General features: G+C 44.7%; 248 protein-coding genes, 3 pseudogenes and 1 riboswitch (2 of these 252 only partly in view). Of the genes and pseudogenes, 32 read left to right on the top strand and 219 right to left on the bottom strand.

What is annotated here, in order from left to right:
* The 4 genes from FGT79_RS14945 to FGT79_RS32265 all read right to left on the bottom strand — a co-directional run.
* On the bottom strand, positions 1-361 hold the 5' portion of the coding sequence (locus tag FGT79_RS14945) for a DNA-methyltransferase (RefSeq protein ID WP_246096438.1). 332 nt of this gene lie to the left of the window's left edge; only the first 361 of its 693 coding nucleotides appear in the window; the start codon lies at positions 359-361; the stop codon falls past the left edge of the window.
* A gap of 248 nt (positions 362-609) precedes the next feature.
* Positions 610-858 (bottom strand): hypothetical protein, encoded by a 249-nt coding sequence (locus tag FGT79_RS14940; protein ID WP_138753582.1) that lies wholly within the window; start codon positions 856-858, stop codon positions 610-612.
* Between the two features lie 136 nt (positions 859-994).
* The gene (dcm, locus tag FGT79_RS14935) at positions 995-1,987 is read right to left on the bottom strand and encodes a DNA (cytosine-5-)-methyltransferase (RefSeq protein ID WP_138753581.1); all 993 of its coding nucleotides are present in this window, start codon (positions 1,985-1,987) and stop codon (positions 995-997) included.
* Positions 1,988-2,055: 68 nt separating this feature from the next.
* On the bottom strand, positions 2,056-2,223 hold the full coding sequence (locus tag FGT79_RS32265; RefSeq protein ID WP_138753580.1) for a DNA cytosine methyltransferase: 168 nt from the start codon (positions 2,221-2,223) through the stop codon (positions 2,056-2,058).
* A gap of 269 nt (positions 2,224-2,492) precedes the next feature.
* On the opposite strand from FGT79_RS32265, the gene ku reads away from it, so the two are divergent.
* The 3 genes from ku (at position 2,493) to FGT79_RS14915 (ending at position 4,701) form a co-directional block, all read left to right on the top strand.
* A complete protein-coding gene (gene ku / locus FGT79_RS14925; protein WP_138753579.1) occupies positions 2,493-3,338 on the top strand; it encodes a non-homologous end joining protein Ku in 846 nt (281 codons plus the stop codon).
* Positions 3,335-4,228, top strand: a complete 894-nt coding sequence (locus tag FGT79_RS14920; RefSeq protein WP_138753578.1) for an ATP-dependent DNA ligase — start codon at positions 3,335-3,337, stop codon at positions 4,226-4,228. Before ku ends, FGT79_RS14920 begins: the two co-directional genes overlap by 4 nt.
* A 161-nt stretch (positions 4,229-4,389) precedes the next feature.
* On the top strand, positions 4,390-4,701 hold the full coding sequence (locus tag FGT79_RS14915) for a hypothetical protein (RefSeq protein ID WP_138753577.1): 312 nt from the start codon (positions 4,390-4,392) through the stop codon (positions 4,699-4,701).
* A 58-nt stretch (positions 4,702-4,759) separates the two neighbouring features.
* Here FGT79_RS14915 and FGT79_RS14910 read toward each other — a convergent pair whose 3' ends face one another.
* A complete protein-coding gene (locus tag FGT79_RS14910) occupies positions 4,760-5,527 on the bottom strand; it encodes a restriction endonuclease (RefSeq protein ID WP_138753576.1) in 768 nt (255 codons plus the stop codon).
* Between the two features lie 210 nt (positions 5,528-5,737).
* On the opposite strand from FGT79_RS14910, the gene FGT79_RS14905 reads away from it, so the two are divergent.
* A complete protein-coding gene (locus FGT79_RS14905) occupies positions 5,738-7,222 on the top strand; it encodes a metallophosphoesterase (RefSeq protein WP_138753575.1) in 1,485 nt (494 codons plus the stop codon).
* Positions 7,223-7,491: 269 nt separating this feature from the next.
* Here the strand turns inward: FGT79_RS14905 and FGT79_RS14900 are convergent, their stop codons facing one another.
* The gene (locus FGT79_RS14900) at positions 7,492-8,316 is read right to left on the bottom strand and encodes an oxidoreductase (RefSeq protein WP_138753574.1); all 825 of its coding nucleotides are present in this window, start codon (positions 8,314-8,316) and stop codon (positions 7,492-7,494) included.
* Between the two features lie 79 nt (positions 8,317-8,395).
* Entirely contained in the window at positions 8,396-8,956 is a 561-nt protein-coding gene (locus FGT79_RS14895) for a sugar O-acetyltransferase (RefSeq protein WP_212758580.1), read from the bottom strand.
* A 155-nt stretch (positions 8,957-9,111) separates the two neighbouring features.
* Here FGT79_RS14895 and FGT79_RS14890 point away from each other — a divergent pair, with 155 nt between their 5' ends.
* Entirely contained in the window at positions 9,112-9,522 is a 411-nt protein-coding gene (locus FGT79_RS14890; RefSeq protein WP_138753573.1) for a MerR family transcriptional regulator, read from the top strand.
* A gap of 256 nt (positions 9,523-9,778) precedes the next feature.
* Positions 9,779-10,303: pseudogene (locus tag FGT79_RS14885) on the top strand (ISL3 family transposase); the annotation flags it as partial.
* A gap of 226 nt (positions 10,304-10,529) precedes the next feature.
* On the opposite strand, the gene FGT79_RS14880 reads toward FGT79_RS14885, so the two are convergent.
* From FGT79_RS14880 to FGT79_RS14820, 13 genes are all read right to left on the bottom strand, one after another.
* On the bottom strand, positions 10,530-11,330 hold the full coding sequence (locus FGT79_RS14880; protein ID WP_171056253.1) for a class I SAM-dependent methyltransferase: 801 nt from the start codon (positions 11,328-11,330) through the stop codon (positions 10,530-10,532).
* A 632-nt stretch (positions 11,331-11,962) separates the two neighbouring features.
* Positions 11,963-18,445: an Athe_2463 domain-containing protein gene (locus tag FGT79_RS14875; RefSeq protein WP_138753571.1), complete on the bottom strand. Its 6,483-nt coding sequence runs from the start codon at positions 18,443-18,445 to the stop codon at positions 11,963-11,965.
* Between the two features lie 5 nt (positions 18,446-18,450).
* Positions 18,451-19,425 (bottom strand): S-layer homology domain-containing protein, encoded by a 975-nt coding sequence (locus FGT79_RS14870; protein WP_138753570.1) that lies wholly within the window; start codon positions 19,423-19,425, stop codon positions 18,451-18,453.
* A 229-nt stretch (positions 19,426-19,654) separates the two neighbouring features.
* Positions 19,655-19,879 (bottom strand): hypothetical protein, encoded by a 225-nt coding sequence (locus FGT79_RS14865; RefSeq protein ID WP_138753569.1) that lies wholly within the window; start codon positions 19,877-19,879, stop codon positions 19,655-19,657.
* A gap of 71 nt (positions 19,880-19,950) precedes the next feature.
* Positions 19,951-20,145 (bottom strand): hypothetical protein, encoded by a 195-nt coding sequence (locus FGT79_RS14860; RefSeq protein WP_138753568.1) that lies wholly within the window; start codon positions 20,143-20,145, stop codon positions 19,951-19,953.
* 71 nt (positions 20,146-20,216) lie between these two features.
* Positions 20,217-20,894 carry a hypothetical protein gene (locus tag FGT79_RS14855; RefSeq protein ID WP_138753567.1) on the bottom strand — a complete coding sequence of 226 codons (678 nt, stop codon included), beginning with the start codon at positions 20,892-20,894 and terminating at the stop codon, positions 20,217-20,219.
* Positions 20,895-20,981: 87 nt separating this feature from the next.
* Complete coding sequence (locus FGT79_RS14850; protein WP_246096436.1) at positions 20,982-21,221, bottom strand: hypothetical protein; 240 nt, start codon at positions 21,219-21,221, stop codon at positions 20,982-20,984.
* 11 nt (positions 21,222-21,232) lie between these two features.
* Positions 21,233-21,658, bottom strand: a complete 426-nt coding sequence (locus FGT79_RS14845; protein ID WP_138753566.1) for a DUF2538 family protein — start codon at positions 21,656-21,658, stop codon at positions 21,233-21,235.
* 181 nt (positions 21,659-21,839) lie between these two features.
* The gene (locus FGT79_RS14840) at positions 21,840-22,934 is read right to left on the bottom strand and encodes a tyrosine-type recombinase/integrase (protein WP_138753565.1); all 1,095 of its coding nucleotides are present in this window, start codon (positions 22,932-22,934) and stop codon (positions 21,840-21,842) included.
* A 553-nt stretch (positions 22,935-23,487) separates the two neighbouring features.
* The gene (locus tag FGT79_RS14835) at positions 23,488-24,342 is read right to left on the bottom strand and encodes an oxidoreductase (protein WP_246096435.1); all 855 of its coding nucleotides are present in this window, start codon (positions 24,340-24,342) and stop codon (positions 23,488-23,490) included.
* Positions 24,343-24,402: 60 nt separating this feature from the next.
* The gene (locus tag FGT79_RS14830; RefSeq protein ID WP_138753563.1) at positions 24,403-24,792 is read right to left on the bottom strand and encodes a MerR family transcriptional regulator; all 390 of its coding nucleotides are present in this window, start codon (positions 24,790-24,792) and stop codon (positions 24,403-24,405) included.
* Positions 24,793-25,604: 812 nt separating this feature from the next.
* Positions 25,605-26,195, bottom strand: coding sequence for a GNAT family N-acetyltransferase (locus FGT79_RS14825; protein ID WP_138753562.1), 591 nt, complete (start codon positions 26,193-26,195; stop codon positions 25,605-25,607).
* A 255-nt stretch (positions 26,196-26,450) separates the two neighbouring features.
* Entirely contained in the window at positions 26,451-28,049 is a 1,599-nt protein-coding gene (locus FGT79_RS14820; RefSeq protein WP_171056252.1) for a M20/M25/M40 family metallo-hydrolase, read from the bottom strand.
* Between the two features lie 366 nt (positions 28,050-28,415).
* On the opposite strand from FGT79_RS14820, the gene FGT79_RS14815 reads away from it, so the two are divergent.
* Positions 28,416-29,219, top strand: coding sequence for a MerR family transcriptional regulator (locus FGT79_RS14815; RefSeq protein ID WP_138753560.1), 804 nt, complete (start codon positions 28,416-28,418; stop codon positions 29,217-29,219).
* Between the two features lie 521 nt (positions 29,220-29,740).
* Here the strand turns inward: FGT79_RS14815 and FGT79_RS14810 are convergent.
* From FGT79_RS14810 to FGT79_RS14800, 3 genes are read right to left on the bottom strand one after another with little or no spacing between them, the layout of a single operon-like run.
* Positions 29,741-29,929: a hypothetical protein gene (locus FGT79_RS14810; protein ID WP_138753559.1), complete on the bottom strand. Its 189-nt coding sequence runs from the start codon at positions 29,927-29,929 to the stop codon at positions 29,741-29,743.
* The gene (locus FGT79_RS14805) at positions 29,919-30,245 is read right to left on the bottom strand and encodes a YolD-like family protein (RefSeq protein ID WP_138753558.1); all 327 of its coding nucleotides are present in this window, start codon (positions 30,243-30,245) and stop codon (positions 29,919-29,921) included. The genes FGT79_RS14810 and FGT79_RS14805 overlap by 11 nt, the downstream gene beginning before the upstream one ends.
* On the bottom strand, positions 30,242-31,483 hold the full coding sequence (locus FGT79_RS14800) for a DNA polymerase IV (protein ID WP_138753557.1): 1,242 nt from the start codon (positions 31,481-31,483) through the stop codon (positions 30,242-30,244). Before FGT79_RS14800 ends, FGT79_RS14805 begins: the two co-directional genes overlap by 4 nt.
* 226 nt (positions 31,484-31,709) lie before the next feature.
* Between FGT79_RS14800 and FGT79_RS31220 the strand changes: the two genes are divergently transcribed.
* Positions 31,710-31,886, top strand: a complete 177-nt coding sequence (locus FGT79_RS31220; protein WP_171056251.1) for a hypothetical protein — start codon at positions 31,710-31,712, stop codon at positions 31,884-31,886.
* Positions 31,887-32,100: 214 nt separating this feature from the next.
* On the opposite strand, the gene FGT79_RS14795 is transcribed toward FGT79_RS31220, so the two are convergent.
* The 20 genes from FGT79_RS14795 to FGT79_RS14725 all read right to left on the bottom strand — a co-directional run bounded on the left by FGT79_RS14795 (position 32,101) and on the right by FGT79_RS14725 (position 45,172).
* Positions 32,101-32,379 (bottom strand): hypothetical protein, encoded by a 279-nt coding sequence (locus tag FGT79_RS14795; RefSeq protein WP_138753556.1) that lies wholly within the window; start codon positions 32,377-32,379, stop codon positions 32,101-32,103.
* A gap of 144 nt (positions 32,380-32,523) precedes the next feature.
* Complete coding sequence (locus tag FGT79_RS32260; RefSeq protein WP_281285953.1) at positions 32,524-32,652, bottom strand: hypothetical protein; 129 nt, start codon at positions 32,650-32,652, stop codon at positions 32,524-32,526.
* A gap of 44 nt (positions 32,653-32,696) precedes the next feature.
* On the bottom strand, positions 32,697-32,846 hold the full coding sequence (locus tag FGT79_RS31215) for a hypothetical protein (RefSeq protein ID WP_171056250.1): 150 nt from the start codon (positions 32,844-32,846) through the stop codon (positions 32,697-32,699).
* A 28-nt stretch (positions 32,847-32,874) separates the two neighbouring features.
* Complete coding sequence (locus tag FGT79_RS14790; RefSeq protein ID WP_138753555.1) at positions 32,875-33,270, bottom strand: hypothetical protein; 396 nt, start codon at positions 33,268-33,270, stop codon at positions 32,875-32,877.
* Between the two features lie 450 nt (positions 33,271-33,720).
* Positions 33,721-33,969: a hypothetical protein gene (locus FGT79_RS14785; protein WP_138753554.1), complete on the bottom strand. Its 249-nt coding sequence runs from the start codon at positions 33,967-33,969 to the stop codon at positions 33,721-33,723.
* 87 nt (positions 33,970-34,056) lie between these two features.
* On the bottom strand, positions 34,057-35,697 hold the full coding sequence (locus tag FGT79_RS14780) for a DNA cytosine methyltransferase (protein ID WP_138753651.1): 1,641 nt from the start codon (positions 35,695-35,697) through the stop codon (positions 34,057-34,059).
* A 173-nt stretch (positions 35,698-35,870) separates the two neighbouring features.
* Complete coding sequence (locus FGT79_RS32255) at positions 35,871-36,002, bottom strand: hypothetical protein (RefSeq protein WP_281285952.1); 132 nt, start codon at positions 36,000-36,002, stop codon at positions 35,871-35,873.
* Between the two features lie 378 nt (positions 36,003-36,380).
* Positions 36,381-36,680, bottom strand: a complete 300-nt coding sequence (locus FGT79_RS14775) for a hypothetical protein (RefSeq protein ID WP_138753553.1) — start codon at positions 36,678-36,680, stop codon at positions 36,381-36,383.
* Positions 36,681-36,810: 130 nt separating this feature from the next.
* On the bottom strand, positions 36,811-36,966 hold the full coding sequence (locus FGT79_RS31210; protein ID WP_171056249.1) for a hypothetical protein: 156 nt from the start codon (positions 36,964-36,966) through the stop codon (positions 36,811-36,813).
* 81 nt (positions 36,967-37,047) lie between these two features.
* Positions 37,048-37,353 carry a hypothetical protein gene (locus tag FGT79_RS14770; RefSeq protein ID WP_138753552.1) on the bottom strand — a complete coding sequence of 102 codons (306 nt, stop codon included), beginning with the start codon at positions 37,351-37,353 and terminating at the stop codon, positions 37,048-37,050.
* A 28-nt stretch (positions 37,354-37,381) separates the two neighbouring features.
* A complete protein-coding gene (locus FGT79_RS14765; RefSeq protein WP_138753551.1) occupies positions 37,382-37,864 on the bottom strand; it encodes a hypothetical protein in 483 nt (160 codons plus the stop codon).
* The gene (locus FGT79_RS14760; RefSeq protein WP_138753550.1) at positions 37,861-38,247 is read right to left on the bottom strand and encodes a hypothetical protein; all 387 of its coding nucleotides are present in this window, start codon (positions 38,245-38,247) and stop codon (positions 37,861-37,863) included. The genes FGT79_RS14765 and FGT79_RS14760 overlap by 4 nt, the downstream gene beginning before the upstream one ends.
* Positions 38,248-38,293: 46 nt before the next feature.
* Complete coding sequence (locus tag FGT79_RS31205; RefSeq protein WP_171056248.1) at positions 38,294-38,455, bottom strand: hypothetical protein; 162 nt, start codon at positions 38,453-38,455, stop codon at positions 38,294-38,296.
* A gap of 34 nt (positions 38,456-38,489) precedes the next feature.
* Positions 38,490-39,368 carry a hypothetical protein gene (locus FGT79_RS14755; RefSeq protein WP_138753549.1) on the bottom strand — a complete coding sequence of 293 codons (879 nt, stop codon included), beginning with the start codon at positions 39,366-39,368 and terminating at the stop codon, positions 38,490-38,492.
* A gap of 3 nt (positions 39,369-39,371) precedes the next feature.
* Positions 39,372-40,346 carry a hypothetical protein gene (locus FGT79_RS14750; RefSeq protein ID WP_138753548.1) on the bottom strand — a complete coding sequence of 325 codons (975 nt, stop codon included), beginning with the start codon at positions 40,344-40,346 and terminating at the stop codon, positions 39,372-39,374.
* Positions 40,343-41,818 carry an ATPase, T2SS/T4P/T4SS family gene (locus FGT79_RS14745; RefSeq protein WP_138753547.1) on the bottom strand — a complete coding sequence of 492 codons (1,476 nt, stop codon included), beginning with the start codon at positions 41,816-41,818 and terminating at the stop codon, positions 40,343-40,345. The genes FGT79_RS14750 and FGT79_RS14745 overlap by 4 nt, the downstream gene beginning before the upstream one ends.
* Positions 41,815-42,978, bottom strand: a complete 1,164-nt coding sequence (locus FGT79_RS14740; RefSeq protein WP_138753546.1) for a CpaE/TadZ family protein — start codon at positions 42,976-42,978, stop codon at positions 41,815-41,817. The genes FGT79_RS14745 and FGT79_RS14740 overlap by 4 nt, the downstream gene beginning before the upstream one ends.
* Entirely contained in the window at positions 42,975-43,673 is a 699-nt protein-coding gene (locus FGT79_RS14735; protein ID WP_138753545.1) for an SAF domain-containing protein, read from the bottom strand. The genes FGT79_RS14740 and FGT79_RS14735 overlap by 4 nt, the downstream gene beginning before the upstream one ends.
* 16 nt (positions 43,674-43,689) lie before the next feature.
* A complete protein-coding gene (locus FGT79_RS14730; protein WP_171056247.1) occupies positions 43,690-44,061 on the bottom strand; it encodes a MerR family transcriptional regulator in 372 nt (123 codons plus the stop codon).
* 706 nt (positions 44,062-44,767) lie between these two features.
* Positions 44,768-45,172 (bottom strand): DUF4279 domain-containing protein, encoded by a 405-nt coding sequence (locus FGT79_RS14725; RefSeq protein WP_138753543.1) that lies wholly within the window; start codon positions 45,170-45,172, stop codon positions 44,768-44,770.
* 221 nt (positions 45,173-45,393) lie between these two features.
* On the opposite strand from FGT79_RS14725, the pseudogene FGT79_RS14720 reads away from it, so the two are divergent.
* Positions 45,394-46,514: pseudogene (locus tag FGT79_RS14720) on the top strand (IS3 family transposase).
* An 807-nt stretch (positions 46,515-47,321) separates the two neighbouring features.
* Here the strand turns inward: FGT79_RS14720 and FGT79_RS31200 are convergent.
* Positions 47,322-47,474, bottom strand: a complete 153-nt coding sequence (locus tag FGT79_RS31200; RefSeq protein WP_171056246.1) for a hypothetical protein — start codon at positions 47,472-47,474, stop codon at positions 47,322-47,324.
* 1 nt (position 47,475) lies between these two features.
* Positions 47,476-48,468 (bottom strand): annotated as a pseudogene (locus FGT79_RS32560) (IS110 family RNA-guided transposase); the annotation flags it as partial.
* A gap of 93 nt (positions 48,469-48,561) precedes the next feature.
* Here FGT79_RS32560 and FGT79_RS14710 point away from each other — a divergent pair.
* Positions 48,562-48,915 carry a helix-turn-helix domain-containing protein gene (locus FGT79_RS14710; protein ID WP_138753542.1) on the top strand — a complete coding sequence of 118 codons (354 nt, stop codon included), beginning with the start codon at positions 48,562-48,564 and terminating at the stop codon, positions 48,913-48,915.
* 130 nt (positions 48,916-49,045) lie between these two features.
* Here FGT79_RS14710 and FGT79_RS14705 read toward each other — a convergent pair whose 3' ends face one another.
* From FGT79_RS14705 to FGT79_RS14560, 31 genes are all read right to left on the bottom strand, one after another.
* Positions 49,046-49,327 (bottom strand): hypothetical protein, encoded by a 282-nt coding sequence (locus FGT79_RS14705; protein WP_138753541.1) that lies wholly within the window; start codon positions 49,325-49,327, stop codon positions 49,046-49,048.
* Positions 49,328-49,349: 22 nt separating this feature from the next.
* Positions 49,350-55,256: an RHS repeat-associated core domain-containing protein gene (locus tag FGT79_RS14700; protein WP_171056245.1), complete on the bottom strand. Its 5,907-nt coding sequence runs from the start codon at positions 55,254-55,256 to the stop codon at positions 49,350-49,352.
* A 40-nt stretch (positions 55,257-55,296) separates the two neighbouring features.
* A complete protein-coding gene (locus FGT79_RS14695; RefSeq protein WP_138753539.1) occupies positions 55,297-56,811 on the bottom strand; it encodes a hypothetical protein in 1,515 nt (504 codons plus the stop codon).
* Positions 56,812-57,197: 386 nt separating this feature from the next.
* Positions 57,198-57,359, bottom strand: coding sequence for a hypothetical protein (locus FGT79_RS31195; protein ID WP_171056244.1), 162 nt, complete (start codon positions 57,357-57,359; stop codon positions 57,198-57,200).
* 78 nt (positions 57,360-57,437) lie between these two features.
* Positions 57,438-58,229 (bottom strand): AAA family ATPase, encoded by a 792-nt coding sequence (locus FGT79_RS14690; protein ID WP_138753538.1) that lies wholly within the window; start codon positions 58,227-58,229, stop codon positions 57,438-57,440.
* 185 nt (positions 58,230-58,414) lie between these two features.
* Positions 58,415-60,535, bottom strand: coding sequence for an FtsK/SpoIIIE domain-containing protein (locus FGT79_RS14685; protein ID WP_138753537.1), 2,121 nt, complete (start codon positions 60,533-60,535; stop codon positions 58,415-58,417).
* Positions 60,536-60,539: 4 nt separating this feature from the next.
* Positions 60,540-60,803, bottom strand: a complete 264-nt coding sequence (locus FGT79_RS14680; protein ID WP_138753536.1) for a hypothetical protein — start codon at positions 60,801-60,803, stop codon at positions 60,540-60,542.
* On the bottom strand, positions 60,804-61,910 hold the full coding sequence (locus FGT79_RS14675; protein ID WP_138753535.1) for a M23 family metallopeptidase: 1,107 nt from the start codon (positions 61,908-61,910) through the stop codon (positions 60,804-60,806).
* Between the two features lie 8 nt (positions 61,911-61,918).
* Positions 61,919-63,769: a helicase HerA domain-containing protein gene (locus tag FGT79_RS14670; RefSeq protein WP_138753534.1), complete on the bottom strand. Its 1,851-nt coding sequence runs from the start codon at positions 63,767-63,769 to the stop codon at positions 61,919-61,921.
* The gene (locus tag FGT79_RS14665) at positions 63,741-65,642 is read right to left on the bottom strand and encodes a hypothetical protein (protein WP_138753533.1); all 1,902 of its coding nucleotides are present in this window, start codon (positions 65,640-65,642) and stop codon (positions 63,741-63,743) included. The genes FGT79_RS14670 and FGT79_RS14665 overlap by 29 nt, the downstream gene beginning before the upstream one ends.
* Positions 65,605-67,881: an MFS transporter gene (locus FGT79_RS14660; protein ID WP_138753532.1), complete on the bottom strand. Its 2,277-nt coding sequence runs from the start codon at positions 67,879-67,881 to the stop codon at positions 65,605-65,607. Before FGT79_RS14660 ends, FGT79_RS14665 begins: the two co-directional genes overlap by 38 nt.
* Positions 67,878-68,162 (bottom strand): hypothetical protein, encoded by a 285-nt coding sequence (locus FGT79_RS14655; protein WP_138753531.1) that lies wholly within the window; start codon positions 68,160-68,162, stop codon positions 67,878-67,880. Before FGT79_RS14655 ends, FGT79_RS14660 begins: the two co-directional genes overlap by 4 nt.
* Positions 68,163-68,215: 53 nt before the next feature.
* Positions 68,216-68,617 (bottom strand): hypothetical protein, encoded by a 402-nt coding sequence (locus tag FGT79_RS14650; RefSeq protein ID WP_138753530.1) that lies wholly within the window; start codon positions 68,615-68,617, stop codon positions 68,216-68,218.
* A gap of 93 nt (positions 68,618-68,710) precedes the next feature.
* Complete coding sequence (locus FGT79_RS14645) at positions 68,711-69,505, bottom strand: metal-dependent hydrolase (RefSeq protein WP_171056243.1); 795 nt, start codon at positions 69,503-69,505, stop codon at positions 68,711-68,713.
* Between the two features lie 68 nt (positions 69,506-69,573).
* Positions 69,574-70,257, bottom strand: coding sequence for an EAL domain-containing protein (locus tag FGT79_RS14640; protein ID WP_171056242.1), 684 nt, complete (start codon positions 70,255-70,257; stop codon positions 69,574-69,576).
* A gap of 11 nt (positions 70,258-70,268) precedes the next feature.
* Positions 70,269-71,255: a hypothetical protein gene (locus FGT79_RS14635; protein ID WP_138753527.1), complete on the bottom strand. Its 987-nt coding sequence runs from the start codon at positions 71,253-71,255 to the stop codon at positions 70,269-70,271.
* Between the two features lie 396 nt (positions 71,256-71,651).
* Positions 71,652-72,056 (bottom strand): hypothetical protein, encoded by a 405-nt coding sequence (locus FGT79_RS14630; protein WP_138753526.1) that lies wholly within the window; start codon positions 72,054-72,056, stop codon positions 71,652-71,654.
* Between the two features lie 78 nt (positions 72,057-72,134).
* Positions 72,135-77,642 carry an RHS repeat-associated core domain-containing protein gene (locus FGT79_RS14625; RefSeq protein ID WP_171056241.1) on the bottom strand — a complete coding sequence of 1,836 codons (5,508 nt, stop codon included), beginning with the start codon at positions 77,640-77,642 and terminating at the stop codon, positions 72,135-72,137.
* 90 nt (positions 77,643-77,732) lie between these two features.
* Positions 77,733-79,100 carry a fibronectin type III domain-containing protein gene (locus FGT79_RS14620; protein ID WP_138753524.1) on the bottom strand — a complete coding sequence of 456 codons (1,368 nt, stop codon included), beginning with the start codon at positions 79,098-79,100 and terminating at the stop codon, positions 77,733-77,735.
* Between the two features lie 24 nt (positions 79,101-79,124).
* A complete protein-coding gene (locus FGT79_RS14615) occupies positions 79,125-79,730 on the bottom strand; it encodes a hypothetical protein (RefSeq protein WP_138753523.1) in 606 nt (201 codons plus the stop codon).
* A gap of 898 nt (positions 79,731-80,628) precedes the next feature.
* The gene (locus FGT79_RS14610; RefSeq protein ID WP_138753522.1) at positions 80,629-82,077 is read right to left on the bottom strand and encodes a hypothetical protein; all 1,449 of its coding nucleotides are present in this window, start codon (positions 82,075-82,077) and stop codon (positions 80,629-80,631) included.
* Positions 82,078-82,100: 23 nt separating this feature from the next.
* The gene (locus FGT79_RS14605) at positions 82,101-82,763 is read right to left on the bottom strand and encodes an ArpU family phage packaging/lysis transcriptional regulator (RefSeq protein ID WP_138753521.1); all 663 of its coding nucleotides are present in this window, start codon (positions 82,761-82,763) and stop codon (positions 82,101-82,103) included.
* 245 nt (positions 82,764-83,008) lie between these two features.
* Positions 83,009-83,257, bottom strand: coding sequence for a hypothetical protein (locus FGT79_RS14600; RefSeq protein WP_138753520.1), 249 nt, complete (start codon positions 83,255-83,257; stop codon positions 83,009-83,011).
* A 292-nt stretch (positions 83,258-83,549) separates the two neighbouring features.
* Positions 83,550-83,792, bottom strand: a complete 243-nt coding sequence (locus tag FGT79_RS14590; RefSeq protein ID WP_138753518.1) for a hypothetical protein — start codon at positions 83,790-83,792, stop codon at positions 83,550-83,552.
* Entirely contained in the window at positions 83,789-84,079 is a 291-nt protein-coding gene (locus tag FGT79_RS14585) for a hypothetical protein (RefSeq protein ID WP_246096432.1), read from the bottom strand. The genes FGT79_RS14590 and FGT79_RS14585 overlap by 4 nt, the downstream gene beginning before the upstream one ends.
* A complete protein-coding gene (locus tag FGT79_RS14580) occupies positions 84,076-84,399 on the bottom strand; it encodes a hypothetical protein (RefSeq protein ID WP_138753517.1) in 324 nt (107 codons plus the stop codon). Before FGT79_RS14580 ends, FGT79_RS14585 begins: the two co-directional genes overlap by 4 nt.
* A gap of 103 nt (positions 84,400-84,502) precedes the next feature.
* Positions 84,503-84,655: a hypothetical protein gene (locus FGT79_RS31190; protein ID WP_171056240.1), complete on the bottom strand. Its 153-nt coding sequence runs from the start codon at positions 84,653-84,655 to the stop codon at positions 84,503-84,505.
* A gap of 18 nt (positions 84,656-84,673) precedes the next feature.
* Positions 84,674-84,826, bottom strand: coding sequence for an aspartyl-phosphate phosphatase Spo0E family protein (locus FGT79_RS14575; RefSeq protein ID WP_246096431.1), 153 nt, complete (start codon positions 84,824-84,826; stop codon positions 84,674-84,676).
* A gap of 55 nt (positions 84,827-84,881) precedes the next feature.
* Positions 84,882-85,217, bottom strand: coding sequence for a hypothetical protein (locus FGT79_RS14570; protein ID WP_138753516.1), 336 nt, complete (start codon positions 85,215-85,217; stop codon positions 84,882-84,884).
* The gene (locus FGT79_RS14565; RefSeq protein ID WP_138753515.1) at positions 85,214-86,386 is read right to left on the bottom strand and encodes an Alp7A family actin-like protein; all 1,173 of its coding nucleotides are present in this window, start codon (positions 86,384-86,386) and stop codon (positions 85,214-85,216) included. The genes FGT79_RS14570 and FGT79_RS14565 overlap by 4 nt, the downstream gene beginning before the upstream one ends.
* Positions 86,387-86,851: 465 nt before the next feature.
* Positions 86,852-87,043, bottom strand: coding sequence for a helix-turn-helix transcriptional regulator (locus FGT79_RS14560; RefSeq protein WP_342778488.1), 192 nt, complete (start codon positions 87,041-87,043; stop codon positions 86,852-86,854).
* Between the two features lie 143 nt (positions 87,044-87,186).
* On the opposite strand from FGT79_RS14560, the gene FGT79_RS14555 reads away from it, so the two are divergent.
* From FGT79_RS14555 to FGT79_RS14545, 3 genes are all read left to right on the top strand, one after another.
* On the top strand, positions 87,187-87,546 hold the full coding sequence (locus tag FGT79_RS14555; protein WP_171056239.1) for a helix-turn-helix domain-containing protein: 360 nt from the start codon (positions 87,187-87,189) through the stop codon (positions 87,544-87,546).
* A gap of 357 nt (positions 87,547-87,903) precedes the next feature.
* On the top strand, positions 87,904-88,587 hold the full coding sequence (locus FGT79_RS14550) for a LexA family protein (protein ID WP_138753513.1): 684 nt from the start codon (positions 87,904-87,906) through the stop codon (positions 88,585-88,587).
* Positions 88,588-88,609: 22 nt separating this feature from the next.
* Complete coding sequence (locus FGT79_RS14545) at positions 88,610-90,121, top strand: recombinase family protein (RefSeq protein ID WP_138753512.1); 1,512 nt, start codon at positions 88,610-88,612, stop codon at positions 90,119-90,121.
* 282 nt (positions 90,122-90,403) lie between these two features.
* On the opposite strand, the gene FGT79_RS14540 is transcribed toward FGT79_RS14545, so the two are convergent.
* The 47 genes from FGT79_RS14540 to FGT79_RS14315 all read right to left on the bottom strand — a co-directional run bounded on the left by FGT79_RS14540 (position 90,404) and on the right by FGT79_RS14315 (position 128,900).
* Positions 90,404-91,495: a prephenate dehydrogenase gene (locus FGT79_RS14540; RefSeq protein ID WP_138753511.1), complete on the bottom strand. Its 1,092-nt coding sequence runs from the start codon at positions 91,493-91,495 to the stop codon at positions 90,404-90,406.
* Between the two features lie 4 nt (positions 91,496-91,499).
* The gene (hisC, locus tag FGT79_RS14535; RefSeq protein WP_138753510.1) at positions 91,500-92,597 is read right to left on the bottom strand and encodes a histidinol-phosphate transaminase; all 1,098 of its coding nucleotides are present in this window, start codon (positions 92,595-92,597) and stop codon (positions 91,500-91,502) included.
* Positions 92,598-92,967: 370 nt separating this feature from the next.
* Positions 92,968-93,777, bottom strand: a complete 810-nt coding sequence (trpA, locus tag FGT79_RS14530; protein ID WP_138753509.1) for a tryptophan synthase subunit alpha — start codon at positions 93,775-93,777, stop codon at positions 92,968-92,970.
* Entirely contained in the window at positions 93,764-94,969 is a 1,206-nt protein-coding gene (gene trpB, locus FGT79_RS14525) for a tryptophan synthase subunit beta (protein ID WP_138753508.1), read from the bottom strand. The genes trpA and trpB overlap by 14 nt, the downstream gene beginning before the upstream one ends.
* Positions 94,966-95,643 carry a phosphoribosylanthranilate isomerase gene (locus FGT79_RS14520; protein ID WP_138753507.1) on the bottom strand — a complete coding sequence of 226 codons (678 nt, stop codon included), beginning with the start codon at positions 95,641-95,643 and terminating at the stop codon, positions 94,966-94,968. The genes trpB and FGT79_RS14520 overlap by 4 nt, the downstream gene beginning before the upstream one ends.
* Positions 95,640-96,440: an indole-3-glycerol phosphate synthase TrpC gene (trpC, locus tag FGT79_RS14515; RefSeq protein WP_138753506.1), complete on the bottom strand. Its 801-nt coding sequence runs from the start codon at positions 96,438-96,440 to the stop codon at positions 95,640-95,642. Before trpC ends, FGT79_RS14520 begins: the two co-directional genes overlap by 4 nt.
* Positions 96,427-97,479 carry an anthranilate phosphoribosyltransferase gene (trpD, locus tag FGT79_RS14510; protein ID WP_138753505.1) on the bottom strand — a complete coding sequence of 351 codons (1,053 nt, stop codon included), beginning with the start codon at positions 97,477-97,479 and terminating at the stop codon, positions 96,427-96,429. The genes trpC and trpD overlap by 14 nt, the downstream gene beginning before the upstream one ends.
* Entirely contained in the window at positions 97,479-99,050 is a 1,572-nt protein-coding gene (gene trpE / locus FGT79_RS14505) for an anthranilate synthase component I (protein ID WP_138753504.1), read from the bottom strand. Before trpE ends, trpD begins: the two co-directional genes overlap by 1 nt.
* A 454-nt stretch (positions 99,051-99,504) precedes the next feature.
* Positions 99,505-99,873 (bottom strand): chorismate mutase, encoded by a 369-nt coding sequence (gene aroH / locus FGT79_RS14500; RefSeq protein ID WP_138753503.1) that lies wholly within the window; start codon positions 99,871-99,873, stop codon positions 99,505-99,507.
* The gene (gene aroB, locus FGT79_RS14495) at positions 99,870-100,973 is read right to left on the bottom strand and encodes a 3-dehydroquinate synthase (protein ID WP_138753502.1); all 1,104 of its coding nucleotides are present in this window, start codon (positions 100,971-100,973) and stop codon (positions 99,870-99,872) included. The genes aroH and aroB overlap by 4 nt, the downstream gene beginning before the upstream one ends.
* A gap of 1 nt (position 100,974) precedes the next feature.
* Positions 100,975-102,144 (bottom strand): chorismate synthase, encoded by a 1,170-nt coding sequence (aroC, locus tag FGT79_RS14490; RefSeq protein ID WP_138753501.1) that lies wholly within the window; start codon positions 102,142-102,144, stop codon positions 100,975-100,977.
* Between the two features lie 199 nt (positions 102,145-102,343).
* A complete protein-coding gene (locus FGT79_RS14485) occupies positions 102,344-102,523 on the bottom strand; it encodes a hypothetical protein (RefSeq protein WP_138753500.1) in 180 nt (59 codons plus the stop codon).
* Between the two features lie 61 nt (positions 102,524-102,584).
* Positions 102,585-103,364, bottom strand: coding sequence for a CheR family methyltransferase (locus FGT79_RS14480; RefSeq protein ID WP_138753499.1), 780 nt, complete (start codon positions 103,362-103,364; stop codon positions 102,585-102,587).
* 29 nt (positions 103,365-103,393) lie between these two features.
* The gene (gene ndk, locus FGT79_RS14475; protein ID WP_138753498.1) at positions 103,394-103,837 is read right to left on the bottom strand and encodes a nucleoside-diphosphate kinase; all 444 of its coding nucleotides are present in this window, start codon (positions 103,835-103,837) and stop codon (positions 103,394-103,396) included.
* Between the two features lie 29 nt (positions 103,838-103,866).
* Positions 103,867-104,841, bottom strand: a complete 975-nt coding sequence (locus tag FGT79_RS14470; RefSeq protein WP_138753497.1) for a polyprenyl synthetase family protein — start codon at positions 104,839-104,841, stop codon at positions 103,867-103,869.
* Positions 104,838-105,698, bottom strand: coding sequence for a menaquinone biosynthetic enzyme MqnA/MqnD family protein (locus tag FGT79_RS14465; RefSeq protein ID WP_138753496.1), 861 nt, complete (start codon positions 105,696-105,698; stop codon positions 104,838-104,840). Before FGT79_RS14465 ends, FGT79_RS14470 begins: the two co-directional genes overlap by 4 nt.
* The gene (locus FGT79_RS14460) at positions 105,661-106,323 is read right to left on the bottom strand and encodes a UbiX family flavin prenyltransferase (RefSeq protein WP_138753647.1); all 663 of its coding nucleotides are present in this window, start codon (positions 106,321-106,323) and stop codon (positions 105,661-105,663) included. The genes FGT79_RS14465 and FGT79_RS14460 overlap by 38 nt, the downstream gene beginning before the upstream one ends.
* 5 nt (positions 106,324-106,328) lie before the next feature.
* Positions 106,329-107,204 (bottom strand): UbiA-like polyprenyltransferase, encoded by an 876-nt coding sequence (locus FGT79_RS14455; RefSeq protein WP_138753495.1) that lies wholly within the window; start codon positions 107,202-107,204, stop codon positions 106,329-106,331.
* A gap of 2 nt (positions 107,205-107,206) precedes the next feature.
* Positions 107,207-107,917 carry a demethylmenaquinone methyltransferase gene (locus tag FGT79_RS14450; RefSeq protein ID WP_138753494.1) on the bottom strand — a complete coding sequence of 237 codons (711 nt, stop codon included), beginning with the start codon at positions 107,915-107,917 and terminating at the stop codon, positions 107,207-107,209.
* Between the two features lie 9 nt (positions 107,918-107,926).
* Positions 107,927-108,799 (bottom strand): heptaprenyl diphosphate synthase component 1, encoded by an 873-nt coding sequence (locus FGT79_RS14445; RefSeq protein WP_138753493.1) that lies wholly within the window; start codon positions 108,797-108,799, stop codon positions 107,927-107,929.
* Positions 108,800-108,920: 121 nt separating this feature from the next.
* Complete coding sequence (locus FGT79_RS14440) at positions 108,921-109,502, bottom strand: hypothetical protein (protein WP_138753492.1); 582 nt, start codon at positions 109,500-109,502, stop codon at positions 108,921-108,923.
* A gap of 255 nt (positions 109,503-109,757) precedes the next feature.
* The gene (gene mtrB / locus FGT79_RS14435) at positions 109,758-109,979 is read right to left on the bottom strand and encodes a trp RNA-binding attenuation protein MtrB (RefSeq protein ID WP_053376668.1); all 222 of its coding nucleotides are present in this window, start codon (positions 109,977-109,979) and stop codon (positions 109,758-109,760) included.
* 155 nt (positions 109,980-110,134) lie between these two features.
* Entirely contained in the window at positions 110,135-110,410 is a 276-nt protein-coding gene (locus FGT79_RS14430) for an HU family DNA-binding protein (protein WP_053376669.1), read from the bottom strand.
* Positions 110,411-110,638: 228 nt separating this feature from the next.
* Positions 110,639-112,117, bottom strand: coding sequence for a stage IV sporulation protein A (spoIVA, locus tag FGT79_RS14425; RefSeq protein WP_138753491.1), 1,479 nt, complete (start codon positions 112,115-112,117; stop codon positions 110,639-110,641).
* Positions 112,118-112,410: 293 nt separating this feature from the next.
* On the bottom strand, positions 112,411-113,163 hold the full coding sequence (locus FGT79_RS14420) for a hypothetical protein (protein ID WP_138753490.1): 753 nt from the start codon (positions 113,161-113,163) through the stop codon (positions 112,411-112,413).
* 50 nt (positions 113,164-113,213) lie between these two features.
* Positions 113,214-113,561, bottom strand: coding sequence for a 2Fe-2S iron-sulfur cluster-binding protein (locus FGT79_RS14415; protein ID WP_138753489.1), 348 nt, complete (start codon positions 113,559-113,561; stop codon positions 113,214-113,216).
* 17 nt (positions 113,562-113,578) lie between these two features.
* Positions 113,579-114,163: a nucleotidyltransferase family protein gene (locus FGT79_RS14410; RefSeq protein WP_138753488.1), complete on the bottom strand. Its 585-nt coding sequence runs from the start codon at positions 114,161-114,163 to the stop codon at positions 113,579-113,581.
* Between the two features lie 29 nt (positions 114,164-114,192).
* A complete protein-coding gene (locus FGT79_RS14405) occupies positions 114,193-114,489 on the bottom strand; it encodes a 2Fe-2S iron-sulfur cluster-binding protein (RefSeq protein WP_138753487.1) in 297 nt (98 codons plus the stop codon).
* 55 nt (positions 114,490-114,544) lie between these two features.
* Positions 114,545-114,724, bottom strand: coding sequence for a DUF2768 family protein (locus FGT79_RS14400; protein ID WP_138753486.1), 180 nt, complete (start codon positions 114,722-114,724; stop codon positions 114,545-114,547).
* Positions 114,725-115,016: 292 nt separating this feature from the next.
* On the bottom strand, positions 115,017-115,292 hold the full coding sequence (locus tag FGT79_RS14395) for a stage VI sporulation protein F (protein WP_138753485.1): 276 nt from the start codon (positions 115,290-115,292) through the stop codon (positions 115,017-115,019).
* 81 nt (positions 115,293-115,373) lie between these two features.
* The gene (locus FGT79_RS14390) at positions 115,374-116,408 is read right to left on the bottom strand and encodes an NAD(P)H-dependent glycerol-3-phosphate dehydrogenase (RefSeq protein ID WP_138753484.1); all 1,035 of its coding nucleotides are present in this window, start codon (positions 116,406-116,408) and stop codon (positions 115,374-115,376) included.
* 9 nt (positions 116,409-116,417) lie between these two features.
* Positions 116,418-117,014 (bottom strand): glycerol-3-phosphate 1-O-acyltransferase PlsY, encoded by a 597-nt coding sequence (gene plsY / locus FGT79_RS14385; protein WP_138753483.1) that lies wholly within the window; start codon positions 117,012-117,014, stop codon positions 116,418-116,420.
* Positions 117,015-117,026: 12 nt separating this feature from the next.
* Positions 117,027-118,349 (bottom strand): ribosome biogenesis GTPase Der, encoded by a 1,323-nt coding sequence (der, locus tag FGT79_RS14380; RefSeq protein WP_138753482.1) that lies wholly within the window; start codon positions 118,347-118,349, stop codon positions 117,027-117,029.
* Between the two features lie 78 nt (positions 118,350-118,427).
* A complete protein-coding gene (locus FGT79_RS14375) occupies positions 118,428-118,607 on the bottom strand; it encodes a capping complex subunit for YIEGIA (RefSeq protein ID WP_138753481.1) in 180 nt (59 codons plus the stop codon).
* Positions 118,600-119,517: a YIEGIA family protein gene (locus tag FGT79_RS14370; protein WP_138753480.1), complete on the bottom strand. Its 918-nt coding sequence runs from the start codon at positions 119,515-119,517 to the stop codon at positions 118,600-118,602. The genes FGT79_RS14375 and FGT79_RS14370 overlap by 8 nt, the downstream gene beginning before the upstream one ends.
* The gene (locus tag FGT79_RS14365; protein ID WP_138753479.1) at positions 119,517-120,164 is read right to left on the bottom strand and encodes a YphA family membrane protein; all 648 of its coding nucleotides are present in this window, start codon (positions 120,162-120,164) and stop codon (positions 119,517-119,519) included. The genes FGT79_RS14370 and FGT79_RS14365 overlap by 1 nt, the downstream gene beginning before the upstream one ends.
* A gap of 96 nt (positions 120,165-120,260) precedes the next feature.
* A complete protein-coding gene (gene rpsA, locus FGT79_RS14360; RefSeq protein WP_138753478.1) occupies positions 120,261-121,496 on the bottom strand; it encodes a 30S ribosomal protein S1 in 1,236 nt (411 codons plus the stop codon).
* A gap of 81 nt (positions 121,497-121,577) precedes the next feature.
* A complete protein-coding gene (locus tag FGT79_RS14355) occupies positions 121,578-122,156 on the bottom strand; it encodes a lysophospholipid acyltransferase family protein (RefSeq protein WP_138753477.1) in 579 nt (192 codons plus the stop codon).
* Between the two features lie 3 nt (positions 122,157-122,159).
* Complete coding sequence (gene cmk, locus FGT79_RS14350; protein WP_138753646.1) at positions 122,160-122,828, bottom strand: (d)CMP kinase; 669 nt, start codon at positions 122,826-122,828, stop codon at positions 122,160-122,162.
* Positions 122,829-122,999: 171 nt separating this feature from the next.
* Entirely contained in the window at positions 123,000-123,197 is a 198-nt protein-coding gene (locus FGT79_RS14345; RefSeq protein ID WP_138753476.1) for a hypothetical protein, read from the bottom strand.
* Between the two features lie 53 nt (positions 123,198-123,250).
* Positions 123,251-123,904 (bottom strand): flagellar brake protein, encoded by a 654-nt coding sequence (locus FGT79_RS14340; protein ID WP_138753475.1) that lies wholly within the window; start codon positions 123,902-123,904, stop codon positions 123,251-123,253.
* A gap of 60 nt (positions 123,905-123,964) precedes the next feature.
* Entirely contained in the window at positions 123,965-125,320 is a 1,356-nt protein-coding gene (ypeB, locus tag FGT79_RS14335) for a germination protein YpeB (protein WP_138753474.1), read from the bottom strand.
* Between the two features lie 105 nt (positions 125,321-125,425).
* Positions 125,426-125,587 carry a hypothetical protein gene (locus tag FGT79_RS31185; protein ID WP_171056238.1) on the bottom strand — a complete coding sequence of 54 codons (162 nt, stop codon included), beginning with the start codon at positions 125,585-125,587 and terminating at the stop codon, positions 125,426-125,428.
* Positions 125,588-125,661: 74 nt separating this feature from the next.
* Positions 125,662-126,357: a glutamic-type intramembrane protease PrsW gene (gene prsW, locus FGT79_RS14330; RefSeq protein WP_138753473.1), complete on the bottom strand. Its 696-nt coding sequence runs from the start codon at positions 126,355-126,357 to the stop codon at positions 125,662-125,664.
* Positions 126,358-126,372: 15 nt separating this feature from the next.
* A complete protein-coding gene (locus tag FGT79_RS14325; RefSeq protein WP_138753472.1) occupies positions 126,373-127,623 on the bottom strand; it encodes a Glu/Leu/Phe/Val family dehydrogenase in 1,251 nt (416 codons plus the stop codon).
* Positions 127,624-127,759: 136 nt separating this feature from the next.
* Entirely contained in the window at positions 127,760-128,374 is a 615-nt protein-coding gene (locus tag FGT79_RS14320) for a genetic competence negative regulator (RefSeq protein ID WP_138753471.1), read from the bottom strand.
* Positions 128,375-128,576: 202 nt separating this feature from the next.
* A complete protein-coding gene (locus FGT79_RS14315) occupies positions 128,577-128,900 on the bottom strand; it encodes a hypothetical protein (RefSeq protein ID WP_138753470.1) in 324 nt (107 codons plus the stop codon).
* A 176-nt stretch (positions 128,901-129,076) separates the two neighbouring features.
* On the opposite strand from FGT79_RS14315, the gene FGT79_RS14310 reads away from it, so the two are divergent.
* Complete coding sequence (locus tag FGT79_RS14310) at positions 129,077-129,946, top strand: polysaccharide deacetylase family protein (RefSeq protein ID WP_138753469.1); 870 nt, start codon at positions 129,077-129,079, stop codon at positions 129,944-129,946.
* Here FGT79_RS14310 and FGT79_RS14305 read toward each other — a convergent pair.
* Together FGT79_RS14305 and FGT79_RS14300 are read right to left on the bottom strand one after the other, a co-directional pair.
* Positions 129,936-130,169 carry a hypothetical protein gene (locus FGT79_RS14305; protein ID WP_138753468.1) on the bottom strand — a complete coding sequence of 78 codons (234 nt, stop codon included), beginning with the start codon at positions 130,167-130,169 and terminating at the stop codon, positions 129,936-129,938. The genes FGT79_RS14310 and FGT79_RS14305 overlap by 11 nt on opposite strands.
* Positions 130,166-130,759, bottom strand: coding sequence for a CPBP family intramembrane glutamic endopeptidase (locus tag FGT79_RS14300; RefSeq protein ID WP_138753467.1), 594 nt, complete (start codon positions 130,757-130,759; stop codon positions 130,166-130,168). The genes FGT79_RS14305 and FGT79_RS14300 overlap by 4 nt, the downstream gene beginning before the upstream one ends.
* A 110-nt stretch (positions 130,760-130,869) precedes the next feature.
* Between FGT79_RS14300 and FGT79_RS14295 the strand changes: the two genes are divergently transcribed.
* A complete protein-coding gene (locus FGT79_RS14295; RefSeq protein WP_138753466.1) occupies positions 130,870-131,790 on the top strand; it encodes a hypothetical protein in 921 nt (306 codons plus the stop codon).
* A gap of 20 nt (positions 131,791-131,810) precedes the next feature.
* Here the strand turns inward: FGT79_RS14295 and FGT79_RS14290 are convergent, their stop codons facing one another.
* Positions 131,811-132,137: a rhodanese-like domain-containing protein gene (locus FGT79_RS14290; protein WP_138753465.1), complete on the bottom strand. Its 327-nt coding sequence runs from the start codon at positions 132,135-132,137 to the stop codon at positions 131,811-131,813.
* Between the two features lie 240 nt (positions 132,138-132,377).
* On the opposite strand from FGT79_RS14290, the gene serA reads away from it, so the two are divergent.
* On the top strand, positions 132,378-133,970 hold the full coding sequence (serA, locus tag FGT79_RS14285; RefSeq protein WP_138753464.1) for a phosphoglycerate dehydrogenase: 1,593 nt from the start codon (positions 132,378-132,380) through the stop codon (positions 133,968-133,970).
* A gap of 204 nt (positions 133,971-134,174) precedes the next feature.
* On the opposite strand, the gene FGT79_RS14280 is transcribed toward serA, so the two are convergent.
* From FGT79_RS14280 to ald, 33 genes are all read right to left on the bottom strand, one after another.
* A complete protein-coding gene (locus FGT79_RS14280) occupies positions 134,175-135,647 on the bottom strand; it encodes a HAMP domain-containing sensor histidine kinase (protein ID WP_138753463.1) in 1,473 nt (490 codons plus the stop codon).
* Complete coding sequence (locus FGT79_RS14275; RefSeq protein WP_138753462.1) at positions 135,648-136,364, bottom strand: response regulator transcription factor; 717 nt, start codon at positions 136,362-136,364, stop codon at positions 135,648-135,650. It lies immediately after the preceding gene.
* 27 nt (positions 136,365-136,391) lie between these two features.
* Entirely contained in the window at positions 136,392-137,651 is a 1,260-nt protein-coding gene (gene ccsA / locus FGT79_RS14270; protein WP_138753461.1) for a cytochrome c biogenesis protein CcsA, read from the bottom strand.
* Positions 137,648-139,306, bottom strand: a complete 1,659-nt coding sequence (gene resB / locus FGT79_RS14265; RefSeq protein ID WP_138753645.1) for a cytochrome c biogenesis protein ResB — start codon at positions 139,304-139,306, stop codon at positions 137,648-137,650. The genes ccsA and resB overlap by 4 nt, the downstream gene beginning before the upstream one ends.
* A gap of 17 nt (positions 139,307-139,323) precedes the next feature.
* Positions 139,324-139,854 (bottom strand): redoxin domain-containing protein, encoded by a 531-nt coding sequence (locus FGT79_RS14260; RefSeq protein WP_138753460.1) that lies wholly within the window; start codon positions 139,852-139,854, stop codon positions 139,324-139,326.
* Between the two features lie 86 nt (positions 139,855-139,940).
* Complete coding sequence (locus FGT79_RS14255) at positions 139,941-140,687, bottom strand: pseudouridine synthase (RefSeq protein WP_138753459.1); 747 nt, start codon at positions 140,685-140,687, stop codon at positions 139,941-139,943.
* Positions 140,688-140,741: 54 nt separating this feature from the next.
* A complete protein-coding gene (locus FGT79_RS14250; RefSeq protein WP_425465017.1) occupies positions 140,742-141,245 on the bottom strand; it encodes a spore maturation protein in 504 nt (167 codons plus the stop codon).
* Between the two features lie 25 nt (positions 141,246-141,270).
* Positions 141,271-141,924 (bottom strand): nucleoside recognition domain-containing protein, encoded by a 654-nt coding sequence (locus tag FGT79_RS14245; RefSeq protein ID WP_138753457.1) that lies wholly within the window; start codon positions 141,922-141,924, stop codon positions 141,271-141,273.
* Positions 141,925-141,987: 63 nt separating this feature from the next.
* Positions 141,988-143,184, bottom strand: coding sequence for a D-alanyl-D-alanine carboxypeptidase family protein (locus FGT79_RS14240; RefSeq protein WP_138753456.1), 1,197 nt, complete (start codon positions 143,182-143,184; stop codon positions 141,988-141,990).
* Positions 143,185-143,312: 128 nt separating this feature from the next.
* Positions 143,313-143,792, bottom strand: a complete 480-nt coding sequence (ytfJ, locus tag FGT79_RS14235; RefSeq protein WP_138753455.1) for a GerW family sporulation protein — start codon at positions 143,790-143,792, stop codon at positions 143,313-143,315.
* Complete coding sequence (locus FGT79_RS14230; protein WP_138753454.1) at positions 143,765-144,457, bottom strand: DUF2953 domain-containing protein; 693 nt, start codon at positions 144,455-144,457, stop codon at positions 143,765-143,767. Before FGT79_RS14230 ends, ytfJ begins: the two co-directional genes overlap by 28 nt.
* Positions 144,458-144,515: 58 nt before the next feature.
* A complete protein-coding gene (gene scpB, locus FGT79_RS14225; RefSeq protein ID WP_138753453.1) occupies positions 144,516-145,118 on the bottom strand; it encodes an SMC-Scp complex subunit ScpB in 603 nt (200 codons plus the stop codon).
* The gene (locus FGT79_RS14220) at positions 145,087-145,866 is read right to left on the bottom strand and encodes a segregation and condensation protein A (protein ID WP_138753452.1); all 780 of its coding nucleotides are present in this window, start codon (positions 145,864-145,866) and stop codon (positions 145,087-145,089) included. Before FGT79_RS14220 ends, scpB begins: the two co-directional genes overlap by 32 nt.
* A 35-nt stretch (positions 145,867-145,901) precedes the next feature.
* A complete protein-coding gene (ribH, locus tag FGT79_RS14215; RefSeq protein WP_138753451.1) occupies positions 145,902-146,372 on the bottom strand; it encodes a 6,7-dimethyl-8-ribityllumazine synthase in 471 nt (156 codons plus the stop codon).
* A gap of 23 nt (positions 146,373-146,395) precedes the next feature.
* Entirely contained in the window at positions 146,396-147,631 is a 1,236-nt protein-coding gene (locus tag FGT79_RS14210) for a bifunctional 3,4-dihydroxy-2-butanone-4-phosphate synthase/GTP cyclohydrolase II (protein ID WP_138753450.1), read from the bottom strand.
* A 70-nt stretch (positions 147,632-147,701) separates the two neighbouring features.
* Entirely contained in the window at positions 147,702-148,361 is a 660-nt protein-coding gene (gene ribE / locus FGT79_RS14205; protein ID WP_138753449.1) for a riboflavin synthase, read from the bottom strand.
* Positions 148,362-148,450: 89 nt separating this feature from the next.
* Positions 148,451-149,551 (bottom strand): bifunctional diaminohydroxyphosphoribosylaminopyrimidine deaminase/5-amino-6-(5-phosphoribosylamino)uracil reductase RibD, encoded by a 1,101-nt coding sequence (gene ribD / locus FGT79_RS14200; RefSeq protein ID WP_281285947.1) that lies wholly within the window; start codon positions 149,549-149,551, stop codon positions 148,451-148,453.
* 215 nt (positions 149,552-149,766) lie between these two features.
* A riboswitch (FMN riboswitch) is annotated at positions 149,767-149,975 on the bottom strand.
* Between the two features lie 32 nt (positions 149,976-150,007).
* A complete protein-coding gene (locus tag FGT79_RS14195; RefSeq protein ID WP_138753448.1) occupies positions 150,008-150,439 on the bottom strand; it encodes a peptidylprolyl isomerase in 432 nt (143 codons plus the stop codon).
* A 53-nt stretch (positions 150,440-150,492) separates the two neighbouring features.
* Positions 150,493-151,824: a diaminopimelate decarboxylase gene (gene lysA / locus FGT79_RS14190; RefSeq protein ID WP_138753447.1), complete on the bottom strand. Its 1,332-nt coding sequence runs from the start codon at positions 151,822-151,824 to the stop codon at positions 150,493-150,495.
* Between the two features lie 131 nt (positions 151,825-151,955).
* Complete coding sequence (locus FGT79_RS14185) at positions 151,956-153,608, bottom strand: spore germination protein (protein WP_246096430.1); 1,653 nt, start codon at positions 153,606-153,608, stop codon at positions 151,956-151,958.
* A 24-nt stretch (positions 153,609-153,632) separates the two neighbouring features.
* A complete protein-coding gene (locus FGT79_RS14180; protein ID WP_138753446.1) occupies positions 153,633-154,061 on the bottom strand; it encodes a stage V sporulation protein AB in 429 nt (142 codons plus the stop codon).
* Positions 154,054-154,704 carry a stage V sporulation protein AA gene (locus FGT79_RS14175; RefSeq protein ID WP_138753445.1) on the bottom strand — a complete coding sequence of 217 codons (651 nt, stop codon included), beginning with the start codon at positions 154,702-154,704 and terminating at the stop codon, positions 154,054-154,056. Before FGT79_RS14175 ends, FGT79_RS14180 begins: the two co-directional genes overlap by 8 nt.
* Before the next feature lie 110 nt (positions 154,705-154,814).
* The gene (gene sigF, locus FGT79_RS14170; RefSeq protein ID WP_138753444.1) at positions 154,815-155,570 is read right to left on the bottom strand and encodes an RNA polymerase sporulation sigma factor SigF; all 756 of its coding nucleotides are present in this window, start codon (positions 155,568-155,570) and stop codon (positions 154,815-154,817) included.
* Between the two features lie 19 nt (positions 155,571-155,589).
* Complete coding sequence (gene spoIIAB / locus FGT79_RS14165; RefSeq protein ID WP_138753443.1) at positions 155,590-156,036, bottom strand: anti-sigma F factor; 447 nt, start codon at positions 156,034-156,036, stop codon at positions 155,590-155,592.
* Positions 156,033-156,386, bottom strand: coding sequence for an anti-sigma F factor antagonist (gene spoIIAA / locus FGT79_RS14160; RefSeq protein WP_138753442.1), 354 nt, complete (start codon positions 156,384-156,386; stop codon positions 156,033-156,035). Before spoIIAA ends, spoIIAB begins: the two co-directional genes overlap by 4 nt.
* A 244-nt stretch (positions 156,387-156,630) precedes the next feature.
* Positions 156,631-157,833 carry a D-alanyl-D-alanine carboxypeptidase family protein gene (locus FGT79_RS14155; protein WP_425465016.1) on the bottom strand — a complete coding sequence of 401 codons (1,203 nt, stop codon included), beginning with the start codon at positions 157,831-157,833 and terminating at the stop codon, positions 156,631-156,633.
* Between the two features lie 317 nt (positions 157,834-158,150).
* Entirely contained in the window at positions 158,151-159,485 is a 1,335-nt protein-coding gene (locus tag FGT79_RS14150) for a pyrimidine-nucleoside phosphorylase (RefSeq protein ID WP_138753441.1), read from the bottom strand.
* A gap of 36 nt (positions 159,486-159,521) precedes the next feature.
* The gene (locus FGT79_RS14145) at positions 159,522-159,683 is read right to left on the bottom strand and encodes an aspartyl-phosphate phosphatase Spo0E family protein (protein ID WP_138753440.1); all 162 of its coding nucleotides are present in this window, start codon (positions 159,681-159,683) and stop codon (positions 159,522-159,524) included.
* Positions 159,684-159,794: 111 nt separating this feature from the next.
* Positions 159,795-160,634 (bottom strand): purine-nucleoside phosphorylase, encoded by an 840-nt coding sequence (locus FGT79_RS14140; protein WP_138753439.1) that lies wholly within the window; start codon positions 160,632-160,634, stop codon positions 159,795-159,797.
* A gap of 64 nt (positions 160,635-160,698) precedes the next feature.
* Entirely contained in the window at positions 160,699-161,886 is a 1,188-nt protein-coding gene (deoB, locus tag FGT79_RS14135) for a phosphopentomutase (RefSeq protein ID WP_138753438.1), read from the bottom strand.
* A gap of 45 nt (positions 161,887-161,931) precedes the next feature.
* Positions 161,932-162,822 (bottom strand): site-specific tyrosine recombinase XerD, encoded by an 891-nt coding sequence (gene xerD, locus FGT79_RS14130; protein WP_138753437.1) that lies wholly within the window; start codon positions 162,820-162,822, stop codon positions 161,932-161,934.
* A 118-nt stretch (positions 162,823-162,940) separates the two neighbouring features.
* On the bottom strand, positions 162,941-163,174 hold the full coding sequence (locus FGT79_RS14125; RefSeq protein ID WP_138753436.1) for a YqzK family protein: 234 nt from the start codon (positions 163,172-163,174) through the stop codon (positions 162,941-162,943).
* Between the two features lie 76 nt (positions 163,175-163,250).
* Positions 163,251-164,393, bottom strand: coding sequence for an alanine dehydrogenase (gene ald / locus FGT79_RS14120; protein WP_138753435.1), 1,143 nt, complete (start codon positions 164,391-164,393; stop codon positions 163,251-163,253).
* A 252-nt stretch (positions 164,394-164,645) separates the two neighbouring features.
* Between ald and FGT79_RS14115 the strand changes: the two genes are divergently transcribed.
* The gene (locus FGT79_RS14115) at positions 164,646-165,809 is read left to right on the top strand and encodes a S8 family peptidase (RefSeq protein ID WP_138753434.1); all 1,164 of its coding nucleotides are present in this window, start codon (positions 164,646-164,648) and stop codon (positions 165,807-165,809) included.
* Positions 165,810-165,947: 138 nt separating this feature from the next.
* Here the strand turns inward: FGT79_RS14115 and fur are convergent, their stop codons facing one another.
* The 3 genes from fur to FGT79_RS14100 form a co-directional block, all read right to left on the bottom strand.
* The gene (fur, locus tag FGT79_RS14110; protein WP_138753433.1) at positions 165,948-166,424 is read right to left on the bottom strand and encodes a ferric iron uptake transcriptional regulator; all 477 of its coding nucleotides are present in this window, start codon (positions 166,422-166,424) and stop codon (positions 165,948-165,950) included.
* Between the two features lie 92 nt (positions 166,425-166,516).
* Positions 166,517-167,137: a stage II sporulation protein M gene (gene spoIIM / locus FGT79_RS14105; RefSeq protein WP_246096429.1), complete on the bottom strand. Its 621-nt coding sequence runs from the start codon at positions 167,135-167,137 to the stop codon at positions 166,517-166,519.
* Positions 167,138-167,504: 367 nt separating this feature from the next.
* On the bottom strand, positions 167,505-168,068 hold the full coding sequence (locus FGT79_RS14100) for an NUDIX hydrolase (protein WP_281285945.1): 564 nt from the start codon (positions 168,066-168,068) through the stop codon (positions 167,505-167,507).
* Positions 168,069-168,163: 95 nt separating this feature from the next.
* On the opposite strand from FGT79_RS14100, the gene mciZ reads away from it, so the two are divergent.
* Complete coding sequence (gene mciZ / locus FGT79_RS14095; protein WP_138753431.1) at positions 168,164-168,328, top strand: Z-ring formation inhibitor MciZ; 165 nt, start codon at positions 168,164-168,166, stop codon at positions 168,326-168,328.
* 156 nt (positions 168,329-168,484) lie between these two features.
* Here mciZ and FGT79_RS14090 read toward each other — a convergent pair whose 3' ends face one another.
* Complete coding sequence (locus FGT79_RS14090; protein WP_138753430.1) at positions 168,485-169,618, bottom strand: M20/M25/M40 family metallo-hydrolase; 1,134 nt, start codon at positions 169,616-169,618, stop codon at positions 168,485-168,487.
* A 91-nt stretch (positions 169,619-169,709) separates the two neighbouring features.
* On the opposite strand from FGT79_RS14090, the gene prli42 reads away from it, so the two are divergent.
* Complete coding sequence (gene prli42, locus FGT79_RS31180; protein WP_171056236.1) at positions 169,710-169,811, top strand: stressosome-associated protein Prli42; 102 nt, start codon at positions 169,710-169,712, stop codon at positions 169,809-169,811.
* Here the strand turns inward: prli42 and lipB are convergent.
* The 5 genes from lipB to lpdA form a co-directional block, all read right to left on the bottom strand.
* The gene (gene lipB, locus FGT79_RS14085; protein WP_138753429.1) at positions 169,797-170,504 is read right to left on the bottom strand and encodes a lipoyl(octanoyl) transferase LipB; all 708 of its coding nucleotides are present in this window, start codon (positions 170,502-170,504) and stop codon (positions 169,797-169,799) included. The genes prli42 and lipB overlap by 15 nt on opposite strands.
* A gap of 17 nt (positions 170,505-170,521) precedes the next feature.
* On the bottom strand, positions 170,522-171,853 hold the full coding sequence (locus FGT79_RS14080) for a dihydrolipoamide acetyltransferase family protein (protein WP_138753640.1): 1,332 nt from the start codon (positions 171,851-171,853) through the stop codon (positions 170,522-170,524).
* A 119-nt stretch (positions 171,854-171,972) separates the two neighbouring features.
* Positions 171,973-172,956, bottom strand: a complete 984-nt coding sequence (locus tag FGT79_RS14075) for an alpha-ketoacid dehydrogenase subunit beta (protein WP_138753428.1) — start codon at positions 172,954-172,956, stop codon at positions 171,973-171,975.
* On the bottom strand, positions 172,956-173,990 hold the full coding sequence (locus FGT79_RS14070; RefSeq protein ID WP_138753427.1) for a thiamine pyrophosphate-dependent dehydrogenase E1 component subunit alpha: 1,035 nt from the start codon (positions 173,988-173,990) through the stop codon (positions 172,956-172,958). The genes FGT79_RS14075 and FGT79_RS14070 overlap by 1 nt, the downstream gene beginning before the upstream one ends.
* Positions 173,991-174,089: 99 nt before the next feature.
* Entirely contained in the window at positions 174,090-175,517 is a 1,428-nt protein-coding gene (lpdA, locus tag FGT79_RS14065; protein WP_138753426.1) for a dihydrolipoyl dehydrogenase, read from the bottom strand.
* 216 nt (positions 175,518-175,733) lie between these two features.
* Between lpdA and FGT79_RS14060 the strand changes: the two genes are divergently transcribed.
* Positions 175,734-176,027 carry a DUF2627 domain-containing protein gene (locus tag FGT79_RS14060; protein ID WP_138753425.1) on the top strand — a complete coding sequence of 98 codons (294 nt, stop codon included), beginning with the start codon at positions 175,734-175,736 and terminating at the stop codon, positions 176,025-176,027.
* 89 nt (positions 176,028-176,116) lie between these two features.
* On the opposite strand, the gene coaD is transcribed toward FGT79_RS14060, so the two are convergent.
* On the bottom strand, positions 176,117-176,602 hold the full coding sequence (coaD, locus tag FGT79_RS14055; protein ID WP_138753424.1) for a pantetheine-phosphate adenylyltransferase: 486 nt from the start codon (positions 176,600-176,602) through the stop codon (positions 176,117-176,119).
* Positions 176,603-176,738: 136 nt separating this feature from the next.
* Between coaD and FGT79_RS14050 the strand changes: the two genes are divergently transcribed.
* Positions 176,739-176,906 (top strand): mechanosensitive ion channel protein MscL, encoded by a 168-nt coding sequence (locus tag FGT79_RS14050; RefSeq protein WP_138753423.1) that lies wholly within the window; start codon positions 176,739-176,741, stop codon positions 176,904-176,906.
* A 132-nt stretch (positions 176,907-177,038) separates the two neighbouring features.
* Here FGT79_RS14050 and spo0A read toward each other — a convergent pair whose 3' ends face one another.
* From spo0A to FGT79_RS13920, 26 genes are all read right to left on the bottom strand, one after another.
* Positions 177,039-177,851, bottom strand: a complete 813-nt coding sequence (spo0A, locus tag FGT79_RS14045; RefSeq protein WP_138753422.1) for a sporulation transcription factor Spo0A — start codon at positions 177,849-177,851, stop codon at positions 177,039-177,041.
* Between the two features lie 296 nt (positions 177,852-178,147).
* On the bottom strand, positions 178,148-179,476 hold the full coding sequence (gene spoIVB, locus FGT79_RS14040) for a SpoIVB peptidase (RefSeq protein ID WP_171056235.1): 1,329 nt from the start codon (positions 179,474-179,476) through the stop codon (positions 178,148-178,150).
* A 123-nt stretch (positions 179,477-179,599) separates the two neighbouring features.
* Positions 179,600-181,312, bottom strand: coding sequence for a DNA repair protein RecN (gene recN, locus FGT79_RS14035; RefSeq protein ID WP_138753420.1), 1,713 nt, complete (start codon positions 181,310-181,312; stop codon positions 179,600-179,602).
* 13 nt (positions 181,313-181,325) lie between these two features.
* Complete coding sequence (gene ahrC, locus FGT79_RS14030) at positions 181,326-181,778, bottom strand: transcriptional regulator AhrC/ArgR (protein WP_138753419.1); 453 nt, start codon at positions 181,776-181,778, stop codon at positions 181,326-181,328.
* Between the two features lie 20 nt (positions 181,779-181,798).
* Positions 181,799-182,269, bottom strand: coding sequence for a hypothetical protein (locus FGT79_RS14025; protein WP_246096428.1), 471 nt, complete (start codon positions 182,267-182,269; stop codon positions 181,799-181,801).
* A gap of 189 nt (positions 182,270-182,458) precedes the next feature.
* Positions 182,459-183,289 (bottom strand): TlyA family RNA methyltransferase, encoded by an 831-nt coding sequence (locus FGT79_RS14020; protein ID WP_138753417.1) that lies wholly within the window; start codon positions 183,287-183,289, stop codon positions 182,459-182,461.
* Positions 183,290-183,304: 15 nt separating this feature from the next.
* Positions 183,305-185,203 (bottom strand): 1-deoxy-D-xylulose-5-phosphate synthase, encoded by a 1,899-nt coding sequence (dxs, locus tag FGT79_RS14015; protein ID WP_138753416.1) that lies wholly within the window; start codon positions 185,201-185,203, stop codon positions 183,305-183,307.
* Positions 185,204-185,321: 118 nt separating this feature from the next.
* Complete coding sequence (locus tag FGT79_RS14010) at positions 185,322-186,236, bottom strand: polyprenyl synthetase family protein (protein WP_138753415.1); 915 nt, start codon at positions 186,234-186,236, stop codon at positions 185,322-185,324.
* Between the two features lie 2 nt (positions 186,237-186,238).
* Positions 186,239-186,493, bottom strand: coding sequence for an exodeoxyribonuclease VII small subunit (gene xseB, locus FGT79_RS14005; protein ID WP_138753414.1), 255 nt, complete (start codon positions 186,491-186,493; stop codon positions 186,239-186,241).
* Positions 186,477-187,847, bottom strand: coding sequence for an exodeoxyribonuclease VII large subunit (xseA, locus tag FGT79_RS14000; RefSeq protein ID WP_138753413.1), 1,371 nt, complete (start codon positions 187,845-187,847; stop codon positions 186,477-186,479). The genes xseB and xseA overlap by 17 nt, the downstream gene beginning before the upstream one ends.
* Positions 187,848-187,855: 8 nt before the next feature.
* A complete protein-coding gene (gene folD / locus FGT79_RS13995; protein ID WP_138753412.1) occupies positions 187,856-188,716 on the bottom strand; it encodes a bifunctional methylenetetrahydrofolate dehydrogenase/methenyltetrahydrofolate cyclohydrolase FolD in 861 nt (286 codons plus the stop codon).
* Positions 188,717-188,762: 46 nt separating this feature from the next.
* On the bottom strand, positions 188,763-189,206 hold the full coding sequence (gene nusB, locus FGT79_RS13990; protein WP_138753411.1) for a transcription antitermination factor NusB: 444 nt from the start codon (positions 189,204-189,206) through the stop codon (positions 188,763-188,765).
* A 288-nt stretch (positions 189,207-189,494) separates the two neighbouring features.
* On the bottom strand, positions 189,495-189,725 hold the full coding sequence (locus tag FGT79_RS13985; RefSeq protein WP_138753410.1) for a DUF2273 domain-containing protein: 231 nt from the start codon (positions 189,723-189,725) through the stop codon (positions 189,495-189,497).
* A gap of 14 nt (positions 189,726-189,739) precedes the next feature.
* A complete protein-coding gene (amaP, locus tag FGT79_RS13980) occupies positions 189,740-190,297 on the bottom strand; it encodes an alkaline shock response membrane anchor protein AmaP (RefSeq protein ID WP_138753409.1) in 558 nt (185 codons plus the stop codon).
* A 103-nt stretch (positions 190,298-190,400) separates the two neighbouring features.
* A complete protein-coding gene (locus tag FGT79_RS13975) occupies positions 190,401-190,808 on the bottom strand; it encodes an Asp23/Gls24 family envelope stress response protein (protein ID WP_138753408.1) in 408 nt (135 codons plus the stop codon).
* A 136-nt stretch (positions 190,809-190,944) separates the two neighbouring features.
* Entirely contained in the window at positions 190,945-192,300 is a 1,356-nt protein-coding gene (accC, locus tag FGT79_RS13970; protein WP_138753407.1) for an acetyl-CoA carboxylase biotin carboxylase subunit, read from the bottom strand.
* Between the two features lie 53 nt (positions 192,301-192,353).
* Positions 192,354-192,845 carry an acetyl-CoA carboxylase biotin carboxyl carrier protein gene (gene accB, locus FGT79_RS13965; protein ID WP_138753406.1) on the bottom strand — a complete coding sequence of 164 codons (492 nt, stop codon included), beginning with the start codon at positions 192,843-192,845 and terminating at the stop codon, positions 192,354-192,356.
* Between the two features lie 337 nt (positions 192,846-193,182).
* The gene (locus tag FGT79_RS13960; RefSeq protein WP_138753405.1) at positions 193,183-193,800 is read right to left on the bottom strand and encodes a SpoIIIAH-like family protein; all 618 of its coding nucleotides are present in this window, start codon (positions 193,798-193,800) and stop codon (positions 193,183-193,185) included.
* A 29-nt stretch (positions 193,801-193,829) separates the two neighbouring features.
* Complete coding sequence (spoIIIAG, locus tag FGT79_RS13955; protein ID WP_138753404.1) at positions 193,830-194,462, bottom strand: stage III sporulation protein AG; 633 nt, start codon at positions 194,460-194,462, stop codon at positions 193,830-193,832.
* A gap of 37 nt (positions 194,463-194,499) precedes the next feature.
* Positions 194,500-195,240, bottom strand: a complete 741-nt coding sequence (gene spoIIIAF, locus FGT79_RS13950) for a stage III sporulation protein AF (protein WP_138753403.1) — start codon at positions 195,238-195,240, stop codon at positions 194,500-194,502.
* Positions 195,241-195,258: 18 nt separating this feature from the next.
* Entirely contained in the window at positions 195,259-196,506 is a 1,248-nt protein-coding gene (gene spoIIIAE, locus FGT79_RS13945; protein ID WP_246096427.1) for a stage III sporulation protein AE, read from the bottom strand.
* 5 nt (positions 196,507-196,511) lie between these two features.
* The gene (gene spoIIIAD, locus FGT79_RS13940) at positions 196,512-196,907 is read right to left on the bottom strand and encodes a stage III sporulation protein AD (protein ID WP_138753402.1); all 396 of its coding nucleotides are present in this window, start codon (positions 196,905-196,907) and stop codon (positions 196,512-196,514) included.
* A 39-nt stretch (positions 196,908-196,946) separates the two neighbouring features.
* Positions 196,947-197,150 (bottom strand): stage III sporulation protein AC, encoded by a 204-nt coding sequence (gene spoIIIAC / locus FGT79_RS13935; RefSeq protein WP_138753401.1) that lies wholly within the window; start codon positions 197,148-197,150, stop codon positions 196,947-196,949.
* Positions 197,151-197,165: 15 nt separating this feature from the next.
* Positions 197,166-197,684, bottom strand: a complete 519-nt coding sequence (gene spoIIIAB / locus FGT79_RS13930) for a stage III sporulation protein SpoIIIAB (protein ID WP_138753400.1) — start codon at positions 197,682-197,684, stop codon at positions 197,166-197,168.
* Positions 197,681-198,730, bottom strand: a complete 1,050-nt coding sequence (spoIIIAA, locus tag FGT79_RS13925) for a stage III sporulation protein AA (RefSeq protein ID WP_138753399.1) — start codon at positions 198,728-198,730, stop codon at positions 197,681-197,683. The genes spoIIIAB and spoIIIAA overlap by 4 nt, the downstream gene beginning before the upstream one ends.
* A gap of 102 nt (positions 198,731-198,832) precedes the next feature.
* The gene (locus FGT79_RS13920; protein WP_138753398.1) at positions 198,833-199,099 is read right to left on the bottom strand and encodes a YqhV family protein; all 267 of its coding nucleotides are present in this window, start codon (positions 199,097-199,099) and stop codon (positions 198,833-198,835) included.
* Positions 199,100-199,234: 135 nt separating this feature from the next.
* Here FGT79_RS13920 and FGT79_RS13915 point away from each other — a divergent pair, with 135 nt between their 5' ends.
* Complete coding sequence (locus FGT79_RS13915) at positions 199,235-199,948, top strand: 2-phosphosulfolactate phosphatase (protein ID WP_138753397.1); 714 nt, start codon at positions 199,235-199,237, stop codon at positions 199,946-199,948.
* A 64-nt stretch (positions 199,949-200,012) separates the two neighbouring features.
* Here the strand turns inward: FGT79_RS13915 and FGT79_RS13910 are convergent, their stop codons facing one another.
* The 5 genes from FGT79_RS13910 to FGT79_RS13890 all read right to left on the bottom strand — a co-directional run bounded on the left by FGT79_RS13910 (position 200,013) and on the right by FGT79_RS13890 (position 204,120).
* A complete protein-coding gene (locus FGT79_RS13910; RefSeq protein WP_138753396.1) occupies positions 200,013-201,266 on the bottom strand; it encodes an aspartate kinase in 1,254 nt (417 codons plus the stop codon).
* A gap of 129 nt (positions 201,267-201,395) precedes the next feature.
* Positions 201,396-201,953, bottom strand: coding sequence for an elongation factor P (gene efp, locus FGT79_RS13905; protein ID WP_138753395.1), 558 nt, complete (start codon positions 201,951-201,953; stop codon positions 201,396-201,398).
* A gap of 28 nt (positions 201,954-201,981) precedes the next feature.
* The gene (locus FGT79_RS13900) at positions 201,982-203,055 is read right to left on the bottom strand and encodes a M24 family metallopeptidase (RefSeq protein WP_138753394.1); all 1,074 of its coding nucleotides are present in this window, start codon (positions 203,053-203,055) and stop codon (positions 201,982-201,984) included.
* 7 nt (positions 203,056-203,062) lie between these two features.
* Positions 203,063-203,521: a type II 3-dehydroquinate dehydratase gene (gene aroQ, locus FGT79_RS13895; RefSeq protein ID WP_138753393.1), complete on the bottom strand. Its 459-nt coding sequence runs from the start codon at positions 203,519-203,521 to the stop codon at positions 203,063-203,065.
* Positions 203,522-203,613: 92 nt separating this feature from the next.
* Entirely contained in the window at positions 203,614-204,120 is a 507-nt protein-coding gene (locus FGT79_RS13890; protein ID WP_138753392.1) for a YqhR family membrane protein, read from the bottom strand.
* Between the two features lie 215 nt (positions 204,121-204,335).
* Between FGT79_RS13890 and FGT79_RS13885 the strand changes: the two genes are divergently transcribed.
* Together FGT79_RS13885 and FGT79_RS13880 are read left to right on the top strand one after the other, a co-directional pair.
* On the top strand, positions 204,336-205,298 hold the full coding sequence (locus FGT79_RS13885; RefSeq protein WP_138753638.1) for a DUF1385 domain-containing protein: 963 nt from the start codon (positions 204,336-204,338) through the stop codon (positions 205,296-205,298).
* A 28-nt stretch (positions 205,299-205,326) separates the two neighbouring features.
* Positions 205,327-205,647 carry a hypothetical protein gene (locus FGT79_RS13880; RefSeq protein ID WP_138753391.1) on the top strand — a complete coding sequence of 107 codons (321 nt, stop codon included), beginning with the start codon at positions 205,327-205,329 and terminating at the stop codon, positions 205,645-205,647.
* 57 nt (positions 205,648-205,704) lie between these two features.
* On the opposite strand, the gene FGT79_RS13875 is transcribed toward FGT79_RS13880, so the two are convergent.
* Positions 205,705-206,085 carry a VOC family protein gene (locus FGT79_RS13875; protein WP_138753390.1) on the bottom strand — a complete coding sequence of 127 codons (381 nt, stop codon included), beginning with the start codon at positions 206,083-206,085 and terminating at the stop codon, positions 205,705-205,707.
* 60 nt (positions 206,086-206,145) lie between these two features.
* Positions 206,146-206,568, bottom strand: a complete 423-nt coding sequence (gene mntR / locus FGT79_RS13870; RefSeq protein WP_053376766.1) for a transcriptional regulator MntR — start codon at positions 206,566-206,568, stop codon at positions 206,146-206,148.
* 204 nt (positions 206,569-206,772) lie between these two features.
* Here mntR and splB point away from each other — a divergent pair, with 204 nt between their 5' ends.
* Positions 206,773-207,840 (top strand): spore photoproduct lyase, encoded by a 1,068-nt coding sequence (gene splB / locus FGT79_RS13865; protein WP_138753389.1) that lies wholly within the window; start codon positions 206,773-206,775, stop codon positions 207,838-207,840.
* A gap of 15 nt (positions 207,841-207,855) precedes the next feature.
* Here splB and FGT79_RS13860 read toward each other — a convergent pair whose 3' ends face one another.
* From FGT79_RS13860 to FGT79_RS13815, 10 genes are all read right to left on the bottom strand, one after another.
* Complete coding sequence (locus tag FGT79_RS13860) at positions 207,856-208,569, bottom strand: cytochrome c biogenesis CcdA family protein (protein WP_138753388.1); 714 nt, start codon at positions 208,567-208,569, stop codon at positions 207,856-207,858.
* A gap of 22 nt (positions 208,570-208,591) precedes the next feature.
* Positions 208,592-209,401 (bottom strand): metal ABC transporter permease, encoded by an 810-nt coding sequence (locus tag FGT79_RS13855; protein WP_138753387.1) that lies wholly within the window; start codon positions 209,399-209,401, stop codon positions 208,592-208,594.
* The gene (locus FGT79_RS13850) at positions 209,385-210,212 is read right to left on the bottom strand and encodes a metal ABC transporter ATP-binding protein (RefSeq protein ID WP_138753386.1); all 828 of its coding nucleotides are present in this window, start codon (positions 210,210-210,212) and stop codon (positions 209,385-209,387) included. Before FGT79_RS13850 ends, FGT79_RS13855 begins: the two co-directional genes overlap by 17 nt.
* 58 nt (positions 210,213-210,270) lie before the next feature.
* Complete coding sequence (locus FGT79_RS13845; RefSeq protein WP_246096425.1) at positions 210,271-211,323, bottom strand: metal ABC transporter solute-binding protein, Zn/Mn family; 1,053 nt, start codon at positions 211,321-211,323, stop codon at positions 210,271-210,273.
* Positions 211,324-211,578: 255 nt separating this feature from the next.
* A complete protein-coding gene (gene metG / locus FGT79_RS13840) occupies positions 211,579-213,573 on the bottom strand; it encodes a methionine--tRNA ligase (RefSeq protein ID WP_138753385.1) in 1,995 nt (664 codons plus the stop codon).
* Between the two features lie 154 nt (positions 213,574-213,727).
* A complete protein-coding gene (locus FGT79_RS32250) occupies positions 213,728-213,856 on the bottom strand; it encodes a hypothetical protein (protein ID WP_281285943.1) in 129 nt (42 codons plus the stop codon).
* 122 nt (positions 213,857-213,978) lie between these two features.
* Complete coding sequence (gene yidD, locus FGT79_RS13835; protein WP_212758586.1) at positions 213,979-214,218, bottom strand: membrane protein insertion efficiency factor YidD; 240 nt, start codon at positions 214,216-214,218, stop codon at positions 213,979-213,981.
* Between the two features lie 17 nt (positions 214,219-214,235).
* Entirely contained in the window at positions 214,236-214,673 is a 438-nt protein-coding gene (locus tag FGT79_RS13830) for a Fur family transcriptional regulator (RefSeq protein WP_138753383.1), read from the bottom strand.
* Between the two features lie 77 nt (positions 214,674-214,750).
* Positions 214,751-214,975: a hypothetical protein gene (locus FGT79_RS13825; protein ID WP_138753382.1), complete on the bottom strand. Its 225-nt coding sequence runs from the start codon at positions 214,973-214,975 to the stop codon at positions 214,751-214,753.
* 386 nt (positions 214,976-215,361) lie between these two features.
* Positions 215,362-215,787 (bottom strand): Hsp20/alpha crystallin family protein, encoded by a 426-nt coding sequence (locus FGT79_RS13815; RefSeq protein WP_138753380.1) that lies wholly within the window; start codon positions 215,785-215,787, stop codon positions 215,362-215,364.
* Positions 215,788-215,937: 150 nt separating this feature from the next.
* Here FGT79_RS13815 and FGT79_RS13810 point away from each other — a divergent pair, with 150 nt between their 5' ends.
* The 5 genes from FGT79_RS13810 to FGT79_RS13790 are packed head-to-tail and all read left to right on the top strand — an operon-like array spanning position 215,938 to position 217,731.
* Positions 215,938-216,165, top strand: a complete 228-nt coding sequence (locus tag FGT79_RS13810) for a spore germination protein (RefSeq protein WP_138753379.1) — start codon at positions 215,938-215,940, stop codon at positions 216,163-216,165.
* Positions 216,162-216,365, top strand: coding sequence for a spore germination protein GerPB (locus FGT79_RS13805; protein WP_138753378.1), 204 nt, complete (start codon positions 216,162-216,164; stop codon positions 216,363-216,365). The genes FGT79_RS13810 and FGT79_RS13805 overlap by 4 nt, the downstream gene beginning before the upstream one ends.
* Positions 216,366-216,405: 40 nt before the next feature.
* Positions 216,406-217,074: a spore germination protein GerPC gene (gene gerPC / locus FGT79_RS13800; protein ID WP_138753377.1), complete on the top strand. Its 669-nt coding sequence runs from the start codon at positions 216,406-216,408 to the stop codon at positions 217,072-217,074.
* Entirely contained in the window at positions 217,074-217,283 is a 210-nt protein-coding gene (locus tag FGT79_RS13795; RefSeq protein WP_138753376.1) for a spore gernimation protein GerPD, read from the top strand. Before gerPC ends, FGT79_RS13795 begins: the two co-directional genes overlap by 1 nt.
* A 16-nt stretch (positions 217,284-217,299) precedes the next feature.
* A complete protein-coding gene (locus FGT79_RS13790; protein WP_138753375.1) occupies positions 217,300-217,731 on the top strand; it encodes a spore germination protein GerPE in 432 nt (143 codons plus the stop codon).
* Between the two features lie 173 nt (positions 217,732-217,904).
* Here FGT79_RS13790 and FGT79_RS13785 read toward each other — a convergent pair whose 3' ends face one another.
* Positions 217,905-218,936 (bottom strand): YeiH family protein, encoded by a 1,032-nt coding sequence (locus FGT79_RS13785; RefSeq protein ID WP_138753374.1) that lies wholly within the window; start codon positions 218,934-218,936, stop codon positions 217,905-217,907.
* A gap of 195 nt (positions 218,937-219,131) precedes the next feature.
* On the opposite strand from FGT79_RS13785, the gene FGT79_RS13780 reads away from it, so the two are divergent.
* Positions 219,132-220,016 (top strand): LysR family transcriptional regulator, encoded by an 885-nt coding sequence (locus FGT79_RS13780; RefSeq protein ID WP_138753373.1) that lies wholly within the window; start codon positions 219,132-219,134, stop codon positions 220,014-220,016.
* A 71-nt stretch (positions 220,017-220,087) separates the two neighbouring features.
* Here FGT79_RS13780 and gntK read toward each other — a convergent pair whose 3' ends face one another.
* From gntK to glgB, 6 genes are all read right to left on the bottom strand, one after another.
* On the bottom strand, positions 220,088-221,611 hold the full coding sequence (gntK, locus tag FGT79_RS13775; protein WP_171056257.1) for a gluconokinase: 1,524 nt from the start codon (positions 221,609-221,611) through the stop codon (positions 220,088-220,090).
* Between the two features lie 263 nt (positions 221,612-221,874).
* Positions 221,875-223,860, bottom strand: coding sequence for a glycoside hydrolase family 15 protein (locus tag FGT79_RS13770; RefSeq protein WP_138753371.1), 1,986 nt, complete (start codon positions 223,858-223,860; stop codon positions 221,875-221,877).
* On the bottom strand, positions 223,845-225,305 hold the full coding sequence (gene glgA / locus FGT79_RS13765; RefSeq protein WP_138753370.1) for a glycogen synthase GlgA: 1,461 nt from the start codon (positions 225,303-225,305) through the stop codon (positions 223,845-223,847). Before glgA ends, FGT79_RS13770 begins: the two co-directional genes overlap by 16 nt.
* 107 nt (positions 225,306-225,412) lie before the next feature.
* Positions 225,413-226,525 carry a glucose-1-phosphate adenylyltransferase subunit GlgD gene (gene glgD / locus FGT79_RS13760; protein WP_138753369.1) on the bottom strand — a complete coding sequence of 371 codons (1,113 nt, stop codon included), beginning with the start codon at positions 226,523-226,525 and terminating at the stop codon, positions 225,413-225,415.
* Entirely contained in the window at positions 226,522-227,688 is a 1,167-nt protein-coding gene (locus tag FGT79_RS13755; protein ID WP_138753368.1) for a glucose-1-phosphate adenylyltransferase, read from the bottom strand. The genes glgD and FGT79_RS13755 overlap by 4 nt, the downstream gene beginning before the upstream one ends.
* 16 nt (positions 227,689-227,704) lie before the next feature.
* Positions 227,705-229,612: a 1,4-alpha-glucan branching protein GlgB gene (gene glgB / locus FGT79_RS13750; protein WP_138753367.1), complete on the bottom strand. Its 1,908-nt coding sequence runs from the start codon at positions 229,610-229,612 to the stop codon at positions 227,705-227,707.
* 701 nt (positions 229,613-230,313) lie between these two features.
* Between glgB and FGT79_RS13740 the strand changes: the two genes are divergently transcribed.
* A protein-coding gene (locus tag FGT79_RS13740) for a helix-turn-helix domain-containing protein (RefSeq protein WP_171056233.1) crosses the window boundary here: on the top strand, positions 230,314-230,686 show its 5' end (the start). 521 nt of this gene lie beyond the right edge of the window; 373 of the gene's 894 nt are visible here — the first part of the coding sequence; it begins with the start codon at positions 230,314-230,316; the stop codon falls past the right edge of the window.

The raw sequence follows: 230,686 nt of genomic DNA, 5'->3' as shown, positions 1-230,686 counted from the left end.
GATACTGCCAGCCCATGCCCATATGTTCCTTGTCCCACACAATACAATTCTTAACAATAAACCCCGCATTTCGAAGCCACATGACCATATCCGCATACATACGCCAATCAATACAAACATAGATATGGCGACCAGGCTTTAACACTCGGTATGCCTGAAAGATCCATTGCATTGAAAATCGCTTATATTCTTCTGCAGAGAGATTATCATTGGCTATTATATCAAATCGAGGTTGCTTCGATTTTGTTTGTGTAGTACCACCAAATCTCAAGTTATAGGGTGGATCAGCTATTAGCAGATCAACCGAATTATCCTCTAAATGTTCCTTTGCTCCTTCAATGCAGCTCTGATTATATATCATCTTATTCCTCCTGATGTTTAGACTTCTCATACATAGTCTACAACACGAACAGGAACAACCGTTCTCTTTTTTTTCACAAAAAAAGAGTTGCAGGTTTTCACCCACAACTCTTCTCTACCGGTGCATTCCGGATTTGATATCATCATAGCTAATTATAGTAAAAATGTAAATAGTTGATTACTGAAACCTTTTGTTAAATAGATGCAAGGCAGATGTAAAGATGGCGCTGCAACAACGAACCTTATGCGTTAGAAATGATTCACTACGTATCCTTTGGCCAAGTGTTCGAGAAAATGATTAATATCTCCGTTCTTAAAATCGATAACGACAATCGCTTCTAAAATCTTTCTCTGTTCCTCCACTGAAGTATGATTCAAAATGACATCGATTAAGAAGTCACTTTCAATCATATGGACATTATCATTATGAAGGATTGAAAAAGTTCGTGCCTCCAGTTCCTTTTCTTCAAAAAATAATTTCAATTTATTCCTACTCATATAAAGCCCTCCATGTCCTGTTAATCTTTTTTGCTAGGTTCCAATTCTGGATGATCGGTTTACCTTATTAAGATTAACAGGCATAGCTTCATAGTTAGTAAGCAATTCATCAGCAAAAAGTATGCATAAAATGTGATTACCTTTTAAGTGAAACCACCAGTCTTTTTGCAACTTCATAGGCAACTCTACTCGTTACGGCATTGCCTGCCATTTTATATAATTGGGAATCACTAATCCCATTTTCTTTAAGCGTATAAAACCACTCATCCGGAAAAGACTGTAGACGGAAGCATTCAAGAGGTGTCAGTTTGCGAATACGATACCCATCATAAATACCATGCTTGTCTTGCGCTGTTAGTGTAAAGGATGGCTCTCCTTGTTCTTTAAACCGCCTTCCATTCTGCCTTTTTTCAACACGATCAGGCGTTAATACGGCCATTGGTTCCATGACCCCCGTACGTGCTTGATTAGCCCCTAATCCTTTAAAATAATTCGCGTCTAAACAAGCAGCCTCTCCTATCTCATTAACACCTGTCTTCTGTGACACATTAACTAATATCTTATTTCCTTCACCCTTATTTGTTGTAAGGGTTGGCGCTAAGCCGCTTGCAGCAACCACTTGCCCGTTCATGCCTCTACCACTTGGATTTACATTACCTGCAATCTGAACCTTAGATGTTACTCTTTTCTCTGCTCTAGCAGACTTATGGTTTTCTTCTCCGAAAGGAAATACTTTTCGTCCACCTGATTCTCTAAGACTTGCGACAATGAAGACACGTTCTCTGTTTTGTGGCACATAGGCCGAGCTGTTAAGCACACACCATTCCCCCACGTACCCCAATTCATCCAACGTTCTGATGATGGTCTCGAACGTCCTCCCTTTGTCGTGATTGAGGAGTCCTGTGACGTTCTCAAGGAGTATAAATTCAGGTTTGAGAATAGATGCGAACCTGATGATCTCAAAGAATACTGTTCCTCTAATAGTGTCGTTAAATCCTTCACGCTTTCCAGCGATCGAGAAAGCCTGGCAAGGAAATCCGGCAACGAGTCCTTGTATTGGTCCTCGTTCTCTTCCAAGAAGTCGAATATCGTCATCTGTGACGGATCTGACATCATAAGCGCTCCACATCCTTTCTTCTGGATCATGTAAGATCTTAAAACTTTCGTGAGTGGGTTGTTTTTTTGGAGCTCCACAGGTCAGGCAAACGGTATAATACTTTTTTTAGGATGAGCGGCATGCTGCGTATACGTTTGGCATGTTTCGCATTTCGTGTCACATTCCGCATATCCAACACATGTCATGCCAGCTTGCATAAGTCCGTATCCCATTCCACCAAGTCCAGCACATAATTCGATAAATTTCATAGTAATCACTCCTATTTTTTGTTTTTAAAACGGACTGCGTATACCAACCACATGAAACCGTCTAGTACCTCCCTTCTCAAACAAGCCAAAAAACAAAAAAGAACAGATCACCAGAATGGCTGATCTGTTCTCACAGGTATTACCTATTGAGCATAACACCAATATTTCATGGTTTAGTCAGCAATTCGTTAGCAAAAAGTATGGCCGATTCGTTGCATATTTTTAGAAGTCTAGAGCAATCTAAATGAAAAATAATGGATGTGATCGATATGCATACAGTTTGGAAAGGTGCGATAAGTTTTGGGCTCGTTCATGTACCGGTAAAGATGTATACCGCAACAGAAGATAAAGACATACATTTTCGGAGCTTACATAAAGACTGTGGTATGCCGATCTCATACGCCAAGACCTGCAGGCACTGCGACAAAGAAATTGAGCTAGATGAAATCGTTAAAGGTTTCGAGTATGAGAAGGACAGATTTGTCATCATGAAAGAGGAAGAACTCGAAGGGATTAAAGACGAAGCCGCGAAAACCATTAAGATATTAGATTTTGTTGATCTTCACGATATCGATCCCCTTTATTTTCAAAAAACATATTACCTCTCCCCTGATTTGGCTGGTGCTGGAGCCTACAGCCTGCTCCTTGAGGCGATTAAGCAAACAGGTAAGATTGGCATAGCCAAGATATCCATACGCAGTAAGAGCAGCCTAGCGGCCATTCGCGCGGTAGATAACTGTATCTGTATGGAAACGATGTTTTTTCCGGATGAAATTCGATCTCTTTCACAGGTTCCAAACCTACCAACTGAAACCGTTGTGAATGAAAAGGAACTAGGTATGGCCAAGGCACTTGTAGAGCAATTAAGTGAGAAATTTGAACCAAACAAATATACGGATGAGTACCGGTTAGCGTTGACAGCATTAATTGAACAAAAGATCGCGGGTGAGAGCGTGGATATCATGAAGACGCCAGCTGCAGCCGGACGTTCAAACGTTGTGGATCTTATGGCAGCTTTACAAGCGAGCTTGGATGCAACGAAGCCTTTGCCAGAAACCTCACCGCCTATAAGGAAACGAAAGAGCACCAGCAAGAAAAAGGATCATGTATCATGACAGATTTTATGGTCCTTCCTAATGTGCCAATGGCTCCTGTCACTTCGCCAGATATCCCCTTTGGGCCGAATTGGGGCTATCAAATTAAATGGGATGGTGTCCGTACGCCAGTAAGACTGGACGGCAAGGGTGGCGTCGAGCTATTCTCAAAACGTGTTGAGCCTCGCAATGATCGTTTTCCAGAGATTGTTGAGCTCCTAACGCCACTGAGAATCGGCGCATGTGTACTGGATGGCGAGATCGCATACTTTGATGGCAGCAGGCCAAACTTCCAGCGGGTTCTAGTGGGCGTAAATCGGAAAAAATATGATGACAATCTCATATTTGTCGCTTTCGATTTGCTCTACGACAATGCTATAGATATACGCGCCTTACCATTCAAGGAGCGGTATGATCGGCTAGCTGCTAAATTTCCAGAAAAGCAACCACGAGTATTCGTCTCGGACCTGGTATACGATGGCCATGCATTATGGGAATGGGTAAACAACCGTGAGTGGGAAGGAATTATCTCCAAAAGGTTAGATAGCCCCTATGTAGAAGGCAAGAAGCATAAATACTGGTACAAAAAACGTAAAGAATTACGGATTGTTGCAGAGGCTGTGGGGATTAAGCTCAAGTCTGGACATGTTTCGAGCTTGGTACTCCGTTATGAGGATCGTTATGTCGGACACGTTTCCGGAATCGATTTGGCTTCTAAACAAATACTACAGCAATTCATGCAGCTGCATCCTGGAGAATGTCCATTTCCGGTTGTTTCTGCTGGTATGAAGAAATCTGATATTAAATGGCTAAGCGTACCTTTTCAATGCAAGGTAGCTGCTTTAGAATTTAGTGACGCTGGCATCCTACGGCAACCTAAACTGATTGGATTTGGTGGCGGTGAAATATGAGAGAAGGCGATCTAGTACGCATAAAGGGTAAGCCTGCACCAGATAAAATTGGCATCGTGAATCGAGTTTCTAACCTAAATATTGAAGTGATTTGGAGCATGGGTAGCGGATGGAAGCATATAGCCGAGCACGACTCAACTGATTTAGAGGGGATATGAAGCATGCTTCAAGAGAAAACACTCCTGGTAACTTGTATCGGTTGTAACCATGAAAATAAAATACCCATAGATGACCTCTTAGACTATTCCTGTATTGCATGCGGAACATCCGTATTGACTATGAAAGATACCGAACAGGAATCATTAGTCAATGAGCTAGACAAAGCATCAACTGAATTAGACCGTGTTATCGGAAATGTGCTACATGGTAACATGGATCCCGATATGGCAGCAGATTGGATCGAACATGAATCCAGCCAAATTGTAGAGGCACTAGACAAGGCAAGAGATTTCATAGAAGACCATGAAAATTAAAAAGCAGCGCAATACGTATCAAAGGTAAAGCCTGCAGATCAGCTGCAGGCTTTACTTCTTATGCTATATCCATAGTATGGCGACATTTTGGAAAGTTGGAACATCCATAAAACTCACCACGTTTACCATTTCGCTTTACTAGCAAATAACCACATTGCGGACAATCGAGATCATCAGGTTCCGCGGGCTCTATACTTGCCGCAACTTCCTGTTCAGCTGAAATAGGTGGCTGCTGAAGCTGATCAGTTAATGAAACCTGCAGCTCAGGGTTCATCGTTAAAATGAGTTCAATGAGCTGCTGCCTCATGATTAAACGAACTCCATTCGACTTCGCCAATGTATACGCCTGCCCTGTGTAATCACTGTTGGTGACAACCCACGCCTCAGAAGCTCCGTAATGGTTTAGTGCTGTATGTACCTCTTGCACAGCCTTTAAACCCACATTCTTACTATATCGTTTTGCCTGTACGACAATCTTCTTTCCTGCTTTTGAGATGACGAGATCAGCTCCGTAGTCACCGGCAGCTTGCGTTACTTCCACCACATAACCATGAGCTCTAAAGACATGACCTAGATACTTCTCAAATTGCCGCCCTTCCATCTTATCGATTTCCGCTATGCCGGATCTCTTTAAGCGTTCTGTTTGTTTGCGATTAATTGAAGCAATCACAAATGCATAACCCGCCATAATAGCGCCTGCCGTAACTCCAGCAGCTACGATTGAAGTCGTATACGAATAAACTCCCCATCCGGACACTAGCATGAGTAATAGTACGAATGCTTGCAATGGATCTAACTCTTCCTTTTTCCTTCTACGCCTTGCCATCTGTGGTTCCCCTTTGTCGGTTTATGTTGTACAGCTCATTCACAAACTTGTGAAATTTTACCTACTATACAGAAAATATAGTAGAATCTTACTATACTTCTTTTCAATTTGAAAGGCTGGCTATACAGTCATTAACCTAGATGATCCTAAAATGCGTTATTTTAAAACTTAGTATGATATACCAGACGAATATTAGGAGTGATAATTCGAATGAACGACCTTATAATCTCAAAGAACAATGTCTCTATCGAATTAATCGGAAATCCGATTATATTCATATCTGATTTGCATTTTGATTTTACGAGAAGAAATTTCAAGGCGAAGGCAGCTTTGCAAATGAAAGACGACTTTATTGCATTTGTAAAGAAGCATTACTCTGATAGCATATTATGCTTGGCAGGAGATTTTTTCAATAACTATAAAAAGACTCTTTCTTTTGTGAAAGAGCTAGAGAAAAATCAAATAGTGGGTTTTTTAGTTCTTGGAAATCACGATTATTGGAACAATGGCACAATGAGTCATCAGGATATTATCAATCTGTTTTCTGATAAAACAAAAGATAATCAATACTTCAGATTTCTTGTTACTGGTCGTAAATACTATTTAAACGATATTTGCATTATTGGAGATACTGGTTGGACGAGTTTTCGTCGGGGGAAACGACAAGTGGAGCTGCAGCAGTTTATGGGTCTTCCTGATGCAGGCATGGTGAAGGATTTCAATCCTCAAAATATTATAGATTTGCACGATGAGTGGGTATCTTTCGCTAATGATGTATTAAAAAAAGAAGAAAAGGTATTGATAGTGACCCATTTCCCTATGGTTAATTTCACGAGAGAAGATAGTGATTGTTGGTGGAGTTCTACAACTAAGCTTAAAGGTGACAATAGTTGGCGTATCTTTGGTCATACCCATCTAAGTGGCCAGAAATTTAACAATGTTTCCTCACAACGTGGATATGACAATAAAGATGAAAAAGCTTTGGAACGACAATGGGCTATGCAGTACACGTACAACTCTTTTGGCAAAATTGAAAAGTCTGTTTACCAATACGGTATTCGTTCTTTGAATAATTTTGAGTCCATCTCAGATTTCCATTCTGCTATCGTGGTAAAAAACGCCACTGATGAATTCGCATTAGTTTCAACCATTAAACGATATGGATACAAACGGTGTGCTGCGAATAAGCGTAATTTCACTATTCTTGCTAATTCACCTGAAGCTTATCTTAAAACAGTAAAAAAAGTAACAAAAGGGTATTTAAGAGATACATATATGGGTTATGTTTTGTCTGGACCTTTGCCTGAAAAAGTGATAAATGCCATCGAACACTCAATTACAATCTTAGAAAGTGGAGATTTGTCTGATATTAGAGCTTATATCACTGCTGCCGTAATAACGGGATACGTTTTTAATGGAATGCCATACCTTATAAGAGACATGCGCCCTTTAGATGATTACGATATTTTAAGATTTTGGTTAATGTTATTAACGATAAACCATTATGGAATTAATATGGAGTCGATTAAAACTGTGCGTAGTAATAAAAAAAACTCTATTACATTTTGCAACGTTGATTTGTATTTACCGGCTGTAAACGACTTGTCGCTAAGTGCAGATGAGGTGCAAATATTAATGCAGAAAACACCATTATTACCCCGACCTGTTTTATTGAATGACACCAATGACATTTGAAAAGTCAATAATAACAGGCTCTACTTATGATGTGACACAATTTTGGAGGGCTAATATTTAGAAGAGATTAATAACAAAAAGAACAGCTGAATATGAGCTGTTCTTTTTGTTATTATTTCGTTTCCTTAGCGGTATGTGAACCCTCGTTGAACTAACTGGCAGGATAGTTCAGAACAACAATGATTACTATGTATACCTGAGCATATTAAACTTGTACAGTAAAAAGAAGCCTGAGTTATGTTTCAGGCTTCTAGGCTTCTTTTGGCTACTTAGAAGTCAGCTCCTACAGAGACTGATTTCGAATCTTCAATTTGTTTCAGTAATCCCGTAAATTTATTTACAGCAATATGATATGCATCAGAGCCGAGCAACAAACGTTGCGGAGGATTGCTAGATTCTATAACATCGATGATTGCATTCGCTGCCTTCTTAGGATCTCCTGGTTCTTTTCCATGATTTACACCATCTACGAAGCCGGAAATAAGTGGTTGATATTCCTCGATAGAAGATTTTGTTCTCGCTGCAGAGCGGCCCGACCAATCCGTGCGGAACCCACTTGGTTCGATCAAGGTCACACAGATATTGAAGGACTCTACCTCCTGTGCAAGGCCTTCGGAAACACCTTCAACAGCGTATTTCGATGCGTTGTAATAACCCACTCCAGGGAATGAAGCTAAACCACCAATCGAGGAAATATTGATAATATGCCCGGAGCGTTGACTTCGCATATATGGCAAAACAGCATTCGTCATATGCATGAGTCCCCAAAAGTTGATTTCAAACATGTTGCGAGTTTCTTTCTCGATGGATTCTTCAACAGAACCGAAATATCCAATACCCGCGTTATTTACGAGGACATCAATCCGCCCGAATCTTTCAACTGCAGCAGTGACGGCTTTTTCGATTTGATCGTTCTTTGTTACATCCAGTTCCACAGCTAGAGCATTTGGGGCATCCCCGACAAGATCAAAGATGGAATTGATATTTCTAGCTGAAACAACTACGTTGTAACCGGCTTTGATGGTTGCTTCCGCAAGCTCCCTTCCAAAACCAGTTGAGCATCCAGTAATCAACCATACCTTATTTTTGTTCATCTCGTTCTCTCCTTGATTTGAAATTTAGCTACAAAGAGAACTATGAACGTTAGAGTAATATCTAAGTCAACAAAAAGTTTTATGAGTCTAAATTCTTTATGCATTTGGCGGGAATTCCTCCGACAACGCAGTTATCGGGAACGTCCTTTGTAACAACTGCTCCGGCAGCAATAACTACATTGTTCCCAATTGTAACTCCTGGAAGGATAACGCAGTTTGCTCCAATCCACACGTCATTTCCTATTTTCACAGGTTTTATTATCGACAGTTTTTCTCTTCTGCCTTTAGCGGTCATCGGGTGGTTAACTGTAGAGATTGTACTATTTGGACCGATCATGCAGTAATCTCCAATAACAACTTCTCCAACATCAAGAATCGTAACGTTGTAGTTAGAAAGGAAGTCCTCTCCAACATGGATGTTCTTCCCGACATCACAATTAAATGGTGGTTGCATATAGACATTGTTCTTACAAGTACCGAACAAATTCTTGATGACTTTTTTTTGCTCTTCAAGATTTGATGTATCTATCTCATTAAATTTTTTACAAATGCGGGTTGCATTTTCTTTCCTAGCAGCAACTTCGGGGTCAAGGAAAAAAAAGGGTTCACCAGCAAGAAGCTTTTCCATTTCTGATTTCAAAATAAAAACTCCTTTCAATTATATATTCCGCAATACTAACCCTTAGAGTAGACTCTAAGTCAACGGGGAACGGTGTTCCGCGAATAACACTTTGACTTAGAGTTTACTCTAAGTTGTATAATATAATTATCTTCGTTGTAGAGGAGGATTATTCTATGGGATACACAATCGGTGAAGTAGCCAGTAAAATGAGGGTATCAGCATACACGTTACGGTATTACGATAAGGAGGGACTGTTACCCTTTGTCGATCGGAATAAATCAGGGAACAGGGATTTCAAAGAAAGTGATTTTGAATGGTTAGCCGTAATCACTTGTCTGAAAAACAGCGGAATGCCTGTAAAAAAAATCAAACAGTTTGTTGATTGGAGTATGGAAGGAGATACCACATTACAACAACGACTTGAAGTGTTTGAAAAACATAAAAAAGCGGTTATAGATAAAATTACTGAGCTCAATAAGCACATGGAAAAAATTGACTATAAAATATGGTATTATCAAAAGGCCATTGATGCTGGATCAGAAGCGATACATTCTCAGCAACCTTGTATATTAGCTGAAGACTAATAAATCTAGTAGAGAACCGTTTGAAGCAATTGATCGTTCAACTAACGGGAACCGTTAGTTGAATGCATCAAGGAATCAGATCGCCGTCGCTGTCGCCAACTTTTTTTGTTGCGATATTTTAAAATAAAGAGCTCCACATATTAGTCATACATAATATGTGGAGCTCTTTATTTTATTTGATTTTCTTGATTATTAATCTTGATAATTTTCAGTCTAGAACTTTATTTTCTTCTGACATCAGAATCCATAAAATAATATTCGAATTGCGGATCATTTTCATGTCCATGGTTATGTCATAGAAGCCTTGCAAGAAGTTCGTAAATCGGCACAACACACGCTCGCCCCCAGAGCAAAAGCACGCTTAAAAGCCAATCATCGACTCTTAAACCCGAAAGCAGAATCACTTGCTCCTGAAAGCAAGAAGTGCTTGGATGAGTTACTGAGTTATTCTCTTCTCCTGCAACGTGTATGGGAATGGAAAGAAGCTTTTACCGAATGGTATGACTACTCATCCAGTGTTGAAGTGGCTAAGCTTGGATTCGAACGTTGGTGTAAGCAGGGAGAACAACTCGACCATGACGAAGTAAGAAGCACACTGAAAACGATGCGAAATTGGCAAGAAGAGATTATTAATTACCATCACTGCCGCTGGACAAACGCCACAGTCGAAGGCCGTCATAATCGTATTAAAGCCAATCAACGACGCCATTATTTTATGAGGAACCGTGAACACTACAAAGCAGGCATTTTAGTCGAATGTAATCGCAATCGACTTCATTAAATAATCAAGCGACTCAACTTTCCGCTGTACCAGTATGTGCGATACGTATCTCCGTATATCGCTCACTGGTACAGCAGAATACTCTTTCTGTCTGCCTCCATATGGATTTCCTTTATCAACGCACCTATCACCCAACATTTCTTAAGCGAAAATGCCACATCCCATTATAATTTCGAATCATCAATATTGAGCACTCCACATGTATTTACATGTTCAATAAAGGTGACTATGCTTTTTTCCCAATCATAGTGTAGCTCATGGGAAGCTTCGCTTCTTTTTCCAAATGGCTAAAAATACAAGAAATATCATGGTTATGTTCCTCATATTCAGTGATATGGATGCCACTTTTAATGACTGCATTGAAAATGGAAGCCAGTGTATGACTGAAGCTGTAATTGGTTGCAGATTCGTAGGTCGTGTTTCCAACATAATCAATACCGGTATTGTTAATCCACGGCTCGCTTTTAAAATAAGAAAATGCGATTTTCATGGGATCTTCAAATTCAGGCTCATCTTCCATAGCCAGCATGTTCAACATTGGATGCATTTCATAAATAACGAGCAAACCGCCTTTTTTAAGCAAGGTAGAGGCAATCTTAAAAAATTTGTTCAAATCAGGAAGCCACGTCAGAGCTCCGATAGATATGTATATCAGATCATATTGATTACTATGTACACTATCAATGTCGTAAACATCCATACGGACGAACGTGCAGGGCAAGCCTGAAGTTGTGGCAAGCCCCTTGGCTTCCTCAATTGCGTGATCAGAAATGTCAAACCCAGTGCCGCTTTGTGCACCTAGGTTGACCAGAGACAATACTTCCCTACCGTTGTTGCAGCAGAGCTGCGCCACGTTACGTCCTTGCAACCCTAGTCGGAGAAATGTACGAGTGATGTGTTCATCAAGCGTGGAGTAGCCTTTTGCTTGAAAAGCCACACTTAATTGGATCGGGTTATGTTTCTGATGAATGGGATTCACTTCATTCCAAGCTTCACGGTTGGATTCTGTATATGTTTTGATGTTCAATCGAGCCACTCCTTGATTATTAGGTTTATTGCTTCTTCTGTAATTTCATATACTTCAGTAAAAAAGCTAATATTTACCATTGATACGCGCCTGACCTTAAAAAGTTTCAATTATAGAATCATTCGACAAAAATGGACTCAATGTCTTGAGCCGTACTGCCACATCTCATTTATTGATTCAGAACCATCAATATTAAGCACTCCGCTAGTGTCATTACGGTACTAAACTATTAATTGAACACTAGTGATTCTATACATATTTCAATTTTTCGCTGTATCAGTATGTGCGAAACGCATCAGGGTATTATCTTTTAGGCGAATATTCTGATGGAAACATGGAGGTATTAGCTCACCTCGTCAAGTACTGATTTTGAGGTTGAGCCATTAATAATAAACACAAAAAAAGCATTTCAGTTTGGTTGAAGTACCCATTGTATTACATTTTGTGACACATCATAAAGGATGTACTATATATGCAGAGTTAAGAAGCGATTAATAAAATTTAAGTTCACATATCACAGTAATTTAGAATTAGTGGATAATTGAATCGGCCTGCATTCCACCATCTAGTTTTTTTATAGAAAAAAGAAAACAAGTGGAGTAGACGAAAGAACGTCCACCCCACTTGTTACTTTACCAACCCTTATGAAACTCAAAAAATGACGTCCAGCTGTCTTTTATCTGTATGGTGACTTGTGTTTCTTTCACTACTCCATTTGAATAGGTGGCTTTAAACGTAAAGATATAATCCCCATCCTTGAGTGATTCTAGTTTTACCTGCGCTTGCTTTGCACCAATAAAACCATCCCATCCTTTTTGATCAGTGGAACTGAGGCTCGTGCTGCCGATACGTGCAGCTGCTACTTCGACCTTCGTTGCTTTGGTCGTGCTAATGCCGGTATCGGTTGTTCTTACTCTCAATTCAAAACGTTCACCAGCCCAAAACGTTGATGGACTACGAATCTCTTTTGGCTTAACACTATTCCATCGAACGCGATTTGCTTCCCAATCCGCTGTATGCAAGACTTGGCCCGTTATCCCAAGTGGCAGCACAGCGATTGTTTTACTCACGACAATGGGATCCGCAATGCCATCTGACACGGTCTGCTTCACATGCCAGTTACCGACCTCGAGGAGCTGCAGTACTGGGCCTGTTTTCGGATAAGTCGAAACACTACGCACGAGCGTATAACTAAAGCTTCGCTTTACTCCGGATGGGCTGGTGAGCTCATAAGCCACAGATAGCGGATCTCCATCCTCATCGTTGACGTTAGATACAATCGTAACCGTATCTCCCTCATAGACCGGCTGTGGCGACCAGCTAAAATCTGCTGTTGGAGCTCGGTTTGTACTAAAGTGAATATAAGCGTAATAGCCTTCATTTCCAGCTATGTCATAATCTAATACCGTTAACCGGTATTCTTGGCCAGCTACAAGACCGGCCACGCGATACGACTTGGCCTGCAGGGGAATCGGTATACTGTACTCGGCTGTGCCATCTTGATTCAAATCGATGTTTGTCACACTGCCATTGCTGTTTACCTTCTGCAAATAAAACGTCCGTGATGCATGGCCAGAGGATGGCATTGGATCGCTGAAAACATTAAACTTCACGGTGACCGCTGTAGGCTCCACCTCTAGCTGTTCATTCACATCTGCTGGCTTAACGGTATCAATAAAGAAATAACCATTGGATGAGTACGGGCCCCACATGAAGCCATCGTTCGCTCTGGCTCTCCAGTAATATAAACCATCAGCAAGAACCGGCGGCGTGTAGCTAGCAGCAGATACAGCCGTTTCTGTATCGACCACTTTAACACCATCCGATACGCGATAGACCTCATAATCTATAGCGGTAATCGGATGGTTCTCCGGATCAACTGTGAACACGCGCAGCTGCGGCCGGTTGACGTTGGTATAGATCGGGTTTGCTGCATCAGCTCCGTTATAAGACAGTAAATGCGTCTCTGGCGGTAGATCCAACACGAAATAACGAATATTACTTAGGTTTGACCAGGCTCCTTTTGAATAAACCTGACCTTGTACCTTAACCACTCTGCCTGGATGGATCATGCCCTCCATAAGCTTAAAGCTCTTTTCTGCACCGGCATAGTCAATGTAAAGCGCAATATCGTTATTATCAACATAGTTGAGGGATAAACGATATTGTTCTTGCGGATCGTTCTCCTGATCGGCATACGTCCATGTAATCGTTGGCTCTTTAGCAAGCACAGTAGGAGCTGCTGCCGTTGTTCCGCCTGGATATGTGATCGTCATGACGGGCTTTGTTTGATTTGTTACCGGTAGAGCTGGTTTGTAGATCGATTGCTCGGCCCAATATGACCAAGCACCGTGGAGATCCTTTACCTGCTCTTGAATAATGAGCTCGACACCAGGACGGCTATAAAAATTACGTTTACCCGTTGTCCATACCGTTTCGTCTGCCCAGCGCGTCCGGAACACTTTATCGAGCAGGCGCTGCGGAATGTCCGGATCGAACGAGGTGTCGAACGTCTCGTAATCGAGTGCTTCCCCTTCAGCGTAAACAAGACCTGTGAACCTCACATCTGGCAGCGCAATCGGTCTACGATGAACATAGAGCAATTTAGTTGTGGGTTCTGACCATTTACTATAGGCTGGTAATCCAGGGTTGTCATTTGCCCGATGCGTAATCTCATATACACCTGGCTTTTCTAACGAATTTATCGTTGCCCCGTATGTCTTCCCATTGTGCATACTGAGCCCCTCTGGATTTTCGAAAATATTAGAGTTATGCGCATAGCTCCACTCTTCCACTGACTTCGGATCATCTTCGATATCCGTAAAAATCTTGTCATAAACAATGGTATCGTTAACGAGCACTGCCTCGTACTTCTCCTCTGTATACATATCTCCGTAGTTATTCTTCTTCACACTAGAGAATGAAGCAGAAGATTGTCCAAGTGACATGATTCCTGCAGCACCTTTTAAATAAGTGCTATCCACGGCCTCTAAGACTTTTGCATGATTAATGAATACCTTCAAGGTTCCGTTAGCAGCTTCGACCTTAAACGGATAGGTCGTAAATGCTGAACGTGGTAAAGCTGCTGCTTGTAGGCTCGTTTTCACACCATTCACTACCTTATATAAGGTAATCGTGTCTTTACTCCACTCCACCGCATACATATTCTTCTCATTTTGAATCTGGAAGCCTGCACCTATAACTTTATCGTTTTTGATATCGTTCACGCTAACATTAAATTCGAGTGCATAATTCTTCATTACGCTTCCTGAATCATAGAGCAATCCGCCCCAATCATCATTAAATATCCCAACGGTATTCGCATCAATATCTTGAGGACTTGTATTTCCTGACGCTGACACCATAGGCGTAATACTATTGGAACGAGGGCCAAAGAGAAAAACTGATCCATTGGGTAGAACGGGAGTTACCTTAAAGAAATCGTTGTTGTTACTGAAATCAACCGGCTTGTCTGTATAATTCTCAGATATCATGGTCATACCTTTTGAAACATTAAACAAGCCGTATAAATCCTTATTTAAGTTTCGTATCCATTGAAAACCGAAAAAATCGCCATTTGATAAAAGTCCAGGCTGATGAATAGCACCATAGCCGTTTGTAGGAGCATTCAAAAGTAATGCACCTGTTTTTGAAAAGAGATAATAGTCATAGAAATTGGTTATCAGAATGTTGCCATCTGCTCTAACGACTGGACTATATGGGTGATAATCTTCCGTAAATTTATATTGGCTTACTATACTCAAATCGTTAGCATTATAGGTTGTAAACATCATCTTATAAGGTGAGCCATTCGCTCTATAATAGCTGTTGTAATAGAGATACTGTCCATCCTCACTTTGGGTTACTCCAGAAAATTTAAATACGGAATTATTAAAACCTTGCACTGGAGCCGAATCTATTCGAGTTCCGTTTGGCAATATTTTTGTAATGATATTCCCCGATATAAATATCGTGCCATTGGGAGTGAATACCGTCTTAGGGTAAGAAGATTGTCCCCCCCAATTGCCGTATTCTGATCCTGTTGCAATCCAAACCACAGAACGCGACTCAAAATTGTATTTGTAATAGTCTGTTCTGACTCCACTCGATTTCGAATGTTCTACAGCAAGGATCGCTGCCTTGAAATCAGGTGTTAGCTCTAAGGTTCTAGCCGTAATGCCAGCACCGCTCTCAATACCGCTAATATTGAACGTATGGGTCTCTATCGTCTGTCCATGATTCATTGCTCTAATAATTCTTACAGAGGACTGATTAATAATGTTGAAATTATAGAAGTTTTCATCTTCCTTTAGCATGGTCAAGTAATTTGCAAAGGGAAAAGAAAATTGAGGGCTTAATGCTTCACCCGTAACCGCATCTTTTTCTGTAAAATAGTATTTTTGCCACCTACAATTGCAAGCCTCATCAATCGGGTCCATATCAAGACCGCTGCTCATAAAAGATGTGTATACGCGATTGTTGTTAAATATAAGCTCTGCAGTTAGGCTTGTGGATATATCATAAGATCCGTTAACAAATTTCTGAACTTCCCACATCGGCTTGATAACAAGATCGGTTGCAAGGGAATACTTATTCCGCGAATTAAGTCCCATACCCGCGTTTGGATAACTCAAATTAAAACTAACCATTTCACCTATTTTTGTGCTAATGGCTGAGCTATCCGTCTTCCACGCTATCTTGCTCATGTCTCCACCAGTATATGGCCGCTTGGCTATCCAAGAGCGGTAAATAGAATCTGAACTGTAGTTCGTTATCGGTGGCGAACTATCTTCACCTTGCCCTGGTTGCTGCGTTATACCAAATGCGTTGAAATTAACCGAGGGTGCGTAGTTAAGAATATCGGTTGTGGCCAGTGCTGAAACACCCGATTTCCCGTAGTCCTCTGTAACGGTAGCGCGATATTGTCTTTTACCCACTTTCGTATAACTCAGCGCGTGAGTTGTCTTATAAGCACCGTCATACAGCTTCGTCCACGGCTCGTCCTCAAAAATTCCATCTCCGTTATCGTCATATCGCTCCTCTAGCAGCAAATGTACGATCAGGTCCGCATCCGGACTCTCGGCTTCAAGGTACAGCATAAATCCACTACTACGATAGGCTTCTTCAGGTGCGATTACTTCCACTGTAGGAGGCATGTCGGGTACAACTTCCATCAGCAGCTCCGCCCAATCACTCACTCTACTGGTTGTGTCATACACTCTTCCTTCCAGCAAGTACTCACCTAATGCTAAATTATTTACAGTAGGAAATCCCATTACATAACCAGCCTTACCTACCTGACTGTACTTCATCTCGGATCGACTATGATCAATCGAAACACCACGACTTGAGAGCGGTGTATAAGAGTTATTCAGGTGATAGGGTACAGGAAACGGCCTACCTTCGATAACCTTGGATGCTCCAGCAACAATAGCAACCGGCTTGGGATCAATGACGTTTAACGTTGCATCCGCTGTCGCCCATCCACTGCTATCTCTTACTGTGATCGTCGCTCGATAAGTACCTGGTGCTGTAAACGTTAGATCGTGGTAATCATATTGTGTTTTATCTGGCAATAATGGATCTAAGTTTGATGAAAACTTCCATTCCATGCTATCGAATCCATTTGAACTGTTCTTTAATGACGATTTTTCACCGGCAATGATAGAATCAGGCTCAAACCGGATAGCAGCTTTCAGCTCAGGTCTTGGTGTTGGCGTAGGTTCAGCACTTGGAGTTGGTGTTGCCTTATCTCCGACGTTAATCGTTAATTGTGCCCACTCAGACACCTTATTAGCGCTATTGGTTACGCGCAGCTCAACCAGATATTTTCCTTCTAGAGCAAAATCCTTTGTAACCGGCTTCTTCTGCAGCGTTGTTCCTGCAGGAGTTTTATACTTCCATTCCCTAACGGTAATTGCTTCCTTACCAGGCGAATAAGAAAGAATGTCATCCAGTTTTGGATCCACGTTCGGTTTAATGGATAGTTCAGGCTCTGTGCGATGATCGCCATCTTTATGACTAATAATCGCTATTGGTGCAGTAGGCTCATTTGCTTTGTTTACCATGATTTGAAAGGCTTTGACGTTATTCGTCTTATCCGTCTCAGTAATCTGGCCACTATAATCGGCCTTTGCCGACAGTTTCTTTAATCCACTCGTCGCAAAGCTCGTGCTGAAGGTGACTGTGGACTCTGCACCAGGAGCAAGGTTGGTAATCGGCTTTGTTGGCTCCGGTGAAATGCCAAATAGGCCCACTAGGAAGGAGCCACTATTTTTGTTTCCTTTATTTTTGACCGTCACATTGATCGTTGCCGCTTGGCCAACATAAACAGCATCAGGGTGTACGACCTTGGTCACTTCGAGATCAATGGTTTCAATGACGATATTTGGGTCTGGCGTAATCATTGGTCTAATAAGAAACATCTCATACCACCAAGAACCATCGGTCCATTGGCTCCACATTTGCACTACGCCTGGTGTAAAGTCCGTTGGCTTTTGTTGAATAATAGCATAGTCTAGCAAGGTGTCTGCCGTCCAGCTTGCTCCTTTAAGTGCGTTATAGCTGGTTATAAAGTTCGTTGAAGAAGATGGTTTGTTATATGGATCTACCATTCGAGCTAGCCATGAAGGTGCTGCAGGATCGCGTGAGAGTTTTGTTGATTCTTGAATATCACGCCTTCTACCTTCGGCTTCTTGCCAAGGCTTTTTAATCCAGTTTTTAGCAACGCTACCGGTTACACTAGAGTCCGGAGGAAACTTCCAGTTTCGATACACGCTACCACTTGCATCCCAACCAAGATAACGAAACTGTCCCGTTTTTTTATCCGTTTCATTTCCAGATACATCAGATGGGTTCCCATACACTACAATAGACTCACCTATATTTGATTGATTTAATAAATACTTCTCATTAAGTACCTTGCAGTTTGAACTCATTTTCGGTATTTTGTAGGCTGTTATCATCGTTTCAGCCTTTGTACCGAAAGTCGGTGGACTTGCACAACTTGCAGCTCCTACTGACTGAGGGTAGAGTGGAATTGATGTAATAACTACGACAAAAAGCAATAAAAAAAGCAACTGCGCGCGCAGCTGCTTAATAAATATTCTACTCATTTCTTTTAACCTCCTATCCAAATAACTACACCAATATTGTCACTTGCTTTATAGATCACTAAACTTCTACCATCAAGTGTTGTTTCAAAGTCACTATCTTTATCTTTTGCTTTTAAACCATCTACTTTGACATAAGCAGCATATGCTTTATCGTATGATTTTGGATAATATGATTTCAAAATGTCCTTTACCAACGCTTTTACATCGCTGTTTGCATCAAAAATGTTTAAATAAGTTGTTTTTTTACTAGCATCATATTCTAGCCATACATTGTTGTCATCAAAATTATCAGTTCCTTTTAAGTTAACACCTACTGCACCACGACTAATTGTTGTGTTACCTTTGAAACTCGGTAATGAGTGAATTAAAGTATCCAACTCTTTATCCGTTTTTGGGTAAGCCACCGGCTTAACTTGAGGATTCTTAGCTTTCAAAGTATTCGCAATCATAACAACTGCTTCAGCTCGCGTAGCATTTTTGTCGCCGCCCATCGTTCCATCCGGATAGCCTTTCATAATTCCATTTTGTTTAGCTATTGCAAGGTATCCCGATTTTACGCCTTCAGCATCTTTGCCAAGCGCTCTTACAGTCATACGAGCAATTTCTTCACGAGTTATTTTTCTATTCGGCTCGAATTGCGAATCTTTATAATCGGCCACTTTAATAATAGATTGTTTGAGCCCCGTTGAGATCGATGCGCGAAACCAGCCTGTGTCGTCTGTAAAAGGCGTATCAAGATCCTCGAGTTTATACTTCATCGCAGCAACAAGCGATTTGGTAAACTCAGCGCGAGTAATATTATCATTTGGCTTAAAGCTCGTTGCGGTGTACCCATTAATCCAGCCTTGGCTCACCGCCGTATCAATATCCGATTTGGCCCAATGTGTCTTTGTATCCGTAAACGCAGCTGCTGCTACCGATTGGGCTGTAAATAATACGGCCACTAACATTGTTAATATGGTCAGCTTCATTTTTTTCATTGAATTCACTCCTATTTCAATTTTGTTTAAATTCTTACTACCGAATCTGTTTCTATCCTTCACTTATTGCAGCTTCACTTCCTCCCTTTTGATTACTCTTATATGAATTAGCATCACCAACAAATCTTTACTCTATAAAGATATCAATTTTATCATCTAAAAAAGTTAGCAATTCGTATGCAAAAAGTATGATTTTATTTCAGACTATGTATAGGTACTATCAATAGATCTAGACCTCACCTCGAGGATCAAGTTTCTCAATAATGCTATTTGCCAATAGGACGAGACGTTTCTCTTGTTCACCAACTTGTCTACTATCCATTTCTTGTTTTAAATATCGGACTTCATTCCTCAAATCCGCTATCTCTTGGAGATGTTTAAACATAAGGTCTTTAAGGTGTTCATTCTCCTTTTCTAAGACGTTAAGGTAGTGCTGATCTTGCTGATCGCTCATTTCCTCACCTGATTCTTTGAAGATATTAAATCTTAGCCTAGCTTTTATACGAATCTGAGTTCAGTCAGTATTTATTTCACTGGATAATTTATTATCGCAAAATGCGTCACATCTGTAATCGGCTCTCCATCATTACCAAACCATTTATATATGCGTTCAGTTGTATCAAGCTGGTGCATCCCAAAGCTGATCCATAGACCGCCAGAGACAAGGTGCAATACATGACTTTCCGGCAAGCTTGATTCGTATTCTATCCATTCAATCACTTCAAAAACCTCCCTATGATTTTCATTATTCAGGGTTGCGAGCTAATACGTTAGGATATATAAAAGCGTTATTACTCATTATTACGTTCCTTTAATGCTTCAATGTACGGAGCGTGGTATTTCTCTTCTCCAGCCAGGCGGGCTGCTATGGCTTTTTCCATGGTGTCATGCGACCCTAAATAATACGTTTTATTCTTTATCCTAATTGATGCTCTATATTTCAAATTTCCTTTCTTGTCTCGATGATAGTACACACCTTTAACGCCTGTGGTACTATCTGAACGCAGTTTACTTTTGAGCAATGGAACAAAAATGTCTTCTTCATAAAGATTTTTTTTGTTATGCTCCTTCAACTCCTCGCCTACCTCTGCGCGTCTACAACCACATGATTTAGTTGTTTCATCTACAAGCTTAACGCCCTCAACTGAACAACTGTTACCACATTTGCATTCACATATCCAAAATACTTTTTGGCTCTTTCTCTTTTTCGGATCTCTCCTTAAAACCTTCAATTTCCCAAAGGAACGACCGACCAAGTCCACCATGTTAGCTTGACTGGTCAATTCAGAGTGCAAACACCCACAGGACCTCGTATGGTTATTTCTCAGATTAGGCATCGTGACAATGATCGGATCGCTATTACAACTGCACTGGCATAACCAGCGGCGGGTGTAGCCTTTACGTTCCACTTCTTTAATTACTTTAAGCCGGCCATACGTATCGCCGGTCAAATCTATTAAATCAGCCATAAGACTTCTCCTTATACAATCGCTATCAGCCTCTATTCTAGTTTGGCTTTATAAACAAATTTATTCATTATTTTTATCGTAGAACTGTTAACGATAATCAATCAATTCCCTAGCTTCCTGAATCGAGGTAACCATCTTAGACCGCTTGGCACCAAAATCAACACGAAATCCAGTATCATAGGAGTATTTTTTGATTTCTTTACCCTTGTAAACCTCAATTACTTCCACGTAGTCTGCTACTGGATCGAAGCAACGTTCACAGATTTCCCCATCAAAATACGCGTTACATGGCAGGCAACTCTTGGGCATAATCATCAGTCCTTTCACTACGAACGCCTCTATTCAGATACATCGATTACGAATCGATCCCTGCGGATTTCTAAAGACTGCACAAACAACCTGTACACTTCATCATTAGCGTTACCTAACCAGCCCGCTAAATCAAAGTAATGTTTGCTGCCGGTATATAATTCTACAGCGGATTGAACTAAACCACGGTATGAACTGGATAGTTGTCCGACTATAGTCGGTTCCACCCAATATCCATTTTCGTCGTTATCATCTTCTCCGATCCACTCTCCCCAATACCAACCAATTGGTCCGCTCGATTTATTCCAGTCAATTCTATAAAAAATCTCTGGATGAGATACAACATAGCAAGCTGCAGTATACTCTGGATTCTTATAGCAATTAAACTTTTCTAGCAGCTGAGTGAAGTTTACTCCGTGTTGTTTGGAAGAAAACCAAACATCTCCCAGGGTCATGCCATGTTGAGTCGGCTTCCCTGACTGTTCTTTATCTGTTTATTTCACATTGTTCATATCCAATTCGATGCACCCTCTCGATTTCATTATGTTGTATAGTCGTACACGTCACTACTATTTGTTTAATGCTTCTCTACCAATACATGTTTTGTAATATTTTCTATCGTTTACATTCTAGTTTCTATTTTCCTTGTTGATAATCCTCCAACACCTCATCCGGAAAATTGGTATACGTCTGCAGATAGCGATCATTCGAGTGGCCAAGCTCACGTTGCAAAACTAATTTATTACCGCTGGTCTTGATCGCTAGATAAACTGCATACGTGTGACGAAAATCATGTGGCGCAAGTGGATTAATTTTCCGGTCTGGATCTTGCTGCTCCGCATCATGCCACTCACCAATGCGATGTATCATTTTATTTATCTGTCGGACGCTTAACCGACCAGGACCAGAACTTGCTGTCCCTGCTCTTAAAAAAAGTGTATTTTCTTCTTCACCGGCATCTAGCGTCCGCTCAAAGTCTAGATAATCGGCCAATGCTTCGCGAGTATCTTTATCACTTATGACCTTCCTTGATTCTGTCCTGCCTTTCCCCTTTATTCGATTAATCTTAAACACACGCGCAGCACGGAGCTGATCCGGATCATTAGGTTCAATCTGTTCTAGATTGAGGTTAACAAGCATTTCGCGCCTTATTCCACTACTGAGAAATAAATAAACGATCGCTCGGTCACGCTTTGGTCTGGCATTTTTTCGTAGAGGAGCCTCCTGATCCCTCCAGGCGCGCCCCTTTACGGTATAAAACCTTTCCAAGCGATCTAATAAATTAATCAATGATCTTAATTGCGGCTCAGTCAGCGCCTTTACATCTGGTGTTGGCAGCTGTATATCACGAATGCCTCTTCCCTTCGTAGGATCCTCTGGCAACAAATGAGGCCTTTGTTGATTTAGCCAGGTCATGAATAGTGAAAGATGTGCTCGATGGTTATTCACCGTTGCTGCAGCCATCGGTACCCCAATTCCTTTACCGTCCTTATACAGATGATCGAGCCATGCTTTAACATCCCTTTTGGTCACCATACTAATTCGATCATGACCGTATAGGCTTTTGAAGAAATCAATAAATCGCTGCAACTGCTTATCAATTTTTTGTTCGATATTTATAGAACGATCACCGTGAATTTCCTTCTCCATGAAGCGCTCTTTCCAAACCGCTAATTGGTCTTCTTCCTCTTGATAGATCGTCGCAACCTTCTGAGAACTCTTTTTAGACACTTATGACAACTCCTCAATGCATGTTTCTGATTAGATTATATCACAAACAGTTCCTAGAAGGTATCTTCTAGGAACTATTGTTATTTTCACGTTAGTGAAGATGACCAAGATCAGATCTGTCCAGCGACAAAATGATGACCTGTATTTGCTTTCTGTGGATCTGCGACAAGAGATGACCTGTTTTCCCTATATAATTATTCCTTCAAGAATGTTACTATTCGGACTAATTAATATTGCATAATTACCTTTTGTCAGAAGAAAATAAAGTATTTTCTTAGTGCTTAGGTTAAGATAAGTCCCCTGTTTAAGCACTACATTCTACCCGCGTACGTTCTTTAAAAGGTGATTGGAAATGAAAAATAATGAGGAGGACGTGACCAAGCGAAGGCGCTGGAGCGTTCTTTTTATTAAACTAAGGGGGAGATTAGTTGCATGAGAAAATTAATTTTATCTTACAGTTTACCACCTATGTACATGGTCCAACTTACTCTTTATTGAATAATAGGGTTGTCCGACTATGAAAGTCAGACAACCCTTTAATTTAATAAGTGCTTTATTCTTTGAAATCGGCGTTAATCGTTGTTTCTTTCCATTCTTCGATACTTGCAAGTAAGTTTGTGAATTTATATGTGGCTGCTTTATATGCTCCTTCTCCAAGGAGCAGGCGAAGCGGAGGCTTTTCTGCTTCAACGACTTTTATAACCGCTTGTGCTGCCTTGGCAGGGTCGCCAGCTTCTTGCCCTGCCCCATGCTGGACAGAATTCAGCATTTGGCCAACAAACGAATCCTTCAATTCAGGAATAGTTGTGTCAGTTTTAACCGAAGAACGACCGCCCCAGTCCGTACGGAATCCACTTGGCTCGATCAGTGTCACATGAATGTTGAAAGGGGCTACTTCTTGCGCGAGACTTTCGGAAATACCCTCAACGGCATATTTTGTTGCGTGGTAATAACCAAGTGTCGGGAATGAAGTTAAGCCGCCGATTGAAGAGAAATTAATGATATGGCCAGATTTCTGGCTTCTCATTTGCGGCAACACGGCGTTAGTCACATGCATGAGTCCCCAAAAATTAATTTCGAACATTTTGCGAGTTTCTTCTTCTACACTTTCCTCAACCGAACCGAAATAACCTATACCAGCATTATTCACGAGCACATCAATACGGCCAAACTTCTCAATCGTTTTGGTGACAGCACTGTTGATTTGATCTTGATTGGTCACATCTAATGACAGAGCCAGTGTGTTTTCTTCAGATTTAGCTGTGATATCATGAATCTGCTCCACATTGCGGGCAGTCACGACAACTTTATATCCTGCATCAATCGCATATTCCGCAATATGACGGCCAAATCCAGTTGAGCATCCAGTAATAAACCAAACTTTATCTTTTTGAGACAAAATAATCACTCCTTCAAGTTATCTATTTCGAAGTTTACTACTTAAAGTAAACTTTAAGTCAATAGGGGGCTAAATTAAAGTTTCTTTACTTGTCATCTTCTTATGCATCAAGATATCATAAATCGCGATTTTGCGAATGATTTTTTCGAGATGAAATTGCGTTTGCGCTACTCTTTTCTCCACTTTCACTTTGTGCTCGGACAGAAAATTCCTCCTTGCATTTAGTGTCTCATCTCCCTGACGAATAAGCGTTGTATAGTCTTTGATCTCCTCGATAGACATGCCAGTATCTTTCAATGCAACAACTAATTCGAGCCAATTCAAAACTTCGTCTGTATATTCTCTTCTCCCACGAGAATTTCGATTCACATTTGGCAGAATCCCCTCTTGCTCATAATAACGAAGAGTAGAGGCTGTTAATCCCGTTATTTCTTCGATTTCGCTTATACTATATTTCATAATTATCCCCTTCAATGATTCAAGTTGGCTTTAATTAAATTATACAACAGTTTCACCCACCCAACTAATCTCCCCGCTGTAGAGTGGTTGAGAGAATGTAATGAATATCGTGGGAGAGATATTTTTCTCAAAAATATAGAATCACTAAACTAACAGCGAACGGTTAGTTCAATAAATAGGCTTTTACCACTTAGAGCAACATGCTAAACTAACTTTCCTAAATTTAAGTCTTGATAAACTCAGAAAATAAAGTTGTAGACTGTCACGTCGGAGACCAGCTGCACGGCGAATCTGCGGCTCGATCTCCTAGTTGATCTTTCGGAAGCGCTGATTCAGCGTGATTGGTTAGACACGACTCAATTCGACCAGCAAAGTTGCAGTTGACTTGCCAGTCTAATTTTTTATTTTCTTTGGATATTTACACTCGATGCGGAACATGCGTTATTAATCTAAAACTTATTTATGATAGGCTTCAAAATCTAGAATTTGAAAACTACGTAGAACCAACAACGTCGGTCTACTATTTTATTTTCTTTGTACACCTTTTCTATAAACAGGTAAGTTTTATATACAATAAATAAAAACAGGTTATTTTTATGTCGTAAATAAAAGATATAAAAGTAACCTGTTTTATGCTTAAAAAGCTTATTCTATATGGAACTGAAACAGGTCAATTTTATGTCGCTGAACAAGATCTAGCCTTACACCAACATTGAACTACTTAAATAAACGACAAGACTTTGATTAAAAAAAATGCGAGACAAAACTATTTTGATAACAGTTTCTCACGTTTTCTAGATAAACAACACGTCCTATACACCATGAATGATTTTACGGTATATCATGGTTGTCAGCACTTCGCCGTCTGACAAATCGTGCACACATTGCTCAACCTTCTCAAATCCCTTTTTATCGTAGTAAGAGTGGTTACATGTTGTATCAGTCCAAAGATATAGTGCTTTTCCTCCCTCACGACGACAGATTTCTTCCAAATGGTTTAACAAAATACTACCGCATCCTCGCTGACTGCTAATTAAAAAGCTGATTTTAAGATCACCTGGCTGCATATGCTTGGTGAGGGCCTTTGCATTTTCCGCAAAATATTCCTGGTACTCCTGTGCAATTATTTGCTCACGATTAGAAAATCGCTTGATACACTCGTCATACCAAATATCAGAGTATTCCTTATCATACGGTTCAGCTACCAACAAAAATGCTACAGGTTCAGGATCATTATAGCCATAAGAATATCCGTAGCTCACTTTATCAACTCGAACGCTGTATTCAGTAATAAAACGCTTGAATTCCTCTGTTTCATCCTTTAAAATATAACCCCAAAACGTATACGCCATACGAGTTACAATATCAATATCATTTTGTCCCGCTGCAAATATGTTTTTCATTTTTATTCTCCTTCTACTTTTTGTATGGCTCGGAAGACCGAGTATGACAATTGATTTCACCTATAGCCATACATATAATAGCGAGAACCCACCACTTTTCTCCCACCATAGTCATTCGTACTAAAATCTCGTGGATACCTCGAACCTTACAATGTTTGATTGTATAGTAGCATAAAGTAGAGGCCTTTTTTTAGATCGTCTGGTGTGTCGCATTAGTTCTGGCAATCAGACTGGCGGATCCTCTCTACGTGCTGTTTATTTGCGTGTGATGAGTTGCTGTAATTCGGTAGCCCAGAGTTCACGCGGATTCGGTTGAGCCACGATGTAGAACTCACGGTATACCTCCTGCGGCCGATAGCCTTGTCTACTGATCCAACGACGGAGTTTATTCCAGGTGGAGTCGGTGGTTTCCGAGCCGCGATGGACCGTCGTAACAGCAGATTCAAAACCGGGCAGTTCGACAACCTCGAATCCGTCTCCAGAGACTACCTCCGGTCCAACAGGGTATGCTGCGGCCACAATCAACTCGTAACCGTTACCCTCCTCATCTTCCTCATAAGTAGCTAGCGGCACGGCCCCGACACTTACTCCTGCCTCAGTAAGACTAAGGTAGAGTTGATCGAAGAGCGGTCCTAGGATCGTATCAATGTGATTGAAACTCTTTGCTTTTGCTGTAATACGGGCGACGCGCAAAGGTGGTACAGATTTAATCACCGGTTTGTGTGCGGCGTACTTCATTTTTATTTCAGATACTTCCGATTCTTCTCGTTTATATTCTTCTGTATCATCTAGCTCTTTAATGAGGTACTGAGCGGCAGCAAGAGCGTGAGTGCGAACGATATGGAGCAATTCTTCAATTGATACTGACTCGTTAGCTGCACTGCAATCGCTCCCGTCTGGACCATACCAGTAGGCCGGTGTTCCACGGTATCGCCAGTAACGACAATCAGAAATTGCAACATCGGGAACCATCTCAGGCTTGTTCCACCCCAAGCCTTTTACGGTTTCTTGCAAGATATTAGCCATCTCACTTTCTGGGTTGGAAACATCCGCCGAATCGACGCCCTCCAATTCGATGCTCGCCTCGGGATAGCGAGCGACGATTTCTCTGGCTTTCGAGAATACCACGTACGCATCGGTACCGACAGGAAGAACAACTGATACCGAGAATGTACAATCGGGAGAAATCACACTTGGCGAACTGCCGCCTTTGATCATTCCGACGTTCACCGTGATTAACGGCAAAATGTCAGCCGCACCGTCTCCTCTCAGCTCATCATATCGCTCGTGCCGAAGCGGATCGGAGATTATACCCATAATCGAAGTTGGAACCTCTATCTTGATGTCTTCTAATTCATCAAGGTCACGGATGATATCGGAGGAGATACGAATTGAGCTTTTACTTTCATTCGGATACCCCGATATGGCACCTCGCGTCGCTACCCGTACAGTGAATTGCATGTAGCCTTTCGATGCGTACGAGATTGCATCTGTTCCGGATGGCTCTGCGGTAAGGACACAGTCTGCTTCCATTTCGCTCTCAATCTGCTCGAACATATAACCGGTGCCCCGTCCATATCCGGTCTCTTCATCTGAGACGACGGTTAGCGACAACTTGCCTTTCAGTTGATCTCGTAATTGAAAAAGGTAGTTATATGCAAAGAGCATCGCTGTTACACCTGCCTTCATATCAGATGTACCGCGCCCCCACACCCGTCCGTCTGCGATCTTTCCGCTCCATGGATCGTCATTCCACCCCGGCTCATCACCAGCAGGCAGCACATCCAGATGCCCATTGAACATCAGATGCCGACCCTCACTTGGCATCTGCACCGAAGAAATAATATTCGGCATGGTTTCTTCAGCGTTGACTTCTTTGTATGAAAGCCCTTCGTTGTTGAGGTAGCTCTTGACCAACTCCATTGCTTCTCGTGTATCACCCGGAGGGCTCGGAGTCTCGCACTGGACGAGACTAGAGAAAAAGTCGACGATTCTCTCCTTGTCACGCTCGACCCAATCCATGATTTGATGACGAACCTGCTTTAACTGATAGGTGTACTTTTTTTGATCCATATCCTTGTCTCCTTTTAGTGATCTATACTTTGCGATACTGAGAAAGCCCTAAACATGTAGGTGTTTCATAAACCAAATGACAACTGTCTGGACTAGTGTTAGCATAAGGCATGGAGTTACTCCACAGTAAAGGGGGAGTTTTTACTTTTGAACAGAGAACATCTAAAAACGTTTTATACCGGTGAATTTGCCAAGCAGTTTGGAATCAAAAAAGACACTTTGCTTTACTATGATAAAATCGAGCTGTTCCAGCCGGCTGGAATAAGTGATAATGGCTACAGATTTTACACGATGCAGCAGCTTGATACATTTTGGGCAATTCAGTCCCTTCGAGCGTTAAACTTCCCTATTAAAGAACTGAAGAACTATTTCAGCTCACCATCAACTGAGAAGCTATCAAAACTTGCAGAAGACCAACTTTTAAAAGTAGAAGAGGAAATCAAAAAACTGCAGGAAATTCATTGGTTACTTTCTAAGATAAAGTACACATCGGAAGAAATTGATAAAGCTGCCTTTGGGGAAGTTTTGATCGAAGAGTTGTCTGAGGAACCGTTAATTTACAGTGAATCGAACCCAGGTATCACTTCAAATGAGGAATGGACATACGAATACGAAGTATTTTTGGAGCAAACGGGTTTAAAAGGTATTGCGTATATTGGCTCTGTAATTGCCAAGGAGGATATTATGGAGGGTAGATTTAGCAAGGTTGATCGTTTATTTACCCGTATAGAAAACCCAAATTCAGTATTAAAATCAGCAGGTCTTTATGCAATTCTATATCACAAAGGTAGCTATGATAGCATACCGGAAGTCTATCCGTTCATACTAAATCAAATTAATAATCGCGGTTTTCGTGTTTCCGGAAATGCATTTGAAGAGTATCTAGTCGATTCAATGGCAGCCAATAACGAAGATGACTTTATCACGAAAATCAGCCTTGCAATAGAGTAGTTGTTTTTATTGAGGTCATTCCCATTCAACGTTAATATTCTATCTCTATTAGCCAAGTCGGGATTTGAACTTTCCATATCGACCATTTGGCCAGAACATAGAAAAGATGATACACGCAGCTTATCCGACTATTGGAACGATAAATATACACAAAGAAACTCCTGATGCTATTAGGAAAGCTAGCTATTCTTAAGGATCTAAAAAACGGGATCAAAAGCAAAGAACTCGTCCTAAAATAAAACCTCTCTATAGGAACGGTAGCAAAAATCAATAAAAAAAGTAAATTAGATGATGAACATCATGAGTGAGTGGTTAGGATTTGATTCATGGGATAGTTACATACTTCAAAAGAAAAAACCGCACTTCCCCTTGAGAGAAGTGCGGGTGGTCCGACATGATCTATTGATGCTAGTGGGCTGCTCCAGTACGAGTCTGTATTTCGTCCTGCTCCTCCATCAGTAAACCGCGACAGATTGCTACCCCAAGTCAATAAAGGATAAGCTAAATTGAAGTTAAATCTACTATCCTTTATCAAAATGTCCTTTATGCAAATCGCTCAGCAGATGCGTGAGTACGATCTTTTTAGCAAGCCACATGAGCACCATGCCACTGTCAATCCCTTCTGATTCATCAAAGCACTCAATTTTCAAACGCAGCTCTTCAGCCTTGCCTTCAAGATGTACGATAAGTTTTTGACGGTCAATGCTCAATACTCACACCTTCAATATCGCGAATCACAAACCATTCGCCATCGACCATGAAACGCCCGTTGAGCTGATCAACCCGATCAATAATTCCGATAACCTCCAACTCCTCAGTCGGATGAAACATCTGCAGCTTAATCTCCTGTCGGTTGTTAAGCGAAGCATCAAAGAGCTGCGAGATAATTGTGCATTCCTGCTCATCCAATTCCGTACGCTGCCGCTTTTGCTTTTCAACAAACAGCTTATTAATGGCAACCTTATTTTCAGGCAGCATCATACGAGATGATTCCCAAAGACCATTTCCAGTTAGTTTTTTTTTCATTTATAATGCCCTCCGATTTTTGAATTCCTGTCCTTTGCTTGACCAGCGCTGGTTAATGAGCTAGCTCTAAGTATGGATACCTCTCCAAATCGATCCTTAATGTCGTCCATGACCTTATCCACTGCTCTTTTCTTCTCGAAGTCATCAAACATTGTAAGTTGATAAGTGTCAGCACTGGTTAGATTAGAAATGGCAACACTTAATCTTCGTACAGGCATTCTATCCCAATGAGCATAAAACAATTTTTTAATGGCAGAGAATACATCTACTGTGACGTTTGTAGGATCACTAAGCTTCATTTGCCTGCTGAATCCAGTTGGATTATCCCAATCCGCGCCCGAGAGACCCATTGAAACTACAGAGCCCATTAAGCCTTTTTCTCTAGTTCTCCTGCAAATCTGAGAACACAAATCAAGCAACACCACTTCAACTTCCCATGCCTCCCTGTAGTCTTTAGGAAGCGTCATACCGTTGCCAATTACCTTTTGTTGGCTATGTGTGCTTGGAGTTACTGGCGAGTCATCAATACCGTTAGCAACTCTCCAAATGACCTGGCCATTTACCCCCCACTTACTCAATCTCTTAATTGGGGTATTGGCTAGATCGCCAATTGTTCTGATTCCCAATTTTAAAAGATGCTTCTCCATGCGTGAACCAATGCCCCACATATCACGTATTGGATTATTCCAGATATGTTGATCTAACTCATCTTTTTTGAGATAAAATATACCGTTAGCATTTTTCTTGGCGATCATGTCGCAGCACAGCTTTGCAATCACCTTGTTTTCACCAATTCCAGCTCTTGCATATACTCCTGTTTCAGACATGATTCTTGTTTGAATAAGTTTAGCCATCTCAGTTATTGAGTTTCCAAACAAGTGCAGTGAACCTGAACAATCAATAAACAATTCATCAATACTGTACGATTCTACAAGGTCACTGTACGTCTCCAAAATGCTTGTAATCTGCATGGAAACTTTGATGTATTGCTCCATGTGTGGTCGAATAATTACCAAGTCGGGACATTTTTTTAGAGCTTGCCACAATGCTTCAGCAGTTGTTACACCAAACTTTTTCGCAAGTGGACATGCTGCCAAAATAATACCCGATCTTCTCTCTGGATCGCCTGCCACTACAAGAGGTTTGTTTTTATATTCAGGGAAGTTTGCTTTCTCAACGGATGCATAGAAGGATTGCATGTCGATAAGCATAATGGATCGTTTGCTTGTCTTAGTCATATTAATTCCTCCAAACAAGAACACATGTTCCTATTATATTCGGATTTGAGCTTTTTATTCAAGATAAAAAAAATGACATATACATCGGCTTATATCTACGTTATGAAAAAGAGTATTGCAACAGGTAAAGAACAAAGAAAATTAATCCCAAAAGAAAACATTCGTAAAAATAATACTTTATACTAATAGAAAACCAATAATCTGAACGACCAAATGAGGCGAGAGGATGATGATTATCATGAAGATTTATTATGAAGATGTTCTAGTTGGCGAAGTTTTAACAAACCGCTCAATGACTGTCACTGAAGCTCTGGCTGCGATTGGCTTTGACGAAGAAGCCTTCCTTACTACACAAGGTTGGGATGATATTGACTACAATGAGTTTCGTTTAGACAACTCATAAAAATAATAGCGTTTAGAATGCAGTATACAACAAATCATTAATGAAACATTTAGTGAATTGCGTATAAGTGAGTGGGTAGGATCTGATTTGAGGAATGGCTAGATACTTTTTTTAAAAAAACCACACTTCTCTAGAGAAGTGTGGTTTTTGATTAGGCGATATTCCAATCTCAACTCCCCTCATACACTTCAGTAGAGACTCCGACCGCCATTTTCTATAAGGTTTTATACTCTTTCGTTTCCTCGTCCTGGTACCGGATCTCTGTAGATCCACAAAGTGGCTCAGACCAATCTAACGGGCAGAAACAGGAATCATCATCGGATACACCTTCGAAGCAAATGTTACCGTCATCGTCCAGCACCTGGAACGCGTGAGTCCCTTCCGCATAACGGAACGGATCTTCGCAAGTACATTTAAATATCATGCCGGTCTTGTTCCAGGCTATCTCGTCTGCAGCAGTATGAACGTTATCCTTCGTAATTTTAAAACCCATAAACCAACCATCCTCCTATTCTCTTTCGTACTCTCCTCTTGCCGCTGATTGATAACATTTATTTTGCCAGTGTCCTGCCCTGTCGTAGCAATATGAAGTCGTAACTCTTGGCGCCATCGCGTCTCATCCCATGTTCTTCGATATTCAAGATTGCTCATAACCGCAAATCAGATCATGCATCTCTTCAATGACTGATTCGTTTTCGCCTTCTTGGAGCATGGAGACCCATTTATCCAACTGCTCGAACCATTCCTTGTTCATCTTCTCTAGCAATCTAATCCCTCCTATGTTCTTGAATATTCAGCGAATGTTCGTGATTAAACGGACTTAACTTGATTGCTACATTCATTACAAAATATTTTGAGTTTACCATTACGGTCAACCGTTATTTCCACATCACCAATATCAAGGTGTTCCGCTGCCTCGATATCGTTAGATGCTCCGCATTCACATTGAATTTTAAACATTCCCTTTCCTCCTCATGTTCTTTAATATTCAAACCTGCACTACGTCCGGACGGAACATTCGCGCTTCGCCGTTGTCGAAAGTCACGTCATCGCCGTATTTGCAAATTGCCGTGATAGTATGAGGTACATTGGTGCTGAATCCCGCGTTGCTGCTTCCACTGCCACTCCTTGTTATCATAACTACATCACCAACCTTAGCGCCTAGTCGCTTTAAGCCTTCCTCTCGGCCTTGGTCGTCATAATGCTTTTCATCGATTTGCGTAGACAGAATGCGTTGCTCGCCATTCGGCGTAACAATGAGATATAAGTCGGGGCTATTACCCGTATGATGGATGTCAAAGTAAACTCGAGCGCCCGCAAGCTCCTGACCGAAAAGATTGTGATTTGGGTCGGTCACTTTCACTGTTTTTTTGTATTTAGACATTATGAAATTCCTCCCATGTATTTGAGTATTCAGACGGTTTTTATATTGACAATAATTGGACGAATAGAGTAAATTAAATTTAGCGTAGCAATAACTTTTACAGACTCACTACAACCCTTCGGGACCGATGCTAATCGCCCAGCGAGGACTGCCGTTTTCTTCAGCGGTAAAGTTCTTCCCCGCTAAGGAGGTGTTGTCTGCATGGAGATTAAATTTAAAATGCAGCCGAAAGTTGCGCTTGCAATTATTGCTGTTATTGCAGGAATCTTCCTCCGTTAAGGAGGATTTTTCTTTTCTACATCATGTATTTCATTATTCACGCTCGTTCGTTAGCGTAGTGTTCGCACAACTCCGCTTCATCATCGGCCCATTGTTCGCATGGCTCCATACATTCATTACACATTTTCATATTCGGATCGGCCCCCTGATGTAATTTAATACATTTTCGAGTTAGATCTTGATTTGAACTTCGAACTTCTCGTAGGTGCTGTCCTGATCGTACTGAGAAAAGAACTCTAACATTAATCTTTGGCCGAAGAAACTCTTGCCACTACCGCCGCTCTCTGGCTGACCTACCGCTTTTCCCTGTTCAACCAATTTCTCAATAACCGCCTGTTTTTCTCCATTAGAAGATTCGTTGACTTGTGGCATAGCCTCTTTTAACACGTAATAGATTTTGCTGTAGAGAATGTCATTCATTAAGTAGATCTCTCCTTCACTGTGGAACCTCCTTAGATTTCTTACTTACTATCTACTCGAACTATCTCTTTATGCCCCCTATATTAATTACATCGATAATTGAAGTTGTCCGATCTGCTCGGTATATCGTTCAAAAGTAAGTCTATTCCTCGATCCGATGCAGTGCTCTGGAAGATTCGCTCGAACAAGTACATTAGTGAATTGCGGCGGTACTGAATTTCCGCATCTTGCAACTTGGGCAGCTTTAGTCACTGGTCTACCATTAACGTTATAACCATTAATGATGTAGTTTTTCGGAAAACCTTGTGCCGTGTAGAGTTCGTGAGGCTCCAACATCCTCATTCCAATATCTACGATTTCGTAAAGTACACCATCCACCTTTACTAAAACAAGTCCGAATCGCTCATGAGTCGTTACGGTGCCAAGTGGGTTATGGAGATCCTGTCCCACGCTGCTGCCATAGTAGGCAGTCAAAAATGCATAAACGAGTCCATGATGATTACCGCCTGCAGTTATCGTGTGTAAAGGTGTATCTATACATTGACCGGTATTCTGACCTCTAAATTTGACCAGGTTAGCTGCTACTAGACCATATCTATTGCTTGTGTCCTGCGTCAGTAATGGTTGTCCCAGTGATTGGCCGCGAATACCATTACCTGTCGTCTCCGTGTGGTACTGAGTCAAGAATGCTGTTACTAGCGCATTGTGATCTGTCGTTGTAATCGTTGACAGAGGATCGGTAATCAAGTTACCTGGTCCATTGTCATTACCGCCGTCATGTTTGACTAACGTTGGCACAACGAGTGCATGTTCTGCCTTCGTCATGATCGTCGTCAATGGCTGATCGATGCGGTATTGCATACCATCTCCACCGAATCCAGATTGCGTGAACCGAATAATAAACGGTTCCGGATTGTTAACGACAAATTTCATAACACCCCTTGCAATACGGCGCTTCGTATTATCAGCAAGTTCTTTCTTACGACCAAAGATGCTTGAAACAGGGATTGACCAGTCGATGCATTCTGCGGCTGTTCTCCACGGCAGACGCTTTCCAGCCATGACCTCCGTAGCATCCGGAGCACCGTGCGTTGGCTCTGGCCAGACAATCTGGCGACCATCACTACGAGCGATCAAGAAAAACCGTTTACGAATTGTAGGTGCTCCGTAGTCACAGGCTCTAAGTTCGCGCCATTCTACCTCATACCCCTGCCGACGAAGCGCATTTACAAATGTTCGAAAGGTTCTACCTGATTGTGATTTAATCGGCTGCCCCTCTTTATCCAGCGGCCCCCAAGTCCGAAACTCCTCCACATTCTCCAGCATAATAACCCGTGGTTTCCTAATTGCCGCCCATCTTAAAGCTATCCATGCAAGTCCTCGTATTTTCTTTTCGCGTGGCTTGCCTCCGCGGGCTTTGGAATGATGAGTGCAGTCAGGAGAAAGCCACAACAATCCGATGCGCTTGTCCGGATACACTGTTCGAGGGTCTACCTCCCAAACATCCTCACAGTAATGCCGAGTCAGCGGGTGATTAACCGTATGCATGGCTACAGCTGCAGGTTCATGATTAATCGCTACTTCTACAGATCGACCTGTCGCCATCTCGTAGCCGGTACTGGCCCCACCACCTCCAGCAAAGTTGTCTACGGTAATTTCATCACGCCAATACTCACTATCCGAGTTGAGGGTCTTGATCCAGTGGCGGCGGTTTTCACCAACTGCCATATTCAGAGCCTGTTGTCGTCTCCACTTACGCCGTCTATTCAATTTTCTTTCACCACCCTATTGATCGTATTGTCACGGTTTTTGGATCGCTGTATGCAAGGCTTTCTACGTATCGATACTTATTTCATGATATTTCTATGACCAGTCTGTACTTACATATAGGCGTATGTCTTTTATGTTTCTTTTCGCCGAATACTTTCAACAGATGAACTGAGTTCCAGCTTCTCAAAATCTTCTTCTGTTACCCATATTTCATTTAAACCACCGTATACCCAAGTAACTACAACTAAAAACGTTTGATCCATCAAATACACCGCCTATTCCTTATCTTTAATATCTGATGTATTTCGTGGTCGGGTATATGATTGTTAAGCCACGCTTTTACATTCTCGTTCACCGATATATACCACCCTTCTCATTCAATTGGACGCTGACTATTCAGCTTTATAAACCATGAATACTGGCGTTTGACGCCTTTTCAATCGATTTCTTCTTGCAGGCCATAACATAAAACCTAAACAGACCATATTAAAAAGGATGATTGTCACCAAAACAGCTAGATTCATCTCATTCATATAAAAAACCTCCATTTGTTTTCTTAACTTGAATAATAGAAGCATTAATTCAAGTTGTAAACATGGAGGTTTTTTTGAAAATAAAAATGACGAGCAAACCGTTAAGGTCTACTCGCCATTTTTGTTTGTGTTTTCGCTCTGTAAGGATAGCCCAATGTCATGCTTCGCAATAAGTTCCCTTGCATGTGTCTCAAAGTGTTCGTTAATAAGCGTAGATAACTTCTTCTGCTCCACAGCTGCTACTTTTTCAAGTGCTGCCCACTCTACATCCGTTAAGTAAAGGGACAGAACACGCTTCCGCTTTTGCTTCTTCGGCCCGTCCTGTCTTCCAGCCCCTTTACGAGCTCCACCCCAATTAGGATTCCTTACTTTAATCTCCTGACCTTCAACGCTTTGTTTATGTTCCATGAAAATATGTCCGCCTTTTTTTAGGATCAACTACCTGCTACACTTCTCAGTTAAGTTGAGAGACCATTGCATTTGTTGACACAAGTATATCTTTTCTTTTTTCAAGTTTAAAGTCAGACATACATCATGATTACTTTTTGAGCTTTTCCATACATCCGGAGCAGCGCGGATCCGATTCTGCAAACCTGGTTAATTTATATAAGTGTTTGAAGTCCTTCTTGCATGCTGCACATATTCCACCGGCAACTAAATATATACCATTATGCACTTCAATTCCAATTGGCATGGTAAGCCTCCTATTCCTGAGCACATCAGTTAATGTTTCGTGCTTGCAAAAAGCTTACGAACATGAGCCCCTATAGAACCTTTAAACCCTAGTGAGATCGATGTCACAGTGATATTTTTTACGGTAATCTTGATAAGCCTGCAATACCTCTGCTTTTATTTCATCTGGAATATAATGCAGTGATTGCTTATCTGATACTTCCCATAGCACAATTTCATGATGGTCATACTCCTTCTGACCATCTTCAGTTTGAAAAGGTATTTTCCGACCTACGATATATTCATCTGTTAGGGTAATGGATTGAAGAGATCCTCCACCTTCCACCAACAATTCAACCAGCATACACCTACCGCCACCATCAAACGTTTCGTTTGATTTAATTCGCATAACGCCAGCTCCTTCGTGATCGATTCATTTATTTCACGTATTCGTGACTGCTGCCTACAACATAAGTGATATCATCAGAAACGCCGTAATAGCGTGGATGCTTCACTTTCACAATGGCAATGATAGCAGGACCTTTGAGAGTATCAGAGTAATAATAAGGTGGACCACTATGATAGACCTGCGGGAAGACTCCCGTTTCTACACGTTCAAACCACACGAGCTCAAATGGATCCCGCCATATTCCTCCTGGTAGCGGCTGCAGCAGTCCGTCTAGTTTAAAGGACGTCTGCATCGATTGTCTGAGTACTCGTTCTGCCTCCACGGGATCAAAGCGAATATTCCCCATCTCCAACTCTTCTTCAACAATCTGAAGGGAAGCATCATGCGTGGCCAGATCCATGCCATCCTTTAGGTTTGCTTTTAATTTCGTCTGTAAATGTTCATCCTGATTCCAAGCGCTATAAATAAAGAAGATTGGCGACAACAACAGGATCATGATTACCCATTTCATGACCGTTCCTCGATATGCTCACTCATAATGGCAATCGGATAATAGTAATCTCTTGCCTCGTCACGTCCAAACAAATTAAAAATCTGAGTTGTGCCTTGCGGATACCGCAGCGTAATCTCAATTTGCTCACCACGAGCAACTGTAGCAGTTGTACCCGTTAACTGAATCTTATCGCGATCAAAATATACCGCCGCTAATTGATCAATAATTTTGGTTTTGATCTCAGGTGTTAGCCTACCCTCCAGTGACGCTAAGTGTGCAGCTTCATATGCCTTTTTTTGCAGTACCTGGTCTTTATACTGCACAGTTCGCTCAATACCAGGCTGAAACATAAAATATAAGAAGAATGGCGACAAGATGACAAACGCAATGACTGTTTTCATAAAAAACGCCAGCATGTCCTTAGAGACATGCTGGCCACCCTCCTTTTTATGGCAGCTGTGTTGGAATAGTCACGCTGTTATTAATCGCATGTGCGCGATCCTTTTGTGTCTTTGCATCGCCAAATGTACCATCATCCGAGAATATAGTTAATCCAATCAAGACAAGAGTTGCGGCTACTAAGATAACTGTTGCAAGTGCTTTTTCCATTCGAATAATCTCCTCTGGCCCTTCAGGGCTTTTTTTAAGTCAGTGCACCTAACAAAATGTTTTTGTATGCATTCGTGGCCATGTTGACGAAATAAATAACCGATATAATAGCCATAAAAACCACTGTATACCCGATATAACCGTTCAGCTTTAAACGCTGTTTTCGGCGTTGCCTACGAAAATCTAGAAAAGTATCGTAATTCTTTTCAAGTAGATCCACTGCCATTTCTGGATTCGATTCATTGATTTTTTCAAGTAAGTCAGCTAGTGTTTTTGCCTCTTTCGTTCCCACTCGCTGTCCAAAATCTTTAAATGCTTTTGCGCCAATGACAGGTAAATCGAGTAGCAGCCGATCTAGATCAGGACGAAGCGCCTTCGTAAACACTCTAAACTCGGTTAACTTGGCAAATACACTCTGATAATGCTCATTATCCTCGGCTTGATAATCGTTGGAGAGCAACATATACAAATCAATGATTTCGTCGCCTTTGAGCTTCTGTCTCTCCTTACCGGCCATGGTCAAGAAAAGGCGTCCTGGTGCAAACGATATACCGGTGAGCGTCAACATATACAAGATCCCTGTCATGAGCATGGCCTTGAGCGGATAATACTGATAGAGCAGAAAATACAAATGTAAGAGTATGACGACTGCTATAAAAAACGAATCACGATAAAACTTGTACTGCCAAGCAGAACCACTCTTTAAAAAACCAGCGAAGGTGAATGCAGCATCGAGCTTCTCATCGCGATAGAAATCTGTCATTCTCCCACGTTGACCGACTGCAAATGAAGCAATCTGCTTCAGCAGCGGTGGTGGGCTTCTTCTCCTGACATACAGTACTTCTCGTATAAGGAACAACACAGAAACAAGCATCACGACATATGCGCTTATTTTTCCAATATGGATCAGCACCGGCTACACCTCTATTTTAGGTTTGGATAACATGAGAGACGTCACCAAGCCCACAATCACAAAAATAATGCATAACATGAGAGCCTGCAGCGTCTTTGGATCATCAAACAAAATTCTAAAAATGGCTCCTTCAAACATTTGGTTAATACCAAAAATCGAAGCAGGAACGAGCACTACGGGGAAGTACCCCATAATGATGGAGTCCATATATTCCGACTTTTCCGCTTCTACGATTCGCTTAGACTCCTGCATATCCGTATGCACCTTTTCAAGTGCTCGGCTTATATCCCGATTTTCTTTCGCTGCTTTTGTAAACAACACGCCAAGTTGTTTTGCCCAGCTGTTTCCGATTTGATAGGTAAACAATTCAACGCCTTCACGGATCGCCATTCTACCCTGCAGCTGCAGGATCGTCACCAAGCTGCTAAAAGCTCGTTTCATCGTCCCTTGCAGCTCGTCCGTTGTTTCATAAAGCGCGTAATATAAATCCCCTTGATTGTTAGGGCTCCGGTATTTAATGAGCAAGAGCTCTGAAGCTTCAATCAAGGCATAACTGTTCTCCCGCCGTATGTTGTAAAGCTTTACTCGGCGTAACCCGTACGGCAGAAGTGCGGTCAAGCCAGCTAATCCAAATGCACGATTATTCCACCAGCTTAAAAAATCTCCCCCATTAAAACCTAGCAGTAACACCACATAAACAATGACAAACAACACGATACTTAGCGTAAAGAACTGGCTAATGGTGTTTCGGTGGAAGGTCTTGCTGGTTGATCGCAGCAACAATTCAAGGTGACCAAAATTTTGCTGTTCATCGTCTTTGTGTTTCACATGCAGCGCATCCAAGTAAGTAGGTACGCTCCATGATCGAAACAATACGGATTGTACGCCACCCACCAAACCGAAGGTGCAGCCTGCGTAAGCTAACATGAGGACTGCTTTTACCAGCGTTTCAACGGATATGTCTAACTGCGCAATCATGCATCAGCCTCCTCATGGCTGCTTAATGCATATTCTACATTCGAACCGATCATTGGTTTTTGACTGGCTAACCTTGTCAACGTCGAGAAGGCTGACTTTGCATAGTCCGGTGCGGTTTCTTTCATTTTCTGTATAATCTCCGACGAGAGATCATCACAATACGTCCAACTGCTTTGCTCAGGTTCCCAGCGCATGATATCGTGGCAGCTCACTGCAAACGTATACGGATCTAATCGAATCTCGGAGACTCTCATCAGCATTTTAGATCCATCTGCTCGCTCTTTCATCACCAATGCCAAATGCAGGTTCTCCGCAACACGAATGAGTTCCTCGGTATATTGGCGGTTCGGGAACCGCTGAAGCACATTACGTGCCAATTGGCCTGCAATATTCGCAATTTTCTCCGTATGATAACTCGTCATGGATCCGCCTTTACCCTTTTCACAGGCGATAAGGAAAATTTCCGTCTCAATACTTCGAGTTTCGCCAACAATAGCAAAGGCATAATCGGAGCGAAGAACCAGGTCAAACACCTCGTCGTATTCTTCTTCCTTTTTTACGACAAACTCGACAAGCTGATCATCTTCATGAATCTCACTTAACTTTAATTCCGAATGTCCGCGCTCAATGGTAACAGCTACCTTACCCTCTCTACGTCTTTCCGCATAAATCGCCTTGATTAGCGTACTTTTACCGGACCGAACCTCACCCGAAACAATGAGATTAAGGAGAGATTGCGCAAATCCCCTGATTAGCGGCAGCGCTTCTGCAGGCATGCTGCCGGATGTAACAAAGTCTTCTAATACCGGAGCTCGCATCGTATAATTCCGAAAAATAATAGTTGGACGACGAACGCGCGGCGGAATGATGATCGTAACCCTTGTCCCATCCTCCAGATCGAGTTCAAGTTTGGGATTAAATTTGTTAATGTGCGAATACTCATCCTTCATCCGAATTTTTTCAATGATATTCTCGATAACTTCTTCCTCCGACTCATAGCTAAAGGGCTGAAGAGCTGGTTCACCAGGAATATCGAAAAAAATCTTACGTCCCATAATTCGGGCCGATTGGGATATGGGATACTTCGGATGGGTTTTCCAAACGGATACGGGACCTAAACCAAAGGTTTGCTGAAAGATGGCTTCAACAAGCGAGTGATAATAACTCGGATACTTCATGTGCTGCAGCTGGTTAATCCGGATATACTCTTCGATTTCACCCTTAAATAGCTGTACGGATTCAGATATCCCGACTACAGCCTCATGCTGCAGCATCTGCCATTTCTTGATCTCTTTATCTGAGCGCTTTTCATTTTTATCGCGAAACCATTTTTGCACTTGCTTACACAATGATTTGAAATCATCGCTCATCGCCTGCTTGCTATGCGTATGTCGGCTCGGTTGCTGAGCATCTACGGTTACGGCTGCGTCCATTTCAGATACATGGAAATCGTGTTCACGCCACTGACTCATTGCGCAGCTCTCCTTTTAAACCACGGAAGTTTCGTGGCTTCGTTACGCACTGGCCAACCAAACCGTGATTGTAATAAATCAGCCATACGCTGCAGCTGATCCATGTATTTGGGATGCTCCACTGTCGTGAGTAACCTGCGTTCCATTTCACATAATAGGCCATCATCTTTTAAGTCCGGTAGCCACCCGATCATCGGGAGTTCTAAGCTTCGTCCAATCTCCTTGGTGTCTCCCCACTGTTTCGACCATTTATTGATTAGTAACATAAAAGACATATGATCCTGTGTAACCATCTGTAGGATGGGTTTAGATCGTTGCCAGTTCAAGAGTGCCGCTGGCTGCTGAGTCGTTACAAGAATGCGTAAGTCCGCATGAAGCAGCGCCTGCAGGCAAAGATTATTATCCGGATTTGATCCTGCATCCAGAAGCACCACATCAAACGCTTCTCTTGCACAAGCAATCACATGCGCTACGGATTCGGACGTATACCGATAGCGTTTCGTCGGATCCGCATTGCCTGCCAGATAAGAAAAATGTTTCGCTTGGTTCATATGAGCCACGAGCTCAATCGGTGTCAAAATACCACCGTCTTTAATTTGGGTATACAGATCATTTAAGTAGCTCCCTGCATACGTCAGAAAAGAGTCACCAGGCGAGAAGGCATTTAGACCAATAACCGCCACTTTCCGATCCATCCGTTTACCAATGGCCTCCGCTAGAGAGAACGTACTAGCCGTCACGCCGGACTGTGACTGCGATCCAACAAGAGCAATCACTTGACCGCCTGTTTTTGCCGCTTGCGTGACACCCATGTAGCGCTGCTGGATATAGTCAACGATTTGGTTGACCGTTCGCTTCGGACGATTGACTTCAATCCGGAGTCGCTTGCATACCAGAGCTGTTTCCTCTGTGACTGCAGCATCAGCTTTATTGCTCATCAAATAAAGTAGCTTTTTATCTTGTAGGATCTCTGCTATGCCTTCAAGCTCGTGCGGCTGTACCAAGCGGTCTGATAGGAGTACAAGATCCGTTGATTTAAAGGTTTCCTTGATCAGATCCATTTGTGCCGTTTCTTGCAACGAAAATACAGCGTCCACTTGCGGAATTTGCCGTAATTGCTGACTGAGTTCTTGATCATTCCCTATGAATCCAATGTTCATGAGCCATACCCCACTATAAATTGATAACCGCTCGCCGCCTTCTCGGATAACTGTTTCAATTGATCCGGTGTTAATTGGAGCTCCAGCTTACGGCCTCGAACGGTTGCATCTACCCGTACATTGGGATTGACGTTTTCTTCAGCATTCTTGACCTCATTTGAGCCAGCATCCTTGTAGTAGGCCACCACAATGTCTTCCGCCACTTTCTCCGCTTGGGATAATAGCGGTTCAGATGCACCCGTTTCTGTATTGACCTTCTCTTCATTCGAAGGCACCGCAAAAATGGTAATGCGGTCAAGTCTACGCAAGCTGCCTGGTACGGACAAAATCCAATCATCCGGTAATTCCACGACCGTTGCTCCAGGTACACTTAGCAACGAGGTCTTGTCTACACGATTATCGGTCATTTGATCGCCTGCCTCGATGAGCTGCAGCGCTTCTTGGCCGACTAAAAAGTGAGCATCCTCCGCCGGTATCGCGCCCGATATTACGTAATCCTCTTTGATACGAACAATCATCAAATCATCCTCGGTAATCGGCTCGTGCGGAAGCAATTGCTTCGCAGCGACGACCACCGTTTTTGTGTCTACCATAACGGTCCATCTCGTATCTAAGAAATAAAGCAATACGAGCGCAGCTGTCATTCCCAATAGATAAAGCAGCAGCCGATTCACTTTTTTTAAACTTAACTTCATTTCGTTCTCCTCTCCGTTAGGAAGATTTTACTTTTTCCCACTGCGAACGCAGCTGCGCAATAGGACCCTCTGTCCCTTGCCAATAGATCGCATCTGATAATTGGCTGAGTAATCGCTCAAACTCTTGTTCTTCCTGCCCACGATTCCCCTTGTTTCCTAGAGGTATAAGCTGGACCACACGCTGACAAGCTTCTGGCAGCGTCATGACCTGACTTAATCGCTTCATCTCCAAGAGTGCCACGATATCCTGTTCAGTGAGCTGCCTACGATTGTTCTCTTTCCTCTCAAAAACGTAACCTGCTTGTTCCATCAGCGGGAACCATCGACGCAAGCTGCTGTCCGCCATTTGTAGTCGCTTTGCTACATCACTCATAGCGATCTCATTCACTTTAGTCAGCTCCAATCACTTACTGAAAATCATGTTGCTTTATGATCGCTGTTTGATTAGCAGCTATCCTGTCATTCATGCGATCAATGAGCGCTACTTTCTGCTTTTGATGAGTCCAATATCAACCGCCGCCCTCCTCGTTTCTGCTGGTGTAGCCTCTTCTCTCTAGTTACAAGCATAGCAAGGTTTTTCGTCCCATTCGTTCGCAAATCGTAAGCAAAAAGTATGATTGTTTTTCGAGGTTATCCACATTTTATTAACCGATCCCCTAAGGTTTAGCGATCACATTATAAATTGATTGATTACTTTTTTAGCAAGGAGATTGCCTAGCTTTAAACTGATCCTAGAGAATGAAAAAGCAACAGCCTAGGACGATATAAAATCGTCCTAGGCTGTCACTATTTATTGAAATTCCTCACTACGATTTAGTTTTCTCATGATTACTCGCTTACTCAGTCAGTCCATAATCGTTGATGGATTAATCCCCAGCTTCTGTTCTAATTTATTATATGTTCCTTTGTTAAGATTTGATGTATTCTAAGTCGATCATAAATATTACTCTTCAACAATGACATATCAATAAGTCTTAATTTATAAGCATTATTGACATGTCGATTATGTCAATAGCTCTTGAGTAAATATTTTCAAACAAAAGAAACCACATGGAGTTTACTTCCATGTGGTTTAATACAATACTTTATTCTATTTATCTTCTCCCCCCCCCCCAAGACAATATTGAAACTTCAAACCGTATCTTTAATTCAGCTAATTCTTTTAATACATTTGGTTCAATATCAAAATATATTTGAGCTAGATCAGATTGTAAATATAAACGAATACAAATATCTTCAAAAGATGTATTAATAATATAGTTTTTAGAATGTTTCAGTTTTGAAATAAGATTATATAGAACTGTGTTTGGAAGTTCTTCGTTTACAAGTTTCACCTCATACGTCCAAATATCTTTAGGTGCTTTGAATTTTGTTTTCTTAATTTGTTGTCCTTTTAAAATATAGTTTGTAGGATTTAAGTTTAGTCCATTAGAAATACTTTCTTTATTTAGATCATCACCCCTTATTAGTAACGAACAAGCCACTGAGGTAAAGCTCATATTGTTACATCCTCCTTATTTATCAAGAAAATCTTTAGCTATTTCCTGAAGTTCTTCCCATGTGAAGTTATCATCCCCACGTTTTCCAACCTCTTGTTTTAGATGCTCGATTAAATCACCGAACTCCCTTCTTTCATTCGCTGGATCGGCTACACTAACTTGGACAGTTAAAATAAGGGCTTGTAGAATAAAGCTATCATGCTAAGGAGCGGATCTCTACAATGCCAAAAAATCAACGACGCACGTTTACAAGCGAATTCAAAAAGCAAATGGTACAACTCTATGAAAATGGAAAAACCAGAGCAGCGATTGTGGAGGAATATGACCTCACAGGCTCTGCTTTAGACCGCTGGATCAATTAAGCTCAGACAACAGGTTCCTTCAAGGAGAAGGATAATCGCTCGCCAGAAGAGGAGGAACTGGTTGCTTTGCGAAAAGCGAACCAGCGTCTGAAAATGGAAGTGGATATTTTAAAGCAAGCCGCGCTGATCATGGGACGAAAGTAGCTATCATCGAGAACAACCGTGATAAATACTCGGTATCAGCAATGTGCGACGTCCTGCAAATCGCAAGAAGTACCTTTTATTACGATACCCAAGAAAGGGTCGCTGATAATGATGTTACTGAAGCGATTGTGGATATCTTTCTCAAGAACCGAAAAGCCTACGGCACACGTAAAATCAAAGTAAAGCTCCATGATCGCGGGTCCACCGTCTCCAGACGCCGCATTGGTCGCATCATGAAAGAACAAGGGCTCGTTTCCACTTACACGGTGGCGCAGTATAAGCCCCTTAACTCGTCCTGTAACGAAGCGAAAACAGCAAATGTTCTAAAGAGGGAGTTTGATCAAACGGAAGCTAAACGCTTCGTCGTCAGTGATTTGACGTATGTGAAGGTCCAGAACCGATGGCATTACATTTGTGTGCTGGTAGATTTGTTTAATCGAGAAATCATTGGCCAAAGTGCAGGTCCGAACAAGGACGCTGCTCTAATTACCCGTGCCTTCGCGACCGTTAAGGGTGATCTACGCGAGATTCAATGGTTTCATACCGACCGTGGTAGCGAGTTCAAAAATCACAAGATGGACGAGCTGCTGGAAACGTTTGAAATTGGTCGATCGCTTAGTATGAAAGGATGTCCCTACGACAACGCTGTGGCTGAAGCCACCTACAAGATTATGAAAACAGAGTTTGTGAACCAAATGACCTTTCAGAGTCTCCGTCATCTGGAGTCGGAATTATACGATTACGTCAACTGGTTCAACAACCATCGCATCCACGGGACTTTAGACTATATGACACCTGTTCAATATCGACACGAAGCCCTTAAAAAAGTTGTCTAATTTATTGTTGACAATCCACGCTGACATTTTCCATTTCTTTGCTATTTGTTCAATCATTTTAATGTCAGCTTTAGCAAACAACTGCAAATCAAGTTTTAAACCAAACTGTTTACCGACATTTAAGTTAGGACCTCTTAAAGTTAATAATAGCAATCCAGTTTCAACACCCGCAAAAAAATCAGGAAAGCCTGCATTTATTTGCTCCTGCATATAGCTTTTCAGGACTCTTTCCCTTAGTATAAGTTGCGTCTCTCTACTTGCACTTAAGTACAAATCATTGTCTCCAGCTAATCACATTAGGTATACGTCATCAGTTGTAATTGATTCTGAAGTTTTTTGGCAGTACTCTCCAACAAACTTTCCTTTATATTTCTCTCTTTGTCCGATATGATCCGTGTCAGGAGTAAATATTGAACCTGATTGATTGTTAGATGCACTTCCACCAGCAAAATCACAAAACCCAGCATATGAGTATTTACCATTTGCAGATTCACACCAATGTCCAGTAGGATCAATATTAGTTAAGGGATTATTATGAACATACGTATAAAGATTTTGACTTAATGGATTCTTGATCTGTCCTTCATACGTATCCTAGTTAATAAACCACTACTACTAGAACAATTAGCAGCAACCATTTTTACCAGCTACCACCATTCCATTATAGCCCCATTGCTGCTAGGCAGTATAGCTTTCATCGTCTGCCAACACTCGATTTAGCTTGTACCCATCCTTGAAACCCTGTACATAGGCTGCTTTTGCCAAGTGTTCGCGCTGCTCGTTTACCGTTTCATCTAGCAAAAACAACTACTCTTTTAATTCCTTTGGCATTTCGCGCCACAACTTGCTATAATACACACTACTTGATTTGGCTAACTTACTGTAATTGGGATGGTTTTCCAGCGCCTTTCCTATGGTTTCAATACGGCTTTGAATATGTACGTCAAATAAGTCCTGCATTTCATGCTCCCCTTTTTGCTGGTATTTGGTAGGCTGCTTTGGTTTTCATCAAGTAGTAGATGACGTTAACCAATTTACGCATAATACAGACAATCGCTTGCTGCTTGGTTTTTCCTGCCGCCATTTTTTTGCTCGTAATAGGCGTGGAAGTAGGGGTTACGCGGCTCTTTTTTGCCGCGCGTTACCGCTATTTGCCTTATGGCTAAGGCTTTTATTATCCCGTGAAGCTCCCGATTGCCCTGTTTGTTTTTGTAATAGCCCACCTTATTGCCCGAGCCTCTCAGTATCGGCGCAATTCCGGCAAACATAGCCAATTTGTCAGCTGTAGCAAAACGATAAATATCCCCGATCTCTGCCACCAATTCTGCTGCCGTTACAAGGTCTATGCCTGTCATCGTTTCCAGTTGAAACCCAAGCTGCTTCATTAGCTCCCCAATTTGCACCTCAATTCGATGTAGCTCCCGATGGATAAATCGGATATTGCGTACTAATCCGCGTACAATAAAATCACGTTTCTCCTGAAAGTCGCGGGTCGTATCGCCATCAGCGGCAATTAAGGACAATACTTGCTCCGCTTTCTTCGTGGACAGGGCATAATGACTTAACTGAACTGCCGTAGGTATTGGGCTAGCTCCTCCACGTTCACACCTGCTAATCGGGCTGGAGAAGGGTATTTATGCCAAAAAGCCAATGCTGTTTTGCCATCCACCTCCGAGAAAAACTTCTTGTAGCTGGGATAGTGGTAGCCAAGTTGCTGGTGCAGCCGTTTTCCCATGTCAGATAAGCTTTTGGCTTGCCATTTGCGTTGGGTCACAAGCTGGCTAATGGCCCAATATAGGTCAATGGGTTTGGCATCGGGTAGGCTTTGCAACTCATCCCGCAATACTTTTGCCACGCATTCCGCGTCCCATGCGTCAGACTTTTGCACGGTAACATGGCTTTTACGTCTCGCGTTCGCTAGCTTGGCGTTCACTTCCTTTACCCAACAGCCCTTTAAAAGATACTTTTTAGTATTATTAAATATAATACTTTTTTATTCATTACCCATTGATCTGCCATTGTCTACACTCAAGTAGAGGTGTTGTCTGTGGCAGATATTTGTAGTTTGGTAGGTTCCAACATCCGCGATTGCCGGAAAGCTAAGGGACTTTCACAAAACCAGCTTGCCGAGTTGTGCGGCTTTCATTATTCTTATATTGGCGGCGTAGAACGAGGAGAACGTAATATTTCTCTAGAGAATTTAGCCAAAATCGCTACCGCGTTGGAACTGGAACCTAAAGTATTCTTTGAATTTGATATTCCCTTTCATCAGCCTGCATCTAGTGAAAAGGATGCGGCAATTAAAGAAGTCCTTACAATTTTTCAGGCAAAAGACGTTCGGCACATTCAAATGACGAAAAAGCTGCTTGTGGAAATCTTCAAAACGTTTCCTCACCAATAACAAAAACAGGTCGGTTACCGGCCTGTTTTTTGCTTGTCGTATCTTTGCTTGTGTCTAATGTCCATATCCCCTGAAAAGAAAAACCACATGGAGTTGTTACACTCGCATGTGGTAGTAATAATATTTATTTTTATTTCTTTTCTTTAGGATATTTTCGAACTCTTAATTGAGTTTTATCCTCTACCCTCCACCACGGTTCGTTATCATAATAAATTTGATTCGCCCAGTATTCGCAATCTTCATGATAAATCACATCTATGCTACCTAACAAATCCTTACCTTCCCAAAACTGACTTATCCGTCCTATAGCCTCATCATCAGAAATTTGAAACTGATCTACCATAAGCTGTGCTATCATCAGGCTAAAGATTTCCAATTCTAAATTTGTCTTAAATTTAAAATTCCCTTTCATGACAATCACTCCTTATCTTACTTTAATAATATCTTGTGCCAACAAATCCCTTTACAATCTCATTCGCTAAATCCTGATTATGAATACTTGTTTGTTGACCAGTAAACCTATAGTTTTGCTTCGTTGTTACAGTTCTACGAGTAACTAATTTCCCGTTTACCTTCTCTTTTGATTCAGTAATAGGATTAGCTAAATACATCCCAGATACGTAATCATAATTATGACTACAACCACCCGATCTACAATCATTTATAAAATTTCCTAATTCCGAAACATTAGTAAGTTTCTTACCGTTGTAATCATCAAAAATATCTTTATCAACTATAAACGCCATTACTATACCTTCATCACCATATTTATTTATTGCAAAATCTTCAGCTTGTCCCGCTATAGTTGTTACATAAAATCCTTGTCCAAAGTCAGTATTCGTTCTTCCATATGTCACATCAACACCATCAAGTATGTCGTCCTCATAATTACTAGACGTTGCGTGATACAATACGATTTGATCATCCCTTTTTTTCTTCTTACCTACTACTCCTGTTGCTGCTGATATTGTTGCTGCAACTTTAAAACCTACTTTTAATGCATCAGCATATGTCTTAGCCACTGCTGGTGCAAATGTCCATGAAACACCACCACCACCACTACTTCCACCACCATGGATTACATGTTTATTACCAGATGGATCGGAATACAATAATGGGTTATTTATGACATAGGTATACAGATTTAAAGTTGAAGGATTTGTCAATTCCCCCTCATACGTATCCTCATTCATAAACCTTCCAACGCTTGGATCATACCAACGAGCACGAAGATACTGCAGATCCGTGGTTTCATCCCAAAATTCACCTGAATACCTAAAAGAATTTGGAATCGTTTCTGTTGATGAAATTGTATTCCCCCAACTATCATATTTATACTTATTTAATACGTCTCCCGACTCAGTTCGAATTCCTACTACATCGCCATGGCCATTATGCTGGTAGTAGCCTTTTTGGTCGTTTGCATTTTCTTGCATAACTAGACCATTCCCACGAAGATAACTTACTTTCTCTGTTACATTTCCATTAGATTGAACAATTCCTTCAGCGATAATATCCTGACCATCATAATAATACCGAGTAATTACGCTACCTTCTTGGCGCTCAACAAGTAAATTATCTCCATTGTAACGGTAATTTACGCTCGTACTATTGTTACCTTTTACTTTCTTAAGCCGGTCCCAATCATCATATTCATACGCATCATTTTTGGATAAACCTGCAATGTTTTGAGAAGAAAGAGTTAGTCGATTCCCACGTTGATCATAAGTGTAGGTTTCATTGAATAATGTTGAAGCGTTAATCCGATTCAATGAATCATACGTATACACGTTATCAGAATTTGTAACGCCATTATAGTTCTCTATTGTCCTTACAATATTCCTATTCAAATCGTAATAATATCCATACTGACTGTATGCACTAGTATCATTTTGTTTTAAATTGTATATGCTGGACAAATTTCCGTCAGTATAACTGTATAGTGTTTCTGCTCCGCCTGGTTGTTGTTGGGTGAGCATCTGTCCATTGGTATTATAAGTATAGCTAGCTTGCAACACACCATTCCATGACACATTCTCTAGTTGGCTTCTATTTGTAAAATTATAATTGACTGTATCTTCAAATGGCGTTATCATTTTATCTCTTTGACCATTTCCGTTGTACCCATAGCTAATGCTCTTTCCATCCGGATAAATTACTTCTTCAAGTTCTCCTGTATGGGGCTTGTACATATATTGTGTCATACCTGTTCCATCACTCATCGTAGCACGAGTACCATTTCTCTTATACGTAAAAGATATCGTTTCGCTTGGACTTTGTTTTGATAACAACATATTTCGGCTATTATACGTATAATGAAATACTTTACCCGATTTATCCACTTGCTTTGTCTTGTTACCATTTGCATCATAATACAAAAGTACCTGATTTAATTGGGGATCAATTGTTTTTATAAGCCTTCCTAACTCATCATATTCCTTCGACTGTTCATTACCATCTGCATACGTAAGCTTGATCAAATTGCCAACTTTGTCGTATTCATACCTTGTCGTTTCTTGCTTAGCATTGGTCACAGTGTTTAACTGCCCCAATAAATCATAACTCATCAAAGTCGTCTCATTATTAGCATCCGTTTTTCGTGTAATTTGACCGTTGAAGGGGTGGTAGGAATATTCTTCAATTTTATTAATCGGACTGCTTGGGTTAGACTGCTCTTCAAGAGTTTTTAGTTGACCGTAATTGTCATACGATTGGATTTGACTATACTGTAACGCATCGGTGCTAATTACTTTGCGTTGTATATCGTTATACATCATATGGTTGACAGAAGCATCCTCTGCAATTTTTTTAACCGGACGACTCCAATTGTCATATTGAACTTGTGATCGATTGCCAATAGCATCTTGAGTTTCAACCATTCGACCAAATTCATCATAGATCAATTTATTTCTTCTTATATAACCAGATTGATCAAAGCCTCCTTCCTCTTCCTTCATACCTAATCCATTAAAACGCGTTTGTATCTGATTTCCGACTTCATCTGTCAACGTTATTCTGTTTAAAATATCATCATAAACCACATTCACTGTTTCATTACTAGGATATTTAACTTGTTTGGTTCTACCTAGTTTATCGAATTGATATTCTGTACGATAATTCTTCCCATCAATGAATGCTGTTAGCTCTCCTGTAGATTTCTTATATTCTGAAGATGTCGATACCGTACTAGTTACACCCAATACATCCTTGACAGTTACGCTCTGTTTTGTTGGATAAGCCGACAGGTATGTATCGCTATATTCTGTAGTCTTTATCAAACTTTTTGCACCATTGGCAATTGACATTGAAGTAATGTTACCAAATACATCAAAACCATTGTAACTAACTTGTTGCAATATTTCACCAATAGCATCATTCTTTCTCACTGTGATTTTTGTAATATCTCCTTTAAGATTACGTTCAAATGTGGTCAATAGAAAAGTACCGGTCTCAACTGGAGCAAGCTCTGTCATTAACCATCTTTTCACAGGATCGTAGGTGTAATCTGACGTTTGACCTTTCAAATTTGTAGATGTAATTACATTTCCAAAATCATCAAATTGCTTGTTTGAAGTAAGAATATCAGTAGTTTTATTGTCGCTTGAAGTAGTACTCGTGGGAACATTAACAGGATATTGACGTGTTCCAACAAATTTAGAATATTCATAAGTTACTTTTTTTTCCATGCCTTCTGCTGTCACGGTTTGTTGATTGAGATAAACCTGCGTTGGAGTTTGGTCGTCGACATAATCTTTTTTATAGTGAGATGTTACATTGGTCAGACCATTATTCATTGTAGTAGAGAATGCATAATCCTGGCCATAAGCTTGTCCCACATCCGAATCGTTATATAACATTGTATGTCGATTATAAAATTTACTTGTTCCATTTTCATAAGGCTCTTCATCTACGCGCGAAGTAATTCGATAAGCTTCATTTGTAGACTCTGCTCCAATATATCGTTTTATTGGCATTGGTTCATACGTGTATTCAGTTTTCAACCCAGTCGGATGCTGAACTTTTGTAAGCAGCGCATAGGGGTTCGATTTAGCACGTTCTGGATATGCGGTCATCAGGTTGAATTTTGCATCTGATAAGGTATAAGAATAAGTGGTTTTTCTACCTTCAGCATCTGTAACAGCATTCAAAAGCTCAATATTTTCTTCTTTACTTTTTTTGTAAATGACAGTTTCAGTACCCTTACTTATAGTTACTTCAGAACTAGTGTAGGATATATCTATTGAATTACCAATAACATCCTTCACTTGACTAAGAAGCTTACGTCCATACGTATCATTGTGCTTATAAAAAAATTGAATCGTGTTTCCATGGGCATCTGCTATTTGAATAATACGTCCATCTTGATCGAAGTATTGCTTTTTTCTTTCATCTACTGAAGTCAATAAGTATTTTGAGTTTATTCCATTGACGCTGACAGTAGTATTAGTGGTGAAACTCACTCCCACCCAATCATAACCCTTTAATGTATTTCCTTCTACTTCGTAGCTCCCACCCTCACCTGTAAAAATGGTTTGTTTCCCATTCTCTAATTGAACATAAGGTAGTTTCCATGACCACCCTTTTCCAATAGGGTACAACTTTTCATTTAAAGGGGTTTCAGTAGTATTATAGTATGTCACTCCTGTTGTACCGGTCTGAAATGACAGTACTTGAGCTTGTGGATTACTAGATATATAAAAATTTTCTCCGTCTTTTTTTCCAATAAATTGATTTGGTGATGCATTAATTGAGTTTTTCATTAAAACAGCATTTCCATATTCCGCAAATAATTGCGTAACTAATGTCTCCTCCGTTCCTATTCCATCATAAGTTAATGGAACTGTCCACGGCGACCCACTTACTTCAAATACATTTCTCCATCTGCCACCCACGTAGTATTGCCAAGGACCATAGTTAGTAGAACTAGAATATGCAGGCATCGTTACGTCACCTCTATAGTTTTGGATATACTTACGTGAATCCTTTGCTGGTTTGGTTACTGTCCCTGAATAGTTAGCTTTCCATTGTTTTGTACACGGATATCCTACAGTTCCGTTAGTTGGACATGCTTTAATAACTTGAGAATTGGGTAGTTTCGTTAAAGTCCCTGTAAATCCATCATCGCTATAAAGCTTAGATGAAGGGCATGCTGCTGTACTAACTGTTTTTGTCCATATTCCTGCATTATTATATACACCTGCGATAGAGTATGAACAGGTGCTATCCTCATTCCTTGATTGAGAAGGAATATACTCGCCAGAATAAACATCGGCAATTCCAGTTTTATATAATGCACCATTGTATCCATTTCCACTATACATAATATATGAAGGGAAATTTGTGGTAGTATCCATTACTCTTGAACCCAATTGCACAATTGTATCTTCTGGAATCTGAAAACTAAAAGGTCTATCTACACCAGCTTGAGCAGTTGACTCACTCGGGTATGTTCCGCGCACTTTTTCGGCGGAATCCAAAATCATCGTATGATAATCTATACTTCCATTTGCCCCATGATCTTCTTGTATCCATCTATTTTCTTTATATTTAACCTCATACTTCCACAATATTTTTTTCTTTACCGCTTTGTATTGAACATAATACTCATAAACCCCAATGTTAGTATTATAGCCATATTTCATATCATAGAATTGAGAGGCACTTGAATCATATTGTCGGGTTAGTGAAAATCCTAAACCATTCCTTCCTGGAAGGGTCATATCCGTAATCTGAGCCGATAAACTTCCAGATAGATTTGAAATGTATTCATTATTTATGCCTACAGAATACGGTGCTTCATTCATTTTCGTTTTATCATAATTAGGTGCATTCTCCAGGAGTGGAGGTACTTCTATCCCATTTCTTTGTGTAAGCATTTGTTCATAATAAACATTCTCTGTAACTGACACTGACTGATACACCGAATCACTTACATTAGGTTCATATACAGCATCAGTTACTGATAATTCATTATTCTCTACAATAATCAAATCTTTAAAGGGCTCAGATACAAGATTATTGTATACACTTTCTATGACAGATAACGAATCATTTATAGGCTCGGAAACCAAAAAGTAAAGTGCTTGCTCAAACGTAGTTCCATCCAACTCAGCTTTATATAATGCAGCATTAATTTCGTTTAACGTATAACCAGCATCGATATACTGCTGTATAAATGCTTCTGTTACAGAAAAACGAGTCATAATCCTTTGTGTATCCATTTCCGCTGTCACTTCTGACTCTGCACTAACGTTTTGACGTTCATAAGGCGTAATGAATCCTATAAAAAAAGTAATAATGAGTATAATTGATATTATTCGTGTCGATTTATAAGTTCTCAAATAGTCCGCTCCCATTAATTCAATTTTAACAATTCGATTTCTACGGGTTGTTAATAATTGTTTTACCTTCTAGATTCCCATTTTGATCATAAAAATAGTTAATTCTTTTTCCATTATCCATGAGAATATAGTTCAACCGGTTATTAGCATCGTAGAAATATTGAATATTATTTTGAGGAACAGGTGGTATTTCCTCATAAACCATTTCAATTGTTGTAATATGATCCGTAGGTTCATCTAGGTCACTCTCATGATAAAACATAGCACCATAAATATCGATCGTTCCTACAAGTTGAAGAATTTCAGGTTGATAAAAAGTAATGCTATTAAAAAAGCCATCATAACTTGTTGTAGACCCTAGCCAAGCTACAGATCTGCCATCAGAACCTGGTTCGAGATGAGGACTACATCCGCGTCCATAATTACAACCAAAATCTCTGACCTCTTCACGCATAAAATAAACGTTCATAGGACGATCAAATGGATTCCAATCCCAATCTCCATTAGACGACTCATTCTGGAAAGTAATACTTTGAATTTTATCCGTACTTACATTTGGAAGGTCATGAAATAATTTATTACTTGAATACCCCTCTACTTCTGTGATAACTGAACCAATGGACAAAGGATATACTTGCTGTTCACTTTGGTTCACATTAAATACAAGATATGATTCAGTATCTTCAGTCGTTAAGTAATAGGAAAATTCATTTTCAATTTGACTGCCCTCTAAGGTTTCTTGTTTATTCATTTTGGGTAAAGCCATGAGAGTTTGTTCATTTTGATTAATTAATAGAATATTGTCGAACTGATCAACCTTTGCTCGTAAATTATGCATACCCAGTTTCAATTTCAACTGACTCGGGGTATTGGACGACTTCAAATTAATCTTCATCTCTAAAACATCATTATGCACGGTATATACCAAATCAGTGTCCTTCCAAAGATCAATAAAACTTACTTGGTTCAAATCCACAATTACCTTAGCTTCATTAGCACTCACAGGGATATAATCTATTGTGGAGTCTGCCATTGCTAGATTGATGGAATGTGAATCGTTATTAATAGTCACACAAAACCTATTCTCGTCCATGACTATTTGTGATTGTTCATCCAATTTAAACGAAGTATTAATGTCTTGCCATTTTCCGTCATTTATATAATGCTGAGATTCCACTGTTGAAACTAATTTATGGATATTTTCTGATACTTGGAAAGTTTTACTATGTTCTGTTCGCTCACTTAGGATTTCATTTGTTTGTGTTTCATCTTTATTTTGATCGCTTTGCGTTGTATTTCCATCAATTAGAGATCCATGCAAATTTCTAATACTTGTCAAACTCTCACTATCCACACTTAAATCTTGTTTGCAAGCTAATTTCGGTTCATAATTATCCAAAATTAATTTTTCAGTTTCATTTATTGACTGGTTTTTAGAAGCGAATTGATTTGTTTGACTTATGTAAATCTCTTTCTCAACGCTTCCATAAACAAATGAAGAATTTAAAAACAACACAACTAATAATAGACCATAAAGAATCCTTTTCTTTCCCACTATACTCCTCCTAAGAACTATACTTCACATCTAATTTCATGACCCTCCATATCATATGTAAATTATAATGACACGAAAAACAAAAATATATAGCAAATAAAGTCGTATTTTATGTTTTTATGTCGAAAAATGTCGTTAAACTTAGGTTTGTATAAAAAAACGAACATTAAGAGTTATGTATGTGTAATAATTTATCACAATATTATTTGTTTCTATTTGGTATACTCATGCTATCTTTACTTCGGCTTCTTATTTGGACTAAATTCATTTGTCAACATATTCTTAAAAATCTTAATAAAAAGCTGGGAAGCACAATTTCCCTCTCATTTCTTAGACTCGTATATATTTTATGGACAAATAAAAAGAGACTATAGGTTACATGCACCTTAGTCTCTTATCCCCTTATTTATTTGATTGTTGTAGTAATCCTCTTCCAGACTCTTCAAGTTTTTTTCGGCCTGCTGCCATATATCCGGCAGTTGCGCGTCAACCTTTTGATTAGCACCCGCTAAGCGGTCTTGTAACGACTCACTCGGCTTCTTCTCCAAACGAAATCGCCTCCCTTATGAAATGATTCCTAATTAAACGATACCACAAAACCAAGCGGTACTCATAGCAAATGATCTTTACTGCCGATCACCCATGTACTCCTCTTTTGCTTCTTCAATATGCTGCAGCGTGATCGCTGTTCCTCTCAAAATCGACTTGCGCTTTGCCTTCATATAGACCTGCTCTATCTCAGCAAAGCTGCAAGCTGCAAACACACCTGCAATATCATCAATCAGCTGATTTTTTTCATATTGATTAAATAACTTTTGTGTATAAATCCTTCGCTCGGCGTCGGTTGGCGCTTCGTACTTCATCTTGGTATCGAACCTGCGCCAAACTGCCGTATCGAGTTCACGATCCAAATTGGTAGCGGCCAATAGTATACTTTCAGCTTGAAACTCATCCAGGCATTGTAACAGGGTATTCACTACCCGTGACATTTCTTGTATATCCCTACTCCCCGCACGATTTCGTGCAATTGCATCAAACTCGTCCAGAAAGAACACACAAGGCGTCCGCATGGCGTACTCAAATATTTTTCGGAGATTGCCTGCCGTCTCTCCTAAGTAGCTTCCAATGATCGTATCCAGACGAACCAGAATAAGCGGTATCCCCAGCTTATAAGCGATATGATAGCCCGTTATGGTTTTACCCGAACCTGGAGGACCGTACATCAAAATCTTATTGGGCATCGTTACCCCTTGTTCCTTAAAAACCGCTTTGAGCTCATAAATCTCAAGCACTTCATCAATAATATTTCGATTGATTTCACTAAGGACAAGCTTATCTGATTTAGCCTTGCAAGCTTCAGCCGAATGCATCACTGCCATGTCTATCTCTCTACTCTTTGGTAATTTCGAAGCATTCATTTCATGTCCGCCTTTCCTTTACTTACGTTTTTCGATTGGTTCCGCTCATTGGTTCCCGCTATTGGTTCCCGTCATTGGTTCCCATGTAGAAAAAGCTAAAAACCTATACAGAATCGGTACTCTCGGCTTTTCTCATACCCGTAAAACAAGTGGGAACCAATAGCGGGAACCAATGAGCAAGCTGTTTAGTTATTTTCAAGAAACGCCTGCATCTGCTCTTCTGACCAGGCTAATGTATAACCGGCTCTTGAATTTTCTGGTGGATTTAAAAATCCTTCGTCTACAAGTTGCTGCATGTACTCCAGCACTTTTTCTTTCCGGATAGAAAAGACTTCGCGCAATTCTGAGCTTTTCGCAGAACGGTATTCACAAATATATCGTTTCATTTTTTGGAGCGTCTCCGCTTGCTCAAGCTCATGCTGCGCTTGATCATCCAAAATTAACGGTCTCATCTTTCTAACCGGATCGATTGGACCAATAATTCCGCTACTGAGCATCCGCTCAACGTGCTTGGTTGCTGCTGCGTAACTAATTTTCAGTTTCCGCTGAACAACCTCCATAGAAAATCCGCCATGCGCCAGCACAACAGCAAGCACCTGATCGTACTCGCTTAAGGAGCTATCCGAAGGATGATCATGCTCCTCGGTTTCTTCATGTTCGGTGTCAGAAGAGTCCTCTTTCTGATCTTCTTTTTCCCATGGTGGATCCTGATCCTCTGAAGCTGCACTTGGCTTGTCTTCCTCCGCTTGCGATGGCCAATCATGCTCTTTGCTCGTGTCTGTGGACCAATAATCTTTCAACGCTCCAATCAGATCTGTCGCTTCGATATCATCAGCGCTTGTTGCAGCGGATTGAAAGCGCTGAAGGGAAGCTCCCTGCAGCATACATATGCCATCCCCAAAACCTAATAACGGTGGAGCTCCTCGATCCAAGACCGTTCGGTAATCCACCGCGCTTTGCAGCTGGAAGGCCACTCGCGAGGGCAGGTTGGCTTTAATGACACCTGTCACCACATTCACACTAGGTCGCTGCGTTCCTAAAACCAAATGGATACCAGCTGCACGAGCCATTTGCGTAATGCGTTGTACCCCGTCCTCCACCTCATCACCGGACACTAACATCAGATCCGCATACTCATCAATAATGACGACGATGTAAGGCAGCATGTCATGCTTGTTCTTCACATTGTATGCTTTTATGTTACGTACGTCTGATTGCGCAAATTTCTCATAGCGCTGCTCCATCTCGACAATGACCTTGTTTAAAGCAAGCATGGCTTTGCGCATATCGGACACTGGTGCTCCAAGTAAATGTGGCAACCCTCGATAGATGGTAAACTCCACCTGTTTCGGATCGATCAGCAGAAATTTAACTTGTTTCGGTGATCGCGTCAGAATAAGCGAATTGATCATGGTATTAATAAAAACAGATTTCCCTGAGCCCGTTGCACCGGCTACGAGCAAATGTGGCGTACGAGCTAAATCAAATATCATCGGTTTACCGAGAATATCAGAACCAAAAATGACAGGCAAAGCCGCTGTGTCTGCGAATGCCTGCAGTTCCTCCGCCATATCTCGCATGTATACAAAAGCGCGGTCTGCTTGTGGAACCACAAAAGCAGCCGCGCTTCGGAATTTAGGAGCCGAGGTCACGTCAAACCCCCTATGATGACCAATATGATTGGCAATATCATCTTTCTTACTGATCAGCTTAGAGAGCTGTACTTTCGGAGGCAGTTGAAAGGAAATCGTTTGAAGCGTTGGTCCACTCTCCACCGATAGAATATCAATTTCACCTTCAAGCGGAATACCAGCCAGCTGCAGCGCATCGGAGATCAACTGACCGGCTCCTTCCACTTGTAGATTGGACGTGGAGTGCGGCTTTGGATTGACAGGCAACAGACTATAAGGAGCGCTTAGTTGTCCCTTGATGACAGGGCCAGAAGGAGCGCTCACTACAGGCGTTGTGGAAACGGGATAAACCCCTACAGCTTGGGCTTCTAGCTGCTCTTTCGAAGCGCTCACTGCCATCATGATTGGTCGCTCTTGTTGCCGCCATTCACGGAATCGATTCATCCACTTTAGACGATTCCGCCACACGTACTGCAGCGCTGCAGGCAGCAAGACAAACACACCAAACAACAAGGCCACATAGCGGATCAGCTGCAGGGCAAATTGCGATATCACATCCGGTACATCTAAAAATTGTAGTCCAATACATACCGCAACGGTAATGCCGCATATCCGCGTCAGATACTGCGCAAAGCTTTCTTTTTCGCCAGACTTCCCTTTCCCACCACCCTCCATCTCGTTACCCTTCTCCTTTCATCATCGTTTTGATAAATGAGCGCAGCTGCTCACCCGATTTGTAGGCATTCTCTTTTACCAGCGGCCACCACTCTGAAGCTTCATGACTCGCAAAATCAAAAACATCATTTAGATTTTTCACAATCATAAAAATTAAAAATAGGCCGAGCACCGTCCAGAGCCATTTTGGGATGACAAAATTAGTGCCTTGTCGGTGTAGAAACCACAGGACTAGGCCAATGATCAGCACGATGGTATATATGATCAATCACTCCTTTAAATTGAGCAGCACTTGATAAAATTTGGATACCCCGATCCACCAGCCATTGTGCTCAGCATAATAGCCTCTCGGATTATCCTTTGCGCTTAGCCATTCAATCGCATTCCGATTAATCGGTCGGTCTTGCGAGAGCTTCACAATGGTTTTAGCAGCGATCAAAGCCGATTGCTCTGTGCTCAGCGTTGCTCCTTTACCACTGCACCAGCAGCCAAACACATTCCATGGGTTTTTTACGATCAGATCCGCATGTTTTTTAGTGATCGGTACAAAGGATTGTTCTTGGCCGGTAATCGCAAGTAAGAGCATGGGATCAACGTTTTGCGCCTTCCCTGCCTGATCGATTGCAGCCAAAATGGACCGATCAGCAAGCGCTGATTTTTTGCTCACGAGATAGCGATTAGCGAGCAGAAGATTGAGCGGCCGATAGGAGATTTCGTTCGATACTTGGATGATCGGCTGCACATAATCAAGCGGATTCACTCGCTTATTATTTACGCGCACCTCAAAGTGCAAATGGGGTCCTGTGGATCGCCCCACTTTACCTGCGCCAATCCGCCCGATTCGTTGCCCTTTGTTGACAATGCTGCCTGGCTTTACGTCCATCCGTGTATCCAAGTGACCATAAATGCTCACGAGCCCCCCGCCATGATCGATGTAAATCGCTTGTCCGTACGTGCTCAGTGTACCGGCAATCGTTACGGTTCCTGCAGCAATCGCATAGATCGGCTGCAGCTCGGTATTCGTTGCACCGTCTGCAATATCAATGCCACCATGCGCCTCTGCGCCATCACCAATATTGCGGATTCCAAAATAGGATGTAATTCTCGTAATCGATGGGACAGGCCATTGATAGTTACTGCCGTCTGCATCCAGCTGCACCGGACCCCATGAGCTGCTAACTGCGCCGGTATGATTCAAACTCCCCTCCTCGGCAAATAAGAGAAAGGGGAGCATGGTGAGCAATACAACGAATGCGATCAGTACGGCAATGATAATGAGGACCACATAAGCCGGTGACCCTAGCAGAACAATGAACTTGTACGCAGCTCGTGCCTTTTTGACGGTCTCTACCGTTTTGACGATGGATCCTTGCATAGCACCACCTACCCTGCTTGCTTGAGACCGCGCGTTTTATACAGAGCGCTCTCTTCTGGCGGTACGACCATGACCAGCTCATCGTATTTTTTGTGATACTCTAAGATGTATTTGTTCGTATCTTCATTCTGCGAAATGATTTCTTGAATCTCCATCGGTACATTGGAATGCTCGGCAAGCTTACGAATGGCCGATTGCTCCATATAGAAGTAAATACGAACGCTCGTGTTTTCCCACATGCCCTCACCTTCTGCCGTATCGAGCATAATGGCAGGTGTATTAGAGCCTAGAATCATCATGCCGTTCCATTTTCGAATCGCGGTATACCACGAGAAGATTTCTCGTCTCATCTCCGGATTCTTGGTTTGCCTTTGCCCTTCATCCACCAGTACCGCTGAGAAATGAGCGCCTTCAAACTTCAGCCACTGAATATTGGAGTTGACAACGTCAATCGCCATCGACATTTTAAGCTGTGATTGTTTAGCCAGTTCATCCTTATCGTCGCTATCGGTTTGCCCATTGCCGACTTTAATGACCGTAAGCTTCGTTTTTTGGAAGGTAATCGACTCTTCGATTTGAAAAATGCCATCGTAAATGCCAATAAAATAGATTTTTATGGCATCATATAAGCTTTCAGCATCCTTATTTCCGCGCTTTGCTTCCTCGGCAATCTCCTTAAAAGCCAGATGGATGGTAGGACGTTCCCCCGTATAGGGAGCATCCCATGTTTCTGGCTTTTCTTTTACAATACCGGCATGCTCAAATACTCGTTTAATCGCTTCACCTGCCTCAAAAAGCTCCGCCTTTTTCAAACCATCCGCAAGCAGCGAGAACGTACGAACGCCATTATCGATGGCTTTACCTCTTCGTCCACGATTAAAGTTCACACAGTCTGCATCGAGTTCAGGAAGCGCAGGCATGATAGTCAACGGCTCATAATAACGACCTTGATCGGATGTATGATCGATATACACGCCATCTACATACTCACAGAGATCGCGCCACTCGCCATCTAGATCGAAAACAAAAACATGGATCCCTTCTTCTAGCAGCGAAACGACCAAAGCTTTTAAGAAATAAGATTTACCTTGTCCGGTCTTTCCGAACACCGTTATATTTTGAGCTCGTGGATCATTGGGATCGCAAATATTGATAAACGTAAACGAACCATCTTCTGTCCGCCGCCCAAAATAGGGACCTTGTCCATCGCTGGATCCGCCTCGCGTCATCGGATACGTTCGCGCAGCTGCCGTGTCTGTCGTGACATGGCCATAATGCTTTTTATTAAAAAATTCACTATTTGACGTATAGGGATCAAAAACAGGACTGGTCTGCCGCAGCGCCTCGAGCTGTTCGTATTCCAGGTTATCGAGCTTGCCATCGAGTTCGTCAAACCATAATTTCAGCTTCACTTCCACCGCATGCAGCTGATGGCGTTTCGGTGCAGTAATCGTTAGATAGGTAAACACATCTAGTAACTTTCGATTGTCCTGCTGCTTCGCATCTCGCAGCGATAAAATCGTTTCTTTGGCCTGTACCTCTGCTTTACGCGCTGGATCATCTTCCTGCTGCTTGGCTATGGAAACCGTCAATCGGTTCAGTTTGTTCTTCAAGGACATATTCCACGTCACATCACTGGCTGCATACCGAATGGTTTTTCGCAAGGTTGCGCCTTCTTTTTGTACCAGCTCGTCCAGCTTATCCAGGTATCCGGTGAGCAGCACAGGTGGATAGCCTTTAATCATTAAAACGCGAACAAAGTGGCCGCTCTTATCGTCTTTCCCGTTTAGGACATTGACTACGGTTTCGGATTTGTCCTTCTTCCAGTTCTTAACTAGCTGCTTTGTTGCTGCTATCATGTGCGGATTCCTCCTCTGCCTGAATAAAATGGGAAACGACTTTCGGATCTAATACAAAAGGTCGGCCCTGAAATAACCACCGGCTCGCCTCTGGAAAATACGGAAAGGTTAGCGCTGCACGTAAGCCCCACTTTTCATGGATCACGGAAGCCATATGACCGGTCATCGCATCCTCGCATTGGTTAAGCCAAACACTGCCCTCCCAGCTTGCTGCAGCTTGTTCCCACTGCAACCAGTGATGATAATCCGCATCCACGATGGCAACGGCATGACCCATTGCCAGAAGCTGCACACGCGCAGGATGGGCATAGGGTAAATCCACCAAGACAGGACCCTTACTCGCCAGCTTGCGCAGCATGCGAATCGTTTCCTCTACATCCGGACGCTCTTCGGCACTTGGCATCCATAACGTAAGACCAGGCGCGTTGCGTGACGTCCAGGCTTCCCAGCAAGGCTCATTGCTCGTAATCCGCAGTGGATTGAGATACGTATGCGTCCCACGATCCGGAGATAAATCCACGACCGATATCGTCACTTGCTCACCGCTATGCGCAACCGCCATATTAGCCGTTAGAAATGATTTCCCCGTTGACGTAGGCGAGGTGAAAAATAAAATCCCCATTAGCGTAGGTTTCGGAGGCAGCTCCTCGTCAAGCGTTTCATTCGCTTGGCTGACATTCGTCAGCTGCTGGCTTTCATCCGTGACATCCACGCGCTGCTTCCTCCGTTTAAGGCGCTGCAGGAGGCGATAACACGTACGGGCTACCCAGCCTAGCCCTAAACCAACCTTCCGACCAGAGGCAATGAGAAAGGCTATTATAGCCGCTAACATACGTCTGCGCGGCAACGCTACCGTTTCTTCTCCCTCTGCTGTTTCTTCCGTGGTTTCATCCGCTAGAGCTACCGTTTTTTCTTCTGTCGTGGTTTTTCGCTTTTCTAGCGAATCGAGAATCGGATTATCCGTTTCTTGCTCCCAATCACCCTGCGCGGCCATCCAGCGATCCCAGCTGATCGGATCCCACCAGCGCCCAATGAGCTCAGGAACACTAAATCCGGAGAGGATCGTAACTTCGTGTCCAGAAGCCGTTAGAGGATCAAGCACACGTTGCAGCTTTTCCCGCAGTTCCGTCACCATGCGATAGCGCTGGCGTTCTTCTTTGAGCATGTCGTCTGACTCATCATCACGCTCCCGCGAGTCAATCTGATATTCCATGACGGATAATCGCAGCACGTATACGCTACGTTTGGCCTCTCCGCTCTCGGCCATGTTTCGCCACATCGTAATCCGGTTATGCTTGAGCTCCGCCATCCCTTCGGAGCCTGCGGGCTTATCCGCTTTCGCCGCCCATAGTTCATGCTGATAATCTGCGACTTGCTCAGCAGATAGTGAGGCTTCAAACCCTTCACTCGCACATGCCCGCAAAAACTGCTCATAGCCATTAATACGTTGTTTCTTTTGATTGAAAATGGCGGTATGCCAAGGATGTGCCTGTATGGAAATGACCAAATGCAGCCTCTTTCCACTGCGATAAAACCATCCGTCACTCTCCGCACCGAGCAGTTGCTCGGCTTCTTCGCCTAAACCTGTCGCTTTCTGCCGCATGTACCGAAAACGGCGGCGGCGGCGATACGACCATGAAAACAATCGGCCAAGAATGGAGAACATAAAGATGAGAAAGAGTCCAGGTATCTTGATCCAAAATGGCAAGGGCAATAAAAAAAGGAATCCGCCCCCAAAGAGCGTATTCCCTATGATCCAAGCAATATCGGTAAAGGTGAGACCTAAATACTGAATATCTTCACGTATATCCCCCATGAAATAAGCGCTTAATAACTCATTTTCCTTCTCCTGCTGACTTCGCTCCTCTGTCATCTGTTTTTCCTCCTTTCTTTTTATTTCTGCCTTCGTGCTTACTGAGCATATCCGTCTGCAGCTGCTCAAAGCTGCCCATATCCATTCCGTTTAATGGCTGGTGCCCATGATCCACCGGCATGCCATCCATAATAACCATGATCTTGCCTGACATGGTTCGCCAGAACGGTACTTTTGTTTCCCGATAGTGTTTATGGACTTCCTCTAAACGTTTCGCTTGCGTTTCACGGACCATGATGTAATTGTCCTTCACGTTTGCTTCCATACCTGCAAGCAGCTCCTCGTCCCTTTGCGACTTCATATGCCGGTCTAGATCCGCTAAATAGTTTGATCCTCTTGGCAAATCAAAGCGCACATAAGAGACGCTTTCGTTACGCATGTTTTGCAGCAGCGGTACAATCTCTGGCATATCCATCTCCGGAATCCATAACTGCCCATCCACGAGCTTTAATTGCTTCACCCACGGATATTGTTTCTCTTTTGTACTGAGCTGATTGTACGCAGCAATGGCATCATTACCGCTTAGATTCGTTTTGGTGTAGACCGGTAATTGTTCCTGCAGGGCATTCAACGTCTCCTGGCTCTCCTGCGACCGTGTAAACCGCCGAATATCTTGCTTTTCAGCATCCACAAAAACGCCATTCTTGGTGTAGCCATGACTGACCTTTGATTTTATGTTTGATTCCTGCAGCTCCTGCAGCACCGGTTTAACGTTTTTCGCTACGAGCAGCTCGCCCGTTCTCGCGTTATAGGTTACACTCTCCCCATACGATTCGGTCAATCGATCCACCATTTTCACCATGTCCGCTCGATTTTCTTGATCGATCATCATAACAGCTCCAGCTTCAAAGCCTTCTGGCTTCAGCTGATGTTCGAGCTCATGGGCCGGAAGGTCAAGCATTTGCAATCCTTGATGCGTCACAACTTGGCCCGATTCTCGCATGACCACATGACCTGTTCTCGTTTCCCACACAGCAGGCGCTTCATACTTCACACCTTGCAGCGCTTCTGTTCCCCCGCCAGAGATGAGGGACTTCATTAAAGCCTTTTGGACGTTTCGCTCTTGCATACGCCTGCCGACTTCAGCCACACGGTTCGTCGATTGTGACCAACTCAACCCTTTCCGTTGCAAGGCTTCATTACCAAAGCGTTTCCCCATCGCATTGAGTGCCATCGAGGAGCGACTCCCAAGGGTGCCTAGCGCTTCAATGGCTTGACCACCATTGAGATGCACAGGCATCTTAGCTGCTCGCCATGCCGGACGCAGCCAGATAAAGAATAAGAGAACAAACAACCCACAAGCGGTAATCGGTGCTGCAATTGCAGGGTGTATCCCAAGCTCGGCCATAAAGCCCATATCTGCTCCGTAGTCCGTTTGCGCTTTAACAAAAACCGCCCAATACACGCCCATGATGTAGCCTGCAAATAACGTGCGTGTATAGATGTTGAGGAATCCGACGAGGGTTTCCAATTTCCCTGAATAGGCCGTGTACGCAATCCAAAGCCCTGCAAATATCGCCATGACAATGACAATCATGCTCTTAATCATGGATAGGAAAAAGGAAGGGACAATAATGCCCATGACATCAAAAATGAGGACAAATATGCCGCCTTCCGTCTCGGCCATGAGTTGTCCAAGGGACATGCCTGCGTAGGCTGGATTCGAAACACTATCGATTCCAATCACCAATGACTTTAAAATCTCTTCGCCGGTTAGATTTTGATAGGTAATGTCGGACGTCCCAATAATGCCGGCAAGTGATGATTGGGTCAGCCAGTTCAACCCGACATTAATAAAGTTCATCACCGTTAAGCTAAGACCAGCAGCGATGAAACTAAAAAAGAAGACCTTGAGTAGTTGCCCCATCTCCTTTTTACCCTTGATGATTTGAATGGATAGCATGCCAATGCCTACGAGCAGCGCCATCAGGCTTATGAGGGAAACAATCGACCAACCAATAAACACGGCTTTAATTTCCGCAATATGCGGCGTAAATAAATAACTCTTTGCAAAGGTGCCATAGAGGGGTGCCAGAAATTCATCTGTCCACCCGATCACAACACCATCCACAGCATCTTTAATGAGTTTGCCGCTCATGAGATCCCCGAACGTCTGGGTAATATCGCGTAATTGTCCGCCCAGATCGTTAACCCAATCCGGAATAAACCACTTGCTGTCATCCTCTTTTGGCGCTTCTACTGAAGCAGCTAAATAGGCGTAGGATAAGTCCTGTGTCACATTGTCCACCCCGATTTCCGCAATACATTAAAAATCCCCTCGATGATCGCAAAGAGCCCCGAAGTCATAAAAAGCATAATAATGGCTAGTGCTACACTCATTCGCTTCCAAAAATGCGAGTTTTTCAAATCGGTCTTACCAAGCTTTACTTGCCATAAAAATAAAATGATCTTGTACACCCAATACACGAAGGCAGCGGTTGATAAGAGTGTGGCAAAGGTGCCCGCGATTACGAGCACCCATTCCAGCACCCCCAACTGGCTAACATCTATGGCATACATTTTTTTCATCTTCTCTAAGTAGCCTTTAGACGTTTCAGCGGTTAAATGCTCCATTATGGTGTGGTAGACGTGATATCTTGATTGCTCGTCCAGGTATATACTTGCTCCAAGAAGTCAAGGAATAGGCCAGAGAAGAAAAAGAAGATAATGAGAAACACAACACCGGCTTCAATCCAAAACTTTTTATCATTCAAGCTGGCTTTTGCGCGTTTGACTCGTATACCAAAACGGATAATGTCATAAAGGCTGTAGATGAGTAGGAAAATGATCATAAACGAGATGGGAATCATAATGAGATAAAACATGAAACCTAGTCCATCAAGAATTTTCCAATCAAACTTGAAATACTTCTTAATTTTGGTGATGGGATTATCATCTGCCGCATAAGCCATTACAGGTAACATCCAGATCATCAGCATAGCCACTAGCGAAACGAGCCATTTTTTCATTTTCATGGTTAAAAACACCCTTCGTTTGTAGGATTTTTATAGGACTTGTTGTGATTCCCCTCGAAAATAACCCTCATTCCCCGTTTTTTTATAGGAGTTTTATAGGAATAAGGCTGATAATCGATCTATTTTCCAAGATACCGGTACAACGAGTAGAATCCAGCATAATATGCTCACGCCCCAGCACAGCTTGGCTAGCATCCGCTCCCCTATGCCGCCATTATCAAAGAGGCGAAACGCAAGGTGGACTCTTTTGCTAAATAACGAGCTGATCCCCTCACGGCCAAACAGGTCACCAACCAAATGAGCCCACCAGCCTACGATCAGACCCATGCTGATGGCTTGCACCATCCATAGCTCACTTTGCTGCGCATACGCATACGCGCCAACACTTAATGCTAGTGCAAACTCTGGCGTATGAATAATCCCCCGATGCTTCACCATAGGCAATAAAAGCAGTGCCCCTCCTGCAAGCGCTGTGAACCAGTGCCAATCATAGATTGCGTATGCCGCCAGTAATAAGGCTCCTACGCCTAGCAAGACCAAACTGCGTAGCTTAGCTAGTAAAAAGCTCATCGCGCCTGCAGCGGCCCATAGCGGCGCACTCCTCACCCATCCTTCATCTACTTCGATTCCAAGTCTAGGCAGCCCCCATAGCGCAGCTGCAAGGAGAAGGAGTAGCGACCCAAGTGACTGTGCGAAGCGTCGATTTTTGGTGGAGAGCTGGATGAGGTTGCTGGCTGTACTCGTCTTATGGTCCAGGTCTGGTGCCAAGCTCCCCACCGCTACCGCTAAGATGTAGACGACAGATGAGGTGATAGCTCCGCTTGGCCAAAAGGAAAGCAGTACGGATCCGGCAGCCACACCTAATGCGACATGTCCTGCTTTGTTCAATGTATTCACCCCCTCTCTCTGTTTTTTCGCATAAAAAAAACGACTCACCCTGTTTACGAGCAAATCGCTTATTTCACATGTTGTAGGGGCAGCTCCACACTTGTCTGCCTGCCGTTGATTGTGCGTTGTGGTAAGCCTAAATAGTATCCTTGCGCATAACGTACGCCACAGGACTGCAGCAGCTCCAGCTGCTCCTTGGTCTCTACGCCTTCGACAATAAGCTGCATACCTAGCAGTTCGCAGAGTTCTAAGGTGTAGCGGATAATCAGTGGGATATGAGGCGAAGCATGCGCGGAAATAAAAGCCTTATCTAATTTCATCCAAGAGGGCCGAAAGGAAGTCGAGATTAATCGGTCCAGATTTGCATTTCGCTTGCCAAAATCATCATAAGCAAAGGTGAATCCTTGCATGGCCAGCTGCTGCAGCTGCCTTTTAATACGCGCACTGTAAATGGTACTCTCCATAATCTCAAGTACCAATCGATTCTTATCCTTATCCGGTAACTGTAAGCCAGCTAGTAATGTTTTCGGGTGTACGTTCAAAAATAGCAGCTGCTCGGTCTCTAGCAAAGACAAGGCTTCACGTATGGCCAGCTGCATGAGCTCCGTATCGAAACGGGCAAGTTGATTCGCATAACGACGAAATAGTTCTGCTGGTGACTCTCCTCTGGATCCACTCACAAAAGATTCATAGCCAATGACGGTCTGTTCTGCTGTATCTACGATGGGCTGATACCGTAAATAATAACTCACGCCTTCGCCTCCTAACGTTTCAATAAACGTCCAAATAATCGAGCTGGTTTTCGCACCGAGATTTGTAACATTCGCTGGATTACCTCCTCAGCTTCATCCGATAAATGATAAGGATCACACACCGGCAAAGCGATGACTTGACGACCGGCCAATGCCTCTGCCAGTTCATCTCTTGCATCTTCTGAAGCCATAGGAAGAACAATGCGCCACTTTTCTTGTGGCTTATGAATATGTTTTCGGCAAAGCTGGGCCAGTTCTCGTTGTCGCCAGCTGCTCCCAGATCCGACCAGGACCGGAATATTGGCTCTAAAAAAATGATGCGCATGCTCACTTGTGTTGAGGTTTCCCACATCCACAATCAAATAGCGAAACTGTTCCGCATAGGACTCCACCCAATCAATATCCGCAGAGCCTTTAAAGCAAGTCACCTTATCCATTTCAAACCTTGGCTTGGTATTCATTTCGCCGGTACGATTAAAGGCGAGATACTCGAAACAAGGATTTCGTCCGGCCTCCCACAGCGCCACCTTGCCGCTCCCTTGCTTGGCTAAATAATTAGCAATGGCAAAGGACAGATGCGTACTCCCTGCCCCATCAAACGCTCCTGCCACCGCAATGAGCAGGGTGGGTTGATCATACGTGTGCTCAGCATGGTACTCTGCGCCTGAGTACGATGGTTCAGGCTCTGGCGTATCAAACGTGAGCTTTAAGTGCTGCTCCCAGTTTTTCTGTGGCCACACCCATGCTACGCCTTTTGACGTCCATCCTCTGGCGCTCTCTTGCTTGTGTTCAGATACCACGACAGCAATCTGAGTCTCCGATGCAAATACGTTTAATCGCTCGATCATACCAGGTGCAAGAGCTTCAGGCATGACAATCAGAGATACCGCCATATTCAAGAGCAATCGTTCCACTTCATGTTGATCCTTACATACATGCAGCCGGTACGCCGGTGGCGGTATGTCTTTTACCTCTAATCCTAAAATCAAAACGTGCAACCTACTGTCACCTCCATCTACAAGTAAAAGCCGCCAGCACAGGTCTGACGGCTTTTTCGTTTCGCCTCTTTCTACTCTTTTAGTATAGCTCTTTATTTACGCCTCTTTGTTTGCATTTCGTATGCAAAAAGTATGATTTTTTACAAAGAGATTGTATATAAATTTAAAACTCAGATATTTTTGCTAACAGATTTAAGTTCAATGTACTAATTTCACTGCTCCATAACCAACTTATAATTAGAGCGAGCACATAATCATTTATTCATCTCTTTATTTGAGAACGGCCTTAGTCCATTAGAATTCAGAACCAAGGCCACCTAACGAGTTTATTTTTTGTACTATTTGCTTGTAGAGATGCCAACTTTCAAGACGGCCCCTACCAATTTATTATCCTGTTTATAGGGAATCCGACATTTTCCTAACTCGAATATCAATTAATTCGGATTTTTCATTAAAACCAATAAACATTTGGACATCTGTTTTAAAATAGAAACTCTTAATATTACGATATGTTCCAATATATATAGATATATGTTTTTGACCTACAACCTCCCCAAGAACCACATTTTTGTAATAACCGTTTGTATTATCTATCTTCAAATCCGACCAACCTTTCTCATTACTTACAAAATGTAAAACTCCTTCCATTTGCGTGCCCGTTGGAAACTGGGATAACATTCTTTCTCTTATTTTTTCTTCCGGTTGTGTTAATGGATTTAATAACACCCTCATGGCTTCGAAAATCACGATTACCAATACAATAACAACAATAGTTAATATTATTTTTTTTATTAGAACCACTCTCCTTCTCAACTTTTTGAAAATTACCAATATTTACATGTAAATCAGTCTGTATAGAAATTTATTTAATCATAAAGATTAATCATATAGATAATACCACTTCCGAACCGGTTTTTTGTATCCTGGGAGGTTCTTCTTTGGTCGAAAATCTGAGGGATCATATCCTGCCGCTTGTAAGAAACCCGACACAAAGGAATTTGAATTGTAACCATCGCCTTTCTTTCTAGGAAACAGATCATAATCGATTGGATCTTTTGCTGTATTCCCTTGGAAAGTAGACAAGAGTTCTAAAAACTCCGTTATTGTATCATCATCTGTCTCCTCCAAAAATATCATTTCTGTTTTAATGTCTAGTTTTAAATCTTGCTTTCTATTTGTATCAGCAACTAATTTGCCATCTACTGAACCTGCTCCAATGGTCATATATTGCATTCCACTTTCCTCATCGAAATTCCCCTTAAACAGTGTAGTATCCCAATACTCACTTTCTTCATCTACAAATATGATTATACTTGTATGATTAAAAGTCGTTTTCATTACTTTATGTGCTCCGACATATACCTCAACCTTATGCCCACTTGGATCAATGTAAATCAACGGATTATTATGCACATACGTATACAGATTCAAGCTTAGCGGATTCGTAATCTCCCCTTCATACGTATCCTTAGTTATAAACCTTCCGATACTCGGATCATAGTATCTTGCCCGAAGATAATACAACCCACTTTCCTCGTCATATACTTCACCTGTGTATTTAAAAGGATTAGATATTTTCTCTTCAGTCTGAGATGAAAGGTTACCCCATATATCATATTCATACGCATTCAACGTAGCTCCAGATGCATCTGTAATTTTCACTACATCTCCATGACTGTTATAGGAGTAATATCCAGCTTTATTCGTGGTAACATCTTGCCGATAAAGAAGTTCATTCCCCCAGATATTACGAGCTTTTGTAGTTCCACTACTATCAAGCTCTTCGATAATACGCCCATTCACATACACATATCGGGTATAGGCTTGATTCACTTCTTTACTGGCACGCAAGCCATCTCCATAGTACTTATATTCGGCCTCTACACCATCAGATGAAGAATACGTTTTTAGTGTGTTATCCGCATTATATGTGTACTCTTCTAGATTCACTCCTGAAAAGGCAAAATCACCTTCTACCGTTTGTCTATTCCCTTTGGCATCATACGAATACTTTTTAGACCCTTGTGACGTTACTTCCTCTTCAATCCGATTTAATCCATCATACTTAAAGGTTTCAATACTGCCATTTCGATTAATGGTGTTGATATTACTAAAGCTATCATAGCCTAATGTTTCAAGCCAATTTAACTCTTGTCGACTAGAGCGTTGCTCATAAGAAGTGATTTCGCCAAACGCATTAACAATACGTTCCTGAACAATCCCATTTGGGTAGGTTACATTGGTTTTGTTCTGATTAATGCTCGTCGTATAGTCGTAACTTACAGTATCCATACCAGGATAATGAACCGCCGCGAGACGATTTAGTGGATCATATGTGTACGTTACTTTCTTTTGATCGGGATACGTAATGGTTTGTAAACGATCTTTGTTGTCATATCCCATTGCATACGATTTATTGGCAACCGTTTGTGTCTTTAGTCGCTTCCATTCATCATACTGATAGCCTATGTTTTCGTTATCACTATTACTCACAGATGTGATTAAACGGCTCGTTGGGTTATACGTCGATTCTTTCCAAAATATCTCAGTACCCGCAGTATTTTTAATAGAAACACGTTGTAGTTCATCATATGGCGTGTAGGCATATTGATGGCTTTGTGCATTATTATCCTTATAAACACTTAGCATACCCGTGTTTGTATACTGATACGTCTCTTTCTTTTGTGCCGCATCTGTTTTAGATAATAACCAACCAGCTTCATTATAGTTAGTTTGCTTTTGTACCTCTCCATTAATTGAAGATGAGATGACTTGTCCTAAATGATTGTACACATAGCTATTAATGATTCCCTTATTATCTTTAAGGTAGATTAAATTACCTTGTCCATCATATTTATAGAGTGTGGTTTGGCTAACACCGTCCGTACCACTAACTATCATTTTGGACACTAGTCCTAAAGTCGTGTATTCATATTGAGTGGTTCTCACTTTAGAACCACTTTTCTCTACAACTTTCAACGTTCTTCCCATTCGGTCTTGATAACTCCATGTCTCTTTCCCGTCAGGTGAATCCACTTTAGTTGTTGTTTGTAAGTACGTAGCCGAGCCATCCGTTTTGTACACGGCATTAGATATGGCGGTAATCGTCTTTTGCCCTAGCGGATAAGTAACTTCCTTTGGCGTTCCAAATATACTGTAGCTGTACTGGATTTTTTGTGCTGCATCATCAAATGGTAGCTTAGCCTTGATTAGTACCCCTCGGGTATCGAGTTCATTCCTTACCAATACCCGCTCGATTGAACCTACTTTACGCGATTGTTTCTCTGTTTCTCCATAAGGAGTGTAATACGTAATCATCTGTTCTCCATCCGGCAGCGTTTGTGTTACCTTTCGGATGTTATCTTCATATACGTACGTCGTGGTACGACTAGTAGCGGCATGGCTAGCTGCTGGCGTATACGTCTCCGATGTCAAACGGTTCTTACTATCGTAACCGTAAGTCACATAACTAGTATCTGGATAGGTTTGTTTACTTAATCGTTTCCATTGATCATATTCATATTTAATGGTTAACGATTGTGCTACGGCATTTTCAGTTAATTTCACTTGTGTACTTTCTTCAGTAATTTGCAACCCTTGGGCATCATACAACCATTGCGAAGTTGTATTCGTCGGTTGCATAGCGTACTGTTGCCCACTCGTCGTGGTCACAGATTTGGTTGGTTGTTTATACTGGTTAAACACAGAATAATTCGTAATTATGCTATCCGACTTTGTTGAGCTATCTATTGGATCACGAAAGTTACTTTTATTAATCGTTTGTGTTAATACATCATCAGCATTGTACACAAATGTCGATTCTGATTGAACAAATCCATTAGATTCCACTATTTTCTTAGTACTAATTTGATGCCTCGGGCCAGTATACGTGGAGATAACCTTATTTCCAAGTGGGTCGATTTCCTCAATAGGATATCCATAGCTGTCATACGTCATTTTTTGAAGAGTTACGTAATTCGCTAGATTGGCAGGAATTGTTGTGGTTAATCCATCTATGAAACTCTTCACGGCTGCCGGTTTTGGATCGCTATTACCTAATACCTTATCTGAAGTAAATACCATCGCAGGCTTCGGCTTATTGGGCTCATAATAGTACGACGTCACCTCATACTGCGCGGTCAGGTATTTCATATCTCCTTCCGTCATATCTGTAAAGTTATTATTAAAACTTCTCCTATTTTCCTCCAATATCTTTAATGTATTTCCTCTTCCATTTGGACGGTAGTACATATCCAACTGTGTATAAAAACCGTCCATTAAGGAGAGTTGTTCTGTTTTAATGCGGTCTCCATTTCGATAAGAACTGCTATATAATAAACGGTAAGAGTGGCCTCCTTCTTCATTAGCGACGGCTTCTTTCGGACGCGTCCAGACCTCATTCATCGCACTAGGTAAATATCCACTTATATCCTTGGTATATAGTTTTGATTGACCAAGTGTATCGTAATACAAGTAGTGAACACTTGCCACCTGATGGTACCCAATATACATTAACGAATCATTATCAATATATAGATTCGTTGTTCCGCGCATGAATTCACGTTTTTTCAGACTATCTTCCATTCTCCACAAATTATTATAAGAACGATATTGATAGTTAATTGATACTCCTGTATCTACTTTTACTTCCTTCAATAATAAGTATTGAATTTCCGCGTATGTCTCTAAGTCTCTCATCATAACGGTCGAAGCTTCTGCGCCGTCTGTTGCAATGGTTTGATCTGAGTCGGGATTAACATCTAGTTTGGGTCTAAAATTACTATCTCGTAAGAAATAGTAATCATCCTCATAATTGAATGGCGCTGCCGTCGAAACACTTAAATCTTTGTACGTGTATTCTTTAACAAATTTATTCGTCAGCATATCCTTGACTTTATTCAACTGGTAATAAAAGAGCCTAGTATTTTGATATTCATAATGATCGACTCTGTTGCTAAACGCCATAAAGCTCTTAAGCCAAATTGGTGTCGTTTCTTTGTTCGTACTCATATAGCTGACATCGTAACTCATGCTGTTAAGCAAATTATTAGCTGCATCCTTAACTGTAAATCCAGTTATATAGCTATGCCCACTGGTCGACCTTGAAATCGTAATTACTCGACCGATAGAATCTGTAATGATCACATTCGTACGATTATCTTGATAAGAAATTTGATCCCCGTACTTATTTCTTTTAGATTGAATAACCCCGTCTAAATTAAATACATACGTAATATCTTGATCGATGGTCAGAATATAATTAGACCCTTGTTGTGAATAGGTAACGTTCGTATATGGGTGGTTATATGCCGTTATGCTATTTCCTCTAAATTGATAAGAACTACCATCATCCAGTGTAAACGTAAATTGTCTACTGTTCACCGATTCAGCAGGAGTAAGTTCTTTATAGTTGCGATTATGAACAGTCTTGTATGTTCTTGGAGCTTCGTTTACAACACTAAGTTCTCTATATAATTGCATTGTCGTACCAATCTCAAGCGTAGGGATATTTAATTCCCATCCTGTAGCGATATAATTCGGATTTTTGGCTATATTGAACTCTGTAATCTCCGTCCAGTTGCCCATACCATCAGATCCCTGCAGGGGACCAGAATAGTCGCTTGCTTGCTGATTATATCCAAGAGCCCCATCATAGAAAGGCATCAGCAATTTCGCATTGAGAGAGTTATAGCTCCTTACAATGGAGAAATCTAATCCGTTACGTCCTGGTAAATAGAGATCCACATCCTGTTGGCTGCTCGTTTTCAGGATGGGATCAATCATGCCATCTGTACTCAGCGTATAAGGATTAGGCGCATTTTTCTCTGAGAAGCGATAAGAATCTGCCGCTAATGCACTTGCACCAACGTTTAATGAGGATTCCACCGAATTCTCTTGCACTTCACCTCCACTACCTAGTTCTTCTTTGTCATAAACAGATTCTGATACCGATGTCTCGGCATTCAACATGTTCATAACTTCAATTGTGTTATTTTCTTGTTCGTAATTTACAACAGCTGATGGCGTGTATTCTTTCAGTTTCTCGTACTCTACAGCGGATAAACGCCCAATACGTTCCAACAGATCTTGATTTGTCCATCCTAGAACTTCTATGGTTTGTGCTTGAGTTAGAAGCTTATGAAGATCTGGATAATAGTAAGTTGCAATTTGTTTCATAACGGGGGAATAATCATTCTCAATGGTTTTATAAATATCATCTGTAAATATTCCTGTATTCATTGTCTCTAGTTCTTGCGTAGCTTGTATATCAACATTCGATGCTAGATCAGCTACTACTTCCTTTTCAGCCGCGATTGCGATTGGTTGAAAACCTTCAAAAGTTGACATAAACAAACTAAATACCAATAAGATAATGAGCTTTTTCAAAATAACCCTCCTGCTAGATGTCATTAAATAAAATTACATAGTAAATTACAAACTAACTTTGAGAAGATACTATTTTGTTAACTAGTAATATTACTCCTTCTCTACTGATTTCAAGTTTCCGTTATTGTCATACACATATCGCAAGATATGTGATGATCCAGAAAAAGATATATAATTTAATTTATTATCCTCATAAACATAATTTTTATTTCCTTTATGAAAGTATATAAAGTTACTTTTTAATGATTCGTTCCCTTTTGCATCTAATGCCGCTACCCTTATTTCATAAAATATATTTGAAGAAAGTCCCATCATATTATAGCTGTTTAAATCTCCACTAACAGATGCGTGTTTAACTTCTCCCACATAAATATTGTAACCCGTAACTCCAACGTTATCTGTGGATGCATTCCATGAAAAATTAATGCTACTACTAGTTTGGCTATTAGCTCTTAGCTTTTGTGGGACATCAGGTGGCTCGGTATCCCCAGTATACTCAAAGCTTGTAAACAAAGAATTATTACCTGCTGCATCAAAAGCATGGATTTGAATATTCAAAGTATTATTATGATTAATTCCAGTTAAATGGTAGGTTGTCTCCGATCCTGCGACTTGTATTAATGGTACTCCAGGTATTAAAATGATGTATCCAGTGACTCCAATATTATCCGTAGACGCTCCCCATAGAATTTCGATACTGTTATTGGTAGTATTAGTTACAGAAATATCACCCGGTTTTGTTGGAGGCGTCATATCAGTACTAGATTCTAAAGTAAGTACTTCTGACTTATTTCCCGATTCATCTTCTGCATAGAGTTCAAATAAATAACTAGTGTCTGCACTTAATCCAGAAAATTCAACATTATGAGTATAAGTATATGGATAATTATTTTGTTCATAGATTACACCATTTATTTTAAGTACATATTTCACTCCACTTGATTCATCTGTTGAGGGATCCCAAGAAAGATGAATACGATCGCTACTTCTATAATATGTTTGGAAGTTACTTGGTTTGGTAGGTGGAGTAATATCACTAAACGACTCACATGTCCCATATACCTCAGCGTTACCATATTCATTTACAACGTCAGTTTCATTAATTAGATGAAACCTAACAAATATATTCCAATAGCTTTCTGTAGATATATCTCCTGCAATATATCCTTGATCTATAAGATATGGGCCATTTGCAGAGTAACTCTTCTCCTCCATAAAATAACCATTTCTATAAACGAAACTATCTGACTTTAAACTTAGCTCTTGAACATTATAATCAGAGAAATTAGCAATAAATAATGAATTCTCAAAATTCACACCTGGTTGAGTCGCTTCGCAATTTGTCGTATCTAAAATGGTATGTCTTACAACATTCGGGGAAAAATTAGCATTTACTTCTTGGCTTACTCCAATAATTAGCGTGAAACAAATTAATACTATCAGTAGCATTCTCTTCATTGTTAGCTCCCTTAAGCATTTATATTATTTAGATTGCTTTACATCTACGTTGATTTTTGACCAAACACTCTTTTGGTTTTTCTCTGTATCCATAAAATTCAAATTCTTTTGGGAAGTGTTTTGATCAAGTGTAATAACTATAAAATCACCATTTCCAAAGTCTCGTTGGAATACTAGCTTTATGACTTTCAACTTTTTATGTATTAATATTAACGGTAAGCTGTCGCCTCTCTCCCTATAATGTTGAAGCGTTTCATCAATTACTTGCCCAATGCCTGCTAAATTAGCATCAGATAATTCTTCTTTACTCGTATTGTCCTCGATAAGATGTTCTGGTGGATCTTTCTCAAGTTCTTTTAAATCTCCTAAGTCGAAATCTAACCATTCACTTTGATTTATTTTATGTTTTTCCAGTGCCTCATTCCAAAGCATTTCCATATCATTTTTAACTTTAATATTAGATTGATTGTTCAATATTTTTTTTTCTGTACTATAGACAGTGGAGGTTACAGTTGCTTTTTTATTTTCTAAAGCGCTCTCATTCCCTTGAACAATTGATGCACAAATTATTGATGACACACTAATAGCTATTAGATACAAAACCACTTTCTTCTTTCTATTAACTGACATTTTCTGATACACTCCTTATTCTATTTTTATAAATTAAAAGTAAAACAGAACAATCAAAAATCGCCTCCTATAGACATCATCTGTCTAATATAACTTACGAGAAAAATATTATCAGTGATAGATTTTGTCGAAAAATGTTATTTTTTGTAGAATCAACAAAATAGCGAATCCTTAATATTTTTGATATTAATAGTCTTTCATAAATGTTCTCGTAATTCGTAATATTTTTTGATTTTTTTGTATAGGCATAGCAAATTGCTTATATCGCAATATAAATGGCAAGCTCGAATCTAGTCTACTCCCATTCATTGAAACTCAGATATAATCCTTTCCTCTTAGGTTCATGAGTTTACATTCGTTCTCTATGAAGTCCTATATATATATTTTCTGTTTAATCGCCTTTGTTAACAATTTATTGAATACACAACAGAGAAAAGAAGTATTTAACGATGTTGATTACGTTTATAGATTCTAACGACTAAGTTATTAAACGATTACGAATCTATTCATCGCCATAACCCTGTGCCGTTTAACGCTTTTTGCCGAATAAAAACAACCTTCCTCGTTATTTACCGAACGTTTGCCGACAACCTTTCAAAATAAAGTGATAAAAGCCGAAAAAGCAGATAAAAAGCCAGCGACTTTTCACAAATCCTGACATGCCCTATGCCACGGCACACCACCTCATTTTTTCGTCTGTTTTTATTCGAATTACTGCACAAAGAGTCCTGGTATCTCTTACGCTTGTAGAAAATAGAATCGAAATGAAATGAGTTCAGAAAAAGAAGGGTAAATCTCGGAATAATAGGCGATAGACAAAGAAAATAGGGTTAAAACGAGGGTTAGAGAGGAACGAAAAAGAGCCCTTTGCTTGTTGTTTTTCAGCAAAAGGTTAAGCTTATACGGTTTTAAGGAAGCCTGCTAAACAAAAATCTTGAGGTGGATCTGGTATAGGCTCCCAATACGGTAGCTTGTCCATTTCCCATGCGATCCACTTCATAATAGCCTCTATCGCTTGGCCCTGCTGCCATTTGTAGCTTGCATCGGTAATCATATCTCTAAAAGCAGTGGGATCGAGACGTTTGGTTAACGCTATTCTTCGGAACCATTCAATGTCGATTACCTTCTCGAGCTCATCGACAACCACGGTAGACTTTTTATAATCAAGCGTAGTGAACGCGCCTGGTAGGGTGTAGGTTTGGTTAAGCGTAATGAGCGCACGGCGGCATAACTTACGAAAGCCAGGCTTTACAAACCCTTGCAGCTTTTGAATGAAATCATACCGGTTATAGTCTTTTACAAAACGCAGAACACCTGTGTCTTTCGCTATCGCTAGCAAGGCAGCAGCTCCTTTGTCTTGTAATTCAAGACGAATACGATTCAGCGCTCTCTCCGGATTTTCACCCTCTGTATTAAACGATTCTTTAATACGTGCCATCACATACTTTTTCACACTCTCGCTTTTGTCTTTAAGCATCGCTGCCAGCTGCAGTAATCCATCTCCTTCAAGAAAGGAATCACATCCCATCGCTAATAGATAGCCCTTTAACTGAGCCATTAAGCGGCGATAGCTTTTTTTAGCAGGGAAAATAGAGCGATAATGCAAGCCTTTTAGGTGCCGCGGTGATAACGCCGCATTAACCTGAAAAACGGCTTTAGGCTCACCAAATAGATTGCGTTCTACACGCGCAATGGAAAACAACGCTTGGCCATCCTGAACGGTAGTCGAGCCAAGCTGCTCCAGTACCTTGCGGATATGACTATTATCCTCACGATGAATGAGCTCACCTAATTTTGAAAAGTTGAGCTGCAGCACTTTACGTCTTTCATCCCCCTGCTGACCGCAGGCATACAAATAGAGCTTCTGATTGGCTATCGGAAGCGTAGCAAAGACTTTGCCTGTCACTAAGGAAGGCAATATAACAAAGCGCCCTAATTGGCCATCAGGCTCCAAATAAGAGGGCAAAGAAATAGATCGTGTACCAATATGTTTTTCTTTCGTCTCCACAATGAGTTTATGCAGAATGAATTTTTGATAGGCAGCATAGAATTGATCTTTATTAACAGGTGTTTCAAAAATCTCTGTCAGCTTCACATAGATAATATGCCGGTTAATATAGGTGGATATGCCATCTGTTTGAATCCCGACCTGCAGCGTCATAGCGAGCTGTAAATCTGCTTTTGTAAGATGGTTCATCAGCCTGCTGCGTCCGCTACGAACGTGAAAGGTTTCACCTGAATCGAAAGATTTCTCAATACCAAAAAGCGATTGAAGAAAGCGATAGCTGAACTTGATCGGTGCATGAGTGTGTGTAGAGTGAAGGGCAGATGGCTTCTCGTTCAGCATAACTTTGCTCCTTTCTAGAACACTCAAATGAGATTGAGTACGGTAGCGATTTTAGATAGGGCACTATGTTTAAGTTGATAGTATTTTTGGCGGTTATAATGCATTTCGTCGATCACCTTATAATCGAAAGGCTGATCTCTTACCAGATAACGCTTCTGTATGAGATCGTTCTGCTCCTGGCTCAACCGTGCTAGCGCACGATCCATATTTTCGATTTCTACTTCAAGCTCTAATATCTCAAGCTGTTTAACGGTTATCCGCTGTTCTTTCCGTATATACTCCGACTCTATCGGACTATTGGATCCACCACCGCCACTCATACCGCTATACGAAGCAGTAACGGCTGGGATGGCATACTGCTTATGCATAGTCTCTATATCCAGTTCTAATCGACGTTTTCGCTTCACATTCAGAAAATATTGCTCTAGCAGCTCTTCAACTAATGGGACATACTCTTGTTTCTTCGTTTGATGAATACCGAGTTCCATCTGTTCCATCGTTTCATAATATTCATCGAGCCCCTTGCCATGCACAGCCATGTACGTGGCAATTAGCGTACTCTCTTGTACTAATTCAGGCGTAAGCGTCGTACGTAATTGCTTTTTTAATTGCCCATAGCGTACGGTAAGCCAGGATACAGGGATGGATGATATATTTTGCTCGGTCACTGAGATTTTTCTGCGCATTGTCATTCTCTCCTTTCGCATAACCGGAACGTCCAGCAGTTCGTCAACAAATAAAGAAGTTTGTTCATACACTTGATTACATACCATGCAATGATACTTTTCCTCGTTCATGGGATGGCATGGATGATCGCATAGCATACAAATCAAGTTTATTCCCTCCTCTTACGTAGGCTGCCATCTTCAGGTAAGGTCACCAATGTCCTCACGACGCCTGGTACTTACAGGCGTTTCGGCAAATTTCACATTTACTGACCGACAGATTCTTTGCTATCCCAACAATGGATATGCTCAGGTATGCCTTCTGAGTAAATGGCGTGAATATTAATGCATTTCGGAGGCTTATATTCGAGTGGTCCTACTAAATAGGTCTTATCAAATTCAGCTCGTGCATCAGATAAGACGTTCTCCCATTCTTGAGAACATTCCATCCATATATCATCCCTGTCATAACCGAGCTCAATAATCATTCTCCAACCGATTAAGTATTTTGCCATTGATATTCCACCTTGCGTTTTTAAGTATGGGCCGCCGTGTCAGTCTTTATTTTTCCTTCTTAGCATGCCGATCGTCATATGCCTGTAGAATATTACGTATCGTTTTCAGTGTTTCCGAAGGTGTTTTGCCAAAGTTTGCCGAATATGAGATGAGGCCCACTACGTAAGCCTCTGTATCTCTCTTCGTTCGGAACACATTAGAGAAGTCATCAATCATTTTATGTGCCTGGTCTTTTGATAGAGCAGCCATCTGCTAACCTCGATCCCTTATATTCGTTAAACGATCCGTTTTCTATGCTAGGTCTATGAAAAAGGATAGCGCTACGGACTTTAAGTACTGATGTATGTCTTCCGTTGACCCATTCAGCTGAAGGAGCTTGCCAAGTACCTCTTCTTGCTCGGCCTGTTCAAGCTCTTCCACAATGACCTCAATAATATCCGTTGACGCCATGGTTACATTCCCTTTAAAAACATAGGCTTCGACCTTTAACGCTTTCTCTGAAAAGTACTGTTTGAGCTTTTCATCCACCTTCATCTTGGAAAACCTCCATGAGTTGATTTGACTTGGTATTCAGCAGCGGTATGTTGACCCCTATGACAATGCCCTTTAAAGAGCCATTTCCCCTCACACTTCGCTATCGTCGCATAGGTTGCTCTCCCTCCAACATGGCTATAGGGTTCACCTATTTGGATAAGAGACGCTGTCCACGAAGCTGGAGGCAGTACATTTAAAAAATATTCTTGGAATGCTTCATCAACCTCATCTCCAATCTTCAAAAAATGATGGAGATCACCTTGCCAATCTTCAAATTTCTTTATCAAAGCTTACTCAGCTCCTCACCGGCATTGTATGCCTCGTATTTTTTTATATAGCGATTACGATAGAAATCTAATAGCCCTTTACGCTTTAAATAATGGTATTTGGCTGTAATGACTGATTCCGTTTTCCCTAGACCAAATGCTAACGTTCGACATTGATCAAAGCCGTAAAACATACTTAAATACTCCAGCTCTTCACTCGTGAATCTAATACCTTGCTTAATGTGAAAGTCAGGATGGTATAACATCCGCTTAGATTTGTCATAGGTAATGACCTCGACAAAATCATAGTCCGAGTTAGTCTTCAGCTTTTTAAGGCCCATCACATAACGCCTCCGATCATGTAACTTTCTATCGTCTAGGGAGTCTGCCATCATCAGGCGAGGGGCAGCTATCACCCTCGCGATGCCCCGTTGGGCATTTCGGCTATGTAAGTATAAAAACGCCTTGGTTAATCTTCTCCAGCTCTTCATCTGTTCCGAGTTGTACGATAAAGGCCTTTTCACCGATGTACAATACGAGTTTCTCGCCGTCCCTAAGCTGCTCTAAATCGTTTTGATACGGAAATTGCTTTTCCATCAACCTCTCTCCTCTCGATTAACTCTTCAATTTCATGGCTTGATTAATGAGCAAATCCAACTCTTGGCTTATTTTGACGACTTCCGGATGAATGAAATTATGACCATGTTGATCAGCCATAACCTGCATTAGTTCACGCTTCTGCTCGATGATTTGGTTGATATCCCCCACCGTGCATCCCTCCATATAGGCAGCTCTGCTGCAGAATGCCATCTAATGACTACCTTTAAAAACCGTATGCTAGATCGTTTTCATCAATAAGCTGATTAATGGAATCACTACTGATTTGTGTGACGACAGGTTTACGCTGTTCCACTTCCACAACTTTTGAATGTGCGATCAAGCAGCCACTTAGAAGGAGCTGCTTGATCTCTTTTAATTCATAGCTAACATTGCTGCAGGAGACACAACCCATTGGCATACCATTACGCCTAATCGCCGTGGTTACTTGCTCAGCAAGCCATTCTGAGAGCTTTCGTTCAGAGGACAATTTCTCCAGAAAAGCATGAACTTCATCCGAAAACCGCAATGCGCTGATGTTGAATTGTGCGCGGCGTGTCATTCAGCAATCCCAACGCCAACTTCGAGCCTACGTTTTAAGTAGTTCTTCGCTACGATTTCAGAAGCATAAATATTTAATTTCCGCGAATCCTCTGGGAAAATATGATACTTATTAGCAACTTCTTCACCTAGCTTTTTAGTAAGGAACGTCACCATGTAAAATCGTAATGCTTGGTTTACCCCACCAATGTGAACATAGTAGACCAGATCCCCTTGATTAAAGCTAAAACTTTGTAAGGACTTCAGCATGGCTACAGCTGCAAAGTCATGTAAAACGGGTTCTATGAAAATGGATAAGTCTTGATCCTTATGTGATACAGGATCTTTGTAAAGAAAACGTCTTGTTTCAATATGCTGAATAATAAAGGATTCAAGTGAACGAACATCCTTAAAATAATCCATCAGCTTATCCGTCCTTAATTTTTCTAAAACGGCTAAATAGCTCTGGTCCGTGGATGATACAAAATCGGCTGCTTTTTGTGCACCACTTAAACCGTGCTGCAGCTTGACCAAATCTTGACTTTGACCGCCTATATCGTCAATAACCGTGTATGCGTCATTATATCGCTTAGCGTCTTCTTTAAAATTCCCCTCTAAATCTTGCTTTAAGGCGTGTCTAGCATTTTCACCTTCGATGCGGCATTCAGCGTAATTTACGTTAATTGTCAATGTTCGATTGAAACCAGGTGTGAGCAGCTCGTAGGTTACATCCGCTAGGAACCGATGAGACATTGTCTCTAATTTGTCCTTAAAGCTATTAGCCTTTTTCACGAGCCAGATCGGTAATAATGTGCCAAAATAATCAATGTACACCGTGTCTTGATCAATCTCTGGACGTTTTAAAACGTGATATACCGCTATGCTTGCAAGCCAAGTGATCAAAACGATCATGGACTGTGTTTTATCATGAAGCGTATAGATATGGTCATTGCCTAGCAGTTCAGCTTGTGCACGTTTACCGACCATAAAATAACGCTCTCTACTGTCCACGAGAAGTTTAATAACGAGGTGCTCATCCAGTGAATCTTCTGGAATGTTATGTGCGAACATGCCGTCAAAGTCTTTCACTGAGATTTCTTTAATGGAAGAAGGCATCTCAAAATAATGGCCATCTATCATGTGTTGGCCAATCGAGTTACCAAAGTCAGTAACCATACGTTTAATTTGCAATTGTAATTCCTCCTAAGAGTTAGTAACTGTCAATAAAATCAATGATTTCTTGCAGATTATCTGCTTTCTATTCAGGAGTACCTAGAACAACTAATTATTAATAAGCACAGTTTTGTTCATTACGAGTTTTTAGTATCAATAATCTCTTTTTGTTTAATAAGGGCATAATTTTTAAGCGCCTTTGCAACAAGTTTCAAAAATTCGTCTTCATAGTTTTCAAGAGTTCTCAATTAAGCTCACCTCTTTACTTCAATATCCTATTAACGTGAAAGAATAAATCAAACATCAGTGGAATTTTATAAAAACCCATTGCGGTGAATACGGGGAAAAGTGTAAAATTGTAGGAGTCTAGGCTACAATTTTATTTTTCTCCTCGAGATGATGGTCAACTGTTAATCGATCATCTTTTTTGGTACTTCATTTAGTTTAAATCTTATGTCTTAAATGTTTCAATACGAAACATATTTAGTTAAAAAAACGAGTCCATTCAAAGTTTAATGCTCCAGCTATTTTTTTTGCAGTGTCTACACTTGGAGAGCGCAGGCCATTCTCAATGTTTGTATAATTACTCCTACTTACACCTGCACGATCAGCAACGACTTCTTGCGATTCATTTCCTCTAAGTTCAGTTAGCCAGTTACGATTTACCATTTTCATTACATCACCACCCCTGGTATGTTTCATAACGAAACTAACAATGTAATTATTATATGTTTCGATATGAAACTTGTCAAACATTTTGTTTCTTATTGAAATGAATCTGTATATGTTTCATTTAGAAACGTTATAATTGTATTGAGGTGATTACTATTAAAGAAATAGTAGGTAAGCGGATAGAATATGAAAGGTTAAGAAATGAATGGACTCAAGATATTGTTGCTAAAAAAATAGGTGTTGCTCGACCAACATATGCAAACTATGAAGCAGGTAAACGTCAGCCCAGCATTGATAATCTCAAACAACTTGCAGAGATTTTTAATGTAACAACAGATTATTTAACTGGACATTCAGATATTAGAAATGGTCTTGATATGAAAAGGTTAGAAAATATCAATATGACAGAAGAGAAGAAACTTCAACTGTATACACTATTGGAAAAAATGAATAAAGATCAAATTGAACATGTTCTTAAAACTGTTCAATTTATTATTAAAGACTAATTCCTTTGAATTCTTTCTAAAAACTCTACGAGCATGTCCATTTGTGGATCCAATCTCAAAATATTAATTAGACTGTCGATCTCTCTATTTGTCATTATTGTTATCAACCTCACTAAATCATTAATTTCCAAACACTTCACCTTCTCCTCTAGATGTAAATTAAATAAATTAATATAAGGGGCATCCAAACTGGCTGCTCTTTTGTGCATTCTATGTATGTCTGCGGTCTTCTTCCTTATTTACCCAGCTAGTTCATAGTAAATTATGCCGGTGTTTCAGTCAATAGTTAAAAATATATATATTGACTTTTTAGTGAAACGTTTATTAGAATATGGTCAAGATAGAGGAGTGAAATATATGTCGTATTATCAATTACTCAAAAGCTACATATCGAAATCTGGTCTTACACTTCATGATATTTCAGTTGAATTAAATAAGTACGGATTCAACATCAGCAAAGGTTACATTAGCCAGCTACAAAATGGTAAAACAGATAGGCCAGCTACTGATGACCTTACAAGAGCGTTAGCAAAAGTTACAAATGGAGATGTTGAGCAACTTCTCACTGCCTCTTTTTTGGAAAAAGCTCCTGCAGAAATAAAACTGAAATTTATTCAATTAAATAATCTAGACACTGCCTCACCTTCACAAATCGAGAAAAACCAGTTTATAGAGATACCTGTATATGAAAATATTTCAAATAATATAAGAACAAATCGAGTCTTAGGAACTGAATTCGCAGACAAAGCTTACAACTCTGAAGGAGAAGCCTTTGCAATAATAGTAGACTCGGAAACAATGTTAGAAGACTCAATAAACAACGGTGATTTAGCTATATGTTCAGCTGTCAAAGAGATTAACTACAATGACATTACTTTAATTTCAATTAATGGTGCTTCTGCAAAACTATTTCGAGTGTTCTTTAAAGACAATATCTGTGTGTTAGTTCCATCGAATAAAAAAATCAAGCCAATTGTTGTGAATATTAAAGAAGTAACTGTTTTAGGAAAAGTAGTTGAATTAAGAAAGAAATTTAGATAAAAGGACAAGGAGGAATTGGAAGTTGGTTGTTAAAAGAAAATTAGATCAAAACGAAAACAATGATGAAATTATTGAAGCAGTTGGATATATAAGACAAAGTGATGAGCGTGAGGATAAAGAGGATATTTCAGAGCAAACACAAATGGCGAAAATTCAAAGCTTTTGTGATATGAATAATTGGAAACTAGTAGGTGTTTTTAAGGATATTGATTATTCAGGATTTAGAATAAGTTATCTTAAACGACCAGGATTAATGAATGCATTTGAGTATATTAATAGCCATAAACGCGTTAGAAAATTTGTTGCCTTCAATCTTTCTCGAATAACACGAAGAAAAAAAGACTTTATTCTTATTCACGAATCACTTTCAAAATTAAAGGTGGACATATGTTCTACTGCTGAGCTACTGGACTTTAGTTCCCCAACAGGTAGAATGGTTGCAAACATCCTTGTAAATCTAAATGAGTATTTCAGCGATAATCTAAGCGATATTACTAATGATAGTAAGGAAATAAATGCAAAAAAAGGACGCTGGAATGGCGGTCCTGCCCCTTTTGGAATTATAAAGAAAGATGGAGTATTCATTGAAGATGGTTTTAAAGCAGAAGCTGTTAAACAAGCTTTCCATTTAGCTAAAGAAGGAAAAGGAACTTATATCATTTCAAACTGGCTTAATTCAGAATCTATTCTGACTCACACTGGAGTTAAATGGACCCCTAGAAGAGTTCGTTATATGTTAAATAACATCTCCTATACAGCCATGCAAAAATGGAAAGGTGTTTTATATCCACTTATGAATTTCCCATCACTGGTTTCCACAGAAGATTTCATGTATATACAGCGAACTCTATTCGGTAAAGATAACATGTGGAGAGGTAAAAATAGACAACTCTTGTCGTCTATCCTACGCTGTCCAATGTGTGGAAGCAAAATGCATTCTAGGCAAACTAGCAGCAAAAAAACAAGAAGATATGTTTGCAGCTCTAAAAATTCTAATGGTAATTGTAAGAGTCCTGTTATAGATCTCCCATCACTTAATGATGCAATTTTAAAAAGAATAGTTGATATAAGCAACGGTCGTTACAGTAAAGAACAAATATCTAGTAAAATAATTGATGAAACGGACAACACGCTTAGTGTTATTCAACACCTACAGACTGAATCTAGAAACTTAGAAATTGCAATTCAAAATGTATTTGATGATTTCTACATGCATCAAAAATTGAGTGAACAACATTTTAGCGACCTTATGAAAAGATATGAGAAGAAACAAATCGAAATAAATAAAAAATTAGAAAATATGCCTATCCCAAAAACGAACAATAAGTATGGTAATTTTGATGAGCTTCTTAGCGAGCTCGCGATTGCATTTGAGCTTGGTCTTGATTCAAATGACAAAAGAATTATGACAGAACTAATTATTGAAAAGATCATTCCAAATAAAATTACTGAAATTCACTTTAGATGGGGAGAAATACAAGAAATTAACTATACAAAATCAGGCTACGGAAAAAACGAGGTATTGTATTTCTAAAAAAAAAAACCACTCCGAAGAGTGGTCAGCCTTCATTATGAAAGCTACAGTTTTTGGATAGGAGTGGAGAGAAACCATACTGTACCTTTATTATATGTATACGCTTCCAGTTTGTCAATAAGCGCTTTCATTTTTCTTTTATTTATTTTGGAAGCGCTTGTATCAAGGTGAAACGGCTCTAGCCTTTCATTGGCAGCGCCGCACGTTTCATTCCGAGTACCATTGAGAATGTATAACCTAAGGATACACTTTCTATGTTTGCACAAAAAAACGCTCACCCGATTAAAGGTGAACGTCATAGCCTTTTGCAGTAAGCAGGATTACAGCCTGATCCAAATACTCTTGGCTTCGGAATGACAGCCTCAGGATGCCTGGTACATCTTCCCTGCTTTCAATAATATGAATATTGCTTAGATTGATGAGACTGTTACCTAACTCACTCGTGATTTTACCAATAATTCCGGGATGATCGGGAATGTCTACATAACAATCAAATGCAGAATGAATCATCCCTTTGCGGCGCTCCGGCATTTTGCTGCGGAAGTGTCCCGCCGTTTCGAACGCACCTGCAATAGCATCCCCATCTGCATGCTCGAGCATCTGAACAAACTTATTCGTTTCATTGCTCCAGTCCTGAAGCAGCTTTAATATGACCTGACGATTATTGATGAGAATATCACGCCAAAGAATCGGATCGCCTGAGGCGATTCTCGTAATATCACGGAACCCGCCAGCAGCGAGTGATTCATATAGTTCATTCTGCTCATTGTAGCCGCGAATTTGGTTCACTAACGATACAGCAATAATATGCGGCAAATGACTGATTGCCCCTGCGATCTCATCATGCTCCTTCGCATTCACTCGAACAACATTCGCTTTCGTATGCGTAAGCAGCTCAACAAGCCGATCGACAACCTCCTCCGGCGTCTCCTCATCTGGTGTAAGCACGTAGTAAGCATTCTCATAAAGATGAGAAGAGGCTGCCTCGACTCCCGTCCGTTCAGAGCCTGCCATCGGATGGCCGCCGATAAAGAAAGCTTGTCCGAAATCAAGCGATTTCGCACATGCTGCAACCGAAGCTTTGGTGCTGCCTGCGTCCGTAATAATACAGCCAGGTTTAAGCTTGAAAGCGGAGAGCTTCTCCATGTATTCTTCGATATTCCCAACCGGTACGCATACGAATATAAAATCTGCCTGCTCCGCGGCTTCCTGCATCGAAGTCGTCGCAATATCGACGACACCTCTCTGCAAATATTTCTCCACTTGAGAAGGCCGATTCGAATGGCCGATCACGGTAATTCCAGGTTTCCCCTTAAAGCAAAGAGCGATCGAACCTCCGATCAGCCCTACTCCAAAAATCGCAACTGTAGTCATAGCTTTATCCTTGCACCGCCGATTCTTCTAAAACCTGTTCTAATGCAGCAACAAATTTCTCATTCTGCTCACGCGTGCCTACCGTAATACGGATATGGTTCGGATAATAAGCCCAGCGCGGCCGTGAAATAATGCCTCTGCGAAGCAAGCCGTCGAATACTTCGGGGGATGGTCTCTTCACATCTACCATAATGAAGTTGCCGTAAGCTGGGAAATATGACAAGCCAAGACGATCGAATTGCTCCGCCAAATAGGTTAGTCCCTGTTTATTCTGATCACGGCAATAGGCAATAAACGTTTTGTCTGCAATCGCTGCTTTCGCTGCCGCTTGTGCAGCACGGGACGTATTGAACGGTTCACGAACCTGATTAATAAACCGTATTACATCTGGATGTCCAACACCATAGCCGATACGCAGCGCTGCTAATCCGTAAATTTTGGAAAAAGTACGCAGTACAATCAGATTGCGATGCTCTTTGAGAAGTTGAACACCATCTGGGAACGCTGCATCCTCAATGTATTCGCCATATGCTTCGTCAAGTACGACCAACACATTCGCTGGTACCTGCTGCATAAATGCAGATAATTCCTGCAATGTCACGATCGTTCCGGTCGGATTGTTCGGGTTGCATATCCAAATGATTTTGGTACGGTCATTAATTTGAGCTACCATTGCAGGCAGATCATGCTTGCCCTCTTTGAGTGGAACCTCTACAATACGCGAATTCTCGATTTCTGCATTGTGTTTATATTGTGGGAATGTTTCATCCGCCATAATCGTTTCGTCTCCAGGAGACATAAACGCTCTATTAATCATAAGTATAATTTCACTGGAGCCTGTGCCGAAAATAATTTGGTTCGTGTGCACTTGAAGCTCTTTCGCCAGTGCCGCCGTTAATTCCACACTAGCACCATCTGGATATATATTGAAATTCCCTAGTTCCTCGATGACTGCTGTTTTCGCTTGCTCGGAACACCCAAACGGATTTTCGTTTGATGCAAGCTTAATTACTTCTGTTAACCCTAGCTCCCTCTTAACATCTTCAACCGGCTTACCGGGTTGATAGACGGGAAGGTGGACGATATTACTTTTGGGCTGCATGAGCCGTTCACCTCTTTATCATTGACTAATAGTCATACTCGTTGTCCATTGTCTCATATCTGTGTACCGTTTTAAAGTTTTTTTACACAAAGATGTGACTTATGCCTCGTTTATACTATATTTGCAAGCATTCGCTAAACAAGCTTGTTCATTATCGCACACAATCAACTAGGAAATATATGTTTTTGATACTTTGAACATTTCATTATGAAGGTGCTATGCCAAAGACGACAATAGCTCGTTGATTGTTGCAGCATCACTTCCTTCATAAGAAGCAGCAAAAAGCCCTCTTGTCATCCGACAAGAAGGCACTTTATTACCTACTATTTAAGAATTGTATACCCTGCTGCTTCCGACAGAAAGCTGCTCGTTACCCTTTCAACGAGGCAACAAAATCGCCTATCTGCTTAAGCCCAGCTTCTCGTCTGCTAGCATCGTTCAGCAATGGAATAGCCTCTTCAATCTGGCGGACGATCGCACTGCCGACGATTACGCCGTCACATTGCTTTTCAAACCGAGCCACCTGCTCACGGCTTGAAATCCCGAAGCCGACTGCGATTGGCAAATCGGTCGCTTCACGAACCAAGCTAAGAAAATCATCGATGCCTTTGTGGAAATCTGCTCTGACTCCCGTAACGCCAAGCGAAGATACGCAATACACAAAGCCTCTTGCTTTACGCGAGATCCGAGTAACACGATCGTTCGAGGTTGGTGCAACGAGCGGGATAAGATGCACATCAGCTGCTTCAGCTAGCTGACGAACCTCTCCATCCTCTTCGATCGGCAAATCAGGAATAATCAGTCCGCTGATGCCTTTACTTTTCACAAGCTCGAAGAACGCTTCTAAGCCGAATTGGAAGATTGGATTATAGTAAGTAAAGAGAATAAACGGAATCTTAACACCAGCCTCGCGCGCCTGCTCAGCTACTTCAATGCAATCGCGCAGCGTAATACGATTGTTAAGCAACGCTCGCTCGGATGCCCGTTGTATGACAGGACCGTCTGCCAGCGGATCAGAATAAGGAACGCCAAGTTCAATCATATCGGCGCCTGACTCTTCAAGCGTCTTGATAATCGCGACCGAGGTCGCGAGATCAGGATCGCCCATCGTTAGAAATGGAATTAATGCCGTCTTTCCCTCTACTTTCAACCGGGCAAACGCCGTATCAATGAGATTCATGTTTTTCTACCCCCAAATAGCCCATAATCGCTTCTACATCCTTGTCTCCACGACCTGATAAGCTGACTACAATCACTTTATCCTTATCTAGAGTTGGAGCAAGCTTAATCGTCTGAGCGATGGCATGTGCAGATTCAAGAGCTGGTATAATTCCTTCCGTGCGTGACAGAAGTTGGAGCGCTTCAAGAGCCTCCGCATCGGTAACAGGAACATATTCCGCACGACCGGAGTCCTTCAAATAAGCGTGCTCCGGGCCGATACCAGGATAATCTAGTCCCGCGGATATCGAATGTGCCGGCTGTACCTGACCATGCTCATCCTGCAGGACGTAGCTCATGGAACCTTGGAATATGCCGTGACGACCTTTGGTCATCGTAGCTGCATGCTGGGTTGTATCGACGCCGCGGCCAGCCGCTTCAACGCCGAGCAGCTTCACACTATCGTCATTAACAAATGGATAGAAAATACCCATAGCATTGCTGCCGCCGCCAACTGCCGCAACTACGTAATCTGGCAGCCTGCCCTCTTCTGTGATGATTTGCTTGCGTGCTTCATCACCAATAATCCGTTGGAAATCTCGAACCATCATCGGGTAGGGATGCGGACCTGTAACAGAGCCCAATATATAGTAAGTATCATCAACATGGCTTACCCAGTAGCGAAGCGTTTCGTTACAAGCGTCTTTAAGTGTTCTAGTTCCAGACAGAACAGGTACAACCTCAGATCCTAGCAGCTGCATACGGAATACGTTGAGCTGTTGACGCTTCATATCTTCCTCGCCCATGAACACTTTACATTCTAGCCCAAGCAGTGCAGCAATCGTTGCCGAAGCTACACCGTGCTGGCCTGCACCGGTTTCTGCAATAATTTTCGACTTGCCCATACGTTTCGCCAAGACACCTTGGCCGATTGTATTATTGATCTTATGTGCACCTGTATGATTAAGATCTTCACGCTTTAAGTAAATTTTTGCGCCGCCAAGATGCGCAGAGAGACGCTCTGCATAATAAAGCGATGTCGGGCGGCCCGAGTACTTGTGCAGCAAATAATGAATTTCGTCCTTAAAAGCCTGATCTTTCGAATAATGGAGATACGCTTCCTCTAGCTCAAGCAATGCGTTCATCAACGTCTCCGGTACATATCTCCCGCCAAACTTCCCGAAGCGGCCGTTCTGATCTGGTACTTGTGTCATGCCTCTCTCACCCTTCTTACAAATAATCGGATTTTTTCGATATCCTTGCGTCCATCCGTTTCTACTCCACTGGATACATCAATGCCAGTTGGCGCATAGCTGCTCAGAAGCTCCTGCACATTGCCTTCATGAAGTCCGCCTGCTACGTAGAGCGGTATGCCTAGCTCTTCGGCTGCTTGCTGATACTCATTTATCGCATCCCAATCAAAGGTTTGCCCTGTTCCGCCCCCAGGAGCGTCGATTAAGACAACATCAATATCTGCTCGATAGGGAGATAGCCTCACTATCGCTGCAACAGGTGTATTGTCTTCTTGTTCCTTCTTCATAGAGAACACTTTCCACACTTGTACATTCAGCTTATCTCGAACAGCCTTACAGTATTCAGGCGGTTCGCTGCCGTGCAACTGAGCCACATCAAGCTGCGTTTCTGCAAGAATTGCTCGAAGACTATCGAAAGCCTCATTTACAAATACGCCAACTGTTAATGGTCTAACGCCATCTGCTCCATTTAGAAGCTTTGCTTCTGCAACAAGCAACGCTGCTTCTGCACCTGCAACTTGTCGCTTGCTTGGGGCGAACACGAACCCAATCTCATGAATGGGCAGACCGTCCATCGCTTGGATCGTTCGCGTGTCCATTAATCCGCATATTTTGATACGCGGGCTCCTGCTCATCGAGGGTTCACCGCGCCCATCAGATCTAAAACCGATTGAGCGACGTTCTCATGCCGCATGAAATACTCGCCGATTAGAACGCCGTGCGCGCCGATCGATTGCAAATAATCCATATCCGACTTGCCAGCTATTCCGCTCTCGCTAATGATAGTAATATGCTCCGGCATATATCCGATCAATGACTCCGTCGTTTTCAAATCCGTTACGAATGATTTCAAGTCGCGATTGTTAACTCCAATCAAACTCGCTTTGCCAAGCTCCAGCACGCCTTCAAGCTCTTCTTGATTGTGAACCTCAACCAACACATCGAGGCCAATCGATTTGGCCAAATCGTGGAACTCGCCTAGCTGTGCCGGTGTCATAATAGCAGCAATCAGAAGAATAGCGTCAGCACCAATGAGGCGCGCTTCATAAATTTGCCGATAATCGATGGTAAAGTCTTTGCGTAGAAGCGGTACCTTGACCTTTTCTTTGACAGCTTGGAGGAACGCATTCGAGCCTTGGAAATAGTCGCGATCAGTAAGGACAGATATGCAATCCGCCCCAGCAGTCTCATAAGCCGCAGCAAGCGTTGCCGGGTCGAAATCGGCGCGAATGAGTCCTTTCGAAGGAGATGCCTTCTTCACTTCAGCAATCAGACCCATGCTCCGGTTGCGGCCTGCAGCCGATACGGCGTGCTCGAATCCGCGGCAGTTCTCAAGCGCTGTGATTTGCTTCTCGACCTCTGAAAGATTAAAGCGTGAAGCAAGCTCCTCCACCTCTGCGCGCTTTGTTGCTACAATTTTATCCAGAAACATGTGCCAACTCTCCTGTCGTTTGAATAAGGCTAGCAAGCTTGCGCTGCGCCTCTCCTGAATCTATAACCTTTGCCGCAGCGGCAACCCCGTCTTGGAGGGAGCCCGCCAAGCCGCCAACGTAGATGCATGCACCAGCGTTCGCAAGTACAATATCCCGATAAGCACCTTGCTGCTCGCCTGCGAATATGGCGCGAATAAGCGCGGCATTCACTTCCGGCTCACCGCCCATTACGTCGGAAATCGGCCATCTCTTCAGCCCCAGCTCTTCTGGGGTAATATCGAATGTTCTGACCTTGCCATCCAGCAGCTCCGAAATTTGCGTCGGTGCGGATATGCTGATTTCATCCAACCCGTCATGGCTGCTCACAACCATCGCCCGCTTCAAGCCGAGCTCACCAAGCACCTCAGCAACTGTTGACGTACGTGCACGATCGTAGAGGCCTAGAAGCTGTCTGTCTGCTCCTGCTGGATTCGTAAGAGGGCCCAGCATGTTGAAGATCGTCCGAATGCCTAGCTCCTTGCGAGGAACAGATGCATGACGCAGCGATGGATGATACAGCTGAGCGAACATGAAGCAGATGCCGATATCTTCGAGACATTGTGCTGCCTGCTCCGGCGTGATCGTAATCTGAACGCCAAGTGCTTCCAATACATCCGCGCTTCCTGTCTTGCCCGACATCGCACGGTTGCCATGCTTGGCTACTCGTATGCCTGCAGCTGCTGCTATAATAGATGATGCCGTCGATATATTAAACTTATGGATGCCTGAGCCGCCAGTACCACAAGTATCAAGCAGACCCTCCTGCTCCGTATGCAGATGACTGGAATGCGCGCGCATGGCTTGTGCGAATCCGGTAATCTCATCCTTCGTTTCACCTTTCATGCGCATCGCGGTCACGACGCCAGCAATTTGCACAGCTGTCGCCTCACCACTCATAATAATACTCATGACGCTGCTTGCTTGCTCACGCGTAAGGCTCGTTCCGCTAATCAACTGATTAAGAGCCTGCTGCATCGTGATGGCTTCGGTTGCCTGCATTATTGACCAAGCCCCTCTCCGGCCTTGACGTAATAATCCGAATTGATGGCGTTATAGCCGCCCTGCTGGCCCTTAGGCTGTGCGAAAATCGCCTCAGCTGTACGAATGGCCTTCAGCATGCCTTTCGCCTTATTAACAGTTTCCATGTATTCGCTCTCGGGAACCGAATCCCATACGATGCCTGCTCCGGCTTGAACATATGCTTTGCCATGCTTGAAAATAATCGTACGGATTGTAATGCAAGTGTCCATAGAACCGCCGAAGCCCAAATAACCTATAGCGCCTGCATATGCACCGCGTGCCTCATTCTCGAGCTCCGCAATAATTTCCATCGCTCTCAGCTTTGGAGCCCCTGATACCGTGCCCGCAGGCAAACAAGAAACAAATGCATCGAAGAAGTCCTTGTCCTTATGCAGCTTGCCAGATACGTTCGATACAATATGCATAACATGCGAATAGCGCTCGATCTCCATGAAGGAATCACATTTTACGGTGCCGAATTCAGATACTCTGCCAATGTCATTGCGGCCGAGATCCACCAGCATCAGATGCTCAGCGCGTTCCTTCTCATCCGCCAGCAGCTCAAGCTCAAGCGCTTTATCCTCCTCAGGCGTTTTGCCGCGAGGTCTGGTTCCTGCGATTGGTCTAGTCTCAACTCTATCCCCGTTTACCTTAACAAGCGCCTCAGGCGACGTACCTACAATAACCTCTTCGCCCATTTTCAAATAATACATATAAGGGGATGGGTTCATTGTACGAAGCACCCGGTACACATGCAAAGGATCGATGTCCGTGTCAATATTGAAGCGCTGCGACAGTACCACTTGAAAAATATCACCAGCGCGGATATATTGCTTCGCCTGCTCGATATTCGACATGAACTGCTCTTTCGTTACATTGGACTGAATATCGCCAAGCTCATAATCCACTTCAATCGAGCTTCCTGTCGTTACAGGAATCGTTACAGGCTGCTGAAGTCGCTCAATCGTTGCTTCAATCTTGGCAATTGCCGCATGATAGCTAATCGCAATCTCAGCATCGGTGGCACCATCAGCTACATGCACGTTGCCGACAATTTGCAGCCTTTGTTTGAAGTGGTCGAATACGATCACTTGATCGCAGAACATGAACTGCATATCATTCATATTCAGATCATCAATCCGATGAGCTGGAAGCTTCTCATAATATTGCAGCAGATCATAGCCAAAGAATCCGATTGCTCCTCCCGTGAATGGAGGAAGTTCTGGCAATGATGGGCTCCGGAAGGAGCGCAAATGAGCCTTAAGCAGCTCAATCGGCTTATCGCCAAGAACATGTTTCTCGCCGCCGCGCTCCAGCACCATCTCGCCGTTCTTGCCGTAGAGCATCATAAACGGATCAGTACCGATGAATGAATTTCTAGCCCACTTCGCACCACCTTCCACACTCTCTAGAAGAAAGGCGTGATCCTCCTTCGCGAAATGCTGGAACAAACGGATCGGTGTTTCGGTGTCTGCCATCATGTAACGAACGATTGGAATTAAATTGTATTGGCTTGCGAGACGGGTAACCTGTTGCAGCTCATTTGACATTCAGAAACATCCTCCCTTTGCGATCAAGCGTAAACGGCTGAAGCCGTCCTCTGGCGGCTATGCTCACGTTTCGCGTAGACGTATAGAGAAAGTATGAGCAAACTCATATCCTTTCCTATGCGTAGAAAAATCTATCAAAAAATACAAAAAAAGCTCCTGCCAGAGCAGGAGCGTTGGGTTAGATGATGACGGAAGTGTGTAAGCGGAAGAAACACATCGAAGGATAGGCAGAAACAGCACTTTTACAACGCCATACGCCTACGCGCAAGCCATTGTTCAGCTCTTCCGACAATTCCCTAACACTGCGTGCCTCACTCTGCTACTCTAAACTAGTCTCGACTCATCTCAACTCAGAAAAAACTCTGCTACTCTCACTTACGTAACTAAATATACATCAACGAACAGCTTTGCGTCAACAAAGGGTTATCATTCATATAAGAGCAATAATGAAAAATTAGGATTTGGATAAGTCCGGGCGAAGCGCCTCTGCCCCATTCAAATAAACGTGGCGAATCTCCGCTTGTTTTTTGTCTGTATTAATCAGAACCATCAGTCTGATACAACGCTCCAAGCTTCCTTTAACCGGAACCTCAAGGGCGCACATGAGCGGAACTAGCTCCCAGCCCTTCATTTGACGGATCGCCTTTGCAGGAAACGCCTCGTCCAAATCATTCGTAACGGTCACGAATACGCTGCAAATATCATCTGGCACGATTTCATTATCAGTGACGATGCGATTAAGCATCTCGATTGTAGCATTAAGAATAGGCTGCTCTTCATTCGCCCCAACGGTAATAGCTCCACGAATTCCTCTTACGCTCATTTCGGCTGCACCTCCTGCTTTAGTTGCTCTACGATTTCCCGTACCCACTGAACAGATACGTCCGACTTGATGTCTACTTTGCCAATCGCTGTCGGAACGACAAATATCATTGTGCCTTCAGAAAACTTCTTATCATGCATCATCGCATCCATAACCTTGTCGACGTCGAAGTGCTCCGGCAATCGTACGGGGAGTCCCGCCTTTGCCAGAATGCGTTTCGTATCCGTGTACACTTCTTCAGGTGCGCCATAACGGAGCCCAAGCCGTGCAGAGCCAACCATGCCAATTGAGATAGCTTCGCCGTGCAGAAGCTCTCCATAGCCAGCCACTGCTTCCAGTGCATGACCAATTGTATGACCCAAGTTCAGAATTGCACGCAAATCGTTTTCTCGCTCATCCTTCGAGACGACAGCTGCTTTCACGCTGCAGCCTTTGTACAGGGCATAGCCAAGCGCTTCCGGATCAAGGGACAACAGCTTCTCTGTGTTCTCCTCGCACCATGACACGAATTCCGCATCCCAGATGAGTCCATGCTTAATAACCTCTGACAAGCCGGCGCTGACCTCTCGCGGAGGCAGCGTTTGAAGCGTATTCAGATCATACAATACGAGTTCAGGCTGATGAAATGCACCGATTATATTTTTGGCAAACGGATGATTGACTGCGACTTTGCCGCCCACACTGCTATCATGGGCCAGAATCGTTGTCGGGACCTGAACGAATTTAATGCCGCGCATGTAGGATGCCGCTACGAAACCAGCTAGATCCCCTACAACACCACCACCGAGCGCAACAATCGTTGACTTGCGATCAAGTCCTGTCTCAAGTGCTTTCGCCACAAGTGATTCCAGCATAGAAAGCGATTTCGAGCTTTCACCAGACGGAACAACGACGCTTCCCGTTTGGAAGCCTGCTTCTCTCAGCTCTGCTTCGAACGCTTGCAGATGGAATGCTGCAACGTAACTGTCCGTAATAATAAGCAAAGGAGATTTCTTGCTGATCCCATGCTTAACGAAATAAGTGGAGGCCTCCTTCAGGAGACCCTCTCCGATATATATAGGATAAGAGCGTTCGCCCAGCTCGACTGTTAACTCCCGCATATTAGTACCGTCCCAACTGCTCTAGGTAGTTGTTCAGGTTAGCACGAATTTCCTCGATCGAATCTCCGCCGAACTTTTCTAGGAACGCTTTCGCTACTTCCCAAGCGACAACATGCTCCATTACAACACTGGCAGCTGGCACCGCACAGCTGTCCGAACGCTCAACCTGAGCGGTGAAAGGCTCTTTCGTGTCAATGTCCACGCTGCGAAGCGGCTTGTACAACGTCGGGATAGGCTTCATTACGCCGCGAACAACGATCTGCTCGCCATTGGTCATACCGCCCTCGAAGCCGCCGAGTCGGTTCGTTGCACGGTGATAACCGCGCTCTGCTTCGTACATAATCTCATCATGTACTTGTGAGCCGCGAAGCTTCGCCGCTTCAAAGCCGATGCCGATTTCGCAGCCTTTGAATGCATTGATGGATACGACTGCTTGTGCAATTCGGCCGTCAAGCTTACGATCCCACTGCACATGGCTGCCAAGTCCGATTGGTACGCCTTCAATAATACATTCTACGATTCCACCGATAGAATCGCCTTCCGCTTTGATCTGATCGATGTAATCTGTCATCTTCTGTTCGGTTTCTTTATCCACCACACGGACGGATGACTCCTCTGTCAGACGAATGAGCTCATCAACAGGAAGCTGATTTGCTGGTGCTTCAATTTCGCCGATGCGAATGACCTGCCCAGCAACCTTGATTCCGAATTCTGCAAGAAACTGGCGAGCAACTGCGCCAACGGCCACACGTGCCGCCGTCTCTCTTGCACTTGAACGCTCAAGTACATTGCGAAGATCCTTCAGATCATATTTCAAACCACCGTTCAAATCCGCATGGCCTGGACGCGGGCGATGAACGCGGCGCTTCTCTTCGTCACTGCCTTCAATAGGTTCAATATTCATAACGGAAGTCCAATGCTTCCAATCATTATTCGCAACAATAAGCGCTACCGGAGCACCTGTCGTTCTTCCGTGGCGAACGCCGCCGACAATGTTAGCTATATCCTTCTCGATTTGCATTCTGCGTCCACGACCATGGCCCTTCTGGCGACGGTGCAACTGGAAGTTCAGCTCCTCGAAATCAATCGTTAGATTGCTCGGCAATCCCTCAATAATCGCTGTTAGTTGGGGACCATGCGTCTCCCCCGCTGTCAAATACCGTAAACTCAACTAAAGCTCCTCCTTCAAAGCAAGCCTATATGCGCCTGCTATGCTTTACTGCACTAAACATCTTTGCTCATTATAGTACAGCGTTACCCGTTTGACAAGAATTGAGGAGCAAGCAGCACCGCCTTTTACCTATAGAAAGAGACCGAGGAAAGTGTCATAAACGACTGACATTTCTTCGGTCTCTACCCGGAATAGCCTATTAGCTGTTCACTGATTTCTTCTCTAAAAGCACTGTTCCATCACGCGTAAGCAGCGGATCATTCATGAGTCTTGTCATTTGTCCGCTGTCTACTCCGATAATTTGCGCGCATTCCTGAATCGAAATAAAACCACGCCTATAAGCGGCAATTACCTTGCGTTTGTCCATCGGTTGATTCATCCTCCAAGTCTTCTGCCTACTGCTTAGTATAGGAGAAGTTGGAAAACCGTATACATCACCGTTAAACCTTGCGGTAAAAGAACGTATCAGCGGTCTCGAAACCATACTGAGCCGGTGAGAAAATTTGCTCGGTGCTGCCGACAAACAACAAGCCGCCAGACTTCAGCGCATTCGCAAACTTCTGATACAGCACATGCTTCGCATCCTCTGTGAAATAGATCATAACGTTACGACACACGATTAAATCAAACGAGTTGTCGAACGTGTCATGCAACAGGTTTTGCTGTTTGAATTGAATGAATTGTTTGAGGGTGTCCGAAACCAGATAGGCACCATCCGCTTGCTTGAAATATTTCTGACGAGAAGCCGCCGGTACATCGCGCAGTGAGCGTTCCAAGTAGCTGCCTTCCATCGCCTTCTGCAGCACGCCTGAATCAAGATCCGTTGCCAGCAGCGTGGATCGATTCAGTGCTCCAAGCTCAGATAGAATCATGGCAAGCGTATAGGGCTCCTCGCCCGTAGAGCAAGCTGCGCTCCAAATTTTCAATCGATTAGACGTACCGAGCATCTCGGGAAAAAAACGTTTCTGCAGAACCTCCCACCTAGATGGGTTTCTCCAAAACTCTGAGACATTGATCGTCATCCGATCCAAAAACTCATTTAACATGCTTTTGTTTTGTTCAATTGCTTTGTAATACTCATCGAACGTCTGAAATCCATGCTTCTGCCTCAGAGTCGTCAGCCTGCGTTTCATTTGGGCTTCCTTGTACTGGGATAAGTCAATGGCGGTCTTTTGCTTTATACGTACGATAAATTGTGCGAAATCTTGATCATCAAGCATAGGTTCCTCCATTACTTTGGTTGGGATCGTTAAATCCACCGTTGAATTGTATGCTCATACTGAACAAGCTCTGATGGTGAGAAATAAATAGCGATTTCTTTCTCAGCGTTCTCCACCGAATCAGAGCCGTGGATTAGATTGAAATTCGTATGTACCGCAAAGTCGGAACGAATGGTTCCTGGAGACGCGTCAATCGCATCTGTTTTGCCAATGAGCGCACGGGTTAATGCGATGACATTATCCCCCTGCCAGACCATTGCAAAGACGGGACCCGATGTGATGAAAGCAAGCAGCGGCTCATAGAACGACTTGCCCTTATGCTCTTCATAATGCTTCTCCGCAAGCTCTTGGTTTAATAACATAAATTTGGCTGCCGATAGCTGCAGTCCCTTTTTTTCAAACCTCGCAACGATTTCGCCGATCAAGCCGCGCTGTACGCCATCTGGTTTAACCATCAGGAAAGTTCTTTCCATCTACAACCAATCCTTTCGACTGAACAGAATTAATAATTTCGTTTGCCGACAAAATGTGCAATATCGATCAAGTTCTTCTTCGCTGTCAGGTTAGGTAATCCCTCTAATGCTTGAAGAGCTTTTTTTACATAACGGTTCGCTAATTGATCCGCTTGCTCCCCGCCAACGCTTTTACGAATCATATCAATGGCACGGCCTGCATCCCGCTTGCCGCCAAGCTCACGTATGGACGCGATTTCTTGAAGCAGAGAATCACGAATTGCAGGGTCTTTCAGTGCAAGCAGCACGGGTAAAGTAATGTTGCCTTGACGCATATCGGAGCCTGGGGGCTTGCCGATTTGCTTCTCCGTTCCATAAAGGTCAAGCAGATCATCACGAATCTGGAATGCCATTCCCACATTATACCCATAGCGATACAAGCTGTTAGAGGTATGACGGTCCGCATTCGCAGCGACAGCTCCAAGCTGGCAGCTAATGGCGATTAGCAATGCGGTTTTTCTTCTAATGCGAAGCAAATAATTGCGAACCGACTGCTCAGTATTAAAGAAATCGCGGATTTGCTCCATCTCGCCAATGCACATTTGAACAAGCGCGCGTGATAGGATGAGATGAATTTGCGGGTTGGGCAGCTGCGCTGCAATCGTTAATGCTTTCCCATGGATGAAATCGCCCGTGTACATCGCGATCCTATTATCCCATTTGGATTTCACGGTTAATTGCCCGCGGCGCGTTTGCGCATCATCTATTACATCATCATGAACAAGCGAAGCCATGTGGATCAGCTCAAGCGGAACCGCAATCCTCTTCATGACATCCAATCGATAATCGCCGAACTTGCCCGCAAGCAGCACGAATATCGGCCGGATTCGCTTCCCGCCCGCTTTGAGCAGATGCAGCGAAGCCTCACCGAGCAGGACATGGTCGTCCGTCACGCTGCGCTCAAGCTCTTGTTCGATTTGATTGAGGTCGCCTTTCATCTTTGCGTACAAATCTAGTAGTTTCATTCTTTCACCTTTTGGGCAGATTGGTCTTCAAAAAAAGTCAGCTCCACATCATGCGATAGCAGGCCGAGCTTCTTGGAATATTCGAAGTATAATTTGAGTCCCTCTTGCAGCTTGCTTCCGAAATCATACTGAATCGACTGAAAATATGTTGTCCAGTATGCCGTATCTCCTCCAAGCTGTTTACAGGCTTGTACGATCAACGGATCAAGATTTGTTTTATTGTACTGTTTACTCTCTATTAAAGCTTTACATACAGCATGAACGGCATCTGGCTGTTCTTGAACAACTTCTTTGCGCGCTGCTACAACAGCATACGTCATACCAAGTCCCGTCCATTCATTCCATAGCTGTCCTAGATCGATCACATGAAGTCCATGATCCTTCCATGATGCGTGTATAGCTTGATCGCCAATGATAAGTGCTCCATCCGAAGCTTCAAGCATCTTCTCAAGATCAGGCTCAGCCGTCACATATTCAGGCTCACATTCAAAGCGCAAAGTCATTAAGATTTTCAAAAGATTGACTGAAGTTGCAGACGTAGCCGTCAATGAAATGCGTTCAGGCCGCTTGCGTTCAATCGGCTCCTTCAGGAAAAGAAGGATCGAATTCACTTTCCCTATAGAACCAACCGATAAATCGGGCAGCAGCACATAATCTTTAGCATTCTGTCCGTATGAGAAGGATGAAATGGCAGAAATGTCTAATTCACCCGCTTGCAGCAGTCGATTCAATCCTGAAGGGACACGCTTAATGACCTCATAACTATTCCACTCAAACCGCTCTTCAAGCTGATGAAATAGCGGCCAAGCATTAGCATAATCAATTCTGCCGATGGTGATCGGGCGATTCATGCCCATTCTGTTCATCTCCCCATCTTCTGTATAAATCATGATCGATTGTCATATTGTCAAGTATTTTTCCTACTAAAAAATCAATCATTTCATCCATATTTTGCGGTTTGTAATAAAAAGCCGGCATCGCCGGAATGATTCTTACGCCTAATCGCGAAAGTGTCAGCATGTTTTCCAAATGAATCGCATGCAACGGTGTTTCTCTTGGCACGATAAGCAGCTTCCGGTTTTCTTTCAGCATCACATCGGCCGCCCGGGTCATCAAATTATCGGAAATGCCGTGCGATATGGACGCGAGCGTCCCCATCGAGCACGGCACAATAACCATTCCTTGCACACGGAAAGATCCACTGGCAATGCTTGCGCCAATATCAGCATTGGGGTGATACACGAGCCTGCGCCACGTGACAGCTTCACCGAAGAGCTGTTCAACCGCTGCTGTCCTGCGAGTGGTTTCCATGCCTAGCTCTTCCTTCAGCACTCTCCAGCCGGCTTCTGTCACTACGAGATGAACTTCGAAATCCAATTGAAGCAGCACTTGAATAAGCCTAATGCCGTATATTGATCCGCTTGCACCGGTAATCCCTACGACCCATCGTTTCGTCCAATCCGATTTGGCAGCAGGAGCCATTTCTTCTACCAATGGTGCAGAACCAGTAAATCAACGATTACAAATAGGAACAATACGACACTGAGCGTACCGTTCATTCCGAAGAATGCAGTCTGGACGCGGGATAAATCGTTTGGACGAACCAGATAGTGCTGATAGAACAGCAGCGATATCGAAATGAGTGTGCCAAGCAGATACATCCAGCCTAAATCAGTCATCCAGAACAAAGTGATGAAGCCTATTGCTGTAATGACATGCAAGACGCGTGCGATCCATAATGCACCAGAAATGCCAAAACGAGCTGGAATAGAATGTAGACCGGCACCGCGGTCATATTCGAAATCCTGCGTGGCATAGATGATATCGAAACCGGCAATCCATAAAGCAACGGTTACATAAAGTATCCATGCAGCTGGATCGAATTGACCCGTTACGGCTACCCAGCCTCCAAGCGGTGAAAGACCAATCGTAAATCCAAGAATAAGATGACAAAGCCAAGTGAAACGTTTCGTGTACGAGTAGAGCACAAGCAGCGCGACCGCGATCGGCATTAGTTTCAGTGCAATCGGCGCCAAATTAGCTGTTGCGATAAACAACAGAACGAATGAAACGACGATAAACAATAATACCTCTGCAGATTTAAGCAAGCCTGCAGGAATGGCTCTTTTCTCCGTTCGCGGATTCCGCAAATCGATCGCTTTGTCAATCAAACGATTCAAGCTCATCGCGGCGCTTCGAGCACCGAACATCGCAAGCGTGATCCAGCCAATTTCTGACCATGAAGGCAATCGCTGCTCCATCATGACGGTACCTAATATCGCGCCCATGAAAGCAAACGGCAATGCAAATATGGTATGTTCAAACTTAATCATTTCTAGAATAATGCGTAATTTGCGAATCATTGCTATTTCTTCTCCTTTGTCCCCATATGCAGCGCAGCTACTCCGCCTGTCAGAGGATATGCCTTAACCTGTGATAATCCAGCTTCTTCAAACAGCTCCGCAAGCTCTTGTCGACCGGGAAACAGCTTAAGCGATTCCGGCAGCCACTTATATTCTTGGAAGCTCTTGGCCACGACCTTGCCTATAATCGGCAGCAAACGCTCGAAGTATAGATTGTACATCGCTTTAAATGGCTGCCAAGTAGGCTTGGATACTTCCAAACATACGACTTTACCGCCAGGCTTGACGACACGGTGCATTTCCTTCAGCACCTGCAAATAGTCAGGAACGTTGCGAAGTCCGAAGCCGATCGTAACGAAATCAAAGGAATGATCCTCGAATGGCAGGCTCATCGCATTGCCCTGTACTAGCGTGATTTGTTTATTCATGCCCAGCTTCTCGACCTTCAGAGCACCAACGTCCAACATGTTTTGGCTGAAATCCAAACCAACAATCTTGCCGGTTTTGCTTGCATCTGCCAGCGCAATTGTCCAATCACAAGTGCCGCAGCATAAATCAAGCGCAGTTTGGCCAGCTTGTACATTCATTTTCTTCATCGTCAGCTTGCGCCAAGCCTTATGCCTGCGGAAGCTGATGAGATCGTTCATCAAATCATATTTAGGTGCAATGCGTTCAAATACGCCATGCACATGGCTCTTGGAGTTCGTATCCATTCGAGCAGGTCACCTCGTCTCGTTGAGTGCGGGCGTATAATCGGTTTTCTCAGGCAGCAGGCTGTTGACAATGTCTGTCAACTCGCCAATTAACTCGTCCGATTCAAGCAAACGAACAGCAGATAATACCTGATCAGCTGATTGCTGAAGCTTGGACGACAGCTGGCTGCGTACCTTATATTTTTCCGCCAAACTTTGAATAAATGCATGCTCATTCGCATGCTTGGATATCTGATGACGCTCTTCATCTGTAGCAGCTTGCATGTAATGCCAATAAGGCCATCCTTGGTCGTACCGCTGCTCGGCAGTTCCGATGTTTGCCAATTCCTCGGCCAATGTCTCACATAAGCTAAGTCCATTCAGAATTTCTGGCCAGACACGCGAAAGAGTCCCTTCCAGCATCTCCGAGAAAACGTGGAATAGGGTACTTTTTATGGACACAGACAAGTTCAAGTACTCGTCCGCCGTCAGCTTATGCTGTCTCATACGAACATAGAGGTTTACTTTCAACCGATTGACTTCACTAACTGCGCTGCTAATACTAGCAATCATCTGGATTTGCCCAGCTTGCGCAAGCAACTGGTAGAAACTTGCGCTAAAGTAGTCCCCCGCCAGCACCTTTAGCTGCCTTGCCCGCATTTCCGTCTCTGAGCGCTGATCTTGCCTTGTGTCGATCAAATCATGCGTATCCATTCCTAACTGCACTAGAGATACGACGAGTGTGTAGAGCTCACTATGCGTCTGCAATGACTGCTGCTGGCTGAGGCATGCATATAGCAAGCGCAACCTCGCATTCGCTAATTCAGGAAGGACAGCATGCTCTTGAATCATGTCATACTCTACATACTTTCTAGCTATTTCCGGTACACGATATGTTTTCATTGGGGAAGCCTCCGAACATAGAAGCGCAAATCGCCGCTCAATAATCTAAACTATTATAGCACAACTTTTTCTAAAGAGCATACGATTAAGGTTTGTGATCAACAATTGGCAACATCGAACCTCAATCCTGCTGCGAAATGAAGGAAGGCTTAACCGTAAAACCAGCAACTGGACCGAGCCGCTTCTCCCAAGCAGATGTAAAGCTTACCCGTAACCGCTTTCTCCACAACTCATTATGAATGGGGTCAGCCTCAGAAAGATGCTGCATCTCGTTAATTAGCCACTCATCGGTTTTCCTCACATCAACAGCTGCAAGCAAGGCCGTTGTACCATCTGGCTGCTTCTCAATCATTCTAATCAACACCCGTTTGACATTCTCAAGCTGAAGGAACGAGACCCTTACCAGCTTCTCTACATCTGCGAACCAATCTGCAGGCCTGCCAGCACTTGAATCTACGCGCATTTCGAGCGATAAAATCCCGTTGCTCCAATCCGCTTTGTCTAATCGCTCATTAAGCTGGATCGCGACTAATACATCCACTAAATTGCTATTAGTAAGTCTAGCCGCAGTAATTGCCCGAAAGACGGCAACTTCGCCGCGAGCATTCTCCTGCTGCCATGCACCATGTGGAAGCCAAGTAAACAATAAAGTAACAGCCAGCGCCGCTGCACAGGCCGACAGTAATGGTCTCCCGATATTCAATGGGCACCTCCCTTTGCTTGCTCGCAGTTCGAAACCGTAACGTTCGGTCTATCACTGTGACAAGTCTCTTATCCCATTGTACGAGCGGTGTGTGTTGAATATTCGGATCGCTTACAAGCAAAAAAAAAGCAGGCATCGCCTGCCTTGCTTGAAATATGAGAAAGTATATGATTTGACCATCTCTTCTCTATATTTCTCGGAATGAAACTTGCAGCGCCGCCAAATAACTGCGACAGCCGTTTCACCTTGGTTGCGTTACTGATCGGTTTCCATCGTGCCATATTTCGTCATAACGACTGCTTTGCCGCGAATTTTAATGGCCGACGTATGGTCGGTGAATTGGCAGATCAAAATTTCGTTCTTGTCCAGCTTTTCGGTATGATGAAATTTCGTGTCCAATCCGCGTGTCAAACCGATGACTTGCACGCCTTGATCCTTTGCTTTTATAACTATGTACTCGCCATGTGTAGGCTCCATCGTTATCCCTCCGCATCCGAATTTCCGAGCTATCCATGTGAATTATAGAGTATGGGAGACGTTTGCGCAATCCATTGCCGTATGGCTGGTTACAAAAAATGCCCGAACGGTTTCCCGCTCAGGCATCTTCTGTACGTATAATGATCTAAGTATGCTTAATTGGATACGAGGTCCTTAAGTGATTTCCCTGGTTTGAAAGCAGGCGTCTTGCTTGCTGCAATTTCGATCGGGTCTCCGGTTTGCGGGTTGCGGCCTTTGCGCGCTTGACGCTCACGAACCTCGAAGTTACCAAATCCAACCAGTTGAACCTTATCTCCGCTTTGCAGTGCATCGGAAATGGCATCAAATACAGCATCAACTGCTTTCGTTGCATCTTTCTTCGAAAGATCAGTCAACTCAGCTACCTTCGTAATCAAATCTGTTTTATTCATTGTTTCACCTCCTCCAAAGTGCTCTCACTATTCCATGGCATGCATGCGTATTCACGCTCATCTTATCCCTCTTATTAACGGAAAACTTCAAAATTATACCTTTTGACCGAACAAACCTATAGTAATACAGCCGTTTGCCAATTTCAAGTGCCGAATCTGAATTCCTGCAAAACAAATAAAACCGCTCCCAGATCGGCAGCGGCTCATTCGTATTCACACCCGTTCTACTTAGAGAATAATCGCAATTAATCCGCCGGAGCCCTCGTTTATTATTCTTCCCAGCGTCTCCTGCAGCTTATACCGTGCATTGTCCGGCATCATTGCAATTTTGCCTTGAATGCCTTCCCGCACGATGGAATGCAAGGAGCGTCCGAAAATGTCAGACTCCCAAATTTTAATAGGATCATTCTCGAAATCCTGCATTAAGTATCTGACCAGCTCTTCGCTTTGCTTCTCCGTGCCGATAATCGGCGCAAACTCCGACTCTACATCGACACGAATCATATGAATGGATGGTGCTGTAGCCTTCAGCCTTACCCCGAAACGGGAGCCTTGGCGTATGAGTTCCGGTTCATCGAGTGCCATTTCCGCAAGCGTCGGCGCGGCGATGCCATAACCTGTTGTTTTGACCATTTCGAGCGCTTCCGCGAAGCGGTCATACTCTCGTTTGGCATGAGAGAATTCCTGCATCAGTTGAAGCAAATGATCTTTTCCGCGTATTTCAACACCGACGACCTCCATCAGAATCCGGTCATACAGCTCATCCGGAGCATATAAATCGATTTCCGCGACGCCCTGCCCCATATTCATGCCGCTTAGCCCGGCTCTTGCAATGAAGTCATATTCCATGAATTGAGAAACAACGCGATCAACATCGCGCAGCCTGCGGATGTCCTTCACTGTATCACGCACAGAGCTCTCATAGTTGCTGCGGAGCCAGTGATTGTCATTCAGCACCATGACCCAGCTAGGCAGGTTCACGTTTACTTCATGAACAGGGAATTCGTAGAGCACTTCTCTTAGAACAGAGATGACCTCTTCTTCGCCCATTGTGGCTACGCTTAGCGTCATGACTGGAATATCGTATTTGGCTTGAAGCTCATTGCGAAGCTGCAGCGCTTCTTCACCCTTAGGACGGGTCGAGTTTATGACGAGAACGAATGGCTTACCGACCTCCTTCAGCTCATTGATGACGCGTTCTTCTGCAACAACGTAGGAGCTGCGCGGTATTTCTGCAATTGAACCATCTGTCGTGACAACAACACCGAGTGTTGAATGTTCTTGTATGACTTTGCGTGTGCCGATTTCTGCTGCTTCCTGGAATGGAATCGGCTCATCGAACCAAGGAGTCGTAATCATGCGTGGTCCGTTCTCATCCTCATAGCCCTTCGCGCCTTCAACCGCATATCCAACACAATCGACCAATCTCACGTTTACCTCAAGTCCATCGGTAACCCTGAGTTGAACCGCTTGATTCGGAACAAATTTAGGCTCTGTTGTCATTATCGTTTTGCCTGCGGCGCTTTGAGGAAGTTCGTCCACGGCTCTCACACGGTCTGATTCATTGGCGATGTTCGGAAGTACAACAGTCTCCATAAACCGTTTAATAAACGTTGATTTGCCCGTCCGGACCGCCCCTACAACCCCGAGGTAAATATCCCCGCCGGTTCTTTCGGCTATGTCCTTGAAAATGTCCACTTTCTCCACTGAATATCCCCTCCCAATTGATTTTTCCGGTTCGCCGCCATCCACCGGTCAATAGGGCAGGCCAGCGACGCAACTCGTACATGCTTTTGGACTAGTATCATCATATGTGCGGGGTTTCCGATTATGACGATTCCTACTACGAAAACTTTTTTGTTCGTCTGCGGGCTTCCCTTCCAAGACTGAGTTATATGAGAAAATGAAAAGATCTATGACGCTGTAAGACAAAAAAATCCTAACACTGACTTCCGTCAAGGTTAGGATTCTTATGTATGGCTCATTAAACAAGACTTGTTCTACTGTTTTGCCGCCTGCGGCTCGTTATTGACCAAATGATAGACGGGTGATTTAACCGGAACGAAGTCCGAAGCGTCAACAAGCAGCTCGCGCAGATCATAATCTGAAGCATAATCGGATTCCCCGCTTTTTTGAATAAACTGCATGACATCAATGCCATAATCGGTATATACCACACCATTCTCATCAACCAGTGCTTGGAGCGTTTGACCTGAGAATACACTTCGGATCGTTGGGGCAGTCTTGTTCATTTCTTTATAATTGATTTGATAAAACCCAGGATAAGTCTGCTCACCCTTTGGCAGCACGCTGTTCGACTGAATATAAGCGGTTACCCAAGCTTGAATATCGTTTATATTCTGGGATGCGACGATGTCCAGCAGCTTCACACGCGGCTCCGTTTCCTCGTCGATAACAAGGAAGCTGAAGGTTCCGCCATTCTCAAACGCAGCCGAAGGAATATCGGTAAGATAGCCTGTCCGTCCGAGCTTGCTGAAATCGATAAGAAACTTCTCATACTTTGGCGTATCGGCTGTGCTGTTCTTAATCGGCAGCATGCCCGTTTCTTGTTTGAACTGATCAATAGCAGCCTGAACATTGCGAACTGCCTCTTTAGGAGCAACTTGATTCTGCTTTAATTGGTCCTTAGGATACATACATCCTGTTAAAGCAAGCATCGCAACAATCGAAACGACGAGCCCTGCCCACAGACGTGTGCCTATAAGCGCTTTCAAGGTGTTTCTAATATTCATTTTTTACCTCCTCAAAGGTTTGTTTTGGAACAAACCTACTTCGTAAGCACTCACCACAAATCATCGCTTTCCTCCGCTTGTCTGGCTAGCTGGCGTGCTACCGCTGCACGCAGTGGATCAAGCGGTATATCTACAACTACCTTGCCTGCGACTCTCGCTTGACAAGAGAGCCGGAATTGATCGTCATCTAGGCCGGATAGCTTGCGCCTTTCAATGTCAGCAATAGGCATAAGCTCGCTATCAGGGCGTACGGAGACCTTGCACATGAAACAGGCAGCTTTCCCCCCGCAGCGTGTGCGAATCGGTATATTCGCACGTCTAGCGGCGTCTAACAGCGTTGTACCGCGCTTTACCTTCACTGTTTTGCCTTCCGGCCAAAAGGTTACCTCGCTATCCATTACGAATCACCGACCTCTCACTTAGCGAGCAATTCTCGAAGCGTTTCTTTCGCCACTTTTGTGAATGAATTGCTCTCTTCAATAGCACGAAAAGCTGCTTCATGCTTTGCGGGAGATGAGGCGTAGGCCTTCGCGATCAGTTCAACGCGATCCTCTCGTCCACGCATGAAATTAAACCACAACTCATGGGCTAGTGGCACGACTGGCAATTTCAGCATCGTGTCCTTTAATTGAACCCATTCCGTGAAAAGTAGAAGCATTTCCCGTACCTTTGTTTTATAAACACCAGCACTCGACTCCACTCTAAATCCACCGACGAGCTCCACTTGAACGCCATGAACCGAGTAATGACTTAACACTGAACGGTACATCTCCGTTACGCTAAGAGCTGGCGTATCCAAAGCATAAGGCATTAGAGCGGTGTGAATGGTCTCCACGTCCTCAAGATCACAATAGATATCCAGATCTCGTGGTGGCGCTGTAAGAGGCAGACCGCGCAGCATGAGACTTGTACTGCCACCAATTACCCACTCAGCGAGTGTTGGTTCAATTGCTTGCTTTATGGCAGCCAGCGCAAGATGAGTATGTTCGGTTACTGTCATCGCCGGCACTTCCCTCCACTGCGTAAGCATCAGAAATACGGTTTATTCGCAGCAGCAATGTTCGCATCTGCCGTTTTCACAATTGCCTGACAGCCTAATCGGTAGCCTTCGTCGAACTCCTCCGGCTCAAGTCGATCCCATTCCTCATCCGTTATACCTTCTAGCTGGTCAGCACCTTCCGTAACCAGGCAGCGGCAGCGTGCGCATGTTCCTCTTGCGCATGAGAAGCTCCAATCGACATTATGCTTCATAGCTAGATCAAGCAGCGAGAGTCCTGCTTCCGCTTCAACGACAGCCATTCTGGTTCTACCCTTTAATTCAATCATTGTATGTGAAAGTCTCCCTTTCCGTCAGCAATCTATTAGCCCTTATGTAACATTCTTAGATGATGGATATGAGTCCGCAAATAAAGCCAATGATCAGAATAATAAAAGCAATGAGCGATAGGACAAATTTCACTACGCCCTTCGTTTTCATGCGAGCAAACGTAATTAAAAGGGCCGCGATCGCCATCATTCCAATGCCGAATAGCGAAACCCACATTTTTGTCATAGCATCCATAGTATTTCCAGTCTCCTAATCTATATCATAATGAATTTCAACCCATTATAACATTGTGCAAGGTGAAACGGCTATCGACATCCTTTGGCGGCGTAGCGCGTTTCATTCCGAGAAATATAGAGAAAGAATGGTGAAACCATACCCTTTCCTTTATTTCAAGGTGAAACGGCTATCGACATCCTTTGGCAGCGTAGCGCGTTTCATTCCTATATTTCAAAAAAAAGGACAAAAGCTGACAGGACGCTGCACCGAACGCGAGATTCGGACCGCCTGTCGCTTTTGCCGCTGCACTTTATTTTTTCATCATCATTTTCATTAACGTTTCCATGTTGCTGGAGCTCATGCCGCTAGCCTTTACAGCTTTTACGATATCATTGACTGTCGAATCGGCAACCTTAACCTTCGCCATCTCCGACACCTGCTTGATCAGCTTGCGAAGCTCTGCTTCATCCTGCATCGTCTCGGCTGTCACGCCGCTGGCTAGCTTTTTGACCGAGTTCTCGGAAATCGTCTTGCCGGTTTTTTTGTTGATTGAACTGAGAATATCTTTGGAGAAATCCTTCGCCATACCTTACACCTCCAGGATGCGCAAGTGTCTTGCTCCATGCATCATATGAGAGGGGGATAGGTTTGGTGTAGGCGCTGGTCCTTAGCCCAGTTCCTCGATTTCATGCGTACGCAGTCTGCCCATTAGATGCTCAACAGCTGAACGCGGCGATTTATTCGCGAATAGCACCTCATACAGCTGAAAGGTAATCGGCATCTCCACTTCGTATTGCTTCGCGAGCTTATGAGCGGCACGCGTCGTCTTGACGCCTTCCACCACCATGCCCATACGGCTAAGCACTTCATCAAGCGGCGTTCCATCTGCAAGCATATAGCCTGCACGCCAATTACGGCTATGCTTGCTCGTACAGGTTACGACAAGATCTCCAACGCCTGCTAGACCAGCAAACGTAAGTGGATTTGCTCCCATAGCTGTACCTAGTCTACCTATTTCCGCTAACCCGCGTGTTAACAGTGCGGCTTTCGCATTATCGCCGAATTGAAGGCCGTCGGTTAATCCCGCACCCAAAGCAATGATGTTCTTGATTGCACCAGCAACCTCAACGCCAACCACATCCGGATTCGTATAAACACGGAAATCCGTATTCATAAGCGCATCCTGAGCCCGCTCCGCGCAAGCCAGATCCGTTGATGCAACGACTACAGTCGTAGGCTGCTTCAGAATGACCTCCTCCGCATGGCTGGGCCCTGAAAGCACAACAAGCTGTTCATGTGAGCGGCCTAGCTCCTCAGACAGAACAGTAGTCATCCTCTTCAGCGTGTCCGGTTCAAAGCCCTTGGTGGCATGTACAACAAGTGTTTCTGCTGACAAATAGGAAGCGGCCTGCTTTGCGACCTCACGCATCGCACCAGATGGTGCAACGAACAAAGCCAGCTCAGCACCCTGAAGAGCATGCTCCATATCTGTAGTCGCATGGATACGCTCAGGGAGCTTGACCCCAGGTAGAAATTTGCTGTTCATATGATTGTGATTAACATCTGCTGCCTGCTCAGCGTTCCTCGTCCACAGCTTAACCTGATAGCCGTTGCTCGCGAGCACAGACGCCAAAGCAGTTCCCCAGCTTCCAGCAACAAGTACAGCTGCGAATTTCTTTGTAGCTTCGTTCTGATTGGACATGTACACTCACTATCCTTTCTTAGCACCTAGCTTGTTTTCCGTTCCTTTCACCAGCTTCACAATGTTCGTACGATGGCGTACGATCGCAAAGATACAGAGCAGAAGACTTACGCACAGCAGCGGTACTGAAAAATGAAATAAGGATATAAATAATGGCGTTAATGCCGCAAATAAAAGCGAGCCCAAAGAAACATAACGGGTTAAAGCAATGGCAGCAATGGCAATAACACCTGCAATTAGAGCAGGCACGAAAGCCAGTGTCGCAATTACACCTACCGTGGTGGCGATGCCTTTCCCGCCTTTGAATCGGAACCAGATCGGCCAGTTATGGCCAATAATAGCTGCCAATCCGCAAAGCACAGGAATCCAGTCATTGTCGCCAAGCGCATGACCGATCCACACAGCCGCAACGCCTTTCGCGATATCAAGCGCAAACACGAGCAAGCCCGGTCCTTTGCCGAGCACTCGCAATGTGTTTGTTGCTCCTGCGTTTCCACTGCCATGCTGACGGATATCAATGCCTTTGACCCATTTCGCAATGACGATACTGAATGAAACCGAACCTAACAAATAGCTTAAAGCAACCGCGATTACTCCATATAACAAGCTACTTCTCCCCTAATCTTCTTCGGACTTACGACGTGAGAATATTCGTATTGGCGTCCCTTCAAAGTTAAATGCTGCACGAATCTTGTTTTCCAAATAACGTTCATATGAGAAATGCATAATATCCGGATCATTGACGAATACAACGATCGTCGGAGGCTTAATCGCAACTTGCGTGACATAGTTAATACGCAGACGCTTGCCTTTGTCTGAAGGCGGCGGGTTAATAGCCACAGCATCTGAGATAACATCGTTAAGAAGATGCGTTTGAATACGCATGGAATGCTGCTCTGAAACATGGTTAACGACTGGAAGCAGCTTCTGTAAGCGCTGTTTCGTCAAGGCAGACAGGTAAACGATCGGCGCATAAGACATAAACAAGAAATGATCGCGGATACTTTGCGAGAATGATTGCATCGTCTTCTCGTCCTTCTCAACGACATCCCATTTGTTAACGACAAATATCGAAGCTTTACCTGCTTCATGAGCGTAACCTGCAATATGCTTGTCCTGCTCAATGATGCCTTCTTCGCCATTAATGAGCACAAGAACAACATCTGCGCGTTCGATCGCCTTCATTGCACGCATAACGCTGTATTTCTCTGTTGACTCATACACCTTGCCGCGTTTACGCATACCCGCTGTGTCAATGAGAACATAACGCTGTCCATCACGTTCAAACGGGGTATCGATAGCATCACGAGTCGTGCCCGCAATATTACTTACGATGACTCGATCCTCACCAAGCAGCGCATTAACAAGAGAAGACTTGCCGACATTCGGACGACCGATAAGCGCTACGCGAATAACATCCTCGTCATAACCATCATCTGTAAGATCCGGCAGCAAAGCAACTGCAGCATCAAGCAAATCGCCAATGCCAAGTCCGTGAGACCCTGAGATCGCGATAGGTTCTCCGAAGCCAAGACCATAGAACTCATATACCTCATCCATTCGGCCTTGATTGTCCACTTTATTGACTGCCAACACGACAGGCTTCCCTGAACGGAAAAGCATTTGTGCGACTTCATCATCTGCGTGCGTTAAGCCTGACTTAGCGTCGGCCATAAAGATAATCACATCTGCTTCCTCAATGGCAAGCTCTGCCTGCATCCGCACAGATTTCATGATCTCATCTTCGCCATCAATTTCAATACCGCCTGTATCAATAATACTGAACGGTTTTCCATTCCACTCTCCGGTGCCGTAAAGCCTGTCACGCGTGACTCCCGGTTTATCCTCAACAATTGCTAGACGGTCTCCGATTACCCGATTAAAAATGGTGGATTTACCCACATTCGGACGGCCGACGATAGCGATAACGGGTCTTGCCATAGTTTGTTTTCCACTCCTTCAAAAATACTCACGTTAACCATCATAGCAAAAAAGTGCGTTCTTGGCTAACTTTTCATATTACTTGTGGTTGACCAATATGATTGTACCATTCTTCAAATCATGTGCGCTTGCATCCAATATCTTCTCTAGAAGGAATGCAGTTTCCTCCAGCTTGCTCACATTTTCTTCAATAAAAATAGGAGCTCCGCCTGACACAGCCTCGAATTTCAATGCGACGATTGCAACAATCTTAGCCATTCCCGCCAGCCTCCTTCTTGTTTACAGAGGCTTCTGTAGGCATCCGAACTGCCGATTCTAATATGGGAACTCGCATTATAACTTTCTTTCCTTTCTCCGCATTCATTTCCTGTGGCAAAATAAACACAGCTAAGCGTCCATCCTTCATATCCAGCTTCGCCATCGGAATAAGTGCAGGCTCGCCATCGTCTCGATAAACACCTAATATAGTCGCCATATCATACAGAATCGCTTGGCGCTGCCCCAGATTGCTGATCGTTACTTTTCCGTTCGAATTGAAAGGTGTCAGAATAAACCCCATTCCTCTTTCCGCAATGATTTCTTGGTTCGACTTCAAGCCGACATTCATTATGTAGATATCCCCAACAAACAAATCAGGACCATCCATAATCACCTCTGCCGTTTGAACAGATGCAATATGCGACATCGCTTTGCCTGACTTCAGCTTTTCCACGAGTAAAAGTGATAACAAGCCTGCAACAATTCCAACCCATACATTCAACATAATTGCGAACAAGCTTGTAAGTAATGCTGTCATGATGACCAAATAGTTGCGTCCTTCAAAGACCATGGCAATCCCTTCGATATAAGTAGAACCTCGTCCAACAAGCTCCATACTGTCAATTTTGGTCAACGTTTCCCGTTCCATTTTACGAACATCTCTGAATTGCTGAGCCGCAAGCGATAGAAAAGTAATCGCGGTATAATCCTTGTTGAACAAAGCCGGCACGCCAACCGCACCTAATGCTGCCGCGATAACGCCTAGCGAAATATGTATAATCCGCCCGTGCGGGTATGTCGGATATTGTCTATAATCCGTCCTGAGCATAAGAAGCCTTGAAATAATGCCGAACGCAATGCCTAACAAAACACCGACTAAAAACTTATTCTGAACCAGATAATGCTGCATTATGACGAGCGTCCCCCTCTAATCTGACCTAACATATCGTTCAGCTTCAAACCGCCAAGTCTTATCCCTTTAAGCAGCAAACTGAACACCCTCGCTGCTGCAAGTGCAAGCCAAAAGCTGTCCCACCAATTCAATTGACCAATATAAGTCGTAGAAGACCAATGCAGCATAGCAGCGTATATGGTTTCACCAAGTACGGCACCCCAAGCAATCATTGCAAATTGCTGCTTAGCCTGTGAGACGAAGGCTCCGCAAAATAAGCCAGCGAGCAGTGGTGCATCCCAGCTTGGATCGATCCAATAAAACACTGGATCATAGCTGTACATTCTACGAACAATTCCCCAGATCACAGAAACCATCAAAATACACAATAATAAATAGCCGATGTAACTGCCTCTGCTTTTCCCCTCATAAAGTGACAAGGCGGCGAATGTGAGCATCAGAAAGATGCTTACATGTATGTCAAGCTGAATAATGCCTTTAAAAGGTGAGAACCATTGTGAGGAAATAAACGACAAGGCCATAGCCGCACCGAATAGCACAACCTTTCTCCAGCTAACGTCCGGAACAATTTGCTCCTTCCAACCTGTTGCCATTAAAACCATTGTAATCATTAAGATCCATAACATCATATAACCAGCATTCACACGCAATCACCTCTTGTAACCCCTATTATGCACCAAAAAAAAGGAGCTATTCCTGCGACATGTCGCGGGAATAGCTCCTTTTGTATAAAAGTATTATTATTTAAGGTTTTTAAGCTTGTCGCCAAAACGCTCTGCAAGCGAGTAGCTCATGCTTTCGTTGCTCAAGCTAACGTTCGGATTGTCGATTTTCTCGATTTTTGGCGAACGTGGAGCGCGGTCAGGTCTAGCACTAGGTGCCGCTTGCTCAGGGGCTTCTTCTGTTTCTTTAATGCTGAGGCTAACGCGTTTCTCTGAAGGGTTGAAATCAAGAACTTTCGCTTGAACTTCTTGACCTTCTTGAAGAACTTCGTTAGGAGTAGCGATGTGACGATGTGCAATTTGGGAAATATGAACAAGTCCTTCTACGCCTGGAGCGATCTCAACGAAAGCGCCGAATGGTACAAGGCGACGAACTGTACCTGTTACGATATCGCCAATTGCGAATTGACTGCCAGCAGAATCCCAAGGACCTGGTTGTGCAGCTTTCAAGCTAAGGCTGATTTTGCCTGCAGCTGGATCTACTTTAAGTACTTTAACGCGAACCGCTTGGCCTTCAGAAACAACATCCTTAGGATGTGCTACATGCTGCCATGAAAGCTCGGATACGTGTACAAGGCCATCGATGCCACCGATATCAACGAAAGCGCCGAATGGTGTAAGACGTTGAACCGTACCATCAAGCTCTTGACCAACTTCAAGCGCTGCAATGACTTGCTTCTTGCTTTGCTCGAACTCACCATCAAGTACTTCTTTCTGTGAAAGAATCACTTTGTTGTTCTCGCGGTCGATTTCTTTAACCTTCACGCGAAGCGTGCGGCCTTTGTAATCGGAGAAATCTTCAACGAAATGACGCTCAACCATAGATGCAGGGATGAATCCGCGCACGCCTACGTCAGCTACAAGTCCGCCTTTAACAACGTCAGCAACGGCAACTTCAAACACTTCGCCGCTCTCAAAGCGTTGCTCAAGAACTTCCCATGCTTTCTCGCCGTCAACTTGACGTTTCGAAAGGACAAGCTTTTCCTTCTCGTCATCAATGCTGACAACTTTAAGCTCAACCTCTTGACCGATTTGAACAGCGTCCGTTGCGCTTTCGATCTGCACAGCAGAAAGCTCACGAATCGGAATAACACCGTCATATTTATATCCAAGGCTTACATAAGCTTGGTTATCTTCGATTTTGACGATTGTACCTTTAACGGAATCGCCTTTTTTCAAAGACACGAAATTATCCAAAGCGTCTTGGCTTACTTCTTCCGCCACGGATTCTTGCACATTAGTTTCTTCTGACATTGAAATAACCTCCTCAGTTCATACCCCAACTTTATTTAAATCCGCAAGCGCCTAGAGCGAAAGCAGCATTTAAAACATACATTAACGATTGTTTGCAGCTAGCTCGCGAATACGAGCCATGATGGCATCTGTTACTTGCTCAAGCATATCAGGTGAATTTTGTTCAATAAGTGCTGTAAGATCAACAGGCTTGCCATAACAAACAATAATTTTGCTGAATAGCTTATACTTTCCGATAATCGCAACAGGCACAACAACCGCGCCGCTTCTAACGGCAATCATCGCTGCACCCTTCTTCGCTGCACCCCCTTGGTTATTACGGGAGCCCTCAGGGAAGATACCGAGCACATTGCCTTCTTTCACCATCGCGATTGAAGATTTGATTGCATCCTTGCTCACGCCGCCCCTTTTCACTGGGAATGCGCCAACTGCGCGGATACCTGGTCCAAAGACAGGAATTTTAAATAATTCCTCCTTCGCCATAAAATGCACCTTTCGCTTTACTTTAACGCCTACCGTCGGCGGGTCAAAGTTGCTGAGATGATTCGAGGCGAGTATGACTGGTCCATCGGCTGGAATATTGTCCCTGCCTCTTGCTTCCAATCGAAATAATACGGTGTACAACACACGCAGGAGAAATCTAAAAAAAAGGTATAACATAGTTTACTTCGCCTCCGCCATTTTGGTTCGGCTTAATTTCACAATTGCTTGAATGACTTCATCAATTGTCATGGCGGTGCTGTCGAGTACAATCGCGTCATCCGCACATATAAGCGGTGAAATGTCGCGTTGCTCGTCCAAGCGGTCTCGCTCGGCGATCTCGGATTCCAATTGTGAGAGCGTGATGCTTTGAGTGTCCACTATTTCACGGTAACGGCGAAGTGCCCGTTCCTTAACGGATGCAGTTAGGAAAATTTTCAGTTCCGCTTGCGGCAGTACATGAGTACCGATATCTCTGCCATCCATAACGACTCCCTTGCGCTCTGCAAGCTTTCGCTGCATGAGACCGAGAACCTCACGCACAGTCTCATTCGCTGCAATGTGGGACACTTGAAGCGTCACCTCACGTGAGCGAATCAATGCGGTTACATCATCACCGTTCACAAAGACGGACTGCCCTTGTTCGCCTGGCTCAAGTGCAATATCCAAAGATCTTACCAATTCGGCAAGCTTGACAGTCTGCTCCACCGATACTCCAGCCCGTTGTGCACTGAGCGTAACAGCGCGATACATGGAGCCTGTATCGATATATACATATCCAAGCTGTTCAGCGACTTTCCGCGCAACCGTGCTTTTGCCCGCGCCTGCCGGCCCGTCAATCGCAATGTTCATACGGTCGCTGTCGCCTTCGTGATGCACCACTTCAGGTCAACCCCCTTTTAGTAGAGACGGCTGGCCGAATGCATGTGAGAATGCGACGCAAACCTCTCAAGAAAAAAGCAGGCTTTGCCTGCGAACGTAAAAATTATACCACACTATAACCGCAGATGCAAAAGCGGAGCGTTAGTTCATACGGGTTCCTTCCCGCTGATCTACGCCCGTTAGCCAATGCCGAACAGCTTGGTTTTGCAATGCAGCCTGCGAAATAATCAATAAAATAACGAAAATTATAATGATTTTCCGCAATATTGCACATACCTCATCTGTCAGATCTACCCATTCACTTCGACCTATATTGCGGAATAACTTTTTTTTATTCATATGGAAACCAGCCTCCTATAGTAGGCTAGTTTTCCATATGTTTCATCTATTATTCATCGATTCCTGAATTCCAGCTGCTTCTCGAAACAAAAACGGATAACCTTCTGTCTCTCTGAATCATTAATGCTCACATACTTGATCATCGCTTGTTTTCTTCCGGACTCAAGCTCAACTACACGAACAACTTCACCTTTGAAGAAAGCATGCTCGAGACTGCCGTTTTTGAAAGGAACAAGAATCCAGCACTCTAATACCTGTTCAGAGGCGAGCTGCCACTTTCCGTCACATATAAATGAGATTCCACCGCCGCCCACATCATCCGTCTCACAAACAAAACGTAAATTGCTCTGCGTCTTAACAGCAATCTCTAGTTCAGCTGGTACGCGTAAAAAGCTTCGGCGCTGCACTTTTGTGATTCGATCCAATTCCGGCTTGCGGATTTTGATCAGCTTCACTCCGTCCTCAACAAATCCCAGAACATGAGAATCGAAATAGTTTTTAATCCCATCCTCTGTTACGAAAAAAACAGAAAGCTCATCACCAAGAAAAAGCCTCTTGTAACGACCTGTTTTCTCGCTTATCGGAATTTCAATGAGGAATCCATCCTCTTGCTCATCGGCAATTCGCGATTTGTATTCAATAGACGCTTCCTCTTCATCTGAAGAAGCAATCTGAAAATGAAGCATTTGATTCAATTTAGGTAACAAATTGGCTCCCCCCTATTATACAAGCCATTATAACACGGCGAATTGTAGGGAGCCATATCGTTATTTGTCAGAAGCTGCCTTGGCATCATTTGGAGACATTTCTTCTATAGACTCCTCTAGTCCAGTTTCGGAATTGACATAGATGCGATAGAGAGAATCATTGATTCTGCCTGTATATTCATAGCATAGAACCTCTTCGCCCAGATCATTATTGATTAACGCCAATAGCTCGGATTTAACTTTCATTTCAGGGTTTAACGCTTTTCTAGCGTCTGCTTTCGATATAATCGGACTTGGCAGCTTTCGTTTGTGATGCTCATACACATAGTCATTGGCTTGCAGCCCTACCGTCTGCCCATTATCGAGTGCTACTTTAACGGTAAGCTTGTCCGGGTAAATAAGCACACCGCTCTGTACACTAACGTAGGTGAATGCTCCCATGTTGCTATGCGTGTCATAGCTGATTGCCTTCATGCCTGAAAACCCGTGTTTGTCCAAGAATGCATCTGCCGATTGTTTGGCCTTGTCTAAGCCTACTTTTTTCGCACCAATATCTCTGGCGTTCATAAACCAGATTAGTTGGCCGCCTTTTTGCGTAAAGTCCATTTGCAGCTTTTTGTTCGTGCCTTCATTAACGGTGGCTGAATAAGAGGCATATTCCGTTCCCTTTGCGTTTTCTACGACGCGAATGTCGGCATTCGGTGCATCCGTAAATTTCGCAGCAAGTTTCTTGATCTGCTCTACTGTAACCAAATTTCCGCCAAGCATTTTGATCGTACGCTTCTGGTACATGCTGCTTACAGAAGGTCCCCAGTTGATTTCTGGATATTGACTAACCTTTTTGTCAACCGACTTGAAGCCATCTACAATAATATTGTCATTGTTTTGATTCTCAGACGCGATTGCAATTTCGACATCCATCCAGCGTAAATTGTTGGCTAGCACTTCCTTCTGCATGCCAAGCAGATCCTTCGAGATTTGCTCAGAGTTCGCATACAATGTTTTCATCGTTTTGAACTCATCTGGTGTGAGAGGCTGCTTACTCAAATCACGAACCGCTGTTTTGTATGCAAAGTTGGAGATGCGCGATAAGAAATCCTCTGCTTCATTAAATGGAAGCATCGAAAGCGGGAGCTGATTGACTTCGTTCTGTGCTTGGCTTGTTAAACGCCATACGTTAACGAGCCCTTTGCGATGAAAACTTTGTGAGGTCGAATTCACTGCAAGTGTCGTGCCGAGCTGCTGATGAAGCTGCTCCACATGGTAGGTTAAATCATGGAAAGCCCGCTGATATTGATTTTCCGCTTTGATCAATATCGTGTTTTTCTCCTGATGCTCTTGATAGCCCCAATAGATGGCGCCTATGAACAACAAGGACATAAAGGGAAATAAGATTGAGCTAAGTCGCTGGTACATAATACAAAAGCTCCTTTCTTGTGCAAAACCTGGTTTTAGTTTGGTTTGCCCAAGGGAGCTTTATGCATCCTTCTATATAATTGTAATTACAGCTATTTATTCCCTTCAGTACATGCCATGCTCCTCAATCTCTAGATCATTAGCGTTACTGCAGATGCATTGTTTAAAACCAGTATCAATCATGTCCTTATCTCTTCTTCCACGAAGGACGAATTTCTCTCCGCATACATTGCAACGGATCGTTACCTTTATTCTTACCGCTTCCATATGCTCCTCCTCAGCCATTATTCGAATGCCGTTCACCTAGGCATTGCTGCATAATGTCAGTATAGACGGAACAGCTACAGTTTAATCTCATCCTCACGAACCAAAAACCGAAACGGAGAGCGAGAAGTGGCATGATTCATTTTACGAAGGCCCCAAACCCACAACACGATCATGAATGGAATAATAAACCACATCCAATTCGTTCGCACGGTAATCATAATCCAATCATACGTGCCATGAAGCAGAACGGGGAGTAGTAAGGAAATCACAAGGAAATAGTTTCTTTTATTCGCTGGAGCGAACTTCGCCTTGCCCAAATAATACCCCATCATCACCCCGAACAAAGCGTGGCCGGAAACAGGCAGAAGTGCCCGAACGAGCAAGGTGCCGAAGGTAGCAGGCGAATAAATAGCATAGAGCACATTCTCAAGCGTCGCAAATCCAAGTGAAATGGAAGACGCATAAACAATGCCATCATAAGGCTCATCGAATTCTGTATGGTTGTATATGACATGATAAAGGACAAACCACTTTACGAATTCCTCTACACCTGCAGATTCTCCAAACGCGAACACTACAGGATTATCTCCAAGCCATAGCTGGAGCCCGCGCTGAATAACCATAATCGGTACGACGACAAGTATGCCCAGTACGAACATCCTTGCCACCATATGAATAGGCTCGGCTTCATAGCGGTCCCTTAAGTATAAATAAGTAAGCAGCGATACGCCTGGTGCTACCGCTGCTGTCAATACAGAGAGAAACAGCATTTAGTCCCTACTTTCTTACACCCAGCCGCGAAAGCGGACGGCTTCGGCTAATTTGCGAACCCCCGCCATATAAGCTGCGAGACGCATATCAACCTTGCGGGTGCGGTGTATTTCATACACTTGGTTGAACCCTCGTACCATCATAAGCGTCAGCTTATCGTCAACCTCTTGCTCATCCCAATAATAGCCTTGGTTGTTCTGCACCCATTCGAAGTAGGATACGATAACCCCCCCGCTGCTTGCGAGAACATCTGGTATGAGGAGAATGCCTCTGTCAGATAAAATTTTAGTTGCTTCGAGTGTCGTCGGCCCGTTTGCAGCCTCAACAACAATCGAGGCACGAATAAGCGGTGCATTGCGATCTGTAATTTGATTCTCGATAGCAGCAGGCACAAGAACGTCGCAGTCGAGCTCGAGAAGCGCTTCATTCGTAATCGTTTGGCTGAATAGATTCGTTACATTGCCGAAGGAATCCCTGCGGTCAAGCAAATATTCAATGTCCAGCCCTTCTTCATTATACAACGCCCCGTTCACATCGGAAATACCTATCACGCGTGCACCAGCCTCATGCATGAATTTGGCAAGATAGCTTCCAGCATTTCCGAACCCTTGTATGACGATGCGAGCGTCTTTCATTTCAATTTGCTTCAATCGCAGAGCCTCTTGAATCATAATCACGACTCCGCGTGCAGTGGCCGTTTCCCGCCCCTTCGATCCGCCCAGCACCAATGGTTTACCTGTAATGAAGCCTGGTGAATCAAATTCACGAATTCGGCTGTATTCATCCATCATCCAAGCCATGATTTGTGAGTTGGTCATGACGTCAGGTGCTGGAATATCCTTGCTCGGTCCGACAATTTGGCTAACCGCACGAACATAGCCCCTGCTCAAACGCTCTATTTCTCTGAAGGACATCGTTCTCGGATCGCATATGACGCCGCCTTTGCCGCCGCCGTATGGCAGATCCGCAATGCCGCATTTCAAGCTCATCCATATCGATAACGCTTTTACTTCATTCTCAGAGACGTTAGGGTGAAAACGAACGCCTCCTTTTGTCGGGCCTACAGCATCATTGTGCTGAGAGCGGTATCCGGTGAATACTTTCGTTGTTCCATCGTCCATTCTAACTGGAATCCGTACGGTAAGAAGCCTAAGCGGCTCTTTTAAGAGGTCAATCATATCCTGATCATAGCCAAGCCTGCGCAGCGCTTGTTCAATTACGATTTGAGTAGAATGCAATACATCATTTGCTTCTACATTACTCATTCCATTCACCGCCTTTGTCTACATCTAATATGAGCGCCTTTCCTGTACGATATTCCATCGTTAGGCCAAGGATAAACAAGAAGAGCACCATGCAGACAAGAATCAGCCTGCAGATGCTCTTTCCGTGGACATATGTTTAAAATTTAAAATGATTACATATTTCCCCTACCGCTTTCTCGGGCATAATCACTTTTCCGTATTCCTCAAGCATGGCATAGGTCACTGAAGTTGCTTCTCCATATTCAGCAAGCAAAGCAATGACTGCATTGTGCCTAGACACATCAATCAATGCCGGCTCCAAGGCTAGAATGTACTTCCCATTATAAGAATAAAGCCGTCCATCATCCGTAAGCGCTGAGCTTTGTAATTGCTTGCACACAGAGATGACATCCTCAAACTCGCGGAACGCATACATCACGATATCGCTTTGTTCAAGCGTTACTTCCATTTCGTATATTTCGTCTTCCGTGTCGTCATCTTCGGTTACCCGATCGCCTGCATGACTATTCATCTTGCCACGGGTGACAATAACTACCATACCTTGTGCGGGGAGGGCAAACACTTCGACCGCTAATGGGCCGCTGGCATCGAATCCAAGTTCACTATATGCTTGATCCATCATTTCACTGAATAGTTCGTGTACTTTTGGAATTTCGCGCCACATGTCGTCCTTCTGGATCCCCCGTTCCAGCAGGTCGTCGAACGTCAGGAAAATCCGTATCTTATCCTGGCTCAGTCGTTCGATTTTCATGACAGGATCCTCCTCTGCAGCATCTGTTGTAACAGCGTATGTTTTTTCAAGTAAGATGTGATCAAATTTGACCAAATCGTGCTATGTATCTACTTTATCACTTCTTTTCGCCGAATGCACTAATATTGAACGAAAAAAGAATCGGATTAACGCCTCGCATCTCTGCTCTGTACGCATCCGATTCCTCTTATTTACTACAGTATTAATGAGCAAGTGCTGACGATTCCGCTTTGATCTTCTCGGCTTCCTTTTTCAAGGATGGATCACTGTTTACGATCGCTTCAATCTGTTCCCAAGCGGCTTCTGATTTTACGGCGGTATCGTCTGAGTGCTTTGGGGAGAAAGCAGAAGCCTCTTCCCTTATCGATTTGCTCATGATCTTGGACATCGACTTACGGGCGGCTGTAGAGCAAAGATCTGACAGCGCATGACCTGCCCATGCCACCGCTCCTGGCTGCTTTCGTGATACATACACGGTCGCTGCCGCGCCAATTAAACCGCCAACTAAAAAACCACTTAACTTCATATTCGCGAGCACCTCTTCCTTCTTAGGCTTTCGTCCTCATCGAATAGTCTGACCGCTTGGCATCACGCTCATTCTTAATAAAATAAGGAAATCATCCTAATCCTGCATTTGGGCAAATATGATACAATGGGGTCGATTCAGCATAAATACAACATCGCTTTGGAGGAATGTATGTTATGAAAAACCGCCATTTGATTATCTATTTGGTTCTTATAGGCACGCTGCTCACATCCTGCTCAGCTAATCACACTGACAAGTCTGTCACTGTTTCCAATGAAGTATCGAGTACAGAGATGGTGACGCCAGCTGCAGTCATCCCTTCGGCAACGGATGCTCAGCTCTCTAGCCCAGCCAATACGGAGCCGATTCCCACTCCAACATTGACTACAACCGAGGAAGGCAAACAGCCAGAAGCACGATATGAAATGAATGCTGCTTACCGGTTGGTGCCGATCTCAACAAATGCAACAGATAAAGTAGTTTTGCTCACCTTCGATGATGGCCCCAAAGATTCAGTAGTGTTGACAAGCCTCCTCGATACACTGGATAAACATGATGCCAAAGCTATATTTTTTGTCAACGGCTACCGTGTCAAACAAAACCCTGATTTGTTGAAGTTAATCGATAAACGAGGGCAAACAATTGGCAATCATTCTTGGGACCATATTAATCTCAAGAACGAAGCAGCTGATATTGTCGATAAACAAATCAATGATGTTCAAACTGCTGTTGAGGCATTAATCGGTAAAAAACCTACCTTCTTCAGACCCCCATACGGTTCTGGCGGGGACGATGTTAAAAAAATAGCAAAAAACCACGGCATGCTCTACATGACGTGGTCTAATGGCTCACTCGATTGGGATAAATCTGCTAAGGATAAACCCGAAGTAGTCATCAACAATGTGATGGAACAGCTCCATCCAGGAGCTAACATTCTCATGCACGAGCTGAAGTGGACGGCCGAAGCACTCGATAAGCTGCTTACAAACTTAGAAACGAAGGGCTATGGTTTTATTGATCCATCCAGCATTGCCATTAGTCCGTAAACTTCGTGCCATACCAGAACAAACCAGCAACCAAGCTGACGAATAAAACAAAGAGCAGATTATAATACCATTTCGTCAATTTATAATTACTCGAATGATGTTTTTTTCGCCTAGGCGGCAGAGCATCACCTTTATTGGAATCCGTTCCGATGCTAGGCGGCCTTGCCGCCCTTTCTTGCTGCTTATCTCCCCTTGAGCTTCCAAACTTTTCTTTCCTGCTCATGACTCCCTCCTGAAACGTATGATCAACCCCATTATAAAATCAATTAAGAAATGAGCGATAATCGGAGCAAGAATCGAACCGGATTGCACATAAATCCATCCTAAGCCATAGCTGATTGAGAAAACGAGTCCGGTAGGAATCCAATGCTTCAAATACCTTACATGAATAGTAGCAAAAATAATGCTTGTCCAATAGGGACCAATGGCATGTTGTATGGCCCCTCGGAACAAAAGTTCTTCGCATATCGCAACGACGAGCGAAATAACAGCAATATGCCAGATCGGTCTGTTGCCAAAGATCCGCTCGTTTACCCCCCCGTCATCGGCCGCTTCCTCCGGTACAAACCTTGAAATGAGCAAATCAACGATAATAACGGCTGCAGCAAGACCCACTCCCCAATACACAAAAGCAAGCTCCTTAGGAGGTGTAAATAAGGTAATTAAATTTTGATGCTGAAATAAAACCCATATCAAACCGATAATAAAAGTGAAGCCTTGTGTTGCATATAAATTAATAAGGAGCATACGGTCATCCAGATCGTCAACGGACACTTTGCGTACACGAATGTTGCGAATATCAAACTTTTTCATAGCTTCCCGCCTGTCCAGAACGTTCTTATTTTCTTTTACCATCTTTTCACCTATACTGATAGGACAAATTAGACAGCATTATTTTCTTACATAGAAGGAGATAGAGAGAGATGGAAAAAAAATTAACGACTACGGCAATGTTATTCAGTGTTGGCTTCGTATTCATGCTCGCTTGCACGGTAGGCGCCTTTTTCTACGGCATTCAGATCGGCAGCGACAAGACAGAAGAAAAGTACAAGCAAGATGAACAAGGTGCAAAAAGCGCTTCTGCAACTGTAAGCCCTTACCAGCAGCAGGATTTGGTCTCATTCTATCATACTGTATTTTTGCCATACCGTGAATTTCAGAATGAATGGTTCGCTGCCATGAATAAGCTATCTCAAGGAAAACCGACTGAAGCAACCTCGATGTTCAAGGATCTGTCCAGCTTGGCAGAAGAGAAAGCCAAGGATGCAAGCTCAGTCGATATGCAGAAATCTCCACTGCTCGGACAAGCTCAGGTCAGTTACATCCGCAGCCTGAAGCTGTTCAAAGATGCTGCAACCAAGGCTGCCACAAGCGCCAAAACGTTAAGCAGCAACGAGCTGAGACAAAATGTTGAACAAGAGAAAAACTACTTGTCAGCTTCTCAATTCGCGCTTAGTGCACAGCAGGCTTATTATTCTGCTATGTTGAAATGGGCAGCAACTGTAAATCTTGATATCCCTGGCGATTACAAGTCACCATCCCTGCTGCAGCTAACACAGTGGAAAGACCTCACTTTAACTGTAAAAAACAAACTGATGGCCGATCAACTCATGACGCGCAAGAAGCTTACGAACTATTACCCACAGGATTTGACGAGCCGCGTTGACGAATTTATTTATTCCGGACAGCCTGCAAAAATGAAGGTTCACACCGTATCCGCTGTAGTAGACCTACTCATTAATACCGAGGCTGTTCGCACAGGAGACTTCTCAGAAAGCAGACTGCGTTTCTATCAGGAGGAATTGATGCCACAGCTTCCGTTCTTTACCTCGGACACCAATTAATCCTGCTTTACTAGTATGAATCAATCATATTGAAATCCTTTTAACAAGGCTATAGCTGCCATTCCGCCGTTTACGTTGTGGAGTTCGCTATAGCCTTGTTCTTCTAAATATCGGCATACAGACAAGCTCCGAACTCCATGAGCACATATGATGTAAAGCGGCTTACTATCTGTTATTTCATTTAAACGCATCGGTATCGTATTCATTGGAATGAGGACAGAAGTCTCCAGATGGTAATAGTCCCATTCAAACTCTTCTCTTACATCGATAAGCTGACTCGCTTCTATACTTCCGCTTTCCAACAAATCCAGCATGAATTGCGGTGTCACATCCTGCCAATTCGTCATGAATAAAGACCTCCCCTGTCGTATTTTGTTGCTTATGATGCTAGAATCATAACGAAATTTTCACATTTCAGCAAGTTTGAGGATTGCTTTTGTCCACCCCATTGCATTAAAATAGAAAAGTCAAAGATCGATGATCAAACTCTCGACCCGCTGCTGCACAACGGTGCCGGGCTGAGGGTTTTTCTGTTCATATTAAGCGAAGCCTTGGAGCTTCACACCCATTTAGGAGGCATACTTCACATGTTTAAAGTGTTAGTTTCCGATCCAATTAGCGATTTGGGCATTCAGCAGCTTGTTGATGCGTCAGATGTCGCAGTCGACAAAAAACCTGGACTCAGCGAGGACGAATTGGTTGCCATTATTGGCGAATACGATGCGTTGCTCGTCCGCAGCCAAACAAGAGTAACACCAAAAATCATGGAAGCAGGCAAGCAGCTCAAAGTTGTTGGCCGTGCAGGCGTTGGTGTCGATAATATCGATCTTGACGCAGCTACACAACGAGGCATTATTGTAATCAATGCGCCAGATGGCAATACGATTACAACTTGTGAGCATACGTTTGCGATGATGATGGCGGTTGCCCGTCATATCCCTCAAGCTTATATGAAAACTGTTAACGGTACATGGGATCGCAAATCCTTCCTTGGCGTTGAGCTTCGCGGCAAAACGCTCGGCGTGCTTGGTATGGGACGTATCGGTAGCGAAGTTGCAAAACGCGCGAAAGCTTTTGGCATGGACATTATGGGGTATGATCCGTTTATGACGGAAGAGAGAGCTGAGAAGATCGGCGTGAAGCTTGCTAGCGTAGATGATATCGTGCGCAATGCTGATTTCATGACTGTACATACACCACTCACTCCAGAAACGCGCCATATGATCGGCAAAGCGCAATTCGAAGTAATGAAGCCTGGCATGCGCATTATCAACTGTGCTCGCGGCGGAATTATTGACGAGATTGCACTTGTTGACGCAGTGGATGCAGGTATTGTTGCCGGTGCAGCATTCGACGTATTCGAAGTTGAGCCTCCTGCTGATGATCATCCATTCCTGACACATCCGAAAATTATCGTTACACCGCATCTTGGCGCTTCTACCGTAGAAGCACAAGAAAACGTTGCTATTGACGTTTCTGAGCAGGTACTTCACATACTCCGCAGTGAGCCGTTTATCAATGCGGTTAATATGCCTCCAATTCCGGCTAACCTGCAAAGTATTCTACAGCCATACTTCACGCTTGGCGAGAAGCTTGGAAACTTTATTGCACAAGCGACAGAAGGCGCAGTAACGGAGATCGTAGTCGGCTATGCCGGTGAGCTTGCTGAGGTCGATACTCAGCCGCTTACACGTTATATCGTTCGTGGTGTTCTCGCTCACCACCTCGGCTCAGAGCAAGTCAACGTCGTTAACTCCTTGCACCTTGCCAAAGTTCGCGATGTTAATATCGTGGTTCAGAAGTCGCATACTTCGAAAGATTTCACGAACCTTGTAACGGTATCCCTTCGTACGAAGAAGGAAGAACGTGTCGTTTCTGGTACACTGCTGACTGGATATGGACCGCGTATCGTACAAATTGATAAGTTCCCTGTTGACGTTACGCCAGAGGGCAATCTTATCTTGATCTCGCATAACGATAAGCCTGGTATTATCGGCCGCGTTGGTACTTTGCTTGGTAGTAATGATGTTAACATTGCAACCATGCAAGTAGGTCGTCAGCTTGAGGGCGGTTCCGCGATCATGGTGCTTCGAGTTGATAAAGCAACGCCTAAAGAAGTTCTTGAGCAGCTTACGAACATGCCTGAATTGAACACTGCAAAAGAAATTACTCTTTTCTAATAAATATGCGTAAACGGCTGAAGCCGCCAAAGGCGGCTAAGCTAAAGTTTCGCGTAGAAATATAGATAACGTATAGCCTAACGATATACGTTCCTATATTATTACAAAAAACAGCCAATCAGATCATCTGATTGGCTGTTTTTGTTTCACGAGCAACAAGAATTATCTGCTGTATTCTACAAAAATAGCGTCCCAATTGGGACGCTATGACAATGACTGATGAGCTTCGACAGGAAGCAATAATGTGAATGCAGTACCTTTTCCAGCACTGCTGTCTACGACTATTCGCCCATGATGCAAGTCAATCAAGTTTTTGACGATAGCAAGACCAAGCCCAGTCCCGCTAGAAGCTCCCCGTTTACGCGCCTTGTCAGCCTTATAGAAGCGTTCGAATATATAGGGCACATCTTCGGACGGAATCCCTTGTCCCTCGTCTCTGACTGTCAACTGAACATACTCGCTGCCGTTCACCTGCTCCAGCTGTCCTGCAATCGTAATTGACTTGCCAGACGGCGTATGCCGGAGCGCATTATCAAGCAGATTGGTCAACACCTGCTCCAGCCGATCCTCATCCGCCTCCTTAACAAGCAAGGGCTCTCGCGGCATCTCTGCGTGAAGCTTCACTTCGCGCTCCTTCGCATACACCTGGAACTTCCGATGTACCCGCTTCAGTACATGTCTGAGATCAACCTCTTGAAAGTTCATATCGACATGTCCAGCTTCCATGCGCGCGATATCTAGGAAGTCATTCACAAGTCTGCCCATTCTCAACGATTCATCATAAATAACTTGAACAAGCTCTTTCCGATCTTCCTCTGAGACGACAATATCATCAAGCAGTGCTTCGCTGTATCCTTGCAGCATGGAAAGCGGCGTTCTAATCTCATGGGAGATATTCGCCACGAAATCGCGTCTCAGCTTCTCCAGCTTATGCTCTTCAGTGACATTCCTTATAACAGCAACGGCTCCGCGTATGACACCTTTCGATTGAAGCGGCGCCATCACGACGGACCATACGCTGCTAAGCACATGTACTTTATCCGTCGCGTCACGCCCCTCTTCCATGACGCTCTGAAACAGCTCGCGCAATGGCATCGGAACCTCAGAGAATGTCGATGAGCTTTCAAACAAATCCTCTTGCCAAGCTTTCTCTACGCCTGACCACTGATTAATAAGCAAATGACCGCTCGGATTCGTTAGTATGATTTTCCCATCTGCATCGAAAGTGATAACAGAATCACCCATACTTCGTAATATACTCGCCAAATGGTTTTTTTCATGATTCAAATCGTGAATGAGCTTATCAAGCTGCTCGGTCATATGATTAAAGGTTTGTGCAAGCTCCCCAATCTCATCGCTAGAGCGAATGTTCACTCTTGTCGAATAGTTTCCTTGCGAGATGGAATCTGCCGCACCCTTCAACTGCAATAAAGGCTGTTGAATTTTTTTAGATAAGAAGAAAGCGAAAAAGGTAGACAACAAAAACCCGATTATAGCAGTCAGTACAAACAGTACCTTGACCTGATGTGCGTTGGTGTCGACCCAAATGTCCACATATTGAAGCAGGAACACGCCAACGATCAACAATACGACAACAACAAGAAGCATAATCGTTGCCCAGAGCTTCCCGACTACGCTTCGCCATAGCTTACCAGCTGAACGCTGCCACACGTTCATTTATTTCGGTACCTCTAGTTTATAGCCAACGCCCCATACGGTCGTGATCATGGCTGCCGCATCTGGTGAGACCTTGTTCAGCTTTTCTCTTAGACGCTTCACATGAGTATCTACCGTACGCAGATCACCAAAAAACTCATAGTTCCAAACATCCTTGAGCAGTTCTTCACGCGAGAACACTTTATCGGGAGATACGGCCAAGTAATGCAGCAGCTCATACTCTTTAGGTGTCAGGCTTACTTCCTGCCCACCTGCTGTGACACGGTGCGCATCATGCTCAATTATGAGATGAGGAAACACAATATTGTTGCTTGAATTAATTTCTTTTGTTAGAAAAGCTGTTGCAGAAGATCGTCTTAATATCGCTTTCACCCGGTAGATAACCTCACGCGGGCTGAATGGCTTCACCACGTAATCATCTGCACCAACCTCGAATCCTTGAACGCGATTCATCTCCTCGCCCTTTGCCGTTAGCATAATGACTGGAGTTGCTTTCACTTGACGAAGGCGTGAGCAAACTTCTACGCCATCGATACCTGGCAGCATCACATCTAACAGAATGAGCGCATAATCCGTATTCGAAGCGAGTCTAAGTGCTGTTTCCCCATCTTCGGCCTCGTCGATTGTGTAGCCTTCTTTCTCTAGATACATCTTGAGCAGACGGCGAATCCTTTCCTCGTCGTCCACGACCAATATACGGCTTGAATAATCAGACATAAGGCAAAACTCCTCTCAAACTAAATACTAAACGCCGGAATACGAATGCAAGCCTGCGATAATAAGGTTGACCCCTACTAACGTAAACAATACAACTACGAAGCCAATGACAGCAAGCCAAGCTGACGGCTTGCCCTGCCAGCCGCGCGAAAGTCGGAAATGCAAGTAAGCACTGTAATAAAGCCATGTAATGAGAGCCCATACTTCCTTAGGATCCCAACCCCAGAAACGTCCCCAGGCGATATTTGCCCAGATCATAGCGAATATCAATGCACCTAGCGTGAAGATTGGGAAGCCAATTGCGATAGAACGATAGCTGATCTCATCCAAGTCTTCCGGATCAACACCATCCATCATCGGATGGATAACGGCACCCAGTGGTTTGCGGAACACAAGTCGGAGTAAGCCATATAGCAAGCTGCCTGCAATAACGGACCAAACTACGGTATTCAGCTTACGTCCTGAATTTACGCCGTTCATCCAATAAGGTGCTTCAAAGATCGGCTGGTTCATTCCTAAAAACGAATCATATTTAACTACATTACTATTGTAAGGCTTAACGATTGGAGGAAGCGTATAATCGACTGTTTCAGTAATGGTCGATTCGATTCCTTTCCCGTCTATGCTGGACTTCTCCTGTGTGAACTGTGCCTCGTAGCCTGCGCCGCGGAAAGCAAATACCGCAATGATGAAGCCCACGATTAGCAAAATAGAATACAACGAGAATTCTACCCAGAACTGCGAACGCTTTGCTTCCTTCGTCTTACCTTTGAAATCCACAACTCGCAGCAAATACATTAACCCAGCAGCGAATCCGACTGCGAAGAACGCTTCGCCAAGCGCAGCTGTCGTCACATGCACCTTGAGCCAGTAGTTGTTAAGCGCTGGAATTAATGGCTGTACCTCTTGCGGAAACACCGAGGCATACGCCACAATGATAACCGTTAGCGGCAGTGTAAACATGCCTAGCAAAGGCTTTCTATAGATGGCAAATACAATTGTGAATGCAATCATAATAGCCATGCCAAGAAAAGTCATAAACTCATACATATTACTCGTCGGAATTTGACCGCTTCCTGCCCAACGTGTGAAGAAAAACGTCAGATGCGAAGCAAGTCCCAGACTTGAGGTGATAAACGCAATACGTCCCCAGCGCTTCTCATGCAGCAAAGGCTCACGATTGCTCCACTTCTTACCTGCAATGGCAATAACGTAGAACATAAAAGCAAAACAATAAAGAAAAAATGCGACAATAAAAGCGTCGCTGCTAAAATCAACTAAACTCACGCGTTATTCCCTCCGTTATCAAGCGACTTCGGATCTACGGTTATCCCTATTTTTTGAAGCGCTCCCGCAACCTCTGAGCGCATACCGTACCAGTTTTTATTCGTATGTGCACCTAATGAAAGCTCTCCCTCATCAATGCGAAGCCAAATCCGGCGATGCTGCCAATAAGAACCCATCAGCAGACCGATCATTGAGAATGCCGCGCCTACCCAAACATAAGGCAATGCTCGATCCATCCTTACATTCAAGTAGGTAGATGCTTCAGAGAAATCAACATTTTCCATACCGTCTACTCTGATCTCGATCTTGTCCGCTACAGCATGGTTAATCACATCCTGCGAGAACTTAACCTTGTCCTTCTGCATCGGGAAATACATATAAGGCTCACCTTCCGGCTCCAGACCTGGGCCTTTCACCGTAAAGACGAATGCCGGTGCAATTGGATCTCGGGAAAGCGTTGTAGGCTCACCGTTATCGCCAATTGCAAATTCCATGTAATTCGCATACAAATCAAGCGTATATGGACCAAGCTTATGCTGCAATGCAGAATCCTTCATAGGCAGATCGAACGGGCCGTATTTCTCCCCCGTTTTTTTATCTACCAGTATAGGGTGCACAGCATTTAATCGCGGAGTTGTATCAAAGTCGAACTGATACAGCTTTAAACCTTTATACGTGAGCGGTTCATTGACAATGATATTATGCCGCTTTACTTCTACGAGCTCAGGCTTCCTCGTTTGATCCGAACAGTTGCTCACACATTCGTAAAGCACTGCTTTTGTTTCAAACAGCTTCGCGCGGGCAGTACCCTTGAGTTGCTCCGGCAGTTCATCATCCGTATAGAATTCCACCGTAAACTTCTCGTTTTTCACAAAATAATTCGTATCCGCGATTTGGATCGTATCGCCGTCTGGAATCGTTATGTAGCTATCCATTTGCCAGCTCGGAATACTTCTTGCCAGAATCGCAAGCAGGAACAATATTAATCCAATATGGTTAATATACGGTCCCCAGCGGCTAAACCTGTTTTTCTCTGCTAACAGAGCTGAGCCATCCCGGTGAATACGATAGCCTTTTCGCTTCAACTGTGTACCGAATTCTTGTACCCACTTCTCTTCATCCAAGGCAATCGTCTGCTTGTACACCGTCTTCTGGCGATGGATGAACTGCAGATGCTTGCGGATTTGCTGCTTGCTAAGAGCCCGGTAAAGGGGCAATACACGGTCAAGACTGCAAATGACAAGCGATGTCCCAATCATAACCAGCAGACCGATGAACCACCAGGTTTCATACGTATGCGACAGGCCGAGCAAATAATATAGCTTGCCAGGCAAACCGTACGTTTGCTCGTAATAGACAGATGGATCAAAGTTATTGATAAAGGTATTTTCCTGCGGGTAGATCGTACCGAGCATAGCTGTCAAAAAAGTAAGGACGATCAAGTAAATGGCGATTTTGACAGAAGAGAAGAAATTCCATATTCGATCAATATAATTCGGATTGCTCTTCTGCGAACGGCGAGCCACCCCGTCGTAACGCATTTCCAAAGGCAAATCGGACACTTCATTGTGCTCCAGCGGTTTCCCGCAGTTCTCGCAGAGCACAGTTCCAATTGCATTCTGATGCCCGCACTCACACTTTGTGTTCTCAACCACTAACACAATAAAACCTCCTAAAGCTTAAGCAATCTCTCAATCCGCTCATCAATCTCAACCTCGGTCATTCCGCCTACTTTAATTTCCATTAATGTACCGTCCGGGTTAATGAAAAAAGTAGTAGGATATGACTTTAATCCGTAGCTTCGCTCCGTCTTGCGATTGACGTCGCGTAAGATCGGATAATTCAAATCGAAGCGGCGAACAAAATTGTTCACGGTCAACGTATCCTCACTTAAATTAATAGCCAAAATAACTAAGCCTTGATCCTTCCACTTCGCATACTGCCTTTCAAACTCAGGCATTTCCTTCACGCAGGGTGGACAAAACGTGCCCCAAAAGTTCACCACAACGGCTTTGCCTTCATAATCGGACAATTGCCTCGCATTGCCTTCTAAATCGAGAAGCTCGAAAGCAGGAGGCTTGTCTCCTTCCTTCAAAGGGCCTTTGTTATCGGCAGCAAATAATGTAGATCCAATTGCATACCCACCTATGATCAAGACGGCAAGCAGAATGACGATTTGTACCGTCTTGCGCGATTTTCCCATAATTGAATTCACCACCAGCTTCTCTAAATGCAGTCACAATATTACCATTATAACGAAAATTCGACGGCAATTACTGCCGCCGTCGATTACTTTTTATGAACTTTATGTGTCTTGCTGTTCGCAATATCAAGCAATTCCTTAACTTCCACTGGCGTCAAATGACGATACTTTCCGCGAGCTAGATTTTCAAGCCCAAGCTCTCCGAAACGGATTCGCTTCAGCCTTATAACCTTATGGCCAATTGCCTCGAACATCCTACGAACCTGACGGTTACGTCCTTCAAATATCGTGATCGTAATCGTTGCTTCGTTTCCATCGGTATCCACATCATGGTATTCCACTTCTGCCGGAGCTGTCATCCCGTCCTCCAGCTTAATACCCTTCTGGAGCTGCTCAAGCGCGGTTCCATGTGGCACGCCTTTAACGGTTGCACGATAAGTTTTGGGCACATGATGACTTGGATGTGTAAGCAAGTTGGCGAACTCTCCATCATTTGTCAGAAGAAGCAGCCCTTCCGTATCATAATCCAATCGCCCGACTGGATATACTCTCTCTTTGATGCCTGGCAAGAAATCGGATACTACTTTACGGCCTTGGGGGTCCTTGGCGCTTGTAATAACACCCTTGGATTTATTCATCATGAGATAGAGCTTCTTCTCACTTCGAATCGCCTTACCGTTAACGGATATCGTGTCGACAGCCGGATCAGCCTTCACACCAAGCGTCGTTACCTTCTCACCGTTAAGCTCAACCATCCCTGCCAAAATCATTTCTTCACATTTGCGACGGGAAGCGATTCCCGCAGCGGCTAATATTTTCTGTAAACGTTCCAATGCTTTCACCTCAATCTCCATCATAACGATATGAGGAAGAAAGTACAAGCTTCACTAGCCGAATATGTATAAGCAAATTAAAATAGCTGCAAAAAAACCGACTAAATCCGAAAACAAACCGACTTTCAACGCATATCGGGACTTGCGAATGCCAACGGCTCCGAAATAAACCGTAAGTACATACAACGTCGTATCCGTGCTTCCTTGAATGGTAGATGCGATTCTGCCAATCATCGAATCCGGCCCGAAGGTTTGGATCAGATCGGTCGTGAACGCAAGCGATCCCGCTCCGGTTAATGGACGCAGAATGCCAAGAGGCAGTACCTCGCTTGGAATGCCCAGCCAGTCGAATAAAGGTCTGACGGCCGAAAGCATAAGCTCCAGTGCGCCAGAAGAACGAAACATGCTGATAGCAACCATCATCCCGACAAGATGAGGAATAATGTTAATGGCCGTTCCGAAGCCGTCCTTTGCGCCTTCTACAAAAGTCTCGTACACGGGTACCTTTCGTCTAAGCGCTGCATAAAGCGGAATAAAAACGATAATGGCTGGAATCATCCATGCAGACAGACTGGAGAACAGGTTATACAATAGGTTCACCTCCAGCTGCATGAGGACTTGCTTTCATATTTGTTTTCAATGAAGGCGGTACTGCCGGAGGTGGGGACTTTCTTCTGTACCAGCGGTCTGCGAGTATAGCGGCGGACGTAGCCACGAAAGTTGCAGCAAGCGTCGTACCGATAATTTCTGCTGGATTTGCCGAACCGTAATTCATTCTAATCGCAATAAGCGTAGTCGGAATAATGGTTATACTTGATGTATTTAGTGCAAGCAGGGTACACATGGCAGGTGTTGCCGTAGTAGGATCGGGGTTCAGTTTCTGCAGCTCTTGCATGGCCTTAATCCCCATTGGGGTTGCTGCATTGCCTAGACCGAACAGATTCGCGCTCAAATTACTCATAATGTAGCCGATAGCCGGATGGTTGCGAGGAACATCTGGAAACAGCTTTCTAACAATAGGACCAAGCAAACGGGCCAATGTTTGCAGCAAGCCTGCATCCTCAGCAATTCGCATCATGCCAAGCCAGAACACCATAATACTAATTAGTCCAAAGCTTACAGTGACGCCTGATTTGGCTCCCTCAAAGGCTGCCTGCGTCACCGCATCCATCTTCCCAGTAATTGCAGCAACAACGACACTCGCGACAATAAAAAACAACCATATCCAGTTTACCATGCTGGCCGCCTCCCCAAGCTATGCCTATGCATAACGCTATCAACCGGCGTCTCCCCCGCCATGCTAAGCGCCATGCTCGAATAATGCATCCAGTACTTTCAATACAGAATTTATCATCGGATCAAGACGATCCGCTTTCGATGCTCTACGGAAATCAGCTAGCGTTTGTGCTGCTTTTGACGATTTAGTCGATTGTTCAAGCTTAGGGCTAGCCGCATCATAGATAGGTATAAAACCGATGAGATGTTTGCCTATATACCATTCAAGCACGCCTCGTTCTCCAAAGGTGGATCGAATGGAATCAGCAGGATGGAGCACTAGTCTTGATTGAATTTCATCCGCTTCTTGCTCAGCAACGGGGTAGATGAAGGATTGTCCGACGGTGTAGGGATAGCCTGCAATCGGCTGTCCTTTCGATGCAATTTCTTGAAGCGGATAATGCTTGAAGCCCCAATCGAGCATCTTTCGGTGGTCTGACCAATCATCCCCATCATTAATAGTTACAGCTGCTATCTGCTGGCCATTCCGCGTTGCCGAGCTGACAAGACATCGAAGCGACTTTTTGGTATAGCCAGTTTTGACCCCGTCAGCCCCTTCGTACATGTTCAGCATCTTATTCTTATTGATATAGCTGTATTCCCATTTCTCATGCGGATTAGGCACCTTCTTAACTCGCGTGCTTACAATCTCCGCAAACACATCATTTTTCAAGGCATAAGCAGTAAGCTTGGCCAAATCATTAGCAGACGAATAGTGCCCTTCTTCATCTAAGCCGTGTGGATTTTTGAACTGCGTATGCGTTAGTCCGAGGAAAATAGCTTTTTCATTCATGAGATGTACGAACCCTTCCTCAGAACCGCCAACATGCTCTGCGATAGCAGTCGCCGCGTCATTGCCCGAACGAAGCATAAGTCCGTAAAGCATATGAAGCAGACTCATTTCCTCGCCAAGCTGAAGATAAATGGAGGAGCCTTCTTTGCCCACAGCACGTTTACTTGTTTTCACCATATCGGTCAGCTTGCCATTATCGATCGCTACGATAGCGGTCATGATTTTGGTTAAGCTTGCTATGCGCATCGATGTATCGCCATTACTGCTGTATAACAGGCGACCACTTTCTACATCTATCAATGCCGATCCTTTGGCATTTGTGTAGAGCGTGCTTGGACTCGCGTGAGCTGCCTCATGTAAGCTTGTCAAGGCGAGTAGAGCAGTCATACACCCAAGTGCAACGATTTTCCGCATTATTCTAAAATACATAGCGTTCCTTGCCCCTCTCGCGCGAAAGTAAATAAAGCCTATGTCCTTTTCAATATATGCTTGTACATCTCGCTCTAGACGAAAAATACCTAACAAAAAATGAAAAACTGCCCTCTCGGGCAGTTATGTCATAAGAGGTGATCATTCGCGTCTACATGTCCGCTTATTACCGTAGGAGACGGATCAACATATGCAGCCGTGCTTGACGGCTGTTTCATCATAGATTGCAGCTTGTCAAAAACATGCGGAGCCGAATCAATGACTCGTTCAAGCAGATGCGTCTGATTATCAAGCGGTACAATTTTCACACCATGTGTACCTACCACGAGAAAAGCAATTGGCGTAATCGATACGCCGCCACCGCTACCGCCGCCGAATGGCATCGCTACTGAAGCATGCTGCGCATCGGATTGATTTTTATGATCGGCATCATCTAAGCGAATGTCACTTCCGCCTGCTACAAATCCGAAGCCCACCTTGGATATCGGCATGATGATGCTTCCGTCTGGCGTTTGAACAGGGTCTCCAACAATCGTATTGACGTCAACCATCTCTTTAATATTTTCCATTGCTGTTTGCATTAAGCCTTGAATAGGATGTTCTGCCATGCTTTGACGCCTCCTTTCATTTTCCTCATCCGAACGAAGAGCTGAAGTCCGGCAAGAATAGCATAACCGAAGCGGATTTGAGCTATGCATGACCATTCGGTTGTGAAAGCAGATCGTTGATAAATAGGCTGAACATTCATTTTCGGCTCTGTTTTCAGCTTCACCATCTGCGATAAAACGCCTATAATTGAAGTCTTGACCGACCAGACAAGCCCTGTAGACATCGCTGTCCACATCGCATCGCCTGTACCGACTGAGGTATTCCAATTCCACTCGAGTAGACGTACCTTCGTCAACGTTTTTCTAACCCAGCCCGTCAAATTACGCGTCATTTGCAGCAGATGCTTAAACTTTTCGATGGAAGATACAACTTTCTCCGGGTCGATATCCTCATTGAATTCTTTCCACGTATTGATCCCTGCACTCGTCTTAGAAACCTCTTCCTTTAGTTGGACTGAAGTACCTGTAAATTGAATAATCGGTACTTTCAAGGTATAACGGATTATTCCAAAAAGTGCTTTAATGTTCACTTCTGCATCATCGTTATGCCCAATTCGCCGCAAATGTCCTTTAATGACTACTTGAGAGCTCAGAATCAATATTGAAATGAGCAAAAAAAAGAGACTGGCCGCCGTCATCCAACCGTAAGGGTAACTGAGCATCATGATGCTTCCTCCGTTTCCCTAATATGGGTTGAATATAGTATGACCCGGCGGCCAAATCTCATTCTTTAATTTCTTCAATTGTCATTTGCTTCCCGTCCAACCGCTCGAATAGCAGCTGCGTTTGTTCCTCCAGTGCATCATCAAGATCGACATTTCCTGGCTCTGGAAGCTCCTTAATCGAGGGCAATCCGAAATAATCTAAAAATGATTTCGTCGTACCATATAATATCGGACGTCCAATCTGCTCGGCACGGCCTACTTCTTCAATTAAATCTTTCGAGACGAGTGATTGTATCGCTCGATCACTCTTAACCCCGCGAATTTCCTCAATCGATATTCTAGTAATAGGCTGACGGTAAGCGACGATAGAGAGCGTCTCAAGAGCAGCTTGTGAGAGCTGTGAACGGGTTGGCGTATAAGCCATTCGCTCAAAATATGGCGCGTGCTCCAAATGTGTCGTCAGCCGAAAGGAAGCCGCAACTTCCGCTATCTGGATACCGCGTCCCTCGCGTTCTAGATCCCTCTGTAAATCATAGACGAGATCTGCTGCAAGCTCTGCGTCAAACTCCATAATGTCGCCCAATTGCCGCTTCGTCAAACCTTCGTCCCCTGCCATAAACAGCAGTCCCTCAATAATCGTCTTCAACTTCTGATAATCCACTTTGTGACGACTCTCCTCTCCAATGAATAACGATGTCGTCAAAGAGCTGGTGCTGAAAACAACGGATATGCTTCATTTTCATAAGCTCCAATATCGCGAGAAACGTAACCACGATCTCGTGACGATCCATATTCTCACGAATGAGCTTAGAAAAACGAACCGTTTCGAACTGCTTCAACACATCAACGATATCTCGTATACGATCCTTCACAGAAATCTCGTCACGTTGAATCGTCGAGACGACGTTGCGTCTTGCAGCTCTGCGCAGCGCCTTCTGAAAGGCTGAGATCAAGTCAGATAAGTAAACCCCCTCAACCGGATTCACTTTCTCCTCCTTCATGAAAGGCGACATATCCTCCGGCTCACGTGAATAGACGAGACTGCGCTCCACTTCCTTCTCGCGCAGCTGCTCAGCTATTTGTTTGAACTTTCGGTATTCTACGAGTTTCTGAATGAGCTCGTCTCGCGGATCCAGCCCATCATCGGGCCAGTCCTCATAATCATCTTCAAATATGGGAGGCTTCGGGAGAAGCTGCTTGCTCTTTATCGCCAAGAGGGTAGCCGCCATCACTAGAAACTCACTCGTTACCTCCAGCTCCAGCTCTTTCATCGCATGCAAGTAATCCATATATTGAATCGTAATTTCACTGATAGACACTTCATGGATATCGATCTCAGCTTTGTCGATCAAATGTAGCAATAGATCAAGCGGCCCCTCGAATGAATCCAGCTTATAAAGCACTGACACTTACATTTCCTCCCGCCTAGCCTTAACTTCGCTGCTTAGCCTTGCAATTGCTTAGTCAAATTCGCCATTTCGATTGCACTGGCAGCTGCCTCGTAGCCTTTGTTGCCCGCCTTCGTACCAGCACGCTCAATGGCTTGCTCGATCGAATCAACCGTAAGCACGCCAAAGATTGTTGGAACGCCTGTTTTCAAAGCGATAGCCGCAACTCCCTTTGCTGCCTCGTTGCAGACGAAGTCGAAGTGTGGAGTTGAACCACGAATGACTGCGCCCAAAGTAATAACCGCATCATACTTTCCGCTTTCTGCCATTTTCTGAGCAATTAACGGAATCTCGAACGCGCCTGGAACCCATGCTACCTCAACGTCTGAATCTTGTGCACCGTGGCGTTTGAAAGCATCAAGAGCGCCTCCAAGCAGCTTGCTAGAAATAAATTCATTGAAACGTCCTACTACTACTCCATATTTTAAACCTTCTGATACTAAATGTCCCTCATAAATTCGTGTCATTTTGTCAACTTCCTCTCGTTATTTTAGATGATGTAGTCAATATCTTCAAAACTGAGCAAATGTCCCAGCTTCGTTTTCTTTGTACGCAGGTAGCTTTTATTGTCTTCATTCGTTTCCATCTGGATCGCAACTCGCTCCACAACCTCAAGGCCATAGCCCTCAAGACCTTTGATTTTACGCGGGTTATTGGTCATCAGACGCATCTGACGGACCCCTAAGTCCTTCAGAATTTGCGCGCCTATACCATAATCTCGCAAATCAGCTGGAAAGCCAAGCTTTAAATTGGCATCTACCGTATCAAGGCCCTGCTCTTGCAGCTCATAAGCCTTTAATTTGTTGATGAGGCCAATGCCTCTTCCTTCTTGGCGCATGTAAAGCAACACGCCGCTGCCCGCCTCTTCGATTTGTTTCAGCGCGGCTTCAAGCTGCGGTCCGCAATCACAACGATGGGAATGGAATACATCACCAGTCAAGCATTCGGAATGAACCCGAACGAGAAGTGGCGTCTCCGCATTGATCTCGCCTTTGACAAGCGCAATATGCTCTTTGTTGTCCACGAAATTGGTGTACGCAATTGCGCGGAATGTACCGAAATCAGTCGGCAGCTTCACATCAACTGCACGCTCAACTAGCTTTTCCTTGGCATTCCGGTACTGGATAAGCTCTTGAATCGTAATCAGCTTCAAATTATGCTTTTCTTTGAAAACAAGCAAATCCGGCAGCCTAGCCATCGTACCGTCCTCATTAATGATTTCACAAATCGCACCAGCAGGTTCTGATCCGCACATAATGGCAAGATCGATCGCCGCTTCCGTATGGCCAGCTCGTCTAAGAACACCGCCAGACTTCGCAATAAGCGGGAATATATGACCCGGTCTGCGGAAGTCCGACGCCTTCGTGGAAGGATCGATTAATGCTTTGACCGTCTGCGAACGTTCATAGGCCGAGATGCCGGTTGTTGTACCTATGTAGTCGACTGATACGGTGAACGCAGTGCCGTGATAGTCGGTATTATGCGTAACCATCGGCGGCAAATCAAGCTGTTCCGCACGCTCCTGTGTAATCGGAACACATACGAGACCTCTTGCCTCCGTAATCATGAAATTAATCACTTCAGGCGTCGTGCGATCCGCAAGTGCGATAAGATCGCCTTCGTTCTCCCGATCCTCGTCATCCACGACAATAATCGGCTTGCCCAATTTCAGATCTTCTAGCGCATCTTCGATTTTATCAAATGGATTATTTTCTATATGCTCCATATGGGATTCCCTCCTTTGTGACAACCTAGCTTGCTTTAAATGGAATTTCTCCCGTTAGCTTATTTTCAATTTACAAAAAACCATTTTCCATAAGAAAAGATGTGCTCAATTTCGATTCGGCCTTCACCTTGTCGGGCTTATTGAAATGCAGCAGATGATCCACATATTTTCCTATAACATCGCATTCTATATTGATAGTGTCTCCAGCATGCTTATGCTGCAGCGCTGTCTCGCCAAGCGTATGCGGAATGATCGATACGGTAAAAGACTGAGCTGTGGTATCCACCACTGTAAGACTGATACCATCAATCGTAATAGAGCCTTTAGGAATGACATAGCGAAGCGTGTCGGCATCGTCCACTTGAATCTTGAATACAACGGCGTTAGCGTCAGACTTGCGATTCACGATTTTGCCGGTGCTGTCGACATGACCTTGAACAATATGTCCGCCGAATCTGCCTCCTGCCTGCATCGCGCGCTCCAGATTAACGCGTTCACCTGCCCGCAGCTCATGAAGATTCGACTTCCGATACGTCTCAGGCATAACATCAGCCGAGAAGGATGAGCTGTCAAAGGCAGTCACCGTTAAACACACACCATTAACGGATATGCTGTCACCGATCATAACACCATCCAAGACTCGAGCTGCACTCATAACGAGGCGCATCGCTTCGCCCTGCTTTGCAATTCCTTTCATTTTCCCCACTTCTTCCACTAATCCGGTAAACATGGGCTTCCTCCCTAAAGGTTTGCTAAGGCAAACCTACTTCGTAAGCATCTGCTAAGGTTTGCGAATGCAAACTTATTTCGCTTTGGCGGCTAATACACAGGATAACCGGAGACACAAATGTCTTCTCCTGCCATCTCAACTGTGACCCGCTCCAGTTGAACTGCATCTGCCATTTTCTCATAGCCGGCGAAAGTGAACGTGCCTGGCGCATTCAGTCCTCCGATGATTTTGGCAGCATAATAAAGGATGATTTTATCAATAAGACCTGCTTCTAGCATCGCTCCGTTCAACTGACCGCCGCCCTCAAGCAGAATCGATCCAATCTCAAGCTCGCCTAGTTTCATCATTCCCTCAGTAAGATCTACCTTACTGCCAGAACCGCAGACCACTACCTCGATGCCTGCTGATTCTAATGCCTGCTTGCGCTCCTCGCTTGCTTGACCAGAGGTAAGCACGATCGTTCGCGCATTGCGGTCTACTACTACGCGGGCGCTCAGGGGCAATCGTAGAGCAGAATCGACGATAATGCGAATCGGATCGAGTGCGGGTACGGAAGCCCTTGTATTTAGCAAAGGATCATCAGCCAGCACAGTGCCAATGCCAACCATGATGGCTTCATGCTGATGGCGCAGGGTATGAACTTGCTCACGTGCAATCGCCCCAGTCACCCAGCGGCTATCGCCTGTGCTCGATGCAATCTTGCCATCAAGGGTGCTTGCTGTTTTGAGTGTTACGAACGGCAAGCGCGAAGTAATATACTTATTAAATTTTTCGTTTAATTGCTGTGATCGCTGCTCTAGCACGCCGACTGAAACTTCAATGCCTTCCTCGCGAAGTCTTGCAATTCCTCTGCCTGAAACTTCAGGGTTCGGATCCCCGCTTGCAACGACTACTCTCGCTGCTTTAGCAGCAATAATACGCTCGCAGCATGGAGGCGTCTTGCCGAAATGGCTGCACGGCTCAAGTGTGACATATACGGTAGAGCCTTCTGCTTCAGCACCCGCCATTTGAAGCGCGTGTACCTCAGCATGGCCGGTTCCACGCTTGAGATGCGTCCCAATTCCGATAATGCGTCCATCCTTCACAACTACGCAGCCAACGACTGGGTTTATGCCGGTTTGACCTGAAGCTTTGGAAGCCATCTCGAGCGCTAATCCCATATAATAATCATCATTTAATAGGTTAAGCAACAAAAACACCCCTATCGGCAAACCATCCGAAAGGGGTGATGAAAGAAAAATAAGAGAACTACGACAAAACCGATAGGCGTTGTCGGCTTTAAGATCCGACTCATCCTATTCGCTCAGACTGCGAATACGGTTCGTAAATTACGCTAAAGAAACACACCCTCACTTTATGTGAAATAAAATACACACAAATAAGAGGATCGTTATAGCTGTCGAAGCATCTCCTTCTCCCATCCAGACTGTACTGTCGGTCCCGGAGTTTCACCAGGTCCACCGTTCTAAATCACTTCTACTCGGAATAATCCGAGATACAAGTTCATAAGACCGGGTCACGGACTGACGAGAGGCACAGCGTTTCGGTTATCCGATCACACTGTACCATCCCGATCACCGCCGGTTAGGAATCTCACCTACCCCGAAGGATGCTGCACTTACATATTTATAGTTGATATCTTATCATTAAATGCTTTCAACTTCAACCTTTTCCATTTTGTCTCCGCCTTTGAACGCGTCAACGAACTCCATACCTTTAGAAACTTTACCGAAAACCGTATGTCCGCCATCCAAATGCGGCTGCGGTGCATAACCGATATAGAACTGGCTGCCGCCTGTGTTACGGCCTGCGTGAGCCATAGCAAGCGAACCGCGCTCGTGCTTGTTCGGGTTAATTTCGCAATCGATTTGGTAGCCAGGACCGCCTGTACCTGTCCCATTCGGACAGCCGCCTTGAGCAACGAAGCCCGGAATAACACGGTGGAATGTAAGGCCGTTGTAGAAACCGTCATTAGCAAGCTTCTCGAAGTTTGCTACTGTGTTCGGCGCGTCTTGATCGAATAGATCGATAAGAACCTCTCCGCCGTTTGCTAGTGTGATTTTTGCTTGTTTTGCCATTGCTGCATCTACCTTTCTTTTATCCAGATAAGACTACGTTACCAATTTCGCCCTTATTTCGCAAGCGATGATTTTTGAAGTCTTGCCGGAATGACGTCATTACATACGATATTTTCAAGCGATTCACGTTTAACAGCAAGGTCAGCCTGGCCGTCTTTGACGAACACGACAGCAGGACGACGAATACGGTTGTAGTTGCTCGCCATTGCATAATTATAAGCACCTGTACAGAAAACAGCAAGCAAGTCGCCATTTTCGGCTTTAGGCAATTCCAAATCCCAGATCAGCATATCTCCGCTTTCGCAGCATTTGCCCGCAATGGATACCGTTTCTTGAGCAGCATCGTTTGCACGATTCGCAAGCACGGCTTCATATTTGGATTGGTAAAGTGCTGGGCGAGGGTTGTCCGTCATACCACCGTCAACTGCGATATATTTGCGTACGCCCGGAATATTTTTGCTTGTTCCTACTGTGTATAATGTTGTGCCTGCATCGCCAACCATGCTGCGGCCTGGCTCAACCCAAATTTCTGGAAGTGGGAACTCTGCGTTTGTGAAATTAGTAATAATCGCACCTGTAATCGCAGCAACGTATTCGCTGATCGGAAGCGGAGTATCGCCCTCTACATAACGAATCCCGAAGCCGCCGCCAAGGTTAATTACTTTGAATGTTAGATCAAGCTCATTGCGGATAGCTACTGCGAAATCAGCCACCTTGTCCACAGCCATACGGAAACCTTCAACCTCAAAGATTTGAGACCCGATATGGGAATGAACGCCTAGAATAACCAAGTTTGGCAGAGCAAGCGCTTCTTGAATGGCTTGTTTAGCAGCGCCATTACCGAGGTCGAAGCCGAACTTGGAGTCCTGTTGACCCGTGGAAATGTAATCATGCGTATGGGCTTCTACTCCTGGTGTAATGCGAAGCAGGATGTTGACTTTCTTGCCTTTATCTCCAGCAAGTGCGTTCAACAGCTGCAGCTCCATGAAGTTGTCAACGACGAAACAGCCAATTCCTGCGTCAAGCGCCATGTTGATTTCCTCAGGCGTTTTGTTGTTTCCGTGGAAATGAATACGTTCAGCCGGGAAGCCCGCTTGCATTGCCGTATAAAGCTCGCCGTCAGATACAACATCAAGCGATAGCCCTTCTTGCTCTGCAATCGCACACATTGCCATTACGCTGAATGCTTTGCTCGCGTATGCGACTTGGAAGCGAAGACCTGAAGCTTTGAATGCTTCAACATACTCGCTCGCACGTTGACGTACCAGTGCCTCGTCCACAATATAAAGTGGCGTACCGAACTGTGCAGCCAAATCAGCTACATCACAGCCGCCAATTTCCAAATGTCCTTTAGTGTTAATTTTACTTGTTCCATGCAGGTACATAATTTCCCCTCAGCTTTCTTCTATCTGCTGGCAGATAGAACGGATAGAATTTGCATCAATAGCACAAGTATAACGCAATCTACCCACCATGCGAAATGGATAAATCCACATTTCATTTGCATTTTGTGAATTCAGTCCGTCTTCGGCATTTTATCGCGTTGCTGTGGTCTCAAGTTATTGGGACGCGTGCGATTGTACAATACAGGCTGACGTACGATGATACTCCAGAGTGCTCTCAGATCAAACGGAATAAACGGCCACATATACGGACGATTGAAGGAACGCTCCATCGTCAGCATAATCAGGATCGCAGTCGTCGCAATGACGAAGCCTGGCACACTGAATGCGGATACCGATATGATGAGCGCCAGCCTAACGATGCGGTTAGCAAGTCCAAGCTCATAGCTCGGTGTTGCAAACATACCAATAGCAGCCACCGCCATGTACAGAATAACCTCATTTACGAATATTCCCGTTTGCACGGCAATATCGCCGATGAGAATAGCTGCGACTAATGACATCGCGGTCGCAAGCGACGTTGGTGTATGTACGGATGCCATCCTCAGCAAATCGACGCCGATCTCTGCGAGCAGAAATTGTACAACCAGCGGAAGCTTCGCTGTTTTATTCGGGCCCAAAAACTCAAGCGCAGGCGGCTTTAATTCTGGATGCATCACGAATAGGAGCCATAGCGGCAGCAAGAACAAGGAGGCAAATATGCCTAAAAACCGGACCCAGCGCAAATAAGTACCGATAAATGGCGTTTGCCGATTCTCTTCCGCATGCTGCATTAGGTCAGCATAGGTTGTCGGCAGGGTCATCACACTTGGCGAGGTGTCCACAAATACAGCAACATATCCCTCCAGCAGGTGAGCGGCAACGGTATCAGGCCGCTCCGAATATCGTACGAGTGGGAATGGATTCCACCCGCGCTTCACTGTTGACTCTTCAAGCTGCTTGTCCGCAAGCGGCAGCCCGTCGATTTTCACCATTGCTATTTTATCCTTGATGGATTTCAGCAATTCTTTATCCACGATATCATCAATATAAGCGATACATACATCCGTTTGCGTACGCTCGCCTACCCGAACAATTTCATAACGAAGCTGGGGATCACGCAGCCGTCTTCTCACTAGAGATACGTTGACCATCAACGTTTCTACGAAGCCGTCTCTGCTGCCGCGCACAACCTTCTCAAGCGAAGGCTCTTCTGGTCCACGGGAAGGAAACGCCTTCGCGTCAATCATGACCACACTTGTTTCACCATCAATAAACAAAGCAGTTCCGCCGGAGAGTACACCAGTCAGCATGCTGTTCCAATTATCTTCTTTCGTAACCTGAGCAGCCGGAACATAGAGATCTAGAAACGAGTGAAACGCATGCGCAGACAAATCTTCCGGCTGCAGAAACGTAAGGCGCATGAGCACCTCAGTCAGAAGCGTATCCTTAACTAAGCCGTTCATACATAGCATCGCAGTACGCCGTTCACCGAATGTCATTTCCCTGACAACGACGTCGAAGCTTGTCTTGTAGCCGATTTCATGCTCAAGGCGCGACAAAACCTCGTCCAAATCTGATGGTATCGGGACAATATCCTCCTTGCCTTTCGAATCGGCAACCGAGCCCTCCTGCTTGCCGCGCTTGATTGTCTGGACGTAGCTTACTGGGCTTGAATCTGAAGCTCCGCGTGACTCTTCTCGCTGCTGATCTTCGTGCATTCCATTCATAGGCAGATCTGAATGTACGTCTTTCCCCTGTCCTTCCATCTGTTCGTTATCGCTCATACGCTTTCACCTCGTTCATCAAATTCACCATTGGAATACTAGCCAATCAAACAATGAGCCTAACGTTTTTCCAAGCACCATCGCCATGACCAGCGTTACCATATAAGCTGATAAATTCATTCTTTTAGCCAGAATAGGCAGCACATTCATGACCTCAGTCAAAGCTGCAGCCAGCATTCCTACAAACATTCCGTCAATGAGACCAGCCCCGCTTAGAGAAAAGCCACTTGGCACAGCTAGCTTCCAATCCATAAAATCAGCAAACGTCCAGTACAAGGATCCGCATATAACAGCTGATTCAAACCAAGCCGACATGCGATAGGCATGCGCAACCTGCGCGAGCCTCGGAATCAAATCCAGTACAATCAATAACGCAACCAAGCCGCTGCCCACTGCAAGTCCGCCTGCCAAGCCCAGTAGTGCAACAAAGATATTCGCACCGATGCTAATCATGGGAGCTGCCGTTTCTCTGGTCGTAGTCGGATTTCTTTCGCATCTCATCCGCAATGACATAAGCGTTTACGTTTTCCTGGTACATGTACAGCTCAACCTCTAGCGGGTTGGGCTCTTCATTAAATCTTTTTCGAAATAGATGATTGAAAAACAACACCATCCCAAGTCCTATGCCAAGCGAGTATGGAATTTGGAACCAGAGAGGATGCTCCGTTCGTTTCCCAGTTATCAGCTCGACGATGCGAATATGAACCTCCTTCATACTGACGTCAGTATGGAAGTTCATAATAGCAAGACCTGCTCCGAAGAATAGCAGCAGCCAAGCAAATAGAAGCACAGCTATTCGGGGCTTTACCAGCTTCTCCGCAACCATCACCAGCACCTGCGGATCTCCGTAAGCCTCTACGGTAAGACCGGGCTCGCGCTCGCGAATCGCTTTCACGATTTGGAGCAGGTCGATCACAACCCGATTTCCATCTTCCTTTTTGTGCTGGTACAGAACAAGCCTCTTCAAGCTGTCTTCAAGTGCATCATCCTTAGCGAGCAGCCTTGCCGCCTGACCCAATGTAACCTGCTGATTCGGTTTCGTGTAAATTCGTTTTTTCAGACGCAGATAGAGGACCGAATGGTTCGATGTTGCCATCTGTCATCTTCCCTTCTGCTTAAACTTTGGTGGATTTCCCTTTTAGTATGAGATAAGGACGATTCGGATACTCATGCAAAATGAGGTAAAAAATAGAAAAACCAAACCGCCTATAAGGCGATTTGGTCTCGGATCGATTGTAATATTTTTTTCTCCAGCCGCGAAACCTGAACTTGGGAAATTCCCAGCCTGCTTGCAACCTCGGACTGCGTTTTGTCACGGTAATAGCGCAAGTATACAATCAGCCGCTCACGTTCGCTCAAACCCTCTATAGCCTCAACCAGCGCCAATTTATCAAACCATCGGTCTTGAGATTCATCAGCGATTTGATCCATCAGGGTGATCGGATCTCCATCATTCTCGAATACCGTTTCGTGAATGGAGGTTGGCGGTTTATTCGCTTCTTGGGCAAAAACAACTTCCTCCGGCGTAATACCCAGCCGCTCAGCAACCTCGCTGATTGTCGGCAAACGGCCTAGCGTTTTCGAGAGCTCATCCTTCATTTTCCGCACCTTGTTAGCGGTTTCCTTCAACGATCTGCTGACTTTCAACGTGCCGTCATCCCGCAGAAAACGTTGAATTTCTCCAATAATCATGGGCACCGCATAAGTGGAAAACTTCACATCATAGGACAAGTCGAATTTATCTACCGACTTCAGCAAGCCGATGCAGCCAATCTGGAACAAATCCTCGGGCTCATAACCACGATTAATGAACCGCTGCACAACTGACCATACGAGCCGGATATTGCATTGTACAAGTGTATCCCTTGCAAGCGTATCCCCGCTTTGACTTAACGCAATAAGCCGCTTTACTTCCGCGTCATCCAGGTATGGCTGGGCCGTCTGTTTTAGATTGACATCCATGAGGTTCAACCCCTATACGCTAATTGTAGAGCGCTTTTTTCGATTCAATTCGTTTCAGCATCGCTACTCGCGTTCCGCCGTCAATTTGACTCGTGACTTCAAAACGGTCCATGAAATTTTCCATAATGGTGAAACCCATGCCAGAGCGCTCCAGCTCCGGCTTCGATGTATACAAAGGCTGGCGGGCGAGCTCCACGTCCTCGATGCCTCGGCCGTTGTCCGAAATCGTAATCGAAACAGAATCCCCTTCGATTCTAGCTTCAATTCGAACCTCGCAGGTTGGATCATTCTCGTAGCCATGAATAATCGCATTCGTAACCGCCTCGGAAACCGCTGTCTTCAAGTCGTTCAGTTCCTCTAGCGTCGGATCGAGCTGAGACACGAACGCAGCGACAGTAATACGCGCGAATGCTTCATTCTCCGACCGGGCGCTGAAGGAAAGCGTCATTTCATTGGATCCGTTCATGACACCACCTCCAAACTAGAAATTGCATTTCGCTCATTATCGTGAATCGTCAAAATTTTGAACAAACCCGACAACTCGAATAACCGATGAACGTTCGGATTCACATCGCATACGACCATTTTCCCGCCTTTGCTCTTCACCTGCTTGTACCTTCCTAGAATTACGCCAAGACCGGAACTGTCCATGAACTGCAGCTCCTTCAAGCTAAGAATGACATGCTCGCTGCTTCCACGGAGAATGGCTTCCTCCATCTTATAGCGCACGCCATCGGCCGTATGGTGATCCAGTTCGCCGCGAAGCCTTACGATCAGCACATTGCGGTATTGCTCTAATTCAGCTTGCAGACTCATTATGCTGTTCAACTCCTCTAGGTTTTTTCCAACATAAGAAAGAAGCAGCCGTGAATAGCTGACCTTCCTTACATTCCACCGCACAACAGCGATTGATCTGAGGGAATCAGAATCCGCCGTGCTGCACATGCCGAGATAGAACTAGCAATTCTCCAATTTGGCACGCTTTTCCTGCATGCCGACAAAACTAGAAGCATACCGCTAAGAGATGACAAAAAACGAGTGAAATAACGACTTCTTTTATTTAGGCAAACAAACCAGTGAAGGATCGTTTAAGCAATTTCCACCATCCTGCACGTTCCACCGACAACGGTGCATCTACATCAAATTGTTTGAGTACCTGATCACCTTGATACACGACGAGCTTGCCAATTGGCTGACCAATTTGTATCGGTGCTTTAAGAGGTCCGTCGATCTTCAGTTCGTAACGAATATCCTTCGTTTGACTGCCTTTTTTCAGAAGTACGCTGTATGTATGCTTCGCTACGAGTGGAAGCTCCGGTGCTGTACCCTTCTCAATATGCAGCGTCCCCATCGATTCGCCTTCTTGGATAAGTGAGTGATTCATATACTGAGCGAACGTATAATCGAACATCTGCGATACTTCCGCATTGCGGGTTTTCGTATCCGGCTCGCCCATAACGACAGCGATTACGCGCATATTATCGCGCTTGGCTGTTGCCGACAGGCAGTATTTCGCTTCACTAGTGAAACCTGTTTTCAAACCATCAGCTCCGCTGTAGAAACGAACAAGCTTATTCGTATTTACCAGCCAGAAAGGCTTCTCGGACGATTTGCGCAAATAGTCCTGATAGAGCCCCGTATATTTGGTCACTTCGGAGTGCTTCAGCAGCTCTCGCGACATCACTGCAATGTCATGTGCCGATGAGTAATGATTGGCGACTGGCAGACCGTTCGGATTCGAAAACTGGGTATCATTCATGCCAAGCTGCTGAGCCCGCTCATTCATCATCGTAACAAATTGCTGCTCTGTGCCAGCAAGCTTCTCAGCCATCGCCACAGATGCATCATTGCCCGAAGCAAGCGCTATTCCTTTGATCATGTCGTCAACCGTCATTTCTTCGCCTGGCTCAAGGAAGATTTGTGAACCCCCCATTGAAGCGGCATATTCGCTGGTTTGGACCTTGTCCGTCAGCTTTATCTTGCCATCATCAAGTGCCTCCATAATGAGCAGCATAGTCATAACCTTCGTGATGCTTGCCGGCGGAAGCTTGGCATGGCTGTTCTTCTCGTAAATGACCGTGCCGCTGTCTGCATCCATCAATATGGCAGACCGCGCGGAAGGTGCCAAATTCGCGTTAGGCGTTTGGCTGCTAGGCGCTGGCCCCGGTGCAGGCGTAGGCTCTACGGCAGCAAATACGGCGGCCGGCATAGCAAGGGCGAATACAAGAATAAGTAGACATAGCTTCATAGAACGTTTTTTCAACTGGATCTCCTCCTGAAAAGTTTTATGCCATGCGCATAGCTTCGCAGCATATGACAATTGCGACACACGTCGCTTAGCTTTCTCTCTTCAGTGTTGACTTCTCAGCTGGAAATTATTCCAAATCGATAGAATGATTTGAACGACTTAGGTGAAGCTGAATTACCGCTGCCATAAAGAGCGGGCTTCCGATCGCTGTTGTTCCCAGATTTCCTGTATTCATCCTCCTCAGGGGGTGAAATCTGGGAACAAAGGCGAACGCACTCCTACGTTCAAAAAAAATCCGTCCCCCTAATTGGAGGACGGATTCATGATCCATTCTATTCGTTATACCGTTGCACACCCTGCGCTGTTATTACGGATAACAATAGCGCTCGTGGCTCAGGCTTCGATTCTGTAATCGTATAGGCTTCTCTTACTTTGACAGCCACTTCCTTAGCTGACTCATTCGCTTCCCTGACATGGAGCACAGCAAGCGTATCTCCGGCATTTATGGAATCGCCAACTTTCTTACGCAACACAACACCGACTGCGTAATCAATTTCCGCCTCTTTGGTTGCTCTACCTGCTCCTAGAAGCATAGCAGCAAGCCCCAACTGTTCAGCCTCAATCGCTTGCACGAAGCCAGTTTGATCAGCTGTCACTTCAATTAGAATAAGTGCTTGCGGCAGTCTGGAAGGATCATCAGCTATCGCCATGTCACCGCCTTGTGCAGCAATGAATGCTTTGAACTTCTCCAGTGCAGCCCCGTTCTTGATTTGCTCCCGCAGCAGCTCCTTCGCTGATTCTACATCGTCTGACTTCCCGCCAAGCACGACCATATGAGCGCCGAGTGTCAGGCAAAGCTCCGTAAGATCCTCAGGACCATTGCCTTTGAGCGTTTCAATGGATTCGTGAACCTCGAGCGCATTGCCGATCGCAAAACCGAGCGGTTGATCCATATCGCTGATAACGGCTGCCGTGTTCCGGCCTACTTCTGTTCCAATCGCAACCATTGCACTCGCCAGCTTCTCAGAATCCTCAAGCGTCTTCATAAACGCTCCGCTTCCCGTTTTAACGTCTAGTACAATGGCATCTGCCCCGGCTGCAATCTTCTTGCTCATAACAGAGCTTGCAATGAGTGGAATCGACTCCACTGTAGCTGTGACATCCCTCAGAGCGTAAAGCTTCTTGTCTGCTGGAGCAAGATTACCGCTCTGACCGATTACGGACAGTCCAATATCATTGACCTGAGAAATGAATTTCTCACGAGACAGCTCCGTACGGAAGCCCTCAATCGATTCGAGCTTATCTATCGTTCCGCCGGTATGGCCTAAGCCTCTACCCGACATTTTCGCAACTGGAATGCCCACCGATGCAACCAATGGCCCGAGAATTAAGGTTGTTTTGTCTCCTACTCCGCCTGTACTATGCTTGTCGACTTTAATGCCGCTTATCGGGCCTAGATCGACTTGATCGCCTGAATTAGCCATCGCTAGCGTTAATGCTGCCGTTTCCTTCGCTGTCATTCCACGGAAAAATACAGCCATCGCCCACGCCGATAGCTGATAGTCAGGAATATCACCGCGGGTATATCCATCAATCAGAAAAGTTAACTCCGAAGCGGTCAGCTCGCCACCGTCTCTTTTCTTATGTATTATATCTACCGACCGCATATCTCCCTCTCCATTCCAAATCCCATATTAATAAGCTTATAAAGCACGCCGTTCCCTCTTCTGCACCTGGACGATGATCTCATCAAGTGACTGGCTAAGCATAAGCACGTCCAAATGCTGAAGGCTTTCATTCAACAGAGCCGCTTCGATCATCTTTTTGCGCAACTGCTCCATCTGTGTGAGTAATTGCTTGTCCATATTCATAGTCCACTCCATCTTTCTTTGATCATGGACATTATACGACGAATCACAAAAAAAACACTGTCATAATGAGTCGACGGGAATGTTACAATTGTGTTACAAAATACCTTACATGACAGCAATCAATGCGTTAACCAGACCCAAAAATTGGGACTTGACTCGTTCAGTGGTTTCCATTACTTCTGCATGAGACAAGGGCTGATCCAAAATACCTGCTGCCATATTGCTAATACACGAAATTCCGACGACTTCTATTCCCGAATGCCGCGCGGCAATAACTTCTGCAACAGTCGACATTCCGACAGCATCGGCGCCAAGAACTCTCAGCATTCGAATCTCTGCCGGTGTCTCGTAAGTTGGACCTAGCAGACCTGCATATACGCCTTCCCGAAGCGTGAAGCCTTGCTTAACTGCAATATCGCGGGCAATCGTTCTTAGGCGCTTGCTGTATGCTTCCGACATATCCGGAAACCTGACTCCGAGCTCATTGTCATTTGGACCGATAAGCGGATTTTTGCCTGTGAAATTAATATGATCTGAGATGAGCATCAAGTTGCCTGCTTCATAATCAGTATTAATTCCGCCTGCTGCATTAGTGACAAGCAGCGATTTGACGCCTAGCGCCTTCATGACGCGAACAGGGAATGCGGTTAGCTCCGGCCCATATCCCTCATACATATGGAATCGGCCACGCATGAGAATAACGGTTTTTCCTGAGAGTGTTCCGATTAAGAGCTCGCCAGCATGCCCTTCAACAGTCGAGATTGGAAAGTGCGGAATATCATGATATTGAATCGTAACGGCATTCTCCAAATGATCGCCCAGCACGCCTAGTCCTGAACCCATTATGAGTCCGATTTCTGGACGCTGCTCTGTTTTGCTTTCAATATAGGATGCCGCTTCCTTGATATGCGCGGCCGTAAGTCCTGCTGCTGTAATAGTTGTCATATTTAATTCCTCCTAAAATAATAGCATTTGTCTGTTTTCCCGAATGTACGTTTCGTTAACCCGTCTATTTCACTTGCAATGCCGCTAGGAAGCTTGTACCATTCGGCGGTGCTTTTACGCCGAAATTGTCAGCAATCGTTGCACCTAAATCCGAGAAGGTTGAACGTACGGGAAGCTCTCTCGGTTCCTTAAACGCTGGGCTGTACAATAGGATCGGAACGTATTCACGCGTGTGATCTGTTCCAGGATGAACAGGATCATTCCCGTGGTCAGCTGTGACGATCAGCAGGTCACGCTCGCTGAGCTGTGCCATCAATTCAGGAACCGATCGATCGAACTCCTCCAAAGCGCCTGCATAGCCAACCGGATCGCGTCGATGTCCATACAGCGAGTCGAAGTCGACAAGGTTAGTAAAGAGCATGCCTTTAAATGGCTGCTGCAGCTGCTCGATTGTTTTGGCTATGCCGTCAGCATTGCTCTTAGTTGGCGAGGAGGCGGTAATACCTTCTCCATCAAAAATATCGTTGATTTTGCCAATGGCAATTGAATCATAGCCCGCGTCCTTCAGCGCATTAAGCACCGTTGGCTGAGGAGGCTTAACCGCATAATCATGACGGTTCGGTGTCCGTTTGAACGCTCCTGGCTCCCCCAGATAAGGCCTTGCAATGACCCGGCCTACCGTAAACCGTTCATCCATCGTCAGTTCTCTTGCAATCTCGCAGGCACGATAGAGCTCTTCGAGCGGAATGACGTCCTCATGCGCAGCAATTTGAAACACGCTGTCCGCTGACGTATAGACGATCCAAGCCCCTGTTTCCATTTGCTCAGCACCAAGCTCATCCAATATCTCGGTTCCGCTGGCAGGCTTATTGCCAATAACCTTGCGGCCTGTGCGTTCCTCGAATGGACCAAGCAGCTCGGGAGGAAAGCCCTCCGGGAACGTCTGAAAAGGTACCGTAAGCTCCAGTCCCATTAGCTCCCAATGTCCCGTCATCGTGTCTTTACCTACAGAAATCTCCGCCATCTTGCCAAAGTAGGCTGCTGCAGGCGCTTCAGTTGCGGGCTTCCATGTATGAATCGGTGCAATACGATCAAGTCCCCATTGTCTTAAATGAGGAAGCTCCAATGTCGGCACATGTTCCGCAATATGTCCAAGCGTATGCGATCCGAGGTCGCCGAATGCTTCAGCATCCGGAAGTTCCCCTATTCCTACGCTATCCAAAACAACAACCGCAATACGATCAAATTTCATAAGTATGATTTCCTCCTCTGTGATGAATCTTTGTCTTGGGATGCTCTATGCACGCGGATGTGACTGATTATACGTTTCTTTCATCCGCAGCTTCGAAACTTGTGCATATTTCAGCGTCGTTGAGATATCGGCATGCCCTAGCAGCTCCTGAACGGCTCTTACATCAGCCCCATTGTCCAGCAAATGTGCTGCAACAGAGTGCCTGAGGGTATGCGGCGTTATATCCTGAACGATTCCCGCTTCCTTCGCGTGCTTCTTAATCGTCTTCCAAAAACCCTGTCTTGTCAAACGCGTCCCCAAATGGTTCAAAAATAAAGCCGATTCCGACTCCCTATTCGTCAACAGCTCATTCCTGCCCGCTTGCATATAGGCTGACAGCGCTTCGCCAGCTAGGCGCCCGAAGGGAACAATCCGTTCCTTCTGTCCCCTACCGATACATTGAATATAAGCGAATTGCAAATGAATATGCTCAACATTCAACGCCACCAACTCAGATACTCGAATACCTGTCGCATAAATGAGCTCCAGCATCGCTTTATCACGTTTACCTGCTGCACTTTCGCTATTTGGAGTCTCAAGCAGTGTGCCCGTCAGATCGACACTCAAGATGCTAGGTGCCTTCTTCTCTTGCTTAGGCGCCTCTAAGTAAATGGAGGGATTCGCAACTAGGTAGCCTTGAACGACCAAGAAATGAAAAAAGGCGCGCACCGAAACGATATGTCTCGACAGCGTAGCCGCTTTTCTTCCTTGCTCCTTCAAATGAAGCATATACGTTGAGATATGATGCCTCTGCACATCACTAATGTCGAGCAGACCCTGCTCCTGCAAAAAATGAATGAATTGATTCAAATCACGTTCATAGGAAGCCAGCGTATTGCCTGCTAACCTACGTTCTGAACACAGTTCTTGAATGTATCGAATTAAATGAGCTTTCATTGGACTTCCTTTCAAATCAGACACATGGCTGAACATGCTTTTCTACAAAAACATTCAACATTCGACTCTATTAATCCTGCTTGTTACCAAATCTAATCCATTTAGCGTGGACGATGATTTATTCGCCATACCAATAAAACCACCGCAGGCGATCAGCCACATCTTTACTATCAGGAGAGCCTGGATCGGTGACAAAAACTTTTAATGACGCGCCCTTAGGCTCACGATAGGGATGTACCGGAGAGATCGCATCAGCGAGCCAGCGATAGCTTCCGGTTACCAAACATAGCAGCAAAGTAAATATAATAATAAAAAAGATGCGGCTCGTCCATCTTCGAATCGAAAAAACCATACAAACCAGCCTCCTTTATGTGCAATACGTTTGCTCGTCCGTATCACCATATGAGGAGGCTGTCATAAATATGTCATTAATCGCTCAATCGATCGTACGGTACGCTGTCCAGCCATTTCTCAAGCGGAACATAAGGCAACCCAGCAGCAGAAGCAACTGGCTCATACGTCACATTACCCGCATGCGTGTTCACACCCTTCTGCAAAGGTATGCTGCGCCGGACCGCTTCCATGCCATCGTTTGCCAATTCAAGCGCATAGGTTATCGTAACGTTCGTTAGTGCGAACGTAGAGGTCCGAGGTACAGCGCCTGGAATATTGGCAACGGCATAATGCACAACGCCGTGCTTAATATAGATCGGGTCCTTATGGGTCGTTGGCCGATCAACCGTTGCGATAGAGCCGCCCTGGTCCACCGCAACGTCAACGATAACGGCTCCTTTTTTCATCCCCTGCACCATTTGCTCTGTGACCAGATGCGGAGCGCGCGCTCCTGGAATAAGTACCGCGCCAATTAACAAATCTGCCTTGGCCACCGCATCGGCAATTTGATACGGACTTGACATCAACGTACGTACACGCCCTCCGAATATATCATCCAAATATCGCATTCGATCAGCGCTTCTCTCCAGAATAACGACATTCGCACCCATACCAAGTGCAATTTTGGCAGCATTCGTACCCACAATCCCTCCGCCTATAATGACTACCTCAGCTGGTGGGACACCGGGTACGCCACCTAATAGCACGCCTCTTCCTCCATTGAACGCTTCTAAAAACTGAGCGCCTACTTGCACAGACATCCTGCCTGCGACCTCACTCATCGGCGTCAAGAGGGGAAGACTGCCATTCCCTAGCTGTATCGTCTCATAGGCAATACCTGTTACGCCTTTATTCACCAGCGCTCTTGTCAATTCCGGCGCCGCAGCTAGATGCAAGTATGTGAATAGCAGCAGTCCTTCTCGAAAATAACCAAATTCCTCAGCCAGCGGCTCCTTCACCTTCATAATCATTTCTGCCCGCGACCAAACCTCTGCTGCCTCTGAGACAATCTCAGCTCCCTCGCGAACATAGTCCGTGTCCTCAAACCCGCTCCCGCTTCCCGCTCCCGTCTGAACAATCACCTTATGCCCTGCTGCAGCCAGCATCGTTACACCTGCCGGCGTTAATGCTACCCGGTATTCGCTCTGCTTTATTTCCTTCGGAACCCCCACAATCATACCTAACTCCTCCTCGCTCACGCTCATCAAGCTGCTTAAATCTGTGCTTTCTATGTTGTATGACAATGAGCCTCTGAATGATCGTCCATTTCTTTATGGGTATCGGCATTATGTTTGCAGCACCGCTGCGTTGCTTCTATGTTTTGTTATATTTCAAAAAATATGTGTGCTCTTGGCAAGCACCCATACCTAAGTCGTCTTCCTTCCATAAACTAAAAAAATGTGATTTCTCAATTTAGGAGGGTAACGTCATTGTCTAAATCGAAGAACATATTTAAAAGCTGTGCACCCTGTCATGCTTCGAGCAATACCTTCCGCAAACTAATTACGGTTCGATCTACGAAATCCTATAAACGCTGCCTTAAGCATCTTAGAGAAATGGGCATTAACCCATTCAAGACGGTTCCTCATAGCCGAATTATTGGATGCCACTTCAACAAAGCTGCTTCGGTACAATCCTTGTTAAACAATCCGTTAATTAAGCTGGTCGAGAAAGATATGAAAATTCGGGCACACGGAATACCAAAGCAGAAAAGAGCATTCCGTTCTCCATCACTTCCTTTATTGACACCAGCAACAACGCCAGCCTTAGTTACATGGAATATTCGCCGTATTCAAGCTCCTGAAGCATGGAAAATGACAAGGGGCAAGTCGATAAATGTAGCTGTGCTTGATACTGGAATTGCGAATCATCCAGATTTACGTATATCAGGCGGCGTCAATACGATCGATGGCGGTTCTTTCGCCGACGATAACGGCCATGGCACGCATGTAGCAGGGATAATCGCCGCAATTGGCAAGAACGGGAATGTAATCGGTACAGCACCGGAGGTGAATTTGTATGCGGTTAAAGCATTAAACGGGGATGGAGAAGGATATGTATCCGATATCATTGAGGGCATATACTGGTGTATTGACAATCATATGAATGTCATTAATATGAGCTTTGGCGTTCTGGGATCGGATAGCAGCGCGACACTCCATCAAGCGATAAAAAAGGCGGTTAAACGAGGAATTGTCATCGTCGCATCAGCAGGAAACAGTGGGAATTCAGCTGGCCAAATCGATGAGCCTGCCTCCTTCACTGAGACAATTGCCGTTGCCGCATCAACAAAAGCGAACAAGATCGCCTCTTTCAGCAGCAGAGGCAAAGGGATTAGCATAACCGCACCTGGCGAGAACATCTTATCGACTTGGCTGAATGGCTCATACAAGAAGCTCTCCGGCACAAGTATGGCCTCGCCTCATGTAGCTGGTGGCGCTGCCTTGCTTCTAGCATGCAGATCAGGAACCCGTCCTCAACTCGTCAAGAAGAAATTAAAGTGCCGTTCGATTAAGCTACGCGGCTTCAGCACGCTGGCACAAGGCTCTGGTCTTATGCAGCTTGAACATCTGTTCGAGTCCAACCAAGCGTAAACGGCTGAAGTCGTCCTTTGGAGGCAAAGCTAACGTTTCACGTAGAAATATAGAGAAAGTTGGCATAATCATTTACTTTCCTATATTTTAAACGCCAAAACGGCTTTGCCGTCCAGTTATGCTGGGCAGCCAAGCCGTTTAAGTTGATTTTTCATTTGGGTTTGTTGCACTATCATTCTTCGCTTTGCAGCGATGACACACGCCTTGGAAATCAAGCCGATGGTCGATGACAAAAAAACCGTATTCCAATTCCAGCCGTTCTTCTAATGGCAACAGCCAATCTTCCTTAATCTCATCCATTGTTCCACATTGCACGCATATTAGGTGATGGTGATGATGCTTGTTGCTGTCGGTACGCAAATCGTAACGCGCTACCCCATCGCCGAAATTCAATTTTTCGACAACATGCATTTCGCTTAGCAATTCCAACGTCCGATAAACCGTTGCAAGCCCGATTTCCGGTGCTTTATCCTTAACTAGCATAAATACATCTTCAGCGCTCAGATGGTCGTCTTCGTTCTCTAGCAAAACACGCACCGTTGCTTCGCGCTGCGGGGTTAACTTGTAGCCCTGCGACTGCAACTGTTGTTTAATCTTATCAATCCGGGCTTCCATGATTTCCCCCCTACCACATGTCTGCGCCTATTTCAGGAAACGTTACCTCTCATTATAGGTGCTAACATGCAATAAAGTCAAACATTTTGGTGTCAGATTGTGGCGTTATCAGGCGAGAGAAGCGGTGATACCCAACTGATTAACTCAGGAGAAATATAGGCCTCGAATAGTGAAGCCCCTGCGAACAAGAACAGCATCAGTATGGCTGTCGAAGTGAAAGACCCGAGCTCGGGAGCCAGCTCTCCTTTCTGCTTTAGCAATCTATTTTTGATCACAAATAGAGAAAATGATAGAGCTGCGGCACTGGTGATGATCATAGCGGGAACTGCAATTAGATTCTGTGGAGCGACTGAAACGAGTGAGAGCAGTACACCTTTCCAAGCAAATTGATTAATTAACGTCCCTACTGAGAATCCAACTAATGCTCCTTTGAGAAAATTAAGAGCAAGCACACCTGGAATGCCGACCACCGTAATACCTAGAAGCCACAGCAACAGCAGCCATTTGCCATGGAAAAAAAACCGTTCCCAGAATGAGTCGGCAGCATTAATCCCAATTCCGCCATTCATCAGCTTAATGTACTGGTCAACATCCGAGGCGAGCTCTTGCTGCTGCTCAAGCGTCAGTGCATTAACCATCAATGCTCCGAATATGACGCCTACGACAAACAATACAGATACAAATACATATAAGGAAAGTTGATTTTTTAACAAGGTCACCGATCCCTTCACGTTTGCAGAAGCCGCTCCTGTATGGTTAACCTCCCACAAACCGCTGTATATATTACCACATATTTATCTTGTTCGGCTTAAACGACGGGGTTGTCTTACTCATTGTAGTCTATGAAGTGTTAATGCGAGGTATGACGGGTATATAGATAGACAAGCAAAAACGCCTGCGGCGTCCTTTAGACGCTGAAGGCGCTTTTACGGTGAAATATAAGCTAACAAACTTATAAATTCTTATATTTCAAGGTGAAACGGCTGTCGCCGTCCTCTGGCGGTGCAGAGCTTTTCATTCCGAGAAATATAGAGATAGGATGGCGATATCATATCCTTCCCTATATTTAAAGAGGGTCGGCTATAGCCGACCCGTTAGAATATACAGCTTCCATGCATAAACAGCTAATATCGTCTTAGCATCACTAATTCGGCCCTCTTGAATATAAGCCTCGGCTTGCTCAAGCGTGATGGCCTCAACCTTTAGATCCTCATCCTCATCGGGATTTTGCACACCCTGTTCCACCTTATCGGTGAAATAAATATATAATTTCTCATCGGCAAAGCCAGGGGAGGTATAGAATGCGCTGAGCAGCTTTAAATCATCAGAACGGTAGCCTGTCTCCTCCTCTAACTCGCGTGCTGCTGCAGTTATCGGATCTTCACCCAAGTCAAGCTTACCTGCTGGTATTTCAACCTGAAACTTTTCAAGAGGCTTGCGGAATTGCTCTACGACTAGCAGCTTTCCATCCAATAGTGCCATAACCGCTGCTGCACCAGGATGCTTGACGATTTCTCTTGTTGCCGTTCTGCCGTCAGCCAGTGTAACCGTATCCACCTGCAGCGTTATCATTTTACCTTCAAATATAGGCTCGGTACTAATCGTTTCTTCACGCCAAAGCAAATTCGGTTGTTGCTCTTCCAAGTGTAATCTCTCCCTTAACTATGGTTGGTTACTGTGCATAACTTGTCCTGTCGCTGCATAACTATCATTATATCAAATGGTCAGGGGCGATTAATATGAAACAATACATTGCATTGAATCATTTACGTTTAGTAGGCAAAGGTTGGGAAATTCGGCATCAACTGCGTAAGCTATCGGCATCTACACTGTCACGGACACCAATGTCCGAATATACAAACGTGATTAGCGTACGGAGAATGCCATTGGAGAAAACAAATTAATTCCGGGTTGAATAGGGTAGACAAAAACCCTCCATCCGCATGTATCAGCCTATGCTGAGCTGCAGGGTTGAAGGGCTTCTGTCATGCTCGTCATTATCATGCGACTGTATATTTGCTATGAATGACATTCTTTGCTTTTTTCGCAGCTGGAATGATTTATCGTGCTTCGGATGCTTGCTTAATAATTTCAACAACAAGCTCCGTCGTTTTCACTAGATCCTCGACCTTGATTTGCTCCTTGGTCGTATGGATATGCTCATAGCCCACGGCCAGATTAACAGTTGGAATTCCTAAGCCGTTAAATATATTAGCATCGCTGCCTCCACCAGAATGAAAGGTACGCGGTGTGCAGCCGATAGCAATAATCGCTTTTTTGGCTAGTTGAACGACAGCATCCTCATCATCATGTTGATACGCCGGATAAATAATTTCACTCGCAAGCTCACCTCGAGCTCCGAACTCTTCCGCTGCACTTTCAACTGCCTTGCGCATTGCTTCAATCTGATTGTCCAGCTTGTGCTGAACGAGGCTTCGCGCTTCAGCGTCAAGCTTCACGAAATCACAGACGATATTCGTAGCGCCGCCGCCTTCGAATCGGCCAATGTTGGCTGTCGTTTCATCATCTATGCGGCCAAGCGGCATTCTAGCAATCGCCTTTGAAGCGACTTGAATCGCACTAATGCCATCCTCTGGGTTCACGCCGGCATGTGCCGAGCGACCATACATTTTGATCGTCACTCTTGCTTGTGTTGGCGCCCCAACCGCGATATCGCCAATCGCACCGTTTGAATCAAGCGCATAGCCGAACTTCGCCTCCAGCTTCGATGCATCCATCGCACGGGCACCAAGCAATCCGGATTCCTCGCCAACTGTAATCACGAATTGAATGCGTCCATGTGGAAGCGCCTGCTCCTGAACGACTCGTACCGCTTCGAATATTGCGGCGATTCCCGCTTTGTCATCTGCTCCTAGTATCGTTGTGCCATCGCTGCGTATGTAGCCATCCTCATCAAGCTGTGGCTTTATGCCAGTACCCGGTGTAACGGTATCCATATGGCAGGTGAATAGAATCGTTGGCGCTTTTGAAGCAGCTCCTTCCGCTTCCCAGATCACAAACATATTGCCAGCACCGTGACCCGTTTTGTCCGCAGCGTCATCCTCGCTCACCCGCAAGCCAAGCGCTTCAAACTTTTGTTTGAGCACGCGGCTTATTTCTTGCTCGTGCTTCGTTTCACTATCTACCTGAACCAATTCCATAAATTCTTTCACTAATCGATCTTTTGCAATCATTAACGTTTCCTCCGTCCATAACTTTCGTATACAATAGAGTATATGACAAGCTCATTCGACCAATGAAGCTTATAAAGAAAGGGGTTTTCACATGCGCAGACAACGCATCGTTCGAATCGTTGCCATCCTAGTCGTAACCGCGCTTCTTTTATCCACCTTAGTTGCCGGACTTGGCTCTTTATTCCTCTACTAGAATAGGTTCACACTTAAATTCTTCGATGAAATGGGGAAGCAGCTGCTTGGCAGCTTCCTCAACCGACATCTCTAAGCCTGTTAGATCATTGAAGGAGGTTACTCCGAATTGCTGTATTCCGCAAGGAACAATACCACTAAAGCCTTCTTCAGCAATACCTGACTTTATATTAAGCGCAAAGCCATGACTCGTTATAAAGCCCCGCTGATGCCGTGCTCGATTGAATTTCACACCGATTGCAGCAATTTTGGAATGGCCAACCCATACCCCTGTATATTCCGACTTTCTTCCCGCTTCTATACCGTACTCCTTAAGCCAATTTATAATGACTTGCTCTAGGCTCCGTAAATAACCATGTAGATTCAGGCCCTCTGCATCCAAATAAAGAAGAGGATAACCGACTAGCTGGCCTGGCCCATGGTACGTAATATCGCCTCCGCGGTCAATCTGAAACAAAGTAATTCCACGTTCCTTGAGCTGCTCCTCATCAAGGAGCAGATGCTCTGGATGCTTGTCAGAGCCCATCGTATACGTAGGTGGATGCTGAAGAAGGAGCAACGACTGATCGCGCTCCCCCTGATCTATTTGCTTTACGTATGCTTTCTGCAGCTCCCACGCCTGTGCGTAATCGAGCATACCTATATATTGGGCATCCAGCCGTCTTAAGCCGTTTGCGTTAACCGCTTCAGCCATGATGGTGTTCCCCTTTTCTAATACAATTTGCTTTCTAGATTGAAGCTCTCCAGGTTATCCTTTACGCGCTGCAAGAAACGTCCGCATATGACACCATCAAGAATACGGTGATCTAGCGATAGGCATAAATTTGCCATAGAACGTACAGCGATCATATCATTGATAACGACTGGCCGCTTCACAATGGATTCGAACGTAAGAATAGCAGCCTGTGGATAGTTAATGATCGGATAAGACAATATCGAGCCGAATGAACCCGTATTGTTGATCGTGAACGTACCACCCTGCATATCGGACAAGGTCAGTTTGCCTTCTCTCGTCTTACGAGCAAGCTCCTCGATTTCTTTAGCCAAGCCCGCCACATTTTTGTGATCGGCGTTTTTGATGACTGGCGTGTGTACCGAATCCTCCGTACCAACGGCAAGCGCAATGTTAATATCGCGTTTGACAATAATTTTATCGACAGCCCACATCGAGTTCATAATGGGCACGTCTTTAATGGCATTGACGACAGCCTTCATGAGAAAGGCTAAATAAGTGAGATTTATGCCTTCGCGTTTCATAAAGTCATCCTTGAGTTTATTTCTCAACAGCACAAGGTTGGTGACATCCACTTCAATCATCGTCCATGCATGTGGAATTTCGGTAACGCTTTGTCTCATATTGCGTGCAATCGTGTTTCTAATCGGCGTAACATCGATAAAGCTGTCGCCCCGTCCCGAATTGGACGAGCTTTCAACTTCGATTTTGGGAAACCTAGGCGTCTCTGTCAAATGCATGCCGGAAGAACGCACCTGCGCAGCTGCATCAACAGTCCGAGGAGCAACTGCCCCTGGATGGCCACTTACGGCTTGATTAGCTTTCCCAGCACCTGAAGCTACATAGGCGAGAACATCCTTACGTGTAATTCGACCGCCTAGACCTGTTCCTTGTACATCAGTCAAGCGGATAGCATGCTCTGCTGCCAGCTGTTGCACCGCAGGCGAGAAGCGATTGCGCATTGGCGCATCTTCCACCTGGTTTGAGCTTGCGGACGAATCGGCTGTTTTCTCAGGTGGCGCCGTCTCTCCATGTGTTGCGGCACTCCCAGCACCTTCTGCAGATCCTTCTGTTTCAATGATGCAGATAGGTGTACCTACTGGAACAGTCTCACCGTTCCCGACCAATATTCGCACAAACTTCCCTGCTACAGTGGATGGCAGTTCTGCACTTACTTTATCTGTTATAATCTCACAGACAGGCTCGTAAATATCTACCCAATCCCCAGGCTGCTTCAGCCATTTATCAATGGTAGCCGAAACGAGCGATTCCGCTAATTGTGGCACGACGATTTCCGTCATAGTTTTCATCATTCACATCTCCCTACTGGCCCGTGCGTCAACGGCTTCCGCCGTCCTTCGGCGGCGCAGCACACGTTTCGCGGTGACAATCAAGCTTTGGATTGAAACAGCTCAACTTCTCACTTTTTTTAATAAAGAGCTAGCTGTCGCATCGCTTCTTTGACCTTTTCTTTGTTAAGCAGAAAAAACTTCTCGCCGGGTGGGTTTATCGGCATAGCCGGAACATCTGGTCCGCAAAGCCGCATTATTGGTGCATCCAGCTCATACAGTAATTCCTCTGCAATAATCGCAGATACTTCGGCACCGACTCCGCCTGTTTTGTTATCCTCATGGATAATAAGTACTTTGCCCGTTTTCCGAACCGCTTCGAGAATTCCCTCTTTATCTAATGGCTGGAGCGTCCGCAAATCTAGAATATGGGCACTTATGCCCTCGTTAGCAAGCTCAGCCGCTGCTTGTTCTATAAAGTGTAGTGGCATGCTGTAGCTAATTACGGTGATGTCGTCGCCTTCGCGAAGAACGTTCGCTTTCCCAATTGGGACGATATACTCCTCATCAGGAACGTCACCCAAAATCAGTTTATAGCATTTTTTATTTTCAAAGAAAATAACAGGATCGGGATCGCGTACCGCCGCTTTCAGCAAGCCTTTTGCATCGTAAGCCCGATAAGGTGCGACGATCTTAATTCCCGGCGTTCCGAAGAATACTGATTCCGGACATTGTGAATGATACAAGCCGCCGAAGATGCCGCCGCCGATTGGTGCCCGTATAACAATTGGACAAGTCCAATCATTATTGGAACGATATCGGATTTTGGCCGCTTCGCTAATAATTTGGTTTGTGGCAGGGAACATGAAATCAGAATACTGCATCTCTGCAATCGGCTTCATCCCGTACATAGCAGCACCAATCGCAACGCCAGCAATGGCTGATTCCGCTAGAGGTGTATCAAGAACACGCTGCTCGCCGAACTGCTCCTGCAATCCCTTCGTCGTCGTAAATACGCCGCCTTTGAGACCTACGTCCTCTCCGAGCACGAACACATCCTCATCGCGTTCCATTTCTTCCTTCATTGCTTGCCGGATAGCGTCAATATACTCTATTACTGGCATTATTGCTTGCCTCCTTGCTCAGCATCATCTGCATACACATGCAGCAATGTAGATTCAGGCGTCGGGAATGGCGCGTTGTCGCCATACGCCGTAGCCTCATCGAGCAGCTTGCGAATCTGAGCTTGAAGTTCCGCCTCCTGCTCCTCGTTCCAAATACCGCTATCAATCAAATATTGCTTATATTTTGGAATGCCGTCCTTCGCACGATTCAGGTCAACCTCTTCCTTGGTTCGATAAGCAAGGTCATTATCCGAGGTTGAATGCGGTGAAATGCGGTACATCAGTGCTTCTATCAGCGTCGGACCTTCACCCGCAATGGCTCTCTCACGCGCTTCTTTCACGACACGGAAAACCTCTAGAGCATCGTTGCCGTCGACTTGAAGCCCTGGGAATCCGTAGCCGAGCGCACGGTCAGCAACCTTACCGGACAATTGCTTATGAATCGGTACTGAGATGGCATATTGGTTGTTCTCACACATGAATATAACAGGAAGCTTATGAACGCCGGCAAAGTTGCAGCCTTCATGGAAATCTCCCTGATTGCTGGAGCCTTCACCGAATGTGACGAAGGTAACGAGCTCTTTTTTCTTCATTTTTGCAGCCAGCGCTATGCCTACAGCATGCGGAACTTGTGTCGTTACTGGACTTGAGCCCGTAACAATTCGCAGCTTCTTCGAGCCGAAATGGCCCGGCATTTGGCGCCCGCCGCTATTAGGGTCCTCCGCCTTCGCAAACACAGATAACAATAAATCGCGCAGCGTCATTCCGACAGCCAACACGAAGCCATAGTCACGATAATATGGCAAGTAATAATCAGTTTCCCGGTCTAGCGCAAAAGCTGCGGCTACTTGAGCTACCTCCTGGCCAACACCCGAAACGTGAAAATTAATTTTGCCGGCACGCTGCAGCAGCAGCATACGCTCATCGAACTTGCGAGCAGTCACCATCGTAGCATACATATCAATAGCCTGTTCATCGCTAAGTCCTAATTCCGAATGACGAACATTTTGCCCAGTAGAAGCAGATTGGGTCATAAGGTGTTCCTCCTTTGTTTAAGCACTATTATAACCTGGTACTAAGACTTGATCATATATATTATAACTCGATTTGATTCAAAAAGAAAACAGTCTTGATTAGAACGAAATCGCTTTACCATCAACAGCAAGCATCGCTTCTCCAAGCGCCTCAGCAAGTGTCGGATGCGGGTGAATCATTTGACCGACTTCCCAAGGCGTTGCATTAAGTACGCTGGCAAGAGCAGCTTCGGAAATGAGTTCCGTCGCATGAGCTCCGATCATATGTACACCGAGGATGTCGTTTGTTTTCCGATCGGCTATTACTTTAACGAAGCCGTCCTTCTCTCCGAGTACAAGCGCCTTGGCAATGGCCTGAAACGGGATTTTCCCAGTCTGGATATCATGGCCCTTTGAACGAGCGCCGTCCTCCGTTAAACCGTACGAGGCTATCTCAGGGCGCGAGTAAATGCATCGAGGAATGAGATAGGCTTCTGCCGCATCCGGCTTCATACCGCCGATATGCTCAGCTGCGGCAATTCCCTCGTGCGCAGCAGCATGTGCAAGCTGTACGCCGCCTATCACATCGCCAATGGCATAAATATGCGGTTCACTCGTCTGACCGTAGCTATTCACTTCGATCACGCCGTTTACTGTGCGAATGTCTGTATTCTCAAGACCGATGCCTTCAATATTCGCTTGGCGTCCGACAGATACCAGCAGCTTCTCTGCAGTGAGCAGAACATCGCCGTCCGGGGTTGCTGCTACAATAGAAACCTCGTCATTATCAGCCTTGAATTGCTCCGTTTGAATTTGAACACCTGTCAAAATACGTACGCCGCGCTTGCCCAGCAATTTTGTGAGCTCTGCTGATACCTCAGTATCCTCGCCTGGCAGCAAGCGTGAACCCGCTTCAACAAGCGTCACTTGTACGCCGAAATCTTGAAGCATCGAAGCCCATTCCACGCCGATAACGCCGCCGCCAACAATAATAATAGAGCCAGGCAGCTTGTCCATCAGAAGCGCTTCATCACTGCTCATTATGTACTTTCCGTCAGGCACTAAGCCAGGCAACACACGTGGCCTTGATCCTGTTGCGATAATGAGATTAGTGGATACGACCGACTCCATCTCTCCATCTGGCAGCTCAACAGCTAGCGAACCGCTTCGTGGTGAGAATATAGAAGGGCCGATCACTCTTCCTTTGCCTTGTATGATTTGAATCCCATTTTTTTTCATTAAGCTCTGCACACCGCGGTATAGTTGATCCACCGTTTGCGTCTTGCGTGACTGCACCTGGTCGAAAGCCAGCGATACTGCCCCGTCCGCTACTTGAATCCCATATGCACTTGCTTCTAGCAAGGTCGAATACACCTCTGCACTTCGCAGCAGTGATTTGCTAGGAATACAGCCTTTATGTAAACACGTACCGCCAAGCTTATCCATTTCTATAATTGCTACCGATTTTCCTAATTGCGCAGCTCGAATCGCTGCCGTATATCCACCAGGTCCGCCCCCGAGCACAGCCACATCTACCTGAATCGCCATCTAATCAATCCCTCCATCATTACATGACACTTATGAGGATATACCTCTGCCTATTCTTTAGAGGCATGTCCATTCGCATTGTATCATGTCATTCATTCCTATTGTACCTGTTTTTACAGCCTCTAGCATCGTTGCTTTACGAAATAGACACACTGCTTCGAAAAAGGTATGATATTGCTAACTGTATATTTTGACCGACAAGGAGATCCTCACTTTATGAAATTAGTTACCGCCCGTTTTATTGCGATTCTTTTGCTGGTTATTCCCGGTCTGCTTGCTTGCTTTGGTTTTTTGAAAATGAAAGATGCTTTGTTTCTTTACTTCTCCCAATTCGGCGATTCCACCGTCACGCCAGATTTTGAATGGCTGAAATTTCTTCTTGGCTTTATTATGTTCATTGCCGGTGCAGGCTTCATCGCAGGCTGGACCTTTTTCCGAGACCGCAAGCGCAATTACGTTGCTCCTCGTTTCAAGGAAAAACGTCCTCGCCCGCCAAAACCGCAAAATTAGCTATATTCGCTTTAGCAGGAAACGTTCAACCGCTATGATCGGGATCTAGTCCCTTTTCTATGGCGGTTTTTTGTTATAGCGGCCTATGCTTATTGCGCTATTTCATCGTATTCAAGCATCCGCATATACGCTTTGGGCACCATGTAGGAGGCCGCGAGCTCCGTCTTATCCGACATCAGAAACATGCGAACAAGCGAGCTGCTTGTTTGCATGTAATGCGTATACGGTGACAAATAGATCGTATCTGCCATTGTCGTATTGCGTATATATTGCTCCAGTTGAAGCTCGTACTCTAAATCTGTAGCATTGCGAATGCCCCGTATGACAACATTGATATCATGCTCGTTAATATAATCAGCAACAATTCCTTCGAAAGGTATAATCTTCAGCTTTGCATCCTGTGGAATGGATAACGCAACAAGCTCCGTCCGCTGATCAATGTTAAAATGATGTTTTTTGGAGCGATTGTTCGCAACAATAATATGCACCTCTTTGAACAGTTGAAATGCGCGCTCGATAACGGATACATGCCCTAGCGTAATCGGATCGAAGCTTCCCGCATATACAGCTCTCATCTTTCTTCCTCCATTCTGTACGTTTACACTGCGATGACGATCGTTAAATAAAATTACAATAGTGAACATTTCATTTTATGATGTCCAAATACTAACGCCTTACAATTGGACTATATCAAAAAGAAGAGGTGCTGCTATGAAAATCGTATTCGACGTAACGGTAGACGGAAAAGTAAAGGAAACCATCCAGCCTCAAACACAGCGTTTGAAAGAAATCCATAGCTTTATCAAAGCAGAATCACACGGACTAATCAAGAAATATGGCAGAAACGTTTATATAAACCGAAGAGTTGTGTATAACTGAGGCATCTCGTGAGGGCCTTTTTTTTATTTTCCAAACGAAAAACCGAGACAATAGCTGCCTCGGCTTCATTTATGGATATATTTATAACACGAATTCGTAAAATAAACCCCTTACCGATGCCTCCTCTTACACTTAGCTCACCTTATGCTCAATCCGCAGCTTATCAGCCACCATCGCAATAAACTCCGAATTTGTCGGCTTCGACTTGCTAATATTGATCGTGTAACCGAATAAGTGGCTGATGCTGTCGATGTTGCCGCGTGTCCAAGCGACTTCAATCGCATGACGGATCGCTCGCTCAACGCGGGAAGGTGTTGTTTTGAATTTCTCAGCAATGGCGGGATACAGCGTTTTCGTGATTGCGCCAAGAATTTCGATATTGTTGTACACCATCGTTATCGCTTCGCGCAAGTACTGATATCCTTTAATATGAGCCGGGACTCCGATTTCATGAATAATGCTTGTAATGTTAGCATCGAGGTTTTTTCCTTTTGCAATTGGAACCACATTCGATTTCAACGAGGAAGAGCTTGTCGTGAAGCTTCCTGTTGAGGAGTATGTCGGGTTACCAACAAGTTGACGAATCCGATTCGCCAATATATCCATATCAAATGGCTTTAGAATATAATAGGAAGCGCCTAGCTGTACCGCCTTCTGAGTAATGTTTTCTTGGCCGAAAGCAGTCAGCATAATGATCTTTGGCATTGGTGATAAATTCATTTCTTTCAAGCGTTCAAGCACGCCTAGTCCGTCTAAGTGAGGCATAATAATATCAAGGATAAGTACATCGGGAATATTTCTTGTTTCCTCCAAATGTCTTAGAACCTCTTCCCCGTTGTACGCGACTCCACTCACACTCATATCACTTTGTTCGGATATGTATTCCGATAACAAGTTAGTAAATTCTCTGTTGTCGTCTGCTAATAATACTTCGATCTTATGCAAGTTGTGGTCCTCCTCTAAATGATATTGATGATTACGCTCACTAGTTGTCTGCTTAAAGTTTTCGACATGTGGAGTTGAATTCCTTCTGTCGAAAATTATTTTTCTTTATTTTTTTGCGGCATTTCGATATAATGAAAATTTTGTTACATGTAACGATTTGTTTCGTTATGGTTCGACAAAATCCATCGTTTCTCTCCGAAGTGACGCGCTTTTGAACTGTAGTCGGTGGAACAAAAAAACGTCTGCCTTAGCTCCAAGTTCAGCTAAAACAGACGTCTCTCTAAAAGATATAAAGCTTATGCCGCTTCGCCAATATAGCCATTTGCTGATTTCAAAAGCACGCCTGCATCCTGAAGCATCCATTCAATAAAGCAGCCGTATCCCGAAGAAGGATCGTTCACGAACACATGGGTAACCGCACCCACTAGCTTGCCATCTTGAATAATTGGACTCCCAGACATACCTTGAACAATGCCACCTGTTTTACTCAACAGCCGTTTATCTGTAATCTTAATCACCATACCTTTTGTTGCAGGCCCAGATTGCTTCGATACATGAGCAATTTCAATATCAAAGCGTTCAACCTTCTGTCCATTTACAACAGTCAAAATTTGTGCCGGTCCTTCCTTGACATCCTCAGCAAATGAGACAGGAATGGCTTTCTCACTGTAGCTATGCGTAGGCACTTCATTCATTTTTCCGAAAATGCCAAAGGGGGTATTCCGTTCAACATTCCCCAATATTTTACTTTCCTTCACGAAATGCGCTCTTTTTTCTCCCGGCTCTCCATTTTGGCTTTTGTTAATAGACGTAACGCTGGACTGTAAAATCTGTCCTTCGCCCACATCAATCGGAGTTTGAGTATCCATATCTGTAATGACATGACCGAGCGCTCCATAAACTCCCTGATCAGGGGCGTAGAAAGTTAGTGTGCCCACTCCAGCAGCAGAATCACGGATATATAGGCCTAATCGCCATGCTTTGTCCTCAGCATCATATACAGGGTTTAATAACGTATTCTTCATTTCACCATCGCGTTTGTACGTTACCTCAAGCGGTTTCTTCTCGCTTCCAGCCCTCTCGCTTAGCACTGCCACTCGTTGCACTTGATTGATGCTTGTTCCGTTAATCTTTACAATCAAATCGCCTAGACGAAGTCCTGCAGCTTCTCCCGGTGACTGCTTCATGCCACCTTCACCTGACACTTGATGATGACCAACGACCAGTATGCCGGAGGATTTAACTTTAACGCCGATGGTTTGGCCCCCAGGAATCACTCTCAAATCTGGTACGACATTAACTTTAACTGTCTTGAATGGAATTTTACCAAATAATTTCACTTTCATTTTGGTTTGACCGCTTTGACTCGATTGAAGGGACAGTGGTTCATTCAAATTTACGGATAAAGAATGACTGATAGATCCGTTAATCTGAAGCATCTGTGGGTCGACCGTTACTTCTGCATGAACGGGCACTCCGTATTGTAATCGTTTCAGTTGCCCGGAGAATAAACGAAGTTCATTCGGGATTGCGGCAAAATGTTGAAACGGAGTGGAGCTTCCGATCACGCAAATGAAGAAAACGAGAACTAGGCCAAACCATCGCTTCCTTTGACTGGAGTTCAATGATTTCACGCTCCCTGTAATTCCATCGCATGACGAAATAGGTTAAGTCGCCAATGGCGTACCTTTAAGTTACCCTCACCCGCATGTTTTATGTCCGCAAAAACATTCCCTAATTGGCTTCCATTACGCCCCCTTCTGTCTAACCGCCAAATCAAGCATTTCTTGTGCATGATGCCTTGTTTTTTCCGTAACCTCTACACCGCCAAGCATGCGTGCAAGCTCATCAATACGCACTTTCTCCAGCAGCTCCATAACGGAAGTTGATGTACGTGCTCCGATAACCTGTTTGCGAATTTCATAATGGTGGTCAGCCATGCATGCGACTTGAGGCAAATGCGTAATGGAGAACACTTGACACTTGAGAGCAAGCTGCGACATCTTCTCTGCAATGGCCTGGGCAGCGCGTCCGCTTACGCCCGTATCTACCTCATCAAATATTAATACCGGCACCTGATCGATCTCAGCGAATATGCTCTTCAGCGCCAGCATGATCCTTGACATTTCTCCGCCTGAGGCAATCTTGCTAAGCTGCTTAAGCGGTTCCCCCGGATTCGTGGAGAGCATAAAGATAGCCTCGTCCATTCCGTTCGCATGCAGACGAATCTGCTTTGTCTCACCAGTGCCAGTAACGGTTGTATCGATTTGTACACAGAACTTGGCAGACGGCATCTGAAGCTGTCCCAGTTCATTCTCGATAGCCTCAGACAGCTTCGCAGCAGCGTGCTCACGAAGCTGCGATAGCTCCTGAGCAAGTACCAAAGCTTGATCATAGAGCTTGGTTTCTTCCAGCTTAAGCGCCTCAAGCAACTGGTCACGATTTTCGATTTTGTCACGATCAATAATGGTACGTTCAAGATAAGCCAGAATATCAGGTATCGTTTCCCCGTATTTCCGCTTTAATCCATTGATCAAATCCAAGCGGTCTTCTACCTGTGACAGCAAGTTCGGATCTGATTCAATACCATCTCTGTAATCGCGAAGCTGGAATGCAGCATCCTCAGCTTGATAGAACGCAGACTGCAGCTGTTCAAGAAGTGGATTCAATTTCGCTGGATCATACGTTTGAATATCAATCAGCTTGGCAACCGCTTTGCTGACCATATCCAATCCTTTGCCGCCGTACAGCAAATCGTAAGCATCGGAGACAGCATCCATTCTTTTCCCCGCATACATTAACTTGCGTCTTTGCTCCGTAAGTAATTCATCTTCCGCAGGCTTTAGCTTCGCTGCCGTAATTTCTTCGATTTGAAAACGGTACAAATCCAGCATTTGCACATTATGTCTCGTTGAGTTCTCCAGTTCGCGAAGTGATGCCCTTGCTTGTTGCAATGCACTGAATATAATCCGATAATTTTGTTTACGTTCAATTAATAGATCTCCTGCGAATAAGTCCAGCCACTCCAAATGCTGCTCCGAGCGCAACAGCGACTGATGCTCATGCTGACCATGTATATTAACGAGATATTCTCCAATTTCTCTCAGCATCGTCATCGTAACAAGCTGGCCGTTCACCCGACTGCTGCTCTTCCCATGTGCTGACAGTTCGCGCCTAATGACAAGCATCTCTTCATGAGCAGCATGTACACCAAGTCTGTGAAGCACATCCCATACGGGATGATTGCTTGAAAGATCAAACATCGCTTCCATCTCTGCCTTATCACAACCGTAACGCACCATGTCTGCGGAGCCTCTACCGCCGACCAGTAAGCTAAGCGCATCAATTAAGATTGATTTACCTGCTCCTGTTTCTCCTGTCAACACATGAAAGCCATGATGAAAAGTAACGTTTACTTCTTCGATTACCGCTAAATTCCGAATAGACAACTCACGCAGCATGGTTATTTCCTCCTCAGTTCAATAGCTCCAGTATTCGTTCAACAACTTCCCCGCTCTGCGCCTTCGTCCGACAAATCATCAATATCGTATCGTCACCGCAAATCGTACCCATTACTTCAGACCATTCCATGTTATCAACCAACGCACAAATTGTATTGGCTGTACCAGGCAAGCATTTCATCACGACAAGATTATCTGTAAAGTCAATATGTACGAAATGGTCAAGTAAAGCACGTTTTAGCTTATGTATCGGATTCTGCTTCTGAAGCTCTTGTGGAATTGAATACTTGTACTTGCCTTCACCCGCCGGAACCTTGATCAGCATCAGCTCTTTCATATCCCGAGACACCGTAGCTTGTGTGACCTGCATACCCGATTCGCGAAGGGCTTCCACAAGCTCCTCCTGCGTCTCGATTGTACGCTTCGTTACAATTTCTTTAATTCGAAATTGGCGAATCCCTTTCATAAAAAAACCTCCGTCCATTATTATTCTGCGATGTGAAACGTAACTTTCCGAATGAGTTTTTCTTTAGCATCGACGAACAATACACCTTCACATTCGGGTAGAAGGAGTGCATAGACGAGCAAGCGATCTCTAACTCCGCTTGGACTCCAATCAATTGGCATCCTCTCGCGAGCAGTCTTCACGACATAGCTGCAATTATCTTTCACTGCGATGTAATCAATATATATCCGACTTCCCTTTCCAAGTGGAACGTTATTCACTTTGATGGGGATCGGAATCAAATGTTTCCCTGAACTTACCTCATAGCCGGCTTGCTCGAGCAATATAATATTCTCATCATCTGCAGCAAGTACACCGCCCTTACCCAACTTCAACCGATTAACGCTCGCGGGCTCATGGAGCCAGCGGTGAAACATTCGGAATAGCCAGAAAATAAACAAGCATCCTGCTGCCAGCATAATCATCCAATCGCCATACGGTTCCACTCGCATCCTCCGTTCGCTAAAGGCTTGTCTCCTTTATTCGTTCGTCATGATGGGGGAATATTCCTGTATTCTTCTTGCACCGAACGTTTGTTTGCTTTTCTACAGTTTAGCAAAAATAGTCCTCTGCTGTAAAGTAAAAAAGATGCCGACAGCTGAAGTGCTGCTCGACACCTTTCCGATTCTATTTCATTTCACTTATTTGCTCGCAGTGAAAGTTTCATTTGCTTGCTTGACTAGCGCAGCTAGTGCTTCATCATTCGAAAACTCAGCATGAGGCTCATTCGTCCATTTCCAGTAGGCAAGAAATTCGATATTGCCCTCTCCGCCAGTAATAGGTGAGAATGTTATATCCTGCAATGAATAACCGAGCTCTGAGGCAGTCGTTAGCACCGTACGTAATACATCTCTGTGTACGCCTGAATCACGAACAACTCCTGACTTGCCTACTTTCTCGCGGCCAGCTTCGAATTGCGGCTTAATGAGCGCAACAATGCCTGAGCCAATCGATAATAAAGTAGATAATGCTGGTAAAATATGCTTCAAGGATATAAACGATACATCGATCGTTGCAAATGTTGGCTGCGGACCGATTAAATCGGCTGGCTGTGTATATCTGAAATTAGTACGCTCCATGACATTTACGCGTTCATCCTGCCTTAGTGAATAGTCCAATTGATTGTAGCCTACATCAATCGCATACACGTAGGATGCACCATTTTGCAGCGCACAATCCGTGAACCCTCCTGTAGAAGCACCGATATCAAGCATGACACGATCTTGAAGGTCAATGTCGAAAGCCTTAATCGCTTTCTCAAGCTTAAGGCCGCCGCGGCTCACATAAGGATGCAGCGCACCTTTTACTTTGATATCTGCTGCACGAGGGACTTTCATGCCACTCTTGTCGACAGGCTCATCATTGACTAGTACAAGTCCAGCCATCAATGCAGCTTTTGCTTTTTCTCTGCTCTCATAGAAGCCTCGTTCAACCAAGAGCACATCTATACGTTCTTTTGCTGTTATTGTCATCTGTCTCCCTCGAAGCTACTGCTTACCAGTAACTCGCTTCATACGCCGTGGCTGCATAGCTCTTACATCATTAGCGACTCGTTCTGCCGTTAATCCGATTTCTTTTCTTTGCTCAATGATTGAACCATGCTCGACAAACACATCAGGTATACCGATAATCCGAATGGACAACCCGTATATGCCTTTTAGCGAAAAGAATTCAAGAACCGAGCTGCCGAAACCGCCAAGCTCCGCATTCTCTTCCAGCACGATCATATGTCTGCTTTCAGCCGCCAAGCCGAGTAGCATTTGCTCATCCAAAGGCTTGATGAATCGAGCATTCACAATTTGAACATTGATACCATCACGCTTCAATAGCTCAGCAGCTTCCTCAGCTACTTGAAGCATTGGGCCGATGGCTAATATTACGCTCGAATCGCCTTCACGAACCGTCTCCCACTTTCCAATTGGCAATGCCTGAGGATTCGGGTCCATCTCCACGCCAAGGCCAGCAATTCTTGGATAACGCACAGCGATTGGTCCGTCATCATAATCAACAGCAGTTTTCAGCATCTGTCTAAGCTCATTCTCATCCTTAGGCATCATAATGACCAAATTAGGAATATGCCGCAAATACGAAATATCGTAAACGCCATGATGCGTCTCACCGTCAGGTCCGACAAATCCGGCACGGTCTATTGCAAAGATAACGTTAAGATTCTGCCTACAAATATCGTGCACGACTTGGTCGTATGCACGCTGTAAGAAGGTGGAATAAACGGCGTATACCGGTTTCATCCCTTCAAGAGCTAGTGCAGCGCACATGGTCGCAGCATGCTGCTCCGCAATACCAACATCAATCATCCGTTTCGGGAATTTGGCTGCAAACGGCAGTAATCCCGATCCGCCGGGCATCGCTGGTGTAACGGCGACGATCCTCTCGTCCTTCTCAGCCAGCTCAATGAGCATTTGACCGAATACGTCCGTATATACTGGCGGCCCAACTGCTTTGACAACCTGGCCTGATTCGATCTTGTATGGCGTTATGCCATGCCACTTGAAAGAATCGGCTTCTGCTGGAGAGTAGCCTTTCCCTTTCACCGTCAATACATGAACAAGCACCGGCCCAGGCATGGAATCGGCTTGCTTCATAATATCAAGTAATTGTTCAAGATCATGCCCATCAACGGGTCCAAGATACGTAAACCCAAACTGCTCAAACAAAATACCACTTACCAGCAAATATTTCAGGCTGTCCTTGAATCTCTCAGCCGTCTTGGCAAGCTTACCACCTATTGCTGGAATTTTGTTTAGCAGCTGCTGCAACTCGTCTTTGGCTTTATGATAATGTCGATCTGTCCGAATCTTGCCCAAATAATGATGCAATGCCCCTACATTGGGTGCAATAGACATTTCATTATCGTTCAAAATAACGATCAGGTCTTTCTTCTCATGACCGATATGGTTAAGCGCCTCTAAAGCCATTCCGCCTGTAAGCGCGCCATCGCCGATGACGGCTACAACACGGTTCGTTTCGCCCTTCAAATCACGCGCAAGCGCCATACCCATTGCTGCAGACAAAGAAGTGCTGCTATGGCCGGCTTCCCATACGTCATGTTCACTTTCGGCACGTTTGACGAATCCGCACAAGCCTTTATATTTTCTTAATGTATCAAATCGATCCATGCGGCCAGTTAAAATTTTGTGAACGTATGATTGATGGCCGACATCATAAATAAATTTATCTTCAGGACTATTAAACAAATAATGCATGGCTAGGGTCAGTTCTACGACTCCCAAGTTCGGAGCAAGATGACCACCCGTAACGGAAAGCTTCTCAATCAGGAACTGACGGATTTCAGCGGCCAGTTGCTCTAGTTGAGCGGTAGTCAAAGCTTTCAAATCTTGAGGTCCGTTAATCTGGTCAAGCAGCACGTTACTTTCCTCGCTTTCGCGGACAGCTAATCATAGCCATCCCATGGACATCTACATTTTACCTATTATAGCACACTGCGATTTTTTTCCCAACCGAAATGGAAAAAGTATGGCATTCTCAATGATCGCGTCCAACGAGATAATCCGCAATTTCAAGCAGTCTGTCAGGTGAGCTGAGTTCCGCTTCGAGTATAGCTGACTTTGCTTCTTGGGTTAACCGTTCAACCTGAGCTTTACTTTCTTCTATTCCGATAAGGAACGGATATGTCACTTTATTTTGTGCCACATCGCTGTTCGTTTTTTTGCCAAGCTTCTGCTCGTCGCCAATCAAATCAAGAATATCGTCTTGAATCTGGAAAGCTAAGCCTATATTGCGTCCGTAGAGTGCCAAAAGGTCAAGCTGCTTTTGAGTTGCTCCACCGATCCTGCCCCCTGCCGTCACGGAAAAAGCGATTAAATCACTTGTTTTGTGAAGATGAATATATTCAAGCTCGCCGATGGATGTAATGCCTTGTTCACCCAGCATATCCGCGACCTGACCGCCGACCATACCTGGCGCGCCGGCTAGCTTGGCTAAATCCTCAACGATTGCAAGCGCGGTTTCCGCGCTGACTCCGCCTTCGCGGGCAGCTTGGGGAATAAGATGGAAAGCGTGAGTAAGGAGCGCATCGCCTGCTAGAATAGCCATCGCTTCACCGAACACTTTATGGTTCGTCAGCTTGCCTCTGCGATAATCGTCATTATCCATCGCAGGTAGATCATCATGAACGAGTGAATACGTATGAATAAATTCAACCGCGCAGGCAACAGGCAGCGCTGTGGTCGACGAGTTCGCCTCGCCTGATACGGCTTCAGCTGCCGTGAGAACAAGTGCAGGTCTTAGACGCTTGCCCCCTGCTTCCAAAGAATAAAGCATCGCTTCCCTTAATCTCGCAGGAACATCCCACTCGCCAGGCAGCGATTTCCTAAGCGAAGCTTCAATAAGCTCCGCACATTGCGATAAATACGCTTTTATTGCGACCTTCTCGTTCAAGCTTATTCCCCTTTGTCCTCGTTCACTTCCGTAAACGGTTTTTTCTGAAAACCATGCTCTGTCTCTATCAACAGCTCGATCTTGCGTTCGACCTGCTCCAGCTTGCCTCCGCATAGCTGAGAGAGCTTCATTCCTTCTTGAAACAGCTCGATCGCCGTCTCAAGAGGCACATCCCCATTCTCCAGCTTAGAAACAATAGAATCTAAACGCTCCATTGCCTGCTCGAATGAAAGTTCACTTTCAGTCCGTGCCGCCATTCATGCCATCCCCTCTCCTTGCATCTACGAGACAATCCAGCTGGCCGTCTGCCAGCTTCACTCTCACAATCTCACCCAGATTAACATCGTGTATGGATTTGATTAATCGAGCTTCCTGCTGATCATATACGAGGCCGTAGCCTCTGGACATCACTTTCAGTGGACTCAGAGCATCCAACTGCTTTAAATTGCTATAAAGCCTTTGTTTATTCTCCTTAACGACATTGCTCATAGCCTGCTCAAGCTGCTTATGCGAAGCTTGCAAACGCTTTGCAGCATATGCTGCACGCTCACCAGGATGATGCGCAGCAAGAGTTGTCTGCAGCCTGGCAAGCCGTGTATGGCCGCGTTCAGCGATACGTTTCGTTCGCTGCTCAAGCTGCTCTGTCAAACGATCCAACCGTTCTGCTTGCTCAAGCAAATATTTGCGTGGATGCATAAAAAAAGGAGAGCGCCGAATGCGCTGCAGCTTCTCCTTCTCATCTTGTACACGGTAACGTATTCCCTGAACCAACCGCTGCTGATGTCGCTTTAACTGCTGCTGCAGCTCAATGATGTTCGGAACAGCCAGTTCTGCCGCTGCCGTCGGCGTTGCTGCACGAAGGTCGGCGGCGAAATCCGTTATGGTGAAATCGGTCTCATGCCCGACTGCGCTAATGATAGGTATTACTGAAGCTGCAATGCTTCTAGCAACAGCTTCCTCATTGAACGCCCACAGCTCTTCAAGCGAGCCGCCCCCTCGACCTACAATTAATACGTCAGCTTCGCCAAAACGATTCATCGCCTCTATCGCTTTTACAATGGCAGGTGCTGCTTGAGCACCTTGTACGAGCACTGGATAAATATAGATTGGGATTAATGGATATCGCCTGCGTAATGTAATAATAATGTCTCTAACCGCCGCACCTGTAGGTGATGTAATAACCCCAATGGCACGCGGAAATTGAGGAATCGGCCGTTTGCGGGATTGCGCAAAAAGCCCTTCTTCATTTAGTTTGCTTTTGAGCTGCTCAAAGGCTAAATATAAGCTTCCAATACCGTCTGGCTGCATGGCGTTCACATAAAATTGATAATTGCCATCACGTTCATAAACCGAAATATTGCCTCTGGCAATGACCTTCGTACCTTCTTTCGGAATAAAAGGAAGACGTTGGTTTTGAGAGGCAAACATGATCGATTTCACTCGGCTATCCTTATCTTTTAGCGTGAAGTACATATGTCCGCTGGAATGATGCGTGAAATTAGAAATTTCACCGCGAAGCCAAACATCGCCAAGCAGCAGATCCGACTCCATTTTCATCTTAATATAACGATTAAGCTCTTTAATGGAAAATATCCGAGGCTGATCTGCCATGCCCGCAATCACTCCTTGATTCCGTTTGCCCTTTTTGCTGCCGTAATCGTATTCTTCATAAGCAAGGTTATTGTCATCGGACCTACTCCGCCAGGAACTGGCGTAATAAAACCTGCAGAATCTAAGCAATCCTCGAAATCAACATCACCTGCAAGCTTGCCGTCAGGCAGACGGTTTATGCCAACGTCAATTACAATGGCGCCCGGCTTGACGAACTTATGTCCAATTGCTTTTGCTTTACCAATAGCTACGACAAGAATGTCGGCTTGCTTGGCTATTTCCTCCATATTGGCTGTACGGGAATGGCATATCGTAACGGTAGCATTTTCACGAAGCAGCAGCATCGCTACTGGTTTACCAACGATATTGCTTCTGCCGATTACGACAGCGTGTTTTCCTGCAATATCCACGCCGCTGCGCTTAATAAGCTCGATAACACCTGCGGGGGTGCACGGAAGCAGACTGTCGTCACCAATGACCAAGTTGCCTACACTCTCAGGATGAAAGCCGTCAACGTCCTTTTCAACACGAATAGCATCAATAACGGCTTTCTCGTTAATGTGCTTAGGCAGCGGCAGCTGTACGAGAATTCCATTTATGGATGCTTGGTTATTCAAACGATCAATGACAGCCAACAAGTCCGCCTCACTTGTTTCTGCAGGCAGGCGGTGCACCTCTGAATAGAAACCAAGCTGCTGACAAGCTTTCTCCTTAGAGCCAACATAAACCTTAGAGGCTGGGTCTTCGCCTACGAGAACGACCGCAAGTCCTGGAATGATACCTTTCTCTTTCAAGGCTGCGGATTCCGCAATCATTTCCTCTCGGATTAGGTCGGAAATTTTCTTTCCTTCAATGATTTGTGCGCGCATAGCTCCAGTCTCCTTTATTATCAATGAATTGTTTTTTTTACTAATATTAAGATTTCAGCTCTTCAATTTCTAGAAGCAGCTTACCAAGCACACCATTAACAAACTTTCCTGATTCCTCTGTGCCGAAATGTTTAGCGAGCTCAATCGCTTCATTAATCGTAGCTTTCGGTGGTACATCATCACGGAAAATCATCTCATAACAAGCCAAACGCAATACCTGGCGGTCAACCCGTGACAAACGGTCAATCTGCCATCCTGTCAAATACTGTTGAAGCATACCATCAATGGCTTGCCTGTGCTCCATTACACCTGCAACAAGTTCACGGGAGAACTCATCCGTACTGCTAGCTTCAGCCGGATCTGCTTCAATTTCATTTTCGTGGCGAAGCTCCTCCATCAGCATGTCTACTGCATCTGATGCCGAAACCTCATTCATCTCCATCTGGTACAAGCTAGAAACTGCTATTTCTCGTGCTAATCTACGTTTCATGTTACCTCCGCGGCAATTTTATGCCGAAATGTTATTATTCTTGTACATGTAATTGCTCAAGATGAAACAGCCATCACCGCCCTTTGACGGCAAGGCGCGCTTCATTCCGATTTAAGAAGAAACGCCTGACGGTGTCCTTGCTGTAGACGCCATCGTTTCAGCGAAACGTATAGAGAAAGGATGAGCGAACTCTTATACTTTCCTATGCGTCAAAAAAAACCTATGATCTCCTCCCTGCCCCGAAATAAGCGGCTTTCCGAAATCCGGAGTACGGAGGAGACCACAGGATCATCTAAACGGCCTAAATCTTTCTAACAATGAATACCAAAGCCGCTGCCATGGAATGACAGGTCCGCTGCTTGTTTCCTTCTGAACGCCGATCCAATAACCAATTGAGACAAGAAGCCCTACAAAAAGCATGTCCCAAAAACCGACAAACAAATAAAGCAATCCGAAAAACAAACCAACAGCAGCACCAGCTGCTCGTTTTCCATAGATGGCCCAGAATTCCCTCCACATCAGCAAGCTCACCTCTATTCTACGCGACTTTTGAAGGTGCCTGTTTGAATAATATTTGCCACATATACCGCTACATTCATTACGGGAATACCAGCAATATCCTCGACATGCTCTTTCACTGTGCGTTGAATTTCCTCTGTCAATACGGGTATGGAGCTCTCACCATCTACTACAGCACGAATAACAATATCAAGACCGGCATCTGTTGCGCGAATGCGAGCACGTAAATCCTTTACGCCGCGCTGGCGTGATGCTGCTTTAAGCGCTAGATTCTCGATCGTTTCAAGTGAAATACGAATGTCGCCAAAGTCGGTTCTTTGATCGATAGAAGGAGCAGACGCCGACCCGCGATGCAAGGACACGATAAAAAATCGCAAGCTTAGTATGAATAGAATGATGCCCGTTACGATTAAAGTAATCTTTAATGAATCGAGACGGTACAGCTCATCTATCCAATCACTCAATAAACTTAAAGAGATCCAGCCAAATCCAATGCAAACCAACAAAACAGAAATACAGCCAATTGCAATGCTATATAGAAACAATAGCAGCTTGTCCACGACCTTAATCAAGCGTAGCGCCTCCTTCTGCCCAGCCGAATGAAAACCCCCTTGCGCCGAGCGGCATGCCCATTCACGAGGGGGTTGTACGGGATTTAATTAATCCAGCTTTATTTTATTTAACTCTGTGTAGGATTTCTTCTTCATCCGGTTTATCAGGTGTCTTGAAATGTACATCGTGAATATGTACGTTCACTTCAACGACGTGGAGTCCCGTCATCATCTCGATTGAGCGCTTCACATTCCGTTGAATTTCCGAAGCGATTTCTGGAATGCGATTGCCGTATTCAACAATAATAGATACGTCTACCGCAGCCTCACGTTGGCCAACTTCAACCTTCACACCTTTTGACAAGTTTTTGCGTCCAAGCAATTCAACAATGCCTCCCGCAAAACCGCCGCTCATTCCAGCGACCCCATCCACTTCAATCGTAGCTAATCCAGCGATAACTTCGATGACTTCAGGTGCAATTTGAATCGTGCCAATGTCCGTTTTCTCGTACTCCGCAGCGATCGTACTCATGTTGGTTGTACACCTCCTTAAAGTTGCGCGTACTCGGCGCAGTGCCAAGCAATAAACCGCATCTTGTTTAATATACTATAACATTCGGCAAGAAATATGACAAACTATACTACTTGTTCACACTTTTGTCGCTTACTTATTCTGTAGCGTTAATATCATGCTCTTCCAGGAACTTAATGTCGAAGTTTCCGCTCACGAATTTCGGGTGATTAAGCAGCTTCAAATGGAATGGAATTGTCGTCCGAATGCCTTCAATAGCAAACTCGGACAATGCACGCTTCATTCTCGCTATCGCTTCTTCGCGGGTTGCTCCCCATACGATCAGCTTCGCAATCATGGAATCATAATGCGGCGATATCGTGTAGCCTGGGTATACAGCACTGTCCACGCGGACACCTGCACCGCCCGGCGGGAGATAGAATGGAATCAATCCAGCAGATGGCATGAAATTTTTCTCGGAATCCTCCGCATTCACACGACATTCGATGGACCAGCCATTAATCTTCAAATCGCTTTGAGCAAAAGAAAGTGGATTGCCTTCCGCTACGGATACCATTTCTTTAATCAAATCAACATTCGTAATCATCTCGGTTACGGGATGCTCGACTTGTATGCGAGTATTCATTTCCATGAAATAGAAATTGCCGTCAGGGCCGAGCAAAAACTCTAATGTGCCCGCTCCAGAGTACTGAACGGCGAGCGCTGCGCGCACTGCTGCTTGTCCCATCCGTTCTCTAAGTTCTGGAGACAACACGGAGCATGGCGCTTCTTCTACAAGCTTCTGACGTCTGCGCTGTACAGAGCAATCACGTTCAAACAAATGGACAGCATTACCATGCTTGTCAGCCATAATTTGAATTTCAACATGCTTCATGCCGGTCAAGTACTTCTCCAGATAAACACCTGCGTTGCCGAAAGCCTTCTGAGCCTCTTGCTGTGCAGTCGTGATCTGTGCGATCAGCATCGATTCGTCATCGGCAATACGAATGCCTTTCCCGCCTCCGCCTGCAGTCGCTTTAATAATAACCGGATATCCAATTTCGCGAGCTATCGTTATCGCTTCTTCCATGTTCTCAATCAAACCGTCAGAACCGGGAATAATCGGCACGTCGGCAGTCTTCATGGTCAGCTTGGCTATCGCCTTGTCGCCCATACGGTTAATGGCATCCGCAGATGGTCCGATGAATGTAATGTTGCATGACTCGCAGATTTCAGCGAAGTTAGCATTCTCAGCAAGGAAGCCATAACCGGGATGGATAGCATCACATTCCGTTATCGTAGCTACACTCATAATATTCGTCATATTCAAATAGCTGTCCTTCGACGCAGTAGGCCCGATGCAATAAGCTTCATCTGCAAGACGAACATGCAGTGAATCACGATCTGCTTCCGAATAAACAGCAACCGTGCTGATGCCAAGCTCGCGGCAGGCACGTATAATACGAACCGCTATCTCGCCGCGGTTAGCAATTAATATTTTATGAAATTTCACGTAGGAACCCCTTTCAAACAACAGTATCCCTGTTCGGACGATAACGATTTATACTATTCAGCCTTAACGAGGAACAATGGCTGGCCGTATTCTACAAGTTGACCGTTTGATACTAAAACCTCAACGATTTCACCGCGAACTTCTGCCTCTAGCTCATTCATAAGCTTCATCGCTTCCAAGATGCAGACTACCGTTTTGTCGCTGACACGGTCGCCGGCTTTAACAAAAGCCGCTGCTTCAGGGGTAGGAGAACTGTAGAAGGTACCTACCATTGGCGATACGATTTGGTGCAGATGATCCGTTGATGGACGGGCTGGAGCAGCATCTTGCGCTAATTGAGGCTGTGCTGCGGGTGCCGCTTGCTGTGTTTGTACAGGCGCAGGCGCGTATGTATGCGTAATTGGAGCCGCTTGCACATTCACCACTTCCGTTTTCCCTGGCTTACGGATGAGCAGGCGAGTCCCTTCGTTTTCAATTTCCAGCTCATGAACGGAAGTTTGATCAACCAATTTGATCAACTCTTTGATCTCGCTCAATTTGAACATGAATATTTTCACTCCTTAAATTTGCGATAACTAGAATGCTTTCATAGCATGTAACCAATATCGGTGTACACGCAATATAACCAATTCTTTCACATAACGTTTAACATTATATCATAAACAAGCCTGAACACGAATCATTTTTTGTTCGAAACTGTTTTCTCATCCAAGAAGAAACACCGGACGGCGTCTTTTCTATAGACGCATCGTTTCAACGAAACGTATAGAGAAAGGATCAACACACTCATATCCTTTCTCTATACGCCAAAAAAAGACTTTGGCGCAGCCAGCCCGCGAGCTGATAAGCCAAAGTCTTTTTCATTTCACAGCCTAACGCTGTTTACGGGATATATCTTACCGAAACCTGATCCGCGCCGACTTCCATCGTGCTCATGACCAGTTTAATAATCTCAGCAGCCTGCTTCTTCTCCAGCTTATCGCTTGAGACGACAACGTTGAATTTGTCGCTCTGCTCGTCAACGACAGCGACCTCGTACTGCTTCATTAATTCTGCTTCTATACTTGTGAGCTTGGATGTTTTTTCCTCAAGTTGTTCAAGCTGAGCTAGTGCAGCAGATGCTTCTTCTGGTTTCTCAGCCGTCTTATTGATCGCACCGTAGATCCGATCTTCTTCCTGCGCATTGATAAGCTCACGCTTGGTAAGCAACTCGCTGAAAAGACCGCCTGCTGCTAGGCCCTGCGCGTCTATTTGGCTCAAGGTTTCCTTGTCAGCCTCGCTCAGTACGTTCTCGCCAGCAGGCTGCTCTACTTCATTCACGACCAGTCCGTCTCCGCTCGCCGCTGCTTCTGTTGCGTTGCTTGCTGCTTGTTCTGTTTGTGATCCGTCAGTTAGTACATCCGGCGTTTCTACATCTTGTGTGAATAAATAATATGCAGATAATACCACCATTAAGCTGAGCATTGATACGAGCCATACTGTTTGTCTTTTCGTGTTCATGAGAACACCCTCCCATACGATTCAATTTTTTATTGCTTGCTTGGCACAACAGAAATCCGATTAACCGGGACGCTGACACCTTTCTCTACTGCATTCACAATAAGCCGCCTGACTGTAGCGTTCTCTGCACCTTTTGCCACAATGAGAATACCGCGAATACGCGGGTTAATCGTTTTGGTCACGATAGGCTTCTGATCACCGGATACCTCATACAAGACGACCTGACCGTCTTTGGTAATCGAGGTAATATGCCTCTTGCCTCCGTTTGGATCGTTTTCATTCGTTACCTGCTGAGATTCTTGCGTATTCCGTTCGATCTCAATTTCCTCCGTGGAATCCACCGTCACTAGAACATCGACCGTTCCAACTCCAACTATTTTTTCCAAAATTTCCTTTAATCTGATTTCCAGTGGATGCTCGATAACCGTAAACATCGATCCCGCTGATGAATCCGTATTGTTCCAGACCGCCTCGGATTGCGGCGGTGGATTCGGATCCTGAGCAGACGGAGTCACTTCCTTATACGTCAGAAATGAGTTCACAATCATTAGCGCCGCGCCAATCCCCCCAACGATCAGCAATATTCGCAGCGTCCGAATTCGCTTCGGACCGCCAGGACCGCCGCCAACCGCTGATTCTATGCTCTCCAGCCATTTGGCCACCGCGCCTTACCTCCTCTCCGTTCCTAGCCTTTTTCCTTTATCTAGGCTGAATGGCAGGCTGTCTAATCGTAATCTGTTTTTCAGCAAGACCCCAGCCCTTTGCAATCAGGCTGCTGAGCTCAGCAGTTACGGCAGGATCTACCGGAGACCAGCTCCCGCCAAGCTGCTCCTCTTGATTTCGCTTTTCTTTATTCGGCGCTTCAATTGAAAGCCCGTCCCTTGGGACAATAGGCTGGACCTGAACATCAACTATGACCGGCTGCACCTTCTCCACAGTTGCACCTTCCAAAGCAATAGAATTGGACTCCTCTGAAGCTTTAAGCGTAACCGTCACTTGACTGAGCAGAGGCGCTAGCTGACCTGCTGCGTTCACCCATTTCAATGTTGCATCTACACCCGCAATCGGTGCATCGGTACGTTCAGATAGTTCACTCAGAATAGACGCCTCCAGCGTGCGCTCCGTCAATTTGGCTGCCTCAAGGCTTCTCTTGGCACTCATCGCCTCAGCATCCTGTTTGATTTGGTTAAGGCCGGTCATCTGCATATCTCCTTCTAATGCCGATCGACTCCACTTCGCCATGCTTTCATCCAGCTTTGCTCCTATATCACTCTGAATCAGCTTGAGAATAGGAGATAGAATGGTAAGTAGAATAAACAAGCCTACTACTAGCCGAGCATAGCGCTGCATCGCTCTATTCGGGAGCAGCAGTTCAACGAATACGGCCAGCAGGATGATTGCGATGATGTCTCTCAACCAGTCGCTCAGCCAAGCAACCACGTTTTCTCGTCCCCTTCCTTACCTAACCATCAACGATGCATTGCCTGCAGTCAAAATAATCGTAACCGCAAGAAAAAACATAAGACTGACAGCAGCAAGAGCCGCAAAAACATAAATCATCGTCTTGCCTATCGTTTCCAAGCAGGTCACGATTGGCGAGTCTCCGAGCGGCTGCATAACCGCCGCAGCCAGATTGTAGATTAGCGCCAATGTCAAAATTTTGATTGCAGGGAACGCGCTGATGAATAGCAGAATCATGACGCCAGCGATTCCGATTGCGTTTTTAGCAAGCATAGAAGCCGATATGACGGTATCCGCAGCATCTGAGAACATCCTCCCCACGACAGGAACGAAGTTGCCGGTAACGAATTTGGCCGTTCTCAGCGTAACCCCATCCGTTACTGCACCTGTCACGCCTTGTACGGAGATAACACCTAGAAACGCAGTGAGCAGCAATCCCAAAATACCCACACCGATGTTTCTTAGCAGATTGGCCAGCTGCGTGACCTTGAACTTCTCGGAGAGAGCGCTTGTAATATGCAGCACAGCCGAGAAGAACAGCAGCGGAAACACTAGTGTATAAATCAGCGTTCCAACCGCATGAATCATAAAGATAATAAGTGGATGCAGAACCGATACCGAGACAACGTTCCCCATGGAGGCCAGCAGCGTCAGCAGCAGCGGAACCATCGCCAGCATGAATTGAATCATGCTTTCAATCGCACCTTTCGCATATCCCATCGCCACATGGAAGCTGTTGACCGCAATAATGATCAGCACCATATAAGTAATAGAATAAGCAACCTTGCTGACAGCATTACGTTCGAATGCATTCTGCAGTGTTTCAAGCACCATGCTGAACACCGTCAGCATCACGATCGTAACCAACAGCTTTCCGTTGTAGAGCACCTCATGCCAGAAGTACTTGAGAAGCCCCTGAAGCATGTCCGTCAATTTCAAGCCGTCGCCGCCTGGCAGGATCATTTCCATGAAGCTGGGAATATGCTGATCGGGAAAATACCCCCCATATTCGCTTGACAGCTTGTTCCAATAAGACTCGACAGCCTCTGTCTCAAGCCCACCAAGCTGCTCATTTGCCAGCTCCTTCGCAAGCTCGTCTGCCCCGGCTTGAGCGCCCTGCACAGGCGCTGCGTTCTCTCCGCCTAATGCGTAAGCGACCGAAGGGACAAAGGATAACATCATAGCAGCTATCATAATGAAAAGCAGCAGTTTGGCTCTCTCTCTTACAGGGGCAGTATTCATCATGAGCTTCAGCTCCCATCCGGCAGAAGCCCGATAACCGTCTCAACGATTACGCTTATAATAGGAACAGCCATGACAAGGATGAATATTTTACCAGCGAATTCAATTTTGGAAGCAATGCTTTCTTGGCCCGCATCCCTTACGATTTGAGCACCGAATTCTGCGATATACGCAATTCCGATTATTTTCAATACCGTCTTCAAGTAAATGGAAGGGATACCTGATCGATTAGCCAGATCCTCCAGCACGGAGATGACCATTTCGATTTTGCCGATCAGATACAGGAAGATGAATAAACCTGTAAAAGCTGCGAGCAAAAAAGCGAACATCGGCTTCTGCTCCCGAACGACAAGTATGAGCACCGTTGCCATCAGACCAAGACCAACGATTTGAATCATTTCCACTTCGCTCACCTGCTTGCATGAACGCCTGAATAAAGACGTCTACTGGAACAGAAATATCGTTTTGATTTCTTGAAATAGTTCATTTAGGAGCCGAACGACCATGAACAGCACGACAACAAAGCCAATAACAGTAACCCAGTGCGCCATATCTTCCTTTCCCATTTGCTTCAGAACGGAGTGGATCATGGCGATCACAATTCCGATTCCGGCAATTTGGAAAATGGCGCTCACATCCATGTCCATCTATGCGGCACCCCACTACACCATCAAAATGACGACCAGCACAGCGATCAGCAGTCCGAGGCTCTTCCACATCTTCTCGTACCGTCCTTGGTCGTCTCTCGCTGCATCTTCCTCTGACTTCAGCTGCAACAAAGCAAGATGTATATGCTTCAATTGATCTTCCTTATCGCTAATGCCTAACGTAGAGCCGAGCCGAATTAGAACAGCCTGCTCATTCTTCTTCATGGCTGTCATTTCCCATTGAAGCCTGATCGCCTGCTCCCAGCTGTCTCGGAAGCTGAAGCTTTCCGTTTCCCAAACTCCGCTCGCTGCTTTACGGAATATAGATGCGAGCGGCTCAGGCGTTGCTGATGCCGTTCTCTCCAGCGCTTCGGGAAGCGGAGTATGTCCGTAACCAATCTCCGTTTCAAGTCGCTGCAGCGCGTGGGCAAGCTGCCTGAGCTGTCGCGGCCTCTCCGCAAATCTAGCTGCCTGCTGAAAGCCAATCATCGTACCTGCGAACAAGACCAGCACCGCACCAAGCAGCTTGATCATGGGTCATCAGCTCGCCTTCTTCCCATCCAGGCTTGTACGGCATGCGGGAGCAACCGAGGCATGGCGGCAACTTCGCGAGCAGCAGCGCTCTCTAGTGCCGCTTCTGCAGGAACCACGCGATGCATAACCCCCTGCTCCGTCCGCTTCAGCTCCACTACATACGTAAAGGCTCCTTCTTCTAGCAGTTTCAGCAGCACGGGCCTGCCTCTCGCATCTTGCAAATCATACGCATGAGCTGTCGCTACAACGCTGATTCCTGCATGGCTGGCTTCTCGAATAGCCTCGCCATCCTCTGGCCTGCCGATTTCATCAATGATCAATACCTCCGGCGACATCGACCGCACAAGCATCATCATGCCTTCCGCCTTGGGACATGCGTCCATCACATCGGTTCGAGGACCAACGTCAAACGTCGGGATTCCACGTACACAGGCGGCGATTTCAGATCGCTCATCTACGATGCCAACCTTTCTTCCCTGCCAGCTGCTTGCCTCTAAGGTTGGCCATAAGCCGTAGCTTACCGATCTGGCAATATCTCTAACCAGCGTTGTTTTCCCTTGCTGAGGCGGAGCCAGAATTAAGGTGGAGTGCAGCGTTTTTCTATTACGATCGATCAACTTAGGAAGAAGAAGTGCGCTTGCTCCAATGACTTCACGCGCAACCCTTATATTGAAGGCGCCAATATCACGTATGCCGCGCACCATTCCGCCGTCCAATATGGTTCTGCCTGCCAGTCCAATCCGATGCCCGCCAGAAACGGTAATAAAACCTCTCTTCAGCTCCTCCTCCATGGCATATAGCGAATAATTGGTAATACGCTCCAGCAGCTTACGGCATGTGTCTGCAGAAGGCTTGTATGCCCCATCAGCAGCCTGCCTGAGCGAACCGTCAACCATCATAAAGCGAGATTGCCCGCGGAAGCCTATTTCAAGCGGCCTTCCCTCACGAATCCGAATTTCCTCCAGCTGCTCCTGCATGTGATCAGGAAGGCGCTCCAGCAGCGTCTTCAGCTCCAAAGGCAACAGATGCACTACGCGTGCTAGCATATGCTTATCACTCCCGGGTGTTTGTCCTTCGTAGTTCCTATTTGTATGCTCTCCATGCGAAAATATGTCTGATCCATGTAACTTTGCTAGATTTGTAATCTATTATTTTTTCAAAATACCAATCATGAGACAGATAACGCCTGCTCCTACCCACAAAAACTTAGAAGGCGAAAGCTTATCAGACATCCCGACGAGCCCAACTGTCGTTGTCGTAATTAGGATGATTGGACCTACTAACGCGAGCGATGAGTTTACGACAAGCGCTTTGTCAATTTGATTCAGCCTTAGCATGAGAAGTGCTGCGCAAATTTCAATCGTACCTGAAGTGAGTCGCAGTGAAGCCATCGTCAATACTATTTTGTTAAGCATTTGGGTGTGACCTCCTTCCCTCAATTGATTGTTCCTTATTCATATGCAGACTTGTCTGTCTTTCATACCGGACACCTGCCTAAGCACATGCGCATAAGATAGACTATTGCGCACAAGAAGGGCGGTACAACAACTATGCAAGTGCAAGTCATTTCGAGTGTGAACGAAGCCAGCTCAGCAAGATTCCATCATAAAACAGCAATTATCGTCGATGTATTGCGCGCTACGAGTACGATCGTGACCGCACTCGCGGCAGGCGCCTCATGCGTCATACCTGCAGAAACGGTTATGGAGGCGCGAGCGCTGCAGCGGTCGGGAGATTTGCTTGGCGGCGAACGCTTCTGTCGAAAAATCGCTGGCTTTGATTTAGGAAATTCACCGGAGGAATATACAGAGAAGGCCGTTTGCGGCAGAAGAATCGTGCTCACCACGACGAATGGGACGAGAGCCATTCACAAGTCTATGCGTGCTGATCATGTGCTGACTGCTTCGTTATTGAATGCAGAGGCCTGTGCCCGTGCTGCTATCGACCTCCGTAGAGATGTCGTCATCTTATGTGCTGGCAGCCATGATGAATTCGCGATAGAGGACGGCTTATGTGCCGGCCTTGTGCTTGATAGACTGCATGCCATAAGTCAGTTGCCGGTTGAGATGGATGATTTCGGCACTGCAATGCTGGCTTTATATCGGAACCGTTCAGGAGTAATTAGTGAAACAATCATGAATGGTATGACCGGGAAGAAGCTGCTGAAGCTGGGGTTGAAGAAAGATATTGAGGCATGCTCGGCCATCGATATCTTCCATGATGTTCCGAGGCTCCATGGCGATCAATTAACGAGAAACAGTTAATCGGCAGCAAAAAGGCATGCACCTATCGTTCAGGTGCATGCCTTTTTAGAGTATATCATCGAGATTAGCGGCGATCTTGTGGTCCGCCTACGAAAGCTTGCTCCGCCGTATCGAGACCATATGCCGTATGAAGCGCACGAACCACATCGTTAAGCGGTTCAGCCGCAATCACGCAAGAACATTTGATTTCTGAGGTGCTTACCATCTTGATGCTCACACCAAGGGCAGAGATCGTTGCGAACATTTTGGCAGCTACGCCAGGATTACTAACCATGCCTGCTCCAACGATCGAAATTTTAACCAAATCCGATTCTGAAGTCGTTTCACGGAAAGGAACTGTGCTGCGAATGCCTTCGATGACTGCAATTGCTTTGTCTTTATCGTCGCCAGACAGCGTGAACGAGAAGTCAGCCTTGCCGTCCTGCACGCCGCTCTGCACAATAATGTCAACGTCGATGGCATTGCTTGCCAGTGCACCGAACACATTGGCAAGCACACCTGGCACATCCTCAACACCCATAATGCTAATTCTTGCTACATTTTTGTCAAACGCGATGCCGCGAACGACCACGCCTTGCTCCATGACCGCTTCCTCCTTCACACTCGTACCTTCGTTATAGGTGAAACTTGATCGAACGACCAGCTTAACATTGTTATGCTTAGCATATTCTACCGCTCGGGGGTGCAAGACAGCCGCACCCAAGTTTGCGAGCTCCAGCATTTCGTCATACGAAATTTCGCTGAGCTTACGCGCGTTCTTGACGACACGAGGGTCAGTGGAATAGATACCATCAACGTCGGTATAAATCTCGCAAACATCCGCTTTCATCGCAGCTGCCATGGCAACTGCAGTCGTGTCAGAACCGCCGCGTCCAAGCGTCGTAATTTCTCCATCTTCCGTCATCCCTTGGAATCCGGCAATAATGGCCACATTACCCTGCTCTAATGCTTTGAACACACGGTCTGGCTGGATGTCAGTCATCTTCGCCTTGCCATGTACCGCTTCCGTACGAATTCCGGCTTGCCAACCTGTAAAGGATACGGCTTTCGCTCCAAGCTGATGAACCGTCATCGACAATAATGCGATCGAAATTTGTTCACCAACCGTTAGCAGCATATCCATCTCCCGCGCCGGCGGGCTTGTATTCAGCTGCTTCGACTGATCGATTAGATCGTCAGTCGTATCTCCCATGGCAGACACGACAACAACGATATCGTTGCCTTCCTGCTGCCTTTCAATTATACGTTTCGCTACACGCTGCATCCGCTCCGGCGATCCCACGGAGCTGCCGCCAAACTTCATCACGATCAACGACAAAGCTGATTCACTCCCAAACCTGACATGTACATACAAGTCATTATTATATCACAATGAGCTTAACAATGGGTATATCTAACTACAAAAAAAACCGCCCGAATAAATTCGGACGGTCTGGGCTACTGCAATCTAAGCGCGTGAGATGTATTTACCCTCGCGAGTATCGACAAGCAGAACATCACCTTCGTTAATGAACAAAGGAACTTGAACATTAAGACCAGTTTCAACCTTTGCCATCTTTGTTGCGCCTTGTGCTGTGTTACCTTTTACGCCCGGCTCTGTTTCAATTACTTTCAGATCAACGCTGTTTTGCATTTGAATACCAAGAATTTCACCTTGGTAGCTGGAGATGTTCACGTTCATGTTCTCCTTCAAGAAGTTAAGCTCCCATTCAAGCTGCTTCTTATCCAGGTTGAACTGGTCGAACGTTTCATTATCCATGAATGTGTATTCCGAACCGGAATTGTACAAGTATTGAACCTCACGATTCTCGATAATCGCACGGCCAATGCTCTCGCCTGCACGGAAGGTTTTCTCAACAACGTTACCGTTGCGAAGGTTTTTGAGCTTGGAGCGAACGAATGCCGCGCCTTTGCCTGGCTTAACATGTTGAAAGTCTAGTACGGTATAAATATCGGTGTCTACTTGCACAGTCAAGCCTGTTTTAAAATCGTTTACTGAAATCATTACTGATTCCCTCCTGAATGAATAGTCCTTACCCCAGAGTGATCAAGTCCTTCGGGGATGAGGTTAATATTTTAATACCGGTTTCCGTAATAACGATATCATCCTCAATGCGCACGCCGCCGAAGCCTGGTACGTATATGCCGGGTTCAACCGTAACCGTCATGCCGGGGGTTAAAATCGTTTCACTAAGCTTAGACAGTCTTGGCGCTTCATGAATCTCCATGCCAAGTCCATGTCCCGTACCGTGTCCGAACAAATCGCCATATCCGTATTTCGTAATGATATCACGGGTAAGGGCATCTGCTTCGCGACCCGACATGCCGGGCTTAATATTCGCTAGAGCATGCAATTGCGCCTCTAAGACGATATTGTAAATCTCTAGATGCTTGTCCGTAGGCGTGCCAACGACAACCGTCCGAGTCAGATCGGAGCAATAGCCGTTGTAGTAAGCGCCGAAGTCAAGCTTCACAAACTCATTATTGCCGATAATCCGATCGCTGGCTACCCCATGTGGCAAAGCCGAACGCTCACCCGATGCCACAATGGTATCGAAAGAGGAGGATGTAGCGCCATGACTGCGCATATACACTTCCATTTCAAGCGCGATATCCGTCTCACGTACGCCTGGTCTAATAAGCTTCAGGATATGATTGAAGGTGCTGTCAGCAAGATCAGCGGCCTCCTGCATAACTTGCAGCTCGGCTTCATCCTTGATTTGGCGAAGCTGTTCGACAATCCCGGAAGATGGCTCGAGTGTTATACCGCTAAGCAGCTTCGTCCATGCTGTGAATTCACTGTATACAACATGATCCTGCTCGAATGCGAGCTTCGAGAGCTTCTCTTCTGACAGAATGTCACGTACATCGACAAGTGGACTCGCACCGTGCTCAACAATCTGAAAGCCTTCTGCTTGCTGAGGGGCTTGCGAGCGGTACCGGAAATCAGTAAGCAGGTAGCTCTTATTTGGCGTTATAAGCACCATGCCTGATGAGCCTGTGAATCCGCTAATATAGCGACGGTTATATTCGCTTCCAATTAGTATCGCTTCAAAGCGATGCTCTTCCATCAACTGCCTAAGTCGCTTTACTCTCTCGTTTGGCATAACCGTATCACCCTTTCTTTGCTGCTTGCGATTGATTCAAGTGGCGAACAAGCGCAGTCAGCCCAAGCTCATAGCTGTGTGACCCGAAGCCGGCGATTTGACCGACTGCGATTGCGGCAACAACAGATACATGGCGGAAAGATTCTCGTTTGTGAATATTCGACATATGTACCTCAATGATTGGAATTCCAACTGAGCTGAGGGCGTCGCGGAGTGCATAGCTGTAATGCGTCCAAGCTCCAGGATTGATCACAATACCGTCCGCTTTGCCGAAAGCACTATGAATACGATCAATCATTTCGCCCTCATGATTCGTTTGGAAAAAGGCTACGGAAACACCAAGTCTCTCCGCTTTTTCCTTCAAGAGCGATTCAATGTCTGCCAGCGTTTCTGAACCGTATACGTCAGGCTCTCGAATACCGAGCATGTTTAAGTTCGGTCCGTTCAAAATAACGATATTGTGCATGAATGCACCTCCCAAGCAACCGAATCCATCATAGGTTCAAAGATCACTTGCCATTTTACCACAAATGTCTGCCGCTTGAGAAGTAGAACTCATCACTGGGCTTTAATCGGCTCTCTAGACGCCTCATCTGTGAATTCAAAGGCTATGGAATAGCCGATAAATAAGCCCCACAGCAGAAACACGCAAAGCTCGGTAAAAAGTGTATTCCAGCCCTCTTGCCGAATTCCACTCGTTATGCCAAGCATCGGGCCGACAACAACCATCAGGATCAACCACCATAGGGCACCGTAAGCAACACCCGGCCATGCCCCCCTGAGCTTACCTAAGGCTACTTTGTAAAGCAGTGCAGCCAAAATCGAAAATAGGACGAAAAAACCGACGCCAACGACTTCGCCCCAGCTTGTTTTGAGAAACGATTCTTTGAAAAAAGGGTCTGCAGCAAAACCCGGCAATACTTTTGTGAATTTCATTTCGTAAAACATCCAACGCGCAATTCCCCAAATCAAGCCTGCAAAAAAACCAATTTGAATCGGGTAGAGCCACGGGTTCGTATGATGCTGCTGCTCGTCATATCCATTCGTTCGCCTGTTTCCCGCCATTTTGATAGCCTCCATTCTAATCTCGAGCATGCTAAGAAGTAGTATATGGAATAAGGCCGTTTCATAACCGCAAACCACTGTATCTATAACCTTCGCTTCCCATTTGCTGACGTTGGCATTTGGCTATTAGATCAAGTACAATAGACTTACAAAGTTATAGCTACATTCGTCGCAAACGTGCAGACGATAATCTACTCAAGGATGGTGACAAGCACTTGCCGCAAGATTCCCGAAGCATTTATGGTGGACAAGCGGTTATTGAAGGCGTGATGTTCGCAGGCAAACACGTTAACGTAACAGCTGTCCGGCGCAAGAATGATGAAATCGTTTTTTACGAGGTACCGCGCACTTCGAAGAGCTGGATTCAAGCTCTTAAGAAAATTCCGCTCGTAAGAGGCGTCGTAGGCTTACTGGAATCCAGTGCCAAAGGTTCGCAGCATCTGAACTTCTCTATGGAAGCCTATGCAGAAGACGAAGCCGGTGAGGAAACTAAAGATCAATTCTCTAAAGAAGCACCTGTAGCTAAGGAAGAGAAGAAGCAAGGCTGGAGTCTCAGTATGATCGTCGGCGTTGCCGTAGCAGGCGTCCTGTCCTTCATATTCGGAAAGCTTATCTTCACTGCTGCTCCAGCAGCTATTGAGGAATTGCTCTTTTCAGGGGTATTTGAGAACAAAATCGGTCATAACCTGTTAGAAGGACTCATCAAAATCATTTTACTGCTTGCTTATTTGTATTTCATCTCGATGACGCCGTTAATCAAACGATTGTTTCAATATCACGGAGCTGAGCATAAAGTAATCAGCGCTTATGAAGCTGGCGAAGAGTTAACGATACGCAATGTACAAAAGTACAGCAGGCTTCATTATCGCTGTGGATCGAGCTTTATCGTGTTCACTGTCATTGTCGGCGTCGTCATTTACTCGCTGCCATTCTTTACTTGGGACTCCATCTGGGAACGCATTTATATTCGTATTCTGCTTCTGCCTTTGGTACTCGGCCTATCTTATGAGGTACTTCGCTGGACTAACGCTTTGCGCGAAATACCCGTATTGCGCTACCTGGGCTTCCCTGGACTTTGGCTTCAGCTGTTAACGACGAAAGAACCGCGTGATGAGCAGGTTGCCGTCTCTATCGCTTCCTTCAATCGCATGCTCGAGTTAGACAAACAAACAAAGTGAAACCACGTATGGAAAGGCGGTTATTGATATGAGCAGAGCATCCGGCAAATGGAATGTGTGGTCCATCACTTTTCTAGCCTTGCTTGTCATTGGACTCGCTAACACTGTCGTTTCAAATCCTTTGACGTTTATTATTCCTATTGTCATACTTGGCGGGATTTTCTGGCTTTATAAATATCCGCCTTCTTTTTTGAGAAATAACAGTGCTCAGCATGGACGAACGCAAGTTACACAAAGCCGGGCAACTGCAGCCAAGACAAAAGCGAAGAAGCCCCGCTCATCCAAAACGGTGCCCTTTCGCGTCATAGAAGGCGGCAAAGATGATGATGATTTGCCGAAATATCACTAATGAAACAGAAAAGGTCTGGAGCAAATTTGCTCCAGACCTTTTCTGTTTCATCGTATATTACTTCTTTTCCAAGACAGCAAAATAATTATGCTCATTATCAGGGAAATTGAACACTCTGCCAGACGGAATCGTGACGATTTCTCCAACTTTGATTTGTTTATTTGCTAAATCTGCATACAATTCGTCGAATTTGTCTGAAAAAAGCATCAGTGAAGGTGTTCCTAGATTGATACCTGAAGCCATCTTTTCAACAAATTCCTTATTCTGAAGAACGATGCTTGTTTCTGAATGCTCAGAAGGTGCGATTTCAATCCATCTCATGCCTTCACCGTTGTCGTATTCCGAAATGACGCTGAATCCTAATTGCTTTGTCCAAAAATCTCTTGACTCATCTTGGTTATTGACATACAGCATAATTTGACCAATTCTACTAAACATTGAAATTCGACTCCCTTGAATATGTATTTGGACAAGCGCAAAGCGCGAAGCTCATATCCATTATTCGCTGTCCATCTCCGCACGAACGGCACGAAGCTCGTCCATTCTCTGAGAATCTCTGCGGAAATATTCAACTAACGTTTCAATACAGGTAATCGAGTCCCAACTCAAATGATGCTCAATGCCTTCAACATCCTGATAAATGTTCTCGTCCTGTACGCCAATTGTAGTAAGAAATGATTCAAGCAGTTGATGACGGTCTACCAGCCTCTTGCCCATTTTCTTTCCTTTATTCGTCAGCACAAGACCCCGATATTTCTCATAGATCAGATAGTTATCCTTGTCGAGCTTCTGAATCATTTTGGTTACAGAGGAAGGATGCACCTCTAAACCCTCCGCAATGTCAGAAACACGCGCGTAGCCTTTTTCATCAATAAGCTTGTAAATTCTTTCCAAGTAGTCTTCCATGCTCGGTGTCGGCACTGAAGAACCCCCTAACCATACTTCTTCACCTATCAGGCGTTATTCTTCATATCATACACTGTTGATTGGTTGCACTGCAACCCGCAGAAACCGACGGAAAGTGTTCAAATCGCATTTCACGCTGAAACTTACCAGATTCAACTGCGATCATCCGTCGCACAATAAGATGATTGATAATTCGATCATCTTATGGAGGAATAGCTGATGAGCACAGTCGTTATTGAACGTCCCAGAACGGATCGCTCCACCCTGTCCTTCGTACCCGAGCTCGTTTATTTTGAGCCTTCTGCGCTGGATTATCCGAAGGGTCAGCGTATATTCGAATGGGTTAAAAAGGAAGGCATCCCTTACCGTATGACGACCTCCCACAATCGCATTACCAATTTGCCTGGCGATACCGAGCTTGAGCAATACAAAATTGCAAAACGCACTCTCGTTGTCGGCATTCGCAAAACGCTAAAATTCGATACGTCTAAGCCATCTGCCGAATATGCGATTCCTATTGCAACAGGCTGCATGGCGCACTGCCACTACTGCTATTTGCAAACGACTCTAGGTGCAAAACCTTATATCAGGGTGTATGTTAACATGGATGATATCTTGAACGCAGCCCAAGGGTACATTGATGAACGAATACCTGAAGTGACTCGTTTCGAAGCTGCTTGTACATCCGATCCAGTAGGTCTAGAGCCTATAACGGGCAGCCTAAGAGAGCTTGTGGAATTCATGGGAGGACAAGAGCATGGCCGGCTTCGATTCGTGACCAAATTCCATCATGTCGATTCGCTTCTGGATGCTAATCATAATGGACATACGAGAATTCGCTTTAGCGTGAATGCCAAGTATGTCATCAAAAATTTCGAACCGGCAACCTCAAGCTTTGATCAACGCATAGAGGCCGCCGCAAAGGTAGCTAGAGCAGGTTATCCAATGGGGTTCATTATTGCCCCTATAATATGGCATGACGGCTGGGAGGAAGGCTATGGGGAGCTTATATCAGCTCTTGCCGATCAACTTCCTGCCGACGTCACCAAAGACCTCACCTTTGAATTAATTCAACACCGCTTCACCAAAACCGCCAAAACTGTGATCGAGAAACGTTATCCACGAACAAAGCTCGAAATGGATATCGAAAAACGCAAATATAAATGGGGACGCTGGGGACAAGGTAAGTACGTATACCCCGATGAACAAGCAAATGCGCTCCGCATGTATTTATCGGAGCGCATCTTTGAACATTTTCCTGAAGCCAAAATCGAATATTTCACTTAAAACGCTGCTGTATGTTTAAAAAGCCAGCCATTCAGGCGTAATCATATTGAGCCAAATCGTAATTTTCGTCATTTGATCCGTGAAGAGTAGCAGACCCATTAAGATCATAACGGCACCGCCGATTTTCATCACGATAGCGGAATATTTCAATATCCATCTTGCTGTACCGAGGAAAAAAGCAAGGACGAAAAAAGGAATGGCGAAACCAAGTGCATAGGCCGTTGTAAGCTTGAACCATGTACCCGGCTCTGTTGCAGCAAGCCCTAATATGGCCGTCAAAGCAGGCCCCATACAAGGTGTCCAACCAGCAGAGAAGCCAATGCCAAAGATAAAAGAGCTGACATAGTTGGCTTTCTTAGGGATAAGATTCATCCGTCTTTCTTTCAATAGCAATTGAGGCTGGAAGAGACCAAGGAGAAACAGCCCCATCAATATAATTAATATGGCAGATAATTGCCGAATAAGCTGCCTGTATTCGCTGAAAAACTCTGCGAACACATTCGTACCATAACCTAGAGCATAATAAACGGTGCAAAAGCCTAAAATAAAAAACAGCGTATGCGACATCGTTCGCATGCGTTTTTGTTTCGCATTCGAATTCTCCTTCAAATCCGCTACCGATATCCCGGTTATGTATGAGAGGTATGAGGGATAGAGAGGCAAGCAGCAAGGTGAAATAAACGATGCAAAGCCAGCAGCTAAAGCCAGCCAAATGTTAATATCCGACAAACCCTTCTCCCCCTATCAGCTATCAGCTACCAGCACGCACTCCACGCTTTAGTAAAAGCAGAAGTAGCAGTACGGCAATCAACAGCAGTACAATGGTTCCACCTGGCGCTAAGTTCCATATTCCAGCGATCAGTAATCCCGCTACAACCGCCAGCTCCCCAATAATAACGACTGTAATTACACTTTGACGAAAGCTCTTCGCAATAATCAAGCTGCAAGCTGCTGGTATCGTAAGCAGCGCAGATACGAGCAGTGCTCCGACGATTTTGATCGAAACGCTAATAACAAGCGCAGTAAGCACGCTAATCATAATATTGTAGAATTTGACAGGCAAGCCGCTGACAGCTGCTGCATCCTCGTCGAACGTAATCAAGAACAACTCCTTAACCTGCATCCAAATGGCAATGAGTACGACAACCGTAACGCCACCAATTACATAAAGATCCGTGCTGTTCAGTGTATAGATGCTGCCGAATAAATAGCTGTTCACATTGTTATTGAAGCCTTTTCCCATCGTGAACAGCAATGAAGCCAGTGCAACCCCGCCGCTCATAATAATGGCAATGGACAACTCTGCATAAGATTTATATGCTTTGCGAAGCTTTTCTATGGCAAAGGATGCCGCAATGGCAAAAACTAAGCCAACCGCTATCGGATACACCCCGATTAAAAATCCAAGCGCAACCCCCGCGATCGAGACATGCGATAACGTATCTCCGATCATCGAAAGTCTGCGAAGCACAAGAAATAAGCCCATCAGCGGCGCGGTTACGCCAATGAGCAGCCCGCCAATAAGGGCCCGCTGAAAAAACTCGCTAGTTACGATCTCCAATCAAAACAACCTCTTTCCTGCTTTCCATTTGCTCTCTAAGGCCCTTCAAGCTATGTGCCAAATCATTCTCCACACAGTCCTCAGTTTCATGCGAATGCTTAATATGAAACTTGAGCTTCCCGTTAGAGGCTGCCGGCTCTTGTCCCAAATAAGAGCGAATCATATCCAAATCATGAGAAACCATAAGGAATGTAATATTGTGATGCTGATGCATATGCTTGATCATGTGGAAGAAGCTTTCCTGCGTCTCCGTATCAATCCCAACAGTCGGCTCATCGAGAATAAGCAGTGACGGATTGTTAATGAGAGCTCTAGCCAGAAACACTCGCTGCTGTTGTCCGCCAGACAGCTGTCCGATCCGCTTGTCCTGCAAATCCTCTATACCCATTGCGTGCAGAGCATCTTCGCATTTGTTGAAATCGTCTTTGTTCATTCGCTTGAACAGCTTGCTTCGACCATATAGTCCTGAGAGCACGACTTCACGAACCGTTGCCGGAAACAACGGATTCAGTGCGTTTTTCTGCGGTACGTAGCCGATGCGCTCCCATTGCTTGAAACGCTCTACCTTTTCGCCGAACAGCCGAATTGTACCGCTAGTAGGCTTCAGCAAGCCGACGATCATGCGCAGCAGCGTCGTTTTTCCGGCGCCATTCGTTCCGATTAAGCCAATAAAATCGCGTTCCTTCACCGCAAAGCTAAGATCCGAAATGACAGCCTGCTGTTGAAACGAAAAAGAAACATCCTCCAGTGAAATGACCTCTTGGTGGCAGCTAGCGCCTGTATTGGTGATGCGATTCGATGATTGCGCCATTATTTCTCTCCTCACAGCAATACGGAGCTGAGTCAGCTCCGTAGGTTTGCCTTTTGTTCTATTGTAATGCTTGCACAAGATTTTGCAAGTTTCGTTCCATTAGCGTTACGTATGTTTCACCGCTCTTTTCTTGATCTGGCGTTAAGCCCTCAAGCGGATTTAACACCATCGTATCCACATCTGCCTCATCTGCTAGCGTTTTGGCCAACTGGTCAGATACGAGCTCCTCGAAAAAGATATATTTCACGCCGTTTGCTTTGATGAACTTCGCGATCTCCAGCATATCCTGAGCGCGCGGCTCCGCATCTGGGCTTAATCCCATAATCGATAATTGCTTAAGTCCATAATCACGTGCCAAGTATCCGAAAGCTTGATGAGAAGTTACGATATTCTTATTTGTGGTTTGTGCTAGCTTAGCTGTGTAATCCGCATCGATCGCTTCCAGCTTAGCAACAAGCTCCGTATAGTTTTGCTCATAGTCTGCTTGGTTTGCACTGTCAACCTCGATTAAGCTGTTTTTCACATTCTCAGCAAGCTTTAATGCCGATTTTGGACTTACCCACGTATGAGGGTCCAATCCGCCGTGATCATGCTCCTCTTCTTGGCCATGTTCATCCTCATGCTCGTGCTCATCTGCATGCTCTTCTTCTGAGCCTTCAATTAATGCAATGCCATTGCTGATTTCCTTCGTGACAACTGTGCTGTCTTTCGACAAGCCCTTTAGAAATCCATCAACCCATCCCTCAAGACCAGCTCCATGATACAGGAAAAGCTGAGCCTTAGACGCTGTATCTAGATCACGGCTTTTTGGCGTCCAGTCATGCGGTTCTATGCCTGTTGCTACCAGATTAATAGCAGCCACATGACTGCCTCCAATTTCAGAAGCTAGATAATATAGTGGATAGAAGCTAGTAACTACGCTGATCTGCTTTTCCGACTCTTCTGCTGCTTTATTACTATTTGCTTCATTTGACGCGTTTGCTGCATTCGTCGCATCCGCGGGCGGAGTTGCGTTATCCGTATTGTTACCGCAAGCTGCTGCGAATAGCAGCATAGCAGCTAGAAGCAGGCTTAACGCTGCCTTGCGCATCGTTATTGTCACATTTCTCATTTTGTATTCTCTCCATTCCACAATTTCTTTTTCGTAATCGTTATTATTACGTTTTGTATTATACGATGCTATTTGCTGGGCTGTCAACCCCGTTTGGAAGAATAACAATGTTCGTGTTCCTATACAGACAATGCAAGCCGTAACTTCTTGACGCGTGGTATCTAACCCATTCATTCCGTGCAAAAAAAGGTGTTCAGTCTGTCTTTCGACATCCAGAACACCTTCTATGCTTCATATATTGGTTTGCTGATGTTGCTATTTCACAATTGCACCATTAGGCATGCCGTCCGGCACCGTCGCGAGTGTCAGCTGGTCTCCATGTGAAGCGGCAAGAATCATACCTTGCGACCATTCTCCGCGCAGCTTAACCGGCTTCAAATTCGTCACGCAGATGACCTTGAGGCCAACCATCTGCTCTGGCGTATAAAACTTTGCAATGCCTGATACAACCTGTCTCTGCTCATATCCAAGGTCAAGCTGGAGCTTGAGCAGCTTATCAGCTTTATGAACAGGTTCTGCTGCAATTACCTGTGCAACGCGGAGCTCGACCTTCGCAAAGTCATCAATAGCGATTTCGTCTTTGCTGTCGGCGGGAGCTGATACCTTTGCTGCCTCAGATTCCGCATTCACAGCAGCTGCTTGATTATCAGCTTGCTGCTGTACACCTCCGCCCATTTCCGCTGCAATGAAAGCAGATTCCTCGGCTGTGTCAAGCCGCGGGAACAATGGGGTGCCTTTGCTTACCTTAGTACCGCCAGGCAAAGCGCCGAATTGCTTCGTGCTTTCCCATGTAGTCAAATCGCCCTGCTCTATACCTAGCTGCTTCCACATTTCCCGCGGGGAATGCGTTAAGAAAGGCTGCAGCAGGATGGATACGATACGAAGCGATTCAGCCAAATGATGCATAACGGATGCCAGCTCGCCTTTTTTGGATTCATCCTTCGCGAGCGTCCATGGCTGCGTTTCATCGATATACTTGTTCGTCCGGCTAACAAGCTGCCAAAGCGACGCAAGTGCAACAGAGAACTCCATGTTCTCAAGCGCATCCTCAACGTGACCTATCGTTTCGTTTGCAAGCTTCTGCACTGATTCGTCGTATGCCGTTACGTTGCCTGCGAACGCTGGAACAACGCCATCGAAATATTTGTCGATCATCGCGACTGTTCGGTTGAGCAGATTGCCCAGGTCATTCGCCAAGTCAAAGTTGATCCGCTCAACGAAGTTTTCAGGTGTGAACGTACCATCTGCTCCGAACGGCACTTCACGAAGCAAATAATAACGAAGTGCATCAAGCCCATAACGGTCAATCAGCATAACCGGATCGACAACATTGCCCTTAGACTTTGACATCTTACCGTCCTTCATTAGAAGCCAGCCATGCGCAAATACTTTCTTAGGAAGCGGCAGCCCTAGCGCCATGAGCATAATCGGCCAATAAATCGTATGGAAACGTACAATTTCTTTCCCTACAAGGTGAACATCAGCTGGCCAGAAATCACGATACTTCTGGTCCTTTCCTTCATCGCCGTACCCGAGTGCTGTTATATAGTTGGACAAGGCATCGATCCACACGTAAATGACATGCTTTGCATCGCCTGGAACCTTAACGCCCCAATCAAACGTCGTCCGTGATACGGCCAAATCCTCAAGCCCAGGCTTGATGAAATTGTTGATCATTTCGTTTTTACGAGATTCTGGCTGGATGAAGTCAGGATTATCCTCGTAATATTGCAGCAAACGGTCTGCATAATGACTCATACGGAAGAAGTAGCTCTCTTCCTTCACCAGTTCAACAGGGCGGCCGCAGTCCGGACAATTGCCGTTCTCCAGCTGTCGCTCTAGGAAAAATGATTCGCATGGCGTACAGTACCAGCCTTCATACGCGCCTTTATAAATGTCACCTTGCTCTAACAGCTGAGCAAATATTTTCTCTACGATCACTTTATGGCGATCCTCAGTCGTGCGGATGAAATCATCGTTGGATATTTCAAGCTTTGCCCAAAGATCCTTAATCCCAACCACAATGTCATCGACAAATTGCTGCGGGGTCTGATCTTTTTCCTTAGCTTTGCGCTCAATCTTCTGTCCATGCTCATCTGTTCCAGTCAAGTACCATACATCATAGCCGCGAAGTCGCTTGTAGCGAGCCATCGCATCGCCAGCAACCGTCGTATAAGCATGTCCGATATGGAGCTTATCGCTCGGATAATAAATCGGCGTCGTTAGGTAAAACGTTTTTTTGTTCGTCATAGAACTGCCCCCTCGCTCGAATTGTAACAATAAAAAAACGCAAAAAACTCCCGTCCATCATGGGACGAGAGTTGTAACTCACGCGGTACCACCCAAATTTCAATCTGCAAATGGCTATAAGAGCAGCCGCTTGTAGAAAGCTTCGTGTGCCGCCTCACAGGCGGCTAACGCCGTTAACGCCAGCTTCGCGTCGATCTCTCGCCCAGCGTATGCTGCTACTGCGGCTTGAAATCGAATCCTCCCGGACCATGTTCCAATAGCGTTCCTTACCGGCTTCCAGCATCTGTCCCGGCTCTCTGTTAAGGTTGTGCTACTATACTTATCCGTTCCTCGGACATATAGGGAAATATGAATGACAGTGTAGCCCTTTAATATTCAAAATATACCGAATGTGCTCCCTATCTGTCAAGGAGCATCTGACTTGGAACCGAGTACAGCGGGAACCGGGTCGTACCCCCCTGCATGAAACGGGTGGCAGCGTGCAATTCTCTTCGCTGCAAGCCATGAGCCCTTAGCTGCGCCATGCTTCTCAATAGCCTCAAGCGCATACATCGAGCATGTCGGATAGAATCGGCATGACGGCGGCATTAGCGGCGAGATCACTTTGCGATAGAAATGAATCGGAGCCTGCGTCACTCTGCGCATTACTCGTTTATCCGTCATCAGACTCCGCTTGCTGCGGACTCTTCCTGCACGCATGCTTTGCAGTATCCGAACACTTCAAATTTATGCTTCACGACCTGGAAATCATCAGGTACATTCGTTTGCTCCATCGGACAGAACGTGATTGGATACGTTTTGCCGCATTGCAAACAAATCATATGGTGATGATGATCATTCTCTCTGCAGTGCAGCTTGAATTTGCCGCCATCCTCGAAGATAACTTGCTCCAGAACACCTAGCTCTTCCATCACGCGCAAGTTTCGGTAAACGGTATCAAAGCTGAGTCCAGTATAGGATTTGCCCATATATTCATAGACCTCTTTAGGCGCCAAGTAGCCCTGCGTCTCCGAAAATAGCTTCGCCAGCGTTTTTCTTTGATCCGTTATTCTCAATCCTTGACTAGACATGCGTCGTATAATGTCTTCCATCGTATGCATATGTCGAACCTCCGGACTAAAAATGGTATACCTCCATAATGACGAAAAAAAAAGCTCTCGTCAATGAGAGCCTTTGCTTAACCGTTCAATCTCATATTAACCATGAAGCTTGCTGACATCGCTACGAACAGCACAATACTCAGAATGCCTACCAGCATTCGCATTGCATTGAGCCTTCTAACCAGTGCAGCATCGTTTGATTGGCGCCTCGCCTCCGTGTAGGAGCGATGGATAAACATGTATGTCACTACGGAAACAACAAAAAAAATATTTACGACAAACCATATCAATGTCCAGGTCAAGCTTTAACCTCCGGTAGCGATAAGCTATAGCTCAGCTATAGATACCATTTGTTTAGTATAAACATAAAGACAATGAAACTCACAATAGCTCCTGCGAAGCTAAACCAGCCAGTCCGAAACTTTTGCTGAAACATGCGCAAAATTCCAAAGCTTAGCAATCCGAAAATAAGCATTAAAAAAACGATTCCGAGTATGAATAACGAAGCAGAAACACTGCTTACATCGACTAATGACACCGAGCACACTCCCTTTTTTGCTAATATGTACATGTTCATTAGACATTATAAGGGATAGAGGTCCCTTTAGCCAACTGTTATCCCTGTCGATTTCGTGACAAAAAGAGCATACATCGTACGACGCATGCCCTTCAAGACGAACCTGCCCGATCACCAGCGAACAATCGCTTCATGATAGCTGCGGTTAGTTGGACGTTTTTGAAGTTTCACCTTCAGCACCTGCTCCTGAAGCTGTGTCCTGCAAACACGCGGCTTTACCAGCTTTGGCAGCTTAATCGTCTCGATTTTGCCGCCGGGCAGCCCCTCCAGCTTCAGTCGATCTTCTCGCACGAACAAGCGAAGCTGCTCCTTATCGAAGCCGGCTGGTAAATTTATTTGGACATGAACAAAATGGCGAGTCTCGGAAAAGGTAGCTGATCCTCCTCCAATTATAGCACCAGCTGCCTCTGGCAGCGCTTTTGTCATCATTTTGCGCACATATTGCTCAACCCAATTCGGTTCCCGAAGCAGCTCGAATCCCTTTGGTAGCTGCTGCCTCTCCATCCATCGCTCCATATCATCCCATTTGGATGCCACCAGCAAACACCCGCCTTCCAGCACTTCTGCCAGTATATGCGCCTATGATCGTTCAGGATACCTATAAGAAGGGAACCTCTAGGCGGATGCCGCATAGAATATAGCACGATCATCTATGCAGCATGATTTCATGTAAAAAGGAGGATGCTCATGCCAGCTGTTGTCGGCTTTGTCAAAATCGTAAGCATAGGCTCCGGCTCCATCGTTCAGTTCGGCGATTCATTGGAGGTGTCTCCTAGCAGCAGTTCCAAAACTTATGCGGGATCAGGCTCGTTCTTAACCGGTAGTCTCACGAATTCCAATAATGCGGTCAGCGCTACCAATTCGATTGACCCCGACGTACAAGACAATACGAACAATGAAGTGAACGCGATATGAGTCTAACGATTCATCAACAAATTACGATTCATCAGCTTCGCGTTGACAGTGTATCGAACAGCTCCGTCTTGCAGGTAGGAAGCGCAGGCTCCATCCGCTCGTTATCGCAGCTCTATAATACCGGCGGGTTTACGTCACCCGCTCCACAGCTAGGCGAGGATAACCCGCTTTCCTTCGTGCCGCTGCCCAATCCGTCGTAGAAGCAGCCGCGAATCTGACACAAGAAGGAGGAGCAGAACCATGCAGCAGCCAAACCCATTGTCACCATGGCAAATGTGGTCGCTTGAGGTTCAAAACAAGCTGGGGGAGCAGCAAGAGCAGCTCGATACGCTTCATGCCCAGGTGCAGGCGTTGTGTGATCAGATCAAACAGCTCGAAAGGCGCCCTACTTACAATATCGAGAGCATTGAATACCACTTTGACCAGTTAAAAGTGGAGAAGCTGGACGGTACCTTGAATATCGGCATGACTGCTCCCGGGACGGGAGATGACTCTTTTCCCGGCAGTATTGATCAGCTGTCGGTGAAAAAACCAGAGGTTTTCCCTTCAGCCGGCCCATCCATACCTTCTCCAAGTGCGATGTATAATGACATTTTTGATGAGATGACTCGCTATTTGAACGTGGAAGCTCCACAAGCGCTGCTAGCCTATGAGCAAGAACTTTGTATTCCACTTGATCCTTATCATCGGAAAATAATTATAGAAGATATTCGCAAGCAGGTGCCTTCACGCATTCATTTCTATATGCAGAAGAGGGAAAATAGCAACAAGTCCGAACAAACGGCAGAGGACGATACTGCTGCTTCTGCAGACGTGCTTGCCAAAACGAAACGCGATGCGGATGCAGCACTCCTTTCCTATATGCGCCAGCTGCAAACCGGTATGGCATCATCTGGAGGAATGGCATAATGCTTCAATTCACCGTTGTTAATCATCAATTAAGCGTTGGTCAAATTGAAATTCTAGGCGTATCCAGCGCATCAATGCTGCAGGTCGGGGATACCGATAACGTTGCCTTATATTCCATGTTCGATACGCCTCCCGAATCCGTCATTGTTGGCCCTATGGCTCCTTTACCTCTGCCAGAGGACGCAGGCGGATCAATGGGCGAATTCTAGGAGGCGCTGCACGCGCATGAATATCCAAGCAGATCATACGTACCCCATACGAACCGCAAGCGTCGGCACAATCTGTCTTATAAGCGTTGCCCAAGCCGGTACAATCCAGTTCGGTGACCGTGCTGAGACAAATGGCCGTATACGAGCACTTGCTCTGCAGCGACAACAAGATCATACGACATCTGGCGATGTATTTTTCGAATCCTACCCATTGTTTTATCGACCGCTGCCTAGTTTCAGTGAATCTGAAGAGTCTGCCGAACAATTCCTCTCGGTTATTCGCGTGAACTGCTCGCCAAACATAACGGTAGGACATATACAAGTCATTGCAGCCGGGTCCTCCGCAAGTATCCAGATCGGCAACGGTATGCAGTTGCGAGGTGAATCGCGAATCAAACATATTCGTCAATACCCGCGTCCAAGACCAGTTCCTCCCTTGGGATGCTAAGTTCGGTTCCAAATCCACTTTCATGCTTGTCACCAGTGTACCTATCTATTCGCTGCTCGCATAATTGGTAATCCACTTAGGTTACAAGTCCATATTAATGCCAGCGCAAGCACTCTCTCCATGCGCTGGCATATTTGATTTCCATTACATTCAGATTCCATCCATACATACAGCTAATTAGCAATATGAAACAGATGAATAAGAATAAACCCAAGTCCTGCGAGCATGATTGATCCAATAAGTCCAGCGACAAATGGTTTTTTTCCTAATTTTTTGAACCATACGATATCGACACCGAGGCCAAGACCAGCCATAGCCATTGCAAGCAGCAAATATGCCGCAGCAATCATTTGCTCCGTAATCGCAGCAGGAATAATGTCTAGTGTATGAATTGCGCTCATTGCAAGAAACCCAACAATGAACCATGGAATCGGGAAGCTCTTCAGCTTCATTCTCTCGTTTGTACCCGACTTGCGACTGTTCCAGAACCCAATTACAAGCGCGACAGGGATAAGCATCGCTACGCGTGTCATCTTAATCATGACAGACATATCAACAGCTGCCTGTCCGCCTGGTGCCGCAGCAGCAACCGCATGGGCAATCTCATGCAGCGTTGATCCCGCGAATAATCCATAGCCTGCTGCGCTTAAACCAAGTACCGGATACAAAGCTGTATATGCGATCGTAAACAGAGTGCCCAGAATAGCTACCGTAGCTGCACTGATCGCCGTTTCGTTTTGGTTTGCTTTCAGTTGCGGCGCGAGAGCTACAACAGCAGCTGCCCCGCAGATCGCCGTACCGCATGCTGTCAAGAGCCCTAACCTGCTGCCGATTCCCAGCCACTTGCTCAGTCCATATACGACGAATATCGTAAATACGACATGAACAGCCGCAATCACTATCACCTTCGGACCGGCATGAATGACATCGAGCAGGTTCAAACGCATGCCTAGCAATATAATGCCAACCCGCAGTAGTCTTTTGCTGGAGAAAACGATTCCGCTATTCGCCACTGCCGGTACTATAGCCCATGATCGCAAAACCATCCCTATTAGAATAGCAACGACCATCTGCCCCATTATGTTGAAGAGTGGAAGAAGCACAACATATTTTGCAGCAATTGCAATGAGAAACGTCAAGCCTACTCCTGCTGACAAACTAAAACCGCTATAGGTGGGATAGGTGGTGGCACTTTTGGTATTCATCTCGTTCACCTCTGGATGATGATCAGCTCCGCCGATCTGTTTGCATTCACTATACGGCCCAGTCAGCTTATTGTGAAATACGCATTCTCTATCTCTATCATTATAAAAACTTATGATTAGAATGGTTATCTTATTGAAAAGACGATATGATTACGATATTAAGATAAAAATTAGAGGGAAAAATGAGGAATGATTATGATTGTTGATGCATTACGTGTATTCGTTACGGTTGCAGAGCAGCGTCACTTTTCGAGAGCCGCAGAACTGTTAAACCTCTCACAGCCCGGTGTCAGCCAGCATATCCAGAATTTGGAGAACGAGTTTGGAGTGAGGCTTCTGCATCGTTCTCCTAAGCATGTGCGTTTGACAGAAGCGGGGGATCTCTTGTATCAGAAAGCGAGGCAAATGTTATCTTTGTATGCAGATGCAAGGCAGGATATCCAGCTCCTTCAAGATGAAGTGACTGGCTCTCTCCAAATCGGAGCCAGCTTCACAATTGGCGAATATGTGCTCCCCAAACGGATCGCGGCATTTGCAGCGCAGTATCCGCTCGTAGCCATGCAGACGACAATTGGGAATACGGGAGAGATCGTTCAAGCCGTGCGCGCTAACAAGCTCGATGTCGGTCTAATTGAAGGCGAGGCACATGCCTCGGATCTAAGCGTAACTCCGTTCATGACAGATGAGATGATTGTCGTTGCTCCTGCTGCACATCCGCTAGCTTCCTCTCGAATTATTGATGCTGATCAACTGCATAATCAAATTTGGGTACTAAGGGAAAACGGCTCAGGCACACGTGCCTTCAGCGATCAATTTTTCGTCAGTACACAGCTCTCTCAAAAACGTGCTTATGTTTTCAATAGCAGTCAGAGCGTAAAGGAATCGGTACTCGCGGGCCTAGGCATTGCTCTGCTCTCTAGATGGATCGTACGGAAAGAATTAGTATCGGGAGAACTAAGCGAATTGACTATTCAGCATGCTCGGTATGAGCGGCAATTTTCTATTATTCGTCATAAGGAAGCACCCACTTCGATGGCGTTAACGATGCTCATCCAAAAATTACTGGCTGACGGGAACTGAGCAGCGCCTGGTAACTAAATTCGCACCGTTCTCTAACAAAAAAACAGCCGAGCTGCTCGGCTGTTTTTTTGTTAAACATATTTTTGCTGGAAAGCAGCAATGCTTGCATATTCCTCTGTCAGAAGCTTTGAAATCCGTATATACATAGGCATTAGCTCCGCGTATACCTCGGCATTTTTTTTATTCGGCAGATGGAAATGTGATCCGCCGACCATTTGCTCCACAACAGAGAGCGAATCGATCTCTCCTATACTGTACAAGCCAAGAATAACAGCTCCTAGACAGGAGCTCTCGATACTCTCAGGTACATGAAGTTCTTGATCGAATATATCAGCCATCATCTGACGCCATACCTCTGATCTTGCAAATCCGCCTGTTGCTTGTATTTTCTTAGGTTTACCGGTCAGCTCCTCAAGCGCCATCAGCACACTGTACAAATTAAAAATAACGCCTTCCAAAGCTGCGCGAATGAGATGCTCCTTCTTATGGTGCAGGCCCAGCCCGAAATAGGAGCCTCGTGCATTCGCATCCCAGAGAGGAGCACGCTCTCCCGATAAGTAAGGATGGAATATCAAGCCGTCCGATCCCGCATTCACTTTTGCCGCCATATCCGTCAGCAGCTCGTAAGGATCGATTCCCTGTTGCTTTGCAATACTGACTTCTTCGCTGCCGATCTGATCTCGCACCCATCGGAAGATCATACCGCCGTTATTGACAGGTCCGCCGATTACCCATAACTGATCCGTCAATGCATAACAGAAAATTCTGCCCTTAGGATCGGTCACAGGCTTGTCCGTCACAGCTCGAATTGCCCCGCTCGTTCCAATCGTTACCGCAACAACACCTGGCTCGATCGCATTAACGCCAAGATTCGAGAGAACGCCATCGCTTGCACCTACGACAAATGGGGTCGAGACAGGCAAGCCCATTTGCTGCGCATACATCTCAGACAATCCTTCAAGCTTATACGTCGTTGGCACAAGCTCAGACAATCGGTCCGGCGTCACTCCAGCCACTCTTATTGCCTCTTCATCCCATTGTAGGTTGACCAGATTAAACAGCCCCGTTGCAGAAGCGATCGAATAATCGATGACATACCTGCCGAACAGCTTGAAGAACACGTACTCTTTTATAGAAATAAACTTAAACGCACGGTCAAACAGCTCCTTATGATCATGTCGAAGCCATGTGAGCTTTGATAGCGGGGACATAGGATGGATTGGAGTACCCGTACGCAAATAGATTTGATGGCCATTCCATTCGTTCTTGATCTTATTCGCCCATTCCATGCTGCGATTATCCGCCCAGGTTATACAATTCGTTATCGGCAGCCCTTCTTGATCGACAGCAATCACGCTGTGCATAGCCGAACTGAATGAAACGCATAAAATTTGATCAGGCTGGACGTTGCTGCTTCGCATAACATGTCTGATCGTTGCGATTACCGCGTTAAAGATTTCCTCCGGGTTCTGCTCTGCAATCGCCGGCGATGGCGAATGCAGCGGATATTCTATACCATGGCTGGATACGATAGCCCCGTTCGCTGTAAACAATACAGACTTCGTACTCGTCGTTCCGATATCTACGCCGATCACAAATTTTGTACTCAATTCCGTTCCTCCTATTTCAATAGCCTTTATCGAACTGCTATTCTGCTTTATTTAACTATAACAATACCGCTCTTGTTGTCATTATTCAATCCATTACAAGTGATAGAAACCTATCTTCACGTAGTGAATCTTCTGCCCATACTCACATTAGTGTATCGTATTTGCCATGCAACAACATGGCAAAAAAACAGCCCGTATGCTGCTTAGCAGCATACGGGCTGTTAACCTGTTATTCATTCATATCCGTTCTAGAAACCATTATTCGATTCTTTAGCCAATCGCAGCTGTTTGTATTTCTCAGCATACTTGCTCACGCTGTGCACAACCGTCGCATGCGACCACGTAAGCGGCGCGACAGATAATGGCGATCCATCATACGGATTCAGTTGCTCAGGGAGCATACCGCTTTGCAAGGCATGATCCGATACCCATTGCAGCGTTTGACGAGGTCCTTCAAGCTCCTCAAGCGTCTTCGCGGAATCAATCTCAAAGTTCGCAACCCATAGCGTACAAATGATCCATGGATTTCCCGGTACCTTATCGATTTCCCCTGATTGCTGGAAGTAATAATCATTCGTATATCTAGCAATTCCGCCGATATGCGTCTTGACCTGCAGTCCTTCCTTAATCGCAAGCATTGTCTGAACTACCCGATAGTCGTCTACAGGAAGTACGCCAAACTCCAGCACGCCGAACAAGCTGCTCTCCAGCGTCATATCCTTCACCCAACGATTATCCTTCTGGATTAAGCCTCGAGCGAAGCGACCGGACTCCTCATCCCACAGATGAGTAATCATACCTTGTTTGATCATCTCTGCTGTGCTCTTATAATGATCGCTTCGCTCATAATCACCGAACAAATCCGTGAAGAAGGATGCAGCCATCAGGCCGCCATACACCGACGCCACCGTGTACGTCCATATGCCGTAGCGCTCCTCCCACAAATCGTAGCTCGGCTTCGGAAGCGAGAGCGAAGGTTCAATATACGAGCTGAGGAATGTAGCTGCCTTGCGGATCAGATTGCTATACAATGATTGAGGAAGCTCAATCACTTGGTTCCGCGAATAATCCTTCCACAAAGCGAATAGGACAAGCGCTGTTTCATCCTCTTGAATCGGGAGCCGTCGGCTTCCCTGAACGATATATGGATGCCAACTGGAGCCCACCGTTCCGTCTGGATTGTATTTATGATACAAGTAGCCATCAGGTGATAAAGCTTGCGCACAGAAATGGAAGAACGGTGCAATAACGCTTTGATACCCTGCCATTGACATCGCATCAGCAATCAATGCGCCGTCACGCGGCCACATGTAGCTGTAATGATCACGATTATATTGCAAAATATCTGTGTCATTCGCGGCTAATATCGCTCCGCGCTCATCCACCTGTGTACGAACAAGCAATAGGCTCTGCTTGAACATTTTGACAACGTCATGCGGCAAATCCCCAAGATCGGTCTCAGCTCTGCGAAGCCAGTGCTTCCAGTAAACGACCATTCGACTGAGCAGCTTCTCCGGATGATTATCCTGAACATATTGGTTCAGTTCCTTCACCTCTTCGAGATTCTGGCCAATGGACATCCAATAATAAACCGATTTTTCATTTTGCGGCGGAACGACGGTGCGGAAGCTGATTGTACTATCAACAGAGCCTTGTGCGATGGAATTGCCCATCAGAACACCATCCTCTGCGTCGCGCCATGTCCCTTCAGCCGACTGGAATCGTTTGATCCCCGTTGAGTATTGCGTCATGCCTCCCTCATCCGAGAAGCCGTTAAACATGAAATAGTTATTCCGCTTGTAGTGATACAGAGTATGGTTTTCCGGGTAATAGACCGCCGTATCGCCAACCTCTGAACCATCAATCATCAAATCCTGATGGAAGAACAACCGAACTTCTTTCGCAACATCCGTTTTGTTGCGCACAACAACCCGTTTGATATAGATACATTCCCGCTGGTGAATACCATCGTTCATATGAAGCTCAATGCCTAAGCCATCATGCTTTGCGGTAATATTTGTTACCAAGGAGTCGTCAATATAATCCAAATCAAACTTCCACTCAGGCTCATCCAACCAGCTAAAAGCACCCTCAACCCATACACCTAAGCGGCAATATTGACCGCCTACGTGGTTTAACTGTCCGACGAATGGATAATAAATATCTCTGATATAACAGTGTTGATCCAAATTAAGGAGCATCTTTCCGTTGCCGATAACTAGATGACGGGCCATGATTCTTTCTCCTTTCGGTGCGCTAAGAGTTGTGAATAGACTGATATATAGGCTTTGGCGGAGCGATTCCAGCTGTAATCTTCATTACTGCCATTGCTCACGATCTGCTTCCAGACTTCCTCATCACGATAAAGAGCAAGCGCTCTGCGCACGGTGTGCATATAATCATGCGCATTGTAATGGGCAAAGCTGAAGCCGTTTCCTTCGCCAGTATATTCGTTGTAGGCTTGTACCGTGTCCTTTAGTCCGCCTGTCTCGCGAACAACCGGTACGGAACGATAGCGCAGCGCTAGAAGCTGACTTAATCCACATGGTTCGAATTGAGAAGGCATCGCGAAGATGTCCGAGCCTGCATAAATTCTGCGGGCAAGTCTATCATCATAACCAATCCACACCTTAAATTTATTAGGATAGCGATAAGCAATATCATTGAAAAATTGCTCGTACTTCGCATCTCCTGCACCAAGCAGAACAAATTGTACGTCATCCTGCAGCAGCTCTTCAAGCGTTGCTGCGATGAGATCAAATCCCTTCTGCTCCACTAACCTTGATACAATTCCGACTAGTGGAATCTCTTCCGACAACGGCAATCCAAGCTCACGCTGGAGCTCTACCTTGTTTTTCCGCTTCCGGCTCAATGAGTTTCGATACGGAACCTCTAGCGTACTGTCATTCATCGGATCGAACAGTTCATCGTCAATGCCGTTCACAATGCCAATCAAATCCTGTGATCGGTATCTCAGAAGGGCATCCATCTTCTCGCCAAAATATTCGGTTTGGATTTCTTCGGCATAGGTTTGGCTTACCGTCGTCAGCTTGTCTGCATAGACGAGTCCGCCCTTCATGCAGCTTCCAGCACCGTTAAACTCCAAGCTGTCAGCTTGGAACATGTCATGCCCAACGCCGAGCAAGTCCATGAGCAAATCAATGCCGAACAACCCTTGATACTTCAAGTTGTGAATCGTAAACACCGATTTGGTATACGCCCATGCAGGATCGTAGTAATATCTTGTTTTGAGAAGAAACGGGATTAATCCGGTCTGCCAGTCATGGCAATGCACAATATCCGGATGAAAATCCATGTAGCGCACTGCCTCCATAACGGCAAAGCAGAAAAAAACGAATCGTTCTGCATCATCCCCGTAGCCATAAAGACCTTTGCGCTTGAAATAATGCTCATTATCGATTAAATAATAAGTGACGCCGTCAAATTCAGCTCTCAGCAAGCCGCAATATTGATTGCGCCAGCTGAACGAAACTCGGAAATGAGCAACTTGCTCAAACTGCCCAATGAGCGCGGCAGGTATTTCATCATATTTCGGCATAACGACTCTGGTATCAACGCCCCGCTTATTCAGCGCCTTAGGGAGCGCCCCTGCAACGTCAGCAAGTCCGCCTGTCTTAGCAAGGGGCACCGCCTCTGAGGTTGCGAACAATATGTTCATAGGATTCTCCTTTCTTATGGACGCCGCATCAGCATTGCATCAACCCAATCGGAAACGGATCAGTTCCTGTCTCGGTGTATCGCATGATTCGCGGCAATAAACTTCACTTATATTATTTTTCGTTTCCCAGCTAGAAACGGCGAACTTGCCGCTCCTCTTATATCCCGCTCTGCTTCTACCTGAACGTCCTTGTCTAAAATACTGTGCTGTAAGAAGCTGTTTTCACCAATAATGCCATTCTGCATCACGATGCTGTTGCTTACGACAGCTCCCTTCTGTACATGCACGCCGCGGAACAAAATGCTGTTCGTGACAGTGCCTTCAATCCGGCAGCCGTTAGCGATAAGCGAATTCGTCACATTCGAGCTTCCCAAGTACCTGGCAGGCGGCTCATCCTTAACCTTCGTGAAGATAGGACCTGGCTGATAGAAGAGCTCTTTCCACACATCCGCATCCAGCAAATTCATACTATTACGGTAGTAGCTGCCTAGCGTATTCACAACGCCTAAGTAACCTTCATACATATAACCATAAACATTCAATTGGTCCAATCTTGAGAAAATAGCATGACGTACAAGATGATCCTGTCCCTGAGCGAGCGATGTCTCAACCAGCTCCATCAGCAGATCCTTGCGCATAACATACATCTCCATAGAGCTGATATCGCTAGACATGCGGCCATAATGATCTTGAATTGCGGTAATTCGACCATCCTCATTTAGTTTCACTTTGCGAGCTTTTCCGGAGAGCAGGTCCTGCTGTTGCTTACATACGACCGTTATGTCAGCTTCGCGTTCGAGATGGAATTGGATCACCTTCTCGAAATCGATATTGCAGACCATATGGCTGCGAGTAATGACCACGTAATCTAACGAGGCACGGTTGAAATAGTCACGCTGTTGATAGAAATGATAAAGATCGCCGCGGCTAATTTCTTGAATATCATCTGTTGCTGGAGGAAGAACGAACAACCCGCTTTGGCGATGCTGCAAATCCCAATGTTTGCCCGATCCGAGATGATCCATGAGCGAGCGATACTTGGTATGTGCGAACACAGCTACCTTCGATATGCCGGAATTGACCATACTGGACAAGACAAAATCAATTAGGCGGTACCTAGCACCGAAAGGCACGGTTGCAAGGCAGCGGCCTTGCGTTAGACGTTCCAACTCATCCGTCTCATGGATTAAATTAATGACGCCCATAACTTTATGCTTCATGAATGCTCCACCTCCTGCAGCAAATGATCGTTTGTCACATATTGATCCACAGCAATAACTGTAATTGCATTATCATCAGGACTTCCAATCGTTACGCCGGCCTGTATGACCGCACCTTCACCAATAATAGCCCGATAGATGCGTGCGCCTTCGCCAATCCTCACATTAGGCATAATGACAGATTCCGAAATAAACGTGTCCTTCCCAGCCTTGACACCATAGAATAATACGGATCGCTCAACAACACCTTCAATTAAGCATCCTTCCGTAATTAACGAAGCAGAAACCTCTGCTTGTGCACCAATATGCTGGGCAGGTTGATTCGGATTTACGGAGTAAATTCGCCATTCATTATCTGCAAGTTCAAGAGGCGGCTCATCGGCAAGGAGATCCATGTTCGCTTCCCATAAACTCTCGATTGTACCGACATCCTTCCAATAGCCTTTGAACGGATACGAATGCAGTTTCTTCCCATCTCTCATCATGGCAGGAATGAGATCTTTACCGAAATCATGGCTCGAAGTGCGGCTTGATTCATCATATATCAAATATTTTTGAAGCTCCGACCACGTGAATATATATACACCCATCGAAGCAATATTGCTTGTTGGATTTTTTGGTTTTTCCTCAAATGCCGTTATCCGATCTTCATCATCGATATGCATCACGCCAAATCGACTGGCTTCCTTCCAATCCACTTCAATCCCTGCAATCGTAACGTCAGCACCCGAACGCTTATGATGCTGAAGCATAAGCTCATAGTCCATCTTATAAATGTGATCACCTGAAATGATCAGCACATACTCCGGATTATACGGTTCTATGAAAGACATATTCTGATAGATCGCGTTCGCTGTACCCTTGTACCACACGCCGCCTTTTTGCTTCATAAACGGAGGCAATATCGTCATGCCGCCGTCCCGGCGATCCAAGCCCCAAGGGCTTCCGATTCCTAAATATCGATTGAGCTCAAGCGGTTGATATTGGGTCAGCACGCCTACTGTATCAATACCTGAATGTGCGCAGTTGCTCAGCGTGAAATCAATAATTCTGTATTTTCCGCCGAAATAGACAGCTGGCTTCGCCAAATCCTTCGTAAGTACACCTAACCTTTTACCTTCACCGCCTGCGAGCAGCATAGCGATCATTTCTTTACGGCCCATGGACACCAACTCCCTCTCAATGTGTGTTCCCCGAATCTAAGGTGATGAACAGGAATGCCAAGGGGGGTAAATGAAGCGTAATGCTTTGTTCTTGGCCGTGCCAAGAAACTTTCTCGCTGATGTAGCTTCGATTCGAAATTAATTCTGTACCGCCAAACAAATGATCATTGCTATTTATTAAAGAGCGATAAGTGCCTTGCTCTGGAACACCAATACGATACTCCCCATAATCATTTTTAGAGAAGTTGGCAATAATAACTGTGAAATCAGAGTTGCCGCGGCGGATAAAGGAGATGACGGATTGCTCTGCATTATGAACATCGATCCATTCAAAGCAGTCGTGCTTACTATCACGCTCCCAGAGCGAGGGCTGATCGACGTATAGGTGATTTAGCGATTTTACGTAAAGGTGCATGCTTTTATGCATATCGTATTCCAGCAGCATCCAATCGAGCATATCGCCGTCTTTCCACTCGTCATACTGGCCCCATTCGCTGCCCATAAATAACAGCTTCTTGCCAGGATGAGTCATCCAAAAACCATAAAAAAGCCTCAATTGGGCGAATTTTTCTTCGTAACTTCCGGGCATTTTGTTTAATAACGAGCGTTTTCCGTGCACAACTTCGTCATGCGAGAGCGGTAGTACGTAGTTTTCTGAAAAAGCATAAAGGAGCGAAAAAGTGATGAGATGGTGGTGGCTTGAGCGTTCGGACGGATCAAGCGCCATATAGCGCAGCATGTCGTTCATCCAGCCCATATTCCATTTAAAATTGAATCCAAGGCCCCCCTTGTAGGTCGGTGCCGTAACAGCGGGCCACGAGGAAGAATCCTCTGCAAGCATTAGCGTATCGGGGTAATAATGAAACACGGTTTCATTGAGCTTCTTGATGAAGCGGAGAGCATCCAGATTATCTGAACCGCCTAGATAGTTGTAAGTAAACATTTCGGGCGGTTTGTCCATATGCAGATTAATCATGCTGGCAACTGCATCTACCCGCAAACCGTCAATATGGTACATATCCATCCAGTAAATCGCATTGGAAATGAGAAAACTGACGACTTCATCCTTGCCGAAATCGAAAGCAAGCGTGCCCCAGAGCGGCTTCTCAGCACGTTTGGCATCTGCACCTTCGAAGATGGGCGTACCGTCAAAAAGGCGTAATCCGTGGTCGTCTTTGCAGAAATGTCCAGGTACCCAATCCAGTATGACACCTAAGCCTGACTGATGACATTTGTCAACGAAACGCATGAGTTGCTTTGGTGTGCCATAACGGCTCGTTACAGCATAGAAGCCTGTAATCTGATAGCCCCATGACTGGTCCAAAGGATGTTCGGCTAGCGGCATCAGCTCAATATGCGTATAACCCATATCAGCCACGTAAGGAATGAGATCTTCTGCCAGCTCGTCATACGTAAAAAAATCTTCTTTTCCTTTAATTTTCCATGACCCAGCGTGCGCCTCATAAATGAGCAGCGGATTCGTGTAGGCCGGTAGCTTTTGATTCTTTTTTTTCCAAGCGGAATCCTTCCACTTATATCCGCCTAACTGGGTGATGACCGATGCAGTTCCAGGCCGGCGCTCTGCAGAAAAAGCGTACGGATCAGCTTTCCTAATCACACTGCCTTCAGAAGTCACGATCTCGTATTTGTATACTTGACCTTCACCAATGCCAGCAATAAATAAAGAAAAAATGCCTGTTGCATCAATTCTTGCCATGGTGTGTGAAATACCAATCCATTGATTGAAATCGCCGATGACTCGCACTTCTTGTGCCTGCGGAGCCCAAACTGTGAATCGAACGCCATCTTTACCGTCCATTCGGACGAGGTGAGCACCCATAAAACGGTAACTGTGGTAGGAACTGCCTTGATTAAACAAATATAAGTCCTGATGCGAAAGCCCGTTAGGTGCCGTTTGAACCATTCTTGGTTTCACCCCCTGTTGGATGATCAATGACGAGTCAGAATCAGCAGAGCTTGCAATACTTTATCCACATTATACATGGTTTGATGAAAAAAACACAGTCGTTTTCATAGATTTCGACAGTTTAATTTAAACCATGTCAGATTACGTAACATTGCTCTGATTCGTTGCCATTACGCGTTGGATGTAATAATGCTTCGCACAGTAACCCTTCGTAATTGATGCTTTTGTACAGTTTATCCATTCGCAATTCGAGACTTGCTTCACTCGACGAGGTCTGACCGTATTAGGATCCCCGTGCCTTAATAGACGCTGATGGTGCATCGCACATAAATCTTTGGCTTTAATCGGCTTCATACAGTTTTCTATGCTGCAATCGTTCATCATTCAGTCTCTCCCTGTGTGTACGCCATATTTAGTCATTTTTGAGCCTAATGACTGTCTATGCTATCATATTATCGGGAAAATGAATTAGAATAAAGCCTGCTGTACGTTTATTACGGGTGATTTAGCCCAAACTAAAACCCATATGCACCATATACGTATCCGTTAAGCTATCAAGTTTAATTAATTAAACTGAAATGATAATTTTGAAACATGCACGAAACCGTCAAATGTCCGGACTTGTTTGTAATGATAAGCTATTTTATACTTTAATTGTTAAACATGCGCGGAATGAAAATTTAGAGGAGTGTTCGTTTTTGTCGATTTATAGCCAGGTCTTTCAATCTTTACATCAGCCTATGCTCATCCTTAACCAGGATGAGAATGGCGTCTCTATAGAGGATGCCAATCAGGAATTCCTTCGGTTATCAGGCTATTCGCTACAAGAGCTTCAGTCCAAAAGAGGCAGATCCTTCTTGCAGAAATATAATATTGATACGACCGTTCATGTTGTAAAAAGCGAGGTCATACTGCAGACAAAGCTGAAGCGGCAAATATCCGTCCGTATCGATCAACAGCCGCTGCCGTTCATTGAGGGAGATTGCTGCACCAAATCGCTTGCCATGTTTGAAGATTTGACACCGTACAAATGGATCGAAAAACAAGCAGAACGAAATAAATTTCTAATTA

It is taken from the genome of Paenibacillus sinopodophylli, from assembly GCF_005930355.1.
Classification (GTDB): domain Bacteria; phylum Bacillota; class Bacilli; order Paenibacillales; family Paenibacillaceae; genus Pristimantibacillus; species Pristimantibacillus sinopodophylli.
This window is presented reverse-complemented; position numbering and strand designations above follow the sequence as displayed.

Excerpts from the sequence above, each read along its gene's own strand:
- FGT79_RS14940 (WP_138753582.1), bottom strand. The coding sequence starts at position 858 with ATGAGTAGGAATAAATTGAAATTATTTTTTGAAGAAAAGGAACTGGAG.
- dcm (WP_138753581.1), bottom strand. The coding sequence starts at position 1,987 with ATGTGGAGCGCTTATGATGTCAGATCCGTCACAGATGACGATATTCGA.
- FGT79_RS32265 (WP_138753580.1), bottom strand. The coding sequence starts at position 2,223 with ATGAAATTTATCGAATTATGTGCTGGACTTGGTGGAATGGGATACGGA.
- ku (WP_138753579.1), top strand. The coding sequence starts at position 2,493 with ATGCATACAGTTTGGAAAGGTGCGATAAGTTTTGGGCTCGTTCATGTA.
- FGT79_RS14920 (WP_138753578.1), top strand. The coding sequence starts at position 3,335 with ATGACAGATTTTATGGTCCTTCCTAATGTGCCAATGGCTCCTGTCACT.
- FGT79_RS14915 (WP_138753577.1), top strand. The coding sequence starts at position 4,390 with ATGCTTCAAGAGAAAACACTCCTGGTAACTTGTATCGGTTGTAACCAT.
- FGT79_RS14910 (WP_138753576.1), bottom strand. The coding sequence starts at position 5,527 with ATGGCAAGGCGTAGAAGGAAAAAGGAAGAGTTAGATCCATTGCAAGCA.
- FGT79_RS14905 (WP_138753575.1), top strand. The coding sequence starts at position 5,738 with ATGAACGACCTTATAATCTCAAAGAACAATGTCTCTATCGAATTAATC.
- FGT79_RS14900 (WP_138753574.1), bottom strand. The coding sequence starts at position 8,316 with ATGAACAAAAATAAGGTATGGTTGATTACTGGATGCTCAACTGGTTTT.
- FGT79_RS14890 (WP_138753573.1), top strand. The coding sequence starts at position 9,112 with ATGGGATACACAATCGGTGAAGTAGCCAGTAAAATGAGGGTATCAGCA.
- FGT79_RS14875 (WP_138753571.1), bottom strand. The coding sequence starts at position 18,445 with ATGAGTAGAATATTTATTAAGCAGCTGCGCGCGCAGTTGCTTTTTTTA.
- FGT79_RS14870 (WP_138753570.1), bottom strand. The coding sequence starts at position 19,425 with ATGAAAAAAATGAAGCTGACCATATTAACAATGTTAGTGGCCGTATTA.
- FGT79_RS14865 (WP_138753569.1), bottom strand. The coding sequence starts at position 19,879 with ATGAGCGATCAGCAAGATCAGCACTACCTTAACGTCTTAGAAAAGGAG.
- FGT79_RS14855 (WP_138753567.1), bottom strand. The coding sequence starts at position 20,894 with ATGGCTGATTTAATAGATTTGACCGGCGATACGTATGGCCGGCTTAAA.
- FGT79_RS14845 (WP_138753566.1), bottom strand. The coding sequence starts at position 21,658 with ATGACCCTGGGAGATGTTTGGTTTTCTTCCAAACAACACGGAGTAAAC.
- FGT79_RS14830 (WP_138753563.1), bottom strand. The coding sequence starts at position 24,792 with ATGAAATATAGTATAAGCGAAATCGAAGAAATAACGGGATTAACAGCC.
- FGT79_RS14825 (WP_138753562.1), bottom strand. The coding sequence starts at position 26,195 with ATGAAAAACATATTTGCAGCGGGACAAAATGATATTGATATTGTAACT.
- FGT79_RS14820 (WP_171056252.1), bottom strand. The coding sequence starts at position 28,049 with ATGCCGAATATTATTTCTTCGGTGCAGATGCCAAGTGAGGGTCGGCAT.
- FGT79_RS14805 (WP_138753558.1), bottom strand. The coding sequence starts at position 30,245 with ATGAAAAAAAAACTAACTGGAAATGGTCTTTGGGAATCATCTCGTATG.
- FGT79_RS14800 (WP_138753557.1), bottom strand. The coding sequence starts at position 31,483 with ATGACTAAGACAAGCAAACGATCCATTATGCTTATCGACATGCAATCC.
- FGT79_RS31220 (WP_171056251.1), top strand. The coding sequence starts at position 31,710 with ATGATGATTATCATGAAGATTTATTATGAAGATGTTCTAGTTGGCGAA.
- FGT79_RS14795 (WP_138753556.1), bottom strand. The coding sequence starts at position 32,379 with ATGGGTTTTAAAATTACGAAGGATAACGTTCATACTGCTGCAGACGAG.
- FGT79_RS31215 (WP_171056250.1), bottom strand. The coding sequence starts at position 32,846 with ATGTTTAAAATTCAATGTGAATGCGGAGCATCTAACGATATCGAGGCA.
- FGT79_RS14790 (WP_138753555.1), bottom strand. The coding sequence starts at position 33,270 with ATGTCTAAATACAAAAAAACAGTGAAAGTGACCGACCCAAATCACAAT.
- FGT79_RS14785 (WP_138753554.1), bottom strand. The coding sequence starts at position 33,969 with ATGAATGACATTCTCTACAGCAAAATCTATTACGTGTTAAAAGAGGCT.
- FGT79_RS14780 (WP_138753651.1), bottom strand. The coding sequence starts at position 35,697 with ATGGCAGTTGGTGAAAACCGCCGCCACTGGATCAAGACCCTCAACTCG.
- FGT79_RS32255 (WP_281285952.1), bottom strand. The coding sequence starts at position 36,002 with ATGGATCAAACGTTTTTAGTTGTAGTTACTTGGGTATACGGTGGTTTA.
- FGT79_RS14775 (WP_138753553.1), bottom strand. The coding sequence starts at position 36,680 with ATGGAACATAAACAAAGCGTTGAAGGTCAGGAGATTAAAGTAAGGAAT.
- FGT79_RS31210 (WP_171056249.1), bottom strand. The coding sequence starts at position 36,966 with ATGCCAATTGGAATTGAAGTGCATAATGGTATATATTTAGTTGCCGGT.
- FGT79_RS14770 (WP_138753552.1), bottom strand. The coding sequence starts at position 37,353 with ATGCGAATTAAATCAAACGAAACGTTTGATGGTGGCGGTAGGTGTATG.
- FGT79_RS14765 (WP_138753551.1), bottom strand. The coding sequence starts at position 37,864 with ATGAAATGGGTAATCATGATCCTGTTGTTGTCGCCAATCTTCTTTATT.
- FGT79_RS14760 (WP_138753550.1), bottom strand. The coding sequence starts at position 38,247 with ATGAAAACAGTCATTGCGTTTGTCATCTTGTCGCCATTCTTCTTATAT.
- FGT79_RS31205 (WP_171056248.1), bottom strand. The coding sequence starts at position 38,455 with ATGGAAAAAGCACTTGCAACAGTTATCTTAGTAGCCGCAACTCTTGTC.
- FGT79_RS14750 (WP_138753548.1), bottom strand. The coding sequence starts at position 40,346 with ATGATTGCGCAGTTAGACATATCCGTTGAAACGCTGGTAAAAGCAGTC.
- FGT79_RS14745 (WP_138753547.1), bottom strand. The coding sequence starts at position 41,818 with ATGAGTCAGTGGCGTGAACACGATTTCCATGTATCTGAAATGGACGCA.
- FGT79_RS14740 (WP_138753546.1), bottom strand. The coding sequence starts at position 42,978 with ATGAACATTGGATTCATAGGGAATGATCAAGAACTCAGTCAGCAATTA.
- FGT79_RS14735 (WP_138753545.1), bottom strand. The coding sequence starts at position 43,673 with ATGAAGTTAAGTTTAAAAAAAGTGAATCGGCTGCTGCTTTATCTATTG.
- FGT79_RS14725 (WP_138753543.1), bottom strand. The coding sequence starts at position 45,172 with ATGAGCTTTACCTCAGTGGCTTGTTCGTTACTAATAAGGGGTGATGAT.
- FGT79_RS31200 (WP_171056246.1), bottom strand. The coding sequence starts at position 47,474 with ATGCAGGACTTATTTGACGTACATATTCAAAGCCGTATTGAAACCATA.
- FGT79_RS14705 (WP_138753541.1), bottom strand. The coding sequence starts at position 49,327 with ATGAAAGGGAATTTTAAATTTAAGACAAATTTAGAATTGGAAATCTTT.
- FGT79_RS14690 (WP_138753538.1), bottom strand. The coding sequence starts at position 58,229 with ATGAATGCTTCGAAATTACCAAAGAGTAGAGAGATAGACATGGCAGTG.
- FGT79_RS14685 (WP_138753537.1), bottom strand. The coding sequence starts at position 60,535 with ATGGAGGGTGGTGGGAAAGGGAAGTCTGGCGAAAAAGAAAGCTTTGCG.
- FGT79_RS14675 (WP_138753535.1), bottom strand. The coding sequence starts at position 61,910 with ATGCAAGGATCCATCGTCAAAACGGTAGAGACCGTCAAAAAGGCACGA.
- FGT79_RS14670 (WP_138753534.1), bottom strand. The coding sequence starts at position 63,769 with ATGATAGCAGCAACAAAGCAGCTAGTTAAGAACTGGAAGAAGGACAAA.
- FGT79_RS14665 (WP_138753533.1), bottom strand. The coding sequence starts at position 65,642 with ATGACAGAGGAGCGAAGTCAGCAGGAGAAGGAAAATGAGTTATTAAGC.
- FGT79_RS14655 (WP_138753531.1), bottom strand. The coding sequence starts at position 68,162 with ATGTATGCCATAGATGTTAGCCAGTTGGGGGTGCTGGAATGGGTGCTC.
- FGT79_RS14650 (WP_138753530.1), bottom strand. The coding sequence starts at position 68,617 with ATGAAAATGAAAAAATGGCTCGTTTCGCTAGTGGCTATGCTGATGATC.
- FGT79_RS14620 (WP_138753524.1), bottom strand. The coding sequence starts at position 79,100 with ATGAAGAGAATGCTACTGATAGTATTAATTTGTTTCACGCTAATTATT.
- FGT79_RS14615 (WP_138753523.1), bottom strand. The coding sequence starts at position 79,730 with ATGTCAGTTAATAGAAAGAAGAAAGTGGTTTTGTATCTAATAGCTATT.
- FGT79_RS14610 (WP_138753522.1), bottom strand. The coding sequence starts at position 82,077 with ATGCTGAACGAGAAGCCATCTGCCCTTCACTCTACACACACTCATGCA.
- FGT79_RS14605 (WP_138753521.1), bottom strand. The coding sequence starts at position 82,763 with ATGCGCAGAAAAATCTCAGTGACCGAGCAAAATATATCATCCATCCCT.
- FGT79_RS14600 (WP_138753520.1), bottom strand. The coding sequence starts at position 83,257 with ATGGCAAAATACTTAATCGGTTGGAGAATGATTATTGAGCTCGGTTAT.
- FGT79_RS14590 (WP_138753518.1), bottom strand. The coding sequence starts at position 83,792 with ATGAAGGTGGATGAAAAGCTCAAACAGTACTTTTCAGAGAAAGCGTTA.
- FGT79_RS14580 (WP_138753517.1), bottom strand. The coding sequence starts at position 84,399 with ATGGGCCTTAAAAAGCTGAAGACTAACTCGGACTATGATTTTGTCGAG.
- FGT79_RS31190 (WP_171056240.1), bottom strand. The coding sequence starts at position 84,655 with ATGGAAAAGCAATTTCCGTATCAAAACGATTTAGAGCAGCTTAGGGAC.
- FGT79_RS14570 (WP_138753516.1), bottom strand. The coding sequence starts at position 85,217 with ATGACACGCCGCGCACAATTCAACATCAGCGCATTGCGGTTTTCGGAT.
- FGT79_RS14560 (WP_342778488.1), bottom strand. The coding sequence starts at position 87,043 with ATGAAAATGGTAAATCGTAACTGGCTAACTGAACTTAGAGGAAATGAA.
- FGT79_RS14550 (WP_138753513.1), top strand. The coding sequence starts at position 87,904 with ATGTCGTATTATCAATTACTCAAAAGCTACATATCGAAATCTGGTCTT.
- FGT79_RS14540 (WP_138753511.1), bottom strand. The coding sequence starts at position 91,495 with ATGACTACAGTTGCGATTTTTGGAGTAGGGCTGATCGGAGGTTCGATC.
- hisC (WP_138753510.1), bottom strand. The coding sequence starts at position 92,597 with ATGCAGCCCAAAAGTAATATCGTCCACCTTCCCGTCTATCAACCCGGT.
- trpA (WP_138753509.1), bottom strand. The coding sequence starts at position 93,777 with ATGAATCTCATTGATACGGCGTTTGCCCGGTTGAAAGTAGAGGGAAAG.
- trpB (WP_138753508.1), bottom strand. The coding sequence starts at position 94,969 with ATGACACAAGTACCAGATCAGAACGGCCGCTTCGGGAAGTTTGGCGGG.
- FGT79_RS14520 (WP_138753507.1), bottom strand. The coding sequence starts at position 95,643 with ATGAGCAGGAGCCCGCGTATCAAAATATGCGGATTAATGGACACGCGA.
- trpC (WP_138753506.1), bottom strand. The coding sequence starts at position 96,440 with ATGTTTCTGGATAAAATTGTAGCAACAAAGCGCGCAGAGGTGGAGGAG.
- trpD (WP_138753505.1), bottom strand. The coding sequence starts at position 97,479 with ATGCAGGCAACCGAAGCCATCACGATGCAGCAGGCTCTTAATCAGTTG.
- trpE (WP_138753504.1), bottom strand. The coding sequence starts at position 99,050 with ATGTCAAATGAGCTGCAACAGGTTACCCGTCTCGCAAGCCAATACAAT.
- aroH (WP_138753503.1), bottom strand. The coding sequence starts at position 99,873 with ATGAGCGTAAGAGGAATTCGTGGAGCTATTACCGTTGGGGCGAATGAA.
- aroB (WP_138753502.1), bottom strand. The coding sequence starts at position 100,973 with ATGCGGGAGTTAACAGTCGAGCTGGGCGAACGCTCTTATCCTATATAT.
- FGT79_RS14485 (WP_138753500.1), bottom strand. The coding sequence starts at position 102,523 with ATGAATCAACCGATGGACAAACGCAAGGTAATTGCCGCTTATAGGCGT.
- FGT79_RS14480 (WP_138753499.1), bottom strand. The coding sequence starts at position 103,364 with ATGCTTGATGATCAAGATTTCGCACAATTTATCGTACGTATAAAGCAA.
- ndk (WP_138753498.1), bottom strand. The coding sequence starts at position 103,837 with ATGGAAAGAACTTTCCTGATGGTTAAACCAGATGGCGTACAGCGCGGC.
- FGT79_RS14470 (WP_138753497.1), bottom strand. The coding sequence starts at position 104,841 with ATGAAACTACTAGATTTGTACGCAAAGATGAAAGGCGACCTCAATCAA.
- FGT79_RS14465 (WP_138753496.1), bottom strand. The coding sequence starts at position 105,698 with ATGGGCATGAATCGCCCGATCACCATCGGCAGAATTGATTATGCTAAT.
- FGT79_RS14460 (WP_138753647.1), bottom strand. The coding sequence starts at position 106,323 with ATGGCTCCTGCTGCCAAATCGGATTGGACGAAACGATGGGTCGTAGGG.
- FGT79_RS14455 (WP_138753495.1), bottom strand. The coding sequence starts at position 107,204 with ATGATTCGCAAATTACGCATTATTCTAGAAATGATTAAGTTTGAACAT.
- FGT79_RS14450 (WP_138753494.1), bottom strand. The coding sequence starts at position 107,917 with ATGGATACGAACTCCAAGAGCCATGTGCATGGCGTATTTGAACGCATT.
- FGT79_RS14445 (WP_138753493.1), bottom strand. The coding sequence starts at position 108,799 with ATGAAAACATATCGTGTACCGGAAATAGCTAGAAAGTATGTAGAGTAT.
- mtrB (WP_053376668.1), bottom strand. The coding sequence starts at position 109,979 with ATGGAGCCTACACATGGCGAGTACATAGTTATAAAAGCAAAGGATCAA.
- FGT79_RS14430 (WP_053376669.1), bottom strand. The coding sequence starts at position 110,410 with ATGAATAAAACAGATTTGATTACGAAGGTAGCTGAGTTGACTGATCTT.
- FGT79_RS14420 (WP_138753490.1), bottom strand. The coding sequence starts at position 113,163 with ATGAATATTAGAAACACCTTGAAAGCGCTTATAGGCACACGTCTGTGG.
- FGT79_RS14415 (WP_138753489.1), bottom strand. The coding sequence starts at position 113,561 with ATGGATAGCGAGGTAACCTTTTGGCCGGAAGGCAAAACAGTGAAGGTA.
- FGT79_RS14410 (WP_138753488.1), bottom strand. The coding sequence starts at position 114,163 with ATGACAGTAACCGAACATACTCATCTTGCGCTGGCTGCCATAAAGCAA.
- FGT79_RS14405 (WP_138753487.1), bottom strand. The coding sequence starts at position 114,489 with ATGATTGAATTAAAGGGTAGAACCAGAATGGCTGTCGTTGAAGCGGAA.
- FGT79_RS14400 (WP_138753486.1), bottom strand. The coding sequence starts at position 114,724 with ATGGATGCTATGACAAAAATGTGGGTTTCGCTATTCGGCATTGGAATG.
- FGT79_RS14395 (WP_138753485.1), bottom strand. The coding sequence starts at position 115,292 with ATGGCGAAGGATTTCTCCAAAGATATTCTCAGTTCAATCAACAAAAAA.
- FGT79_RS14390 (WP_138753484.1), bottom strand. The coding sequence starts at position 116,408 with ATGTCCAATCAGAACGAAGCTACAAAGAAATTCGCAGCTGTACTTGTT.
- der (WP_138753482.1), bottom strand. The coding sequence starts at position 118,349 with ATGGCAAGACCCGTTATCGCTATCGTCGGCCGTCCGAATGTGGGTAAA.
- FGT79_RS14375 (WP_138753481.1), bottom strand. The coding sequence starts at position 118,607 with ATGGCTAAGATTGTTGCAATCGTCGCATTGAAATTCGAGGCTGTGTCA.
- FGT79_RS14370 (WP_138753480.1), bottom strand. The coding sequence starts at position 119,517 with ATGCAGCATTATCTGGTTCAGAATAAGTTTTTAGTCGGTGTTTTGTTA.
- rpsA (WP_138753478.1), bottom strand. The coding sequence starts at position 121,496 with ATGTCAGAAGAAACTAATGTGCAAGAATCCGTGGCGGAAGAAGTAAGC.
- FGT79_RS14355 (WP_138753477.1), bottom strand. The coding sequence starts at position 122,156 with ATGTTATACCTTTTTTTTAGATTTCTCCTGCGTGTGTTGTACACCGTA.
- cmk (WP_138753646.1), bottom strand. The coding sequence starts at position 122,828 with ATGAACATTGCGATTGACGGGCCGGCAGGCGCGGGCAAAAGCACGGTT.
- FGT79_RS14345 (WP_138753476.1), bottom strand. The coding sequence starts at position 123,197 with ATGAATAAAAAAAAGTTATTCCGCAATATAGGTCGAAGTGAATGGGTA.
- ypeB (WP_138753474.1), bottom strand. The coding sequence starts at position 125,320 with ATGTACCAGCGACTTAGCTCAATCTTATTTCCCTTTATGTCCTTGTTG.
- FGT79_RS31185 (WP_171056238.1), bottom strand. The coding sequence starts at position 125,587 with ATGGAAGCGGTAAGAATAAAGGTAACGATCCGTTGCAATGTATGCGGA.
- prsW (WP_138753473.1), bottom strand. The coding sequence starts at position 126,357 with ATGCTGTTTCTCTCTGTATTGACAGCAGCGGTAGCACCAGGCGTATCG.
- FGT79_RS14325 (WP_138753472.1), bottom strand. The coding sequence starts at position 127,623 with ATGAGTAATGTAGAAGCAAATGATGTATTGCATTCTACTCAAATCGTA.
- FGT79_RS14320 (WP_138753471.1), bottom strand. The coding sequence starts at position 128,374 with ATGAAAATCGAACGACTGAGCCAGGATAAGATACGGATTTTCCTGACG.
- FGT79_RS14315 (WP_138753470.1), bottom strand. The coding sequence starts at position 128,900 with ATGAAGTTAAGTGGTTTTTTAGTTGGCGGTTTAATTGGCGCGGCAGCG.
- FGT79_RS14310 (WP_138753469.1), top strand. The coding sequence starts at position 129,077 with ATGAAAAACCGCCATTTGATTATCTATTTGGTTCTTATAGGCACGCTG.
- FGT79_RS14305 (WP_138753468.1), bottom strand. The coding sequence starts at position 130,169 with ATGAGCAGGAAAGAAAAGTTTGGAAGCTCAAGGGGAGATAAGCAGCAA.
- FGT79_RS14300 (WP_138753467.1), bottom strand. The coding sequence starts at position 130,759 with ATGAAAAAGTTTGATATTCGCAACATTCGTGTACGCAAAGTGTCCGTT.
- FGT79_RS14295 (WP_138753466.1), top strand. The coding sequence starts at position 130,870 with ATGGAAAAAAAATTAACGACTACGGCAATGTTATTCAGTGTTGGCTTC.
- FGT79_RS14290 (WP_138753465.1), bottom strand. The coding sequence starts at position 132,137 with ATGACGAATTGGCAGGATGTGACACCGCAATTCATGCTGGATTTGTTG.
- serA (WP_138753464.1), top strand. The coding sequence starts at position 132,378 with ATGTTTAAAGTGTTAGTTTCCGATCCAATTAGCGATTTGGGCATTCAG.
- FGT79_RS14280 (WP_138753463.1), bottom strand. The coding sequence starts at position 135,647 with ATGAACGTGTGGCAGCGTTCAGCTGGTAAGCTATGGCGAAGCGTAGTC.
- FGT79_RS14275 (WP_138753462.1), bottom strand. The coding sequence starts at position 136,364 with ATGTCTGATTATTCAAGCCGTATATTGGTCGTGGACGACGAGGAAAGG.
- FGT79_RS14260 (WP_138753460.1), bottom strand. The coding sequence starts at position 139,854 with ATGGGAAAATCGCGCAAGACGGTACAAATCGTCATTCTGCTTGCCGTC.
- FGT79_RS14250 (WP_425465017.1), bottom strand. The coding sequence starts at position 141,245 with ATGATTCCAGCCATTATCGTTTTTATTCCGCTTTATGCAGCGCTTAGA.
- FGT79_RS14245 (WP_138753457.1), bottom strand. The coding sequence starts at position 141,924 with ATGGTAAACTGGATATGGTTGTTTTTTATTGTCGCGAGTGTCGTTGTT.
- FGT79_RS14240 (WP_138753456.1), bottom strand. The coding sequence starts at position 143,184 with ATGTATTTTAGAATAATGCGGAAAATCGTTGCACTTGGGTGTATGACT.
- ytfJ (WP_138753455.1), bottom strand. The coding sequence starts at position 143,792 with ATGGCAGAACATCCTATTCAAGGCTTAATGCAAACAGCAATGGAAAAT.
- FGT79_RS14230 (WP_138753454.1), bottom strand. The coding sequence starts at position 144,457 with ATGATGCTCAGTTACCCTTACGGTTGGATGACGGCGGCCAGTCTCTTT.
- ribH (WP_138753451.1), bottom strand. The coding sequence starts at position 146,372 with ATGACACGAATTTATGAGGGACATTTAGTATCAGAAGGTTTAAAATAT.
- FGT79_RS14210 (WP_138753450.1), bottom strand. The coding sequence starts at position 147,631 with ATGGAGCATATAGAAAATAATCCATTTGATAAAATCGAAGATGCGCTA.
- ribE (WP_138753449.1), bottom strand. The coding sequence starts at position 148,361 with ATGTTTACCGGATTAGTGGAAGAAGTGGGGAAAATGAAAGGAATTGCA.
- FGT79_RS14195 (WP_138753448.1), bottom strand. The coding sequence starts at position 150,439 with ATGGCAAAACAAGCAAAAATCACACTAGCAAACGGCGGAGAGGTTCTT.
- lysA (WP_138753447.1), bottom strand. The coding sequence starts at position 151,824 with ATGTACCTGCATGGAACAAGTAAAATTAACACTAAAGGACATTTGGAA.
- FGT79_RS14185 (WP_246096430.1), bottom strand. The coding sequence starts at position 153,608 with ATGAGCGATAACGAACAGATGGAAGGACAGGGGAAAGACGTACATTCA.
- FGT79_RS14180 (WP_138753446.1), bottom strand. The coding sequence starts at position 154,061 with ATGATTAGCATCGGTGCGAATATCTTTGTTGCACTACTGGGCTTGGCA.
- FGT79_RS14175 (WP_138753445.1), bottom strand. The coding sequence starts at position 154,704 with ATGGCAACATCGAACCATTCGGTCCTCTATCTGCGTCTGAAAAAACGA.
- sigF (WP_138753444.1), bottom strand. The coding sequence starts at position 155,570 with ATGGATGTCAATCTAAAACAGACGGCCCAGCCATACCTGGATGACGCG.
- spoIIAB (WP_138753443.1), bottom strand. The coding sequence starts at position 156,036 with ATGAACGGATCCAATGAAATGACGCTTTCCTTCAGCGCCCGGTCGGAG.
- spoIIAA (WP_138753442.1), bottom strand. The coding sequence starts at position 156,386 with ATGAGTCTGCAAGCTGAATTAGAGCAATACCGCAATGTGCTGATCGTA.
- FGT79_RS14150 (WP_138753441.1), bottom strand. The coding sequence starts at position 159,485 with ATGCGGTCGGTAGATATAATACATAAGAAAAGAGACGGTGGCGAGCTG.
- FGT79_RS14145 (WP_138753440.1), bottom strand. The coding sequence starts at position 159,683 with ATGGACAAGCAATTACTCACACAGATGGAGCAGTTGCGCAAAAAGATG.
- FGT79_RS14140 (WP_138753439.1), bottom strand. The coding sequence starts at position 160,634 with ATGACAACTATTACAGCAGCAGGACTTACGGCCGCGCATATCAAGGAA.
- deoB (WP_138753438.1), bottom strand. The coding sequence starts at position 161,886 with ATGAAATTTGATCGTATTGCGGTTGTTGTTTTGGATAGCGTAGGAATA.
- xerD (WP_138753437.1), bottom strand. The coding sequence starts at position 162,822 with ATGAAAGCTCATTTAATTCGATACATTCAAGAACTGTGTTCAGAACGT.
- FGT79_RS14125 (WP_138753436.1), bottom strand. The coding sequence starts at position 163,174 with ATGGTTTTTTCGATTCGAAGATGGACGAGCCGCATCTTTTTTATTATT.
- ald (WP_138753435.1), bottom strand. The coding sequence starts at position 164,393 with ATGATTGTGGGGGTTCCGAAGGAAATAAAGCAGAGCGAATACCGGGTA.
- fur (WP_138753433.1), bottom strand. The coding sequence starts at position 166,424 with ATGGAAGCCCGGATTGATAAGATTAAACAACAGTTGCAGTCGCAGGGC.
- mciZ (WP_138753431.1), top strand. The coding sequence starts at position 168,164 with ATGAAACAATACATTGCATTGAATCATTTACGTTTAGTAGGCAAAGGT.
- FGT79_RS14090 (WP_138753430.1), bottom strand. The coding sequence starts at position 169,618 with ATGATTGCAAAAGATCGATTAGTGAAAGAATTTATGGAATTGGTTCAG.
- prli42 (WP_171056236.1), top strand. The coding sequence starts at position 169,710 with ATGCGCAGACAACGCATCGTTCGAATCGTTGCCATCCTAGTCGTAACC.
- lipB (WP_138753429.1), bottom strand. The coding sequence starts at position 170,504 with ATGGCTGAAGCGGTTAACGCAAACGGCTTAAGACGGCTGGATGCCCAA.
- FGT79_RS14080 (WP_138753640.1), bottom strand. The coding sequence starts at position 171,853 with ATGAAAACTATGACGGAAATCGTCGTGCCACAATTAGCGGAATCGCTC.
- FGT79_RS14075 (WP_138753428.1), bottom strand. The coding sequence starts at position 172,956 with ATGCCAGTAATAGAGTATATTGACGCTATCCGGCAAGCAATGAAGGAA.
- FGT79_RS14070 (WP_138753427.1), bottom strand. The coding sequence starts at position 173,990 with ATGACCCAATCTGCTTCTACTGGGCAAAATGTTCGTCATTCGGAATTA.
- lpdA (WP_138753426.1), bottom strand. The coding sequence starts at position 175,517 with ATGGCGATTCAGGTAGATGTGGCTGTGCTCGGGGGCGGACCTGGTGGA.
- FGT79_RS14060 (WP_138753425.1), top strand. The coding sequence starts at position 175,734 with ATGAAATTAGTTACCGCCCGTTTTATTGCGATTCTTTTGCTGGTTATT.
- coaD (WP_138753424.1), bottom strand. The coding sequence starts at position 176,602 with ATGAGAGCTGTATATGCGGGAAGCTTCGATCCGATTACGCTAGGGCAT.
- FGT79_RS14050 (WP_138753423.1), top strand. The coding sequence starts at position 176,739 with ATGAAAATCGTATTCGACGTAACGGTAGACGGAAAAGTAAAGGAAACC.
- recN (WP_138753420.1), bottom strand. The coding sequence starts at position 181,312 with ATGCTGCGTGAGTTGTCTATTCGGAATTTAGCGGTAATCGAAGAAGTA.
- ahrC (WP_138753419.1), bottom strand. The coding sequence starts at position 181,778 with ATGAAAGGGATTCGCCAATTTCGAATTAAAGAAATTGTAACGAAGCGT.
- FGT79_RS14025 (WP_246096428.1), bottom strand. The coding sequence starts at position 182,269 with ATGCGAGTGGAACCGTATGGCGATTGGATGATTATGCTGGCAGCAGGA.
- FGT79_RS14020 (WP_138753417.1), bottom strand. The coding sequence starts at position 183,289 with ATGACAATAACAGCAAAAGAACGTATAGATGTGCTCTTGGTTGAACGA.
- xseB (WP_138753414.1), bottom strand. The coding sequence starts at position 186,493 with ATGGCGGCACGGACTGAAAGTGAACTTTCATTCGAGCAGGCAATGGAG.
- xseA (WP_138753413.1), bottom strand. The coding sequence starts at position 187,847 with ATGGCAGATCAGCCTCGGATATTTTCCATTAAAGAGCTTAATCGTTAT.
- folD (WP_138753412.1), bottom strand. The coding sequence starts at position 188,716 with ATGCGCGCACAAATCATTGAAGGAAAGAAAATTTCCGACCTAATCCGA.
- nusB (WP_138753411.1), bottom strand. The coding sequence starts at position 189,206 with ATGAAACGTAGATTAGCACGAGAAATAGCAGTTTCTAGCTTGTACCAG.
- FGT79_RS13985 (WP_138753410.1), bottom strand. The coding sequence starts at position 189,725 with ATGTGGAGGGAATTCTGGGCCATCTATGGAAAACGAGCAGCTGGTGCT.
- FGT79_RS13975 (WP_138753408.1), bottom strand. The coding sequence starts at position 190,808 with ATGAGTACGATCGCTGCGGAGTACGAGAAAACGGACATTGGCACGATT.
- accB (WP_138753406.1), bottom strand. The coding sequence starts at position 192,845 with ATGTTCAAATTGAGCGAGATCAAAGAGTTGATCAAATTGGTTGATCAA.
- FGT79_RS13960 (WP_138753405.1), bottom strand. The coding sequence starts at position 193,800 with ATGAACACGAAAAGACAAACAGTATGGCTCGTATCAATGCTCAGCTTA.
- spoIIIAE (WP_246096427.1), bottom strand. The coding sequence starts at position 196,506 with ATGATGAATACTGCCCCTGTAAGAGAGAGAGCCAAACTGCTGCTTTTC.
- spoIIIAC (WP_138753401.1), bottom strand. The coding sequence starts at position 197,150 with ATGGACATGGATGTGAGCGCCATTTTCCAAATTGCCGGAATCGGAATT.
- spoIIIAB (WP_138753400.1), bottom strand. The coding sequence starts at position 197,684 with ATGATCAAGCTGCTTGGTGCGGTGCTGGTCTTGTTCGCAGGTACGATG.
- spoIIIAA (WP_138753399.1), bottom strand. The coding sequence starts at position 198,730 with ATGCTAGCACGCGTAGTGCATCTGTTGCCTTTGGAGCTGAAGACGCTG.
- FGT79_RS13920 (WP_138753398.1), bottom strand. The coding sequence starts at position 199,099 with ATGCTTAACAAAATAGTATTGACGATGGCTTCACTGCGACTCACTTCA.
- FGT79_RS13915 (WP_138753397.1), top strand. The coding sequence starts at position 199,235 with ATGCAAGTGCAAGTCATTTCGAGTGTGAACGAAGCCAGCTCAGCAAGA.
- efp (WP_138753395.1), bottom strand. The coding sequence starts at position 201,953 with ATGATTTCAGTAAACGATTTTAAAACAGGCTTGACTGTGCAAGTAGAC.
- FGT79_RS13900 (WP_138753394.1), bottom strand. The coding sequence starts at position 203,055 with ATGCCAAACGAGAGAGTAAAGCGACTTAGGCAGTTGATGGAAGAGCAT.
- aroQ (WP_138753393.1), bottom strand. The coding sequence starts at position 203,521 with ATGCACAATATCGTTATTTTGAACGGACCGAACTTAAACATGCTCGGT.
- FGT79_RS13890 (WP_138753392.1), bottom strand. The coding sequence starts at position 204,120 with ATGGCGGGAAACAGGCGAACGAATGGATATGACGAGCAGCAGCATCAT.
- FGT79_RS13880 (WP_138753391.1), top strand. The coding sequence starts at position 205,327 with ATGAGCAGAGCATCCGGCAAATGGAATGTGTGGTCCATCACTTTTCTA.
- FGT79_RS13875 (WP_138753390.1), bottom strand. The coding sequence starts at position 206,085 with ATGTTTAGTAGAATTGGTCAAATTATGCTGTATGTCAATAACCAAGAT.
- splB (WP_138753389.1), top strand. The coding sequence starts at position 206,773 with ATGAGCACAGTCGTTATTGAACGTCCCAGAACGGATCGCTCCACCCTG.
- FGT79_RS13850 (WP_138753386.1), bottom strand. The coding sequence starts at position 210,212 with ATGGCGCAATCATCGAATCGCATCACCAATACAGGCGCTAGCTGCCAC.
- FGT79_RS13845 (WP_246096425.1), bottom strand. The coding sequence starts at position 211,323 with ATGAGAAATGTGACAATAACGATGCGCAAGGCAGCGTTAAGCCTGCTT.
- metG (WP_138753385.1), bottom strand. The coding sequence starts at position 213,573 with ATGACGAACAAAAAAACGTTTTACCTAACGACGCCGATTTATTATCCG.
- FGT79_RS32250 (WP_281285943.1), bottom strand. The coding sequence starts at position 213,856 with ATGCTGGAAGCCGGTAAGGAACGCTATTGGAACATGGTCCGGGAGGAT.
- yidD (WP_212758586.1), bottom strand. The coding sequence starts at position 214,218 with ATGCGCAGAGTGACGCAGGCTCCGATTCATTTCTATCGCAAAGTGATC.
- FGT79_RS13830 (WP_138753383.1), bottom strand. The coding sequence starts at position 214,673 with ATGCATACGATGGAAGACATTATACGACGCATGTCTAGTCAAGGATTG.
- FGT79_RS13810 (WP_138753379.1), top strand. The coding sequence starts at position 215,938 with ATGCCAGCTGTTGTCGGCTTTGTCAAAATCGTAAGCATAGGCTCCGGC.
- FGT79_RS13805 (WP_138753378.1), top strand. The coding sequence starts at position 216,162 with ATGAGTCTAACGATTCATCAACAAATTACGATTCATCAGCTTCGCGTT.
- gerPC (WP_138753377.1), top strand. The coding sequence starts at position 216,406 with ATGCAGCAGCCAAACCCATTGTCACCATGGCAAATGTGGTCGCTTGAG.
- FGT79_RS13795 (WP_138753376.1), top strand. The coding sequence starts at position 217,074 with ATGCTTCAATTCACCGTTGTTAATCATCAATTAAGCGTTGGTCAAATT.
- FGT79_RS13790 (WP_138753375.1), top strand. The coding sequence starts at position 217,300 with ATGAATATCCAAGCAGATCATACGTACCCCATACGAACCGCAAGCGTC.
- FGT79_RS13785 (WP_138753374.1), bottom strand. The coding sequence starts at position 218,936 with ATGAATACCAAAAGTGCCACCACCTATCCCACCTATAGCGGTTTTAGT.
- FGT79_RS13780 (WP_138753373.1), top strand. The coding sequence starts at position 219,132 with ATGATTGTTGATGCATTACGTGTATTCGTTACGGTTGCAGAGCAGCGT.
- FGT79_RS13770 (WP_138753371.1), bottom strand. The coding sequence starts at position 223,860 with ATGGCCCGTCATCTAGTTATCGGCAACGGAAAGATGCTCCTTAATTTG.
- glgA (WP_138753370.1), bottom strand. The coding sequence starts at position 225,305 with ATGAACATATTGTTCGCAACCTCAGAGGCGGTGCCCCTTGCTAAGACA.
- glgD (WP_138753369.1), bottom strand. The coding sequence starts at position 226,525 with ATGAAGCATAAAGTTATGGGCGTCATTAATTTAATCCATGAGACGGAT.
- FGT79_RS13755 (WP_138753368.1), bottom strand. The coding sequence starts at position 227,688 with ATGGGCCGTAAAGAAATGATCGCTATGCTGCTCGCAGGCGGTGAAGGT.
- glgB (WP_138753367.1), bottom strand. The coding sequence starts at position 229,612 with ATGGTTCAAACGGCACCTAACGGGCTTTCGCATCAGGACTTATATTTG.